Below are 199,224 nucleotides of genomic sequence, written 5' to 3' on the forward strand. Positions count from 1 at the left end.
CCATGGAATCGCGGGCGCAGGCCATGATCCGACCGCAGATCTTCCGGCGGGATGTTGACGATGGAAGCGACTTGGCTGATGGCGCCGCGCACCTCCTGAAGCTGCTGCAGCATGCCGGCGATCTGGACCAGCGGCTGGGTGGCGCGGCTGGCCAGCATGGTGAACGCCACCAGCGACCCGGCCAGTGCCGACTGGTCAGAAGATAGCGCCATATAGCAGCCCAGCAGCAGCGTGCCGGAATAGGTCAGCTTCTCCAGCGGCTGCAGGATGGTCTGGGGCTGGTTGGCGATCAGCGCCAGGTTGCGGTGGGCCTTCACCGCCTGGGCGCCCCGCATGTCCCACCCGCGCCGCTTGCTGCCTTCCAGCGCCAGCGACTTGATCGTCCGCATGCCATGGATGCTTTCGATCATGAAGGAGTTCTTGCGGGTCTCCGCCTCCACCACCTTGCCGTGATAACGGCCGATCACCGGCATGTACAGCAGGACGACCAGGAACATGACACACGCAATGCCCAGCACCCACAAGCTGAGGATCGCGTTCATGAAGAACATGGCGGGAATGATGACGATCAGGGTCATCGTGTCCAGCGCGGTGCCGAACAGCTGGCCTGTCAGGAAATTACGCACACGCCAGATTTCGTTCAGGCGGTGATTGATGAGGCCCGTGGACAGGCCTTCGAATACCTCGATGGGCAAGCCGAGCAGACGGTCATAGACGAAAGCGGTCAAGCGGCCGTCGATGCGGGCGGTGCCCTCCGCCACCAGGTAGCGGCGCAGCCACCCGAAGGCGGTGTCGAAAACGATCACGAACCCCACGCCGACGGCCAGGACCACCAGGGTGGACATGCGCTGGTGCACCAGGACGCGGTCGACCACGACCATGTAGACCAGCGGCGGCACCAGGGAGAAAAAGCTCATGATCAGCGCGGCCAAGCCCACGTCGCGGAAGATGCGGCGTTCCCGCAGCACCTCCCCCATCAGCCAACCCAGCCCGAACAGGCCCCGCTCCTCCGCCTCGGTGTTCTTCGGCTTCAGCAGGACGACGTCGCCGGCCCAGATCTCATCCAGCGCGATCTCGTCCAGAGGACGGGTCTGGTTGGCCTGACCTGGCTCGCGAACATAGATGATGGGCGGGGAAACGCTGGGCGACACGCCGGTCAGCACCAGGGCGGTCCCGTCCTTCAGGCACAGGATGGCGGGGACAGCCCGGCCCAGGCGCATCAGCTGCCGCCAGTTCATGCGGACGGCCCGGGCCTCGAAGCCCTTCTCATCGGCGGCATGCACCAGGACTGCGCGCTTAACCTCGCCCTCCCCCTCGGCATAGGTCCGGACCAGTTGCTCTCGCGAGAGATGGACGCCGTGGTGCTGCGCCACAAGCAGCAATGCGGTGAGCATCGTGTGATCCACGATGGCCCCGTTCATGGTCGATGAATCTGCGCTCACGTCATCCGCCGTACAGAACCCCAATGTGCCGGCCTGTTCCCCTTTCGGGCAGGGGCCGGTCCCCCTTTGCGCGCGACCTTAGCGCACTCATAAAAGAAACGGCAAATTCTACATATGCCTGTCCCGGATTTTCTGCCCGGTTAATGTGTCATTTAAATGAAACGACGAATTAAGTCCCTGCCGGCGCGGGACATCCGAACCGCGCCAGGGCTTGGCGCCAGGCGGGTACAGCCTGAGTGCGGGCGTCGAATCGCGCCCTCACCGTCTCCCTCGCCCTTTGCCGCAGGGGCGCCAGGGCCGGCCCGCGATCCAGCGCCTCTACCACCCGGCTGGCCAGCATGCCCGTGTCGAAGAACGGGAACAGCAGCCCGTTCACCCCATCCCGCACCACCTCCGCGACCGGCGGCGTGTCGGAGGCGACCAGCAAGACGCCACAGGCCATGGCCTCCAGCATCGACCAGGACAACACGAAGGGATAGGTGAGATAGACGTGCGCGCTGGACAAGCGCATCAGGTCCAAAAATCGACCGTGGTCAACCGGCCCCAGGAAATGCACGCGGCTCGATTCCAGCGCCGGCCCCACCTCCGCCATCAGGTGCTCGCGCCAAGTCCCCCCGCCCGCGGGTGGCGGACCATAGCTGACGCCATCCCCCCCGGCCACCACCACCCGTGCCCGGGGCCGCCGCCTCAGGATTTCCGGCAGCGCGCGCATGAAGACGTGGAAGCCCCGGTAAGGTTCCAGGTCCCGCGCCACGTAGGTCACCACCTCGTCCCCCTGGGTGATGACCGTGCCGTCGGGCAGGGCAAAAGCCGGCACCGGTCCGGGACAGGCCAGGTCGGTGTCTATCCCCTCATGCATGACCTGCAGACGGTCGCGGAAGGCGGCCGGATGAAGCGAGCGCTGCCATTCGGTCGGGCAGACGCCCAAGTCCGCAGCCTCCAGCCCCAGCAGGTTGACGACGTTCAGCGTGCGCACACGGGCCAGATCGTCCAGGGTAACGGGGAAAAGCGGGTCGAAACCCACGTCCGCTCCCCGACTGTGATAGTAAAACTCGAAGTAACCAACAAGTGGAACGTCCGGCCACAAGTCTTTCAGATAAAGCGTATCGCCGAAACCGCAATGGCCGATGATCAAATCGGGACGATATCCTTGCTGCGCCATCCCCACGGCATCCCGCAGCGCGCACTGCCCGCGGATGACATGGTCGGCGGCACTCACCAGATAAGGGTGGGTGCCGGCAGCCACGGCGGGCATGTCCCTGTAAAGCTGCGGGGTCAGGCCCGGCAGCCGCCACTCCTCCCGCTGTCCCAGACCGCGTACCTCGACCCGCGGATCGGCCAGCAATGACAAGGCCAGGGGGCGAAATTGGCCGGGAAAGTCCTTATGCAACAGCAAAACCCGAAACATGCCAGCGCGCTTCCCCATCATCCCGGACCGCCGGCAGCCCCCGGGCGCCGGCCCGTCGCGTATTCTCGTGGATGGTCGCCGGGCTTGTCCACGGCGATTGGGTCCACGCCTGTCCGCCGCAGACGGGCGCTGGACAAATCCGCCGGCCCTCGGGCACAACCGGACGGACAGCCCCTGCCACGCCATAAGGCGAGGGGACGCATTGCAGAACGGAAGCATTTCGCATGGACATCCGCTGGCCCTCCGCCGACGCCCCGACCATCGCGGCCCCCTGCCCGGTCTGTGGCGACGCCGGCCCCCATGCGCCAACCCTGACCGTTCCCTGGGGGGGGCCTCACGATCCGGATTGGGTGTTGCTGTCCTGCCGGCGATGCACCGTCCGCTTCTCCACGGACCGGACGGTGGGCGACTACAGTCACGACACCGGCGTCTTCATCGCCGCCACGGACCTGTACCTGGAAATGGGCGCGGGCTTGGACGTAATGCTGGAGCCCATGGGCTGGCTGAAGCCGGGTGAGGGCCGCCTGCTGGACATCGGCGCCAACATCGGTTTCATCAGCGATTATGTCGAGGTGGCGCTGGGTTGGAAAGCCAAGGGCTACGACCCATCCCGCGCGTCGGAGCTGGGCCGCCAGTGGCTGGGCCTGGACATCGTCCCGGACTATTTCACCGAAGATACCCCCCTGCCCGTCACCTATGATGTGGTGGCCGCCTTTGAATTGCTGGAGCATGTCCCGAACCCGGTCCCCCTGCTGAAAACACTCAGCCGGGGCCTGAACGACACGGGCATCCTGGTCCTGACCACGCCGGACGGCGGGGTGCTGAAGCCGGAAACGCCGGCCTCCATGATGTGGCCCATCATCAGCCCCGGCTCGCACATGACCCTGTTCACCGCGGTCTCGATGGAAACGGCGCTGCGCGCGGCGGGCTTCACCCACATCAGCGTGACGCCCGTCGCCGGCATCCTGCGCGTCCACGCCTCGCGCGTGCCGTTGCCCGCGGGCGTGAGGAACGGCTGCGACCGCGCCCTGCTGCGCGAATACCTGCGCCGGCGCCTGACGCCTGAGCGCCTGCCCAACTATGACCGGCTGGAGAACGGCTTCCGCTATCGCCTATTCAAGGAACTGGTCAACTTCGGCTTCCCCGAAGAGGCCCAGGAGGTATTCAAGCAGATGGTGGCGCAGGTCCGCGCCCGCTTCGGCATCGACCTGGATGATCCGGAAAGCCTGGTGGTGCCGCCCAATCCGGTGGACCTTGAGGAATTCACCCGGCGTGAGCCCGGCAACCTGATGACCTCGCTGCATTTCAAGTCCATCCTGGTCAACAACGCCGACAATGACGCCGCCCGGTCGGCCTGTTACGCCGCCGCGGCCGTCTTGGCGGGCGTGACGCTGCGCCGGGTACTGCAGCGCCTCAGCATGGATAATGGCGAGGCCGGCACCGCCATCCCGGCCGCCCTGCGCCTGGCCCTGCAAAACCTGGCAGTGCAGGGCGCGGACATCCGGCCCCTGCTGACCCTGGTGGAAGCGACGGATTCCACCACCGGCTTCATGCTGACCCCCACGGACCGGGACGCCCTGCGCGGCGACCTGAAGGCCACCCTGGCCACCCTGGGCATGCGGCAAGCGGAGACCCTGGACCAGCCGGTCGAAGTGTTGCCGGGCGACGATTGCGTCACCCGCCTGATCAACCTGGCCCGCCCCGCCGCCTACCAGGCCGCGCGGCAGGCGGCCATCGACACCATTGGCAGCAATCGTAAACCGGCCAAAGTCCTGGCCCTGCTGGACCAGGCGGTGAGCGACCCGCTGCTGCGCGACTGGCCGGACACCGTCACCTTGTGCGCCAAGGTGGCCCTGATCCGCCTGGTGCGGCTGCGGGCTCATCGCCTGGCCGCCCGCGTCTACGAGCGCTGGGGCGACCCGTCCTGGCACGAGGACGCGCCCGTGGCCGCCGCCCTGGCCCTGATGGCGGAGTCCCGCTATCCGTTACCCATCCGGCTGTACCGCCGGCTGCGGCAGCGGCTGGCCGCCTGACGTCAGAAGGGCGGCCACAACTCCGCAGGGCGGCCAATGAACCAGCGCCGGCCGGCCAGGATAAACCCGTCAAGGATGCGGTGGGCAATGCTCCGCCGCGTGGGGACCCGGTGCATCGCCGGCCTCCTTCTGGAATAAGGGATGGTTATGGGAACCCGGCTGGCCCGAGGCGCGCCCCAGGCCAGCCCTAGAGCGGAACGCGATCAGGTGGAGTCACCTGATCGCGTTCCGCTCTATCATGCACAGGTTAAGAGCAAGCCGCGATGATGGCTGATCGCAGCTTGCCCTAGCCCGCTTAGAAGCCGGATAGCACCAGCTTGCCCCGGGCCGTGCCGCTTTCGACCACGGCATGGGCCCGGCGCAGGTTGGCGGCGCTGATCACCCCCAAATCCTGGGTCATTGTCGTGCGCAGCACGCCCGCATCCACCAGGCGCGAGACCTCGTGCAGCAGCTCATGCTGGGCGATCATGTCCGGCGTCTGGAACATGGAGCGGGTGTACATGAACTCCCAATGCAGGGAGATGCTCTTGCGCTTCAGCAGGGTGATGTCCAGCGGCTGGGCCGGATCGTCGATCAGCGCCAGCTTGCCCTGCGGCGCCATCAGGGCGGCGATGGCGGGGAAGTGCTGCTCCGTCGCCGTCAGGCTCATGACATGGGTGGCGCCGCCGACCGCGATGGCCCGCACTTGGGGTTCCAGCGGTTGGCGATGGTCGATGACGTGATGGGCGCCCATGGCCAAGCTCCAGTCCCGCGTTTCGGGACGCGAGGCCGTGGCGATGACCGTCAGACCGGTCAGCCGCCGTGCCAATTGGGTGGCGATGGAGCCGACGCCGCCGGCACCGCCCACGATCAGCAGCACGCCGGCCGTGCCGTCATTCCCGGCGCCGGCCGGCAACCGCGCCACGCCCATCCGGTCGAACAGCATTTCCCAGGCCGTGATGCTGGTCAGCGGCAGGGCCGCAGCCTCCGCCGCCGTCAGGCTGGTGGGCTTTGGGCCTACGAGGCGTTCATCGACCAGATGGAATTCGGCGTTGGTGCCGGGGCGTTCCAGCGCGCCGGCGTAGAACACGGCGTCGCCAACCTTGAACAGCGTCGCCTCCGGCCCGATTGCGACCACCGTGCCCACGGCGTCCCAACCCAGGATGCGCGCGGCGCCGTCCACCGGGGCGGCGTTGCGTCGAACCTTGGTATCCACGGGGTTGACCGAGATGGCGTCCACCCGCACCAGCAGGTCCCGGCCGGTAGCCACGGGGATGGGAAGCTCCAGATCCACCAGACTGTCGGCCTGGTCGATGGCTTGGTTCTGATAGTAACCGACGGCTTTCATGATGAGGCACCTTGTTGACCAAGGGGTTGAGGGCGAATGCCACCATCAGCGGCGGCGTGCACTCCCCCAAAATTCCCTATTCCGTTCTGATCATCAATTGACAGGATCAAAGACACGCTATTCAATTATGAATAGCTATCGATGGGAAAAGCCGATGGATTGGGACGACCTGCGTTATTTCCTGGCCATCGCCCGGCACGGCACCCTGTCAGGCGCCGCCCGCCAATTGGGCGTCAGCCAGCCCACGGTGGGACGGCGGCTGGAGGCGTTGGAGACCCGGCTGGGCACCCGCCTGTTCCAGCGCACGCCGACCGGCTACGTCCCGACCGAAGCGGGCACAGGCCTGGTGGCCGGGGCGGAGCGCATGGAGACCGAGGCGCTGGCGGCGGAACGGGCCGCCACCGGCCTGGACGTGGGGCTGGAGGGCGCGGTGCGCGCCACGTCGCCGGAATGGGTGGGACAGTGGCTGCTGGGCCCCCATCTGGCGCGTTTCCACGGCGCCCACCCCGGCATCACTGTGGAGCTGGTGACCGACGCCCGGCTGTACAGCCTGACCCGGCGGGAGGCGGACGTCGCCTTCCGCTTCCACCGCTTCGACCAGAATGAGATCGCGCAGCGCCGGGTGGCCACGGTGGGCTTCGGTCTTTATGCGGCGCCGGCGTATCTCGCGCGGCACGGCACACCGGATTTCACCAGCGGGGCCGCCGGCCACAGCCTGATCCTGATGAACGAAAGCTTCGGCGGCTTGGGTGATCTGCCCTGGCTGTTGGCCCTGGCGCATGACGCGCGGCACGCCCTTAGGACCAACAGCCGCGACCTGCAGGCCGTAGCCTGCGCTGGCGGCGCGGGGCTGGCCGCCCTGCCCCATGTCATGGCCCAGGCACGTGGATTGGTGGCCGTGGACACGCCGACCCCGGCCCCGCCGCGCGAAATCTGGGCCGGCGTGCATCGTGATGCCCAGCGCACGCCCCGTATCCGCGCATTTCTCGACCACATGGCGCAGGCGATGTCCCGCTAGGCTTCAACCGTCCTGGCCCGCCGGGCCCAGATTGGCCGCCAAGCCGGCGCGCAGTTCATCCACCTGGGCCTTCAGCGCCTTCAGGCCGTCCAGGTTGAGCCCGGTGGCGCACAGGATGGCCTCCTGCACCGTACCCAGGTGATCCTGCAATGCGCGGCCAGCCCCGGTCAGGGTGACGCGCACCAGGCGCTCGTTCTGTGGGTCGCGCTGACGGCTGACAAGGCCCGCCGCCTCCAGCCGCTTCAGCAAGGGCGTCAAGGTGCCGGAATCCAAATCCATCTGTTCGCCGATCGCCTTCACCGTCAGCCCGTCTCCGGACCACAGCACCAGCATCACCAGGTACTGCGGATAGGTCAGGCCCAGCCGGTCCAGCAGCGGCTTATAGGTGCGGTTGAACAGATGGGCGGCGGAATAGATGCTGAAGCACAGCTGGTTGCTCAGCAAGGCGACCTTGTCCGATGGGCCCTTGCCGGCCCCGGCCGCGCCCATACCTTGGTGCGTGGTGTCCTGATGGTCTTGGGCCATGATGACGCCCTCACTTGTCCAGTGGCCCCAGGGAAATGGGGGCCAGTCCACGGCAGGCTAGCATCCCGTCACGAATTGCGCGCAATCGATTTGCGCATAGTGACTATGCCAACTAACAAATTGTGCGCAATTCGTTATCGCGCAATTCTTACCTCACCGGCGCCGATGACCCAGCCGAAGCCCGGCGGGACCGGCCCCAAAAGTTAATCCAACCAGTTGAAACCACGGAGATGATCATGCCCATCCTCTACACCACTTCCGCTACCGCCACCGGTGGCCGTGAGGGCCAGGCCAAGTCCGTCGACGGCATCCTGGACGTCAAGCTGACCACGCCTAAGGAACTGGGCGGCGCCGGCGGCAATGGCACCAATCCGGAGCAGCTGTTCGCCGCGGGTTATTCCGCCTGCTTCCTGGGTGCTCTGAAGTTCGTGGCCGGCAAGGCCAAGGTGAAGGTGCCGGAGAATGCCACCGTCAGCGCCCAGGTGGGCATCGGCCCGCGTGAGGATGGTACCGGCTTCGGCCTGGACGTCGCCCTGACCATCACGCTGCCGGGCATCGACGCCGAAACCGCCAACAGCCTGGTCCAGCAGGCCCACATCGTGTGCCCCTACTCCCACGCCACCCGCGGTAACCTGGACGTTCGCCTGAACGTCGCCTAAGGGGGATCTCAAGGCGCCGGCCCCCTCCCGGCGCCTTGAAGAAAAGGCCGGCGTCGCCCGATCGCGATGCCGGCCTTTTCCATTTCATCAACCCGTTGCGTCCCTATTCGTACGCGATGTCGCAGGATAGGCCAGGCTGGCGTGCCGCCTCGATGGCGCGATGGACCAGGGCCAGGGCCTCGAAGGCCGGCCCCGGCCCGAAGGCCAGAGGGGCCCGGCCGGCCAGAGCGTCCGCCACGTTGCGGTAAAAGTCCTGGTAGCGGCCGGCCTCAAGCGCCACCTCTTCCCGCACCACCGCGCCGGCGCGCTCGGTATGCAGCAGGGCGGGTGTAGCCACCACGGCCCAACCGGCATCGCCCGGCTTCAGGCCGGCGGCCATTTGCGCCTCTTGGACGTCGCCCTTGGGAATGACCAGGGACCCCTTGTCGCCATGGGCCACCAGCACCGGCCCCGGCTCGCGCACATAGGTGCTGGACCGCAGGATGACCCGGTGGTCGGCATAGCGGAAGCGAACGTCGAAATAATCGGTCGCCCCCTCCGCCCGGCGCAGTGAGCGCATCTCCGCCGCCACCGACAGGGGGCGGCCGAACTGGCGCAGCATGCCGTCCACCAGATGGACGCCCAGGTCGAACCAGGTGCCGGCACCCGGCTGCTCATCCTCCTTCCAGGCCTTGTGCGTCACGTGAGCGCGGTAGCGGTCGTAGTGCCATTCCACCTCCACCAGCCGGCCCAGGTCGCCGGCGGCCAGGTGACGGCCCAGGGTCAGGTATTCGGCGTCCAGGCGCTTGTTGTGGAACACGGCCAGCAGGCGGCCCGCCGCCTTGGCCTGGGCCATCAGTTGGCGCCCCTCTTCCAGGGTGATGGTCATGGGTTTTTCCAGCACCACATGCTTGCCCGCCGCAAGCGCCGCCTGGGCCATGGGGAAATGCAGGGCGTTGGGGGTGTTGACCACCACCAGCTCAACGACCGGGTCGTCCAGGATGGCCTGGAAGTCCGCCACCACGCAGGCCCCGGCCGGCTCTGTCCCATCGGCGCCGGAGCGTCGCAGGATGGCGCGCAGCGCCAGGGCTGGCTCCGCCAGAATAAGGGGGGCATGGAACACCCGGCCGGACAGGCCGTAGGCGCACAGGGCGGTGCCAATCATCGTCTACGCTCCTCCTTAAGGGCGGAAACATTACATTAACCAGCGATTTACAGTATCCAACGCCATAAGATCAAACAAAATTGCCTATTAATGAATTAACATCGCAACCTAACCCATAATTTCCAATCAAAATTCTCAAATTTGGTGGCGCGCAAGCACGATGACCCTATATGACTTTTCCGAGAAGGCACCGCACGTATCGATACTGGACTGACGGCGATCAATTAGCGCCTTCATCGAATGCCTATTCTGAAGCCATATTTCCGAATTCCTGTTCCGAAGTCCTAATTTTGTATTCACCCAATCCCAAAGGACGCGTGATGAGCTTTGCCGGGATCCCCGCCACCGCGCCCACCCCCACCGCGCCCACCCAAGGCGACAAAGCCAGGCTGTGGTCCATCCTTGTTCATTTGCTCTATTTGGTCGGGGCGTTTCCGCTGGGCTTGGTCATGGCCTACATCAAGCGGCCGGACTTCGCGGGCACCATTTACGAAGGCCACATGACCTTCGCCATCCGCACCTTCTGGATCTGCGCGCTATTCACCCTTTGCGCCCTGGCACTACGGGTGGTTGGCATGGAATTCATCACCCTGTTTATCGGCAGCATCTGGGCCGTCGTCCGGGTGGTGGTGGCCCTGACCCGTGCCATTGACGCCAAGCCCATCCTGAACCCCCAAGGCTGGGTGATATAAACGACGAATAGCCGCCAGCCCGGCCGTGGCAACGCATGCCGACGGGTGGCGCGCGGACCGTATCCGGTCACGGCCCCGGTGATCGCCGACGGCGGTAACGCTTTATATACTGTTCCCAGGCAATAACGCATTCAAAGCATGGTGCCCCACCGGCACGATGGTATAGTCCTTAATGTTTTTCTGGCAAACCATCGGTCGCAGCCAGGTGGTTTCGCCAAGAATATGAGGCGCTGGGGGGTGGGTCTCGGCGCCTGCCGTCCGTGTCGCCACGGGGAACACTTGGCCACGCGGAATACTTGGGGGCATGTCTATGCGGGTGGTTTTCCCCGGTTTATGCTTCAGCACCGATGATCAAGGCATCGCTTTCAGCCACAACCCGTGGCTGGTGCTGCTGTCATACTTGACCGCCGTCTTCGCCTCCTTCGTCGCCCTGAACATGGCGGAACGCATGACCGGTTCGACCGGCCGTTCCCGCCTAGCTTGGCAGTTGGGCGCCGCCAGTGCGCTTGGCGGCGGCATCTGGGCCATGCATTTCATCGGCATGCTGGCCTTCCAGGTGGCCTTGCCCGTCGCGTGGGAGCCCACGCTGACCCTGGCGTCACTGCTGACCGCCATCGTTTTCGTCGCCTTGGGCCTGGAAGCGGTGCGCCACGGCCGCAACAGCGTCACCCGTTTCACGCTGGCCGGCACGGTGGTGGGTCTGGGCATCGCCGCCATGCATTACACCGGCATGGCCGCGATGGAGGTGCCGGGCCGGATCGCCTATCGCCCGGGCCTGTTCGCCCTGTCCGTCCTGGTCGCCATGGCCGCCGCCACGGTGGCCCTGATGCTTTCCGTCAGCCTGAAGCACGGCTGGCACCGCGCGCTGGCCGCCCTGATCATGGGTGTCGCCATCTGCGGCATGCACTACACCGGCATGACGGCCACGGTGCTGACCTTGGACCCTCTGGCCCCCGCCCCGGCGGACGTGGATCGCGGGCCGCTGGCCATCATTGTCGCCGGCGCCACCTATGGCCTGCTGATGCTGGCACTGGTGACCGCGTTCGCCGATCGCCGTCTGAACGCCGCCGCCGAGCGTGAGGCCCAGCGCCTGAAGGCGGCCAACCGCGCCTTGGAGGCTGAGGTGGAGGAGCGCCGGCGGGCGGAGGAGGAACTGCTGCGCGTGCGCGAGGGGTTGGAGGAAGCGGTGGCGGAGCGTACACGCGACCTGGCCGCCGCCCGCAGCCGGGCCGAGGCCGCCAACCAGGCCAAGTCCGAGTTCCTGGCCAGCATGAGCCATGAACTGCGCACGCCGCTGAACGCCGTCCTCGGCTTCGCCCAACTGATGGAATACAACAAGGCGCGCGAGCCGATGACGCCCAAGCAGGAACGGGGCGTTCAGCAGATCGTCAAGAACGGCAACCACCTGCTGCGTCTGATCGATGAGGTGCTGGACCTGGCCCGCATCGAGGCCGGGCAACTGACGCTGTCGCTGGAACCGGTGGATCCCCGCCTGGTGGTGGAGGATGTGCTGAACGCCTTGCAGCCGGTGGCGGAAAAGGCGCGGGTGGCCATCGCCGCCGTTTTGCCCGAAGCGGCCCCGCCCGTCCTGGCCGACCGCACCCGTCTGATCCAGGTTGTCAGCAACCTGCTGTCCAACGCCGTGAAGTATAACCGCCCCGGCGGCACCGTGCGCATCACTTTGGGCGCGGCCTCCACGCCAGGCCGGCTGTCGCTGTCGGTGCAGGACACGGGCGAGGGCATCGCGCCGGACAAGCTGGGCGACCTGTTCCAGCCCTTCAACCGCCTGGGCCAGGAATACAGCGACATTCCGGGCACGGGCATCGGCCTGACCATCACCCGCCGGCTGCTGTCGGCCATGGACGGCACGATCGAAGTGGCCAGCGTGCTGGGTGAGGGCAGCACCTTCACCGTCAGCCTGCCGGTAGCCCTGAACGTGATCCCCGAACCGCGGGCGCCCGGTGCCGAAAACAATCCGCTGGCGCAGACCCGGCCCCGCACCATGCTGTATGTCGAGGACAACCCGTCCAACATCCAGCTGATGCGCGACCTGATGGACACCGTGCCGGACACCAAGCTGCTGATCGCCGCCGACCCGGTGACGGGCCTGGATCTGGCCATGGGCCATCAGCCCGACGTCATCGTGCTGGACATCAACCTGCCGGGTATGAGCGGCTTCGACGTGTTGGCCCGGCTGCAGGACCGGGAGGAGACCCGCGACATTCCCGTCCTGGCCCTGAGCGCCAACGCCCTGCCCCGCGAAATTGAGAAAGGCCTGCGCGCCGGATTCCGCCGGTACCTGACCAAGCCTTTGAACGTGCAGGAGTTCATGGAGGCCTTGGCCGACGCGATGGAGCCGGTCGATGCCGTTTGACGCCACCGACCTGGTCAAGAACGCCCGCATCCTGGTGGTGGACGACCTCGCCGCCAATGTAGAACTGATGGAGGGCGTGCTGGCCGCGGCCGGCTATACCAACATCACGGGCACCTGCAACCCGCGTGAGGGCCTGGCGCTGTACGGTTCCCTGGCGCCGGACCTCATCCTGCTGGACTTCCGCATGCCCGGCATGGATGGTCCCGCCTTCATCCGCGCCGCCCATGCGCTGAGTCCGGGCCAGCGCCCGCCCATTTTGGTGGTGACGGCGCAAGGCGATGAGCAGACCCGCCGCACGGCGCTGGAAGCCGGCGCCCGGGACTTCATTTCCAAGCCCTTCGCCTTATGGGAGATGCTGGCCCGCGTGCAGAACCTGCTGGAACTGCAGATGCTGCTGCGGGACAAGGAAGCCCAGGCCAGCCGCCTTGAGGCGGCCGTGGCCCAGCGCACGCGCGACCTGGAGCACACCCACCTGGAGGTGGTGCGGCGCCTGTGCGCCGTGGGAGAGTTCCGCGATGACGAGACCGGCCGCCACGTCAACCGCATCGGCGCCCTCTCCGGTCGCATCGCCCGCCTGGCGGGCTGGCTGGAGCCGGACGCCGAATTGCTGGCCAGCGCCGCCCCCCTGCACGATATCGGCAAGGTCGCCATTCCCGACGCCATCCTGCTGAAGCCCGGAAAGCTGAGTGATCCGGAATGGCAGGTGATGAAGACCCACGCCGACGCCGGCGCCGGCATCCTGAGAGGCAGCAAGATTCCCGTCCTGGATCTGGCGGCCGAAATCGCGGTCTCCCATCATGAAAAGTGGGACGGCAGCGGTTATCCTCAGGGCCTGGCGGGCGAGGCCATTCCGCTGTCCGGCCGCATCGTCGCCGTGGCCGACGTGTTCGACGCCCTGCTGTCCCGCCGTCCCTATAAAGAGCCTTGGACGGCGGGCCAGGTCTCGGACCACCTGCGTGCCCAGTCCGGCCGCCACTTCGACCCGGTACTGGTCGATCTGGTCCTGTCCAACCTGGACGAGTTGCTGGCGCTGCGGGTGGAGGTCGGGGTGTGACGCCCCCGCCGGCGCGGCACCGTCCGCACCATTTGCCGGGGCCGCGCCGTTGGCGGGCCAGAGCCGGCCATGCTCAGCGATCCAGCGGCATGGCTTGATCGAGAACGTCGGAGCGTGACAGCCGGGTGGCATGGCCCGGGAAATCCACCCACGGGCCGATCAGGTCGCCCGTCATGAAGGTGCAGCCCGCTTCTTCCGCCACCTGTTCCATCTCCGGCGTGTCGATGCCGTCGACCAGGATATGGAGCCCGCGACGGCGGGCCTCCGCCCCCGCGAGATAGAGATCCTGGATCAGCCGGCCGCGCGGGATGGAGCCGCCAAGGGAGACGTTCACCCCCTTCACGCCCGCAGCGGCGAAGGTGGCTTGGGCCTGGGATGACACGTCCGCGCAAATCGTCACGCCCCGGCCCATGGGCCGCAGGGCACTGACCAGCTCCGTCAGCCGGCCCACCGGCACACCATCCGGCACGCCCATCAGCTGGTAGGTGATGAAGGGTCGCAGATGGGCAGGGACATGGCTGGCCAGATCCAGATAGGCGCGGCGGCGGCCGGTTCCCGCCAGCGTCTCGAAATGCACCGGCAGGGCCAGATAATAGCGGAAGCGGTTATCGTACAGCTCCAGATAGGCATCCACCGCCTGCCGCAGGGTCTCACGATCCAGATCCAGGATTTCCTGCAATCCGTTGGCGGTGCCGACGGAGGCGACACCGCCGGCCGGCGGTGTCAGCGTGTCATAGCCATAAACATGATGGCGCCCCCCCACCCGCTGGCGGCGGGGACTGGCGATGTAAAGGCTGAGCGCCTGGCCCCGCACGTCCCACACGGGGCGGTACACCACCTCCAGCGGGCCCAGTACCGGGCGCAAATGGGCCCAGGGGTCATCATCGCCGCCCTTGGTCGCGGCGACGGCGGCGGCGGCCACGGCCTGTCCCCGCCCAACCTCGGCCAGCGCGGCCGCGGCCTGGGCCTGCGACAAGGGGGCCTGCGAAAAGGGGGCCTGCGACAAGGGGGCCTGCAACAACGAAGACTGCGAAGGGGGAGATTGCGAAAGAAGGGCTTGCGACGATGGCTGAGGCGCCGGGGAGCGGCCCGAGGACGGCGGCTGTTCCGGCGTTTCGGCGGCGCCGCCGGCCGGCGCCAACGGCGCTGTTTGTTGGACGTGCGCCACCATCCTGGCCAGCAGGTCAGCCAGCCGCTCGGGCTTCAGCACCAGGTCGCCCGAGGCCTCGCGCGCGGCCGTGCGCACGACAATGCTGGCAAGGTCCGGCTCGCCCAACAGCAGGCGCTGCAGCTCCTGCATCACCTTGGCGCACACAAGGCCGGCCTGGATGGGGTTCAGCCGGGCGAAGACGACCACGTAGGTCTCGGTGCCGTAGCCGTAAAAGACGTCATCCGCCGTCAGGTTCTGACGCAACAGCTTCTCGATCATGCCGTGCACCCGGGCCTGTACCCCATTCCAGCGCGGCCCCAGCCTTTCCTTCAGGCTTTCCAGGCCGACGAACTGGACACAGCCGGCGGCGGCGGCCTTGCGCGGCCCCAGCACGGCCTTGAGACGCTGACGGAAGACAACCTCCTCCGGGCCCAAGCCGCCGGCGTCCAGATCAAGGGCGGCGTCGGGATTGGGAACCATCATGCCACGCCCGGCGCCAGGCGCCGGCTCTTCCGAAAACCAGGCGATGATGCGGCTCAACAATCCCGGCATGGCAACTGCCCCCATGCTGTCCCGATCCAATCTCGCCACCTTAGAAGGCGCGTGGTTAAGAAAAGGCTAAGACCGCCCGATGGGCATACGCATAATGGTGGGACCGCCCATAACTTCAATCCGAGGTCGATCCCGTGGCTTCACCCATAACGCCCGGGCGGCCGCCCGGGTTTGCACTGTCCAAAGAAAAAGGCCGATCCCGACGGGACCGGCCTTCTTCAAGTCGCGCACCTCGGGCCGAAACCCCCTTCCGGATTCAGGTGAATTCCTGGAAGAAGTCGTTGCCCTTGTCATCGATGACGATGAAGGCGGGGAAGTCCTCCACCTCGATGCGCCAGATGGCTTCCATGCCCAGATCTTCGAAGGCGATGCATTCCACCTTCTTGATGCAGTCCTGGGCCAGGCGCGCGGCGGCACCGCCGATGCTGCCCAGATAGAAGCCGCCGTGCTTCTTGCAGGCATCGCGCACCGCCGGGCTGCGGTTGCCCTTGGCCAGCATGACGAAGGAACCGCCCGCCGCCTGGAACTGGTCAACGAAGCTATCCATGCGGCCGGCCGTGGTGGGCCCGAAGGAGCCGGAGGCATAGCCCGTCGGCGTCTTGGCCGGGCCGGCGTAATAGATGGGGTGGTTCTTGAAATAGTCGGGCAACGGCTGTCCCGCCTCCAGGCCGGCGCGCAGGCGGGCGTGGGCGCTGTCACGGGCCACGATCAGGGGGCCGGTCAGGGAGACGCGGGTGCGGATGGGGTACCGCGACAGGGTCTCACGGATTTCCGACATGGGGCGGTTGAGGTCGATCTTCACCACCTCGCCCGCCAATTGGCTGTCGTCGATCTCCGGCAGGAAGCGGGCGGGATCGTGCTCCAGCTCCTCCAGGAAGATGCCGTCGCGGGTGATCTTGGCCAGCGCCTGGCGGTCGGCCGAGCAGGAGACGCCGATGCCGATGGGCAGCGAGGCGCCGTGGCGCGGCAGGCGGATGACCCGCACGTCGTGGCAGAAGTACTTGCCGCCGAACTGCGCGCCGATGCCCATGGTCTGGCTCAGCTTGTGGACGGCGGCCTCCATCTCCAGGTCGCGGAAGGCGTGGCCGCTTTCCGAGCCCTGGGTGGGCAGGCCGTCGTAATAGCGGGCCGAGGCCAGCTTCACCGTCTTCAGGTTCATTTCGGCGCTGGTGCCGCCGATGACGATGGCCAGGTGGTAGGGCGGGCAGGCCGAGGTGCCCAGCGACTTGATCTTCTCTTCCAGGAAGGGCAGCAGCCGGTCGGGCGCCAGCACCGACGGCGTGGCCTGGAACAGGAAGGTCTTGTTGGCCGAGCCGCCGCCCTTGGCCATGAACAGGAACTTATAGGCGTCGTCACCCTCGGCGTAGATGTCCACCTGCGCCGGCAGGTTGGTGCGGGTGTTCTTTTCCTCGTACATCGACAGCGGCGCCACCTGGCTGTAGCGCAGGTTGCGCTTGGCGTAGGCGTCCAGCACGCCGCTGCCGAGCGCGGTCTCGTCACCGCCCTTGGTCCAGACGCGGCGGCCCTTCTTGCCCATGATGATGGCCGTGCCGGTGTCCTGGCACATGGGCAGGATGCCGGAGGCGGCGATGGAGGCGTTCTTCAGCAGGTCCAGCGCCACGAAGCGGTCGTTGGGCGACGCCTCGGCATCATCCAGGATGGCGCGCAGCTGGGCCAGGTGGCCGGGGCGCAGCAGGTGGTTGATGTCGATGAAGGCCTGTTCGGCCAGCAGGCGCAGGCCCTCGGGCTCGACCTTCAGGACCTCTTCCCCGTCGAAGGTCGTGGTCGACACGTAGTCGCTGGTCAGCTTGCGGTAGCTGGTGGCGTCCTTGGCCACGGGGAACAGCGTGAACTCCCGGCTTTCACCGCCGACGTCTGGCATTGGGGCTCTCCCGATAATCCGGCCCGGCCGGTGCGTTCCGGCGGGCCCTGGTCACGGGCGGCTCCCGTGGCCGGCGGGGACCTTACGCCACCCGTCCGCCCCTGTCATCTGCGCCGCGCGCAACACCTCCCCCTTATGTTGACACCCCAACCAGCGTGCGCGGCTTCGCCGCACCCGGAACCTTCCCGCCCCCCTCCGGCGTTATTGCCCCGTCCATAGAGGAGGAAGAGGCATGAGCCGCAGCGTCGCCGACATCATCGTGGAAACCCTGTTCGACGCCGGCGCCCGGCGTTGCTATGGCGTGCCGGGTGACACCCTGAACCACGTCACCGACGCCATCCGCCGCAGCGAGATGCGCTGGGTCCATGTACGCCATGAAGAGGCGGGCGCCATGGCAGCCGGGGCCGACGCCCTGCTGACGGGCGAACTGGCGTTGTGCGCGGGATCCTGCGGACCGGGCGGCCTGCACTTCATCAACGGCCTGTATGAAAGCCATCGCAACCGCGCCCCCGTGGTGCTGATCGCCAGCCAGATCACGCGGGATGAGCTGGGCTTCGACTTCCCCCAGGAGGTCGACTTCAAGGCGGTGTACAAGGCCGCCAGCGTCTTTTGCGAGGAGATCCGCACCCCCACGCAGGCGCGGCGCATGACCGCCATGGCGGCCCAGGCGGCGCTGACCAAGCGCGGGGTGGCCGTGCTGATCGTGCCTGTGGATGTCTCCAGCGCCGACGCGCCGGAGGAGCCCGCCTTCACCGCCCATCGCACACGGCCGGTCGTGCGTCCCAGCGAGGGCGAGCTGGACCGCATGGCCGAGCTTCTGAACGCCGGCGGCAAGATCGCCATCTATGGCGGAGCGGGATGCGAAAATGCCCATGACCAGGTCGTTGCGATAGCGGAACGATTGCAGGCGCCGGTGGCGCGCACCTCCCGCGCCAAGGACTTCCTGGAGCCGGCCAACCCCTATGACGTGGGCATGACCGGCATCTTCGGCACGGCCGGCGGCTATCAGGCGCTGATGGACTGCGACACGCTGCTGCTGCTGGGCTGCGACTTCGCCTGGCGGCAGTACTATCCGCAGAAGGCCACCATCATCCAGGTGGACATCGACGGCGCCCACCTGGGCCGTCGCCACCCCGTGGATCTGGGCGTGGTGGGCGATGTCGCGCCGACACTGGAGGCGCTGCTGCCTCGCCTGACCCCGCGTGAGGACCGCACCTTCCTGAACGCGGCGCTGGACCATGCCGCCAAGGCCGAGGCCAAGCTGGAGAAGCGCGCCGTGGCCGGCGAGGGCGACACCATTCACCCGCAATACCTGACGGAGACGGTGGCGCGCCACGCCGCAGCCGACGCCGTATTCACCGCCGACGGCGGGTCGCCCATGGTGTGGTGCCTACACCATGTGCCGGCCACGGGCCAAAACCGCACCGTCGTCAGCCTCAGCCATGGCACCATGGCCAACGCCATGCCCCAGGCCCTGGGCGCCCAGGCCGCCTTCCCCGGCCGGCAGGTCATCTCCCTCTCCGGCGACGGCGGCCTGGCCATGCTGATGGGCGACCTGCTGACCACGGTGCAGGAAAACCTGCCCATCAAGGTGGTGGTCTACAACAACGGCTCGCTGGGCTTCGTGGAACTGGAACAGAAGGTGGAAGGCCTGCTGGATACCTATACCGACCTGAAGAATCCCGATTTCGCCCGGGTGGCGGAGGCCATTGGCCTTTGGGGGCGCCGCGTGGAACGGCCACAGGATCTGGACAACGCCGTGCGCGACTGGCTGTCCACCCCCGGCCCGGCCCTTCTGGATGTGAAGGTCGACCGCTATGAGCTGGTGATGCCGCCCAAGGTGGAAATGGCCCAGGTGGTGGGCACCGCCCTCTATTCCGCCAAGGGCATCCTGGCCGGTCGGGGCGGGGAGGTGCTGGAATTGCTGGAGGGGGCGGTGCGCCCCTGATCCGGGCGCGCAGCCAAAGGTTGATTGCCACCGGTTGGTCACAGGCCGGCCGGTGGCCGCGCGACTACTATCGCAGGCAGGGAGCCACGCCGTAAAAAAGGCCACCGCCACCAGCCGCGCCACCCCGCGCCCTCTTTGAAAAGCGACCCGATTTCCGACCACGCTGGCTTTGCCAGCGCGGTTGTCGCACGCGCGCCTGTCCGGCCCCACGCCCACGGCGTCCTCCCCCGCGTCAGCCCGCCGGCGGCACCAGGCGGGAGGAACCCCGAGGGATTCGCCATGAGCGACCTGCGTCTCCGCCCCGTATCCACGCGCCTGAACCGGATCGCCCGCCTGCGCCTGTTGCTGCTGGCCTCCGCCGCCCTGTGGCCGGCGGCGGGCCACGCCGACACCGCCCCCACCACCCTGCCGACCGGTGGCAGCGTGGCGGCGGGTAGCGCCAGCATCAGCCAGTCGGGCGCCGCCATGACGGTCAACCAGACCAGCCCGCGCGCCGTCATCACCTGGCAGGACTTCAGCATCGGTGGCAACGCCGGTGTCACCTTCCACCAGCCGGGCCCGGCCTCGGCGGCGCTGAACCGGGTGCTGAGCGGCATTCCCTCGGACATCCTGGGCAAGCTGACGGCCAACGGGCAGATCTTCATCGTCAACCCCGCCGGCATCACCTTCGGCCAGGGCGCCAGCGTCAACGTCGGCGGCCTGGTCGCCTCTACCCTGGATATCGCCAACCAGGACTTCATGGCGGGCACCTACACCTTCCAACGCAACGGCAGCACCGCCACGGTCGCCAACCAGGGCGCGCTGACGGCGGCCAGCGGCGGCTATGTCGGCCTGCTGGCGCCAGAGGTGATCAACGACGGCGTCATCACCGCCAAGCTGGGCAGCGTGGTGCTGGCGGCCGGTGAGAAGGTGACGCTGACCTTTGATCCAAAGGGCGATAAAGGAAGTGTCAGCGTGGCAGTTGATCCGGCCGCCATCCGCACGCTGATCGTGAACCACCAGATGATCGCGGCGTCCGATGGGCAGGTCGTGCTGGCTGCAAAGTCTGCCGACGCCTTGCTGGGCGGCGTCATCAACAACACCGGCGTGATCGAGGCGAGCGCATTGACCAGCCACGGCGGCGTCGTGACGCTGGAGGCATCGACCGGGATCGACAGCCGCGGCACCATCGCCGCCGATGGCGCGGGCGCGGGTGACGGCGGCACCATCCGCCTGAAGTCGGATGGCGTGACCACCGTCGCCGGCACCCTGAGCGCCAAGGCGGGTGCTGCCGGCGGCGATGGCGGCACCATCGAGACCTCAGGCGCCACCCTGTCCATCGCCGACATCCATGTCGACACCACCGCCCGGCACGGCCACACCGGCACCTGGCTGCTGGACCCCGCCGACCTGATCGTGGGCCCCGGCGGCCCCGGCGCCGTCAGCAGCGGCACGGTGGAAACGGCCCTGGCCACCACCAACGTCACCCTGCAAACCGGGTCCACCGGCAGTGGAAACGGCGACATCCTGGTGGCGGGCGCCATCGCCTGGACCGGACCCAACAGCCTGACCCTGAACGCCTACCGCGACATCACCGTCAGCGCCGACATCCGCCACGGCGGCGCCACGGCCGCCGGCCTGGCCTTGAACCCCGCCCAGGGGGGCAGCGGCGGCCTGGAGGTGAATCAGGGCGCCAGGGTCACCCTGGCCGCCCCCGGCGACGGCCTGTCCATCCAGGGCCAGGCCTATACCCTGGTCAACAATCCCGCGCAGCTGCAGGCAATGGCCGGCGACCTGGGCGGCCACTACGCCCTGAATGCCGATTTGGACATGTCCGGCTTCGCCTACACCGCCGTGGGCGATGGCGCCACGCCTTTCTCCGGCGCTTTCCAGGGCCTGGGCCACGGCATCGCCAACCTGACCGTGGGTGGCGGCGGCTTTAGCTATGTCGGCCTGTTCGGCGGCAATTCCGGCACGCTGAACGACGTGTCGTTGACAGCGGTCAACGCCAGCGGCACCCAGAATGTGGGCGGCATCGCCGGCTGGAACGCCGGCACCATCACCAACAGCCAGGTCACGGGCACCATCGCCCTGACCAGCCTGTGGTCGGAGCGGGTGGGCGGGCTGGCCGGCACCAACGCGGGCACCATTGCCTCAAGCCACGCCGCCGTGGCGGTCAGCGCCGGCGACCACACCACACGCATCGGCGGCCTGGTGGGCCAGAACGACGGCCTGATCAGCGCCAGCTATGCCCTGGGCAGCGTGACGACGGGCACCCGCACCGGCGGCGACAACGACCTGCCGGACGACGGCACCGTCCTCAACATCACACCGCCACCCATGCCCGGCAGCGGCATCGGCGGCCTGGCCGGCGGCAACAGCGGCACCATCATCGACAGCTACACCGTGAACCGGGTGACCACGGGCAGCCTGTCCGCCAATGTCGGCGGCCTGGTGGGCGACAACCAGGGCCGCATCTTCAGCAGCTTCTCGCTGGGCACGGTGGCAGCGGGTCCCAACGCCAGCCAGGTGGGCGGCCTCGTGGGGCAGAACGGCTTCGTCCGGTTGTTCGACCCGCATTGGCCGCCGCCCGTCTCCCTTGCCGGCACCATCATCGACAGCTATTCGGCGGCCACCGTCACCGTGGCGGACAGCGCCTACAGCGCCGGCTGGGGCGGCCTGGTGGGACTGAACCAGCTGGGTGCCATCACCAATTCCTACGCCGCCGGCGGTATGCTGGGCGACGGCGTGGCCGGCCTGGTGGGGGTGAACGCCGCCCTGATCACCGGCAGCCATGCCGGCGACGCCGTCACCAACGCCGCCGGCCTGGTCAACACCAACGGCACATACGGCACCATCGCCAGCAGCTACGCCACCGGCGATGTCGGCGGCACCGGCAATTTGGGCGGTCTGGTGGCCTACAACTACGGCACCATCAGCGCCAGCCACGCCACCGGCAGCGTCATTGCCCGCTTCGCCGGCACCATCGCCGGGCCGCAGACGGTGGGCGGCCTGGTCGCCTACAACAGGGGCGCGGTCACAGACAGCTACGCCACCGGCGCCGTGGAGGGCGTCAGCGGGACCGGCGGCCTGGCCGGCGTGAACTACGGCATCATCACCGCCAGCCACGCCAACGGCGCCGTCACCGCCCGTGACGACAGCGGCCTGGTGGCCGGCACCGACATCGGCGGACTGGTCGGCCTCAACAGTGGCGGGACGATCGGGCAGAGCTATGCCACCGGCCGGGTGACGGCGGGCAACCGGGGCCAAGCCCTGGGCGGCCTGGTAGGCGGCAACGCTGGCACCATCACCGACGCCTATGCAACCGGCGCCGTGCAGGTCGGGAACAGCGTCAGCGGCGTCGGCGGGCTGGTGGGCCAGAACGACGGCCTGGTCAACCACAGCTTCGCCCTGGGCGCCGTGACAGTGGGCAACAGCGTCACCGGGGCCGGCGGACTGGCCGGAACCAACGGCGGCACCATCACCAGCAGCTACGCCACCGGCCTGGTCAACACCGGCACCCTGGCCCAAGGGGTGGGTGGGCTGGTTGGCGCCAACAGCGGGCTGCTGGGCGGCGACCAGGCCGGCGCCACCATCACCGTGGCCGGCGGCGCCGGCACCGGTGGTCTGATGATCGGGGGCCTGGCGGGGTCGAACAGCGGCACCATCACCGACAGTTCCGCCACCAGCGCCATCATCGCGCAGACGTCCGGCACCGTCGGCGGGCTGGTCGGGTTGAACAGCGGGGAAATCCGCCGCAGCTGGGCCAGCGGCGACGTCAACGCCAACTATCGCGTCGGCGGACTGGCGGGCGTCAACAGCGGCACCATCAGCGACAGCCATGCCACCGGCACCATCAGCGACACGGTGGCCGGCGTCACCACCTTCCCCGGCTATGCCGGCGTCTATGTCGGCGGCCTGGTGGGACAGAACCTGGGCCTGGTCAGCAACAGCTACGCCACCGGCGCCATCAGGGACAGCGGCTACGGCAGCTATGGCCTGGGCGGCCTGGTGGGGTCCAACAGCGGCACGGTCACCAACAGCTACGCCCTGGGCACCGTGCTGGGCAGCGCCCGGGGTGACGCCGTGGGTGGCCTGGTGGGTGAGAATTTGGGCTTGGTCGCCGCCAGCCACGCCGGTGGCACCGTCTCCTCCGGCGGGCGGGATGGTGAGGTCGGCGGGTTGGTCGGCACCAATGAAGGCACCATCACCGACAGCTACGCCACCGGCGACGTCTTCAACGCCCCGGAAAGCGGCGCGATCGGTGGCCTGGTGGGCAGGAACAACGGCCTGATCAGCCACAGCTACGCCACCGGCAACGTCAACGCCCAGACCGACAATTCGGTCGGCGGCTTGGTGGGCATCAACGCAGGCACGGTCACCGACAGCCGCAGCAGCGGCACCGTCTCGGGCCTCAGCTTCGTCGGTGGCCTCATCGGCAACAACAGCGGCACGGTGGTGAACAGCGGCAGTGTCAGCGACATCCTGACCAGCAACCCGCCGAACTATGCCGGCCTGCTGATCGGCTACCAACACACCAGCGGCACCATCGTCAACAGCGCCGGCGCCGGCACCATCACCACCGGCACCATCGTCGGTGGCTCCACCGCCCAGATCGGGGGCACCGGGTTCTGACCCTGGCGGGCCGGCGCCTGGGCAAGGGGCGCCGACCCAGCCTTTTCCGAGAAAATAGGCCATTGCTGCTATCCCGCGTTGCGCCTAGCCTTGTGACCAGGGAACGGTTGTGGCGGATCGGGAGGCGGCTATGGGGCATGGCCAAGGGAACAGGCGGCGCAACGCGATCGCCTTCGCCGTCGCCCTGGTGCTTGGGCTGGCAGTGCCGCCACCCTTGGCCCTGGCCCAATCCGATGGGGGCTCACCCCCAGCCGGGGACGCCATTGTCCCGGGGGCCGGGGTGCCGGAAAACGATGCGGACACCGCAGAGACTGTCGTGGTCACCGGTATGCGCCTGAAGACGGAGAGGCTACAGGAAATCATCGGCGATTTCGTGCGGGACCATGGGAAGCGCGCGCCGTACAGCGACCAGATCGCCCGTTGGGACAGGGCGGTATGTCCACAGGTGCAGAACGTCCCGGCGGATATCAGCGCCTTCATCACCACGCGCATCCGCGCCATTGCGCAAGCCGTCGGGGCGCCGACCTCTCGCGCATCCTGCAAAACCAACGTGGACATCTTTTTCACCGACCAGCCGCAGAGGCTCATGGACGCGGTGGCGGATAAATATCCCCGGCTGCTGGGCTATCATTTCGTGCACCAGGCCAAGGCGCTGTCCCAGGTCACCAGACCCATCCAGGCCTGGTATGTCACCTCCACCAGCAACGGCATCCTGACCGCCATTGACGATCCCTACCAGATGAGCTTGGGCGGCGGTCTGGGCAGCCGGCTTTCCACCGGCGGCCTGCGCCCGGTTCTGACCCACGTCCTGATGGTGGTGAACACCGACCGGATCCTGGGCCTGAAACTGGGCGCAGTTGCGGATTACCTGGGCGTCCTGGCGCTGGCTCAGCCCAAGGTCCTAGGCCAGTGCGGCGACCTGCCCAGCATTCTGGACCTGTTCGCGGCCAATTGCGCGGACGACCAGAAGACCGCAACCCTGAGCGCGGCGGACAAGGCCTACCTGGAGGGCCTTTACTCCATGGACCCCTGGGAAACCGGCGTCCTGCAGCGCAGCAGCATCTCCCTGCACATGCGGCAGAGCTTCGGCGCGCCTTAAAACGGTCCCGTCAGCCAAGGGGTGGTGGCGCGGTGAACTGGGCGATGTCGGCCAATCCCAGGGCTTGTTCAATGTCCGCGATTTGGTGGACCGCGTCGTCAAACCCGTCCTTGCCGAATTTCTGGTGCTCGATCTCCTCGAACTTGTCCCCCATCTCGTCCAGCTCGTGCCCGGACAGGGCTTGTTTCCATGCCGTGAAAACCACGGTGTCCTCATGGGCGGCATGGGCCCGGTACATCCGGACCAGGGTCTCCATCGCGCGGGCCATCGGTTCCCGGTCGGCGGTCCCAATCGCCCCCTTGCCGGTCACACCCAGGATGTAGTCGGTGATCTCCCGCCCGCGCTGGTGCTGCGCCGTCAGCACGTCGGGATAGGCCGCCACCGGGCCCTGGAGCTTGCGGATCGCCGGGAAGATGTGGGCCTCCTCCAACAGGCGCTCGTGGTAATCCTCGCCAAACGTGCGGAACAAGGTCGCCGCCCGCTTCAGGGCCCCGGCGTCGATGGTCCCGGAGTCGGCTGCCCCGTCGTTCGCGCGCAGGCGCGCGGCAGCCTCCGTGTAGGCGAACAGGGCCCGGCGCAGCACGCCGTGCTCACGCATCAGGTCTTCCACCGCACCGACGTCCTTTTCGCTGCCTGCCCCTTCACCGCATCCGGCCAAGGCCAAGCCTGTGGCCACGACGACGCCGGCTGAACCGGCGTGAAGGAATGAACGGCGACGCTGATCCACTGTATCCATCGGTTCCTTCCCTTCGGCAACGGCCCCTTCGGCAGCGGCCCCTTCGGCAGCGGCCCCTTCGGCAGCGGACCAATCGGCAGCGGACCAATCGGCGACCCCGCCACCCGCAGAACGCCGGTACGGCGGAGCGGTTCCGGCACACATCGCCCAACCGACTTTATCTCATTTTGATGCACCGCAACGCAGCCATGCGGATCTTCTGCGATGGATTCTGATAATCAGTCTCAGGTGGCCGTTGACATGGCGCAAATCGGCAAATAAGAGTCGCTCGCAATCTTAACAAAGGGTATAACCGCGGAGCTCGATAGCCGGGATCCGCGCGGGGAGCCAACCACATAGCGTGGCATCAAGGTGGGGACCGTCATGTCGAGCAACCGCAACATCATCATCGCAAGCCGGGCCAAGACGCCCCGCACGCTGGCCCGCACCGCCCTGGGCCTGGCGAGCGTGGGCCTGGCCGGCGGCGCCCTGCTTTCCCTGGGTGCGCAGGCCCAGACGGCGACGGCGCCCGCCACCCAGGGCGGCACGGGCCAGTTGCCCACCCTGTCGGTGCAGGACCAGGACGCCGCCCCGGCGCAGGACTATCGCACCGAGCGGTCGTCCAACGTGAAGCTGACGGAAAAGCTGCTGGACACGCCGCAGTCGGTCACCGTCATCTCCGGCCAGGAGATGAAGGACCAGGGCGTCGCCACCCTGCGCGATGCCCTGCGCAACGTCGCCGGCATCAGCCTGGCGGCCGGTGAAGGCGGCGCCCAGGGCGACAGCCTGACCCTGCGCGGCTTCAGCGCCCGGTCGGACATCTTCCTGGATGGCCTGCGCGACTTCGGCAGCTATTACCGCGACAGCTTCAACTACCAGTCGGCCGAGGTGCTGAAGGGCCCGGATAGCGCCATGTTCGGGCGCGGGTCCACCGGCGGCACCATCAACCAGGTGAGCAAGACACCCACGCTGGAGGCCATCACCGCCGGCACCGCCACCCTGGGCACCGACGGCATGAAGCGCCTGACGGCGGACGTGGACCGCGCCATCGACGCCACCACCGCCGTGCGCCTGAACGCCATGGGCACCAGCAGCTTCGTCGAGGGCCGCGACGGCGCCAAGAACGAGCGCTACGGCTTCGCGCCCTCCGTCGCCTTCGGCATCGGCACGCCCACCCGCGTCACCATCAGCTATCTACACCAGTCGGAAAACGACCGGCCGGACTACGGCATCCCCTTCCTGCTGGGCCAGCCGGCGCCGGTGGACTACCGCACCTATTACGGTTTCCACAGCGACTACCTGAAGACCGACGCCAATGTCGTGACCGCCGACGTGCAGCACGACCTGACGTCCGGCATCACCCTGGAAAACCAGTTCCGTTACGGCAACTACTACCGCAACGTCCGCATCACCGAGCCGCAGCTGGTGAACGCCAACGTGACGCCAGCCACCGTCGGGCCGCTGTCGGGCGTGGCCATCAAGCGCAACGCCATCACCGTGCGCAGCGTGGAAACCACCCTGGACGACCAGGCCACGGCCTCGGCCCGGTTCAACACCGGCTTCCTGGAACACCATCTGGTGACGGGCGTGGAACTGTCGCGCGAGACCTCGGACCCGACGCGCACCGCGTGGACCGGCGTTCCCACCACCACCCTGCTGAACCCCAACGAGTACCAGACCTTCGCCGGCGTGGGCACCATCTCCTCCCGCGTCAGCACCACGGTGGACACGGTGGCGGTGTTCGCCGTCGACACCATGAAGTTCAATGAGCAGTGGTCGCTGGTCGGCGGTTTCCGCTACGACCACCTGGACACGGACTACAAGCAGACCGTGGCCCCGGCCGCCGCCTTCTCCCGCACCGACAGCCTGCCGTCCGGCCGCGCCTCGCTGGTGTTCAAGCCGACGCCGGAAAGCAGCCTCTACGCCAGCTTCGGCACCTCGTTCAACCCGTCGGCCGAGCAGCTGTCGCTGTCCGCCGCCACGGCCAACCTGGATCCGGAAAGCAACAAGACCTACGAGGTCGGCGGCAAGATCGACCTGCTGCACGACGCGCTGAGCGTGCGCACCGCCCTGTTCCAGACGGAAAAGGACAACGCCCGCGTCACCGACCCCAACAACTCCGCCCTGAACGTGCTGGGCGGCGACCAGAAGGTGAAGGGTGTGGAGCTGGAGGTAACCGGCCGTATCACCGAGGATTGGCAGGTCAGCACCAGCTACGCCTACATGGACGGCCGGGTCATCAAATCCACCACCTTCAGCCAGGTGGGCCGCGGTCTGCCCAACGTGCCGCACCACACCTTCAACCTGTGGACCACCTATCAGGTGACGCACCAGCTGCAGATCGGCGGCGGCGCCAACGCGGTGTCGCAGCGCATCGGCAGCTCCAGCCCGGTGGCGGCCACCAACCTGATCAACACCGTGCCCGGCTATGTCACCTTCAACGCCATGGCCAAGTACGACATCACGGAAAAGATCAGCATCCAGGCCAACATCATCAACCTGACCGACCGCGACTACGTCGACCAGATCCATCCGGCCCACCTGGTCCCGGGCGAGGGCCGCACCGTCCAGTTCACCGCCAACTTCGCCTTCTGATCCATCCATCAACCCCAGACCATCCCAACCCTCGACCATCCAAGGCGGCACCCATGCTTCTTCACATTCCCGGCGTCCTGACCCAGGAGCAGGTCGCCTGGTGCCGCCAGCGGATGGAAACCGCCGATTGGGTGGACGGCCGCGTCACGGCCGGCCACCAGTCGGCCATGGCCAAGAACAACGCCCAGATCCCGGCCGACCATCCGGCGGCCCGGGCCATGGGCGACATGATCCTGGCGGCGCTGGAAAAGAACGCCCTGTTCCTGTCGGCGGCCCTGCCGCTGAAGGTCTTCCCGCCGCTGTTCAACCGCTACGCCGGCGGCCAGTCGTTCGGCATCCACGTGGACAACGCCATCCGCCAGATACCCGGCACGCCGCACCGCGTGCGCACCGACCTGTCCGCCACCCTGTTCCTGGCCGATCCCGACGAATATGACGGCGGGGAACTGCTGGTGGAGGACACCTACGGCGAGCATGAGGTGAAGCTGCCGGCCGGCGACATGGTGCTGTACCCGTCCACCAGCCTGCACCGCGTGGCCCCGGTGACCCGGGGCGCCCGCATCGCCTCGTTCTTCTGGATGCAAAGCATGGTGCGCGACGACGGGGAACGCACCCTGCTGTTCGATCTGGATACGACCATCCAGGATCTGAACCGCGAGGCCGCCGGCCAGCCCGCCGTGGTGCGGCTGACCGGCATCTACCATAACCTGCTGCGCCGCTGGGCGGAGGCCTGACGCCATGATGAAGACGCTGCGCTTCCTGCACCTGTGGGTGGGCCTGATCCTGGGCCTGCCCCTGCTGGCGCTGGGCCTGTCGGGCACCGCGCTGGTGATCGAGCCGGAGTTGCGCGCCGTGTTCACCCCATCAGTGCCGGCCTCGCCCGCCGATGCGGCACCGCGCAGCGTGGCCGAGGTGGTGGACGCCGCCGCCGCGGTGGCGCCTGCGGGCGCCAAGCCCGCCAGCTACGCCGCCCCGTCCGCGCCAGGCGGAATCGCCACCGTGCGCTTCCAGGCGCCGCGCCGCACGCCGCAAGGTGGAGAGCACGCCCATAACCAGGGCGGCCCCCGCCCGCAAGGCGGCGGCATGCCCGGCATCAGCGTGCACATCGACCCGGTCACCCTGGCGGTGGTCAGCACCCCGGGCCTGGACGCCACCATCGGCTGGATCCACCGCCTGCACGGCAATCTGCTGATCCAGGATCGCAGCGGCCGCGACCTGGTGGGATACCTGGGCGTCATCATGACGGCGCTGGGCGTCACGGGCCTAGTGCTGTGGTGGCCCCGGCCCGGGCAATGGCGCCAGTCCTTCATCGTGCGCAAGGCGGCCAAGGGCGCCCGCTTCCACCGCGAGCTGCACGGAGCCGCCGGCATCTGGGGCCTGGCCGTCTTCCTGGTGGTCAGCGTCACCGGTGTGGCCATCGCCTTCCCCCAGAGCATCGCCGCCGGTGTGGGTGCGGTGCTGCCCATGGCGGCGCAGACCCAGGGCTTCGCCGTGCCCAAGGTGACGCCGCGTGACGGCGTGGACCCGGCCGGCGTGGATGAGGCCGTGGCCATCGCCCTGGCGGCCTCCCCCCGCCCCGGCCTGGCCCTGCGCGGCGCCAGCCTGCCGCAGAGCCCGGACCAGGCCATCCGCGTGGTGCTGGCGCCCCTGGGCGGCGACGCCCCCAGCGCCGTCACCCTGATGGTGGACCCCTGGGCCCGCCAGGTGGTGGAGGTGCGGGACCCCAGCACGCAGGCGGCGGGCAACAAGGTCACCGGCTGGATGCGCCCCCTGCACGAGGGCGAAGGGCTGGGCCCCGTCTACCGCGTCCTGGTGGCGCTGAGCGGCCTGCTGCCCACCCTGTTCGCCATCACCGGCACGTCCATGTGGTGGATTAAGCGCCGAAACCGCAAGGCAGGCGCCGCCCGCGCCGCCGCCATCCTGCAATCCGCCGCGGAATGACCACCGCCAACCGTTTCACGACGCGTCAGGGCAGCGACGCAATGCTTTCAAAGAGGGGCACGACCAACATGGCGACCAAGTTGCTGAAGCAGACGGCCGCCGCCAGCTTGACGGCGGCATTGGGCTTAGGGGCGACCAACGCCTGGGCGCAGGAGGGGGCGGCCCGCACCGCCGCCACCACCGTGCCGCACGACCTGTCGGCCATGGGCATGTTCCTGAACGCCGATGGGGTGGTGAAGGCCGTCATCCTGGGCCTGCTGGCGGCCTCCGTCGTCACCTGGACCATCCTGCTGGCCAAGGGGCTGGAGCTGCGCGCCGCGCGCGGCCGCCTGCAGGGCTCGCTGGACAAATTGGACGAGGCCCCCTCGCTGGACGTGGCGGCCAGCCAGCTGACCGGTGAGGGCGACGCCCTGGCCCTGGCCTTCGCCCGCGCCGCGTCGGCAGAGCGCGCGCTGTCCGAAGGCCTGCCGGCAGAGGGCGTGAAGGAGCGTGTGGTGCTGCGGCTGGAACGGTTGGAGGCCAAGGCCCGCCGGGCCATCGTGCGCGGCACCGGCGTGCTGGCCACCATCGGCGCCACCGCCCCCTTCGTCGGCCTGTTCGGCACCGTCTGGGGCATCATGAACAGCTTCATCGGCATCTCGAAGACGCAGACCACTAGCCTGGCCGTCGTGGCCCCCGGCATCGCCGAGGCGCTGCTGGCCACCGCCACCGGCCTGGTGGCCGCCATCCCGGCGGTGGTGGTCTACAACGTCTTCGCCCGCAAGGTGGACGGCTACCGCGTGCTGCTGGCCGACGTGTCGGCCGGCGTGCTGCGCCTGGTCAGCCGCGACCTGGACCGGGAGCAGGCGGGCATGCAAGGGGCGGGTGCCCCTCGGGCCCGCAGCCGCGCGGCGGAGTGACCCGGATGGCTGCCCGTCTTTCCCACGGCGGCGATGAGCTGGCCGAAACCCACGAGATCAACGTCACGCCCTTCATCGACGTGATGCTGGTGCTGCTGATCATCTTCATGGTGGCGGCCCCCCTGGCCACCGTGGATGTGCCCGTGGACCTGCCCTCCTCCAACGCGCCGCCCCGGCCACACCCGGAAAAGCCCGTGACCCTGACCATCCGCGCCGACCTGACCCTGGCGATCAACGGCGCCGACGTGGCGCGCGACGGCCTGGCCGCCGCCCTGGACGAGGCCGCCGGCGGCGACAAGGACCAGCGCATCACCCTCAGCGCCGACCGCGCCGTCTCCTACGGCGACCTGACGGCGGTGATGAACAGCCTGCGCACGGCGGGATACCTGAAGGTCTCGCTGGTGGGGCTGGACGGCGGCGGGGCCCCGTGACGCCATGGCGATGGCATCGATGAACAAGGACGGCGGCGATCTTCCTGGCGAGGACAGGCCTGGTGAAGACAGGCGCGCACGCCTGGTCTGGGGCGGCAGCCTGGCCCTGGTGCTGGCCGCCCATGCCCTGGCCCTGCCCTGGCTGATGGCACGCTCCACCCTGGAACCGCCGCCCCCTCCGCCGCCGCTGCAGATCGACCTGCCGCCGCCCCCGGCGCCACCGCCACCCGCACCGCCCAAGCCCGAGCCCCCGAAGCCGGAGCCGCCCAAACCCGCGCCCAAGCCGCCGCCGCCCAAGCCGGTGGCGGTGAAGCCCCTTCCCCTGCCTCCCCCCCCGCCGGTGCCGCCGCAGCCCGCCCCGATTGCGACGCCGCAACCCGAGCCGCCGCCCAGCACGGCGGTGCAGACCTCCACCCCAGCACCGGAGGCGCCGCCCGCCCCGCCGGCACCGGCCAGCAAGGGCCCGGACAGCTATGAGGGCCGGCTGATGGCGCATCTTTACCGCTATCTGCGCTATCCCGCGCAGGCGCGGCAGCGCCACCAGGTGGGCACCGCCTTGGTGCACTTCACCCTCGACCGGGCGGGCCATGTGCTGAGCGTGACGCTGGAGCGCGGCTCCGGCTTCGCCCTGCTGGATGAGGAGGCGGTGGCCACGGTGCGGCGGGCCGACCCGTTGCCCCCCGCCCCGGACGACAAACCCCTGGATTGGACCATGCCGGTGGATTTCAGCCTGCTGCGCTGATCTACCCGGCCCGTCATTTCCGTTGCGCCCCAAGGCGCCACTGGTCAATTATTTTGACCGCACCACCGCGCCGCCGCCGAAAGCAAGCGGCCGGAGACGGTGGGGCAGAGGAAACGCTGACGGGACCCCATGAAGGACAGTATCCGGCCGGCCAAGCTGGCCGACACCATCGCCGACCATCTGGAACAGCTGATCGTGGAAGGCAGCCTGCGCCCAGGCGAGAAGCTGGTGCCGGAGCGGGAGCTGGCGGTGCGCTTCAACGTCTCCCGCCCCTCGCTGCGCGAGGCGCTGGAGAAGCTGGAGCAGCGCGGCCTGCTGCGCAGCGGCCGGGGCGGGGCCACCTTCGTCGCCCCCCTGCTGGGTCCCACCTTTACCGAGCCGCTGCACGCCGTGCTGGCCGCGCGGCCTGAGACCACCCTGGATTACCTGGAGTTCAGGACGGAGGTGGAGGGTGCCGCCGCTTACTACGCCGCCCTGCGCGCCACCGACGTCGATCGCGCCCAGATCCAGGCCCGGTTCGAGGCCATGGAGGCCGCCCACGGCCATGACGAGGCGAAAGAAGAAGCGGACGCCGATGCGGAGTTCCACCTGGCGGTCTATGAGGCGACCCACAACGTCGTGATCCTGCACATCATGCGCGCCCTGGCCGAGATGCTGCGCCAGGATGTCTTCTTCAACCGCGCCAAGCTGTACCAGCGTACTGGCGTGCGCCAGCTGCTGCTGAGCCAACACCGCGCCCTGTATGAGGCGATCATGAAGGGCGACCCCGCGGCGGCGCGCGCGGCCGCCGAGGCGCACATTAACTTCATCCGCGACGCCCTGGTGGAAATCTCCCGCGCCGATGCCCGGCTGGAAGCCTCACTGCGCCGCATCGCCGGCGGAGATATCGTGGCCGCCGACAAATAGGGTGGCGAGAACGGCTCTCGATTGGCGTCAGTGCTCATTTTTTGAAGACCAACTCCATCTCTTTTACGCGCCCCTTCGTCAACCTATTGATAAATAAAGATTAACCAAACTGGCACGGCGTTTGAGTAAGCGCCCCCGACAGAACAGGGGGAAAAAACTCATGTCGTACAAACGGCTCGTGCTCGCCGTCATCGTGTTGGCGGCCGCCGCGGCGGCGCTGTGGTTCAGGGCGGAATGGCTGGTGGGCACGGCCCTGCGCGCCCGCTTCAGCCCCTCCGTCACCCTGGCGCCCAAGCCCTCACCCACCAGTATCGCCAACGCGCGCGGCCAAGACCTGGACGATTTGCTGGTGCTGCTGGACCTGGACCGCAGCTTCACGGCGGAGGGGCGGGCCGCCTTCACCCAGGGGGTGGCGGACCTGCGCGCCCGCGTGGGCGAGATGGATGCCCCCACCTTCGTGATGGAGGTGGCGCGGCTGGTGGCCCTGGCCGGCAACGGCCACACCGCCGTGCAGCTGTTCCCCAAATACGCGGAGTACGGCGTGGCGCCGGTGCGCCTGGCCTGGTTCGACGACGGCCTGTACGTCATCGGCGCCGCCGACGCCCAGGCGGGCCTGCTGGGTCGCCGGGTGGCGGCCATCGACGGCCACCCCGCGGACGACATCCCCGCCGCCGTGCGACCCTATCTGACCGGCACTGACGAGCATGCGCGGGCCCAGGGCATCAACCTGCTGGTCTGCCCCGCCTTGCTGCGCGCCGTCTGGCCGGAGACGGACGGCCGCCACCTGGCGCTGACCCTGGCGGATGAGGCGGGCGGGACGATGCAGACGTCGCTGGAGGCCGGCCCCATGGCCAGTGCCGACAGCCTGCGCTGGCTGCCGCAGGCCGCCGCCTTCACCCATCTCTACGGCGGCAATACGGCCAGCCTGGAGGCCCGCGCGCTGGACCACCAGGGCCTATACCTGCGCCTGAACGCCGTGATGGATGATGACAAGGGCCCGCTGACCCGGCAGCTGGAGGCCGTTGCCGCCAGCGCGCCGCCGGGCGGCTGGCGCTGGATGGTCATCGACCTGCGCTATGACGGCGGCGGCGACTACACCAAGACGGTGGACTTCACCCGCCGCCTGCCCACGCTGCTGGCCCCGGACGGGAATCTGTGGCTGCTGACCGGCAACGCCACCTTCTCCGCCGCCATCGTCACCCTGGCCCGCGCCAAGTACTACGCCGGCGCCCGCGCCCACATCATCGGCCAACGCGTGGGCGACCGCGACACCTTCTGGGGCGAGACCGGCGCGCCCCTGGTGCTGCGCAACACCAACACCACCGTGGGCTATGCCACCGGCATGCACGACTGGGTCCATGGCTGCCGCGACGTCACCAAATGCTTCTGGCTGAACTACGCCTTCGGCGTCGCCGCCGGCGACCTCAGCCCGGAACAGGAAGTGGGCTGGCGCTTCCCCGACTTCGCCGCCGGGCGCGACACCGTGATGGAGGAAGTGCGCGACCTGCAGGAGGCCAAGCGCGGCGGTGGCGAGCGGGCGGCGGTGCCGTGAGGCCGCTCACGGCCGTGACGAGGCAAAGGAAGAGGCGGACGCCGACGCCGATTTTCACCTGGCGGTCTACGAGGCCACCCACAACGTCGTCATCCTGCACATCATGCGCGCCCTGTCCGAGATGCTGCGCCAGGACGTCTTCTTCAACCGCGCCAAGCTGTACCAGCGCACCGGCGTCCGCCAACTGCTGCTGAGCCAGCACCGCGCCCTCTACGAGGCCATCATGAAGGGCGACCCGGCGTCAGCCCGCGCGGCCGCCGAGGCGCACATCAACTTCATCCGCGACGCTTTGGTTGAAATTTCGCGCGCGGATGCTAGGCTGGAGGCATCGTTGAGGCGGATTGCGGGCGGGATATCGTGGCTGATAAGTAATAACGCGATTATTTCGCCTCAATGACGGTATATCAATAATATTTTAGAGGCAAAAAATGGCCGCATCCGCCCCATTAAGCATAATTCGAATTGAGGTCGACAAACTATTTGGCTATCATGATTATGTTTTGCCAAAAGAACAAAAAGATATACACAGATTCTTCATTTTATATGGAGATAACGGATCTGGAAAAACGACCATATTAAGAATTATTTATGGGCTATTAGTTCCAAAATCCGTTCCAGATGCCCGTTCATTTATTATGAGAACCACTTTTCAAAGCGTTAGAGTGTATTTAAGTGACGGAACAAAAGTCGCCGCCGAAAGGCCGATTGGCGTCCTTAATGGGAAATTTACGTTTGTTTTAGATCAACCAGGTCGAGAGGTTGTCCGACTAGATCTTGGCTCTGATGACGACAGGCCCGTGCAGGCACCACAATCCATTCCAGTCATTAGCGCGCTAAAAGAACTGGGGCTTTCAGTATACTTTCTCCCGGACGATCGGAAGTCAGCGGATCTGGATAGAAAGGATATGCGGAATGAAATCTCATTATACAGAGATGAATTGGGCAACATACAGAGATTTCCGGGAAATACTTCAGATAATCAAACACGCCATTTGGAAATCCGCCCCTCTATATCTCAGGTGTTTAGTTGGATTAGATCACAGGTAATTAAAGGATCGAGAGTCGGTGACGAAAACTCAGCCTCTATCTATCGATCAGTTATTAACAGAATTGCAACACATACCGCTCGCAACGACGAAGAGCCTACGGATAATAAGGCTGAATTAATAAGAAGAATTGAAGACTTAGGAGCGTCTACAAAAGATTTTTCAACGTATGGCCTGATGAGGCAATTTGATTATGAGTACTTGCTGAAGCAGATTGAATTAACTCATGGCGAGAATAGAAAATTAGTTCTGGGAATACTTAAGCCGTACATAGATGGCATCGAAGCTAGAAAGGACGCCCTCAAGCCATCCTATGAAGCGGTTCACAGGTTTGTAAATAACGCAAATATGCTTCTCCACCCCAAGAAAGTTATATTTAGCATAACTGAAGGATTCACCATACTGGACAAGAAAAAAAGGAAAATCAACCCAGACCTATTATCTTCTGGGGAGAAGCAAATATTCCTTATATTTTGTCACTCCATTCTGTCCAGAAGCAGGGGCGGGATTTTCATTATAGATGAGCCGGAATTATCCCTAAATATAAAATGGCAAAGGCAAATACTCGATCGCATCAGCAATATTGCTGGCGACACGCCCATTCAATTCATACTAGCAACCCATTCTATAGATCTACTAGCCGAACACAGAAGCTCCACCGTACAATTAAAGGATATTGTTAATGGCGACGAAAAAGAAGCAGAGGGTGAAGATTCAAGAGAATGGGAAAATGAAGAGGCAACAGATGGTGAGATTCTGTGAAAACATTGGAGAGGAATATAGATTCACAGTTAGCAGAATAATTGCCACCTACTCTCTTGAGCAAGACCTTCGCGATATTTTTGTCGAGGGAAAGAGCGATGTTTGCGTACTCCAAGAATATGCACGGGTCAATTCGATAAATAACAGCAAAATATATAATATAGATGATGTATTCATTCCGAATAACATGCTGAAGCCCCCTCATGGCAGTGGAAACCGAGGGAGAGTTATAGCATTGGCCGAAACGCTGTCCGAACACCCGGACCTAGGCTATGATAATGTATTCTGCCTTGCCGATAAGGATTTGGATCAACTCGAAGATATTCCGCCATACAGGCGATTATGGTTAACAGAGTTTACTTGTTTGGAAGCCTATATTTTTACAAATGAAATTACAATGCAAATTATCAATACATTCTTCTGCAAGAAGATAGATCATGACAATGTACGGGAAATAATGAGAACTTGTGTGTACTTGTATTTTGCTCGAAAATACAAAAAAGATAAAGCACCCTCATTGTCTTGGGTTGACCCAAGCAATTCAATTTCCATGGAAGGGGCAAGCCTGATTTTTGATAGTTCAAATTTCTTAGAAAGAATGCTGACGAACCAAGGCATGGCCCATCTGACTGAGGATGCCAAAGAGACAATAGCCAGAATGACTGATAGTCACAATACTGACGCTAGGTATGCGATACATAAAGATGACTACTTCAGAGTTATCTGCCGATATGCCAAACTCAAAAGATGCGATGCCAACCTATGCAAGCCTGAGGTATTTAGCAGAGTCGCTCTCTCACACATTTTAAATGGATCATCTAAATATTCAACATTCCAAAAATACCTTGAGTGGGCAAAACCAAGCCAGGGAGCCCGTCCATGAGCAAACTGACCCTCTACTTCATCCGCCATGCCGAAAAGCCTGAGGAAACCTGGCCCGGTCCTGGCCTTACCTTGGACGGCAAGAAGGACAAGGAGTCCCTGGTCATCCGCGGCTGGCAGCGGGCGGGGGCCTGGGCGGCGTTGTTCGGGGCGGGGCTGGAGGGCAGCACCTATGCCAAGCCGGCGGCGGTGTATGCGGCGACGCCAGGGACCACGGTGAACAAGGGGCCCAGCAAGCGGCCGTTCGAGACGGCCTCGCCCCTGGCGGCGCGCCTGGGGCTGGAAGTGCCCAACACCACCTACGGCAAAGGGCAGGAGGCGGCGCTGGTCAAGGAGCTGCTGACCCTGTCCGGCGTGGTGCTGGTGTGCTGGGAGCATCAGGCCATCGTGGAGAGCATCATCCCCCTGCTGCCCGTCCGCCGGGGCAAGCCGCCCACCGCCTGGCCGGAGGACCGCTTCGACGTCGTGCTGCGCTTCAAGCGCAAGGAGGGCGGCAAGGGCGACGGCTTCGCCTTCAAGGAGCTGTATCCCCGCCTGCTGGCCGGGGACTCCGATACGCCCCTGTGAAACGCCTCACCGTACGGGGCGCGCCCATCAGAGGGACGCGCCGGTGATGCCGGCCACGATGCCCGGCCACCAATAATCGGCGGTGAAGGAGCAGGTGGCGACGATCACGAAGGCCGCCGTCGCCAGGAGCACGACGGTGGCGGCGTAGGCCAGCGGCCCGTCGGCCCGTGACCCGTTGGCCAGTGACCCGTTGTTGGACTGGGCGCGATAGGAGCGGATGGCCAGTTCGGCCACCGCCAGGTTGGGCACGTAGAAGAAGAACACCATCACCGCGTCGAACCAGCCGGTGAAATGGCTGGTGTGGCCCAGCCGGCCCATGGTCAGGAACCAGAAGCCGTATTCGATGCGATACAGCCAGGAACCGACCGTCAGCGCGAACAGGCGGATGGCCCAGGCGCGGTGCTGGTCATACCGGCGGGCGCGGGCATGCGCGTAGGCCAGCACCGCCGCCAGCGACATCAGCGCGCCGTAGGTGCCGAAGCCCAGGTTCATCATCGTGCCGCCGAGCGTACCGGTGGTGAGGCCGTAGGCCAGGCCGCCCAGCCCGGCGAAACCGGCGCACATCACATACAGCCGCCCCAGCCAGCGGTGCAGCCCCGGCACCGCGCGCCGGACACCGCCCATCAGCTGGATGGGGCCCAGCAACAGCAGGATGCCGCCGGCGATGAAATGCGCGCCGATGGCGGCCGTGGCCACCGGCGCGCCAGCGTCGTGCAGGGCCGGCAACGACTCATTCCACCGGGCGGCCGTGCCGTTGACCGCGGTGCCGCCGAAGAAGGCCAGGATGTAGGCGCCGAAGATGGCGCCGCTGGCCCAGGTGACCGCGACCAGCTGCCTCATGCTCCAGCGCAACGCCCGGCCCCCAAGTTCAGCGCCCGCCCCCCGGACGGCGACCGCGTCCAATGCCGCTGTCATGGCTCCCCCCAATCAATACATGCGCTCGCCTGAATACGCGCCCGCCTGAGGCGCCGAGCGAGCCGAACATTCCTCTTTTCCGTGTATGGATAGGCTGTCAAAAGTCAAGCCTGGGCCGCCATGCCGACGGCGTTGGTCCATCGCCCGATGATGTCCACCCACGGATGAAGGTTTAACGCATGAGCATGGGGATTTCCTGCCTGGCCGATGTCGAGCGTATCGAGGCGGTCCCGCTGGCCGAGCGGAACCTGCCGGCGAACAGCTATGAGATGATCGCCACCGGCGCCGCCTTGAACCCCGATGCGCCCGCCTTGTCCTTTTTCCTGCGCACCCGGGACCAGGCGCGACCCTACACCCTGACCCATCGCGCGCTGCTGGCCCGGATCACCCAGGCCGCCCACATGTTCCGCCACCTGGGGATAGGCCGGGGCGACGCGGTGGCCATCCTGCTGCCCAACCTGATCGAAACCCACCTGGCCATCTGGGGGGCGGAAACGGCGGGCATCGCCTTCCCCATAAACCCGCTGCTGGAGGCCGACCAGATCGCCGCCCTGCTGCGGGCGGCGGATGCCAGGCTGCTGGTCACCCTGGGCCCGGCGCCGGGCAGCGCCCTCTGGGAAAAGGCCTGCGCGGCCCTGGTGGAGGCGCCCTCGGTGCGCCAGATCCTGACCGTCGATCCCCTGCGCTATCTGCGCTCCCCCCTGGCGCCCATCGCCCGGCTGCTGGCGGCCCGGCGGCTGCGCGCCACCCGCCTGGATGTGCCCGTCCAGGACATGACGCGCGCACTGAAGCGCCACGAGGGCGGACGGCTGACCTTCGCCGCCCCCGCCGCCACGGACATCGCCTCCTACTTCGCCACCGGCGGCACCACCGGCCTGCCCAAGATCGCCCGTCGCACCCATCACAGCGAGGTGTTCGACAGCTGGGCCATGAACCAGGTGCTGGGCGGGACCGCGGCGCAGCCGGTATTCTTCTGCGGGCTGCCCCTGTTCCACGTCAATGGACAGCTGGTGACGGGGCTGGCGCCGCTGGGGCGCGGCGGGCATGTCGTCATCGGCACGCCCCAGGGCTATCGCGGCGAGGGCGTGCTGCGCCACTTCTGGGAGATCGTGGAGCGGCACCGCATCGCCTTCTTCTCCGGTGTGCCCACCGTCTATTCGACGCTGCTGGAACAGCCGGTGGAGGGGCATGACCTGTCCAGCCTGGAACTGGGCATGTGCGGGGCCGCGCCCATGCCGGTTGAGCTGTTCCGCCGCTTCGAACAGGCGACGGGCGTGCGCATCCTGGAAGGCTATGGCCTGACCGAGGGGGCCTGCACCTCCAGCGTCAATCCGCCGGCCGGGGAACGCCGCGTCGGCTCCATCGGCTTGCGCCTGCCCTATCAACGGATGAAGGTGGTCATCCTGGACGACCAGGGCGGTTATGTCCGCGATGCCGCCGTGGGTGAGGTTGGGATCGTCGCGCTGAACGGCCCCAATGTCTTCGAGGGCTATACCGACCCAGCCCGGGAAGGCGGCACCTGGCTGGCCATCGCCGGTGAGCGCTGGCTGAACACGGGGGATCTGGGCCGGCAGGATGCCGACGGCTATTTCTGGCTGACCGGCCGCCGCAAGGAACTGATCATCCGGGGCGGCCACAACATCGACCCCGGCGTGATCCAGGAGGCCCTGGCCGCACATCCGGCGGTGGCGATGACGGCGGCGGTGGGCCGGCCCGACGCGCACGCCGGTGAGTTGCCCGTCGCCTATGTCCAGTTGCGTGCCACCGCGACCGCCACCAGCGAGGAGCTGCTGGCCCACGCCTGCGCCCTCATTCCGGAACGGGCCGCCTGGCCCAAGGCGGTGCGCGTCCTGGACGCCCTGCCGCTGACCAGCGTCGGCAAGGTCTTCAAGCCGACCCTGGTGGGGTACGAGATCGCCGACGTCGTCCGGCAGGAGGGCAAGACCGCGGGCCTGGACCATATCGAGGTCGACGTCGTGCTGGATCCGGATCGCGGCCTGCTGGCCCGGATCAGGGCCCAGGGTGACAGGCAGGCGCTCGGCCGGCTTCTGGGCCGTTATACCTTTGCCCATGAAATCACAGACTGATTCCAGAAAGAAACCCGGCGGATCGACCGCCGGGGCTGGGAGGCTACGGGGATAATACGGACTTACTGCGGGATCATGCCGGTGAAGACATAGGCCTGCAGCAGGGTGATCACGCCCACGATGCAGACGAAGAAGAGGCTGTGCTTCAGCGTGAAGCGCAGCAGGTTGGACTCGCTGCCCACCAGGCCCACGGCGGCGCAGGCCACCGCGATGCTTTGCGGGGAGATCATCTTGCCGGTGACGCCACCGGAACTGTTAGCGGCCACCAGCAACAGGTCGGAGACGCCCAGCTGCTGCGCCGTCGTGGCCTGCAGCGCCCCGAACAGGGCGTTGCTTGATGTGTCCGACCCGGTCAGGAACACGCCCAGCCAGCCCAGGATGGGGGAGAAGAAGGGGAAGCCCCTGCCCGCCTCCGCCAAGGTCAGCGCCAGGGTGGAGGACAGGCCGGAATAGTTGGCGATGTAGGCGAAGGCCAGCACGGCGCCGATCGTGTACATGGGCCATTTCAGCTCCGCCAGCGTCTCCCCGAACGCGGCCAGCGCCTTGCCCGGGCCATAGCGCAGCACCACCATGCTGAGGATGGCGGAGATGAGGATGGCGGTGCCGGTGGCGGCCAGCAGGTCCAGCTTGTACTGCGCGGCGTAGGGGGTGGCGGCCTTGACGATGGGGGCCACCTTGGTCACGGCGTTGTGCAGGCTGGGCACGTCGAACAGAAACACCGTGTCCACCAGGGCGCCGCCCTTGGCGAACAGGGCCTTGAAGGGCTTCAGGCTCCAGATCGTCACGATGACGGTGAGGATGAGGAAGGGCGACCACGCCTTCAGGATCTGGCCGCCGGTATAGGCGTGCGCGCCGCGCTCCTCCGCCGTCTCCTGGTCCTTGAAGCGGAAGATGGTCTTGGGCTTCCAGAACTTCAGGAACACCGTCAGGCACAGCAGGCTGATGAGGGCCGAGATGATGTCCGGCAGCTCGGCCCCGATGTAGTTGGAGGTGAAGTACTGGCTGATGGCGAAGCTGAACCCCGTCACCAGGATGGCGGGCCAGGTTTCCTTCACGCCCTTGGCCCCGTCCATGATGAACACCAGCCAGAAGGGCACGAACACCGACAGGGCCGGCAACTGCCGCCCCGTCATGGCCGCCACCTTGTAGACGTCCAGACCCGACACCTGGGCGCCGACGATGATGGGCGTGCCCATGGCGCCGAAGGCCACGGGTGCCGTGTTGGCGATGAGGCAGAGGCCGGCAGCGTAGAGCGGGTTGAAGCCCAGCCCGGCCAGGATGGCGGCGGTGATGGCCACCGGCGCGCCGAAGCCGGCCGCCCCCTCCAGGAAGGCGCCGAAGGCGAAGCCCACCATCAGCATCTGCAGCCGCTGGTCCTCGGTGATCGAAATGACGCTGGCGCGGATGATGTCGAACTGCCCCGTCTTCACCGTGATCTTGTACAGGAAGACGGCCGCCACGATGATCCAGGCGATGGGCCATAGGCCGTAGAAGAAGCCGTAGACCACGGCGGCGATGGCCGAGGACGCCGGCATGCCATAGGCCGCGATGGCGATGATCAGAGCCAGCAGCACGGTCAGCGTGCCGGCGACGTAGCCCTTCAGCCGCAGCACGGCCAGCGCCACGAAAAAGAAAACGATGGGCAGCACCGCGACCAACGCGGACACCACCATGTTCCCAAACGGGTCATAGACCTGGACCCAAGGCTGCATGGCCTTCCCCCCTATTTGTTGTCGTGTCGAAACCAGGCGGAACGCGTAAGGCGGCGCGGGTTGGGGATGCCGCCGGTGCCCGCCGGCGTTCTGTCGTCCTCCCCACGCGGCTGGTGTCGGTCAGGCGCGCATATTCAGGCGTCCCGGGTATTGCCCGGGTTGATGTCTCCTTGGTCAAATTACTGTACCATGGACATAATGATGGATAACCCGCGCGCCGGGCGGGCGCAAACGGAAAAGATGGCCCTAATCCAAGGTCTTGGTTAACCCGGTTACGTGTCGGCCGATCCGCCTAGGGGAGAAATCCGGCCGAGGCCGCCGGGATTAAGCCGCTGAATGATTTGACCTTCCCTTGCACCGGAGGGGCGACCATTGCCGATCCCTATTTGGTAAAATGATTTGACCAAGACTACTCCTTGGTAAAATATGGCGCCGACAATTTCCCCAGGGCAAAGGCAAGCCGGCCCCGGGGGCAGCATCCTGGGAGGGACGGGCCTTTGACCACCACGAACCTGGCCGCCACGAATACGGCCGCCGCCGCAAGGCCGGCGGCCCGGCCGGATACGGTCTATTTCTTCGGCACCTGCCTGGTGGACATGCTGTACCCGGAGGCCGGGCTGGCCGGCATGGACCTGCTGCGCCACGCCGGCGTGCACGTGGTGTTCCCGGAGGGGCAGAGCTGCTGCGGCCAGCCGGCGCGCAATTCCGGCTATGTGGAGGAGGCGCGCGAGGTGGCGCGGGCGCAGCTGGACGCCTTTCCCAGCGACATTCCCATCGTGGTGCCCTCCGGCTCCTGCGCCGGCATGATGAAGACCCACTACGCCCACCTGTTCGAGGGCGATCCCGACCAGCCGCGCGCCATCGCCTTCGCCGCCCGCATCCATGAGCTGACGGCCTTCTTCGTCAACGTGCTGGGCGTCAAACTGGCGGACAAGGGCGCGCCCGTCACCGTCACCTGGCACCCGTCCTGCCATTCCCTGCGCGAGATGGGCGTGAGCGAGGAACCCAAGGCCCTGCTGCGCCAGCTGGCCAATGTCACCCTGGTGGAAAACAAGCGGGAGCGGGAGTGCTGCGGCTTCGGCGGCACCTTCGCCGTGCGCCAGGCGGCCGTGTCCACCGCCATGGTGTCGGACAAGCTGGCCAGCGTGCGGGAGACCGGCGCCGGCACCCTGCTGTCGGGCGACTGCGGCTGCCTGATGAACATCGGCGGGCATGCCGAGAAGGCGGGCGATGGCATCCGCTGCCGCCACATCGCGGAATTCCTGATGGAGCGCTGTCATGGCGGCTGACGGCGGCATGCATGCCGAACACGGCCCCCGGTTCGCAGAAAGGGCGCCCGACGCGCTGAACAACCCGCAGCTGCGCCGCAACTTCCGCCGGGCCATGGACGGCCTGATGGCCAAGCGCGCCGCCCAGTTCCCCGACCCGGCCTATTGGGCGGAGCTGCGGGAACGGGGCGCCGCCGTGAAGGCCCGCGCCCTGGCCAAGCTGCCGGACCTGCTGGAGCGGCTGGAATCCCGGCTGACCGCCAACGGTGTCCAGGTGCACTGGGCGGAGACGACGGAGGAGGCCAACGCCATCGTCCTGGGCATCCTGCAACAGGCCGGCGCCCGTACCGTCATCAAGGGCAAGTCCATGGTGTCGGAGGAGATGCACCTGAACGCCCACCTGGAGCGGCACGGTATCGAGGCGGTGGAATCCGACCTGGGCGAGTACATCATCCAGCTGGCGGGGGAGACGCCGTCCCACATCGTCATGCCTTGCATCCACAAGAACAAGGATGAGATATCGGACCTGTTCGCGGAGAAGATCCCGGGCCTGGAACGCACCGGTGACGTGGATGAATTGACCGCCGCCGCCCGCCGGGTGCTGCGGGAGCGCTTCGCCAACGCCGACGCCGGCATTTCCGGCGTCAATTTCGCGGTGGCGGAGACGGGCACCCTGGTGCTGATCGAGAATGAGGGCAACGGCCGCCTGTCCACCACCCTGCCGCCGCTGCACATCGCGGTGACCGGCATCGAGAAGGTGGTGGAATACCTGGACGACATCCCGCCCCTGCTGGCCCTGCTGCCCCGTTCCGCCACCGGGCAGCCCATCACCACCTACGTCAACATGATCAGCGGCCCCCGGAAGGCCGGCGAGAAGGACGGGCCCACGGCCGTGCACCTGGTGCTGCTGGATGCAGGGCGCAGCCGTGTCTATCAGGATGTGGAGCTGGCGGACACGCTGCGCTGCATCCGCTGTGCCGCCTGCATGAACCATTGCCCGGTCTACACCCGCGTGGGCGGCCACACCTACAACGCCATCTATCCCGGCCCCATCGGCAAAATCCTGACACCGCAGCTGCAGGGCCTGGACGCCGCCGGCGACCAGCCCCACGCCTCCACCCTGTGCAACGCCTGCGCCGAGGTCTGCCCGGTCAAGATCCCCATCCCCGACCTGCTGGTGCGCCTGCGCCGCGAGGCGGTGCGGCCGACGGAGACGCCGGCCACGCACCTTCCCCCCCTCTATTCAACAGTGGTGAAGGACGGCGGGGCGGAGCGGTCGTGGACGGAAAGCCTGGTCTGGGCCGGCTGGCGCCTGGTCTATACCCGGCCACTGCTGTACCGCATGGTCACCCGCGCCCTGGCCTGGGGCGGCAATTGGGTACCGGCCGACGCCCCACTGATGCGCGACTGGACCAAGGCGCGGGCCAAGCCCCGCTTCAAGCCGCGTACCCTGCATGATCTGGCGCGCGAGCGCGGTTACCTGAACGAGGTGCCGAAATGAGCGCCGCCTCAAACACGGCAAGGGCCAATATCCTGGGCCGCCTGAAGGCCGCCCCCGGCCGGCCGGGTCCCGACCTCGCGCCCTGGACGCCGCCCACCTATACCGACAAGCTGGTCCGCTTCCGCCAGATGGCGGAGGCCAACCACGCCGAGATCCATGACGTGACGGCGGAGACCTGGCCGGCGCGGCTGGCCACCATCCTGAACAACCGGGGCGTGGGCCGCCTGATGGTCGCCCCCGGCACACCGCGCGGCGACGCCCTGCTGCGGGCGGCGGCCCAGGGCGTGCCCCTGCCCACCCTGGTGCCCTATGACCAGCCGGTGGAGGTGTTGAAGGATGCGCTGGTGCACCGGGTGGATGCCGGCCTGACCGGCACGCGCGGCGCCATCGCCGAGACGGGCACCCTGATTCTGTGGCCAACGGCGGAGGAACCGCGCCTCTTGTCGCTGCTGCCGCCCCTGCACATCGCCGTGCTGGAGGAGGACACGCTGCACGACACGCTGGCGGCGGTGGTGCGGGACCAAGGCTGGGCGGCGGGCATGCCCACCAATGCCCTGTTGATTTCCGGCCCGTCCAAGACGTCCGATATCGAGCAGACCTTGGCCTATGGCGTCCATGGCCCCAAGGAACTGATCATCCTGCTGATTAGAAAAGGGGAGTGATGGGTCATGCCGGACAGCATCGTGAACCCCGCCGCGGACCCCGTCCTCACCCGTGATTACGACGCCCTGCGCGCCGAGCTGGCGGGCATGGTGCCGGCGGACCGGCTGATCACCGACCCGCTGCGCCGCCTGGCCTATGGCACGGACGCCAGCTTCTACCGCCTGGTGCCGAAGCTGGTGGTGCGGGTGGACAGCGAGGCAGAGGTGAGCCAGGTGCTGGCCGCCTGCCGCCGCCACAACACGCCCGTCACCTTCCGCGCCGCCGGCACATCGCTGTCCGGCCAGGCCATCACCGACAGCCTGCTGATGGTGCTGGGCGACGGCTGGCACCGTTCCGTCATCAATGACGACGGCAGCGTCATCAAGGTGCAGCCCGGCATCATCGGGGCGGAGGTCAACCGCCGCCTGGCGCCCTATGGCCGCAAGATCGGGCCGGACCCGGCCTCCATCGAGAGCTGCAAGATCGGCGGCATCGCCGCCAACAACTCGTCGGGCATGTGCTGCGGCACGCACGAGAACACCTACAAGACCATGCTGTCGCTGCGCTTCATGCTGGCGGACGGCACCCTGGTCGACACCGGCGACGCCGCCAGCGTGGCATCCTTCCGCGTCAGCCACGCCGACCTCTTGGCCAGGCTGGACGAGATGGGCCGGCGGGTGCGGGAGGACGAGGCGCTGGCCAACCGCATCCGGCGCAAGTTCGCCATCAAGAACACCACCGGCTACAGCCTGAACGCCCTGGTCGACTACCAGGACCCGGTGGACATCCTGGCCCATCTGCTGATCGGGTCGGAGGGGACGCTGGGCTTCATCGCGGAGGTCACCTACCGCACCGTGCCGGAACTGGCGGACAAGGCCAGCGCCCTGCTGCTGTTCCCCGACATCGTCGAGGCCGGGCGCGCCGCCTGCCTGCTGAACGGCGGGCCGGTGGCGGCGGTGGAGCTGATGGACCGCGCCAGCCTGCGCAGCGCCAAGGGCCAGCCGGGATTGCCGCTCGAGATCGACAGCATGGGCGAGGACGTCGCCTCCCTGCTGGTGGAAACCCGGGCCGTCAGCCCGGAGGCCTTGCGCCAGAACATCGCCGCCATCGAAGGGCTGCTGGCCGGGGTCACCCTCCTGCGGCCCCCGGCCTTCACCACCGACGCGGCCGAATACACCAAGCTGTGGAAGATCCGGAAGGGCCTGATCCCCACCATCGGCGCCATGCGCCAGACCGGCACCAGCGTGATCATCGAGGACGTGGCCTTCCGCATCGAGGATCTGGCCGACGCCTGCCACGACATGCGGGCGCTGTTCGACAAGCACGGCTACCCCGACGCCATCCTCATGGGCCACGCCCTGGCCGGCAACCTACACTTCGTCTTCGCCCAGGATTTCAGCACCGAGGCGGAGATCGACCGCCACGCCCGTTTCATGGACGAGATGGTCCACATCGTGGTGGAGAAGTACGACGGATCGCTGAAGGCGGAGCACGGCACCGGCCGCAACATGGCCCCCTTCGTCGAGCTGGAATGGGGCAAGGCCGCCACGGCATTGATGTGGGAGATCAAGCGCCTGCTGGACCCGGCCAACCTGCTGAACCCCGGCGTGCTGCTGAACACCAACCCGCGCCTGCACCTGGAGAACCTGAAGCCCCTGCCGCCGGCCCACACCATCGTCGACACCTGCATGGAGTGCGGCTTCTGCGAGAAGATGTGCCCCTCGCACGGCATGACCCTGAGCCCCCGCCAGCGCATCACCGGCCTGCGGGAAATCGCACGCCTGACGGCCCTGGGGGACTCGGCGACGGAGCTGCGGGATCTCTACGACCACCACGCCATCGACACCTGTGCCGCCTGCGGCCTGTGCGCCACCGCCTGCCCCGTGGGCATCGAGACGGGGCAGCTGACCAAGGCCCTGCGCGGCAAGCGCCACGGGCCAAGGGCCCGCACCGTGGCCGGCCTGATGGCCCGCCATTACGGCACCGTGCTGGCCGCCACGCGCGGCGCCCTGAACCTGGCCGCCTTCGCCGCCCAGGCCGTGGGGCCGAAGAAGGTGGCCAGCCTGGCGGCCTATGCCCGCACACTGTCCGGCGACCGCCTGCCCCACGCCGGCCCCAACCTGCCGGAGGGGGCCAGCATGGCCTGGCTGAAGGACGTGCCGCCGGCCACTGCGGTGGGCGAGCCGGTGGTGTACCTGGCCGCCTGCGCCGGGCGCACCTTCGGGCCGGCGGTGGAGGATGGGGAAAGCGATCCCCTGCCCGCGGTCACCCTGCGCGTGCTGGAGCGCGCGGGCTTCCGCGCCATCGTGCCGGAGGGCCTGCCCGACCTGTGCTGCGGCCTGGCCTTCGAGTCCGAGGGCATGAAGGAGGCGGCGGACGCCAAGGCGGCGGAGATGGAGGCGGCGCTGAAGGCCGCCAGCGACAACGGCCGCATCCCCATCGTCATGGACGCCAGCGCCTGCACCCAGCGCATGAAGACCTACCTTTCCGGCCGCCTGCCGGTGAAGGATCTGGTGGAATTCCTGGCGCAGGACGCCCTGCCCCGCCTGACGCCGACCCCGCAGGCGGAACCCGTGCTGCTGCACCTGAACTGTGCGGCCCGCAAGATGGGCATCGATCCGCAGGCCGCCGCCGTGGCCAAGGCCTGCGCCGCCACGGTGGTGGTGCCGGAGCGGGTGGGCTGCTGCGGGTTCGCCGGTGACAAGGGGTTCGTGGAGCCTGAGCTGAACGACCACGCCCTGCGCTTCCTGGCCCCCCAGGTGCCGGCGGGCTGCGAGGCGGGATACTCCAGCAACCGGACGTGCGAGATCGGCCTGGCCGACCATGCCGGCGTGCCCTATCGCCATCTGGTCTATCTGGTTGACCGGGCCACGCGCTGACGGATCGCCGATGGGCCCGCCAATGCTCCTATGCCGGCCCCGGCACTTCCGCACCGTTGACGGCGACCCCGCCGCCCCCTACCCATATCGGGCGTCGAAAAACAGTGCGTCATAAACCCGCGATGGCCGGCCAAGGCCACGCATGAGCGAGAGAAATCAGGGGAGAGGACCATGACGGCACGGGTTACGGCCGGGCATCTTCAGGTGGCGCAGGAACTGTTCGACTTTGTCGAGAACGAGGTCCTGCCCGGCACCGGATTGTCGGTGGAGGCCTTCTGGCAGGGCGTGGATGTGCTGGCGCACGAGCTGACGCCGCTGAACCGCGACCTGCTGGCCAAGCGCGACGCCCTGCAGCAGCAGATCGACGACTGGCACCGCGGCCAGAAGGGCCGGCCCTTCGACGGCGCCGCCTACCGCGCCTTCCTGTCGGCCATCGGCTACATCCAGCCCGAGGGGCCGGACTTCAGCGTCAGCACCGCCAATGTGGATGCGGAGATCGCCACCATCGCCGGCCCGCAGCTGGTGGTGCCGGTGATGAACGCCCGCTATGCCCTGAACGCGGCCAATGCCCGCTGGGGTAGCCTGTACGACGCCCTGTACGGCACCGACGCCCTGCCCGAGGATGACGGGGCGGAGCGCGGCCGCGGCTACAACCCCATCCGGGGCGCCAAGGTCATCGCCTTCGGCCGCACCTTCCTGGACCAGTCCTTCCCCCTGGCCGAGGGCTCGCACCGCGACGCCACCAGCTACGCCATCGTGGACGGCGCCCTGGCGGTGACGCTGGAGGGCGGGGCCAAGACGGGCCTGGCCGACCCCAGCCGCCTGGGCGGCTGGCAGGGCGACGCCGCCGCCCCCACCGTGATCCTGCTGTGCCGCCACGGCCTGCATGCCGAGATCCACATCGACGCCGGCCACCGCATCGGGCGCGAGGACAAGGCCCACGTGGCCGACATCGTGCTGGAATCCGCCATCACCGCCATCATGGATTGCGAGGATTCGGTGGCCGCCGTGGATGCCGCCGACAAGGTGCTGGCCTACCGCAACTGGCTGGGCCTGATGAACGGCACCCTGACCGCCCAGTTCGAGAAGGGCGGCCAGACGGTGGACCGCCACCTGAACCCGGACCGCGTCTATACCGCCCCGGGGGGCAAGACCCTGACCCTGCCGGGCCGCAGCCTGATGCTGGTGCGCAACGTCGGCCACCTGATGACGTCCGACGCCGTGCTGCTGGCCGACGGCAGCAACATCCCCGAGGGCATCCTGGATGCCGTCATGACCAGCACCATCGCCCTGCACGATTTGCGGCGCGAGGGCGTGGGCGACACCCCGGCCGTGCGCAACAGCCGCGCCGGCAGCGTCTATATCGTGAAGCCCAAGATGCACGGGCCGGAAGAGGTGGCGTTCGCCAACCGCCTGTTCGGTGCGGTGGAACAGCTGCTGGGCCTGCCCGCCAACACCCTGAAGATGGGCATCATGGATGAGGAGCGGCGCACCACCGTCAACCTCAAGGAATGCATCCGCGCCGCCCAGCACCGCGTGGTGTTCATCAACACCGGCTTCCTGGACCGCACCGGCGACGAGATCCACACCTCGATGGAAGCCGGCCCCATGGTGCGCAAGAACGACATCAAGGGCACGGCCTGGATCAAGGCCTATGAGGACTGGAACGTCGACACGGGCCTGGCCTGTGGCCTGAAGGGCCGGGCCCAGATCGGCAAGGGCATGTGGGCCATGCCCGACCGGATGGCGGACATGCTGGCCACCAAGATCGCCCACCCCCAGGCCGGCGCCAACACCGCCTGGGTGCCCTCCCCCACCGCCGCCACCCTGCACGCCCTGCACTACCACACCGTGGACGTGGCCGCCCGCCAAGCCGTGCTGGCCGGCCACCGCCGCGCCAAGCTGGAGGACATCCTCACCCCCCCGCTTGCCCAGGGCACGAATTGGTCGGAGGAGGAAATCCAGCAGGAACTGGACAACAACGCCCAGGGCATCCTGGGCTATGTCGTCCGCTGGGTGGACCAGGGGGTCGGCTGTTCCAAGGTGCCGGACATCAACAACATCGGCCTGATGGAAGACCGCGCCACCCTGCGCATCAGCAGCCAGCACATCGCCAACTGGCTGCACCACGGCATCTGCACCAAGGAACAGGTGCGTGAGACCCTGGAGCGCATGGCCGCCGTGGTCGACAAGCAGAACGCCGGCGACCCCGCCTACACCCCCATGGCCCCCAACGTCAGCCACAGCATCGCCTTCCAGGCCGCCTGCGACCTGGTGTTCGACGGGGTGCGCCAGCCCAACGGCTACACCGAACCGGTGCTCCACCGCCGCCGGGCGGAGGCAAAGGCGCGGCAGGCGGGGGCGTAGGCGCGAGCGTCAGGGAAGAGGTGAGGGTTAAGAGGGGGCGGGACCGTGGGGTTCCGCCCTTTTTTAGCGCTTCGAGATTGAAAGCTCACTGAAGGTTGGCGGCTTATGTCTACTTCGCGCCTCATGGCGATCGTTCCGAAGACCGGCGCCAGGCCGGATAGCAGACATTTCTATTTCAGCCAAACTACTTAGCAAGCCTCAATACATCTTCAAGACTTAGCACATTATTCTTTCTAATATTATTAGCGAAATTCATATATACCTTGTACTCCACTCCGAGCTCAGAAACTACTTGGTCTATATCTGATTGCGACTCATCCTTGCGGGCATGCGCTACAATTGTAGCAACAGCAGCACGATAATATTCAAATGCATTCAAAATTAAAGAATCTAGAAAAGATGGAACCCTTCCTGCATGGACTAAATTATTCCTAGCCCTATAGATTCTATGCAGTTGCCATTCAACCCTCTTTTGATGCGCATCGAGATGTACACTAACTGATTTTGGCGTACCATATTCATGGTGAAGCTTCCAAAGCCGGTGTAAAGCCAGTGGATTTTCTGCACATAAATCGCACAAATCTTGCCGCAAATTTGCGTTGGCGGGGAGATATAGGATCGCGGCAAATTTTGTATGTTGATCTGTCCCAGATACGAATGGTTCACCACTCACTATTCCGCTAAATTTTCTCCTGTAAGAGACAAGCATTTCATCAAATACAGCAATGGTCTGCCTTCGAATATATTTAAGACAGATGCATGGAATCAATAGTCTCGCATAATGGACAATGCGCGCAGTTTCACGTTCCGGCTCACTTAACAAGACTTCAACAGCAGACCACAATGAAATTAATTGATTTTCCGGGTTTGATGATGCGCGCGCCAACGCACTAGTACTAATAGAGCTAAGCAATCTCTCTGTTGAATCATTAGTAAAACTTGATAATATCTTTCTTGAGTACTGATGCACTTCTTTAAGTGCCCGCCCTGCGGTTTTCTTAACAGCACCGGTGTGGAATGACGTTTCATAACTAATCTTAACAATTATTCCCTGTTGCGCCCGAAGACGATGTACATACATCTCGTTTGCCCAGCCACACGGCATCCCGTGTGGACCAAGAAAAGTTAACGCCTTAATTGAGGAAAGTTTTTGCTGAACCTGATTTGCGGCACTGTATTGATCGTGAGCTTCCTCACGGCACATCAAAAAAGCCGATGTGTGCCCAGTAAGCAAGAGGGGTGCGAGCCCCCTTCCCACATGAAGGGGCAAGTCACCTAACCGAAAAGATATGTCGTAGCCAATGCGTGATAAATATCTTCCAAAATCATAATCAACTATTGCATAAATAACAAATGACTTTTTCTCGCAGTCAAATCGCCTAAAAAAAGAATTAATCATTTCTGTTCGCACGCGAATAATGTTTTTATTAAAAAATAATTGATCAACTATTTGGTTTATATAAGATTTTGAATATCCTGAGTTAATTAAAAAACTACAATATGATGATGTCGCGCGCCGCAATTGGATTCTCTTTTTATCATCTGAAAATACATTGAGGATAGTTTTCTCAAGCTTCTCCTTATGTGACTTTGAAAGAATCTTTCGAAGATAAATGAGATTGTGACTTATATCAACAAGCGGTAGTTTTTGATTAGAATTCTGCTCCATTATCAAGTCGATGTGCGACCCTGCTAGCGACTCGGCAATTGGATCATCGGTAAGAGACCATACAAGCTCACCCCAAATGGGCTCCAGAGCGGGACGCGGAACTCGATTCAATCGGACGTCCTCAACGACTGCGACCGCTTCATCTAAACGAGCTAGCGTATCTAACGATAGCGCCCGGAAACTTTCAAACGTTTGTGGGGACAGCATTTCGCGCATTTGCTGGGCAAAAAAAAGGGCGCCTCGCCCACCTAAGGTTTTTGGCCAAGAGTTTTTAGGAGGGCGCATAGATAAACTCCGAAACGATCTTTGGGAGAGCAATGGTAGCAGAACGTCACCAATAGGTGTAGGTCCGCTATTCCTGCCCTACCATCTCCTCTCGTGTGTACTGCCTTCTCTTCCCAGAATTTCTCATCAGCTCCCAAGTGATCACCCGACTGCTCTCCCGGAACGCCGCCCGATTCTCGCGCCAGGCGTCGCAGGAATTTGGTGTTCAGCGCTGCGTTGACCGTGGCGTTCAACGCTCATGCTGGAAACTTTGTCAGTTCAGGGGGGGCCCTGCGAGCCAGCATGGCCATGGTGACCTTTAACGTCGTCGGTGGGGGGGGGTAAGGGAACACTGCATTTAATTCAAAGGTCGGCTTTTTCGGACCCGTCCCTAAAACCAGTTCCCCCACTTCCGGCCTCTAGCCCGAACATTCAAGTTCGGTATATCGGATATCCCCCCAAACCTTGTCCCCCAGACAATCCCGCCCTTGCCCCGGCTGCCCGCCGCTCGTATCGAACCAGGAGCCCCTGTCCACGGAGAGCCCCCATGGCCGAGATCGACACCCGCCCCATGACCGTCAGCCCCGTCACCCTGGCGGGGGCCGTGGTGCGGCTGGAGCCGTTGAGCCAGGACCATCTGCCGGGGCTGATCGCCGTGGGGCTGGACCCGGTGCTGTGGCGCTGGGTGCCGACGCAGGTGACGACGCCGGATGAGATGCGGGCCTATGTCCACACGGCGCTGGAGGAGCGGGACCGGCATGTCAGCCTGCCCTTCGCCATCGTGCACAAGGCCAGCGGCCAGGTTATCGGCAGCACGCGCTATGGCAACATCGACCGCGCCAACCGGCGGGTGGAGATCGGGTGGACCTGGGTGGCGCGGTCGCACCAGCGCACCGGCGCCAACACCGATGCCAAGCGCCTGCTGCTGGCCACCGCCTTCGAGGTCTTGGGCGCCCACCGGGTGGAGTTGAAGACCGACGCGCTGAACCAGCAGTCCCGCGCCGCCATCGCCCGCATCGGCGCCACGCAGGAAGGCATCTTCCGGTCCCACGTCGTGGTGCCGGCCCGCGTGGGGCCGGACGGTGAGGCCATCCCCGCCCGCCTGCGCGACAGCGTCTATTTCTCCATCATCGCCGCCGAATGGCCGGCGGTGAAGGAACGGCTGGCCGCCCTGGCGCGGCCGGACTGAGCGGGACCAACCGTCCTATCGCAGCCGCGAACGCCCCCTGCCCTGCAACCGATGCCATAGTTGCGCGGCCCGCCCGTCCACCTTAAGGCTGTGACGGCGCTCATTGCGTGAGCAGGCGCAGCATGACAGATATGCGCTGCCTATCCTGGTAATCACCGCCCGCCGGCCATTTACGCGATTGACCGGAGCGTTATTCCCCGTGCTAACTGTCGTTAGTGTGCTATTAATATTTTGCACATCCATTGAACAGTACAATTCGGCGGCCGGCGTCACCCGGTGAACGAGCCCAGCCAAGGGCCACCGCCGGGGAACGATGGGGGAGTGGCTGAGGATGAAGGGACCACGCGTGAACGCGGCCGCGGGTCGGCTGTTACGGGCCCACACGGCACGGGGCCGGGCGCTGCCCACCGTCCTGCTGATGGGCGGCGCGCTGCTGGGCGGCGGCGCCATGGCGCAGGAGCAGGACGGCGGCATTCCGGACATCATCGTCACCGCCCAGCGGCGCGCGCAGTCGGTGCAGGACGTGGGCCTGTCCGTCTCCGTCCTGTCGGCGGGGGATCTGGCCACGCACCATGTCACCTCGGTGAACGACCTGCAGAACATGACGCCGGGGCTGGAGGTCACCAACGCCTTCGGCGGCGGGCAGCCGCAATTCCGCATCCGGGGCGTGGGCTTCAACGACTATGCCTCGAACAACACGCCCACCGTGGGCGTGTATGTCGATGAGGTCGCCTACCCCCTGCCCATCATGACCCAGGGCCTGGTCTATGACGTGGACCGGGTGGAGGTGCTGCGTGGGCCGCAGGGCGTGCTGTACGGCCGCAACACCACCGGCGGCGCCATCAACATCCTGACCGCCAACCCCACGGACAGCGCCAGCGCCGGCATCACCGCCGACTATGGCAGCTATGACGCCGCCAAGATCGAGGCCTATGTCTCCGGCCCCGTCAGCGACACGGTGAAGGTGCGCCTGTCGGCCATGACGCAGCAGGGCGGCGCCTGGCAGACCAACCGCCTGACCGGCCAGGATTTGGGCAACGCCAACCGCACCGCCGTGCGCGCCAAGATCGCCTGGACGGCCACGCCGGACACGGACGTGAGGCTGAACCTGCATTATGGCCGCGACCTGTCGGACGGCACCGGCGGCTATCTCTTCAACCCCGCCGTCCAGCCGGGCGTGGGCACCCTGCCCGCCGATACCGACCCGTCCAGGACGGGGTGGGGCCTGTCGCCCGCCTTCGCCAAGGTCATCGGCGCCGACCCCAATGCCAAGCCCTTCCGCAACAACACCAGCGGCGGCGCCGACCTGACGGTGCTGCACCGCTTCGAGGATGTGACGCTGACCAGCATCACGGCGTGGGAGGCGCTGAACCGCAAGGAGTTCAACGACTGGGACGCCACCGCCTACCGCGACGCGGATGAATATTTCAACAGCCGCGCCCAGGACGTGTCGCAGGAGGTGCGCCTGGCCTCCAGCGGGCCGGGCCGGCTGCAATGGGTGGGCGGCCTCTATTATTCGCACGAGACGCTGCGCGAGGCCTTCCTGTCCGACTTCACCGACATCTACGGCTTCATCGCCAACACCCGCTATGCCCAGACGGCGGAGTCCATCAGCGGCTTCGGCCAGGCCGACTATGCCGTCACCGACCGGCTGAAGCTGATCCTGGGCCTGCGGGAGGAGCATGAGGACCGCACGCTGCGCACCTTCAGCACCATCACCATCCCCGACACCGGCATCGGCGTTTCGGCGGACAAGGTGCCCACCGGCTTCACCCAGACCACGGGCAAGGCCGGCGTGGAATTCAAGGTGACGGACGACGCGCTGCTGTACGCCAACATCAGCCGGGGGGTGAAGTCCGGCGGCTTCACCGCCTACAACACCCTGGCGCTGGGCGGCCTGGCCCCCTTCCGGCCGGAGGTGCTGTGGGCCTATGAGGCGGGGGTGAAGTCCGACCTGGCCAACCACACCCTGCGCCTGAACGCCTCGGCCTATTACTACGACTATCATAACCAGCAGGTGCAGTCGGTCATCATCGACCCGAGCTTCGGCGCCATCGGCAAGATCGTGAACGCCCCCCGGTCAGAGATTTATGGCGCGGAGCTGCAGGCCGACTGGGCGCCCCGCCCCGGCCTGCTGATCACCCAGGCGCTGGGCCTGTCGCATGGCGAGTTCAAGGAATTCAACGCCGTGGACACGGCGGCCTCGCTGGCCACCTGCTATCCCTGCCGCCCCATCTATACCAACCAGGCGGGGGAGGATCTGGGCTTCCCCCGCATCACCTACAACGGCGGCGTCAGCTATGACTGGGCCCTGCCCGGCCACACGCTGAAGACGGAGGCCGACTACAGCTATCGCAGCAGCGAACGCTCGCTGCTGGGCAGCCGCTACAACGTCGCCGGCTACTGGCTGGTCAACGCCGCCGTCACCCTGACGCCGGACCAGGGGCCGTGGACCGCCACGGTCTACGGCCAGAACATCCTGGACAGGCGCTACGACCTGCTGCGCAACTTCTTCACCAACGCTGACATCGCCATCCCCGGCCGGCCGGCGACCTGGGGCATCCGCCTGGGGTACCAGTACTAAACGCCCGCAACAGCCTAGCCGAGAGCGTCATGGACGAAGACTTCCTGGGCAACCCCATCACCACGGACGGCGCGCACAGCGCCGGGCTGATCGACGATTTCGTCGGCGGGCTGCTGGCCTATGAGACGCGGGCCGTGAACCTGCTGGCGGTGGCGGACGAGGCGGTGGACCTGCCCCTGGTGCAGACCTACGCCGGCATGCTGTGGATGTTCCTGGAATCGACCGACGGCCCCGGCCGCGCCGCGCCCTATGTGGCGCGCGCGCTGACCGCCGCCCGCCACGGCACGCGGCGGGAACAGCTGAACGCCGCGATGCTGGAGGCCTGGTGGCGGGACGACATTCCCGCCGCCCTGGCCCTGGGCGACCAGATCGCGGAGGAATTCCCCCGCGACCTGACGGCGGTAAAGGTTCACCAGTACCTGAACTTCAACCGGGGCCAGTCGCCGGACATGGTGCGCATCGCGCTGAAGGTGCTGCCCCGGGCCGGCGACGTCGCCTATCTGCACGGCATGCTGGCCTTCGGCTATGAGCAGTGCCACCTGCTGGATGAGGCGGAGGCGGCGGCCCGCCGCGCCATCACCCTGAAGCGCAAGGAGCCCTGGGCCCACCACGCCCTGGCCCATGTGATGCTGACCCGGGGTGAGATCGACCAGGGGGCCGCCTTCCTGCGCGGCGTGCACGACAGCTGGACCGAGCTCAATTCCTTCATGTCCACGCACCTGTGGTGGCACTACGCCCTGTTCCTGCTGAGCCAGGGGCGGGCGGCGGAGGCACTGGCCACCTACGACGCCCGGGTCTGGGGCGTGGACAAGGGCTATTCCCAGGACCAGGCGGGGGCGGTGCAGTTATTGAGCCGCCTGGAGCTGGCCGGCGTGGAGGTGGGCGACCGCTGGACCGACCTGGCCGGCCACCTGGCCGCCCGCGTCACCGACACGGCCCAGCCCTTCCTGGCGCTGCTGTACCTCATGGGCCTGGCCCGCGCCGGCCGGGCGGAGGCCGACACCCTGCTGGCCGCCATCCAGGCGCAGGCGGGCCGCGCGCCGGACCACAGCCGGGAAACCTGGGCCGATGTGGCCGTGCCGGCGGCCGAGGGGCTGGTGGCCTATCACCGGGGCGACTGGCGTACGGCGGTGCGCCGCCTGGGCCCGGTTTTGCCCCGCCTGGTGGAGATCGGCGGCAGCCACGCCCAGCGCGACCTGTTCGAACAGGTGGTGCTGGACGCCTATCTCAAGGACCGGCGCTGGGCCCCGGCGCAACAGATGCTGGAGCTGCGCCGGGCCCACGACCCCGGCGGCGTGCCCCTGAACCGCGCCCTGGCCCAGGTCTATGACGCGCTGGGCCTGCCCAGCCTGGCGCGCCAGGCGGCGGCGCGAGCCCAGGCCACGGCGGAGGCGCACCGCCATGACACCAGCCTCTTGGTGAACTGACTCAATGGCCTGGACGATCTTCCTCATGCGCCTGGTTAAATCAGCAGTGGTGCTGGCGGCGGTGGCGGCGGCGCCCGCCGCCTGGGCGCGCGACACCATCACCCTGGGCCTGCAGCTGGAGCCGCCGGGCCTGGACCCGACGGCGGAGGCCTCGGCCGCCATCCCCGCCGTGGTTTTCCCCACCGTGTTCGAGGGGCTGGTGCATCTGGGCGTGGGCGGCACGGTGCAGCCCCTGCTGGCCACCGACTGGACGGTGGCGCCGGACGGCCTGACCTACATCTTCCACCTGCGGCCGGGCGTGCGCTTCCAGGACGGAACTGATTTCGATGCCGAAACGGTCAAGTTCTCGCTTGAGCGCGCCATAGCGCCTGGCAGCACCAACCCGCAGAAGGTGGCGCTGTCGCACATCGACCATGTCGACGTCCTCGACCCGCTGACGGCGGTCATCCACCTGAAAGCGCCCTACGGCAGCCTGTTGCAGGTACTGGGCTGGCCGGCGGCCGTCATGGTGTCCCCCGCCAGCGCCGCCGGCAACGTCACCCATCCGGTGGGCACCGGCCCCTACACCGTGGCCGACTGGCAGCGGGGCAACGCCGTCACCCTGGCGCGCAACCCGGCCTACTGGGGCCCGGCGCCGCATCTGGCCAGCGTCACCTATCGCTTCATCGCCGACCCGGCGGCGGCCACGGCGGCGCTGAAGGCCGGCGACATCCAGGGCTTCCCCGCCTTCCCCGCGCCTGAGGCCATCGCCGCCCTGAAGGCCGATCCGCGTTACACTGTCGACGTCGCCCCGTCGGAGGGGGAGACGCTGCTGGCGCTGAACAACCGGCGCCCGCCCTTCGACAATGTGCTGGTGCGCCGCGCCCTGTCGCATGCCATCGACCGCCAGGCCATCATCCAGGGCGCCATGTTCGGCTATGGCGCCCCCATCGGCAGCCATTACCCGCCGCAGAACGCGGGCTATGTCGACCTGACGGGCCTGTATCCCCACGACGTGGCCAAGGCCAAGGCCCTGCTGGCGCAAGCCGGATACCCGCAGGGCTTCACCGCCACCCTGCGCGTCCTGCCCCTGCCCTATGCCAAGCGCGCCGCCGAGATCATCGCCGCCCAGCTGGCGGAGGCGGGGGTGCATGTGGTGCTGCAGGATGTGGAATGGGCCACGTGGATTTCCCAGGTCTATGGCGGCCACGACTACGACATGACCATCGTCGCCCATGTCGAGCCCATGGATTACGACATCTATGGTCGCGACGATTACTATTTCGGCTACCGCAACCCGGCCTACAAGGCGCTGCTGGCCCGGCTGGACGCCACGGTGGACCAGGGCCAGCGCCTGGCCCTGCTGGGCGACATCCAGCGCACCCTGGCCAACGACGCCGTCAACGTCTTCCTGTTCGAATACCCCTATTTCGGCGTGTGGGATGCCGGATTGCGGGACATCTGGCTGCCCACCCCGGTGCAGCTGGTGGACCTGGCCACGGCGCGCTTTGACGAGGCGGGCGCGGATGCCGCCGCCGCTGGCGGGCTGTGCGGTGCCGGGGGGCTGGCGTGGCTGCTGGGCATGGCCGTGCTGGCCGCCGTGGCCCTGGCCGCCGCCAAGGCCGGGCCGCGCTATGTCGCCGGGCGCCTGGCCGTACTGCTGCTGACCCTGCTGGCCGCCAGCCTGGCCATCTTCCTGGTGCTGCAGGTCATCCCCGGCGACCCCGCCCGGGTGATGATGGGCCTGAGCGCCGACCCGGCCGCCCTGGCCGTCCTGCGCCACCAGATGGGCCTGGATGTGCCCGCACCCCAGCGCTACCTGGCCTGGCTGGCCGGCCTGGCGCGCGGCGATTTCGGCCTCAGCTACACCTACCGCGTCGACGTCGGCCGCCTGATGGCGGAGCGGCTGGCCGTGACCCTGCCCCTGACCCTGTACGCCGTGCTGCTGTCCACCCTGCTGGCCGTCGCCCTGGGCACGCTGGCGGCGCTGGGCGCCGTGTGTGGGCGCCAAGGTAACGTGGTCGACGCCTTCCTGAACGGCGTGGCGCAATTGCTGATCGCCATCCCCAACTTCTGGGCCGGCACCGTGCTGGCCCTGGTATTCGCCGCCGGCCTGCACTGGTTCGCCGCCGGCGGCTTCCCCGGCTGGGGCGGCGGGCTCTTGCCGGCGCTGAAAGCCCTGACCCTGCCGGCCATCGCCCTGGCCGCCCCCCAGGCCGGCATCCTGGCGCGGGTGCTGCGCGGTGAGCTGGTGGAGCAGATGGGCCAGGATTACGTCCGCACCGCGCGGGCCAAAGGCCTGAGCCTGTCCCAGGCCCTGCTGCGCCACGCCCTGCCCAACGCCTTCGTGCCGGCGCTGACCATCCTGGGCATGCAGTTCTCCTTCCTGCTGGCGGGCGGCATCATCATCGAGAACGTGTTCTTCCTGCCCGGACTGGGCCGGCTGGTGTTCCAGGCCGTGGCCCAGCGCGACCTGATCGTGGTGCAGGGTGTGACCGTCGGCCTGGTGTTCGCCGTGGTGGTCGTCACCTTCCTGGTCGATCTGGCCAACGCCGCGGTGGATCCGCGCCTGACACAGGGGCGGCGCCCATGACCGTCATGATCACGCTGGAGGCGGCGACCGACGGCGGCCGCCATTCCAGGGCCCTGGCCGCCGGCCTGCTCCTGACCGGCCTGGTGGTGGCCGCCGCCCTGCTGTCGTTGGCGTGGACGCCCTATGACCCCACCGCCATCAATGTCGCCGGCCGGCTGGCCGCACCCTCCGCCACCCACTGGTTCGGCACCGACGCCTATGGCCGCGACGTCTTTTCCCATGTGCTGGCGGGTGCGCGCAGCGCCTTGGCCGTGGCCCTGGCCGCCGTGGGCGTGGGCGCGGGAGCCGGCGTGCCCCTGGGCCTGCTGGCGGCGGGCCGGCGCGGCTGGGTGGAGGAGGGGACGATGCGCGGCAGCGACGTGGTCTTCGCCTTCCCCGCCCTGATCACCGCCGTGCTGATCGCCGCCTTGTGCGGCCCGGGTGCCGTGGACGCCATCGCCGCCATCGGCCTGTTCAACATCCCCGTCTTCGCCAAGGTGACGCGGGCGGCCGCCCTGGGCGTCTGGGCGCGGGATTACACCCTGGCCGCCCGGCTGGCCGGCAAGGGCGGCGGCCGCATCTCGCTGGAGCACGTGCTGCCCAACATCGCCGGCCTGCTGCTGGTACAGGCCACCATCCAGCTGTCGCTGGGCATCATTGCCGACGCCGGCCTGTCCTTCGTCGGCCTGGGCACCCAGGCGCCGCAACCCAGCTGGGGCCGCATGCTGGCGGACAGCCAGACCCTGGCGGGCCAGGCGCCCTGGCTGGTGCTGTTCCCCGGCCTGGCCGTGGTGGCCGCCGTGCTGGGCTTCAACCTGCTGGGCGAGGGCCTGCGTGGCCGCCTGGCCCCCAAGCGGGGGGCCTGATCCCATGGCGCTGCTCGACATCCGCGACTTCAGCCTGGCCATCGACGGCCGCACCATCCTGAGCGCCGTATCGCTGACGGTGGAACCGGGCCAGATCGTGGCCCTGGTGGGGACGTCCGGCTCCGGCAAGTCCATGACCGCCCTGTCGGTGCTGGGCCTGACCCCCGCCGGCGCCAGAACCCAGGGCAGCATCCGCCTGGACGGGCGGGAGCTGACCACCCTGACCGACAGGCAGATGAACGCCGTGCGCGGCCGCGACGTGGGCCTGGTGTTCCAGGAGCCCATGACGGCGCTGAACCCCGTCCTGTCCATCGGCGCGCAGGTGGCGGAGACGGTACGGGTGCACGGCATGGCCAGCCGGGCGGAGGCCATGCGCATCGCCGACGCCATGCTGACCCGTGTGGGCCTGCCGACCGACCGCTTCCCCCGCAGCCGGCGTCCGCATGAACTGTCGGGCGGCCAGCGCCAGCGGGTGGCCATCGCGGCGGCCCTGGCGCTGAAACCCAAGCTGCTGATCGCGGATGAGCCCACCACCGCCCTGGACGTGACCACCCAGGCCCGCATCCTGGGCCTGCTGGTCGATCTCGTCCGTCAGGACGGCCTGGGCCTGCTGCTGATCAGCCACGACCTGGCCCTGGTGTCGCGCGTGGCCGACCGCGTGGTGGTCCTGCATGACGGTGCGGTGGTGGAAGTGGGCGACCCCGCGACCGTCTTCGCCGCCCCGCAGCATCCCTATACCCGCCGCCTGCTGGCGGCCACCGAGCCGGCGCGGCAGCGGCCGGACGTCCTGCCGGCCCCCGTACGGCCGCCCCTTTTGGTCGCTGAGGGCATCGTGCGCGACTATCCCCTGCCCCGTGCCGGCTGGTGGTCCAAGCCGGCGCACCTGCGCGCCGTGGACCAGGCCAGCCTGGCCGTGCACCGGGGGGAGAGCGTGGGCATCGTGGGCGAGTCAGGATCAGGCAAGTCCACCCTGCTGCGCACCCTGCTGGCGGCGGACGCGCCGCAGGCGGGCGCGGTGCGCCTGCTGGACCAGGCCTGGTCGACAGCGTCCGAGGCCGCGCGCCGCCCCCTGCGCCGCCATGTTCAGATGGTGTTCCAGGATCCGGTGGGCAGCTTCGACCCCCGCTGGCGGGTGGAGCGCGTGGTGGCCGAGCCCTTGGCCCTGCTGGACACACCGCTGACGCCCGCCTTGCGCCGGGCGCGGGTGGAGGAACTGCTGACCCAGGTGGGCCTGGCGCCGGCGGATGCCGACCGCCATCCGCACGAATTCTCCGGCGGCCAGCGCCAGCGCATCGCCATCGCCCGCGCCCTGGCGGTGCAGCCCGACCTGATCGCCCTGGATGAGGCGACCTCGGCCCTCGACGTGCTGACCCGCGCCCAGATCCTGGACCTGCTGGCCGACCTGTCGCGACGCCTGGGCCTGGCCTATCTGGTGGTGTCGCACGACCTGGCGGTGGTGCGGGCCTTGACCGACCGGCTGTTGGTCATGCAAGGCGGCTGCATCGTGGAGGAAGGACCGACCCTGCAGGTGCTGAGCCGGCCCCAGCATCCCTACACCGCCAGCCTGCTGGCGGCCACGCCCACCCTGGCGGCTCACGTCGCCTGATGGCTGCCATCGCCGCCTTGACCGTCCCCCGCATGGAACACCGCGCGGGCGATGGCGCGGGCCAGGCAGTCGGCGGCGGCGGAACCGATACGCGCCACCTGGGCCCAACGGCCGCCGGCGGCCGCCACCAGGGCCGGTCCCCGCGCCACGGCGAACACGGTGTCGCCGTCGAACGGCGTGTGGGCCGGGCGCGCGGCGCGGGCGATGCCGTCCTGCGCCATCATCGCCACCCGCTTGCATTCCGCCGTGCTGAGGTCGGCGGAGGCGGCAACCACGGCGATGGTGGTGTTAGCGCCCGCCGTGGGCTGGCGGTGCACGCCCAGCCGCGACAGCTCCGGCACCGGGTCGCTGGCGTCCACGGGACCCTGGGGCGTTCTTCCGCCAAACTCACCATCAATCTCGAAAGGCCAGGCCCAGTAGGTGCGGCCGTCGGGCATGAAGACCGAGCCCAGGGGGTTGGCCGCCACCAGGGCGCCGACCACCAGGCCATCACCCAGGTCGATGGAGGCGGTGCCGACACCGCCGGGGATCAGCCCCGCCATGGCGCCGCGCCCGGCGCCCAGGGCGCCCTGGGGCACCTCCAGTCCGGCGGCTTCCACCGCGCGCATCCCCAGGTCGCGGTAGGGCGGCGTCAGGCCCCAGTCCTTGTCGCCGCCATTGGCCAGGTCATAGAGCACGGCGGCCGGGACCAGCGGCACGGCGGGTGTCCCGGGCCGCAGGGTCAGGCCCATCCCGCGCCGCGACAGCACCGCCGCCACCCCGTCCGCCGCCGCCAAGCCGAAGACGGAACCGCCGGTCAGGACCACGGCATGAGCCCGGCCCGCCAGGTTCTCCGCCGCCAGCATCTCGGTCTCGCGGGTGCCGGGGCCGCCGCCGCGCACATCCACGCCGCCGGCCCAGCCGGCGGCCCCCTTGGCCCCTCCGCACATCAGAACGGTGACGCCGCTACGCACTCGCTCATCCGTGGCGTGGCCCACCGTCAGGCCGGGGACGTCGGTGATGGCGTTGCGCGGTCCGGGGGCAGGCATGATACGGTTTTCCAACGGCTTGTTTCACAGTCCGGGGACGGCCGATCCACGATTCCGGCCGAGACAGCGCGGATAGTCCCCCTTCGCCCTCGTACCTTCAACGGGAAACACCATGCCCGACGTCCCTGACCTGCCGCTCGCCACCACCCGGCTGGTGGTCACGCCCGACACGGTGACGGTGCGCGACGGCCGTCCGCCCTTGAGCCTGCTGGTGCATGAGGGCGGCGCGCGCGCCGATACCACCGTCTTCTTCTGCCACGGCAGTGGCGGCAACAAGAACCAGTGGCGCCACCAATGGGCCGCCCTGGTGGAGGCGGGGGTGCGCATCGTCGCCTGGGATTTCGTCGGCCACGGCCAAAGCCCGCAGCCGCGCGACTGGGCGGCGTATCAGGGCAGCCATCTGGTGGCGGACTACCGCCAGATCCTGGAGACATATGGTCAAGGCCGCGTGATCCTGGCCGGCCATTCCTATGGCTGCCGCCTGACCTTGAGCCTGTTGCAGGGTCTGGCGGCGGAAGGGCGGCTGGACCGTGTGGCGGCGGCCCTGCTGCTGGCCCCGCCCAGCCCCGTCGCCCAGCTGGGCGCCAACCCGCTGAGCTGGCTGCCGCCCTTCATCCTGGAATGGATCCGCCCCATCATCTCCGCCAAGTTCCGTTCCCTGGCCTGGCATCCGGACACCGACGCCGCCCTGCTGGCGTTCGAGGAGCAGGCGACCAAGGGCAACAGCCTGTTCATGATGAAGGCGCTGATGAGCCAGGCGGCCCACCCCGACCCGGCAGCGCTGTCCGCCCTGACCCTGCCCATCACCGTGGTGGCCGGCGCCAACGACGGCCTGACTCCCCCGGCCGGCGCCCGCGACCTGGCCGGGCGCCTGCCCAACGCCACCTACGTGGAACTGGAACGCTGCGGCCACCAGATCATGCTGGAAAAGCCGGCCGAGACCAACGCCCTGCTGCTGGGCCTAGTGAACGGCTAAGGCGCCCTGGGGGTAGGGGTGGGAGTGGAGGAGTAGGTGATGGCCACGATGCGCCATCCGGTCGTGTCCTTCACCAGCTGCCACATCTCCAGCCCCCGGTTGGTTTCCACCCCGTCGATGAAGAAATGAAAGTCGAAGGTGACCGAGGCAACGGTGCCGTCGCTGACGATGCGGATGTTGTCGTGGCGCGGGTCCAGCGCCGATTTGGTCGTGGAGACGAAATTGGCAAAGTCGCGATGGCTGCCCTCCCGCACCTTGGGCTTGACCCCGGCGACAGGCGCGTATGCCTCCTCCGTCAGGACGTTCAGCCAGGTGCCGCCTTCTGGAATGAACAATGACGCCAGGCCGGTGCCGTCATGGCTGACCACGGCGGCGTGAAAGGCGTCCATCACTTGGCGAATGCCGGCCTCGTCCGGCCCCGCCGCCTGGGCCGCCGGGGCCAGGCACAGGCTGAGGGCGAATAGGGGAATGAGTAAGGCGCGCATGGGGCCTCCTGTCGTCGGGAATGCCCCTGCCTGGCACGGCGTCCGGCGCTTTAACGACTAAAGAAACGCTAAAGCCGCCTAAAGACGCGCTCCAGCCAGCCCTGCGGCCGCAACTGGGCGTCCAGCCCGTCCAGCCGCGCCGCCGTGACCTTGGCCAGATCGCCCGCTGGGCCAGCGGCGAAGGCGGTCCACACCACCCGCCCCGTGGCGGCATCCGTCGCCGTCAGCGACAGTTCCGGCGCGCCGTTCCACAGGATCAGACGGGGCGTCAGCGTCAAGCCATCCGCTGGCGGCGTGTCCGATGCCGTCACGGCCACAGCCGTCACTTGCGCCAGGCGGTTGGTCACCACCGTGTCCAAGGCGCGCGACAGGGCATCATAGCCAGCCTCGCCGGTCTCGTTGCGCACCGGCGCCACCGCCACCGCCGGCCAGGGCGTTGATCCGGGTGCCAAGCCCCAACCCGCCAGGGCAACCAGCGCCACCGCCAAGCCCGCGACGGCCAATGGGCCCCAATGGCTATGAAACATCTGAAACGTCCCCTCCCAGGGAACGGACGACTCCTGGTTCAGCCGGTAGCCCCGTCGCGCCACGGTGACTAGGTGCACCGGCTCGCCCGCGTCCTCGTCCAGGGCGCGTCGTAGATCGCCGATGACCACGGCCACGCTGTTGGCGCTGACGGCCCTGCCCTGCCAAACGTCGGCCAGCAAGGCGTCGCGGCTGACCACCTCACCACGTCGCACGCACAGTGCCGCCAGCGTCCGCGCGGCGCGATCCTCCAGCCGCCGCTCCGTCCCGTCGGCATGGCGCAGAGATACGCCGTCGAAAGTCCAATCACCGATGCGATGCGTAGGTGTCATATCGCTGATCCCTGCCTCGTCGGCCCAGGATAGCACGCCTCACTCGTACCGCAGCGCCGCCACCGGCGGGGCGCTGGCGACGCGGATGACGTGGACCGCCACCGTGGCCAGGGCCACGGCCAAGGCGGCGGCGCCGGCGGCCAGGAAGGTCAGGGGCGCCTGGTCCACCCGCACCGTGAATTGCAGCAGCCACTGGTGCAAAGCCCACCAGGCTACAGGCCACGCCACCAGGTTGGCCAGCAGCACCGGCCGGGTGAATTGCCAGGCCATCAGCCCCATGATGTCCGGTACCCTGGCCCCCACCACCCGGCGGACGCCAATCTCCTTGGTGCGCCGGGCCGCCGTCAGGGCGGTCAGACCGAACAAGCCCATATTGGCCAGCGCCACGGCCAAGCCACCGAAGGCGGCGAAAACGCGGGCCTGGCGCCTTTCCGATTGGTAGAGGCTTTCGATCCGCTCATCCGCGAAGGCGCGGCGCAGGTATTCGGCGTCGGGGTACAGTTTGTCGACCACGGCGTTCACGGCCGCAACCGTGGCCCGTTGGTCACCTGCGGCCAGGCGCACGGTCAGGTGCTGGCCGCTGGCCTTGATCAGGAACATCAGCGGCAGGTCGGCCCGGCGGGCGGACTGAAACCGCATGTCCGCCACCACGCCGGCGACCTCGGTGGGGTCTTCGCTGTTGATGGAGAGGCGTTCGCCCACCGCGTCCTCCGGCCTGGCGTATCCCATGCGCCGCGCCGCGGTTTCCGTCAGGATGAGGTAACGCGGCTTGTCCTCGTCCACCTCCGTCGGCTTCCAGCCGGAGGGCAGGCCCTTGCCCGCCACCAGGCGCGCACCATAGGTGGCGAAGAAATCCTGGTCCGCGGTGAAGCTGGCGATGCCCCGCGCCTGGCGCAGGGTGCTGCGGGTGTCCGCCGGGAGGTCGAAGCTGGACAGACTTTCCGATTGGGCGGCCGGCACCAGGCTGGACAGGCTGGCGGCACGCACCCCGGGCAGGCGTGACACCTCCGCCTTCAAGGTGGCGGCCCGCGCAAGATCGGCGGGCAAGTTGCTGACCAGGTACAGGCTGTCCGGCTGATAGCCCAGGCCAGCCGCCTGCACATGGGCCACCTGGCGCTGCACCGTGAAGGTCGCCACCATCAGGGCGATGGACACCGCGAACTGCGCCACCACCAGCACGGCCCGTACACGGCCGGCACCCGGCGCCTGGGCGCGGCCCTTCAGGACCTCCCCGGGCCGATAGCCCGACAACACCAGGGCGGGATAGAACCCGCCCAGTACGCCCACCAGCACGGGCGTGGCCAGCAGCAGGGGCAGCAGCCAGCCCCGCGTCAGGGGCGCCAGCGATACATCCCGGCCCACCAGTCCCTGAAACGCCGGCCGGGCCAGTTCCATGAGCGCCAGGGCGGCCACGGTGCCGAGGGTGGCCAGCAGCACCGCCTCGCCGGTGAACAGGGCGACCAGTTGCCGGCGGCGGGCGCCCACCAGCTTGCGGATGCCCACCTCGCGGGCGCGGGTGATGGCCTGGGCCGTGGCCATGTTGGTGTAGTTCGCGATGGCGATGCCCAGGATCAGCAGGGCGACGCCGCCCAGGACCTGCAAGGTGCCGACGTCCCCCTCGGCGAGGGTGCCCAGCACCTTGACCCGCAGATAGATGTCGGGGACGGGGTCAAGCCGCAGGCTGACCATGTTGTCCATCCCGCCGCCCGCCTTGTCGGGGTTGGGCGGGTTGTGCCGGTTGACGAACGCGGGCAGCGCCGCACCCACGGCCGCCGCCGACGCCCCCGGCGCCAAGCGGACATAGGTGGTGACGCCCGAGATGTCGGACCAGGCGCGCGGCTTCGCATGCGCCCAGGACTTGTCCCCCCGCGCGGCCTCGGCGGCGACCGCGGTGAAGACCAGATGGCTTTGCCGCAGCGGCGCCAGAACACCGGTGACGGTCAGGGCCGGTCCGTGCCGCACCTCGATCGTGCGGCCCATGGGGTCGGCGTCCCCGAACAGCGTGCGCGCCAGTTCCCGGGTTACCACCACGCCGTCGGGCCGGGCCAGCGCCAGGGTGGGATCGCCCCGTTCCAGTGGATAATCCAGCAGCCGCAGGAAATCCGGATCGGCCCACAGCACCCGCTGTTCGAAGTAGCGGGTGGCGGCGCCCAGCATCACCCGATCCGGCTCGATACGGGTGACGGCCTCCACCTCCGGCACCTCCTGCTTCAGGGGCTCGGCCAAGTCATCCGGAGCGAAGGCCAGCTTGATGGACTGCCCGCCTACGTTCAGCTGGCTGCCCACGCGGTACAGGCGGTCGACGTGGGTGAAACCCCGATCCACCGTCCCCTCTTCCGCGACGTAGAGGCTGACCAGCAGGAAGGCGGCGATACCGACGGCCAGACCCGCCAGGTTCAGGAGGGTGAACAGGACATGCCGGCGGAAGAAGATGGGCAGCGTGAACGTGGACATCGAGCACCTCCCCCTTATTCATACCGCAGGGCGCTGGCCGCCGGCGCCCGGGTCACGCGGATGACGTGGATGGCCACGGTGGCCAGTGCCACGGCCAGGGCGGCGGCCCCGGCGGCCAGATAGGTGCCGGGCCCCTGGTCCACCCGCACGGTGAATTGCCCCAGCCAGCGATGCAGCCCCCACCAGGCCAAGGGCCATGCCACCAAGTTGGCCAGCAGCACCGGCCGCGCGAACTGCCACACCATCAGCCAGGCGATGTCGCGCGCCCGGGCCCCCACCACCCGGCGGATGCCAATCTCCTTGGTCCGGCGCGCCGCCGCCAGCGCCGTCAGGCCGAACAGCCCCAGATTGGCCAGCACGATGGCCAGCGCGCTGAAGATGGCGAAGACCTTGGCTTGGCGCTCCTCCGTCCGGTACTGGGCTTCCAGCCGGTCGTCGGCGAAGCCGCGCGGCGCGCGGCGCGCCTCGGGATACAACCGATCCACCAGGGCGTTGATGGCGGCCAGGGCCGGACGGGGGTCGCCGGCGGCCAGGCGGACGGTCAGGAAGCCGCCGGTGGCGCCGATGGAGAACATCAGCGCCTCGTCCGCGTCGCGGGCGGTGCGGAAACGGACATTGCCCAGCACGCCCGCGACCTCGACCGCATGGTCTTCCTCATCAGTGTAGCGATCGCCCACGGCGTCTATGGGATGGCCATACCCCAGGCGCCTGGCCGCAGCCTCGGTCAGCCAGACATAGCGCCGCCCCCCGTCCATCGCAGCGTGCCAGCCGGGCGGCAGGGCAACCCCCGCCTTGAGATCCAGGCCATAGGTCGCGATAAAGTCCGGATCCGCCGAGAACTCCGGCATGAAGGCCTTGCCCGGCGTGGCGCCATGGGTGTCGCCGGGCACCGTGAGCTGGGTCATGAACTGGCTGATGTCGGCGGGGACGAGGCTGCTGAAGGCCGCGCCCTGGATGCCGGGCAGCTTCGCCAACTCCGTCTTCATGGTGGCCGCGCGCCGGGCGTCGTGGGGCAGCTGGCTGACGACGTACAGGTTTTCCGGCAGGAAGCCCAAGGCGGCGGTGCGGGCGTGCGCCACCTGGCGCAGCACCGTCACCGTGGCGATGATCAGGGTGATGGAGATGGCGAACTGCGCCACCACCAGCACGGCGCGCAGGCGGCCGGCGGCCGGCGCTGCCCCGCCCTTCAGCACCTCCGCCGGGCGGTAACCGGAGAGCACCAGGGCGGGATAAAGGCCGCCCAGCACCCCCACCACCAGGGGCGTGGCCAGGACCAGGGCAAGGAAACCGCCGTCACGCAGCAAGGAAAAGCCGAGCGGCCGGCCCACCAGCGCCTGGAAGGGGGGCAGCAGCACCTCCACCACCGCCAGGGCAGCCAGGGTGCCGGCGATGGCCAGCGCCACGGACTCACCGGTGAACAGGGCCACCAGCTGCCAGCGCCGGGCGCCGGCCAGCTTCCGGATGCCGACCTCGCGCGCCCGGTGGATGGCCTGGGCCGTGGCCAGGTTGGTGTAGTTGGCGATGGCCACGCCCAGGATCAGCAGGGCAGCAGCCGACAGGAGGCCCACGGTGCCAACGTCGCCGCCCGGCTTGGACTGGTTGAAGGTTTTGATGTGCAGATGGATGGCTGGCACCGGGTCCAGGCGCAGTGTCATGAAGCCCTGGCGCACATCATCCGGCAATTGGCTCAGGACGGCGCGGCGCCGCACGAAATCCGGCAGCCGCGCGGCCACCGCCCCGGCGGAGGCGCCCGGGCGCAGCCGGACGTAGACGGCGGTTTCCCCGATGTGGCTCCACTGCTCCGCCGCCATATGTGCCCAGTTCTTGTCGCCCCGACCACTGTCGGCAGCGATGCCGGTGAACTTCAGATGGGTTTCGGCCAGCGGCTTCAGCACGCCGGTGACGGTCAGCATCTGGCCGCCCGCCACCTGGACGGTGCGGCCCATCGGATCGGCATCCCCGAACAGGGTGCGGGCCAGATCCGGCGTCACCACCAGCCCGTCGGGCCGGGCCAGCGCCGTGGCGCTGTCGCCGCGGGCCAGGGGATAGTCCAGCACCCGCAGCAGGTTGGCGTCCGCCCACAACAGCGGCGTGGTCAGGACGCGATCCCCATCCTGAAGGTCGACATCCTCCTCCGAGGCGCGGGTGACCGCCTCCACCTCCGGGAAATCCTGCGCCAGCGGTTCGACCAGCAGGGGCGTGGTGGCGCCCAGGACGATGTCGTTGCCGCCCACGGACAACCGTGTCCCCACCCGGTACAGCCGGTCCACGCCGGTGAACCCCCGGTCCACGGTCAATTCCCCCGCCACATACAGGCTGACCATCAGGAAGCCGGCGATCCCCGCCGTGAGCCCGAACAGGTTGAGCAGGGTGATCAGCGCGTGGCGGCGAAAAATGGACGGCAAGACGATCATTCAGCGGTTTCCCCCGGCTGCGGAATGAGGCCATTGCCTTAAGCAAAAGGTGGGCCGTAGCTTAAGTTATTGTTATTGGTGATAATACCCGGACAACACTCTTGTCCGTTCCCGGACAGTGTCCGGCGGCGGACAGCGGCGGCGTCCGATCACTGCAGTTCCGCACGCAGTTCCCGCACACCACGGCCCAGCCGCCGCTTCAATAAATTACGCAAGGTTGCGGAGTCCGCGTACCCTACTTGGCCGGCGATCCGCTCCAGATCCTCACCCAGCGAAATGAGGTGCTGCACGCGTTCGATGCGCAGGTCCTGGAAGAAGGCGAGCGGGGACTTGCCCAACACCGCTTCGGCCCGGCGCTGCAGGGTGCGTGGGGTGACGGACAGGGCCTTGGCCGCCTCTTGAAGCGAGAAGCCATCGGCCAGATGGCTGCGCGCCCAACGCTCGAAACGTTCAATCAAGGGGTCGGCATGCGCCAGATAGTCCGGGACGATGTAGCGTGCCTGGGAGGGCCGCTTGTCGATCAGCATGAAGCGGGCCACGAAGGCCGCCAACTCGGGGCTTTTCTGCCGCATCAGCCACAGTGCCAGATCCAGGTGGCCCATGGCCGCCCCGGCGGTGACCACCTGGCCGCAGGCGGCAATCATACGCGTATCGTCCAGCCGGACGTCGGGGTAGCGCTGGCGAAACAATGGCGCCAGCGCCCAGGTGGTGGTCGCCTCCAAGCCGTTCAACAACCCGGCCTCGGCCAGCAGGAAGGTGCCAATGCAGGCGCCGGCGACGCCGATGCCCGCCGCATGCCAAGCGCGAAGATAGCCCACCGCCTCGATGACGTCCGTGCGTTCCAGCGCCTTCAACAGCAGGTGGGGCAGCTTGGCATTCAGCGCTGGGACGACCACCCAATCCGCCTTGCGGACGGCGTCCACCGGTTCAACGGGCGCGGCGAAGCCCAGGGCGGTGCGGACCTGCCGTCCTAGGCCCACCACACGTACGTCGAAGGGCGCGACAGGGTTCCCCTGGGCGGCCGCGAGTTCGTTCGCTGTTGAAAAGGTGTCCAGCAACACCGTCAGGCCGGTGTCGAAAACGTCATCAAGGGCCAGGATGGTCAGTCGCATGTCGCAAATTGCCCTAAGAATGTCACTTACGACCATAGCGCGACGTCGGCGTGAAATCTACAATCCAAATAAACACACCTGAGAATTCAGGTACTCTTGGGTAATTGTCATATGTTGGAGCATCATTCATGCAAATAACATCGGAAATACATTTGCTTTTATTGGTTATTCTTGCGACGATAATGATGTGGATTCCCTATACGGTGGCTAGAATCCTGACGCGCGGCCTCATACCGGCTCTGTCCTACCCTAATCCGTCCTATCCGCCCGACCCGGCCTGGGCAGAGCGGGCGCGTCGCGCCCATGCCAACGCCATTGAGAATTTGGCGCCGTTCGCCCCCCTGGTTCTCATCACGACCATGATCGGCGCCAGCACGCCGACGACGGCCCTGGCGGCCCAGGTCTATCTTGCGGCGCGGCTGGTCCACTACGTTGTCTATGCCGCCGGTATTCCAGTCATCCGGACACTAGCCTTCGTCACTGGATGGGGCGCCACACTGGTGTTGGCCCTCACCCTTCTGGGGCACGCTGGCTAATGGGGGTGGGGGGCGCCGCGAGCGCGGCCTTGTAGCCATCCAGCTGCTACCGCGACCGCCCCGTCATCCTGGTCGCCGGTGAAACGACGGCGCCCCTGCCATTCATCCCATGGCCATTGTCGGCGTTGCTCGCGTCACGCCCTGTCGATCCGCGCGGCATAGCAGCCGTATTTGGCGTAATGGGCGTGGATGTAGGCCACGTCCGTCCGGTCCAGCAGGCGATGGATGACGGGGATGGCGTCCGCACCGTCCACCAGGTCGGCCGTCACGATCATATGGCCCGCGTCGAAGCATCGTAGCGATAGGATGCGCCGTTCCAAGGCCGGCGGCAGGGCATTCACCGTCCGGCACGCTTCACCCACGCCCTCGCGCACATAGATCGCATGGGCGGAGCGATACGGGGTGAAGGCGGGTTGATGCTGATGGTTCACCAGCACCACGCGCTCCCCCGGGCGGGCATCCTCCAGGCTGACACGGCAGGGAAAGGCGCCCGGGGCGTCCACCATCTGGCGGCGGGCGCCGGCGGCCAGCAGACCGGCCTCATCCAGGGCGAACAAGGGGGCGAAGGGGGCCGGATCCAGGCCGGTGACGGTGAAGGACAGGGTCATGATGGCAACCGATTGTCAGGTGTCGATGTCCCATCCTGCCCCGCGCCGACGCGGCGGCCATCCCGTTTCCTGCGGTCGAAAATACTCAGTCGCCGTAGGCGTCCGGACCGAAAGAGGGCGGGCCGGGCTTCGCCACCTGCGTCGGTGGCATCTCATCCGCATCCGGCACCACCCGCACCAAGGTGCAAGGGTGGCCCTGGTTGTCGAGCGCCACCGGCATCGCGGGGCGTTGCATGAGCAGAAGGATGAAGGCAAGCAGGAGCAGCCCCAGCAGCGCGCGCGACAGCGCGCCGCCGGCGCCACCGGAAAGGCGGCCGGTCATGATGGTGTCCTTTATGGTTTCAAGGTGCCGCCCGCGGTGCGGAGCCCCGGGGCGGAGGAGCGTCCGTTCAGGCATTCGCTCCGTCACAGGCGAAGTATCGGTGACCGAACCCTTGGCAACAATGTGTATTGCGCGCAGTGTGCCTTCGCCGATGGCGAAGGGTGATCCGCGAAGGGGACCTGCATGCAATTCGACTTGACCGACCTGGCCCTGTTCCGCGACGTGGTGGAGGCGGGCAGCATCACCTGGGGGGCCGAACGGGCGCATTTGGCGCTGGCTGCGGCCAGCACCCGTATCCGCAACATGGAGGTGTCGCTGGGCGCCACCCTGTTGGACCGGGGACGGCACGGGGTGACCCCCACCCCCGCCGGCCGCGCCCTGCTGGCCCATGCCCGCGCCATCCTGGAACAGACGGAGCGCCTGCGCGAGGATTTGAGCGTTTACGCCGGTGGGGCGGCCGGCAACGTCCGCATCCTGTCCAACACCAACGCGCTGACGGAATTCCTGCCGGAGTTGTTGAGCAGCTTCCTGAACGCCCACCCCCTGGTGTCGGTGGATGTGGAGGAGCGGCTGAGTGACGAGATCGTGGCCGCCATCGCCGACGGCATCGGCGACATTGGCATCGTCGCCGGCACGGTGGAGACGGGCCAACTGGAAACCTACCCTTTCCGCCAGGACCGCTTCGTCCTGGTGGCCGCCCCCGCCCACCCGCTGGGCGGGCGTGACACGGTGACCTTCGCCGAGGTGATGGACCATGACCTGGTGGGGCTGGATCGCGCGGCGGCACTGCAACGCTTCCTGTCCGAGCGGGCCGCCCGGGCCGGCCGGCGCCTGCGCCTGCGTGTGCAGCTGCGCAGCTTTGACGGCATCTGCCGCCTGGTGGAGGGCAACGTCGGCATCGGCATCGTGCCGGAGACGACGGCGCGGCGCGCCGCCCAGACCATGGACATCCGCTGCATCGCCCTGACCGACAGCTGGGCGTTACGCGACCTGAAAGTCTGCACCCGCGGCCGCGCCCGCCTGCCCCGCTTCGCCAAGCTGCTGACCGATCATCTGTTGCACACGCCCCCGAAGGGGCCGCTTGAGGATGTGGCCATGGAGCCACCCGCAGCGGCCCCATAGCGCCGCTGGGCGCTTTTCCCTACACTTCCGCGTTCATGACGACGGGTCGGTATAACGGCCCCCGAGCCCCAAGGAAGAGTTCCCATGCGTCTGCGGCCCTTGATTCAGTTGACCGTCCTGGCCGGCGCCACCGTATTCAGCCTGCCCACTGTGAGCCTGCCCGCCTTGGGCGCCGAAGAGGCCAAGCCCGACCCCGTCCTGGCACAGATGGTGGCCTCACCCGCGCGGTCACCACAGTTCCAGGCGCGCGACGCCGCCCGCCATCCCCTGCAGGAGCTGGCCTTCTTCGGCCTGGCGCCGGATCAGACGGTGGTCGAGATATCGCCCAGCGGCGGCTATTGGACGGAGATCCTGGCGCCCTACCTGCATGACCGGGGCACCTACTACGCCGCCGCCAACCCCCGGGGCACGGACAGCGCCTACGCCAACCGCGAGAACGCCGCCTTCGATGCCAAGCTGGCCGCCGACCCGGCGCGGTACGGCAAGGTCAAGGTGACGGAATTCGGCCGGGGGCGCTTCGACATCGCCCCCGCCGGCAGCGCCGACCTGATCGTCACCTTCCGCAACCTGCACAATTGGATGGCCGGCGGTTACGCGGACGAGGCTATGGCTGCCTTCTACCAGGCGCTGAAGCCCGGCGGCATCCTGGGCATCGAGGATCACCGCGCCAGCGATGCGCAGCCGCAAGATCCGAAAGCAACCAGCGGTTACGTAAGACAGGATTACGCCATCGCGCTGGCCAGGAAGGCCGGCTTCGAACTGGTGGCCAGCTCGGAGATCAACGCCAACCCCAAGGACAGCAAGGATTGGCCGGAAGGCGTATGGACCTTGCCCCCGACCTTGGCGCTTAAGGATAGGGACCGGGACCGCTATCTGGCCGTGGGCGAAGCCGATAATTTCGTGCTGAAATTCCGGAAACCCCTGCAATAAGCTGATTAGTTTATACAATATTCAGATAACAAACGAGTCTCGCGCCGCGCCGTCCCCGGTTGCGGCGCGTTTTCGTTTCCAGAGGCGCTGGATGCGGCGATCCGCCACGGCATAGGCCTTAGGTAATAACATTTCCATTTTTGATACCTTGGCATTTCTGCCGTTATCAAAAATGTGGCAAAATTCGCACACTTATCGGTTGATACCGACTGTTACAAATTCCGCCGTTTACTCGATCACACTTCTGCAAAAGAAATTGGTCGCAATCCTGCCCCGGTATGGGCGCGGGGCTGGCTGGGCGCCGTCGGCGCCGGCCAACGATCAAGACAGAAGAGAGATTGAGGAGAGGCATGAGGGAGATTTCCGTCGCCGCCCGCCGTAAGGTGTGGCGCCATGGCATCGCTGCGGGCGCCCTGATGGCGCTGGCCGCGACCACCGCCCAGGCCCAGCAGAAGCAGCAGGCCGCCGCCGATGATTCCCTTGAGGAAATCGTCGTCACCGGTTCGCGCATCGCGCGCCCCAACCTGACGCAGCCGACCCCCGTCCAGGTCATCAACTCCGAAGCCATCCAGGCCACCGGTCTGACCTCGACCGTCGACGTGCTGAGCCAGCTGCCGCAGACCCAGAACGACATGGGTCCGTCGACCAACGCCCGCTTCATCAACGGCGCCGGCGTGAACTTCGCCAACCTGCGCGGCCTGGGCGAATACCGCACCCTGACCCTGGTGGACGGCAAGCGCCATGTCGGTTCGCTGTCCGGCCGTAACGGTTCCGGCGGCACCTCGCTGGTCGACCTGAACAGCATCCCGCCGGCGCTGATCGAGCGCATCGAAGTGGTGACGGGCGGTACGTCGGCCGTGTACGGCGCCGACGCCGTGGCCGGCGTGGTCAACGTCATCACCAAGAAGAACTACGAAGGCGCTGAAGCCACCATCCAGTACAACTGGTCGGATGGGGACGGCTATCAGTCCACCGACATCAGCGCCATCGTCGGCCACAACTTCGACGGCGGCCGCGGCAACATCACCCTGGCGGTCGACTACAACCACGACCTGGGCCTGTATGGCCGCGACCGGCCGGAAGCGCTGTACAACTATACGCTGGTGGCCAACCCGGCCAGCAAGAGCGCCAGCGACGGCATCCCCGACCGCATCACCATCTCCCCGACCGTGTCGTCGGTGCTGGCGGCCAGCGGCGCCCCCGTCATCCGCACCTGGCTGGATGCGGCGCACCCGCAGTACAGCTACACCTTCAAGCCCGACGGCTCGGGCATCGTCCCGTTCAACCGCGGCACGCTGATCAACGGCATCCCGGCAGGCAACAAGACCAGCGCCGGTGACGCCAACTCGATCGGTGGGGACGGCTACAACCCATCCAAGTACCTGACCCTGCGCACCCCCAACATCCGCGAAGTGGCCGACACCCTGGTCAACTATCGCCTGGCGCAGGATCTGGGCCCGATCGACACGCTGAACTTCTTCGCCGACCTGAAGTATTCGGACAGCCGTGGCACCAGCCGGTCCACACCCATGACCAACGGCACGGGCACGCCGGCCACCGGCACGAATGGCCAGCTGGGCTCCGGCGCGCTGACCATCCAGGCCGACAACGCCTATCTGCCGTCCGACCTGAAGGCGCTGCTGGCGACCGACAAGGTGTCCAGCTTCACCATCACCCGCGTGAACGACGACTGGTATGGCCCGCGCGAATACGCCTACGAGTACGAGGTGATGCGCGGCGTGTTCGGCCTGAACGGTGACCTCACCAACGGCTGGCACTACGAGGCCTATTACGACTACGGCCGCAACCGCACCAGCTTCGTGAACACCGACAAGGTCGTCAGCCTGTTCAACCAGCAGCTGGACGCCGTGAACGTGGGCGGCAAGATCGTCTGCCGCGACGCCACCGCCCAGGCCAACGGCTGCGTTCCCATCAACCCGTTCGTGGTCGGCCCGCTGACCGCGGCGCAGAAGAACTACGCCTACACCTACACCAAGGAAATGGCGACGCTGCAGCAGCACGACGCCGCCTTCAACCTGAACGGCGACCTGTTCAAGTTCCCGGCGCTGTTCAGCGGCACCGTGGCCCCGGTCAGCTTCGCGGCCGGTGTCGAGTACCGCAAGGAAGAGTCGGTGGACAAGACCGACTTCCTGCAGAACCAGCCCACCGGCACCATCTACGGCAACCAGAACGGTTCCGTGTCCGGCAGCTACGACACCACCGAAGTCTACGGTGAGTTGAGCGTCCCCGTCCTGCGCGACCTGCCGTTCGCCAAGGCCGTGGATCTGGACCTGGCCTATCGTTACTCCGACTACTCGCTGGCCGGTCCCGCCAGCACCTGGAACGTCCAGGCCGGCTGGGCCGTCAACGACGACGTGAAGCTGCGCGGCGGCATCGCCCGCGCGGTGCGCGCGCCCAACATCGACGACCTGTTCACCCCGGCCGGCGACAACTTCCTGGGCGTCAGCGATCCCTGCTCGGTCGAAAACATCAACGCCAACGCCACCCGCGCCGCCAACTGCGCCAAGGTGGTGCCGGCGGGCTACAAGTCCAGCGACTTCGGCAATCCGTCCACCCGTACGGGCGGCAACATCAACCTGAAGCCGGAAATCGGCCGCACCCTGACGGCCGGCGCCGTGTTCACGCCGACCTTCGTCCCGGGCCTGAACGTCACCGCCGACTATTGGCTGGTGAAGATCACCCAGGGCCAGGCGGCGCTGACCTCCAACTCCATCCTGACCAACTGCTATGACCTGAGCGCCGCCTCGCAGTGCGGCCTGATCACCCGCCGTGCGGACGGTTCCATCGCCACCATCTATGGCAACACCGTCAACATCGGTAAGGAAGTGGTGCGCGGTCTGGACTTCCAGGTCGACTACGCCTTCGAGCTGGACAAGGTGGGCCTGCAGAACATGGGCGGCCTGAACCTGGGCTTCACCGGTACCTGGGTTCCGGAAAGCATCATCATCCAGGACCCGGCCCACGCCGAGAACAAGCTGTACCGCGCCGGCACCGTCGGTTATCCGCACCTGAAGGGCCGCTTCACCGGCACCTGGGATTGGAACAACCTGTCGGTCACCTGGTCCAGCCGTTTCATCGGCGAGTCCGAGACCTTCCCGAACTCCACTGCTGAAATCGCTGATTTCAACAAGATCCCGACCTACTGGTACCACGACGTCTCCGCGCGGTACCGCTGGAAGAACATCACGGTGTTCGGCGGTATCAACAACCTGGCGGACAAGATGCCCCCGGCCGTGCCGTTCCTGTACCAGGGCTCGTACCAGGGCGGTTCGTATGCCACGTTCCCGGTCACCACGGGTGGCGGCGGCTCGTACGACATCGTCGGCCGTACCTTCTTCGTCGGCACGACGGTGAAGTTCTGATGAGTGCGGGGGCCGGGCGGCGACGCCGGGCCCCCATCCTGCGAGAAGTCGGGGCCGCGACCGGGAAACCGGTCCGGCCCCTTTCGCGTTCAGCCCCCGTGCGACCGTGGCCGCCGGGGTTTTGGGAGAGATGGATGAAGCACGCCCACATTGCCGCCCCCCTCGCGGCGACCCTCCTGGCCCTGGCCGCACCGGCCCAGGCGGCGACCGCCCCCAGCGCCGCCGGCGAGGTGGTGGCCTGCAAGAAGATCCCCGACCGGGACCAGCGCCTGGCCTGCTTCGACAGGAGCAGCGACGGCTTGGAAGCAGAGATGAAAAAGGCGGTGGAGGCCACCTTCGGCGGCCCGCCCAGCGTCAAGGCCGACCAGACCGAGGCCACGTTCGGCAAGCATGAGCCGCCCCCGCCCCCCGTGGCGGCGGAACTGGACAACATCCAGTCCCGCATCGTCTCCATGCGCCCCGACCCCGCCGGCCGGCCCATCTTCACCCTGGAGAATGGCCAGGTCTGGCGCTCCCAGGAAAACGCCCGCATCCATCTGAAGGGTGGTGAGGTCGCCACCGTGTCCCGTTCCATGCTGGGCATGGGCTATCAGCTGCAGGTGGGGGACATGTCCTACAGCCTGAGCGTTGTGCGCGACCGCTGATGCCCGTTTTCATTGTTCCTCAAGCGCCGGCGTCAGCATCCGCTGACTTGGCTTCCTCGTTCCGTCCTTCGGTACTCACTCCGGGGCCGGCGGTCGCCGGCCACCAAGGGGGCTCAAGCCCCCTTGGGTCTTGTTCAGCGGTCAGTTCTGCGCCGGGCTGCCGGCGACGATGAACTTGCGGATGTCCTGGGTCAGCTTTTCGATGGCCTGGGGCTGCACGTACATCATGTGGCCGCCGGGGTAGTAGTTGAACGACACCCGGTTGGTGGGCACGCCCGCGTCGTTGAAGCTGTTCTCGGTATGGAAGAACGGCGTCGCTAGGTCGTAATAGCCCATGGCGACGAACGCCCGCATGCCCTTGTTCTGGCGCATGGCGTCGCCCACGAAGGGGCCGACGTCGGTGCCGCGGTAGGGCTCGCTGCCGCCGCCATCCACCTGGGCGTAGTTCCAGCGGCGATAGAGGGAGCCCAGCACCTTGTACTCCCGCCCGCCCATGTCCAGGCCCAAGTCGTTGCGGAAGTAGGTGTTCACCACGGCGCTGAACGCCCCGCTCATGCCATTCAGCGAGGGGTCGTTGTCCGGCCGGTCGCCTGAGCTGTCGTAGTCTTCGCCCAGGTAACGGCCGTCGATGCGGCCGATGCTCTTGCCCTGATCGCGCAGCAGTTCCTTCATGAAGCGGTGGTCCTGGATCTTCAGGTGCGACTGCTCGATGAAGGCGGGGGACAATCCTGTGAAATGGGCCAGCTTGGCCACCACCGCCTTGTGCTGTTCCGGCGGCAGCCGGTTGCCCAGGATGAGGGCGGAGGCGTACTCCGTCGCCGCGAATTGGCGGGCGTCGGCCAGGAACTTGTCGAAGCCCATGGAGGTGTCGGCCACCTTCTTGTGGTACCAGGCCGTGGCGGCATAGCTGGGCAGGAAGGACCAGTAGGGTACCAGGTTGCCCCGCGCGAAGGTCAGCGAGGTGTAGTCCATGGCCGGAGAGATCAGGATGATGCCGTTCAGGGACACGGTGGAGGTGGTGCCGCTCAGTTCCGGCAGCATGGCGCCGGTGCGGATGCCGCCATAGCTTTCGCCGCCCAGGAACTTGGGGCTGTTCCAGCGCTTGTTGTCGCCCAGCCAGACACGTACGAACTGCGCGACCGACTTCGCATCCTCCTTCACGCCCAGGAAGTCCTTCTCCTCCCCCTTACCGATGGCGTGGCTGTAGCCGGTGGCGACCGGGTCGATGAACACCAGGTCGGTCACGTCCAGGATGGAATAGGCGTTGTCCACCAGCGGGAAGGGCGGCGGGCCGGGGTTTTCGGCGTCCGCCGGGATCTGCACGCGCTTGGGGCCAAAGACGCCCATGTGCAGCCACAGGCTGGCCGAGCCGGGGCCGCCGTTATAGAGGAAGGTCACCGGCCGCGTGGCGGGATTGGCGCCCTTCTTGGTGTAGGCGACGGAGAAGATGCTGGCGACGGGTTCGCCCTTCTCATCACGCAGATAGGTCTCCCCCGCCGAAACGGTGTAGTCGACGCGCTTGCCATTGAAGGTGCCGGAGCGGTCGACGGTGACGCGCTTGGGCGCGTCCGCCTTTGATGCGTCCGGGCCGGCCTTCGGCACGCCTTCCTTATGATCCTGCTTGTCGTCTTTTTTCTCCTGCGCGACGCCCATCACGGCAGGAGCCATGACCGCCGGCAGCGTCACGGCCAACACGGCCGCCACCAGCAGTGCCCAACGCCTGTTCTTCACTGGAACCCCCATTCTTTTTCAACGCTCTACGCCGGGCCGCCCCTGTCGAAACGGCCTAGCAGGCACAGCGTAACAAAAGCATTCGAAATAGGACGCCCGGATAAAAGTTTTAAGCGGGGGCATAGCTGGCGCCGTGCCGGCCTGCGGCCAGCCGGTCGAAGCGGATGGCCCGATTGCTGAGGCAAGGTCGCCGTCTGGCTGAATCGAAAAAGTCGCACCAACCAGGCACCGTGCCATCCATGAACTATCCCCATGGCACGGGAACCTTTGAAATCCTTGGGTGTTCTCACATCACACGTTTTTCTTCGGCCCCGGAAGCCTATCCTCTCCTCAGGAGGCAAAAACAAATCATGGACGTTTCCGGCCCCCCGTCCCCGCGGCGGACCATCCGTCGCCCCGCGCTGATCAGCCTGATGCTCGGCCTGGCGCTCTGCCTGTTCTGCCTGATGCCCGGCAAGGCCCAGGCGCAGACACCCTCCCCCCTCAGCGAATGGCAATATTCGGCCGGCGTGCTGCTGCGGTCGAAGTTCGAGAATCCGCTGCCCACCTGGGATGTCAGCGTCGGGGCCGCGACGTCGTTGCAGCCGCGCTACGTCGGCTCGTCCGAATATCATGTGCAGCCGGGCATCAACCTGGATGTGCGCTACAAGGATATCGCCTTCTTCTCCATGGGTGAGGGCCTGGGCGTTAATCTGCTGCGCGGAGAGAACTTCCGCGCCGGCGTCGCCCTGGGCTTCGATGTCGGCCGCGACCAGGACGACAGTTCCCAACTGCACGGCCTGGGTGACATCTCTCCCGCGCCGGAGGCCAAGGTGTTCGCGGAGTACACCATCTTCCCCGTCGTGCTGCGCACCGCCGTGCGGCGCGGCTTCGGCGGCAACAACGGCTGGGTGGGGGACGTCAGCGCCTATCTGCCCGTCGCAGGGTCGGAGCGCTTCTTCGTCTTCGTCGGCCCGACCGCGACCTACGCCGATTCCTCCTACATGCGGCGCTATTTCGGCATCAACCCCAACCAATCCATCCGCAGCGGGTACCGCCAATTCACGCCGGGCAGCGGTTTCAGCAGCGCCGGCTTCGGCTCCAGCGCCGTATGGTTCTGGACGGAACACTGGTTCATGACGGCGGACGGCGCCTACCAGAGGCTGCTGGGCGACGCCGCCGACAGCCCCATCACCCGCGCCCATTCGCAGCTGACCCTGAACCTGAGCGTCGCCTACCGGTTCTGACCGCATAATGTTCACGCCAATGCGGTTGGCGGCGCGCGCCCAACCACCTTAAGATGGTGGTGCCACAGGAAATACAGCCCTGGCGGAAGTTGGCGGAGGCCGGCTCCGCCAGGGCCTTTGGGGGAACCGCACCATGCCGCGCGTGATCAAGGTTTTCGATGCGTCGGCGCAGGCCCTGGCGGCTCTGCCCGGCGTCCGCCTGGTGCGGGACTATCCCGCCTTCCGCATCGTCGAGGTGGACGCGGATGACGCCGCCACCGCGGTGCTGGCCACCGGCCTGACGGAGGAGATCAGCGACCTATACACGCTGACCATGGCCAACACCGGTGCTGCCCCCATCGACACCGGCATTCCTCGCGTGGCCGCCGACGGCGGCCATGAGGCCCACCCGGCCTATGAGGACCAGGCCCCCTTGCCGCCGGGTGCCCACCATTACATCGTCCAGTTCGTCGGCCCCATCCAGGATGGGTGGCTGACCGCCGTGGCGGCAACGGGGGCGGAGGTGGTGGAGCCCTATCAGCACTTCGCCATCATCGTTCGCGCCACCGCCGACGAGGCGGGCGTGCTGAGCCAGTTGGGCATCGTCCGATGGGTGGGTCACCTGCCCTATTCCGCCCGCCTGATCCATGACATCGACGTGCTGGCGGCCCCGCCGGTGCCGGGCGCGCAGCACGGCCACGCCCTGCCGGACGCCTATACGGTAGAGTTTTTCGATGCCGCCCAGGCTCGGCATCATCAGGCCGATGTCGCCGCCGCCGGCTTCACCATCCTGGAGGAAGCGCCGGGCAGTTCCTTGCTGGTGGTGGAAACGACGGCGCCGGGCGAAGGCAGCCTGCGCGACAAGCTGCTGGCCCTGGCCCGGGTGCATGGGGTGAAGCGCATCGGCCGCCATGTGCTGCCCATGCCGTCCACCGACCAGGCCACCCGCATCATCGGCTCCGCCAACGTGCTGGCTGATGCCATGGGCCTGGGACTGACCGGTGCCGGCGAGGTGGTGGCGATGTGCGACACCGGCCTGGACTCAGGCGATCCCGCCACCATCCACCCGGACTTCGCCGGGCGTGTCCTGGCCCTGGAAAGCTATCCCATCAGCCCCAGTTACGCCTCGCGCATCAACAACCCGGGCGCCGACGACGGACCCGCCGACGTCAACCGCGGCCACGGCACCCATACCGCTGGGGCCCTGTTGGGGGACGGCACCGCCAGCGCCGAGTTGCCCAACCTGGCCGGCCCGGTGCGCGGCCTGGCCTATAAGGCGCAGGTGGTCATGCAGGCGGTGGAACAGTTCCTGGACTGGAAACCCGTCGAGGGGCAAACGCCGCCACCGCCCTATTCCCTGGCCGGTCTGCCCAGCGACCTGAAGGTGCTGTACAGCGCGGCCTACGGCAAGGGCGCCCGCATCCATTCCAATTCCTGGGGCGGCGGCACCAAGCAGGCCTACAATTCCTACTGCACGGACATCGACACCTTCATCTGGAACAATCCGGACTTCTGCATCGTCTTTTCCGCCGGCAATGACGGCGCCGACAATGACGGCGACGGCCGCATCGATCCCGGCAGCGTCACCCCGCCCGGCACGGCCAAGAACTGCGTCACCGTGGGCGCCTGCGCCAACAACCGGCAGGACATCCCCCTCACCAATGGCGCCAAATGGGGTGCCAAGGCCGCCCCGGTCGACGCCCTGGTGGCGGGCGGCCCCGACCAGATGGCCCCCTTCAGCAGCCGGGGGCCCACCCAGGACGGTCGGATAAAGCCCGACGTGGTGGCCCCCGGCACCTTCATTCTGTCGACCCGGTCGCAGCGGCTGACCAGCTACAACGGCCAGACGCCCTATTACACCCCCACCACGCCTTTCTACATGTATGAGAGCGGCACCAGCACGGCAGCACCGCTGGTTGCCGGGGCCATCGCCCTGATCCGTCAATATCTGCGCACCCAGGCGGGCCATCCGGCGCCCTCCGCCGCCCTGCTGAAGGCCGCGCTCATCGCCGGCGCGGTGCCCTTGAGCGGAACGGATGGTCCGGTGCCCGACATCAACCAGGGCTTCGGCCGCGTCCACCTGGATATTATCCTGGCGCCGGCCGCCCCCTTACGTGCCACCTTCCTGGACGGCGGCAGCGTCGCCACGGGCGACCTTTATCAGCACAGCCTGCAGGTGGTGGTGGACGGCAGCCCCTTGCGGGTGGTGATGGCCTATAGCGACTACCCCGGCGCCAGCCTGGTGAACAACCTGAACCTGGTGCTGCGCGGGCCTGACGGCTCCACCCTCACCGGCAACGCCGGCCCCGGCGGCCAGGACCCCAATGGCCAAACCCCCAACAGCCAGACGATGGACAGTGCCAACAATGTCGAGGTCATCGCCGTGGCGGCGGCGGCGGCCGGCACCTGGATCGTGCAGGTGATCGGCGCCAACGTGCCCCAAGGGCCGCAGCCCTTCGCCCTGGCCCTGCTGGCCGCCAGTTGAAAGAAAAAGGGCGGCGCCCCCAAGGCCGCCGCCCTTTCTTTTAAACCTATCCGGACAGCACCGTTCCCTACACTGGCCCGGGGTCTGATCGGCGGGCCAGCCGGTGCCGTGCGTCCGTGACCGGCGGCCTTACAGCGCGTCGGTGTCTGTCTCGCCCGTACGGATACGGACGGCTTGCGCCAGTTCCAGCACGAAGATCTTGCCGTCGCCGATCTTGCCGGTGTTGGCAGCGGCCTGGATGGCCTCCACCGCCTTGTCGGCCAGATCGTCGGGCACGGCCACTTCGATCTTCATCTTGGGCAGGAAGCTGACGGCGTACTCGGCGCCCCGGTAAATCTCGGTCTGGCCCTTTTGACGGCCATAGCCCTTGACTTCGGTGACGGTCAGGCCCTGGACCCCCAGACCGGTCAGGGCGTCGCGCACCTCATCCAGCTTGAAGGGTTTGATCACCGCGATAATGAACTTCATCAGACCACTCCCTGATTGGATATTCGTGATCGCCGGGGGCGGGTCGGCCGGGTCAGTCTAACATCACCGGCCGACTTCTGTTCCCACGGATCCGCTTGGACTTCAGTCCCTTAGGGATAGCTCGGCCATTCCCAAGGATACGCAACCAAGGCTCAGTGGATGGACTCGCCATGCAGGGCGATGTCCAGGCCGTCGCGCTCGACTTCCTCATCGACGCGCAGGCCGATCACCAGGTCGATCACCTTCAGCAGGACAAAGGTGATGACGCCGCACCACACGATGGTGAAGGCCACACCTTCCAGCTGGATGATGATCTGGGCGGCATTGCCCTCGATCAGGCCCAGCTTCGTGTCGGGCGCGTCCTTCAGCGTGGCGGCGAAGGCGCCCTCGCTGTTGGCCACGGCCATCTTGGCGAACACGCCGGTCAGGATGGCGCCGACGATGCCGCCGATGCCGTGCACGCCGAAGGCGTCCAGGCTGTCGTCATAGCCCAGGGCCTTCTTCAGCGAGGTGGCGGAGAAGAAGCAGATGATACCGACGGCGATGCCGATGGCGAAGGCGCCAACGGTGTCGACGAAACCGGCGGCCGGGGTGATGGCCACCAGACCGGCCACGGCGCCCGAGATGATGCCCAGGACCGAGGGCTTGCCCTTCACGGCCCACTCAACGAACACCCAGGCCAGCGCCGCAGCGGCTGTAGCCACCTGGGTCACGGTCATGGCCATGCCAGCGCGCGGACCGGCCGTCAGGGCCGAACCGGCGTTGAAGCCGAACCAGCCCACCCACAGCAGCGAGGCGCCGATGAGGCTCAGCACCAGGTTGTGCGGGCTGAAGTCGGCGTTGGGATAACCCTTGCGCTTGCCGATGACCAGGCAGGCCACCAGGCCGGCGATGCCAGCGTTGATGTGCACGACGGTGCCGCCGGCGAAGTCCAGCACGCCCAGCTTGGCCAGGTAGCCATTGGGATGCCACACCGTGTGGGCGATGGGGGCGTAGACGACCAGCGACCACAGCGTGATGAAGATCAGCATGGCCGAGAACTTCATGCGATCGGCGAAGGCGCCGGTGATCAGCGCCGGCGTGATGATCGCGAAGGTCATCTGGTACATCATGAACACCGGCTCCGGGATCGTCGGGGCCAGGGCGTGGGTACCGGTCGGGTCCATGCCCGCCAGCAGCACGCGACTGAAGCCACCGATGAATTCCTTGGCGTCGGCGGCATCACTGGCCGCGGAGAAGGCCAGGCTGTATTCGACCAGCGCCCACAGCACGGTCACCAGGCAGGTAATGGCGAAGCTCTGCATCACCATGGCCAGCACGTTGAACTTCCGGACCATGCCGCCGTAGAACAGCGCCAGTCCGGGAATGGTCATCATCAGCACCAGCGCCGTGGACGTCAGCATCCACGCCGTGTCGCCCCCACTGATGGTGGGCGCGGCGGGCGCCGCAGCGGCGGCCGCGGCCGCGGCGGGTGCCGCGGCGTCCTGAGCGAAGGCCAGCGCCGGCGCCATGCCGGCCAGCGCCATCACCATCACTCCAAGTAAACGGTTCCCAAGCAAACGGTTCATCTGGCTCCCCATTCCCGTTCGTTTAAGCCGGTTCCGGCACCCCCAGGTCTGCCCCCGGGAACCAGTCCGGCCATCAGCCAACCGTCCCCTCCTTTCAAAGTTCGTGCCGCAGTGCGAACAAGGGCCCCGGATGGCGGGAACGCTGGCCCCCATACCCCCGCAGGCCACCCCCATTTGTTGCCGAAAGGTTAAAAAATCCGCACGCTTTTCGGGCGGACCGCCCGGCACCATGGGCCATTGCCTATATTTAAGGCGTTTCTCACTTTGCCACAGCTTGTGGTTTCAGCTTATTTTTGAAGCTGTTTCAAGCGGCTGGGCCTAATGGTTGCGACACCGGGTTTCGGGCGAAACGTAGAATTTCGTTCCACGCCTAAAAATCGTGCACATTTTTTCAAATTCCACTACCTTGGCACAACTTATGGAAACCAGTTTCACCACAGACATGGTTTCTTACAACTTCTTAGCGTAAAAACAGCCTCGCCAGGCCGAGGCTTGGCAAATCAACCTTTTGTGGCTACCTCCACCCGACTGCGGCCAAGCGCCTCAGGTGTTCGCGATTGGGACACCGCCTCATTTTCAGGCAGCCAGACGCGGTTGGCATCGATCTTGCTGCGACGCAATACGCAGTCATCGCCTACATAAAACAATCAACAAGCCTCACGGAGAATAAACAATGGCCTCAGTTCGGGAGATTGAAGTCGACTGTCCGCTCGCCACCCGCGCGCCGGCCCCGCGCGGACGCACCACCAAGACCGTCCTGCTAGCGGCCACCGCCGCCGCCGCCATCAGCCTGATGGTGGGCCTGTCCGCCATCGCCACGCCCGCGCTGGCGCAAGAGGCGGCCCCCGCCGCGGCCGCCCCCACCGAACCGCCGGGCATCAAGTGGTCCGCCTATGTCGAGGCCGGCGCCACCTTCAATAGCAACGGCCCCACCGGCGGCACCAACTATGGCCACCTGTTCACGGACAAGACCAACCAACTGGTCCTGAACCAGCTGTCGGGCACCGTCTCCAAGGACCTGGACCCCAAGGCCGAAGGCTTCGACTGGGGCTTCAAGGTGCAGGGCTTCTACGGTACCGACGCCCGCTATACCCATTTCCTGGGCATCCTGGACACCGGCATCAAGGAACGCACCCAGTTCGACCTGGTGGAAGCCAACGTCCTGCTGCACTTCCCCAGCCCCGGCGCCGGCGGCCTGGACCTGAAGGTGGGCGCGTTCTCCACGCCGCTGGGCGCGGAGGTGATCGCCGCCCCGTCCAACCTGCTGTACAGCCACAGCTACATCTTCAACTTCGGCCTGCCGCTGAAGCACACCGGCGCCCTGGCCACCCTGCACCTGACGCCGGACATCGACCTGTACGGCGGCGTCGACAGCGGCGTGAACACGACGCTGAGCGATGGCGACAACAACGGCGCCGCAGCCGGCATCTTCGGTATCGGCCTGAACAACCTGGTGGACGGCAAGCTGACGGTGCTGGCCTTGACCCACGTGGGCCCGGAAAACCCCAGCCTGAAGGCGCCGCTGGGCTATGCCGACGCCAACCACGAGAACCGCTGGATCAGCGACATCACCGCCACCTTCAAGGCGACGGACGAGCTGACGCTGATCACCGAGCTGAACTACATCAAGGACGACCTGTTCAACGTCGATGGCGGCGGCATCGCCCAGTACGTCAGTTACACCCTGTCGCCGGAACTGACGGCCACCCTGCGCGCCGAATGGTGGCGGGATGGCCACGGCTTCTTCGTGGCGGCCTTCCCCGGCAACCGCGACTTCGTCTTCCTGGAGAAGGGGGAGCCGCTGGAGAAGGGCGCCATCGGTCCCGGGGTGGGCACCAGCTATGGCGAGCTTACCCTGGGCGTCACCTGGAAGCCGGCGGACCTGGGCCTGCTGGACGGCCTGACCCTGCGGCCGGAGGTGCGCTACGACAAGGCCAACCACGCCGCCTACGACAACCTGACCAAGGACGACCAGTTCACGTTCGGTGTTGATTTGATCCTGCCTTTCGGCGGTTGATCCGCTAATATGGGCGCGGGCGGGCGGTTCCCTGGGGCCGCCCGCCCCTTATGATTAAAAACGAATGGGGTCCGACGCTGGCAAAAGCCGGCGTCCGTATTGTTTTCGTATTTTTGATCTGGTCGCTTGTGGACCCGGATACCCTCGTGCGCTCCTGCCCCGCTTGTGCATCCCGTGGGATGCCCACGGATGCCGGATGGGGACATCAGGTCCGTGAATGTCCGTACTTGATGTCCGTATTGGACCCGATGAAGGGTCGCGCGCGGAGGCGTGTTTGCTGACAGGTTTGCCGGTATCCTTGGCTATCGAGCCCCCACCCGCCATGACGGTTCCCACCCCGGCCGCGCTGGACACGCCCGTCCTCCCCGACGCTCCCATCCAGATGGTCGCCGCGGTTCATGAGGCGCCCGCGGAGGCCGACACCGCCCATCCCGAGGACCGCTATCGCCGCCTGTTCGAGCAGGCTCCCTGGGGCCTGTTCCAGACCACGGTCGATGGCCGTTACCTGGATGCCAACCCGGCGCTGGCCCGGCTTTATGGCTATGACAGCCGCGAAGACATGCTGGGTACCTTGACCGATATCGGCGTGCAGCTTTATGTCGACGCCGGCCGGCGTGAGGCCTTCGTGGCGGAGATGCGGGCGCGGGGCGTGGTCCAAGGCTTTGAGTCCCGCATCCGCCGCCGCGACGGCACCATCATCTGGATTTCCGAGACCTGCCGCGAGGTGCGCGACGCCAACGGCCAACCCCTTTATTACGAAGGCACGGTGGAGGAAATCACCACCCGCAAGGAGGCGGAGCAGGCCCTGCGCGCCGCCAACGAGAAGGCCCAGCGCGCCAACGAGGCGAAGGAGCGTTTCCTGGGCCTGGTGACGCATGAGTTGCGCACACCGCTGCACGCCATCCTCGGCTTTGGCGACCTGATCGGCCAGCTGGACCAGGACGAGGTGGCGGAGCGCGACGACTATCTGCGTGAGATCACCAGCGCCGGCAACCGGCTGCTGCGCACCATCAACCGCTTGCTGGACTATACCCGCCTGGCATCGGGGTCCATCGCCAGCGAGCTGCAACTGATCGAGCTCGAGCCCTTTGTGACCCGTCTGGTCCGTCAGTTCGGCGGCGGACGGGACAAGCGCGTTCGCGTCCAGCATGATGCGGAAACGACGGCGCCCTGCGTGCTGGAGATTGACGGCAATCTGCTGAACCGCGCCCTGACCGAGCTGCTGACCAATGCGCTGACCTACTCGCCACCCGACCAGGCGGTGGTGGTGGAAATCGGCCAGCGGCGGGAGGGTGTGACCCTGCGGGTCATCGACCAGGGCCGCGGCATGTCGCCGGAGGAGCTGCAGGCCGCCGCCGTGCCTTTCGGCAGTGTCATCCTGCAGGCGCGCGCGCGTCAGCAGGGCCTGGGGCTGGGCCTGCCCATCGCGCAGAGCATCGCAAGCATGCTGGGCGGCCACCTGGATCTGGCCAGTTCCCTGCTGAACGGCACCGTCGCCACCCTGCACCTGCCGACACCGGCGGCGCGTTAGACTTTATGCGGCCCCCCCGGCCGCACGGTGCACAGCGTCTCCAGCTTCGCGGCCAGGCGCTCCACCACCACCGGCTTCAGGAAGAAGGCATCGGCGCCGCCCGCCAGCACCGCCTTCTCATCCGACCGCTCGCTGTAACCGGTGTAGAGCACGCAGGGCAGGTCGGGCCGGCGGGTCTTCAGCAGGGCGATGAGGGCCATGCCGGTCATGCCGGGCATGGTCTGGTCGCTGACAACGGCATCGAAGGCCAGCGGATTCTCCTCGAACACCTCCAGCGCTTCGGCCGGGGTTTCGCAGATGGCGACCTCATGCCCCCGGCGCGACAGGCCTTCCAGCAGCATGTCGCCCATCTCCGCAGCGTCGTCCACCACCAGGATGCGCAGGCGGCGGTGCGGTGCCGCCTTCACGGCCGCGGATGCCAGCATGGGGGCCGCCACGGCGCCCGGGCCACCTACCGGCAGCAGGACTCGCAGCAGCGCCCCCTCGCCCTCTGCCGACATCACCGTCATGCCACCGCCATGGGCGCGGACGATGCCGTAGACCACGGGCATCCCCAGGCCGGTGCCCCGGCCCTTGCCCTTGGTCGTGAAGAAGGGTTCGAACAGGCGGGTCATGACCTCCATGGTCATGCCGTGGCCTTCGTCCTCCACCTCCAGCACCACGTGTGGACGGGCCTTGTCGAAGGGCAGGGCCTCATGCTCGGTCCATCTCCCTTCCCTTACCCGCGCATCCTCCGGCGCGGGGCCGGGGAAAAGGCGGATACGGATGCGCCCGCCCTCACCCCGGCGGGCGTCGTGGGCGTTGATCACCAGGTTCATCAGCACCTGGACCAGCTGGGTGGGATTGGCGCGCACATTGGGCACCGAGCCCGCGATCTGGAAGCTCATCTCCGTCGTGGCCGGCACGGCGGAGCGCAAGATGCCTCGCGCATCCTCCAGCACCGCCACTGGGGATACAGCCTGCAGCTCCCCCTTGTCCGATCGGGCGAAGGTCAGGATCTGCCCCACCAGCTCCTTGGCGCGCTTGCCCACGGCGTTGATGCGGGCGACATAGCTGTGCGCCTTGTCCTGCGGGTCCAGATCGTCCAGCAGGAACTCGACATAGCCCAGCATGGCGCCCAGCAGGTTGTTGAAGTCGTGCGCCACCCCGCCGGCCAGCCGGCCGATGGCCTCCATCTTGTCCTGCTGCAGGACTTGGCGCTGCAATTCCTCGCGTTCGCGCGCCACCCGGCGGGCGTTGGAAACGTCGCGCAACACCATCACGATGTCGCCGTTGGGCCGCAGGCTCAGCGTCGTCTCGTACGCCTCCATGGTGCGGCCCCAGATACTCTCCCACGTCTCGCTCACCATGTGGGCATAGCCGGTGGACATGAGGTCGGCGCGGCGGCGCTGGTATCCCTCTTCCGACCGGGCCACCGTCTCCGGCGTCAGCAGGTTCCGCCAATATTGGCCCACCACCGCCGCCTCGTCCGGCGCGCCCAGCAGGGATATGGCCGCGGGGTTGGCGTACAGCACGGTGTAATCCCGGTCGAACAGCACGATGGCGTCCTGGGCAGCGCCTACGCCGGCCAGCATGCGCTCCAGCGCCGTCGTCCGCTCTTCCACCTGGGCGCGCAGGCGGTCACGCTCCGCCAACGTGCCGCGGAAGCGGTCCAGCGCGCGGGCGATGCCGCCGATCTCGTCGTTGCGCCCGGTGTCGGGCACGGCCACGGCCTGGCCCTTGTCCAGCAGGTCTATGGTCCGCGCCATGCGCGCCAGCGGCACGCCGATGATGGCGCGCACGGCCGCCACCAGCACCAGGCTGACCAGCAGCCCCGTCGCCAGGGCCGCGAGCATGATGGCGGTGCCGATGCCGGCAAAGGGCGCGCTCAAGCCCTGCACCGGCACGTCCAGCAGCAGCAGGCGGCGGCTGTCGCCCTCGAAGAACACCATGGGCACGGCATAGCGGCGGATGCGCAGGCCGTTCTTGTCCAGCCGCTCCACCTCATAGGGCTGGACCTTCAGCACCTTGGCCAGTTCATCCGCGCTCAACTGGAACTGCGCCCCCTCACCCACCGTGGCCTTGGTGGCCAGCAGGGTGTGGTCGGGATGGTAGGTCCAGTTGGCCTCGCGATTGATCATGTAGATGTTGCCGCCCAAGGGCCGGCGGTTGTCCAATTCCTGCGCCCGCGCCTCCAGCGACAGGTCGGTGCCGGCCACGCCGATCAGGCGCCCGTTCACGATCACGGGAATGGTGTAGGAGATCATCCAGACGGGCCGGCCCAGCACCGTGTAGAGGTAGGGCGGGATGGCCTGGCGCACGCGGGACTGGGCTGGACGGGTGTAATATTCGTCGTGATAGAAGTCGGAGCGGATCTCGCTGGCCTTCACGCCACCCTGGCCATCGGCCACGTAATAAGTGGCGAAACGCCCGCTTTCCGGCAGTCCCAGGGTGGGGTCGCCATCCTTGAACGCCTGGTCCGGGCCCATGAAGTCCGGCTCGGCCAGGAACCAGAAGCCCACCAAGTTCGGATGGGCCACCGCCGTGCGCTCGATATACTTGGCCACCAGGCGCCGGTCGCTAGTGCCGGTGGCGACCATGCTTTCCACCTGGCGGGCCAAGCCTTCGACGAAGGCGATCTTTTCCCGGGTGATGGCGGCGATCTCGCCTGCCTGCTTGTCGGCCAGGTCCTGGCCGTAATCCACCGCGAACCGTTCCACCACCGCGCGGCTGGTGCGGACGGCCACGAAGGCCGTGCCGGCCGCCGCCAGCAGGACCAGCGGCACCAGGATCAGCAGCAGGCGGGTGGTGATGCTGCCCTGCGCGAGCGGGGTCCGCTCGGAATGGGCGTCAGGCCGCAGGCTCACGCGCCTCCTTCCCTGGCTGGGCCAGGAAGTCGGCCAGCATCGTGCCGAGGTCGCCACTGCTCTTTTCGGAGACGGCGGCCCCGTAGATCAGCTGCGCCGCGCGCAGGCAGGGCGCGGTGATGGCCTCCGGCCCGTCGCTGAGGATCAGCAGGGGCATGCGGGGGTGCCGCGACCGGATCGCCCGGGCCAATTCCAATCCATCCATCTGCGGCATCAGCAGATCCGAAATGACGGCACGCACCGGTTGGGAGGCCAGCACGGACAGGCCCTCGCGGGCCGAGGCGGCCATGATGGGGGCGTATCCCAGGCGCCGAACCGCCTCGCACAGATAGTCGCGGAAATACGCGTTGTCGTCGACGATCAGGATGGCGCTCATTGGGATAGGCTTTCGGGCGATGAACAGGAATTGGGGGTCCAGGTTGTGGATCGCATATGACCGCAACCATTCCCCACCCGCACCTGCCCCGAAGGCTATCGGTCCGGGGAATAGGGATAGCGAGGGATAACGCGACGCTATCCCACAACCCTGCATGGTCGCCATGCCCCGCGCCCGGCGCCAACCGCCCCTGCGTTTCCTTCATTGCCAAGGCTTTAAGACCCACCCAAGAGGCCAAGATCGCGCGCCCGCGTCACCGCCTCCACCCGGTTCTTGGCGCCCAGCTTGCGCAGGATGCGGCGGGTGTGCAGCTTGATCGTCACCTCCTGCAGGTCCAGCACCCGGCCGATTTCCTTGTTGGTGGCGCCGCCCGCCAGATGCTCCAGCACCTGGCACTCCCGCTCCGTCAGCAGGCCGCCGCTGTCGGACGCGGCGCCGGAACCGCCCAGGGGGGCCGGCAGGGCCCCCGCCATGCGCAGGGCCACGTCCGCCGGTACCACGCTGCCGCCCACCGCCACCACCTTCAGCATCTGCACCAGGGCCACGCTGGACAGCGTCTTGGGCAGGAAGGCGCAGGCGCCGCGGGTCAGCGCCTCGCGCGCGATGGCGGCGTCATCATGTCCCGTGACCACTGCCACCGGCGCGTCGATGCCGGCGGCGTCCAGGCGGTCCATCCCGGCGCCGCCCTCGCCCCCCGGCAGTTGCCAATCCATGACCACCAGGTCGAAGTCCTGCCCCTCCGGCTGCTGCGCCAGGGCGTCCAGTTCCTCCAGCGAGCCGACGGCGGTCAGGCTGGCCTGCGGCCAGTCCCGCGTCAGGTACAGTTCCAGCGCGTCGCGGTACATGGGGTGGTCGTCGGCGACCAGCACCCGCATCGGCCTATTCGCGGCACGTTCCACGGCATCCCCCTCCACCCCCACGATCCCCCAACGGTGGCGTCCGTTGCGCGGCGCCGTTCTTGCGGGCCATCATCCGCCCGCGCCCCGCCCAAAACAACAATTTCAAAACAACGCTTTGGCACAGGGTGCCAGTCGCCACCGGCGGCGGCGCCAACAGGCCTCCCGTTTACATTTGTCCGCCGCATCAGATACGGTGCCGGGCAGCTTGGGTCTAAACCAGCGGCGCCGGCCTGCAATGGCGCGCCGCCTCGGGAGGTCGATATGGGAATGGTGGGGCGCGCCGGCCGCGGCGGCGCGGCGATGGGGGCTTGGCGTCACATTCTGGCAGGAAAGATTCTGGCAGGAACGGTTCTGGCGGGAACGGTTCTGGCGGGCGCGCTGATGACGACGCCCGTCCTGGCGGCCGATGCCCCGGCGGGGTCCGGGCCCGCCCTGACGGTGGAGCGCATGCTGGGCAGCCCGGCGCTGAACGGCCCCCGGGCGCGCGGCGTCAAGTTCTCCCCCGACGGCAGCCTGGTCACCTACCTGAAGGCCAAGGCCGACGACGCCAACAAGACCGACCTGTGGGCCTATGACATCAAGGCGGGCGCGGACCGCCTGCTGGTCGACAGCAACCAGTTCAGCGCCAAGGAAAGCGAGGAGGAGCGCGGCCGCCGCGAACGCCAGCGCATCCGCGACACCGGCATCATCGACTATGGCTGGGATGATGAGGGGCGCACCCTGCTGTTCCCCATGGCGGGCGACGTCTTCGTCATGCCGCTGGGCGGCAGCCCGAAGCGCATCACCGACAGCGCCACCACCAAGGACGCCGCCATCGACGCCCGCTTCGCCCCTGGCGGCAAACTGGTGACCTATGTGCGCGGCAACAACCTTTATGTCTATGATCTGGCCCAGGGCCAGGAACGCGCCCTGACCCACGACGGCGCCGGCACCCTGTCCTACGGCACGGCGGAGTTCGTGGCGCAGGAGGAGCTGAAGCGCAACACCGGCTATTGGTGGTCGCCCGGCGCCCGCTACATCGCCTATACCCGGGTGGACGAGTCCGACGTGCCGCTGGTCAGCCGCTATGACTACGGTGCCGAGGGCGTGACGGTGGTGCCGCAGCGCTATCCCTTCGCCGGCGGCCCCAACGCCAAGGTGACGCTGCAGGTCATGGACGCCGGCACCGGCAAGGTCGCCAGCGTCAACCTGGGCGATCCCGCCGGCTATTACCTGGCGCGCGTGGACTGGCGCCGCGACGGCTCGGAAGCGCTGGTGCAGCGCCTGAGCCGGGACCAGAAGCGCCTGGACCTCTTGGCCGTGAACCCCGCCACCGGCGCCGTGCGCACCCTGCTGACGGAAGAGAGCAAGACCTTCCTGAACCTGCACGAGGATCTGCGGCCGCTGGCCAATGGCAAGATCCTATGGGCGTCGGAGCGCACGGGCTTCAAGCACCTCTACCTCTGCGACCATGAGGCCGCCAACTGCCGCGCCCTGACCAAGGGCGACTGGATGGTGGACGCCGTGGCCGGGGTGGATGAGACGGCCGGCCGCGTCTTCTTCACCGGCTTCCGCGAGGGGCCGCTGGACCACCACGTCTATTCCGTGGGCCTGGCCAAGGGCGACGTGAAGGCCCTGACCACCGAGGATGGCTGGCACGGCGCCGTCATGGCGGCCAAGGGCGGCAGCTGGCTGCACAGCTATTCCGGCCCGCACCAGCCGCCGCAGCTGTCGGTGGAGGACGCCAAGGGCAACCGCGTGACCTGGCTGATCGAGAACAAGCTGGACGACAGCCATCCCTTCGCGCCCTACCTGGCCGGGGAAATCCAGCCGGAATATGGTGTGCTGAAGGCCGATGACGGCAGCGACCTGCACTACATGATGCTGGTGCCGCCGGGCGCGAAAACGAGCGGCAAGAAGTATCCCGCCATCGTCAACGCCTATGGCGGCCCGGCGGCGGCCCTGGTGACCCACGCCTGGGGCGATGCCCAGACGGGCTTCACCCAGGTGCTGGCGCGCAACGGCTACGTCGTCATGGTGCTGGACAACCGGGGCACGCCGCACCGGGGCCAGGCCTTCCTGTCGGCGACATACCACCACTTCGGCTCGGTGGAGGTGGCGGACCAGGTGAAGGGCGCCACTTACCTGAAGTCCCTGCCTTTCGTGGACGGTCAGCACCTGGGCTTCTTCGGCCACAGCCACGGCGGCTTCATGACCATCATCATGCTGACCCGCGCCCCGGGCGTCTTCGCCGCTGGCGCCGCCGGCGCGCCGGTGACCGACTGGCGCCTCTACGACACCGCCTATACCGAGCGCTACCTGGGCGATCCCAAGGACGGCACGGCCTATGAGGATTCCAGCGTCTTCAAGGATTTGAAGAACATCAAGGGCCGCCTGATGGTCATCCACGGCATGGCCGACGACAACGTCTTCTTCGACAATACCACCAAGCTGCTGCGCGCCCTGCAGCAGCAGGAGACGCAATTCGACCTGATGACCTACCCGGGCCAGCGCCACGGCTTCTACGACACCTACGCCAACATCCACCGCTACAACACCATGCTGGACTTCTTCGACCGCACCCTGCGGCCGGCCGGCAGCCCCGGTGCCGTGACGGCGGGCGGCGCCCCGCAGGCCGGAACGCCGTAAGGGCGCCCGGGCGCCCAGCCCCGGAAACGACAAAGCCACCGATCCCGCCGGGTCGGTGGCTTTTCCTTTGAGGCGCCTTTGCAGGAAAGGCGGAAGCGTGAAGCCCGCTTATTCCGCCGCGCGCAGCACAGGCTCGGACATGTTGGCCGGCTGACCTTCCTGGATCATCTCACGCATGGTATCGAAGCACTTGCCGCAGCGGGGCGAGCACCCCTGGGCCTTGAACACCGCCCCCACGCTCTGCGCCCCCGCCCCGATATGGGTGCGGACGGTACGGCAGTTGATGGCGTTACAGACGCAGACGTACATGGCGCAGGCATCCACCCAGAGGCTGATCTGGGGGATAAGATAGTGAGAGGCGTTCGCAGAGGCAAGGATGATTCTGCGAGGCATTCGCGTATGGGTGGGGCGCGGTTTCGGGAACTTGAGTTCTACGCCGTCAGTCGCACCCATCCTTCCGCCAGGCCGATGTCGGCAGGTGTTTGCATCCATTGAAGAAAATCATCCCCGACTGAACAATACGAATCGCGTGCACCAGTTGATCATCCCCCAGTTCGTATTGAACCGCTCGGGTCAAATAATGGTCATGATAAAGTGGCCCCGGCGGTAAGTCGGACTGATCATCATAGCGATCGACAACAAGAATGCTGCGATACCCTTCGGAATGACCAATAACCTGCCGGTCCACCCTACCGATACGCCTTCTCTCGTCTACCAGCCAATCATGCTTACTTCTAGCAACCTCTTTTCCGTCAGTGGTCACCGTCAAATCATCCGCAAGAATGGCGGCATACCGGTCGAAGCTCTCAGCAGTTTGCGTCGGCACCACTTGCTTGGCGATTTCAAGAACGAACAAGGGCGGAGGCGGGGGTGGGGCAGCGACCGCCATATCACCGATCAGCCAAAATGCGCCAATAACCAGAAGCCCCCGAATCCACGTTATCACTCTGCTCGACATAACCTGTTTCCTCCTGCCCCAAACCAACTTCCAGTTATCCCGGCCGCCTGAACCGCGCCCGCTCCACCTCCGCCCGCACCACGCAGCCCTCGGCGTGGTCGTTGATCAGCCCCATGGCCTGCATGAAGGCGAAGACGGTGGTGGGGCCGACGAATTTCCAGCCGCGTTTCTTCAGGTCCTTGGACAGGGCGATGGAGGCGGGGGAGGTGGAGACGGTCTGGGGCGGGGCGCAGTCCTCCGGCCTAGGTTCGAAGCGCCAGAGATAGGCGGCCAGCGAGCCCTCCTGGCGCACCAGATCCTGGGCGCGGGCCGCGTTGTTGATGACGGCCTCGATCTTGCCGCGGTGACGGATGATGCCCTCATCCCGCAGCAGGCGGGCGATGTCGGCCTCGGTGAAGGTGGCGATGCGGTTGAAGTTGAAGCCGTGGAAGGCGGCGCGGAAGTTCTCGCGCTTGGCCAGGATGGTGCGCCAGCTGAGGCCCGACTGAAAGCCTTCCAGGCACAGCTTCTCAAACAGCCGGCGGTCATCCCCCACGGGGAAGCCCCATTCGTGGTCGTGGTAGGGCAGGAACTCCGGCGCCGCCGCGCACCAGCCACAGCGCGGGCGGCCATCGGGCGCGGATGTCGTGAGGCTCATCGACGTGGGGCTCCTTTCGGCAAAGACAGGGTCGGGGCGCCTCACGGCGCGGCGCAGAGGGGGATGGGCCGGGGCGGCGGCGGGGGGTGGTCGCGCCGATACTGGGCGATCAGCGGCGCCAGCGCCCCTTGGGGCCAATAGGCGGGGGAACCGATGGCCCGCAGGCAAGCGGCGTTCCAGTAGGCGCCCGCCTCGCCATGGGCGACGGCGGCGATATCGGCGGCCTCGGGATAGAGATACAGCGTGGTGGGTGCGTCCTTCACCGAAGCCACGAGGGCGGCGGCGTCGGTGGGCGACCAGCTGGTGCAGCCGTTGCTGCGGCCGCCGGTATAGTCCACCAGCGTGCCCTGGAGGACATAGCCGTCAGCGTCGGCATGGGGGCTGCGCGGGTCGCGGCGGCGGCAAAGGCCCTTCAGGGTCAGGGCGGCATGGCCGCCGATGGCGCGCAGGCGGGCGTTGGCGGCATCGCCCTCCCCCTCGAACTGCACGAAGGACCGCACCAGCGGCACGTCGCCGCCGCCGGCCGCACGGTAATAGCCCTTGAAGCTGTCCTTGATCTCGGCCGTGACATAGGCGCCGCCGGCCGTCAGTTCCGAATCCTGGGCGTTGCCGAAGTTCCGGGCGCAGTCCCGCCCATTGGCGAAGTCCGCCAGGCCGTCCAGGCGGCGGCCGGCGCCGTGGCCGGCGGGGATGGCCTGGAAGGTCCGTGCCGCCTCACAGATCACATAGAACCGGCGGCCGGGCCCGCCATCCTCGGCGGTGTTGGGCCGCGTCGCGTCCATGGCGAAGTAGCAGGGGTTGCGCACCGCGCCCTCCGCCACCTTGCGCCGGTAGAGCGCCTGCGCCCGGGCCAGGACCAGGGGCGCGATCTGTCCCTCCCCCTCGCCGACATGGGCGGCCAGCCAGGCCGGAACGTCCGGCGCCTGCTCGGCACGCGCCGGCGTCGCCAGGGCCAGGACGCCGATCAAGAGCGCCAATCCCATCCGCATCAGGCCCACCACGCCGCGCCTCCACCCATCATCCGGGCGGTGAGTATAGCGGCATCGCCCCTATAGGCGCACGCTGGTGCGCAGGCCCAGCACCAGGCCGTCGCCCACCGGGGTGGTGCGGCCGGGCACCAGGACGTTGCCGCCGGGGTGCGCGACATACTGCACATTGGGCTGCAGCGTGGCCCAGCCGGCCACCACGGCCTGGTAGCTGAACTCCACCAGCAACTCATGATCCCGCACCGGATAATAGGGCCGGCCGTAGTGGCGGTAGTCCTGGTCCAGGCCGGCGGCGGCGGAGCCGATCTGGGCATAGGCCACGGCCAGGCCGGCGGTGTCGTCGGCCCGGGCGGGTAGCAGGCCTTTCCAGGTCAGCCCGCCATCGGCGTAGAAGGCGATGAGGTTGCGGTCGGCGGGCGCGCTCGCCAGGCGCAGGAAGGCGGCCAGGCCCCCGTCCGGTTTGTCGCCCGTGTGCCACAGCGGCACGTCGGCCACGCCATAGACGCCCCAGTCGTTCCGCCGGGTCGCCGGCACCCCGCCGGAGCTTGGGTCGGCCAGGGTCTGGCCACTGGCGGCGTGGTGCTCATCGCTGAAGGGTCCGCCGTGGAACCAGGCGCCCAGCTTCAGGGCCGGCGCCTGGCCGCCTTCCCCCCACACGGCGCCCAGATCCGCCGGCTGGTACTGCGCCTCCACAATGGTGAAGACATCGCCGGAGAAGCTGAAGGTGGTGCCGCTGGGGTCCTGGGCCTGGGCCTCGCCGATCGCACTGCCGGCCGGGTTGCCGGAAAAGACGGCGCCCAGGACCGTCAGCTCCGGCGTGGCGGAGACCTGGACGCGGGCGCCTGGTGTCGCCAGGGGATAGGCGGGGCCGCCGCCCGGCAGGTCGGCACCGGTGATGGCCTGCCAGCCAAAGGTGCCGTTCACGAACAGGGCGGCCCCCCGGCTGGTGACGAACTCGTCATCCGCCGCCAGCTGGCCCACGCGCAGGGAGACCTGGCCGTCCCACAGGGCCTGCTGCGCCCACAGGGTGAACAGGCGGGCGCCGGGCAGCGCCTCGATATTGCTGACGGTGGCGATGTTCTGCAGGCAGCAGCGGCTGAGCCCGTGGCCGTGGATGCCGTAGGCGGTGGCGTGGAACAGCAGACCGTGCCAGTCGAAGGCCGTCTGGGCGTCCAGTTCCACCGTCGCCTCGAACCGGCCATCACCCACCGTGTCGCGCTTCACCCCACCCTGGGTCAGGCCGAACACCTCGCCCACATAGACCAGGTTCAGGGCCAGGCCGTTGTCCGCCAGCCGGCTGCGCAGGCCGCCCCAGTTACCCGTCAGGCCGTCGCGCTCCCAGAAGCCGGGCGGGGCGAACCCTTCCGGCCCTGGCGCCTCGGCGGGACCATCGGCGCCCGGCTGCGACGCCGGCGGCTGGGTCGAGGTCGGCTGGGTCGAGCTCGGTTGCGACGCCGGCGCCTGCAGGGAACCGGGCTGGTCCGCCGCCTGCTGCGCCCGGGCGGGCACAGAGGCCAGCGCCGTGGCCAGCGCCAGCGTGGTCCGGAAAAGGGCGTGGCCGACCATCCGCATCCCCGTCCCCCTACTGCGCTGCGGCATCGAGGATGCGCCGCGTCATGTCGCTGACGAAGGTCTGCAGATCGGCGTCCCGCCGCCCGCCCTGCACCTCCACCTGGCCGAAGACCTGGGCCTGGTAGCGGCCGCCGCGGTAAAGCCGCAGTTCCACCGAGATCAGGCGGTGGGTGCCGAACAGCCGGCCGGCGGCGGAGCGGGGCGGCCCCACGCTGCGCGAGGCGCCGGCCGCATAGGGGTTGGCGCGGAAGGTCCATTCCACCCGGTCGGACGCCGCGCCGTCCGGCGTGGCGGCACCGGCGGCGACGAACGATTGCCCGCCGCCGGGGGTGTTCTTGCCGGCGGTGTTCATCACGATGGCCAGGAAGGGCGCCACCTCCCGCGGCAGGAAGCCCGGCAGGTCGCCGACGGCCGTCACCACCAGCACACCGCCCTCGGCCAGGGCGGGGAACGCCCTGCCGGACAGTGCCACGACCGCCATGCCCAGCACCACGCCCCGGCGGGACGGCAGCGGCAGGGGAGTGAACGGCGGGCGGCGCGACATCACGGCATCTCGGCAAACATCCAGGATGGCGATTGAGATAGCAGAGGCCAGCACCCGGCGCCGCCGCAACCCATCGTTGTCACAAAACAACAACGAAGCCGGCGATTTTAGCCGATGGCTTTATTGGAACGCGCCCATAAGAAAGGCCGGCCGCATGACGCGTCCGGCCCCCCCAAGTTCCGTGCGCGACGGAGCGGCGTCTTACGACTCCGACCCCATCTGCTCCTGCTGGTAGTTCTGCAGGCCCACGCGCTGGATCAGATCCTGCTGGGTTTCCAGCCAGTCGATATGCTCTTCGGTGTCTTCCAGGATTTCCCGCAGGATCTCCTTGCTCTGGAAGTCGCGCACCGACTCGGCATAGGTCATGGCGTCCTGCAGGCAGGTGCGGTTGTGCCGCTCGATGGACAGATCGCCCTCGAACATCTCCGGCACGTCCTCGCCGATCTTCAGCTTCAGCAGGTCCTGCAGGTTGGGCAGGCCCTCCAGGAACAGGATGCGCTCGATCAGCTTGTCGGCGTGCTTCATCTCGCCGATGGATTCCTCATAGACCTTCTTGGCCAGGCGCATCAGGCCCCAGTTCTTCAGCATGCGGGCATGCAGGAAGTACTGGTTGATGGCGGTCAACTCGTTGGTGAGGATCTTGTTCAGGTGAACGATGACCTGCGGATCGCCCTTCATCACTTATTCTCCTTATAGGCGGGGCCCATCCCGAAACCGGACCACGACACCGTCTGCCGCGCGGCGCTTGCAAAAGCGTTCCAGCGGCGCGCGGCAGACGGTACCAGGGACGGATTAAACTTCGACTTGGGTCCCCAATTCCACCACGCGATTGGGCGGAATGTCGAAAAATGTCGTTGCGGACAAGGCCGTGGCCGACAGGGCGATGAAGACCTGCTCCTGCCAGCGGGTGAGGTCGGAGCGGGAGGACGGCACCAGGGTTTCGCGCCCCAGGAAGAACGAGGTCTCCGCCAAATCGATGGCCAGGCCCAGCGGTCGGCACTCGGCTAGGGCGCGCGGCACGTTGGGCTGCTCCATGAAGCCGAAATGGGCGGTGACGGAGAAGAAGCCCTTGCCCAGCTTTTCCATCGACACGCGGCGTTCCCGCGTCACCCACGGCACCTCTTCCGTCAGCACCCGCATCAGCACCACGCGCTCATGCAGCACCTTGTTGTGCTTCAGGTTGTGCAGCAGGGCGTGGGGCACCTTGTCGACGCTGCCGGTCATGAACACGGCGGTCCCGGCCACGCGCACCGGCGTGCGGTCCGCCCGTTCCAGGAACAGCGACATGGGCAGGGCGTCGCGATAGATGCGGTCGTACAGCACCTTGCGCCCCAGCCGCCAGGTGGAAACCAGCATGAACACAGCCATGCCCACGGTCAGGGGTAGCCAGCCGCCCTGGGGGATCTTCAGGCAGTTGGCGGTCAGGAAGCTGAAGTCGATAAACAGGAAGAAGCCGAAGACCACAGCGGCGCGCGGCCGACTCCACCCCCACACGTCGCGGGCGGTGAACAGGGCCATGATGGTGGTGATGGCCATGCTGCCGGTCACCGCCAGGCCATAGGCGTCGGTCAGCTTGGCGGAGCTGCCGAAGGCGATGACCAGCGCCACCACGGCGACCATCAGGGCCCAGTTGATGCGGGGCACATAGACCTGGCCGATCTCGCTTTCCGAGGTGTGGCGGATTTCCATGCGGGGCATGTAGCCCAGCTGCACCGCCTGGCGGGTCAGCGAGAACACGCCGGAGATGACGGCCTGGCTGGCGATGACCGAGGCCGCCGTGGACAGCACCACCAGGGGCAGCAGCAGGAATTCCGGCACCAGCAGGAAGAAGGGGTTGTCGATGGCCTCGGGCTTGCTGAGCAGCAGGGCGCCCTGGCCGAAATAGTTCAGCACCAGCGAGGGGAAAACCAGGCCCACCCAGGCGTGCCGGATGGGCCGGCGGCCGAAGTGGCCCATGTCGGCGTAGAGCGCCTCACCACCGGTGAAGGACAGGACGGCGGCACCCAGGATGTAGAACACCGACCAGCCGTGGTTGAAGGCCAGGTCCAGGGCGTAGCGCGGGTCCAACGCCTTCAGCACGTGGGGCACGTGGACGATGTGCACCAGGCCCATGACACCCAGGCAGAGGAACCAGAAGGTCATTACCGGGCCGAACAGTCGGCCCACGGTGTTGGTGCCACCGCTCTGGATCAGGAACAGGCCCACGACGATGATGCCGGTGATGGGCACCACCCAGTGCTGTACGTCGGGGGCGGATATCTCCAGCCCTTCCACGGCCGACAGCACGGTCACGGCGGGGGTGATCATGCCGTCGCCGTAGAACAGCGCCAGGCCCAGCATGGCCAGCACGGTCATGAGCCGGCGTTGCGAGCGCGACCGGTCCTTGCCGCTGAGCGCCAGGGTGGAGAGGGAAAGGATGCCGCCCTCGCCCTTGTTGTCGGCGCGCAGGATCAGCACGACGTACTTCAGCGTCACCACGAGGACCAGCGACCACACCACCATCGACAGGAAGCCGAAGATGTTGGCCTCGTTCAGCGGCATGCCCGTGATGGCCGGGTCGAACGCCGTGTGCATGGTGTAGAGGGGGCTGGTGCCGATGTCGCCGTAGACGACACCCAAAGCCCCGAGGGTCAGGGCCCAGTGGCGGCGACCGGCGTCGTGCTGGTCGCTAGAGTGGCTGGATTGCATCGGTGGGGATCGGCGTGGACTGCGTTAGGATGGCGTGTTCTGGGACCGGTCGGGGCATATGGCTAAAAGAGATAGGTATCCGATAGCAACGAAACGACAGTTGAAACACGACATCGGTGGCAAAGCGGCCGGATCGACCACGCCACCACCCTGGGACGGATTACGACCGCAGTCAACCATGACATCGCAGGTGCAGCATCGGGCGGGCCCGTCCCACGCTTGAAAAAACGACATTTCGCGCCGCTTGGGCTATGGTGGCGGAAGCCTCGCAAACCCTGCTGAACAAACGGTTTTTCGCCCGTGCCGACCCATCGCCGACTGGCCCGCCTACACCAACGCCGCATCACCGTCGACGGCCGCCCCTTCGCCACCCTGAAGGGGGTGCCGGCCTTGCGCTGGCAGGACCCCTACCACTTCCTGCTCAGCATCTCCTGGGGCGGATTCTTCGGCCTGGCGCTGGCCATCTACCTGATCGCCAACCTGATTTTCGCCGGCCTTTACCTGATGGAACCGGGCGGCGTCACCAACGCCCGCATCGGGTCCTTCACCGACGCCTTCTTCTTCAGCGTGCAGACGCTGGGCACCATGGGCTATGGCGTCATGGCGCCCAACACCGTCTACGCCAACAGCGTGGCGGCGGCCGAGTCCTTCACCGGCATGCTGGGCGTGGCCCAGATCACCGGCCTGATCTTCGCCCGCTTCTCCCGTCCTAAGGCGCTGATCCTGTTCAGCCGCAACATCCTGTTCACCCAGCATGACGGGCACCCGGTGCTGATGCTGCGGGCGGGCAACACCCGCGGCAACCAGATCCTGGAGGCCGAGGCCAGCGTGTCGTTCAGCACCATGCGCATCACGGAGGAGGGCACCATGATGCGCGGGTTCGAGGAGCTGAAACTGATGCGGGCCAAGTCGCCCCTGTTCGCGCTGTCCTGGACCATCGTCCACCGCATCGATGAGAGCAGCCCGCTGTACGGCCAGACGGAATGGACCCTGCGGCAAAGCCACGCGACCTTCATCGTCCTGCTAAGCGGCACGGACGAAAACTATTCGCAGAAGGTCTACAGCCGCAAAACCTACGAGGCCGGCGACGTCCTGTGGGGCCAGCGCTTCGTCGACATCATCAAGGTGCACGATGATGGCCACCGCCTGCTGGATTTCAGCCGCTTCCACGACACCGAGCCGCAGCGGCTGCCCAGACCACAGCCGGACGCCGGGGCACGTGAACCCGGCGCGAATGCGTAAACCGGCCGTTAACGACTGGCCGATATACATAGACCGGAAGGCGTAAAAGCCGGGGCGGAATCCCTTCGCACCGGACCGCCGCAACCCTCCCCCGCTGGAGTGTCCGGTGCCCCGGCAACCGATCGTGACCCTGGCCCATTTCCTCACCAGCGGCGACGACATGCGCCCGCTGCTGACGCCGGCCGGACACAGCCATGCCGTCGCCCGGGAACGCCATGGCCTGATTATCGGCCGGGTGCGCATGCTGGCGCTGCTGCTGGCGGCCCTGACCGTGGCCTGGGTGGGGGTGGATGCCATGAGTTTCCGCTGGCCCGCCTGGGGCGCCCTGGCTGCCGACCGGCTGGTCAGCGCCGGCTGCTTCCTGACCTTGGCCTGCCACCCCCGCTGGCGCCGGGGCCGCCTGGGCATCGCCCCAGCGCTGGGCCTGCTGGTGGGCGTCAGCCTGGCCTTCTACCTAACCGCGCAGCTCATGCTGGGCCTGATGGGCGCCAGCGCCCCGGGCTTTTTAGGCGAAGGCGCCGCCAACACCGCCTACAACGACCTGCCCTACATTGCGGCCGCCGGCCTGGCCCTGTTTCCCCTGACGGCGCTGGAAACCGGCCTGGCCGGCCTGGCCATCCTGGGCGCCAGCGCCCTGTCCATGACCCTCTGGCCCGAGATCCTGGAGGGCGAGTCCCTGGCCAACGCCCTGTGGCACGTGCTGGTCACCACCGGCATTGCCGGGATCGCCGGCATTTGCCAGCTGCGCCTGCTGATCACCCTGACGGACCAGGCCAGCCGCGACGGCCTGACCCAGGCACTGACCCGGCAGGCGGGGGCCGAGCTGCTGGCCGTGCGCTTCGCCAACGCCGAACGCCTGACCCAGCCGCTGACGCTGGCCTTCTTCGACCTGGACCAGTTCAAGGACGTCAACGACCGCTACGGCCACGAGGCCGGCGACACCGTCCTGCGCGAGGCGGCCCGCCGCATCCGAGCCAGTGTGCGCGACAGCGACACGCTGGTGCGCTGGGGCGGGGAAGAGTTCCTGCTGATCCTGCCGGCGACCACCCTTGCCGACGCCCTGCCCATCATCGACCGCCTGGCGGACGGCGGCCTGGGCCTGCGCCCCAGCGGCAGCCCACAGACGGCCAGCATCGGCCTGGCGGAACGGATATCCGACGGCAGCCGCGACTGGAACGACCTGGTGGCCATGTCGGACGTGCGCATGTACGCCGCCAAGCGCGCCGGCCGCAACCGCTACACCGCCGTCGCCGGCTGCCTCATCCCCTTCATCCGTCCCGGCCTGGCCGGCGCGGCTTAGTTTGGGTTCCCTCATGCGCCGGTGTCGCCGTCCGGCGGCATCCTCTTACTGGGCAGCAACCGGGCAGGTGTCGCCGGGCCCCCCATCCAGATCGAGGCAGCGGCCATCGACATCACCGGCCGCCAGCTTGAAGCCCACCAGAGCCGCCAGGGTCGGCATGATGTCGACCGTCTCGACGGACAGCGGCTGCTCGAAGCCGGTGATGCCCTTGCGCCAGAACAGGATGGGCACGCGCCGGTCATAGTCCCAGGGGCTGCCGTGGGTGGCGATGTAGCTGGCCGGCTTGGACGGGATGGCGGTGATGCGCGGCTTCAGGAAGACGACCAGATCGCCGGACCGGCTGGGGTCGAACGAGGCCCGCGCGCGGTCCAGCAGGCTCCACGTGTCGGGCGCACCGGTGGGCGCCGGCGCGCCCGCCACCTCCGCCGCGGTATAGACGGCGGCCACCTGCGGGTCGGCCCGGTACAGGGCCAGCGTTTCGTTCAGCACCTTGGTCCGCCAGGCGCCGGCGACCGTCGGGCCCACCCAGACGTCGCCGTTGCCGCCGCCGAACAGCAGTTCCGCACCGTCCACGCCCAGGGGCGCCACCTTCTTGCCCAGGTTCTCGGACACCAGGCCGTCGTCCACGCGCGCCGCCATCGGCATGCCGCGCAGGCGCTCACGCTCGGGGATATCATTGCCGCCGTGGTCGGCCGACAGGGCCAGGACATAGTCCACCCCGGTGGCGTCCAGGGCGGCGACCAGCTTGCCCAGCGTGCGGTCCAGGTTGGCCACCTGGATGCACATCTCGGATCCTTCGGTGCCGTAGCTGTGGCCGATATAGTCGGTCGCCGAGGCGCCCACGGTCAGCACGTCCACGGACTTGCCGTGGCCCAGCTTCATGTCCTTGATCAGGCGGACGGCGAGGTCGATGATGGCGGCGTCGAACGCGGGGGATGCCCGCCACTGCGCCTCCGCCTTGGGGCCAGGCTGCCTGGCGAAGCGACCGTTGCCGACCGTCAGGACGTCATCCTTCCTCTCCACCGCCACCGGCATGTCGATGGCCTTGCACCATTCCGGCTCGGCATATTCCTTGGCGGGCTTGGCGATCTCGGCCATGGCGGCCTCGTTCACGGCGGTCACGGCCGCCGGCGCGGTGCGGCCTTCGTAGGAAATGAAGCCCTGCCCATCCTTCCAGAACCACAGCTCGTCCACGGCGTGGCCGCCCATCATGATGGCGGCGCGGTCCTTGCCGGCGACGGAAACGGTACGCACCTCCGGGTCGGCCGCCTTCATCCGCTCGCCCAGCGTCGGCACCTTCAGGTGCACGTCGGAGGGAACATAGGCCTTGTAGCTGCCCTTGCTCTCATCCTCGGCACAATAGATCTTGCCCGGCCGGGGGCCTTTGAAGCTGTACCAGTCGTTGGCGATGATACCGGTGCGGGCCGGGTGGTCGCCGGTCATCAGCGTGGAATGGCCGGGGCAGGTTTCCGTCGCCGCATGGCTTTGATAGCCGTTGGGGAACACCGCCCCCTCCGTCAGCCGGCGCAGGCCGCCGGTGAAATGGCTGCGGTATTGCTGAAACAGGTCGGTGGAGAACTGGTCGACCGAGACCAGCACGATCAGCTTGGGGGCCGGCGCCTCGGCATCCGCCGCCACGGCGGGCGTGGCCATCAGGGATGCCACGGCGCACAGCTGCGCCATCAGGGGCGCCACCATCCTGGAATACCAACGCGTCATCATACCCCCCTTCACCCCTTGCGATCGGCGGGCACCGGCGCCCGGCCCCCATGCGACCGGGCGCCGCAGGGCCCGCACCCTTGTTTTCCATCGGCCGCCGGATCGCAACAGATGTCTGGCGTTGTCGTTGAAATGTCATGTGTTTCGGCCGGCTTGCCGCCACGGGGCGCGTGACTTAAGGTGGAAATGCTGGGATGGCGTCATCTTGGGGGATGCATGACGGCGTTGGAAGTGCGGGGGCTGGCCAAGGCGTTCAGCCGGCCGGCGGTGCGGGGCCTGGATCTGACCATCGCGCCCGGCGAGTTCTACGGCCTGCTGGGCCCCAACGGCGCGGGCAAGACCACAACGCTGCGCATGATCGTGGGCCTGCTGCGGCCGGACGCCGGCAGCGTCCGCGTTTTCGGCGTCGATGCCCTGGCCGATCCCATCGCGGCGAAGCGCCAGGTGGCCTGGCTGCCGGATGAGCCGCTGATCTACGACAAGCTGACACCGCTGGAGTTCCTGGAGTTCGTGGCCGGCCTGTGGGGTGTCCCCGCGGCCGATGCCAGCGCGCGGGCGGAGGAACTGCTGCACCGCCTGGACCTGTGGGATCATAGGGCGGAGCGGTGCGAAGGTTTCTCGCGGGGCATGAAGCAAAAGGCGGCCCTGGCCGGTGCCCTGATCCACGACCCGCGCCTGCTGATCCTGGATGAGCCGCTGACCGGCTTGGACGCGGCCATCGCCCGCGAGGTGAAGGACATCCTGGTGGAACGGGTGCGGGCGGGTGCGACGATCATCCTGACCACCCACATCCTGGACGTGGCCGAGCGGCTGGTAAGCCGCATCGGCATCATCCAGGACGGCCGGCTGCTGGCCGAGGGCACGCTGGCGGAATTGCGCGGCCGGGTGGGCCGTGACGACAGCACCCTGGAGGATGTGTTCCTGGACCTGGTGGCAGCCCCGGCCAACACCGAGCGGGAACCGGCATGACCGCCGCTACACTGCGCCCGGGGACCTTGGCGTGGCTGCTGCGGCATGAGCTGCGCCTGGCCGCGCGGGCCATCAAACTGTCATCCCCCGGCGTCTGGATCACCCTGCTGGCCATGGTGATCCTGTTCCACGTCCTGGGCGCCTTCATGGCCATAGGCGCCGCACAAGGGGGAGGCGCCGACATGCAGCCGGCGATCAGCGCCATGGTGGCGGCGCTGGCCTGCTGCTTCATGATGGGCACGGCCATCTACCGCGCCATGGACACGATCTATGCCCGGGGGGACTACGACCTGCTGCTGTCATCCCCCTTGTCGCCCGCCGTCATCCTGCCGGCCCGTGCCTTGGCGGTGATGGCCGGGACCCTGCTGTTTCCCGCTGCCCTGATCCTGCCCATCGCCAACATGGGCGCCATCTTCGGCCATCCCAACTGGTTGGCCGCCTACGTGGCCCTGCCCGCCCTGGCCCTGGCCGTGACGGGCGTCGCCCTGTTGGTGGCACTGCTGCTGGTGCGCTGGGTGGGGGTGCGGCGCGCCCGCGTCGTGGGCCAGGGCATCGCCGCCTTCACCGGCATGCTCATGGGCCTGGCGGGGCAGATCCCCCGGCTGCTGGGCCCGCATATCGACTGGATGGCGCGCACCGACGGGCTGAGGCACGGGCCGCTGGCGGCCTTCGTTCTGCTGCCGGGCCACGCGCTGCTGGGCGACCCGCTATCCCTGGCCGTCCTGGTCATCGCTTGCGTCAGCATCTTCGCCGGCGTCACCGCGCGCTGGGGTGCCACCTTCATCGCCACCGCCTCCGCCGCGGCCGGCGCCACGACGGCCGCAACCAAGGCACCGACCAAGGCCCACCAGTTCCAGGACCGTCTGGGCCCCCTGCTGCGCCGCAAGGAATGGCGGCTGATGCGCCGCCACCCTCAGCTGCCCCTGCTGCTGTTCCAGCAGATGAGCGGCGCCATCATCCTAGTCATTTCCATGCAGGACCAGTGGCGGACCGACCCGTTGACCCTGGCCGCCCTGGTGGTGCCCTTGGCCGCCCTGACGGCCGGCACCCTGGCCAAGCTGGCCCTGGCCGACGGGGCCGCCGACCTGATCAACGCCGCTCCGGTTCCGGCCAAGCGCCTGCGCCAGGCCAAGGTGGAAGCCGCCGGCCTGCCGCCCCTCGCGGTGGTGGCCCTGGTAGCCGCCCTGGCCGGCGGCATCAGCCTGTGGGGCACGCTGACCATCCTCAGCTGCGGCATCGCCGCCACCTTCTGCGCCGTGGTGGCCAGCCTGTGGGTGCAACCGGTCAGCGGAAGCGCGGTGGACCAGGTGCTGAAGCCGCGCAAGGGCGCCACCGGCAAGCTGGTGGGCCGCACCCTGCTGGAAATGATGATGAGCTACGGCTGGATGGGCGCCACCGTCCTGATGCTGCACCACAACCCCTTCGCCCTGCTGGTGGCGGGCGGGCTGCTGGGCCTGGTCGCCATCCTGCGGGCGCCTTTATAAGTTGCTTCAGGCGCTGGCGGGGCATCCGCCCCTTAGCTATCCTCAGTTTCCAGTCCGCTGCGCTCCCCGGAAACTTCCGGCGGACGCGGTCGCGCCCTAAGGTCACTTTCCGCCGCAGAGCGCATTCACTCGGCCGCGGCCAGCGTCGCGGTGTTGCGGCGGCGGTTGATGAACAGCACCATGATCGCGGTCAGCACGCAGGCCAGGCCCGCGACCTGGAAGGCCGGGAAGTAGCTGCCCCATTCGGTGCGGATGATACCGGTGCCATAGGCCGCCAGGGCAGCACCCATCTGATGGCCCGCCCCCACCCAGCCGAAGATCACGGGCGCGTCGCGACGGCCGAAGCGGTCGGTGACCAGGCGTACGGTGGGTGGCACCGTGGCGATCCAGTCCAGGCCATAGAACGCGGCGAAGATAGAAAGGCCATAGAGGCTGAAGCCCGACAGGGGCAGGTAAAACAAGGAAAGGCCGCGCAGACCGTAATACCAGAACAGCAGCTTGCGGCTATCCACCCGGTCAGACAGCCAGCCGGACCCGGTGGTGCCCACCAGGTCGAACAGGCCCATGAGCGCCAGCAGGCTGGCGGCCGCCACCTCGGGGATGCCCTGGTCGAAACAGGCGGAGATGAGGTGGGTGCCGATCAGGCCGTTGGTCGAAAGGCCGCAAACGAAGAAGCTGCCGAACAACAGCCAGAAATCCACCGATTTCGACGCCCGGCCCAGCGTGGTGAAGGCGATGACGATAGGGTTGCCGCTACCTTGCGGCAATTCATCCTCCAGCGTCCCCCCCAGGGGCGCCAGGCCCACCGCGCGCGGGCTGTCGGGCAGCAGCAGGCCCACCAGGGGCGCCAGCACAAGGGCGGCGGCGCCCACCGTCAGACCCACCGCCTGCCAGCCGAAATGGGTGGCCAGGGCGGCCATGCCCGGCAGGAACACCAGTTGGCCGGTGGCCGAGCTGGCCGTCAGCAGGCCCATGACCAAGCCGCGCTGCTTGATGAACCAGCGGTTCACCACCGTGGCCGCCAGGGTCATGGAGGTGAGGCCCGTGCCCAGGCCCACCAGCAGACCCCAGGACAGCATCATCTGCCAGGGCTGGGTCATCAGGGTACTGGTGATGGTCGTCACCGCCAGCAGGCCCAGGCCTGTCAGGATCGTGCGCCGGACGCCGACAGCCTGCATCAGGGCGGCCGCGAATGGGCCCATGAAGCCATAGAGGAAGATGTTCAGCGATACCGCCGCCGCGATGGTGGCGCGGTCCCAGCCCAGCGCCTGTTCCAAGGGCACGAACAGCACGCCCGGGGCCGCCCGCACCCCCGCGCCCACCAATAGCGTGGTGAAAGCCAGGGCGGCCGCCACCCACCCGTAATGCATGCGCCCCTCCACCTGCCGGGCCAAGTGCCGGGCCAATGGGGGCGCGGAGCCAAAGGAATTTTTGGGGGCGGTCACATCGGTCATGGCGGCGCTTATCCGATCGGGGTACAGGGCGGCCTCTATAATACGGGCAATTACCCGTATTTCAAGAAGCCTTGAAACCCAGAGCCTTCCGGGTGTCATATGGCTGTCATGGCGCTGTCATAGGCGGCTGGACGAAGGCTTAACACGCCACTGCCCTTCGTCTAGCACTATCCTATTTTGTTGAAGACTTCGGCCTATGAGGGGCGTAAGCTTTTGAAACGCGGCATGACCGCATCAAGGCGCCGATTGTCGCCCGATGATGGATGCGTCAATAAAAGAAAATATACGCTGGCGCCCATCTTGTTGCGCTGGCGGTCAACGGGATGGAACTACTGCCAGAACCGGACCATCGTCTAAGACACTCAAGGCGATCTCGCCTTTATCCCTTGAACAGATAGCTGGAGGGAACTATGGCCACTGACAATTTCGTCGAAAGCCTGCGCCAGAAGCATGCCAGTCTGGAAGACCGTATCCACAGCGAGCTGGCACGCCCCTATCATGACAGCGCCCTCGTGCAGCGCATGAAATTCGAAAAGCTCAGGCTGAAAGAGAAGATCGACGAACACACGCGGCACTGATCCGCCGCGGGCCACTGGCCATGTAGGGCCGCCGTCCACCTGAACCGGGTGCCGGGGTCCTGAAAAAATCAAAGACCGGGTGGGGCGTCCCGTCCGGTCTTTTTTTATGCCGATTTCAACGCGCGACAGGGGGCTATTTCCTGTAAAGCCCCTGGTATTCCTGGCGCAGCAGGTTTTTCTGCACCTTGCCCATGGTGTTGCGCGGCAGGTCGTCCACGAACAGCACGCGCTTGGGCTGCTTGAACTTGGCCAGGCGGCCGTCCAGGGCGGCCAGCACGGCGGCCTCATCCACGGTCGCGCCCTTCTGGCGCACCACCACAGCGGTCACGCCCTCGCCGAAATCCGGATGCGGCACGCCGATGACGGCGCTTTCCACTACGCCGGGCAGGCCGTCGATCTCCGTCTCGATCTCCTTGGGGTAGACGTTGTAGCCGCCGGAGATGACCAGGTCCTTGCCCCGACCGACGATGTGGACATAGCCCCGGACGTCGATCGTGCCGAGGTCGCCGGTGATGAAGAAGCCGTCGGGGCGGAATTCGGCCGCCGTCTTCTCCGGCATCTGCCAATAGCCTTTGAAGACGTTGGGGCCGCGCACCTCGATCATGCCGATCTCCCCCTGCGGAACGGCGGCGCCCGTCTCCGGATCCACCACGCGCAGCGCCACGCCCGGCAGGGGGAAGCCCACGGTACCGGCCACCCGGTCGCCGTCATAGGGGTTGGAGGTGTTCATGTTGGTCTCGGTCATGCCGTACCGTTCCAGGATCGCCAGGCCGGTGCGGGCCCGCCAGCTGTCATGGGTTTCGGCCAGCAGCGGGGCAGAGCCGGAGATGAACAGCCGCATGTGGGCCGTCGCCTCCTTGGTCAGGCCCGGATGCTGCAGCAGGCGGACGTAGAAAGTGGGCACACCCATCATGGTGGTGGCGCGCGGCAACTGGCGCATGACCTCGTCGGCATCGAACTTGGCGAGGAAGATCATGGTGCCGCCGGCCAGCAGCAGGGTGTTGGTGGCCACGAACAGGCCATGGGTGTGGAAGATGGGCAGGGCATGCAGCAGCACATCGCGGCCCGTGAATTGCCAATAGTCCACCAGGGTCAGGGCGTTGGAGGCCAGGTTGTCATGGCTGAGCATGGCGCCCTTGGACCGGCCGGTGGTGCCTGAAGTGTAGAGGATGGCGGCCAGGTCATCGGCGCCACGGTCGATGTCCGCGAAGGTGCTGGACTGCTCCAGCGCCGCCGCCAGCAGGGTGCCGGCATCGGCCGCCCCCTGGCCCCCCAGCGTTTCCACGGCGGCCACGCCCTTGGCGTGGGCCAGTTCCGTCATAGGGCCCGCCTTGGCGGGATCGCATACCACCAGATGGGGCGTGGCGTCGCCGATGAAATAGTCCAGTTCCGCCAGGGTGTAACCGGTGTTCAGCGGCAGGTAGATGGCGCCCGCCCGCACGCAGGCGAGATAGAGCATGATGGCTTCAGCGCTTTTCTCCACCTGCACCGCCACACGGTCACCCGGCTTCACCCCCCGCGCCACCAGAAGGTTGGCCATACGGGCCGAGAGCGCCGTCATTTCGCCGTAGGTCAGTATCCGCTCAGGCTGGCCCCTGGTTTCCGGAATGATGATGAACGGGGTCTCCCGTGCCGGCATGCGGCTCAGGATCAGGGAAAAGAGATGGTTGGCCATGGCGGTCACACTCCGGCGTCTTCTTGGGGCGTTGTTATTATTGGGGCTTAAACAACAGGCGGCTGGGCGGTATCGGTGGCGGGGCGGGCGCGCTTGGATACCCCGGCCCTGTCAGACTTGGGCGGCTTGGGTTCGTCCGTGCCGCTTTCGGCCTTCAGGAGACGGCGGACGGCCGCCGCGGCCACCACCTCGCCCTTGTCGGCGTAGCGCTCGTGATTGGTTTCGATGTCGTCCAGCTTATAGAGGTAATTGACCATCAGGCCATGCGATTGGCTCAGGCCCTTGGGCGACAAATCGCCCAGGAAGTTCAGACGTTCCAACCGGGCGCCATTGCCCAGGTGGAAGCGGGCGACCGGGTCCACCGGCTTGTTGCCACGGGACTTGGCCTTCAGGAAATAATGCGCCGCCGCCTGCAGCAGCACGGGCGACACCGTGGCGGCGGTGCCCGGATCGCGCTGCCAATCCGGCTGGTCCAGCGCCGCCAGGATGGCCTTGTCCGCCGGCGCCAGCACGGCGGATGCCTCGTCTCCACGCTCCCGCGCCAGCCATTTGGCGAAGGCCGGCACGGGCGACAGCGTGACGAAGGTACGCAGGTTGGGCAGTTCTGCCCGCAAATCCTCCACCACCTGCTTGATCAGGAAGTTGCCGAAGGAAACGCCGCGCAGCCCCTCCTGGCAGTTGGAGATGGAATAGAACACGGCGGTGGTCGCGTCTTCCTCCGCCATGGGCGCGCGGCCCTCCGCCAGCAGGACGTCGATGCTGGCCGGGATGTCCGGCGCCAATGCGACCTCCACGAAGATCAGCGGGTCGTCGGGCAATTGGGGATGAAAGAAGGCGAAGCAGCGCCGGTCGGCCGGCGCCAGGCGGCGGCGCAGATCGTCCCAGTCGCGAATGGTGTGCACCGCCTCATACCGGATGATCTTTTCCAGGATATTGGCCGGCGTGGTCCAGTCGATGTGGCGCAGCACCAGGAAACCGCGGTTGAACCAGCTGGCCAGCAGATGGCTGAAGTCGGCGTCCACCGCCTCCAGCGCCTGCTTTTCCACCCCCTGCGCGTCGGCCATGACCCGGAACAGGGCCTCGCGCATGCGCACCACCGCCTCGGTTCCGCCGGGGGCCAGGTTCAGGCGGCGGAACAGCTCCTGCCGCCGCGCCTCGGCCGCGTTGTGCAGGGTCAGCGCCGTCCCGGCGCCCGGCACCGCGCGATAGGCGTCAATGGCTTTGTCCAGCTTGATCGGGTCGGGACCGAAACGATAGGCCAAATCCAGCAGGAAGGCCCGCTGGCCTGCGGTGTCGAGCCGCGCCCACTGGTCCAGGATCTGGCCCGCCAGCGCCACGCCCGAGGCCTCACCCCGGCCGGACAGCAGGGTGTCGCACAGGGTGGGCAGGTCGCGCTTGGGCTGCCCCTTGGCGGACAGCGGCATCAGCTTGGCCGCGTCCTCCAGCAAATCCTCCACCATGGGGCCGTGACGGCGCACCAGGGCGCGGCCGCGATCGGCGATGGTCGTCAACATGGACCGGAAGAAGGTGCTGCTGCTCATGGGCTGGACCTCATGGCCTTGCAAACTGGAATGGACGAACCGGAGCGGGCGGAGCGCATATTGAGATGGCGGCGAACGGTCACCGCACAATGGTAGGCCGGCCAAGCGTGCCCGCCAAGGCCGGCGGGGGGCTGGACACAGCCTGCGGTGTCGACATATTGGACACGAAGTCGGACAGGCCGTCGCCCTGGATGCCGATGTGGCGGCGCATCAGGCTTTCCGCCCGATCGGGGTCGCCCTCCAGCAAGGCGCGCACCACGTCGTCATGCTCCTGCACCGACTTCGCAACACGCCCCAGTTGGTGCAACTGGTTGCGGCGGTAGGGGGACAGGCGGTTGCGCACCCGCCGCGTCTCCTCCTCCAGCTGACGGTTGTGGCTGCCGGCGTAGATCACCTCATGAAAGCGGGTGTTCATGGCGTAGTAGACGTCGGGGTCGCCGGCCGCCGCCAGGCGCTGGCATTCGCCATGGACGGCCATGAGATCCGCCCGTTCCGCCGGCGTCATGCGGCGGGCCGCCAGGCGGGCGCACAGGCCTTCCAGCACCGCCATGATCTCGAACAGCTCCAGCACCTGGCGCACGTCCAGACCGACCACCACGGCGCCCTGCCGCGGGCGTATTTCCACGAAACCCTGGGCCGCCAGCATTTTCAACGCCTCCCGCACCGGGGTGCGCGAGGTGCCGAAACGCTGGGCCAGAACCTGTTCGTCCAGCCGCATCCCCGGCAGGGCGCGGCCGGCGCAGATGTCGTCTTCCAGCGCGCGGGCCAATTGCTCGGAACGGGTTTCGGGAAGGGCCATGGGTCACCTCATCCGGGGCGGGGCAGGCGTTATCGGCGGCCGGCGGGCACCCGTCCCCTTGCCTGATTTTACGCATACACCAGTCATCTTCATGCATGCAAGACGGACAATCTTGCGTTTCAGAGATTGACGCCCCCGAGCCGCTCTGACATGCTTCCACCACCCAAGCATCTGCAAATAAAGACATATTTCGCCATTGCAGCATTTACTGAGCAATTGCGGAAGCCGGGAGAATCAGCGCGTCGAAGTTGGCGCCCAAGTGCTTGAGCGGGCCGTCGCACATGGCCCCGCCTTTACCCGTTCCCTTGTCAGAACCGACGCTTCAGGCCCAACCCCAACGCCGGACCAGAAGAAGACCGGCGCCTGCCCACGGTGAGGAACACGCCCCCATGTCGACCGATCAGACGCCCAACACCGCCTTGTCGCGCCGTGCCCTGCTGGGGGCCATGGCGGCCAGCCCCGTTGCCCTGACCCTGGGGGGCACGGTGCTGAGCGCCGGCGGCTTGCTTCCCACCCGTGCCCAGGCCCAGACCACCCTGAAAATCTCCCACCAGTTCCCCGGCGGCACGCTGACGGAGGGCGACTTCCGCGACCGGCTGTGCCGCAAGTTCGCGGCGCAGGTGGAGGCGGAGACCAAGGGCGCGTTGAAGTTCGAGGTTTACCCCGCCTCCTCCCTCATGAAGACGGTGGCGCAGTTGCAGGCCCTGCGGAAGGGGGCCTTGGACTTCACCCTCTATCCCATGCCCTACGGCGGTGGTGAGATACCGGAGATGAACCTGGGCCTGATGCCCTGCCTGGTGACAAGCTATGAGCAGGGCCTGGCCTGGAAGAAGAAGCCCATTGGTGAGGCGCTGACCAAGGCGCTGGAGGCCAAGGGCGTGAAGATCCTGACCTGGGTGTGGCAAGCGGGCGGCGTCGCCGCGCGCGGCACCCCGGTGCTGCATCCTGCCGACGTGAAGGGCATCAAGATCCGGGGCGGGTCGCGCGAGATGGACATGATGTTCAAGGCGGCCGGCGCCGCCGTCTCCTCCATTCCGTCCAACGAGATTTATGCCGGCATGCAGACCGGCAACCTGGACGCCGCCGTGACCAGTTCCACCAGCCTGATCTCCTTCAAGCTGGAAGAGCAGAGCAAAAGCCTGACCGCCGCCCGGCAGAAAAGCTTCTGGTACATGCTCGAACCCTTGATGATGTCCAAGACCGTGTTCGACGGCCTGCCCGCCGCCCAGCAGAAGGCCTTGCTGACGGTGGGTGAGTCGCTGGAGCCCTTCGGCATGGAAGAGGCCAGGAAGGACGACCAGCGCGTGGCCGAAATCTATGCCAAGGCGGGCGTGAAGGTCGTCGACATGGACGACAAGGTCATGGACGAATGGCGCGCCATCGCCCGCGACACCGCCTGGAAGGATTTCGCCGACCGTTCCGCCGAGGCCGCGGCCCTGCTGAAGCTGGCCGAGGATGTGGCATGAGGGCTGCCGAGCTCGATAAGGGGCCAGGGGCTGCGCGCCTGCCCCGGGGAGCGTCGGCCCCCGTCCGCTGGGCGGGCATGGCCTTGGCCTGGACCAACCGCGTCATCGCCACCGTCGCGGCGGTGGCGGTGGTGGCCGCCGGCATCGTCATGACCGAAGAGGCCTTGGCCCGGTACTTCCTGCACCACTCGTCCGACTGGCAGGATGAGACCGCCATTTTCCTGCTGGTCGGCGCCACCTTCCTGTCCGCAGCCTACGTCCAGTCCCGCCGGGGTCATGTCGCCATCGAGGCGGTGGGCGGGCTGCTGCCCGCGGGCGTGGAGCGTGTGCGCCGCTGGGTGGCGGACCTCATCTCCTTTCTGTTCTGCGGCTTTTTCTCCTGGAAGTCCTGGGTGCTGTGCCATGAGGCCTGGGTGGAGGGCTACGCCACCTTCTCCTCCTGGGCGCCGCCCTTGTGGATCCCCTACCTCGCCATGTCGGCGGGCATGACCCTGCTGACCCTGCAGATCGCCCTGCAACTGCTGGCGCCCCAGGCGGGGGATGCCCCTATGGAAGGACGCGCCCATGGGCACGGTTGAGATCGGCCTGCTCTACGGCGGCGCCACCCTGGTGGCCCTGTTCGCCGGCCTGCCCATCGCCTTCGCGCTGGGCAGCGTCGCCGTGGTCTTCATGTACTTCTTCATGCCGGCGGCCTCACTGGATACCGTCACCCAGAATGTGTACGAGGAGATGGCCAGCATCACCATGCTGACCATCCCCCTGTTCATCCTGAAGGGTGCTGCCATCGGCCGGTCACGCGCCGGTTCCGACCTTTATTCAGCCCTGCATGTATGGATGGGCCGGGTGCCGGGTGGCTTGGGCGTGGCCAACGTCTTCGCCTGCGCCCTGTTCGCCGCCATGGCCGGCAGCAGCCCCGCCACCTGTTCAGCCATCGGCAGCGCCGGCATTCCCGAGATGCGCCGCCGCGGCTATTCCCCCGGCTTCGCCGCCGGCATCATCGCCGCCGGCGGCACCCTGGGTATCCTGCTGCCGCCCTCCATCACCCTGATCCTCTACGCCGTCGCGGCGGAACAGTCGCTGGGCCGCCTGTTCCTGGCCGGGATCGGGCCGGGCGTGCTGATGGTGGTGCTGTTCGCGATCTACGCCGTGGCGCGCTATCGCCGGGAAAAGGCGGTGGCCACGGCGGCCTACGCCCAGGGCGGGACGTGGTCGGAGCTTCTGCGCACCGACACCTTCACGGCGCGCGAACGCTTCGCCGCCATTCCCCGCGTGCTGCCCTTTGTCATCCTGCTGATCGGCGTCATGTTCGCCCTTTATGGCGGCATCGCCACCCCGTCGGAAACGGCGGGTTTGGGGGCTGTCCTGGCGCTGGTGATGGTGGCCGGCATCTACCGTATCTGGCGACCCGGACAGATGGGTCCCATCCTGATGTCCACCCTGCGGGAGTCCACCATGCTGATGATGATCATCGGCATGTCGCTGCTGTATTCCTACGTGATGAGCTACCTGCACATCAGCCAGGGCGCGGCGGAGTGGATCGTGGGCATGCACCTGTCGAAGTGGGTGCTGCTGGCCGCCATCCTGGCGCTGGTGGTGGTGCTGGGCTTTTTCCTGCCGCCGGTCAGCATCATCCTGATGACCGCACCCGTCATCCTGCCACCGCTGAAGGCCGCCGGGTTCGACCTGATCTGGTTCGGCATCATCATGTCCATCGTCATGGAGATGGGCCTGATCCACCCGCCGGTGGGCCTGAACATCTTCGTCATCAAGAACATCGCGCCGGACATTCCCCTGCGCGACGTGGTGATGGGGGTGCTGCCCTTCGTGGGCCTGATGCTGGTGTCCATCCTGGCGCTGTGCCTGGTGCCAGGCCTCGCCACCTGGCTGCCCGGCGCCGTTTACGCCGGGTGAACCAACCGCCAAGAGGAAGGGGGGGCGGTCCCATCGGGGGCCGCCCCCCTTCCTCTTTTTCGGATTTGGCCGCCTGGTCAGGCCGCGTCGGTACGGATCTCGGCGACCACGCCATCCACGACGGCCTGCAGTTTCTCCACCCGGCCCGACAGCAGCTTGGACAGGTCGGCGATGCCGTCGGCGGAGCCGTTGGTGTCGGTCCAGGCCGACAGCGTCTCCTCACACCCCCGGGCGGCGGCACCGGCGCTCTGCACCGCCTCCGCGGCGCTGCGGGCGATCTCCTTCGTGGCGGCGTCCTGTTCCTCAACCGCCGCCGCGATGGCGGAGGTGGCCGCGTCCACGTCGAAGATGACGGTGGCAATGGATTCGATGGCCTCCGCCGCCTCATGCGTGCTGTCGCGGATGGCAGCCACCTTCTGCGCCACTTCAGACGTCGCCAGGCCCGTCTGGCCGGCCAGGTTCTTCACCTCCGACGCCACGACGGCGAAGCCCTTGCCCGCCACGCCGGCGCGCGCCGCCTCGATAGTGGCGTTCAGTGCCAGCAGGTTGGTGCGTTCCGCGATCTCGCTGATGGTGGCCAGCACGCTGCCGATGCTGGAGGCCGCTTCCGACAAGCCGTTGATGATGGCCTGGGCGGAGCGCGCCCGCTCCGCCGCCTCGCGCGTCACGCCGGAGGAGCGGGCCACCTGGCTGCTGATCTCGGCGATGGCCTCGGACAGCTGCGAGGCCGCATCCGCCACCTGCGAGGCGCTGTCCAGCGCATCCCCGCCCGAGGCGGCGATGGCGCCAGCGTTGTCCGACCCGCGCCGCACCAGGGCGCGCAGATCATCGGCACAGCCGCGGGCGTCGGTGGCCGCCCCGGCGACCTCACCCGCCAGGCCGCCGACGTCGCTTTCCAGGCGCCGCGCCAGGGCCAGCATCAGGCGGTTGCGTTCGTCCCGCGCCTGGGCGGCCATGGCCTCGCGCGCGGATGTCGCCTGGGCCAGTTCCTCATGCGCCTGGCGGGCATCGGCCAGGGCCTCATCCGACCGCTGGAAGGACCGGGCCATGGTCTGGGCCAGCCAGGCCAGCAGGGCGCCTTCGAACACCACCAGCCAGACGTACATCAGGATGCGCAGGTATTCCCCGCCGCGGACGCCGGCCGACTCCGGAACCGCCAGCCCGCCGACGATGAAGAACATCGCCACGGCTGCCGCGGACGCCGCCAGAGTACGCCCGTCGCAAAAGCCGGCGGACACGGCAACCAGGATGTAGACATAGACCTGCATGCCCGTCTGCCACGGATTGCCGGCGAAGGCCCAAATGGACAGGGCGCCGGCCAGGGGCAGGCAAGCGGCCAGCACCAGACGGCTGGCCGGGGGCGGCAGGGTCGCCCAGGCACCCGCCGCCACCAGCACGACCAGCAGCGTCGCCGCCGGTTGACGCCAGTCGAACCCACCCAGAACCACCAGTTGGGCAGCCAGAAGAACGAAGATCTGCGCCACCAGCAGCGTCAGCACCAACAGCGTGGTGGTGCGACGAACACGGTCCAAGGGCGACAGATTTGCAGCAGAGGCAAGCGATGCGGCAGGCATGGGGCCAATCTCCCGGAAAAGGTTTTCCCAGATAACCGTTCCCGGTACGCCTCGCCTTGACTTGGATCACTAATGTGCAATGAAGCGGGGCCCCATTGGGGGCCCCGATGACCTGGCATCAACGAATGGCGCGGGAAGCGGCGATCAGAAGAACGCCTGGCTCAGGTTCTGCTGCGGCGCCTGCACGGGGGTCGCCAAGGTCTCCACCGACGCCAGCCACTGGAAATAGCTGACCACGACCACGCGCACGGCGCTGGACAGGCTGGTTTCGTCATCACGCGAGCGGTCGATCACGTCCAGCAGCTCGGCGATCTGGCAGCCTTCCTGGCGGGCCAAAAGGTCCAGGCCGGTCCAGAACTGTGGCTCCAGCCGCATGGAGGTGCGGCGGGTGCCCACGCGGACGCTGCGCGGCACCAGGGACCGCGGCGCCGTGGCCTGATGCACGGCGGCCAGAACCGGAAACGGAAGGCGATGGCTGGTCAGTACGGTCATATCCATGCTCCGAGACAAGGATCCGGACGCGCTACCGGAGCGCATTATCCGGGGGTGTGATGGCGGTCCTTATCAAAGCGGGGGAAATGTAGTTACATAACTGTAGACTCATACAGGGTTAGGCGCTTTTGACGCGAAAGAGGTGCCCCAACCCGTCAATCGCGCGCCCCTCCCCGGGCCTCTCGGACGCTTTCCCATGATCCTGGACGAAGCCCTAAACCGGTTGGGCCAGCCTGACAATCCTGAAGATTTATTCAATACATTCAGCCAGTTGGCCCGGGACCTCGGCTACGCCGCCGTCAGTTACATCGACAGCCGCCCAGGCCCGGCGCCGGGCGAACCGGACCTTTTCGTGCGCACGACGGTGCGGGAGGATTTTCTCCACACCTACCTGTCCGAAGGGTATATGAGCCATGACCCGCTGATGGTGATGGCGAAACGGCAGGCCGCCCCCCTGACGTGGGCCGACGTGCCGGAGTTCCATGCCAGCCTGCAGGCGCCCTCCAAGCTGGATCTGCCGGCGCGCGGCCGGGCCAAGCAGGATGCCCAGCGCGCCATCGCCGTCATGACCTCGGCCGCCGATCACGGCTACACCCAGGGGTACGTCATTCCCACCCACACGGTGGACCCGCAGGGCCGCCTGGCCTCGGCGGTGGTCAGCCTGTTCTGGACGCAAAAGCCGGAGGGGCTGATCAGCCCGGATTCGGCGCCAGCGTGGCTGCGCCTCAGTGCCCTTTATTTCCATGAACGGGTGGTCAGCATGCGCCTGACACCCGTTACCCCGCCGCCGACGCTGACCCAGCGTGAACAGGAGGCCCTGGTATGGGCCAGCCGGGGCAAGACGGTGGAGGAAACGGGCGAGATCATCGGCGTGTCCGGCCGCACCGTGACCTTTCACCTGCAGAATGCGCTGGAAAAGCTGGGCTGCTACTCCAAGATCCACGCCGTGGCCAAGGCCATCCAGATGGGCCTGATTTATCCTTGATTTGGCTTCAGGCGCCAGCGGCCGCATCCGCGGCCTCGGCTATCCTCGCTCCGCCCTACGGTGCTCGCTGCGGGGCTCGCGGTCGCGAGCCTGGAAGAGGGACGCAGAAAAGGGGCGCCGGGAGTCAGCCGGCCCCCTGCTCATCGAGGGAGCCTTAATACTGCGACGCGCGGCGGCGGCTGACCAGGCGCTGCAGGTACTGGCCGTAGGGGCTGTTCTTGTAGGCCCGGGCCTGGGACAGCACCGCCTCTTCATCCACGAAGCCCAGTTCGAGGGCGATTTCCTCGGGGCAGCCGATCTTCAGTCCCTGGCGATGCTCGATGGTGCGCACGAATTCCGCCGCCTCCAGCAATGAATCGTGGGTGCCGGTGTCCAGCCAGGCGGTGCCGCGGCCCAGGCGCTCCACCAGCAGGTTGCCTTGCTGCAGATAGACGTTGTTGACGTCGGTGATCTCCAGCTCGCCACGGGGCGAGGGCTTGATCTCCCGGGCGACGTCCACCACCCGGTTATCGTAGAAGTACAGGCCGGTCACCGCCCAGTTGGACCTGGGCTCCTTGGGCTTTTCCACGATGCTGATGGCGCGGCCCTGCTCGTCGAATTCCACCACGCCATAGCGGTGCGGATCCTCAACCCAATAGGCGAAGACGGTGGCGCCATCCTTCACCGAGGCGGCCTTCTGGGCCTGGGCACTCAAGCCCTGCCCGTAGAAGATGTTGTCGCCCAGCACCAGGGCGCAGGGGTCGTTGCCAATGAAGTCGCGGCCAATGATGAAGGCCTCCGCCAGGCCGTTGGGCGCCGCCTGCTCGGCGTAGGACAGGTTGATGCCCCAGGGCGCGCCGTCGCCCAGCAAATCCTGGAACAGGGGCAAGTGGTGCGGCGTGCTGATCAGCAGGATGTCGCGGATGCCGGCCAGCATCAGGACCGACAGCGGGTAATAGACCATCGGCTTGTCATAGATGGGCAGCAGCTGCTTGCTGACACTCTTGGTCAGGGGGTGCAACCGCGTGCCGGAACCGCCCGCGAGGATGATGCCCTTCATTTGAATAAGCCTTGTATTTTATAAGGTTAAAGGAAAATCCGAAGTTGCGCGTCAGGATCAGGCCGGCAGCAGGACATCCAGGCTGCGGGCTAGGCTGTCGGGCCAGGCCGGCGCCCGCCAGCCGAAAACCCGCTCCAGCAGCGCGCAGTCCAACACCGAATTGGCCGGCCGCTTGGCCGGGGTGGGATAGTCCGCTGTGCCGATCGCCACCAGACGCGGGACCTTGGCGCCCCGCGCCTGGGCTTGGGCGAAAATCTCCGCCGCGAAGCCGTGCCACGTTGTGGCGCCGGTACCGCACAGGTGATAGGTGCCGAAACCGTCGCGCTGCCCATCCAGGATGCGGTTCCCCACCGCCACCAGGGCGTCGGCGATGTCCGCCGCCGCGGTGGGACAGCCGTGCTGATCCGCCACAACGCGCAGCTCTTCCCGCTCCGCGCCCAGGCGCAACATGGTCCTGAGGAAATTGGCGCGGTCGGGGCCATAAACCCAGGCCGTACGTAGGATGACGTGGGCCGGCAAAGCCGCCCGCACCGCCTGCTCGCCCGCCTCTTTCGAAGCGCCGTAGACGCTGACAGGGCCGACGGGGTCGGTTTCCACGTACGGGCCCACCTTGGTGCCGTCGAAGACGTAATCCGTCGACAGGTGCAGCAAGGGGGTGTCCCGCACGGCACAGGCGCGGGCCAGCGCCGCCGGGCCATCACGGTTGGCGGCATAGGCCGCATCGACTTCGCTCTCGGCCTTGTCCACGGCCGTATAAGCGGCGCAGTTCACCACCAGATCGGCGGCCGACACCGCCGCCAGGACGGCATCGGCGTCGGCGATGTCCAATGCCTCGCGGCCCGGGGCCGTGACTTGCCAGTTGGCCGGCACCACGCGCCGGAAAGCCAAGCCCACCTGACCCGCCCCGCCGAGCAGCAGTACCCGAACGGTCCCCACGCTCTCCCCCGTCATGAGACGCCCCCTTAGCCGACGACGGCTGCGGCGGGGGCGGTCACACCCAGGCGCTGGCCAGAGTACTTAGCCTCGCGGATGGGTTCCCACCACCAGCGATTCGCCAGGTACCAATCGACGGTGCGGCGGATGCCTTCCTCGAAGGTCACCGACGGCTCCCACCCCAGCTCGCGCCTGATCTTGGAGGCGTCGATGGCATAGCGCTGGTCGTGCCCCGGACGATCGGTCACGAAGGTGATCAGATCGCGGCGCTTGGTGCTGCTGGGGAGGCGCTCGTCCAGCAGGTCGCAGATGGTTTCCACCACGTACAGGTTGCGCTGCTCGGCGTTGCCGCCGACGTTGTAGCGCTCCCCCGGCACGCCCTTGCGCACGATCAGCACCAGGGCGCGGGCATGGTCTTCCACGAACAGCCAGTCACGGACGTTGTCGCCCTTGCCATAGACCGGCAGCTTCTTGCCCTCCATCCCGTTCAGGATCATGAGGGGGATGAGCTTTTCCGGAAAGTGGAAGGGGCCGTAGTTGTTGGAGCAGTTGCTGAGCAGCGTGGGCAGGCCATAGGTGTGGTACCAGGCGTTGACCAGATGGTCCGACGCCGCCTTGCTGGCGGAATAGGGGGAGTTGGGGGAATAGGCGGTGTCCTCACGGAACAGCCCCTCCTCACCCAGCGAGCCATAGACCTCGTCCGTGGAGATGTGGTGGAAGCGGAAGGCGGCCTTGCGCTCCTCCGGCAGGGCCTGCCAGTACTCCCGCGCCGTTTCCAGCATCACGTGGGTGCCGTTGATGTTGGTGCGGATGAAGATGCCCGACCCCTCGATCGAGCGGTCGACATGGCTTTCCGCCGCCAGATGCATCACGGCGTCCGGCTGGTGGCGCTTGAAGATGTCGCGCATGGCCTCGACATCGGCGACATCGGCCTTTTCCAGGACGGCACGGCCGCCGGCCAGAACCTCACCGATGGCTTCCAGGCTGGCCGCGTAGGTCAGCTTGTCCACGCACACCAGGTCATCCTGCCCTTCGGACGCCAACAGGCGGCACACCGCGGACCCAATAAAACCGGCCGCACCCGTCACCATTATCTTCACGCGCCAAACTCCTTTACGACCCTCATCCTGCCATTCGCGGGCGGCAGGTCTGAACAACGCGCCCGAAAATACAACTCCGTCCCGGCCAAAAGCAAACTCCGCGATGTACGTCCTTTTCCTTCCGGCGCGGGCGGGGCTGGCGGGGGCACCTGCGATAACCTGCCAAAAGTAGGGCCGCCCGGCCGCAGGTCGTACCCCCTTTCGCCGTTAATCTAGGGCAACGCGAATAAACAGCCATTCGCAAGCCTACACTATAGGTCTGCGTCATAAATCATGGACGGCAGGGACCAGGATATTGATGTACGACCAAAGCAGCCGTGACGAATGCGCCAGATACGATACTGTTGAAGATGAAAAAACGCCCATCAATACGGGGCACCACATGATCAAGCGGACCTGAGAACGGAGAGAGAAATGGCTGGCAAGAGTGGATTATTGATCACCGGCGCCGTTATCGTGGTTCTGGGCGTGCTGGCCCTGGCCGTGCCGATGTTCACCACCAAGGACACCAAGGAACTGGCCAAGATCGGCGACCTGAAGGTCACCGCGAAGGAAGAGAACACCCATGTCGTCCCCCCCTTCGTCGGCCCCGCCGCCCTGATCCTGGGCGTTGTGCTGATGGGTGCCGCCCTGGTGCGCCGTTGAGCCAATGCGCTGTCAGGCGGACTGGCGCAACGCGTCGGCGAACTGACCCACGTGGCTTTTCAGATCGCTGGAGCGGACGGCGATTCCGCCGGCCACATCGCGCACGGTATCCGCTGCCCGCCCAGTATCGCGGGCGGTGCGCGCAAGGCCGATAACGTCGGCGGTGATGGCATCGGTGCCGTTGGCCGCCTCCTGAACGTTGCGGGTGATTTCCGCCGTGGCGGAGGCTTGCTCCTCCACCGCGGACGCGATGGATCCAACCATGGCGCTGATGGCGGTGATCATCTCCACGATGTGCCCGATGGAGGTCACCGCAGCCCCGGTCGCCCCCTGAACGGCAGCCACCTGGGTGCGGATCTCGTCCGTGGCCTTGGCCGTCTGCATCGCCAGCGCCTTGACCTCGTGCGCCACGACGGCGAAGCCTTTGCCGGCCTCTCCCGCCCGCGCCGCCTCAATGGTGGCATTTAGGGCCAGCAGGTTGGTTTGCCCGGCGATGCCGTTGATCAAGTCCACGACATGGCCGATCTGGCCCGTCGCCTCCTGCAGGGTGGCCACTTGGCTGGCGGCGCGGCGCGCCTCGTCGGCACCGGTGCTGGAGGTGCCGGCCGTCTCCGCCGCGCGAGCGCTGATTTCCCGGATGGAGGCGGACAATTCCTCGGTCGCGGCCGCCACCGTCTGCACGTTGGCCGCCGTCCGGTTGGTGGCCGTGGAGGCCTGGTCGGTGCGTACGCTGGTCTCCTGCGCCGCCTGTGACAGGTGCTGGGAACTGGTGCGGAGGTGGCCGGCTTCTTCGTTCAAATCCCCCGACATGCCATTCATCCGCGCGACGAAGGACTCCACCAGGGCCAGGCGTTGGGCCTGCTTGGCCTCCCGCTCCGCGCGGTCGCGCGCCTGCTGCACTTCCAATTCGTCGGCCCGCCGCATCTGATCCCGGCAGACGGTGATGGCTCGCACCATGTCCCCAACCTCATCCGCGCGGTTGGCCCCGACGAGGTCGAAAGCGTAGTCCTTGCTGGCCAGACGAGCCATGGCTTGCGTGACCCGGATGATGGGCTCGGTCACGGCGCGCCGGGCGATCAACAGTGACAGCGCGACACCCGCCACGATGCCCAGCAACGCCGTGGCGATCATGATTCCAAGGGTCATCGACTGCGTGGCCGATAGGTCGGTTGCCTCCTCGGCGATGCGGGCGATGCCGCGCTCGATCAAGGGGTCGGTCAGCGCGGATGCCGCTCTCTCCGCCGTTCGCACCTGGGTCCGGAATGTGGCCTGCGCCTCCTCCGCTCTGCCCGCCGCAACCTGGGTGCGTACCAGTTCCAGCGCCGTCATAACGTCGCGTTCCAGGGGCCCCAGGCGGCCTGCCTCCGGCGCCTTGGCCGCCACCAACAGGGGCTCCAGCCTATCGTTCAGGTCCGCCATTTCTTTCAAGCGGTTGCTGAAGCGCTGCAGGATTTCGCCGCGGCCGGCCGCTTCCTCGGCGATGAGGTTCAAGGCGTCGCGTTGCAGGGCCCGACTGGTGGCCCGAAGTTCTGCGGCGGTCAGGATCCGGGTGTTGGATTGGACCACGGCGTTGGCGCCCTGATTGACTCTGGACAATCCTACCACACCCGACAAGAAGACCAGGAAAGCAACCATGGCAAGAATGATGACCGGCGACAGAATCTTCGTGCCCAGCTTCATCGTCTGCTCCCATGAAACACGGCAATGATGACTTGTGACCTGCTTTCCCCCGGTTCCACCGGCACGACAGGACCTTCAATCCTCCCGTCAACGCCCTTAACAAACGATGAATAGGTTGGTCATGGACTTACGGCCGCGTGGCTCTTTCCTTCACCTCCACACGTTGGCCGGTGAAGGGGTTCCAGCCCGTCTCCGCCAGGGCGGCCCAGGCCGTGGCGCCCAGATGGGGCTGGTGGTAATAGCGGAAGTCGTCCGTGGTTGAGCTTGGGCCCACCGCCAGGCCGGTGCTGACCGTGCCGGCGGCGGTGGCGTAGAGCAGCCCGCCCGGCTCCCTGGCTGCCTGGACGGTGGCCAGGGCCGCCGCCGCCTTGTCCGGCTGCCCCAGCATCTTGTAGGTGAGGGCCGCCTGCGCCGTGCCTTCGATCCAGACGCCGTCGCGGTCGTCATTGAAGTCGAAGCCGCCGGCGTTGGCATGGTGCTTCTCCACCCAGGCCAGCGACCGGCGCCAATCGGCCGGCGCCTCCCCGATGGCCAGATGCGCCCACAACTGGATGTCCAGCGCCGCCCCGGGCGCCCAGCTGCGGCCGTCCGGCTTGGTGCCGATGCGGAAACGCCCCTCCGTCCCGTCCCAGGCCGCCGCGACGAAACCCCGCGCCAGAGCGGCGTGGCGGGTCCAGGCGGTGTCGCCTGTCGAGCGCGCCAGCCAGGTGAAGGCCGCCACGGCATCGATGTTGTGTTCCGTCGCCTTGTAATTCAGGCGCTGTTGGGCGGGATCGAAACCGTCCAGCCCGCCGATGAACCCACCCGGCTGGGCGGGGTCCGCCATCAAATCCGCCACCCAGCGCATCAGGCCGGCGGCGCGGTCACGATAGGCCACCTCGCCCGTAGCCTCGTGCAGCGTCAGCAGGGCCAGCGCCGCCCAAATCACGTTTCCCGTGGCGCTGCCGTCCTGATAGCCGTCCTCCGCCCACTGGCCGGCCTTGTCATCCCACCAGCCCGGCGGCAGGGGCGGGCTGGCGGCGGCACCGGCGCGGTAGGCGTTACGCACCCGCCCGTCCTTGAAGGTCCGGTCCGTCGTGGCCGCCCGCACCAGGGCGTCGCCAACAAGGCGGGCATCCTCGACATGGCCGCATGCCACCAAGGCAATGGTGGTCAGGGCGTTGTCATAGGTGAACGCGCTGTGCGCCAGGGCCGGATGGGTGTCGCCCGGGTAGCTGAGCACGAAACGGGGGCCCGATCCAGGTGCGGCACTCCTGACGGCATGCTGCAATGCGACACAGGTCTGCGCGGCCGCTGGCTCCAAGGGGCTTGCCAGGCAAAAATAGATCACCGCCAGGGCAACTTTCCTAAAATGCATGGTAATTTCCTAAAAACAAACGACAGATGTATTCTCATAATTTGTCGGAATGATGGTGGTGGGGCAGTAGGCGGCCCAAATATACACCTCACCGGTTCCACCACCCCGCGTGCAACGCAGCCCAACGATGCATGCGGGACTTGTTTTCATCTTGGTAAGGTTTTGCTAATAAACCGCCCGTAAACAATTGGCCGCCGTCGCAGGTGCAGCATAAGGCTTTGGGTCCAACACCCCCTTGTGCTGCGCGGCAAAGAATGGCGGACCACCGGGGCAGCAGAGAAGAGAGATCAGCGATGAACACGAAGTTCCTGGGCATTTTGGCCACCGTTTCCCTTTTTGTCGCCGGCCCCGCGCTGGCCGAGTGCAGCACGCACGCCAACCCGCCGTCCATCCCCGATGGCGCCGGCGCCACCACCGAGCAGATGACCAGCGCCAGCGCCTCGGTGAAGGGCTACATGGCGGACATGCAGGACTTCCTGAAGTGCCTGGAGAACGACAAGGCCGCCGGCTCCGCCAAGTACAACGCCGCCGTCGACCAGATGCAGAGCATCGCCAACGAGTTCAACAAGCAGCTGCGCGCTTTCAAGGCCAAGGGCTGATTGTACGCGCACTCAGCGCTCGATTTTAAAAAAGGAAGGATGGGCCCGCTGCCCGCCCTTCCTTTTTTATTGGCTTTTTTGATAAGCCCTCCGTCAGGTGGCGGCGGACCAGTCCAGCTTGTCCGCCCGCCGCAGGGCCGGGAACAGCAGGCACCACAGCGCCACCACGGCCACCGTGCCGATGCCGCCCACCACCACCGCCAATTCCGTTCCCAGCCAGGACGCCGTCAGGCCGGACTCGAATTCGCCCAGTTGGTTGGACGCGCCGATGAACAGGCCACTGACGGCACTGACCCGGCCGCGCATCTCATCGGGCGTTCCCAGCTGCACCAGGGTCTGGCGCACGAAGACGCTGACCATGTCGACCGCCCCCATGACCAGCAGGCTGAGCAAGGCGATGGCGGGGGAATGGGTCAGGCCGAAGACGATGGTGGCCAGGCCGAAAACGCCCACGCAGGCCAGCATGATGGGCCCCACCCGGCGCTTCAGCGGCCAGGCGGCCAAGGTCAGGCCCACCAGGATGGCACCCGCCCCCGGCGCGCCGCGCATGACGCCCAGCAGCATGGGCCCGGTCAGGCCCAACAGACCGGCATCGGCGGAGAACTGGTCACGCGCCAGGGCCGGCAGCAGGGCGGTGGCGCCGCCCAGCAGCACGGCGAACAGATCCAGCGAGATGGCGCCCAGCACGATGGGCTGCTGGCGGATGTAGCGGATGCCACCCAGGATGCCGTCCCAGCTGACCGGGGCGCGGGTCACAGCGCGCGAGGGCGCGGATATACCGACCACGATTACCCCGGCCAGCAGCAGGAAGCCGGCGCCCACACCGAAAACCCAGTCATGCAGGCCGGCGTAGAGCACGCCGCCCAGCGCCGGCCCCAGCACGCCCGCCACCTGCATGGCGGATGAGCTGATGGCCACCGCGTTGGGGAAGTCGGCCTTGGGCACCAGGTTGGGCAGCAGGGCGGAGGACGCCGGCGCCTCAAACGCGCGGGCGGCGCCGAACAGCATGACGGCGGCATAGACCAGCCACACCGGCAGGTCGGGCGATGCCAGCACCACCCCGGTCATGGCCATGGCCACGGCCTCCACGCCCACGCAGATGGTGATGATCAGGCGGCGATCCAGCCGGTCGGCGGCATGGCCGGTGACCAACACCAGGCCGACGGAGGGCAGGAACTGCGCCAGGCCGATCAGGCCCAGGTTCATGGTGCTGCCGGTGCGGTCGTAGATGGCCCAGCCGGCGGCCACCGCCTGCACCTGCAGGGCCCCCATGGACAGGATGCGTGCCAGCCAATAGCGCAGGAAAGCCGGGTGGCGCAACGCCCCGCCCCAGCCCTTGCGGGCCGGCCCGTCATTGGGCGCAGGGTCGGGGGCGGCGGCGTTGGAAGGGGTGCTGCTCATCACGTCTCTGCTGCTCACGGGCCGGCGGGGTCGGGCATGGCGACAAAGGATCCGGCGGGGCCCGGGTAGACCACCGGGCTGGCATAGCCGTCCTTGGAAACGGCCGCGACGCCAAAGAACCAGTCGTCGATGACGATATTGGGCAAGGTCACGGTGGTGGCGTCGCCGGCCCAGCGGTCGTGCTGCCAACTGGGCGCCAGGGTGTCGCGCCACCAGGCGCGATAGCCCACGGCGCCCGGGACCTTGGTCCAGCTCAGCGTGGTGTCATGCCTAAGCGCGCCCTCCACCTTCACGTCGCTGAGCGGGGCGGGAGCCCAGGCCAGACTGGCCATGGTCAAGGCGTTCAGGCGGGTCACCTGGGCCAGGTAGGGGAAATCGACACCGTCGATGGTATCGCCATAACGCACCCCGCCCTCGGTGCGCAAGTCCTGGTGCTGGCGGGTGTAGTTCTCATGCGCCTCGGTCACGCGGACGGCGGGGAAGCCCGCCTCGAGGAACGGCACCTGGTCGCCGCCGCGACCGAAGCGGTCGGTGCGGTAGACCATGCGCACGCTGAAATTATCCAGGTAGCGGGTGGCGATGCTGTCCATGTAGCGCGCCAGGTTGCGCGAGGGGCTGTCCACCTCGCCCCCGGAATAGCGGCGCTGGTTGGCCTGCTTCACCGTCTCCACCGCCTTGGTGCCTTCCGAGAAGACGCGGATATGGGTGTTGTCCACCACGCCGTCCTCGCCTTGAGTGTTGCCGACGATGTCGTTGTTGAGGTCGGCCTCCACCTGCCAGCCCTGCTCCTTGGCGTAATCGGCCAGCACCTTGCCGCCCAGCAGGCCCTGTTCCTCCCCCGACAGCGCCGCGAACACCAGGGTGGCGCGGAATTTGTGGTGGGACAGCACCCGCGCCGCCTCGATGGCCGCCGCCACGCCGGAAGCGTCGTCATTGGCACCGGGCGCGTCGGCCGTGGCGTTCATCACGTCCGTCACGCGACTGTCCAGGTGGCCGGCGATGAGGATGACCCGCTGCGGTTCCTCCGTGCCTTTCAGCACGGCCACCACGTCCATGACCTCCGTCGGGGTGGGCACGCGCTTGCCCGACACGGTCTGCGCGGGCGTCACCACCGTCAGGCAGCCGCCGCAGTCCTTGGAGATGGCCTCGAACCGGCTTTTGACCCAGGCGCGGGCGGCGCCGATGCCCCGGTCGGGGGAGGTGGTGTCGGACAGGGTGTGGCGGGTGCCGAAGGATACCAGCTTTTCGATCGTGGCATGCAGCTGCGCCGGATCCACCTGGGCGGCGATTTCCCGCAGCACCGGATGGTCGTCAACGGGTCCTACGGCGGACGCCTCGGCCACGGGAGCCTCGGGTTTGGCGGGCTTGGCCCAAGCGTTCACGCCATGGAGCATGGCTCCACTCAGCAGGAGGACGGACAGCGTACGCACAGACCGATGGCGCTGGGGCATGGGGTTCCCTGTGGTTTGGTGACTGAACTGCCGGATTATTATGGCGCCACGATGCGTTAGCGCTGACATGCAGGCAAGTGCCACCGCGCGGGGCGCATGGTCGCAATCCACAGCCCTGCCATGCCCCGCGCGACACAATTGTGTTAGGATCACGAAGGGCAATTCTCGCACGAGGGGGTCCGTGGGAGCGAAAATACGCAAGACCGTCCTGTTCGTCGTCATGGCGTTGATGATCGGCGGCGGCGGTTACATCATTGAGCGGCAACTTCTGTCCCACCATGCCATTTTCTGGCGCGGCCTGTTCATGGGTGGCTTCCTGCTGGCCTTCGGCATCTATTTGCTGGTCGACGACTTCATCAATCCGGCGCTACGTCGCCTGCGAACCAACCCTTAATAGTCCCCAGCCAAATGGGCCGCCGCCGCCCGCGCGATAGCCAGCAGGCGGGCGTCGGCACCGCGCGGGGCCAGCAACTGCAGGCCCACCGGACACCCGGCAGCGTCCGTGCCCACCGGCAGGGTGACCGCCGCCATGTCCCCCAGATTGGCGACGCAGCAGTTGCGCAGCGCCATCAGGTTGGCGCGGCCATAGGCCGACGGCTCCGCCAGATCAGCCAGCAGCGGCGGGGTGATGGCCACCGTGGGCAGCGCCAAAATGTCCACGTCGTGGAATAGGGCCTGCACGCCGTTGGCGAAGCGGTCGAGGAAAGCGACGCGCGCGTCATAGTCCAGCACATCGGCCGAAGCGCGGATACGGGGGCCGACATAGGCGTCCAAACTGGGCAGCCAGGCCGGCAGTTCCTGCCCGAGGAAGCCATAAATCTCCGCCCCCGCCAGGCCGCCCCGGCGGAACAGGGCCAAGGCCTCGTCCAATTCCGGAATGGTCACGCTGTCCACCGGGTGGAACAGACCGGTCAGGCGGTCCAGCGCGGTGTCCACTGCCGCCACCACGCCGGGGCTGCAGTCCTGCCACAACGCTACCGGCGCGCGACCGATACGGATGACGCTGGGGTCCGTCAGCGGATCGATGACGGTGCCGGTCAACAGGCGATAGCCTTGGGCCAGGTCATCCGCCGTCAGCGCCAGGATACCCACGGTGTCCAGGCGCGGCGACAGCGGCACGATGCCGTCGGTCGCCAGGTGTCCCCGCGCGCTTTTGTAGCCATAAAGACCATTCCAGGCCGCCGGAATGCGCACCGACCCCGCCGTGTCGGTGCCCAGCGCCAGCAGGGCGGACCCCTCATGCAGGCTGAGCGGCGCGCCGGTGCTGGACCCGCCGGGCACGCGGTGGTGAACACGGTCCCAGGGGTTGCGCGGCGTGCCCCAATGGCCGTTGGCCCCCAGGCCGCCGAAGGCGAATTCCACCATGCGGGTCTTGCCGGTCACGACCGCGCCCTGGGCCAGCAGGCGGCTGACCACGCCGCCCGGCTGGTTCCACATGGGCGGCAGGCGACGGGGGGACCCGGCGAATACCGGCCACGTGCCGCCACAAACTGTTCCGGTACCGTAATTATCCTTAAGCGACAGGGGTATCCCGTCGAACTCGCTGAGCGGCCGGCCTGCTGCACGCCGGATATCGGCGGCGTCCGCCTGGGCGCGCAGCAGGCCGGCGCTGAACGCGACATAGGGATTGTCGCGGGCGTCGGGCCGCGCCGCCCGGGCGGCGATGCAGGCCTCGGCCAGGTCACGGGCGGTCAGGGTGCCGTCCTTCAGGGCGGCGAGGGCGGTGCTGAGATCCATGGGATGGCGCCTTGGGATGGGGCGTTTTTCTGGGCCGGCGGAACCCTGGCACGGGCGGCACCCCACCCGCAACCCGGCAAGAGGTGCGACAACCGGACGCCATATCCGGCCGCTATCGAATTCATATCCCCCCTGCATTTCACAGGGTGGGGGGTACGGGGTTAGCGTCAGCCCATCGCAACCACCCACCAAACCTGAGGGGATTTCAAAATGCAGACCACCACCACTCGCCGCCTGGGCCTGGGCCTGATCGTCGCCACCGCCGTCGCCGGCGCCACCCTGGCCGCCGCCCCGGCCAAGGCCGCGGATATGGAGAAGTGCTACGGCGTCGTGAAGGCCGGCCACAACGACTGCAAGACCGACAGCAACTCCTGCGCCGGCCATGCCACGAAGGACCGCGACCCCGGCGCCTTCATCGCCGTGCCGGCCGGCACCTGCGCCAAGATCTCGGGCGGCAGCACCGAACCCGCCAAGAAGTAAGCCGTCATCTCAGCGGCGTGGGCCAGAGGCCCACGCCGCTGTAGGCCGCAAGCACGGCCGCCGGGCCTTTTCGGGAAGCGTCAGCGGACTGAAAAGGGAGGAAGCCAAGCCAGCGTATGCTGGCGCCCGGCACTTGAGTGCACACGTGAAACAAGGGACGCCGTCATGGGCATCACCGGTATCGGCCTGAAGGCCCGCCATACGGCCGAGCTGTTGGCCCACCGCCCCTCCCTGCGCTTTCTGGAAGTGCACGCCGAGAACTACATGGGGGCTGGCGGCCCGGCGCACCGCTGGCTGACCGTGCTGCGTGAGGCGTATCCCCTGTCCATCCACGGCGTCGGCCTGTCCCTAGGCGGAGCAGAGCCGCTGGATGCCGACCACCTGGCCGATTTGGCGGCCCTGGTGAATCGCTACCAGCCGGAACTGGTGTCGGAACATCTCGCCTGGTGCCGCATCGACGGCACCTACCTCAACGACCTGCTGCCCATTCCCTATACCGATGCCAGCCTGTCCCTGGTGGCCGATCACATCGATCAGACGCAAACGGCCCTGCGCCGCCACATCCTGGTCGAGAACCCGTCCAGCTACATGGCCTTCCCGGAAAGCGATTGGGACGAGGCCGCCTTCCTGGCGGAACTGGCCCGCCGTACCGGCTGCGGCATCCTGCTGGATGTGAACAACATCCACGTCAGCGCCCACAATATCGGGCTGGACGCCAAGGCCTACTTGGCCGCCCTGCCGACCGGTGCCGTGGGCGAAATCCACGTGGCGGGGCATGAGCCCGTCACCCACGACGGCCGCGCCGTGCTGCTGGACACCCACGGCGCCCCCGTCACGGCTGCCGTGTGGGACCTGTACCGCCAGGCGCTGACCCGCTTCGGCCCCGTCCCCACCCTGGTGGAGCGGGACGCCAACATTCCGCCCCTGGCCGAATTGCTGTCCGAGGTCGCCACCGCGGACGGCATCGCCGAGGTCCTGCCCGGAAAGGACGCGGCCCATGCCCACGCTGCTTGAGCGCCAGCGCGACATGCGCGACTGGGTGCTGGCCACCACCGGCACGCCACCCCTGCCCAATGCCGGCCTGCACCGTGACAACACCCTGGGCGGCTTGGCGGCGGTCCTCGCCGCCGGCTTCCCCGTCACCCAACGCCTGGTGGGCGAGGCCTGCTTCACTGGCCTGGCCCAGGCCTACGTCCGCCACGAACCGCCGCGCGAGGCGCCGTTGCTGCGGTACGGCACCGGCTTCCCCGCGTGGCTGACCGGGCAGGAGGTGGCGCGGCAGCTGCCCTACCTGGCCGATGTCGCCCGGCTGGAGGCGGCATGGACCCATGCCTACCACGCGACGGAGGCAGCCCCCCTGGACGCGAGCGTCCTGGCCACCCTGGGCGACGCGGTGGAGGATGCCGTCTGGCGCCTGCACCCCAGCCATCGCTTCGTCACCAGCCCCTGGCCGGTGGACCGCATCTGGCAAGCCAACCAGCCGGAGGCTGGCGACGCAACGGTGGACCTGGACACCGACGGCGACACCCACCTGCTGGTGGTGCGACCGGCGGCCGAGGTGCTGCTGATCCGCCTCGGGCCCGGTGCCTTCGCCCTGTTGATGGCCCTGGGCGCCGGTTTGCCCCTGGGCAGCGCCTGGGACAACGCGCTGGCCCTGGACGCGGGCTTCAATCTGGAACACGAATTAACCGGCCTGCTGGCGGCGCAGGTCTTCACCGGAGTGGAATTGCCATGACCTTGCCCGTGACCACCCCCTCAAGCGACAAGCCCGCGCCCATCGCCCTGGCGCTGGCCCTTATCCACCGGCTGGAGCGGTTCCCCCGGGGGCTGGACGGCCTGCTGTGGCGCCTGGCGGCGGCCACTGTCTTCTGGCGGTCCGGCCAGACCAAGGTGACGGGCTTCCACATCAACGACACCACGTTCGACCTGTTCCGGGACGAGTACAAAGTGCCCCTGGTTCCGCCGGAGGTGGCGGCCGTGCTGGCCAGCATCACGGAAAACCTGTGCGCCGTGCTGCTGGTCGTCGGCCTGGCGTCCCGCCTGTCGGCCGGCGCCCTGTTCGGCATGACCCTGGTGATCGAGATCTTCGTCTATCCCGAAAGCTGGCCCGACCATCTGCTGTGGTCGGCGGTGCTGGTCCCCATCATCCTGCGCGGCCCCGGCGTCCTGTCGCTGGACCATCTGGTCCGCCGGCGGCTGGACCCGGTGGCGGGTCACAACTTGTAAGATCATAACGGTTGGAACAAACCCGCCGCACGGACATTCTCAGGCCGGTCCCATCCTGCCTGAGGAGCGACACCATGAGCATCCAGTACGGCACCAACATCATCACCTTCCAGCCCACCATCAACATGGCGGGCGACCTGCCCGGCCTGTTTTCCACCACGCTTTTCTTCCCCAATCAGGCCAGCCACGGCGTGAATATCGACACCGGCTCGGTCGGCATCGTCGTGCCCATCGCCACGCTGCAGGACGGCGCGGGCAACTTCCAACCCTGGGCCCAGCCCACGGGGGAGACGCTGACCTTCACCTACGAGCCCAGCGGCAACACCCGCACGGGTCCCGTCGTGGTCGTCACCGGCCTGCAGGTGGGCGACGGCACACCCCAGGGCACCGCCGTCTTGGGCCCAGTGCGCGTCATGGCCTGCACCAATGACGACACGGTCTATATGCTGGGCGTGGGCATCGGGCTGGAGGCCAAGGCCACGCTGACCCCATCCGGTAATGCCGCCACGGCGTTGGACAACCCCTTCCTGAACCTGCGCGACATGCTGGAGCCCGACCCCGCCGTGCTGCCGGCCTATGCCCTGACGGCGGCCTTGCAGGCGGACGGCCGGCACGGCCTGGTGACCCTGGGACAGACCATCGACAGCCTGCAGGGCTACCGCTTCCTGCCCCTGGTGGCCGATTCCAGCAGCCCCAGCGGCCTGCAACTGCCCTGGGTGCAACTGACGGTGACGCCGCAGGGCGGAACGCCCATCCAAACCCAGGCGCAGATGCTGATGGATGCGGGCATCACCAACATGTTCATCGGGGTCATACCCGAGCCCCAGCCCCCCATCCCTTGGCTGAACACCGCCGTCACCATTCAGGCGGAGGATGAGGCCGGCGCCACCGCGCTGAACTACAGCTTCGTCAATACCCAGCCGGCCGATGGCCCGGGCCCCAACGTCAACTGCGACCCCAGCCAGACGGCGTCGCCCAGCCGCATCCTGAACGGTGGCCCCAGCCCCCAAGGCGGCAGCTTCCTCAACACCGGCGTCCACCTGCTGGCCGCCTATGATTATGTGGTCGACGCCGTCAACACCCGGCTGGGCCTGCGCCCGCGTTCGTGAGCCCCGTGCGGCGACGTTTCCCCGCGACAGGCGGCGTCCGACATGGTTCAACAAGGCCGGACGCCGCCGTTTCTAAGGAAACGCCCCTCATGGAAATGAACCCGCCATGGAAATGAACCAGGTGCGCTATTTCGTGGCGCTGTGCGAAACCCTGAACTTCACCAAGGCGGCGGAGGCCTGCGGCGTGGCCCAGCCCTCGCTGACCAAGGCCATCCAGAAGCTGGAGGAGGAACTGGGCGGGCCGCTGTTCGTGCGCGAACGCACCCTGACCCATCTGTCCGACCTGGGCCGCCTGATGCGCCCGCACCTGGAGGCGGTGTTCCATGCCAGCGAGTCCGCCAAGCTGGAGGCGCGCAGCTTCAACACGCTGGAAAAGGGCCGGGTGCGCCTGGGCGTCATGTGCACCATCGGCCCCACCCGCCTGGTGGGCTTCCTGAAGCGGTTCCGCGCCGCCCTGCCCTCGGTGGAGGTCGCCTTGCGCGACGCGCCGGGACGCGAGGTGCTGGCCCTGCTGATGGAGGGGGAACTGGACTGCGCCCTGCTGGGCCTGCCCGACCTGCCGGAACGGGTGGAGGCGCGGCCCCTGTATCAGGAGCGTTACACCGTCGCCTTCGCCCCCGGCCACCGCTTCGAAGCCATGGACGTGGTGCCCCTGGCCGAACTGGACCAGGAAGACTACCTGAACCGGGTGAACTGCGAATATCCGCAGCATTTCGACAGCCTGGGCATCCCCGACCCCGCCGACGTCCGCGTCTGTTATGAAAGCGAGCGGGAGGACTGGATTCAGGCCATGATCCTGGCCGGCCTGGGCTGCGCCGTGATGCCGGAATTCCTGCCCATGCTGCCCGGCATCGCCACTCGCCCCCTGATCGAGCCGGAACTGTCGCGCACCGTCAGCCTGGCCAGCGTCGCCGGCCGCCGCCACTCCCCCGCCCTGCGCGAGTTCATGGCCCTGGCCCGCCGTTACGACTGGGGAGGAACGGCACAGACAGCCGCCGCCTAAACCCCTTCCCGGCTTCAGCCAATCTGTATATTGTATCCAAAATCGGCCCCGCCAAAGAGGGCTGAAGGAACGGATTGGCAAGGGGCCCTGCGATCATGAAGCGTGAGAACAAGCCGGCCGGGGCGCCGTGCCGCCGTGACGTCATGCTGGCCGCCGGTGGCGTGGCGGCCGGGGCGATGCTGGCGAGCCGCGCCCCGGCGATGGCCGGTGCGGCCAAGCCGGCCACGCATACCTTCGCCCTCACCTTCGACGGTCCCGGCCTGACCAGCCTGCGGGCATCCGGCGACGCCTTCGACACCGATTACCTGGAGCCTGGGCAGACGCTGGGCCACGTGGCCCTGGCCTATCGCCGCGATGGCGGCGCCCCCTGGCGCGCGATCGACACGGCCAGCCTGACACCCAGTCGCCTGGATCAGCCAAACGCCCAAAGCCGCATGGCCGAGTACGAGATCATTGATGAGTCCGGGCCGGCCCTGGGCCTGACTCTGCGGCTGGGCGTGGCCGACGGCGATCTCGCCTGGCAGGTGGCGCTGACCAACCGCACCAGTGCCCCGCTGGAGATCGGCGACCTGGCCCTGCCCCTGCCCTTCCATACCGAGTTCAAGGCCAAGCAGCCGGCGACATCCGCGGTGCTGAAGCACAGCTTCGTCTCCGGCCATGGCTCCTTCCTGTTCTGGATGCGGTCCAACAGCGTCGGCCCCTATCTGGTCATGACGCCGGAGCGGGAAACGCATTTCGAATATTGGCAGCCGCGCCAAGGCGCCCGGCAGGACAGCGACAGCCCCGTCCGGCCCTACCGCGCCTATCAGGTCTTCATCCACGCCGCCGCCACGGGCGAGGCCATGCGGGCGGAAGGCGGCCGCTGGCGCCAGCCGCTGACCAGCCTGACCCTCGGGGCCGACGAAACCCGCCGCTTCGGCGCCCGCTTCACCTGGGCGCAAGACTATGCCGGCGTGCGCGACACCCTGGTGGCCCACGGCGGCATCGATGTGGAGGTGGCGCAGGGCATGACCCTGCCCACCGACCTGCCGGGCCGCATCGCGCTGCGCACCCTGGACACCATCGGGGCCATCGAGGCGGAATATCCCGACCAGACCACCATCCTGGACCTGGGCATCCGCAACGGCCGCCATATCTATGAGCTGCGCTTCCGCCGCCTGGGCGAGAATTTGGTCACCATCCGCCACGGAAACGGGCGCGCCACGCATCTGGAGTTCTTCGCCACCGAGCCGGTGGAAACCCTGATTGCCAAGCGCGCCGCCTTCATCGCCGCCCACCAGCACCGCGACCCGGCCAAGTGGTACAACGGCCTGCTGGCGGAATGGAACCAGGAGACCCAGACCCTGCTGGGCCCCGACAATTACGACCGCATCAAAGGCTGGCGCATCTATGAGGTGAGCTGCGACGATCCAGGCCTGAGCAAACCCGCCTACCTCGCCAGCAAGAACGCCGAGCACCCGGTGCAGGCGGAGGTGGCGGCGCTTGATGACTATGTGGAGCACTTCGTCTGGGGCGGGCTGCAGCGCACGACGGAGGAGGAGGACAGCTACGCCCTCTACGGCATTCCCGACTGGAAGAAGAACCGGGACAGCGCCGACCCCGGCCCCAAGGGGCGCCAGCATTACTGGCGGCCCTACGACTACCCGCACATCATCGCGATGTACCTGGGCCTCTACCGCGTCGCCACCCGCTATCCCGGCATCACCACCCGGCTGGACGCCGCGACCTACCTGGAGCGGGCCTACGGCACCACCCGCGCCCTGTTCACCATCCCGATGAAGATCGAGGAGTGGAGCGCCTATGAGACCGGCTTTTATAACGAGGTGGTGATCCCCGAGCTGATCGACGCCCTGGACGCGGCGGGAAAGACGGCCCAGGCGGCGGAGCTGCGCGGCCATTGGGTGCGCAAGGTCGACTTCTTCGTCAACGGCAAGCCCGATCTCTTCGGCTCGGAATATCCCTTCGATTCCACTGGCTTCGAATCCACCCAGGCCCTGGCCCGCTACGCCCTGGACCATGCCGGCCAGCCGGGCTTCCCCGTCACCCGGACCGCCGCCCGGCGCTTCGCCGACGCCCAGATCGCCGCCAACCTGTTCTGCCGCGGCACCATCGAACCCGCCTATTATTATCTGGGCAGCGACTATCGCGCCGCCGGCGGCGATGCCTTCACCCTGACCTACATGGCGCAGATGGGCGGCTGGGCCTTAGCGGACCATGCGCTGAACGATGCCGAAGACGGGCGGGCCCATCTGCGCCTGGCGTGGACCTCGTTCATGAGCGCCTGGGCCTTGGTGAACAGCGGCACGGCGGAAAGCGGCTATGGCTATTGGTATCCGGGCCAGGCCAACGACGGCGCCTCCGGCGGCGGGTTCGAGCCCGCATCCCACGGCACCACCTGGCTGGGCCAGCCCCACCACCGGGGCAGCTGGTACTATTCCAGCGAAAGCGACCTGGGCTTCTGCGGCGCCCTGCGCATGGCCGCCACCCTGGTCAGCGACGACCCCGTGTTCGGCCGCTTCTGCTTCGGCGGCACGCTGGCCGAGGAAGACGGCTGGCTGAAGATCACCCCGCGCGACGGCGTCCGCCGCCGCCTGCACGCCCGGCTGCAACACGCCCGCCTGGCCCGCCAGCGCCTGGACCTGGAGGTGCAGGGCGCCCGCTTCGCCCGCGGCGAGAGCATCGCCTGGCACCCGGCGGACGCCCACCTGCGCCTGACCCTGGACGGCGAGCCCCAGCGCCAACCGCCCAGCCTGCGCCTGCGAGGCCTGCCCAAGGGGCGCTATCAGGTGACGGGAGGCGGCGTGCTGACGGTGGCGGGTGAGGCACCGTGGGTGACGGTGGCGCTGCCGGCGGGGGTGCGGGAAGTGGCGGTGGAGCGGATGTGACCCGCTCACCAAGCCAACCGCTTCTTGCTTTACATGCCCACAACGCCGAGGCTGTCCCATAAGATTATTGAGGATGTTGGCGTCTGTGAGCTTCAAACTTGATGGCTATGACCTGGGTGTCTTGATCGGTGCGGCTCTGCTGATCGTCTTCGGGATATTGGTGGCCGGAATTGCGTATCTGCTCAACGCAATCGGTTTCGATGTCAGGGCGAATATCATCATTGGCTCGATGTCAGTGATGGCTATCGGCAGTGGGATCGCCCTGGTCTATGGCCTTCATGGATATCCCGACAAACGGGGGAGGATACTGGGGGCGACGGTCATCGCTTGGATCGCCGTCTTCACCGTGCCCTTGGCCATATACCTGATATGGGGTGCCTTATTCTGGTGACTTGGCTTTCCAAAGCCGGTCCCCATGGAGACGATCAGTGTCATGGGGAGCGAGCTAATCCAACCCTTTCACCCACACCCTGTCCGGTGCGATAGAAAGCGGGTGCGACGCTCCACAACCATGCCGGCCTCCAAAATGACCCGTCTCGACCGAATCTGCAAAGTCGCCCTGTGGGCGCTGGGCTTCCTGCTGATCGTTGGCGGGTGCATGGCCATCTTTCCCGCCCTGTTCCTGACGGTGGTGGCGGCCAATGATGGCGCCCAGGGCGGTGCGGCGCCCGGCATGGTGTGGCTGCTGATGCCGCTGGTGGTGGCGGGCGTGCCGGTGCTGATCCTGCTGTCGGCGCGCAAGTTCCCGGCCTACGTCAAGCACCACGCCCTGGCCATGGTGCTGGCCTGGGTGGGGGCGTTGTACCTGCTCGACAGGTTCTGGCTGCACCGCTGAGGCGGTGCCGGGTCTCAGCCGCCGCCGCCCTGGTAATCCCCCCGCTTCACCAGCATCTGGCACAGCTGCTTGCCGAAGGTCGACATGAACTCGTTGATCAGCGCCTCGTCGCGTCGATAGAAGGTCCATTGCCCCACGCGGTGGGAGGTCAGCAGGCCGGCGCGTTGCAGCATGGCCAGGTAGGTGGAGACGGTGGACTGTGACAGGTCCGTCTTTTCCAGGATGCGGGTGACGCACACGCCCTTTTCAACGGGGTAGCCGTCGGGCTGGGGGCCGAAGTGGGTGGCGGGGTCCTTCAGCCACAGCAGGATGTCGCGCCGGACCGGGTTGGCCAGGGCCTTCAGGATCGCTTCCACATCCATCGCGTCGACATCCACACCCGTGAAACCGGGGAGGGCTCACCACCCTCCCCGGCCATTTCATCAAACCACCAGTCGGTCCAGCGCGGCGCGGTCAAAGGGGACCACCTCGCCCACGCGGCCGTCGCGGACCTTGATGGCCCAATCGGGATCGCTGAGCAAGACCCGGCCGACGCCCAGCAGGTCGAAATCACCCCGCGCCAGGGCCTGGGCCGCCTGGTCCACGTCGGTGGGCTTGACCTCGAAGGCGTCGCGATTGGCGAACATGCCGACCTTGAAGGCGCCGTCCAGCCCCACGCTGCCCACGGCGATGACGGGCTTGCCCGTCAGGCGCTTGGTCCAGGCGGCCAGCGTGTCGGGGGAGCCGTCAAAGGCGGGTTCCCAATAGCGCCGGGTGCTAACGTGGAAGATGTCCACGCCGGCCTCGGCCAGGGGCTTCAAAATGCGGCCCAGCTCTTCCGGCGTCTGGGCGATCCGGGCGTTGTAATCGACGCCCTTCCATTGCGAGAAGCGGAAGACGATGGGGAAGTCCGGGCTGACGGCGGCGCGCACGGCCCGCACGATCTCCAATGCGAAGCGCGTGCGATTCTCCAGGCTGCCGCCATAGGCGTCGGTGCGCTGGTTGGTCTGTTCCCAGAAGAAGTCGTCGATGATGTAGCCGTGGGCGCCGTGCAGCTCCGCCCCGTCAAAGCCCAGGCGTTCCGCATCGGCGGCGGCCTGGGCGAAGGCGGCGACCACGGCGTCGATGTCGGCCTGGGTCATGGCCCGCACCACCTCGACCCCATGGGTGACGATGGCGGAGGGGCCGTAGCCCGGGACGCTGGGGTCCGGCTCCACCCCCGGGCGGCGGGCGATGCCCACGTGCCACAGCTGCGGAATGATGCGCCCGCCCTCGGCATGCACGGCATCGACCACCCGCTTCCAGCCGGCCAGGGCCGCCTCGCCATGGAAGGCCGGGACCTGGGGATAGCCGTTGGCGGCCGGGTGGTTGATGGTCGTGCCCTCGGTGATCAGCAGGCCCACGCCGCCCTGCACACGGCGGCGGTAATAGGCCACCACATCATCGGTGGGCACCCCGCCCGGCGACTTGCTCCGGGTCATGGGCGCCATCACCAGACGGTTGGCCAGGGTATGCCGGCCAAAGGCGAAGGGCTGGAACAAGGGCGCCACCGCCGCGTTGACGGAATGGGTGCCGATGCCGGCATCAGAAGCGGCCGGAGTCGCGCCGGGATTGGCGGTCGGGGCGGGGGTCGCGGTGTCCATGGAGGGCCTTTGGCTGGTTGGCGGAGAAGAGATGTTTCGGTATATCGCGTTTTCTCGATATATCAAGTGCCTGGTTTGGCGACATTTTCGCGCGGATGAAATGTTGCGCCGCAAACCAACCAATCCTTAAGATTTGATCGGCTATGGTAAGCGCTGAGAAATGCGCTACGCTTTGATGACAGGCTTTGAAGAGGCCAGCAAAACAGCAGACGCAGATTGGGTTTATGCGCGCCAGCCGGCGCCGTGACAGCAGGAGGACAGCAGGATGGCGGCACCCGTGTCAGCCCGTGCGAGCCTATTGGAAACCGGGCGTAATGATGCGCTGCAGCGGAGCCTGATCCCCTGTTTCGATGCCTTCTACGGCGCGGCGCTGACCCTGATCGACGACTGGGGCGCCCCCACCCGGCCCCGGGTGCTGGACCTGGGCGCCAACGGCGGCCTGTTCGCCTCGCTGGTGCGCGCCCGCCTGCCCCACGCCCACCTGCACCTGGTGGAAGAGACGCCCCAGGCCATGGAGCAGAGCCGCCGCCGCTTCGCCGGCGACGCCCGCGTCAGTTTCGCCCTGGCGGAGCTGGAGGAGGCCGATCTGACCGGTCCGTGGGATCTCGTCATCTCCTCCCTCGCCATCCACCACCTGGACCACAACGCCAAGCGTGACCTGTACGGCCGCATCAACCAGGCGCTGGCCCCCGGCGGCCTGTTCATCAGCGCCGAGCAGGTGCTGGGCCCCACCGCCGAGGTGGAAAGCCAGTACGACCGGCTGTGGCAATCGGAAGCCAGCGACCTGGGCGTGCCGACGGTGGAGCTGTCCCGCGCCCGCGACCGCCTGCGCCAAGATCATTGCGCCACCCTGGGCGAACAGCTGATGTGGATGGCGGAGGCGGGGCTGCGCGATGTGGATTGCGCCTTCAAGTCCTGGCGCTTCGCCGTCATGAGCGCGCGGCATCACTGAGCTTTATCGCCCGGCCAGTCTTTCTGGCCGGCCAGCGCGGCTTTGGGTGGCAATTGGCGGCCCCGTCCGTAAAGTGGGACGGGTACCCGCCCTTGAGCCGCAGGCCTGCCCCCCATGATCCAGTCCCTGGTCCGCCACATCCATTACCGTGTGGAGCGCTTCCTGGCGCTGGATAACTGGGGCGAGATCCTGCTGCTGGCCCTATCGCTGGCGGGATTGGCCGTGGCCAACTCCAGCCTGGCGCCAAGCTATTTCCACGCGCTGCACGCGCCGCTGGGCGTCGGCCCCGCCACCCTGTCGGTGGAGCAATGGGTCAATGATCTGCTGATGGCGCTGTTCTTCCTGCTGGTGGGGCTGGAGATCAAGCGGGAGATGGTGGGCGGCGACCTGTCCAGCCCGTCGCAGATCGCCCTGCCCGGCATCGCGGCGTTGGGCGGCGTGCTGTTCCCGGTGCTGATCTACATCGCCCTGAACTGGGGTCACACCGATGCGCTGGCCGGATGGGCCACGCCGGCCGCCACCGACATCGCCTTCGCCCTGGCGGCATTGTCGGCCTTCGGGCGCGGCCTGCCTCGCTCCGCCTTCCTGTTCCTGTCGTCGCTGGCCATCTTCGACGACCTGGCGGCCATCCTGATCATCGCCCTGTTCTACAGCGGCGGCCTGTCCTGGCCGGACCTGGGCCTGGCCGCCCTGGCCCTGGCGGTGCTGATTGGCATGAACCGCTTGGGCGTGCGCCGGCTGGCGCCCTACCTGGTGGTGGGCCTGGCGCTGTGGGTGGCGGTGCTGCGCTCCGGCGTCCACGCCACCATGGCCGGCGTGCTGCTGGCCCTGACCATCCCCCTAGGCAGCGAGGAGGACGAGGCCGCCGGCCGGTCCCCGCTGCACCGGCTGGAGTCGGCCCTGCACCCTCTCGTCTATTTCGGCGTGCTGCCCCTGTTCGGTTTCGCCAACGCCGGCGTCAGCTTCCAGGGCCTGGACTGGTCCAGCCTGCTGGACCCCGTGCCATTGGGCATCGCGCTGGGCCTGTTCCTGGGCAAGCAGCTGGGCGTCTTCGCCTTCACGCTGGGCGCCGTGCGCCTGGGCTTGGCCCAGTTGCCGGCGCAGGTCGGTTGGGGCACCCTCTACGGCATCGCCATGCTGTGCGGCATCGGCTTCACCATGAGCCTGTTCATCGCCGGCCTGGCCTTCCCCGATGCGGGCCTGGCGGGTGAGGCCAAGCTGGGCGTGTTCAGCGGGTCGCTGATCTCGGCCCTGGGCGGCGGGCTGTGGCTGGCCGTGACGCGAGGTCGGAAGTGAGCCCTATTTCGCAGGGGCTTCGAACTAGGCACCGGATGGACGTTCGGCGGGCTTCGGCTGATCCTCGGCAATTCAGCTGCAGATCATGGACGGCGGAACCCGGTGGTCCAGGCTAAACCACAGCATCAGTCCTCGGGACGAACACCTAGGTCACCGGCTCCGCCAACCAGTGAGAGAGGTCAACGCCCAGCACATGCCCCAGCTCCTCCACCGGCGCGCGGTATAAGTTGATAAGGTCGCGCCGGAGCCGGGGCGGTAGCGGTGCCTCCGGCCCCCGAAACACAGCCCGCTGCAAGGCCTCGTCCGACGTGGCATCATAAGCGCGGCCATCAACACCAATGTGGTCACACAATCGGGACAGAAATTCTCGTGGCCGCTCCCGTAGATCGTCAAAGAACACGATCAACAACTGCTCCGCCGGGAAGGCGGAGCGCCAGCGGCCAATCGCTTCCGCGTAGGCGCCTCGGCGCCGAGAACCGGCGGAGCGAAAATGGTCAAGGAACCATTGCTCAGAGGCTTCCTCCAACGTCATTTCGGCACGCAACACGGCCATACGGGCCGCCGACCATGCGCGCTCCACGGGATTACGCAGGACGTAGAACAGGCGCAAATCCGGACATAGGCCGTGCAATTCACGGATGACGTCCGTCGCGATGAAGGAATAGGCAGGGGTGATTTCCCCCTTTCGGATGCCGGGCTGCCGTGGGCCAAATTGGTCCATCCACCAGTCCACTCCCCGGTCCCGCCCAGCGTCCCAGAAATGAACTTCTTTCCCGGCGGGAAAACTGACTTTGGGATGAAGCGACAGATTCTCATAAATCCAGGTTGTCCCCGACTTCTGCGCCCCGATCCCCAGGAAATCCGGCCCCTTCACTGCAACCCGCCCATTCTCCGGAATCCTATTAGAATGATCCTTGCGACCACCGCCCACCTCGCCGCCACAGATCTGACCCTCATGTTCATGTTAATGCCAGAAAACCACTCTGGACCAAAGACACGACGGCAAGGTCGCTTCGCGCCCGGCGCCCCCCCCCGCACGTTGCGGACACTCGCCCAGCCTTGCCGTTCTAAACGCTTCATGGTATCGAATATTGTGTAATGATATCCCGCATCTGAATATCTTCTATAACTTCTGGCCTTCCCGAAAGACATAAAGAGGCTTTACAGTGAATGTAATATGTTTTTCCGATAAGTTCTGCAATGTTATGCTGATTTTAATACTTGACAGCACTGCTCTGCTTAAGCTTGATTCCGTGTCATTTAACACTCCTCACAGGCTGTTAGTCCCAGCTGAGACTCACTCCGTCCTGATTAATAATACTCCCTTTCATCCATATATCTGTTCCGTCCTGCCATTGACGCAGCAGGAAATCGATGCCGGCCGAGTGGAAATCCACATGACGCGCGATGATGGCCGGACGGAACAACGCGACGCCTGGATCGGCACCATGGCGAGGCCGCCCCAATCATACACGGCTTTCTCCGTGCAGGCGCTTCGCCTCACGGCCGACCATCTCCTCGCCAGGGGGTTACCGCTTTCCCTCGCGCTCTCCCATGTCCATGCCATGGCCGCGGCCGCGCCACTCGACGGTAAGGCGCTGAGCAATGGTGCCGGCATCGACGATCCGATCGCGGCGACAATCGCCCCCCACTTCGACACCATTCTCTATCGGACGGCCTATCCTGACCTTGGTGGGGCCGCCGGTGCGCTGTCTGACACCGCCTTGCTACTACACTATTGCAAAACCGGCTGGCGTGAAGGCCGCAACCCCAGCTCAACCTTCGACAGCCTCTTTTATTTGACATCCAACCCCGACGTGGCGGCCGCAGGCATCAATCCACTCTGGCATTACGTCGTGGCGGGCCGGGCCGAAGGCCGCCGTGCCCAGCCGGAGGATCGGCATGGACAGGCCATCCGGCGAATGCTTCCGGCGTTGCAACGGCGGGACGATGGCGAGCCCCCCCTGGCGATTACCAGGTTATCCCGCACACGCCTAGCGGAGGCCGTGGCCGTTGATATCAGGGCCAGCACCGGCGGGTCGGAGCTTCATGCCTCCATACGCAGCGTTCGGGGCGTGGTCCTCGCCATTAGCCACAGCCTAGACGCCCGCGCCATAGGTGGAAGGGTCATCCTCATCCCTTATGAGCGAAAGCGGTTCAACGCCCTTGGCTACACCTACATCCACATCCAGCCGGGCGTTCCATCCCTGTCGATCGACCGGGAAGGGGTGGCCGGTAGGTTGATTGAGGTAAGCGTGAACGGCATCCAGGCTGGGCTAACGGACTATGACGAGCTTGCCCAGGTCCTCTCGGAAACCTTCAGTGACCGCGCTATAGACCGCGTGTTCACCATCCATGGCTTTCTGGGACATCGGATCGACGGGCTGATCGCCCTACAGCAGGCGGTGCGAGCTGGCCGTAACTGGTTGTGGGTGCACGACTTCTCGTCCATCTGCGCCAACCACCTGCTGTTGCGCAACGACGTCTCGTTTTGCGGAGCGCCACCGCCAGACAGCCCGGCATGCCGCATTTGTCTCCACGGTGAAACGAGGAGTGCCCATTCCCGCCGCCTGGGAAGGCTGTTCGCCGCCATCGATTTGCAAGTGGTCGCGCCATCGCAGTCAGCACTCGACCTGTGGCGGAAGAGCACGCCGCTGCCGACGCTCCCGACAAGAGTCGTCCCGCTGAGCCGCTGGGTCGAGCAGGGTGCGCGCCATCTCCTTGATGACGAAGCCACCCTTGGCCTGCCCGGCGTTCCCGTCCGCGTTGCCTTCGTCGGCACGCCGACCTTCCACGAGGGCTGGGAAATTTTCGAGGAACTGGTCCAGGCGCTTCGTGTCTGCCCCAGCTATCGTCTACACCACATCGCCACGCCGGCCTGCTTCCGGCGCCTTTCCGGCGTAACTGAGGTGCCCGTCGTCGAAATGCAGGATGGCCTTCCCAACATTTCCGACGCCTTGAAGACCCACGGCATAGACTTGGTGCTGGTGCTGACTGTTTCGCCGGAAACCTTTTCCTTCAGCACCCGTGAAGCGCTGGCGGCAGGGGCGGACGTGGTGGCGCTTGATGATAGCGGCGATGCCGCCGCCACGGTCTCGCAGCTGGGCCGTGGGCGGACGTTTGCCACCGACCGAGCGCTTCTAGAATTCTTCACCAGTTTCGACGCTGTCCATTATGTCCGTAGCCGTTTGCGGGAGGGGATCATGACGGGCCGGTTCGTTTATGACGCGGCGATGGCGATCCCCATTCCCGACGAGATGGGGGGCTAAAGCATGTCCAGAGTCCATTGCTTCACCAGCTTTACCTATACCTACCTGTCGAGGGCGCGAGTGCTGGTCCAAACCTTGCGCCAAGTCCATCCCGACTGGACCGTCTGGGCGCTGATCGTCGATGAACTGCCCGACTCCGTATCGGCAGCGGAGGCTCATGCCGGCTTTGACAAGGTGGTCTTCGCGCGCGACCTGGGCATTCCGTCCTTCGACAGCTGGATTTTCCGTCATGACCTGGTGGAGGCCTGCACCGCCGTAAAGGGCAGGATGCTGGCGGAGATGCTGCGCCAAGGGTGCGAAACAGTGGTTTATTGCGACCCCGATATCGCGGTGTTTTCGGCCCTCGATGGGACGCTGGCCCGGCTCGACGGCGGATCGATCCTGCTCACCCCCCACCAGACGGAACCTAATGACACCTTGGCTGTCATCGCCGACAACGAGTTGGGCTCCTTGAAGTTTGGAACCTATAATCTTGGCTTCATAGCGGTTCGCAACGTTGAAGAAGGGCGCCGCTTCGCCGGTTGGTGGGCGGATATGTTGCGACTCGCGTGTTACGACGACCCGGCGAGCGGGTTCTTCACGGACCAGAAATGGTGCGACCTGGTCCCGGCGCTTTTTGACGGGGTGCGCATCGAACGCGATCCGGGCTGCAACGTGGCCAGTTGGAACCTCAGCCGCCGACAACTGCGGATCACTGGCAACGGGGATATCCTGGTCAACGGCAGCCCGTTGAAATTCTATCACTTCACCAAGGTCAATGGCGCCGGCGACGCCATGATCGACCGCTATGCGGGTGCCAACACGCATGTCCACGAAATCTGGCATTGGTACAAGCGCGCCATCGCGGCGCAGGAAATGCCGAGCATTCCTTCCGACTGGTGGGCTTTCGGCCGCTTTGACAACGGCATGCCAGTCTCCAAGCCGATGCGCCTGCCATTTCGGGAGGATCTGGGCCTGATGACCGCTTTTCCCCAGCCGCTGAAAACGGCAGGGGCTTCCTACCTCGACTGGCTGCGCCGGGAAAAACCGGAAATAGTCAGGGAGCAGGCTACCGGCTTCGTCGTATTGGGCATGCATCGCAGTGGAACTTCGGCCCTGGCGGGTTGCCTTGGCGGTCGCGGCGTTTGCGCCGGCGACCGTTTCATCCAGGCCAATGAAGACAATGCCGATGGCTATTGGGAGCACGAGGAACTCGTTGCGATCAACGATTTCGTGCTCTCCGCCGCCGGCACCGATTGGCATACGGTCGACGCCGTGTCAGCCGACCGGATCCGCGAAGGCGGGACGCGCTGGATGGACCGAGCGTCGGCGTTTCTGTCAAATATCTCTGGCGGGAGGTCCCTCTGGTTTATGAAGGATCCCCGGCTGTGCCGAACCCTGCCGTTCTGGCAACCTCTTCTGGATGCGCTTCCGACGCGGGTCTGCTACCTGCACGTCTTGCGCCACCCCGGCCCGGTGGCGCATTCGCTGGCGCGACGGAATAGATTGCTGGCAAGCCACTGCTACCTGCTTTGGGCGCTTTACAATTTGGAGGCGGAGCTGGGAACGCGCGGCCAGCCGCGCGTTTGGCTGGACTTCGACGCCATGGTGGCGGGCGGCGACCAAGTAGTCTTCTCGGCTATCGGGAAGCACTTGCCGGAGAACCACGGCCTGGACCTGGGGCGCGGGTGCGAAAGGAACATCATCCGGCCCGAACTGGTTCACGGCGTTGGTTCGGACGATAGGGACGCCAACAGGCGGGATGCCAACGGGCTGTTCGACATCGCGCGACTGTACGATCTGATGGCCGCGTTGCGTGAAAACGACGGGCAGGCGGCCTTGTTGGCGGAAATCGACGCGTTGCGCGACCAAATCGTCGGACAGGTGCGGGCCTATCGTTCCCTTCTGATCGATCATGAACGTGACGACCTGCGAGCAAGGGCCGACGCGATGGCCATCCAGGCGCAGCAGCGGCTGGAACTTTGGCGGCGGACGGACGAACAGTTGAGGGTGATCACGGAACAGCGGGATCGCGTCCTGCGCCTACTGCGGGAACAAACCACCACGCCGGCGGAACCATGAGGCTCTCCGTCGGGACAGACTTTCCCGGGGAATAGGATCAGACGGACGCGCTGGCCAGCGCCCCCTGGGCCAGCAGCGTGTGCAGCATGGCCTGTAAGTCCAGCTTCGGTTCCACCAGCAGGCCGGCCTCGGCCGCTTGAGTTAGCATGTCGCCATTCAGCAGCGACTGGATGGCGGCGGCAGCCCCGGGCGGTAGCGAGACGCAGACGATGCCGTCGGCCGGGCGCAGCACCAGCACCTCGCCATCCGCGGCGTCCGGTGCCGGCGGCACCCAGGTCTCATCCTCCTGCGCCTGGCGCCACAGGGGCAGCACGTCATGCCCCAGCCACAGCACCCGAGCGGCCGGATGGGGGATGAAGCGCAGCCGGGCATAGTCGCCGGGGGGGAAGGCCGTCAGTTGCTCCACCGTCAAGACGGGGGCGTCGGCGGCGAAGTAGGCCTCCATCACCGCCCATTCCAGGCGCGCCATGTCCGCCGCCCCAGTGTCCAACGGCGCCAGCGCCGCGGGGAAGCCGCCGCCGTAGGCCGCCAGTTGCGGCCGCGTGGGCGGGTGGGCGCGCACAAAATCCAGGGCCGCCGTGCGGAAGGCCGGCACGCCCATCAGCCGCAAGGTGACGGGGAAGGCGGTGGCCAGTGCCTCCGCCAAGGATTGCTGGACGTTGGCGCGATAGATTTTCAGCCGCGCCCCGGCCACCGCGCCGGGGGCGAGGTCTATTCCGGCCCCGCCCTCACCGCCGCCGGCGGCCAACAGGGCCCGCTGCATCTGTTGCTGGAAGGCCTCAAGCATGGGCCGCCACCCCGTCCAGCAACGACTGGGCGTGGGCCGCCTCCCCCAGCAGCACCTCCAGCGGCGGCACGTCCATGTCCCATTCCACCAGCACCGGCAGCGGCCCGGTACGGGACAGCACGCCGGCCAGCAAGTCCCAGACGGTGTCCGACACCCGGCTGCCATGGTCGTCGATCAGCACCACGCCGCCGGCCCCCGCGTCCGGGCCCACCCAGGGGGCGAAGGCCTCGCGCCGATGGCCGGCCACATGAATCTCGCCCACCGCCTCCAACGGGAAATCCGCCAGATAGGCGGCGGCGTCGAAGCCCAGATTGTGGGCGCAGACCACCACGTTGTTCACATCCAGCAGCAGGCCGCAGCCGGTGCGTGCCACCAGATCCGCCAGGAACTGCGGCTCGGGAATGGTCTCCACCCCCGGCGGCAGGATCAGCGGCATGTAGAGGGAGGGATTCTCCACCAGCAGGCGGCGGCCCAGGACATCCTGGGCATGGGCGATGTTGATCGCCACCACGTCCCGCGTCTCCGCCGTCAGCGGCAGGGGCAGCAAATCGTTGAGGTAGGCGCCGCCGGTGCCGGTCCAGGCCAGGTGGTCGGAGATCTGGTCAGGCTGCAGCCGGTCGTACAGCTGACGCAGATTGGCCAAATGATTGGCATCCAGCCCGGCGGCGCTGCCCAGGGACAGCCCGACCCCATGGCAGGACAGGGCGTAGTCGCGGCGGATGGTTTCCAATGCCGCCAAACGCGGCCCACCCGCGACCAGATAGGTTTCGCTGTGCACCTCCACCCAGGCCACGTCCGGCCGCTCCCCGCTCAGGAAAGCCGGGACGTGCGGGTGGCGCAGGCCGATACCGGCGCGGCGCGGCAGGGTAACCGCCGGGGTGGCGCCCGGGGCCGGGGCGGCGGTGTCCATGGGCGCCCTTCTGTCCACGGGGCCGGCCGTTCAGTCTTGCGCCGGCTTCGGCACGGCCGCCTTGGGGGGCTTGCCCACGCCCTTGAATGGTTTCAGCTTGCCGCCCATGGTCTTGCACTCGCCCTTGGCCACGTCGAGGTATTCCTGGCCGTCGTAGTCCACCTTGGACATGGCGCCGCAATCGTGGGTGCCGGCGGCCGACGCGCAGGAATTCTCCCCCGCCTTGGCGACGCCGTAGCACTTTTCCCGCCCCGGGGCCAAGGGGGCGTCGTGCGCCGCGGCGCTGAGCGCCGTCAGGGCGCCGGCCAGGGCCAAGGCTGCGGTCAGGGCGGTGGTTCGGTCGGTCATCAGGCCATCCTTCGGCAAAGATGGGCGCCATCGCGCGCCCCCGGGGCCGCCCCGCTGGGGGCGAGCCCGCAGACCCTACGCCCTTTGGCGCCGCGACAAAACCCCTGCCTTGCGTGTGAAATCGACGCGGTGAGGGCACGATTGGTGCGACGAATGGAACAATGAATTCCAGGTGACCTTGATTGTGGGCAAGGGCGGCGCGACTTAGATTAGGCCCGTACCGCCGGTCACCACCCGTCCCACGGGTGGCGGCCGGCGTTCCCTCCTCCTCGGCCGTCCGGCCTGCTTCCACAAGGACCATCCCATGAAGCGCATTCCCGCCCTGATGCTGGCCGCCGCCCTGTTGGCCGCCCCCGCCACGGCCCTGGCCCAGGCGACCACCGATCTCAGCAAGGTCGAAGGTGGCCACTTCACCCTGGACAAGAGCCACGCCAAGGTGGTGTTCGCCATCACCCACTTCGGCTTCTCCACCTACTACGGCGCCTTCCCGGATCTGGAAGGCACGCTGGACTTCGACCCCAAGGCGCCGGCCAAGAGCAAGCTGGACGTGACCATCAACGTGAAGGGCCTGGCCACCGCCAACCCGAAGCTGGATGAGCACCTGAACAGCCCGGACTTCTTCGACACCGCCAAGTTCCCGACCGCCACCTTCAAGACCACCAAGATCGAGGTGACCGGCGCCACCACCGGCAAGATCACCGGCGACCTGACCCTGCACGGCGTGACCAAGCCCGTGACCCTGGACGCCAGCTTCCACGGCGGCGGCAGCAACCCCATGACCAAGGCCTATGTCGTCGGCTTCGACGCCAAGGCGCAGGTGAAGCGGTCCGAATTCGGCGTCGACAAGTACGTGCCCTACGTCGGCGACGAAGTCGAACTGCTGATCAGCGGTGAATTCGACCGCGCCCAGTAATAGCGTTACTATCCATCGCGTTATCGGACTGAAGGGGGAGCCGGACCATGACCATCGCGGCGCGTTACAACAGCGTGGCCATCCTGGTCCATTGGCTGACCGTCATCGCCATCCTTGCCCTGTTGATCATGGGCTGGACAATGACGTCGCTGCCGCCCGGCTCCCCCGACCAGTTCAAGCTGTTCCAGTTGCACAAGTCGGTGGGCATCACCGTGCTGGCCCTGACCCTGTTCCGGGCGGCCTGGCGTCTGGCCCATCGGCCCCCACCCCTGCCGGCCCACATGCCGGCGTGGGAGAAGTGGGCCGCCCACCTGGGCCATGCCGGCCTGTACGCCCTGCTGCTGGGCATGCCGCTGACCGGCTGGGCGGTCGTCTCCACCTCGAAATTCAACATCCCGACCGTGCTGTACGGCCTCATCCCCTTCCCCCACATGCCCGTCCTGGCCGACCTGGAGAACAAGGCGCCGATCAACGACGTGGTGTCGGAGGCGCACGAGCTGGCCGCCTGGATCCTGGTGGCCCTGGTGGTGGTCCACGCCCTGGCGGCGCTGCGCCACCACTTCCTGGTCAAGGATGATGTGCTGACGCGTATGGTTCCCCGTTTCGGCCGCCGGGCCTAAGTCCCCGGCCACCCTTTCCAAGACTGAGGATGCCCATCATGAAGTTCCTCGCCCCGCGCGTTGCCACCACCTGGGCCGCCACCGCCCTGGGCGCCCTGCTGCTGGCCGGCCCGGCGTCGGCCGCCGGCTGGACCGTGGACACCGCCCACAGCAAGCTGAGCTTCACCGGCAGCCAGAGCGGCACCGCCTTCAGCGGCCAGTTCACCCGCTGGGATGCCACCATCGATTTCGACCCGGCCAACCCGGCCACCGGCCACGCCACCGTCACCATCGACATGGCCAGCGCCAAGACCGGCGATGTGCAGAAGGACCAGTCCCTGCCGGAAGCCGACTGGTTCAGCACCAAGGCCTTCCCCAAGGCGGTGTTCGAGGCCACCAGCTTCAAGGCCAAGGGCGGCAACCAGTATGACGCGGTGGGCACCCTGACCATCCGCGGCATCAAGAAGGACGTGACCCTGCCCTTCACCCTGGACGTGGCCGGCGGCAAGGCCCATGCCGTGGGCAAGCTGGATCTGGTGCGCACCGACTACGGCGTGGGCCAGGGCGCCTGGGGCGACGGCAAGATGGTGGCTCTGGCCGTCAGCGTCACCGTCGATCTGAACGCCACCGCCAAGTAAGCCGTATAAGGGCAGGCGCGTGAACGGGGCGGCCCCGGCGCGATGGCGTCCGGGGCCGTTCGTTTTACAGCGTATGCTACGCCGGGTCGCAGGCCCCGCCGCCGGCCCGTCGATTACCATGGGGGACCGCCGCACCGCATTCCTGGAGGCCGTTCCCGTGACCCCGCGCCCATCCATCCTGACCCCCGTCCTGTCCATCCTGATGCTGGCCGCCCTGCTGTTGCCCGCGCCCGCCGGGGCCGCGACCTGGACCGTAGACAAGGAAGAAAGCGTGCTGGGGTTCATCGGCAAGCAGAGCGGCAAGGAATTCACCGGCCGCTTCGGCCGCTGGAACGCCGCCATCGACTTCGACCCCGCCGACCCCGCCGCCAGCCATGCCAAGGTGACCATCGCCATGGGCAGCGCCACGATCGGCGACGCGGAAAAGGACCAGGCCTTGCCCGGCGAAGACTGGTTCAATATCCAGGCCTTCCCCGACGCGGTGTTCGAGGCCACGACCTTCCGCGCCAAGGGCGGCAACCAGTATGACGCGGTGGGCACCCTGACCATCCGGGGCATCAGGAAGGATGTCGTCCTGCCCTTCACCCTGGACATCACCGATGGCAAAGCCCACGCCGTGGGCCGGCTGGACCTGGTGCGCACCGACTATGACGTCGGCGGACACGGCCTGTTCAGCAAAGGCCGGACGGTGGACCTGAACGTGGCGGTGGTCGTCGATCTCATGGCCACGGCCCAGCCCTGACCACCGCCCATTACCAAAGGGTAGCCCCAGCGACGCATTGGAGGAAGGCCGCTACGGCCATGATGCAGCGCAAAGACTGCGCCATTTCATTGGGTTATCTTTTCCCGGAACGGCCCCGACGGATCCATTGAGAAGAGAGCCCCGCCCCATGCGCGCCCACGACGTGATGACCGAGGATGTCCTGACCCTGGCGCCCGACACGCCGGTCAGCCGCATCGCCACCCTGCTGCTGGACCGGGGCGTCAGCGCCGCGCCGGTGGTGGACGGCCATGGCGGCGTCATCGGCATGGTCAGCGAAGGCGACCTGATCGCCCGGGACGAGGCGGGGGCAGACCATGAGGCGCGGCGCGACTGGTGGCTGGCCCTGGTGGCGGAAGGCGAACAGCTGCCCGCCTACTTGGCAGACACACAAAAACGGGAGCGCACTGCCCGGGACATCATGTCCGCCCCGGTCATCACCGTCGACATCAACACCGACACGGCCGAAATCGCGCGTCTGCTGATGACCCATGGCATTAAGCGCGTGCCCGTGGTGCTGGACGGATCGCTGGTGGGCATCGTGTCACGCGCCGACCTGTTGAAGGTGCTGGCGGCCGAGCCCGCCGAGAAGACTGAGCCCGCGCACCGCCCCGGCCTGTTCCAGCGGTGGGAGAGGAAAGCGCCGCCCGCGCAGGCACCGGTGCGTGAGCCGGCGCATGAACCCCTGTTCCGCGCCGCCGACTTCCGCCACCTGGTGGGCAATTTCCACGACGAGAACGCCCGCCAGCTGGCCGAGCAGCGCAAGGAGGCGCTGGTCCGCCGGCAGGAGAAGGTGCAGGAATTGATCGACCATCATGTGGCCGACCATGGCTGGCACAAGCTGCTGGAGGGCGCGCACGACGCCGCCGCGCGGGGTGAGAAGGAATTCCTACTGCTGCGCTTCCCGGCGGAATTGTGCAGCGACGGCGCCCGCGCCATCAACGCCCCGGAACCGGACTGGCCCCGCACGCTGCGCGGTGAGGCCGCCGAGATCTACCAGCGCTGGCACCATGAGCTGCAGCCGGCGGGCTTCAGCCTGACCGCCCGCGTCCTGGACTTCCCCAACGGCTTCCCCGGCGACGTCGGCCTGTTCCTGGTGTGGGGCGAGGCAGAGGGGTAAAGACATTCAAGCGCCCGATGCGTCGTGCGCCTGTAGCGGCATGAGGTGGAACCTCATGCCGCTGCCCGATCAAATCCCCGACGTGTCCCGCACCGCCCCGCGCGAGGCGGAGGTGGCGAAGTAGGCGTAGGCCTTGAGCGCGCCGGAGACCTGGCGGTCACGGGTGGCGGGCTTCCAGGCCTTGGCACCCTTGGCCTTCATGGCGTCGCGGCGGCGGTCCAGTTCACTGTCCTCCACCTCCAGCCGGATGCTGCGGTTGGGGATGTCGATGACGATGCGGTCGCCCTCCTCCACCAGGCCGATGGTGCCGCCCTCGGCCGCCTCGGGCGAGATGTGGCCGATGGACAGGCCGGAGCTGCCGCCGGAGAAGCGGCCGTCGGTCACCAGGGCGCAGACCTTACCCAGGCCCTTGGACTTCAGGTAGCTGGTGGGGTACAGCATCTCCTGCATGCCGGGGCCGCCGCGCGGGCCCTCATAGCGGATCAGCACCACGTCACCCGCCTGCACCCGGTTGCCCAGGATGGCGGAGACGGCATCGTCCTGGCTTTCGAACACGCGGGCCTTGCCGGTGAAGGTCAGGGCCGCGGGGTCCACGCCCGCCGTCTTCACGATGCAGCCGTCGACCGCCAGGTTGCCGTACAGCACGGCCAAGCCGCCGTCCTGGCTGAAGGCGTTCTCCTTGCTGCGGATGACGCCATTCACGCGGTCCCGGTCCAGGCTGGTGTAGCGCGACGCCTGGCTGAAGGCCTGGGTGGTGCGCACGCCGCCGGGCGCGGCCGCGTAGAACTCGGCGATGTCGGCGTCGTTGGCGCGGGTGATGTCCCAGCGGTCCACGGCGGCGCCGATGGTGGGGGCGTGCACGGTGGGCACGTCGCGGTGCAGCAGGCCGGCGCGATCCAGTTCGCCCAGGATGCCCATGATGCCGCCGGCGCGGTGCACATCCTCGATATGGACGGTGGCGGAGGACGGCGCCACCTTGCACAGGTGGGGCACGCGGCGCGACATGCGGTCGATGTCGGCCATGGTGAAATCCACCCCGCCCTCATACGCCGCGGCCAGCAAATGCAGCACTGTGTTGGTGGAGCCGCCCATGGCGATGTCCAGCGCGATGGCGTTCTCGAACCCCTCGAACGTGGCGATGGAGCGCGGCAGGACGCTGGCGTCGTCCTGTTCATACCAGCGCTTGGCGATCTCTACCGCCGTGCGGCCGGCCCGCAGGAACAGGGCCTTGCGGTCGGCGTGGGTGGCCAGCACGGTGCCGTTGCCGGGCAAGCCCAGGCCCAGCGCCTCCACCAGGCAGTTCATGGAATTGGCGGTGAACATGCCGGAGCAGGAGCCGCAGGTGGGGCAGGCGTTCTGTTCCAGCGCCTGGACCTCGGCATCGCTGACGCTGTCGTCCGCCGCCGCCACCATGGCGTCGATCAGGTCGACCGAGCGGATCTCGCCATGCACGGGGGCCTTGCCGGCCTCCATCGGGCCGCCGGAGACGAACACGGTGGGGATGTTGAGGCGCAGGGCGGCCATCAGCATGCCGGGCGTGATCTTGTCGCAGTTGGAGATGCAGACCAGGGCGTCGGCGCAATGCGCGTTGACCATGTATTCCACGGCGTCGGCGATGACCTCGCGCGAGGGCAGGCTGTACAGCATGCCGGCGTGCCCCATGGCGATGCCGTCATCCACCGCGATGGTGTTGAATTCCTTGGCCACGCCACCGGCCGCCACCACCTCGCCCGCCACCAGCTGGCCCAGGTCCTTCAGATGCACGTGGCCGGGCACGAACTGGGTGAAGGAATTGGCGATGGCCACGATGGGCTTGCCGAAGTCGGCATCCGTCATACCGGTGGCGCGCCACAGGCCGCGGGCGCCGGCCATGTTGCGGCCATGGGTGGTGGTGCGGGAGCGAAGCTGGGGCACGGAACCAGATCCTGAAAGATTGTTACCTGACTGGGGCCAATTTCTAAAACTATCTGGCCGCAGAGGCAACCTTTCCGGCGTTGGCCTGGGCGATCCCCCGGCATGCCCAGCGCGCGGGTCAGCACAGGGGCCAGCACCTAACCCCGCCGCCAGGCCCGGATGCGTCCGACGTCGATGGCGGCGCGATAGGGGCGGCCGTCGGCGCCCAGGCGGGCGCCCGGCGCCAGGCGCAGTATGTCGCGATGGTAGAAGTCGATGCCGGTGTAGGGGTCGCCCAGAAAGACCTTCCGGCCCTGCTCCAGCACCAGCAGGCTGTCGCAGGATTCTTCCAGCAGCGCGCTGGTGTGGCTGATGATCAGCACGGTGCGGCCCTCGCCGCACAGCTGCTTGATGCGGCGGCGGCATTTGTCCTGGAAGCGTTCATCGCCCACCGCAAGGATCTCGTCCAGCAGCAGCACCTCGTTCCGGATGTGGGATGAGACGGCAAAGGCCAGGCGCATGTACATGCCGATGGAGTAGTGCTTCACCGGCGTGTTCAGGAAGTCGGCGATCTCCGCGAAGTCGATGATCGCGTCCACCACCTCGCGCGCCTCGGCCTGGGTCATGCCCAGGATGGCGCCGCTGAAGTCGATGTTCTCCCGCCCCGTCAGTTCGGGGTGGAAGCCGGACCCGATCTCCAGCAGGGCGCCCACCCGGCCGCGCACCACGGCCTCACCCTTCGTGGGCGCGGTGATGCGCGACAGGATGCGCATCAGCGTGGTCTTGCCCGAGCCGTTGCGGCCGACGATGCCCAGCACGCCGCCCTGGGGAACGGTGAAGCTGAGGTCGTCCAGCGCCCAGAAGCCGGTGGGTTCCGCCCGTCCGCGGCGCCCGGCCAGCAGGTCGTAGATCATGCCTCCCCGCCCGGCGCCGCCATAGCGTTTGGACAGGTGCCGCACCTCCACCGCCGGGGGTGGCAGGGCGTTGGCCAGGCGGTGGGATTCGCGGATTTTGGCGCCGACCGCCCCATCGAACGTGCACAAGGTCATGAGGGGACCCCTTCAGATCAGATCGGCCATGGCCGGTTCCATGCGCCGCACGGTGCGCAGGCCCAGCAGCAGCAGCCCGGCGGCAAGCGCCACCGACAGCAGGGCCGGCACCGGTTCCGGCGCGGGGGTGCCCAGCAGGGCGGTCCGCGCGCCCTCGATCACCGTCACCATGGGGTTCAGGCGATAGACCGCACCCATCACCCCGGGCACCAGGTGGGCGGGATAAATCACCGGGGCCGCCACCATCAGCACCTGGGTGGTCAGCGGCAACAGATGCCCCACGTCGCGAAAGCGCAGCACCAGAGCGGACAGCAACAACGCCGCGCCCGCGCCGGTGACGAGCAGCAGGGCCAGCGGCCCCAGCAGCAGCAACCAGCGCACCTCCGGCCAGATGCGGAAAACGGCCAGCAGCAGCGCCAGGCACACCAGGCCCGCCGCCATATCCACCGCCGCCACCATCAGCGAGGCCAGCGGCATGTGCAGACGGGGGAAGTAGACCTTCGTGACGAAGTGGGCCTGGTGCAGGATGCTGGCGCTGGCGTCCATCAGCGCGCGCGAGAAAAACTGCCACAGCACCAAGCCGGTAAAGGCGAACACGGGATAGGGGGCGTCGCCGCCCGTGGGCACGCCCAGCAGATGGCCGAAAATCCCCCAATAGACCAGCATGAGCAGCAAGGGCTGCAGGATGGCCCAGCCCGCCCCCAGCCAGGTCTGGCGGTACCTGGCCTTAAGGCTGCGCCGCGCCAGCATCAGGGCGATGCGCCGGGTGCGCCAAGCCTCCGCCAGCCAGGGTAGCAGGCCCGGCCCGCGGGGGGTGATCAGCGTCGCGTCGGGCGACAGGGGGGCGGGCGGCAGGGGGGCGGGCGGCAGGGGGGCGGGCGACAGAGGAGCGGGCGGCGGGGGCGTGAAGGAAGCCAGGCTCATGCCCCCGCTCCCGACCGCGCGCGATCCGTGACAGTTATGCCTTTCGACATGGGTGATCCTGGACTTTAGGCGAAGGTGCAAACGTGAGGCTATCACTGCCGAACGGGCCCACGCCTGTCGCGGCAGCCCCCCTGCGAATTGACGCAGCGCCACGGGGCCTACGCCGTCCTTAGGTCCATCGGGATAGGTCGTCCGCCCTAGAAGGCGAATTAACTCATTCCATAGGTTTGGGCGCCATCGTGACGCCATTGGTTAATGGGCGGAGCACACAAGGTTCCAGTCATGGCGGGCATGGGGGCGAAGGTCACGGGCAAGGGGCTGGCGTGGGCGGTGGTCGCCACCGTCGCATCGTTGCTTCCGGCTTTGGCCGGGGCCGCCTTCCCGCACCGCACTGCCGGTTTCGCGCTGGCGCTGTTCCCACCCTGGACCGACCAGGCCGGCCAGTTGCAGGCGCTGGCCCGGGCGGATGTCCTGCTGGTCGATGGCGGGCCGGGACGGTGGGTGGTCAAGGTGGGGAACGGCCCTTTTCCCGGTTTCCTCCTGGACGGAGGCTTGCTGGTGCCGCTCAACGGGTTCCAGGCGTGCGGTATCGCGGCCAAGGCGGCCGCGCCCTTTCGCGGCTGACATGTTTAGCAAGGTCGAGGCGACAAGATGATCAAGATGTCCTTCATCCGGGCCATGGCCCTTCGGGTCTTCGTCGTGTTCCTCTGGGTATGCGCGCCCGTGGCGGCGCTGACCGGCGGCCTGTCCGGCAACGGCTGGATGGGGCCGGGCCTGGCCGCCGCAGCCCTGGCCGCCGTGCTGACGGGCGGCCTGCTGCTGCGCCTGCCGCGGCAGACGCTGGAATACATGACGGCCCTGCTGGCGGTGGCGCAGACCTCCGTCCTGGTCATGGCGGCCTCGGGCGCGTGGCAGCTGGACTACCACATGGTCTACTTCGCCGTGCTGGCCATGCTGACGGCCTTCTGCGACTGGCGCATCATCATCCTGGCCGCCGGCGCCACCGCCGTGCATCACCTGACCCTCAGCTTCCTGGTCCCGGCCTGGGTATTCCCCGACAGCGAGGGCGACGTGCGCCGGGTGTTGTTCCATGCCGCCGTCGTTATCATGGAGACCGGCATCCTGGTGTGGCTGGCCTGGAGCCTGGAGCGCCTGTTCGCCGCCATGGACAAGGCCCTGGCCAAGGCCGAAACCGCCGCCGCCGAAACCGAGGCCCTGCGCCAGCAGCAGGAGCAGCAGGCCCAGCAGGCCCGTCAGCAGCGGGTCGCCCTGCGCCTGGCCCTGGCGGACCAGTTCGCCAGCGAGATTGCCGGCCAGACGGATCGCCTGGTCGGGGCCATGACCAACCTGTCCGACAACGCCGGCGCGCTGGACCAGCTGGCCGACAGCGCCCGCAGTTCCGCCACCGGCGCCACCGCCGAGGCGGAAGACGCCATGAGCCACGCCGGCACCGTGGCGGCGGCGGTGGAGGAGATGGCCGCGACCATCGCGGAGATCGTGCGTTCCGTCGAGGACGCCGCCAGCCGCGCCCGTTCGGCCGCCACGCAGGTGGAGGCGGTGGACCGCCAGGTCACGACCCTGGGCGAGGTCGCCACCCGCATCGGCAGCGTGGTGCAGATGATCAGCGACATCGCCGGGCAAACCAACCTGCTGGCGCTGAACGCCACCATCGAGGCGGCACGGGCGGGTGAGGCCGGCAAGGGCTTCGCCGTTGTGGCCAGCGAGGTGAAAAGCCTGGCCAACCAGACGGCTAAGGCCACCGAGGACATCACCCAGCAAATCCAGGAAATTCAGGCAGCCGCCCAGGGCACGGCCAGTGCGGTGGCGGAGATCGCCCAGTCGGTCGCCGCCCTGGACGCCAGCTCCGGTGAGGTCGCCAATGTCATCGGCCAGCAAAGCGCGGCGGTGGACGAGATCTCGCGCAGTATCCAGCTGGTGTCGGACCGCACCCGCCGCCTGGGGGAGGCGGTGGGCGGCATGAGCGACCTGGCGACCCAAGTGGCCAGCCAGGTGACCGCCACCCGCAGCACCGCCGTCCACGCCGACGGTACGGCCAGCGCCATGCGGAGCGGCATCCAGGGCTTCCTGACCCGCCTGCGGGAGAACGCCTGACACCTCTGGACACAGCCCGCTCATCCATGGCCGTGGCCGGTCATTGCGTCATGACCGGCCACGGTCCCGGCGTGTCCTCAGTGCGCGCCGCCGGCGTCCGCCCCGGAAGCGGCCTTCTTCAGGAACAGGATGGCGACGGCCGAGAGGGCCATGGCGCTGCCCAGGAAGAAGAAGGCGTCGCTGTAGGCCATCAGCCAAGCCTGGGCGCGAACCCCTGCATCCACCTCCGCCACCGCCTGGCGCCAGGCGGTGAGGGCGTCGGGCACGCCGTGTTCCATGAACTTCCGCTGCAGCATGGCCAGGTGCTGGCGGGTGCTTTCCCCGAACAGGCTGACCTGCCCCGTCATGACGTTGGAATGGAACTGTTCACGCTTGGTCAGCCAGGTCTGGGTCAGCGCGATGCCGACGGCGCCGCCCAGGTTGCGCATCATGTTGAACAGACCGGAGGCGGAGCCCGCGTTCTCCTTCTCGATGCCGCCGGTGGCCAGCACCGACAGCGGCGTCATGACCAGGGCCTGGCCGAAGGCGCGCACGATGTTGGGCCAGAACAGCTGGTCCGACGCGCTGCCCAGCCACAGGTGGATGTTCATGAAGTTGCTGCCGGCGAAGACCGCCGCCCCCACCAGGGCCAGCCAGCGGGCGTCAAATCGTTTCATCAGCATCGGCACCAGGGGGATCAGCACCAGTTGCGGCAGGCCCACCCAGGCCATGACGGACCCGATCTGCTGGGCGTTGTAGCCCTGGATTTGGCCGAGGTAGCGCGGCAGCAGGTAGGAAGAGGCATAGAGCACCACGCCCAGCAGCACGTTGGCGACGATGCCCAGGCCGAAATTGCGCCGCGCCAGCAGGCGCAGGTTTAGCAGAGGCTTGGCCACCTTGAGCTCGATGACCAGGAACGCGCCCAGCGCCACGGCGGCGATGACGGCCAGCCGCACGATGTAGGCGGAACCGAACCAGTCGTCCTTGTTGCCTTCCTCCAGCACCGTCTGTAGGCAGGCCAGGCCCACCGCCATGGTAGCAATGCCCCACCAGTCACCCTGGCGCAGCAGGTTCAGGCGCAAGGGCGCCCGCTCCAGCGAGGCCCACAGGGCCGCCACCATGAACACGCCCGGCACCAGGTTGATGTAGAATATGTACTTCCAGCCGTAGGTCTCGGTCAGGTAGCCACCGATGGTGGGACCGATGGCAGGTGCGAAGGTGGCGGTCAGGGCGAACAGGGCCAGGCCCAGCGGATGCCGCGATTTGGGCAATAGGGTTATGATCAGCGTGAAAGCCATCGGGATGAGCACGCCGCCGCAGAAGCCCTGGATGGCGCGCAGCACGATCATCTGCTGCAGGTTCTGGGCGAAGGCGCAGGCGACGGAAAACAGCAGGAACAGCACCGTGTTGGTGATCAGGTAACGGCGCACGCTGAACACCTGGCTCATGAAGCCGGACAGCGGGATGACGATGATCTCGCCGATCAGGTAGGCGGTGGCGATCCAGCCGCCATCGTCCACGCCAGCGCCGATACCGCCCTGGATGTCGGCCAGGGAGGCGTTGACGATCTGAATGTTCAGCACCGCCATGAACGCGCCCAGCACCGACCCCAGCACGGCCAGCCAGGTCTTGAACGGCACATGGTCGGCGGCGGGGATGGAGGGCGCGGCCCGGCCCCCGTCGTGAGGGGCCGGGCCGCTGGCCGGCGGCAGGGTGCGGGGGAGGGTGCCGCCGGCGGTCAGGATGGTGCTGCTGTCGAGGGGAGCCATGGCTTGGAGCCTTCAGCGATCCGGTGCGGCCCTCAGCGGGCCATGGGGTAGAGGCCTGAGGTGGACGTCGCCAGCTGCGGCGCCTGGGCCGCGTGGGCGGGCTGCACCCGGGTATCGATCACCGGCTCGGCCGACATGCCGGGGCGCAACAGGCCCGCCAGGGGCTGGCCTTCGTCCAGCACGATCTTGATGGGGATGCGCTGCACGATCTTGGTGAAGTTGCCGGTGGCGTTGTCCGGCGGCAGCAGGGCGAAGCTGGTGCCGCTGGCCGGCGACAGGCTGTCCACCCGGCCCTTCAGGGTGGTGCCGGGAAAGCTGTCCACCGTCACCTCCACCGGCTGGCCGGGACGCACCTCGGTCAGCTGGGTCTCCTTGAAATTGGCCAGCACATAAACCTGGGACAGGGGCACCACGGCCATCAGTTGGGTGCCGGCCTGCACCAATTGGCCGACCCGCAGGGTGCGGGCACCCACCGTGCCGTCGATGGGGGCGGCGATGGTCGTGTAGGACAGGTTGAGCGCCGCCTGGCGGGCGACGGCCTGGGCGCGATCCAGCACGGTCGCGGCCTTGGCCTCGGCGGTGGCCAGCACGTCGACCTGCTTCTGCGCCGCCACCAGGGCCGCCTGGTCGCGCTGCAAGGTCGACGCCTTGTCCGTCACCGCCGCCTCGGTCTGCTGCGCGCGCTGCACCGTACCGAATCCGGTCTTCATCAGGTCGCGATAGCGGTCGCGGTCCTGGCGGGCGAAGGTCAGGTTGGCCTGGTCGGCGGCCAGCGCCGCCTGGGCCTGGGCCACCACGGCCTGCTGCTCCGTGCGCTGGGCCTGGATGTTGCGGATATCGGCCTCGGCCGTGGCCACGTCGGCCTTGGCCTGGTCCAACGCCGTGCGGAAGTCGCGGTCATCGATGCGGGCCAGCACCTGGCCGGCCTTCACCGGCTGGTTGTCCTCCACCAGCACTTCCGCGATATAGCCCGACACCTTGGGCGCCACCGTCGTGTAATCGGCCTGGACATAGGCGTCGTCGGTCGATTCGAGGAAGCGCCCCGTCTTCCAATAGTAATTCCCGCCGACGGCGGCCCCACCCAAAAGCGCTATGGCCGCGACGGCACCGGCCAATACTTTAACGGAAGACTTCTTTACAACCCCGCTCACCGCTACTCTCCTTGCATCTGATCCCGCAGGGACGACCGGGGGCGTTCCGGCCCAAGGAAGGATGGGCCGGGAGTGGAACCGGATGTCGGCGGGAAGGACCATTTCGCTATGGTCCGTTTCGTAACGGTAAGGTAGTGTGAAACCGGTGTGAGGAGCACTGCGACAAACGAAACGCTGTGTAGCGTTTCATATCCGTGGCCGTGCGACGCGCATCACAGACCGGCCCCGGTCAACCAGGGGCCGGCTTAATAATCGGGGCTTCATTTTGAGCGAGGAGAGAGGGTGACGGATAAAGCCATGCGGGGGCCTGGACGGCCCCGGTCAGACCAGGCCCGGGACGCCATCCTGGACGCCGCCTTCCAGTTGCTGGAGGAAAACGGCCTGGAACGCTTCACCATTGAGGGAGTGGCCGCCCGTTCGGGCACGGCGAAGACGACCATCTACCGCTGGTGGCCGGGCAAGGGCGCCCTGGCCATGGAGGCGCTGCTGGCCCATGCGGAGCTGACGGTGCCCATTCCGCACACGGCGTCGGCCGTGTCCGACTTGCGCACCGTGCTGGACGGCATCGCCCGCAGCTTCGCCGGCGCCACCGGCCGGGTGGTGGCCAGCATCGTGCTGGCGGGGCAGAACGACCCGCCGACGCTGAAGGTCTATCATGAGAAGGTGGTGGAACCTCGGCGCCAGCGCCTGCGCGACATCATCGAGCGGGGCAAGCGCAATGGGGAGTTCCGCCCCGACCTGCACGTGGAAACCTTGGTGGAGGCGATGTACGGCGCCCTCTATACGCGCCTGCTGATCCGTTTCAGCCCGCTGGACGAGCCGGGGTGGATGGACCGGCACATCAACCAGCTGCTGGAAGGCGCCCTGCCCCGGCCGCTGTGCGGCCAGGCGGCCAAATAAAAAAAGGGCCCGGGAGTCGGGGGACTCCCGGGCCTTATCCATATCTTTCGGAACTTGGGTCTTTTGGAACCTAGAGCAGATCGCCCAAAGGTGGAATCACCTTTGGGCGTGAAGCTGCTCGCAGACAGACTCAGCGAGAGCCGCTGCGTCTGGTTTTACGCAACCGGCTCTTGCCGGCCTTAGGCGGCCAGCGCCGTGGGTTTGCTTTGCATGGCGATGGCCGGGTGGCGGCCCCGCCCCTTGGCCTGGTCGCGCAAAGCCACCAGGGCGCGGGCCCAGTCGCCCAGTTCATCCCCCCGGGCGGCGGCGGCCATGACGGCGCGCAAATCGTCGTTTCCGGCCCCGGCCCAGCGGGCCAAGGGGCGGCGCAGCAGCGCCAGCAGGAACAGGGCGCTCATCATCATGGCAGCGGCCGTACCCAGCACGCCACCCCAGGCCGTCAGGCGGATGGTGCGCGCCTGCAGGCGGCCGGCGTCGGCCGCCAAGCCGTCCAGGACCTGGCCCTGGGTCTCGATGAAGGCCCGGGCCAGGCCGGCGGCCTGGGCGTCCAGCGGGCCCACGGTGGTGCGCAGGCGGGTCAAGGCACCGGCCTCGTCACCGCCGCGCACGGCCGTCACCATGGCCGTCATTTCCGTCAGGGCCTGGGCCTGCGGCGCCAGGAAGGCCGCGTCGGCGGCCCGGTCGCGCAGGCCGGCGACCAGCAGCCCCATCTCCGTCAGCCGCGCGGATGCGCGCTCGACAAAGGTACCGCGATCGGCCGCCGGTTCCAGCAGGGTGTTCAGCGCGTCGCGCTGCACGGCGCGGCTGATGGCCCGCACGTCCGTGGCCTGCACCAGCGTGGTCCGCGCCTGGTCCAGCGACTGGGCAACCCGCGCCACCCGGTCCTGGCCCACCTGGCCAGCGGCCACCAGCACGCCGCCCAGGGCGGCAACACCAATGACAGGCAACAAAAACTGGACCTTCACGCGCATCTCTCAAATCCCCCGGATCGTTTCAAGGTCCCGCAGGCGCGACGCCTCGGGACAACCCACCTCGCTTGCTGGAAATTCGACTGATGGCATCACCGTGATTCCACCAGCCCCTCCTACAACCATGAGCACAATGCATCCTGACCGGCGGGTCAATCAGTATTGGACGCACATAACCGAATGGTCAGATGATATTGTAGATGAGATGGGATGGCGAGTACGGGCGGGCGCCCATTCGCGATGCAACATTTACAGGAAATCCCGCATCATCAGCGTGGCCGACAGTAGTTAACATACCGTTAAATACTTAGCCGTCCGCTGGGCGCCGGCGGCCCTGGCGGCGGCGGCGCACCTGTGGCATCGGCGCCGCAGCAGGCCAGCCATCCGCCGGACGCCGGTGCCCAACCCTTTCCCCTCCGCACCAGGGAAGTGATATGGTCCGCGCCGATTGATGGGTGCCGACCAAAGCCCAACCAAAGCATTGATGGGGACCGTAAGGCCGATGGCCGATAAGCAGCGACTGTTCATCACCGGGGCGACGGGATTCGTCGGCGCGGCCGTGGCCCGTGTGGCCTTGGCGCGTGGGCACGACGTCACCGTGCTGAAGCGCGCCGCGACGCCACCGACCAACCTGGCCGGCCTGGACGTGCGGGTGGTGGAAGGCGACCTGAACGACCCGGACAGCCTGACGCGCGGCATGGACGGGGCGGACGCCCTGCTGCATGTGGCGGCCGACTACCGCCTCTGGGCGCCCAACCCGGAAGAGATCGTCCAGAACAACCTGCGCGGCACCCGCGCCATCATGGAACTGGCGGTGCGCCACCGCCTGAAGCGCGTGGTCTACACCAGCAGCGTGGCCGTGCTGGCCCCCCGCACCGATGGCGTCGCGGTGGACGAACGCGCGGTGATGGCCCCGGACGCCGCCATCGGCGCCTATAAACGCAGCAAGATCCTGGCGGAACAGGCGGTGCTGGACATGGTGGCCAAGGATGGCCTGCCGGCCGTCATTGTCAATCCGTCCACCCCCATCGGCCCCCGTGACCTGCGCCCCACCCCTACCGGCCGCATCATCGTCGAGGCCGCGACCGGCAAGATGCCGGCCTTCGTCGACACCGGCCTGAACCTGGTGCATGTGGACGACGTGGCCGAGGGCCATCTGCTGGCCTTCGAGAAGGGCCGGGTGGGCGAACGCTACATCCTGGGCGGCCAGGACGTCTCCTTGCAGCAAATGCTGGCTGACATCGCCCGGCTGGTGGGCCGCAAACCGCCCACGGTGGCGGTGCCGCGCGGCCTGATCCTGCCCATCGCCGTGGTGGCGGAAGCGGTGGCCAAGGTGACCAAGCGCGAGCCCTTCGTAACCGTGGACGGCCTGCGTATGTCCAAATACCGCATGTTCTTTTCCTCGGCCAAGGCCGAGGCCGAGTTGGGCTATACCGCCCGGCCCTACGGCCAGGCCCTGGCCGACGCCCTCACCTGGTTCAAGACCGCGGGGTACCTTGCATGAGCCTGATCTTCCTCATTGGCCTCATCAGCCTGGCGATCTGGGTGGTCCTCGTCTTCGCCCGCGGCCTGTTCTGGCTGGGGCTGGAACGGGACGACATGGCGGTGGTGCCGGCCAACAGGCCGGGGGATCTGCCCAGCGGCCCAGCTCATGGCCATGGCGGGCTGGAGGGCGGCTGGCCCTCCGTCACCGCCATCATCCCCGCCCGCAACGAGGCTGACGGCATCGCCCAGGTGATCGCGTCCCTGGGCGCGCAGGATTACCCCGGCGCCCTGAACATCGTGCTGGTCGACGACGGCAGCGACGACGGCACCGCCGACCTGGCCCGTCACGCGGCGGAAACGTCCGGGTCCACCGCCACGCTCACCGTTCTGACCGGGGCGGACCTGGCGCCGGGCTGGACGGGCAAGCTGTGGGCCGTGCGCCAGGGCATCGCGCATGCGCAGGAAGGCGACTTCCCGCCCGATTACCTGTGGCTGACCGACGCCGACATCGCCTACGCCCCCGACACGCTGACCCGCCTGGTCACCCGCGCCCAGACGGAAAACCGCGTGCTGGTCAGCCTGATGGCCAAGCTGCGCTGCCAAAGCTGGGCGGAAAGGGCCTTCATCCCCGCCTTCATCTACTTCTTCCAGATGCTGTACCCCTTCGGCCGGGTGAACGACAGCGGATCCACCGTGGCGGCGGCGGCCGGCGGCTGCATGCTGGTGGACCGCCAGGCCCTGGCGCGCGCGGGCGGCATCGACAGCATCCGCGACGCCCTGATCGACGATTGCGCCCTGGGCCGCCGCCTGAAGACGCAAGGCTCCATCTGGCTGGGCCTCAGCGACCGCGCCGTCAGCCTGCGCGCCTATGACAAGGTGGACGACATCCGCCGCATGGTCATCCGCAGCGCCTACGCGCAGCTGAACTATTCCCCGGCGCTGCTGGCGGGTACCGTGCTGGGCATGCTGCTGACCTATGTGGCGCCCGTGCTGCTGGCCCTGTTCAACCGGGAGGCGGCGGGCATCTTCGGCGCGCTCGCCGTCGGCCTCATGCTGGCCAGCTTCGCCCCCATCCAGGTGTTCTATCGCCTGTCGCCTATGCGGGCCGTCACCTTGCCGCTGATCGGCATCGTCTATACCGTGTGGACCGTGGACAGCGCGGTCCAGCATTGGCTGGGCCGTGGCGGCATGTGGAAAGGGCGCGCCCAGGCCCAGCACGTGCATCCGGTGCACTCATCAGGTCAGAACGGAACCACCGCGCCATGACGGCAGCCAACCACCGCACCGGCAAGGGTCACAAGGACGAGAACTTCCCCGTCGCCTCGCTGATCATCCGCCGGGACGCCCGGGCGCCGGTGATGGCCTATTACGCCTTCGCGCGCGTGGCCGACGACGTCTCGGACAGCCCCATCCTGGCGCCGGATATGAAGCTGAAGCTGCTGGACGCCATGGGCGCCAGCCTGCGCGGCGAGCGGGAGAACGAGCCGGAGGCCGTGGCCTTGCGCGAGGTCTTGCGCGAGCGGGGCCTGTCCGACCAGCACGCCCACGACCTGCTGACTGCCTTCCGCCGCGACGTCACCCAGCTGCGCTACACCGACTGGGACGACCTGATGGACTATTGCCGGTATTCCGCCATGCCGGTGGGCCGCTACGTCCTGGACGTCCATGGGGAGAGCCGCGACACATGGCCGGCGTCGGACGCCTTGTGCGCCGCCCTGCAGGTCATCAACCACCTGCAGGACTGCGGCAAGGACAAGCGCGCGCTGGACCGCGTCTATATCCCCCTGCCCCTGCTGATTGCAGGCGACCTGACGCCCGACGCGCTGCTGGAGCCGGCGGCGCCACCGGCCTTGATGGACATCATCCATCATCTGGCCAAGCGCACCGACGCCCTGCTGGACCAGGCGGAGCCGCTGGCCGCCCAGGTGAAGGATCTGCGGCTGGCCATCGAGGTCGCCATCATCCAGCGCCTGGCCCGCCGCCTGGTGCGCCTGCTGCTGATCCGCGACCCGCTGTCGGACCGGGTGCACCTGACCAAGATGGAAACGCTGTGCACCGCCGCCGGCGCCGCCCTGTCCACCCTGTGGCAGCGCATGACCGGCGGCGGCACCCGCGCCGTGCCGGCGGGGAAAAAGCCATGAGCCTGGCCGCCGAGATGACCGAGACCAATCCCAATATCCCGGGCCAGAACGAGACCGCCGCCAAGTCGGCCAGCGGCAGCTCGTTCTACACCGCCATGCGCGTCCTGCCCCCGGCGGAACGCGACGCCATGTTCCATATCTACGCCTTCTGCCGCGCGGTGGACGACATCGCCGACGGCGACGACCCGACCATCGCCGCCACCAAGGCGGCGCGGCGCGAGGCGCTGGACGCGTGGCGGCAGGACATCGCCGCCGTGTGCGAGGGCAAGGGGCCCGCCAAGCTGGCCGGCCTGCAGGCCGCCACCCGGCGCTTCGGCCTGCGCCATGACGATTTCATCGCCGTCATCGACGGCATGCAGATGGATCTGGACGCCGACATCCAGGCGCCGGACATGGCCACCCTGGATCTGTACTGCGACCGGGTGGCCAGCGCCGTGGGCCGCCTGTCCGTCCGCGTCTTCGGCATGCCGGAGGACAGCGGCATCGCCCTGTCCCACCATCTGGGCCGCGCGCTGCAGCTGACCAACGTGCTGCGCGACGTGGACGAGGATGCGGCGATCAACCGGCTGTACCTGCCGGCCGAGCTGCTGCGCAAGCACGGCATCACCGCCACCGACCCCAACACCGTGGTGGCCGACCCGCGCGTCGATGGCGTGGCGCGCGACCTGGCGGTGCGGGCCGCCGAGCATTTCCGCGAGGCCGACCGCCTGCTGGCGGCCGCCCCCCGCCGCGCCGCCCGGGCCCCGCGCCTGATGCGGGACGTCTACAAGGTGTACCTGGACCGGCTGCTGGTGCGCGGCTGGGCCGGGCCCCGCCCCAAGGTCCGCATCGCCAAGCCCCACCTGCTGTGGATCGTGCTGAAGGCCTTCCTGTTCTGATGACCACCCCTGTTCCTTCCCCCGGGGCCGCTTCCCCCGGGCCGACCGTGCACGTCGTCGGCGCCGGCCTGGCCGGCCTGGCTGCCGCCGTGCGCCTGACCCAGGCCGGGCGCCGCGTGCGCCTGTATGAAGCGGCGGCCCAGGCCGGCGGCCGTTGCCGCTCGTATGACGAGCCCAACCTGGGCATCCGCATCGACAACGGCAGCCACCTGATGGTCAGCGGCAATCACGCCGCCATGGCCTATTTGCGCGCCACGCACGGCCCGGGCCGGGAACCGGCACTGGAAAAGGTGGAATACCGGTTCTGGGACGGGGCCACCGGCCGGCGCTGGCAGGTGCGGCCCAACGACGGCAAGCTGCCGTGGTGGGCCCTGGTGCCCTCGCGCCGCGTGCCGGGAACCAAGGCCAGCGACTACCTGGCCGGGTGGAAGCTGATGCGGGCCGACCCGCTGGCCCCCATCGGGGAGGTGCTGGCCTGTTCCGGCCCCGCCTGGGATACCTTCTTCCGGCCGGTCCTGCTGGCGGCCCTCAATACCGAGCCGGAGCAGTCGGCCGCGGGCCTGGCCGGCGCCATCATCCGCGAGACGCTGGCCCAGGGCGGTGCGGCCTATCAACCCCTGCTGGCCAGCGGCGGCCTGTCGCCCGTCTTCGTCGACCCGGCACTGGAGTGGCTGGCGGCGCAGGGGGCGGAGATCGTGTGGCGCCGCCGCCTGCGCGCCCTCACCCGTGTGGACCAGTTGGTCACCGCTCTTGATTTCGGCACCGAAACGATTGAGCTGAAGCCAGAGGATCGGGTGGTGCTGGCGGTGCCGGCCTGGGTGGCGGCCGATCTGCTGCCCGGCCTGACGACGCCGACGGAACACCGCTCCATCCTGAACGTTCATTTCCGCCTGGACCGGCCGGCGGGCATGCCCCGGATGACGGGCATGATCAACACCGTGGGCGAATGGGCCTTCGCCTATGACGACCATGTGTCCGTCACGGTCAGCGGTGCCGACCGCCTGATGGAGTCGGACCGGGAAGAGACCGCGCGCGCCATTTGGGGTGAGATCGCCGCCCTCGCCAACCTCGATCCCACCACACCGCTGCCTCCGTGGCAGGTGGTGAAGGAGAAACGGGCCACCTTTGCCGCACTGCCAGAACAGGCAAAGCGTCGCCCGAATGCAACGGCGGCCGGAAAAAACCTTGCGCTGGCAGGGGATTGGACCGCTACCGGATTGCCATCCACCATCGAAGGCGCCATACGTTCAGGATTCACTGCTGCGGATGCGATCCTGACCGCACGGTGAGCCGCCTGAGCATTTCAGGCATGAGGTTGAGGTGTGCGCTGGCGCACAGCCCGGCTTGGCGTTTGTTGAATCATCCCGCTTCAGGTTAAGTCGCGTTTGTAGAGGTCGCTTGGTCATGGATGTTCGTATGGAAGCCGATTTCGTCGGCACCGGCGCCGCTTCGGCCCGCGTCAACGAAGGGGTGCTGCAGCAGTCGATAGACCGCGCGGCCCGCGTCCTGATGGACCGCCAGGCGGCCGATGGCCACTGGGTGTTCGACCTGGAGGCGGACGCCACCATTCCCGCCGAATACATCCTGCTGAAGCATCACCTGGGTGAGGAGCCGGATCCGGAGATCGCGCGCCGCATCGGCAACTACCTGCGCCGCATCCAGGGCAGCCATGGCGGCTGGCCCCTGTTCCACAACGGCGCGTTCAACATCAGCGCCAGCGTGAAGGCCTACTTCGCACTGAAGGCCATCGGCGACGACATCGACGCCCCGCACATGGCCCGCGCCCGCCAGGCCATCCGCGACAACGGCGGGGCGGCGGCCAGCAACGTCTTCACCCGCATCATGCTGGCGCAGTTCGGCGCCGTGCCGTGGACCGCCGTGCCGGTGATGCCGGTGGAAATCATGCTGCTGCCCAAGTGGTTTCCCTTCCACCTGACCAAGATCAGCTATTGGGCGCGCACCGTCATCGTGCCGCTGCTGATCCTGATGGCGCTGAAGTCCAAGGCCAAGAACCCGCGCAACCTGCGCATCGATGAGCTGTTCCTGGTGCCGGCCGACCAGGTGAAGTCCTGGCCCAAGGCGCCGCACGTCAAGAAGCCCTGGGGCGAAATCTTCGGCGTCGTCGATCGCGTGCTGCGCGTGGTCCAGCCCTACTTCCCCAAGAAGAGCCGCGACAAGGCCATCGAGAAGGCGGTGGCCTTCGTGCGGGAGCGCCTGAATGGCGAGGATGGCCTGGGCGCCATCTACCCCGCCATGGCCAACACCGTCATGATGTTCGACCTGCTGGGCTGGTCGCCCAAGCATCCTGAGGTCGCGACCGCCCGTTACGCCATCGAGAAGCTGCTGGTGATCGACGAGGCGCGGGATGAGGCCTTCTGCCAGCCCTGTGTCAGCCCCGTGTGGGACACCAGCCTGCTGTGCCATGCCATGCTGGAAGTGGGCACCGACGAGGCGCTGGCCCGCACCGGCCAGGCCCTGGAATGGCTGAAAGGTGAGCAGGTGCTGGACGTGAAGGGCGACTGGGCCGACCAGCGCCCGAACGTCCGCCCCGGCGGCTGGGCCTTCCAGTACGGCAACGACCATTACCCCGACCTGGACGACACCGCCGTGGTGGTGATGGCCTTCAACCGTGCCCAGCCGCAGCTGGCCGCGGCCGGCCTGCCCGCCGACTACGACATGACGGTGGCGCGCGGCGCCGAATGGGTGGAAGGCCTGCAGAGCCGCAACGGCGGCTGGGGGGCGTTCGACGCCGACAACACCCACTACTACCTGAACTACATCCCCTTCTCCGACCATGGCGCCCTGCTGGACCCGCCCACCTCCGACGTCACCGGCCGCTGCCTGGGCATGATGGCCCAGCTGGGCGCCGACAAGGACGGCAAGGCCATGCGGGAAGGCGTCGACTACCTGCTGAAAGAGCAGGAGAAGGACGGCAGCTGGTTCGGCCGCTGGGGCGTCAATTACATCTATGGCACCTGGTCGGCCCTGAACGGCCTGAACGCCGCCGGCCTGCCGCCCGACCATCCCGCCATGAAGCGGGCCGTGGACTGGCTGGTGCAGATCCAGAACCCCGATGGCGGCTGGGGGGAGGATTGCGAGAGCTATGCCCTGGATTACAGCGGCTACCAGCCCTTCCCCTCCACCGCCTCGCAGACCGCGTGGGCCCTGCTGGGCCTGATGGCGGCCGGTGCCGTGGAGCATCCGGCCGTTGCGCGCGGCATTGACTGGCTGACGCGCAACCAGGGCGAGGATGGCCTGTGGAAGGAAGAGTATTACAGCGGCGGCGGCTTCCCCCGTATCTTCTACCTGCGCTACCACGGCTATTCGAAGTACTTCCCCCTGTGGGCCATGGCGCGCTACCGCAACCTGTCCAACAGCAACAGCAAGCTGGTCAGCGTCGGCCTTTGACGAAAAGGACGCCTGTAAAAGGCCCTTTTTAAAACTGTAAATCGCCGCGACTGCGGGTAATAAAGACGCCTGGAAGGTCAACCTTCCAGGCGTTTTGTTTTTACGAGTTCGGAAAATGGTCATGGTCCAGGCTCAGCGGCGCGTCATGGCGCGCCCCATCATCGTCGTCACCGGCCTGAAGCGGGAGGCGGCCATCGCGCAGGGTCGCGGCTGGCTGCCGCTGGTCAGCGCCGGCGATCTTGAGCGGACGGAACGGGAACTGACGGCCCATGCCCCCGGCGCCTGCGGCTTCCTCAGCTTCGGACTGGCCGGCGGCCTGCAGCCCGGGCTGGAACCCGGTACCCTGGTCGTCGCCAACCGCATCGTCACCGACGGCGGCGACTTCCTGCCCGATCCCGGCTGGACGGCGGGCTTGGCCGACGCGCTGCCCCGGGCCATGGTGGCGCCGGTGGCCGGGCAGGAACGCATCATCAACACGGTGGCGGGCAAGCAGGCCCTGTTCGCGGCCACAGGGGCGGCGGCGGTCGACACCGAATCCCAGATCGCGGCCCGGGTGGGGGCCCGCTTCGGCGTGCCGGTGGCGGTGTTGCGTGCCGTGTGCGATCCGGCCCACATGACCCTGCCGCCGGCGGCGACTGCCCCCCTGAAACACAACGGGACGCCGGACCCGTTCCGGATCCTGGCGTCCCTGTGGCGTCAGCCGGGCCAGATCCCGCAACTGCTGCGGCTGGCCCGGGATTCCGAGGCGGCGTTTAAGGCCTTACTCGGCGGCTTTGCTGGCGTCGCGCGCGCGGATGTCAGCCAGCGCCTTCTCGACATGGCGTGAGAAGACGAACTCAGCCGGGCGCTGGTTGGCCAGGCTGATTTCCGGCGCCATGTCGCCACTGGTCTTCACGCCGCGCAGGCCGACCCAGGCGGCCTTCAGCGGGTTGGCCAGGGTGTCGGTGACGGCGGTCGCCTCATACCCGCAATGGACCATGCAGTCGGCACACTTCTCGTAGTTGCCGGTGCCGTACTTGTCCCACTCCGTCTCCTCCATCAGCTCCTTGAAGGTCTTGGCATAGCCTTCGCCCAGGAGGTAGCAGGGACGCTGCCAGCCGAAGTAGGTGCGGCAGGGGTTGCCCCACGGGGTGCAGTGGTATTCCTGGTTGCCGGCCAGGAAGTCCAGGAACATGGTCGACTGGTTGAACCGCCAGTTCTTGCCACCGTTGCCGCGCTTGAAGACCTCGCGGAACAGGTTCTTGGTGGCCGTGCGGTTCAGGAAGTGCTGCTGGTCGGGCGCACGCTCATAAGCGTAGCCCGGCGAGACGGTGATGCCCTCCACGCCCATTTCCATGACGCTGTCGAAGAAGCGGGCCACGCGCTCCGGATCGGCGTCGTTGAAGAAGGTGCAATTGATGCTGACACGGAAGCCGCGATCCTTCGCCGCCTTGATGGCCGCGACGGCGCGGTCGTAGGTGCCCTTCTGGCAGACCGACTTGTCATGCGCCTCGCGGTCGCCGTCCAGGTGCACCGACCAGGTGAAGTACGGGCTGGGCTTGAACAGGTCCAGCTTCTTTTCCATCAGCAGCGCGTTGGTGCAGAGGATGGCGTACTTCTTCTTCGCGATGATGCCTTCGACCATCTGGTCGATTTCTTTGTGCAGCAGCGGCTCGCCGCCGGCGATCACCACCACGGGCGCGCCGCACTCATCCACCGCCGACAGGCAATCCTCCAGCGGCAGCCGCTGGTTCAGGATCTCATCCGGGTAGTCGATCTTGCCGCAGCCGGCACAGGCCAGATTGCACCGGAACAGCGGTTCCAGCATGAGGACCAAGGGATAGCGCTTCACGCCCGTCAGCCGCTTCTTGAGAAGATACGAGCCGATACGGACGACCTGATGCAGCGGAATACCCATGCCTTCAATCTCCTTGAACCCCAGCGCCATTAACCGCGGCGGCGCGGGTTGAAACATTTTGTCTACCGAATTGGCGGGCAAAAGACCACCAACCGGCGTGCGCGTCAGGCCAGCGTTTCCGGCAGGCGGAATTGAACGTCTTCCACGATGCCCGGCAATGTCGACAATTCGATGGGACCCAGGCGCCGCAGCGCCGCGATCACACCGTCCACCAGTACTTCCGGCGCCGAGGCGCCGGCTGTGACGCCCACCACACCGCATCCCGCCAGCCAGGCGGGGTCGATGGCGCGTTCGTCAGGGACAAGGTAACTGGGCACGCCCAGTTCCTCACCAATTTCCCGCAGGCGGTTGGAATTGGAACTGTTTGCCGACCCAACTACCAAGATAAGATCGGCCACCTTGGCCAGTTCCCGCACCGCGGCCTGCCGATTCTGCGTGGCGTAGCAGATGTCTTTGGTCTCAGGACCCAGAATATCCACGAATCGGTGCTTCAGCGCCGCGATCACCGACCGCGTGTCATCCACGCTGAGCGTCGTCTGCGTCACATAGGCGACGGGCGTCTCCGCCGCCAGGGGCAGGGCCTCCACGTCATCGACACTGGACACCAGATATGTATCGCCCGGTATCTGGCCAAGGGTGCCTTCCACCTCGGCGTGACCGGCATGGCCGATGAGGATGACGGTCCGGCCCTGCGCCACGTAGCGCTTGCCCTCCGCATGCACCTTGGACACCAGCGGGCAGGTGGCATCGATGACGCGCAGCTCACGCGCCTCCGCCTCCGCCTCCACGGCGCGCGATACGCCGTGGGCGCTGAAAATGGTCAGGGCGCCGGCCGGCACCTCCGACAAATCCTCGACGAACCGGGCCCCCTTGGCCCGCAACCCTTCGACCACGTGCTGGTTATGGACGATCTCATGCCGCACATAAACGGGTGCGCCGTGGCGTTCCAGCGCCCGCTCGACAATGTCGATGGCGCGGATCACTCCGGCGCAGAAGCCCCGCGGCTGGGCGAGAACTACCTGCATTGCGGAAACCCCTGGAAGACACCCCAAGTCCATCGTCCGCAACGGACCCGCCGGGGCATCCCACTTCAACATGTTAGCGATACCAACTGTCCCCCGCCGGACAGGGTCCGCCAGGTCCATATTGGCTACGGATGGTAAAACCGACCCCCCGCCTCGATCGAACACCGGCGATAGATACCTGTGCCAATCGAATCCGCCACCGCCCTATGGTCAGGCCAGACTTGCACAAAATTTAACGCGTGCCAATGCGTGGCGATTGCTTGAGCGATCTGCGCTTCACGTGTGGCATCGCGGCAACGGGTGGCCTAGACCTTAGCTAATGGCATCTTTAGTGGACAGAAAACGCAAACATCTTCCGGCGGGAAGGCTATACGGGGCGTTAAAGCCCTTTCCCCAGTGATAGCGTATGGGCCGACAACGCATATGCAACAAAACGTCACGCGCGGCGCAACCTCCACAGCCCCAGATGCGACCCAGATGCGCTATGCATGATGCTTGATCTCCGTCGCCACAGCCGGGACGATGACGGAAAGAATTGACATAGACGCTGTCGCGCCCGACACCGGCCCGGTAGAACGTCGCCTGACGGACGCGGACCGGCCCCGGCGGTGGCCCATCCGCCCCAGCCCGACGGCTCCGCCCCCTTTTTCGAACGCGGGCGGCGGCCGGCCGCCCCCCTGTTTTCGTGGTTCCCAGAGGAGAACACCCCCCGTGTCGACCGTACGGCCCCCCGTTTCCCGCCCCACCCGCCGGCCCTTCCTGGTCCTTGGCCTGATGGCCCTGGCGGGTGCCGCGCTGGCGCCCCTGCTGGTCCCGGCGGCAGCCCAGGCCCACGCCATCGTCATTGACAGCAATCCCAAGGTGAACGACACGCTGGGCGTGGGCGGCAACGTCCTGAAGGTGCATTTCAACAGCCGAATCGACCGCGCCCGGTCCAAGCTGACCGTCATCGCCGCCGATAAGACCGAGGTGCCGGTGACCATGTCCGAAAGCCCGGATGACGAGACGCTGGCGGGTCAGGTCACCCTGCCCTTCGCCGGCAGCTACAAGCTGCGCTGGCAGGTGTTGGCCGTGGACGGGCATACCACCCGCGGCGACATCCCGTTCACCGTGACCCAGCCGTAATCGGGGCCTGCCGCACGTGGATACCCTTGTCGATATTTTCGGTTACCTGACCGTTGTCCTGAACGGCATCAACCTGGTGGCCATGACCATGGCCTTCGGCAGCGTGCTGTTCCTGACCTGCCTGGCCCTGCCGCTGGCGGCCCAGCTGAAGCTGTCCGCCGACGCGGTGGCCGACGCCGGCGCGCGCTACGCCCGCTGGGGCGGCATCGCCACGGCCATTGCCACCCTGTCCTCGCTGACGCTGAACGCCCTGGTGCTGTCCGGCACGCTGGAAATGCCGGTGCTGCAGGTGGCGGGGGCCTTCTTCATCGAGGCCGGCATCGTCCAGGTCCTGGCGGCCATCGCCATCGTGGTGGTGGCGCGCGGCCACATGACCCGCCCGCGCGTCGCCGTGCTGACGGCCTTGGCCCTGCTGATGCTGGTCGCCTCGCTGGCCACCAGCCACGCCGCCGCCCGGCCGGGTGAGCGCGTGTGGATGCTGCTGGCCACCTTCTCGCACATCCTGGGCGCCGGCCTGTGGCTGGGCGGCCTGCCGGCCTTCCTGTCGTCGTTGGGCCAAGCCCAGTCGCGGGATGAGGGTGCCGCCATCGGCCAGCGCTACAGCCTGATGTCCATCACCGGCGTCATCCTGATCGTGCTGGGCGCCATCGGCATCAGCATCGGCTTCATCGGCGGCCTGCAGGGCTTTTACGGCACGGCCTACGGCGCCATGGCAGCGACCAAGGGCGTCATGCTGGGCATCCTGCTGCTGCTGGGCCTGGGCAACTTCCGCACCATCCGCCGCTTCGCCGCCGGCCAGGGCGAAAGCCTGACCCGCGTGCGGCGCTTCGTGGAGGTGGAGATCGCCTTCGCCATCGCCATCCTGCTGGCGGCAGGCTCCATCACCTCGCAGCCGCCGGCCAGCGACCTGACGGACGACCGCGCCACCTGGGCCGAGGTGGTGGAGCGCATGACCCCCGTCATCCCGCCGCGCCTGGAAAGCCCCAGCCACGACAGCCTGGCCATTCCGGCCCTGCAGGAGAAGCTGGACAAGGAATGGCGCGACCAGCAGGCCAGCAACCGGCCACAGGCCTTCGTGCCCGGCGCCGGCGAGCTGCCGCCCCGCAACGCCGACGACATCGCCTGGTCGGAATACAACCACCACTGGGCGGGCCTGGTCGTGCTGCTGGTGGGCCTGTTCGCCCTGCTGGAGCGGGCGGGGGTGCGCTGGGCCAAGCACTGGCCGCTGCTGTTCCTCATCCTCGCCGGCTTCCTGTTCCTGCGGTCGGATCCAGAAACCTGGCCCATGGGCGACGTCGGCTTCTGGGACAGCTTCCGCGATCCGGAGGTGGTGCAGCACCGGTCCTTCGTGGTGCTGATCATCGCCTTCACCGTCTTCGAATGGGGCGTGCGCACCGGGCGGTGGAAGAACCAAGCCCTGGCCCTGGTCTTCCCCGTGCTGACCACCGTAGGCGGCGACCTGCTGCTGACCCACAACCACGCCATCAGCAACATCAAGGAGCAGCTGCTGATTGAGCTCAGCCACCTGTTCCTGGCGGTGCTGGGCGTGGCGGCGGGTGCGGCCCGCTGGATGCAGATCCGGGGCAGCGGCCGCGACGCCCGCTGGGCCGGCTGGATCTGGCCCACCTGCTTCGTGCTGGTCGGCCTGTTGTTGCTGGCCTACCGCGAGGCCTGATATCAAGGCCTTGGCGTTGATGATCTGGGAACGGGCGCCGGGAGACCGGCGCCCGTTTTCACATAGGAAGCGAGGAAGCGAACATGGCGCGCGCCGACGGAAAAATGGGCCTTAACGACCGGGTGGCCGCGCTGGTGGCCGCCTGCTGCCGGCGCTGGCAGCTGACCTTGCTGGCCGGCCTGGTGCTGGGGGCGGCAGCCGCCTTCCATGTCGCCACCCACTTCGCCATCGACACCGACGCCGTGAAGCTGCTGTCGCCGCAGCTGATCTGGCGCCAGCGCGAGATCGCCTTCGACAAGCTGTACCCCCAGAAGGTGCAGCAGACCGCCATTGTCGTGGACGGGGTGACGCCGGAACTGGCGGAGCGCGCCACCCGCATGCTGGCCGACGCCCTGCGCAAGCGCACCGACGTGGTGCGCAACGTCTTCCGCCCCGATGGCGGCCCCTATTTCGACCGCGAAGGCCTGATGCTGCTGCCCACGGAAGAGGTGCAGTCCACCATGCAGTCGCTGATCCAGGCGCAGCCGCTGCTGGGGCCGCTGGCGGCCGACCCCTCGGCGCGCGGCCTGTTGGACACGCTGGGCACCTATCTTCAGGGCGTCAGCTACGGCCAAGCCAGGCTGGAAGATCTTCAGCGCCCCTTCGACGCGCTGTCGGGCACGCTGGAGGCGGCGACCCAGGGCAAGATGGTGCCCCTGAACTGGCGCGGCCTGGTATCCGGCCAGCCGCCCAACCCCATGGAACTGCGCCGCTTCATCCTGGTGCAGCCGGTGCTGGACTTCAACGACCTGCAGCCGGGCGCCATGGCGTCCGACGCCATCCGCGCCACCGCCAAGGATTTGGGCCTGACGCCCGAAAATGGCATCCGCGTCCGCCTAACGGGCGAGGTGCCCATGGCGGACGAGGAGTTCGGCACCCTGGGCGAAGGGGCGGCCTTCAACGGCAGCCTGACGGGCATTGCCGTGCTGGTGCTGCTGTGGCTGGCCGTGAAGTCCTTCCGCATGGTGGGCGCCATCCTGCTGACCGTGGTCATTGGCCTGGCCGCCACGGCCGCCTTCGGCCTGATCGCCACCGGCCCCTTCAACCTGCTGTCCATCGCCTTCACCGTGCTGTTCGTGGGCCTGGGCGTGGACTTCGGCATCCAGTTCTCCGTCCGCTATCGCGCCGATCGGCTGGCCCATGACGACCTGGCCGAGGCCCTGACCGCCGCGGGCCGCGGCGTCGGCCGGGGCCTGACCATCGCGGCGGCGGCCACCGCCGCCGGCTTCCTGGCCTTCCTGCCCACCGACTACCGCGGCGTGTCGCAGCTGGGCATCATCGCCGGCGTGGGCATGGGTGTCGCCTTCCTGCTGTCCGTCACCTTCCTGCCGGCCCTGCTAATGCTGCTGCGGCCGAAAGGGGAACAGGTGGAGGTGGGATACAAGGCGCTGGCGCCCCTGGACCGCCTGGTGCTGACCCGCCGCCGCTGGGTGCTGGGCGCCGCCGCCGTGCTGGCCGTGGCCTGTGCCGCCCTGCTGCCGCGCCTGTCCTTCGACTTCAACCCGCTGAACCTGCGCAGCCCCAAGACGGAGGCGGTGTCGGTGGTGCTGGAGCTGATGAAGGACCCCCTGTTCACGCCCAACACCATCGACGTGCTGGCCAATTCGGAGGATGAGGCGCGGGCCCTGGCCGACAAGCTGTCCAAGCTGCCGGAGGTGGCGCAGGCCATCACCCTGGACGACTACATCCCCACCGACCAGGACGCCAAGATGGCGGCCATCTCCGACGCCGCGTCGCTGATCGGCCCCAGCCTGGCGCCCACCGACGTGCGCCCCGCCCCCAGCATCGAGGATGTGCGCCAGTCCATGACCGGCATCGTCGCCGCCCTGGACAAGCTGAACCCCGACGCCGCCAGCCCGGCCAGCACCTCCGCCCTGCGGTTCAAGAAAGCGCTGGAGGGGGCCCTGGCCGCTCCGGCGGAAAAGGTGGTGCCCCTGTTCCAGAAGGCGGTGGAACCTGGGCTTCAGACCATGCTGGCCCAGGTGAACGACAGCCTGCAGGCCACGCCCGTGACTTTCAAGGACCTGCCGGAGGATCTGAAGCGCGACTGGGTGGCGGCGGACGGGCACGCCCGCATCTCCGTCTTCCCCAAAGGCGACAGCAACGACAACCGGGTGCTGAAGCGCTTCGTGACGGCGGTGCGGACCATCGCCCCCGATGCCACCGGCACGCCCATCAGCATCCAGGAAAGCAGCGCCACCATCATCCACGCCTTCCTTCAGGCGGGCATACTGGCGGTGATCCTGGTGACCATCCTGCTGGCGGTCACCCTGCGCAATGTGGGCGACGTGCTGAAGACCCTGGCGCCCCTGGCGCTGGCGTCGCTGCTGACCCTGGCCGCCGCCATCCTGGCGGGCAAGCCCATCAATTTCGCCAACATCATCGCCCTGCCCTTGCTGTTCGGCATCGGCACGGCCTTCAACATCTATTACGTCATGGCCTGGCGGCAGGGTCAGACCAACCCGCTGACCTCCAGCCTGACGCGCGCCACCATCCTGTCGGCCCTGACCACCGGCACCGCCTTCGGCAGCCTGTGGACCAGCCACCACCCCGGCACCGCCAGCATGGGCGAGCTGCTGGTGTTCTCGCTGGCCAGCATCCTGGCCACGGCGCTGCTGTTCCTGCCGGCCCTGCTGGGGCCGCCCAAGACGCTGCCGGAATAATTTAAGCGGAATTTACGGCGGCGGTGTCGGGCATCACCCAGCCTGGCCGTCCTTGGGGCAAAGGCGCATAGTCGGTTCGCGCCTTTCCCCAGAAAAAGGACGAGGACATGCCCAACATCAACCCCTTCCTGTGGTTCGACACCCAGGCGGAAGACGCGGCCCGCTTCTACGTCAGCATCTTCCCCAATTCGCGCATCACCACCATCAGCCATTACGGCGAGGCGGGCCCCCGCCCCGCCGGCCTGGTCATGACCGTGGCGTTCGAGCTGGACGGCAAGCCCTTCATCGCCCTGAACGGCGGCCCCCACTGGAAAATCAACGAGGCCATCTCTTTCGTCATCGACTGCGCCGATCAGGCGGAGGTCGACCGCTATTGGGAGGCGCTGACCGCCGATGGTGGCAAAGCCCACGCCTGCGGCTGGCTGACGGACAAGTTCGGCGTCACCTGGCAAGTCGTGCCGTCCGGTTTCATCGAGCTGGTCACCAGCCCCGACCCGGTGACGGCGGCCCGCGCCATGGCCGCCATGCAGCAGATGATCAAGCTGGACATCGGCGCTCTGCGCCGGGCTGTCGAGGGCTGAGCCTAAAGCGAAGGGGCGGCCCTGGTGGACCGCCCCGGCGCCCGGTGGCTTGACGCTTTTCTCAGAAAAGGTGCCGGAACAGCCAGAACAGGCCGCCAGCCAGGACGATGGAGGCCGGCAGCGTCAGTACCCAGGCCATGGCCATGTTGCGCACCGTCGACCACTGCAGCCCCGAACCGTTGGCCGCCATGGTGCCGGCCACGCCGGACGACAGCACGTGGGTGGTGCTGACCGGCAGGCCGAAGGCATCGGCGGCGCCGATGGTGGCCATGGCCACCAGCTCGGCCGAGGCGCCCTGGCCGTAGGTCAGGTGTTCCTTGCCGATCTTCTCGCCCACCGTCACCACGATGCGCTTCCAGCCCACCATGGTGCCCAGGCCGAGCGCGATGGCCACGCCCACCTTCACCCAGGTGGGGATGAAGCGGGTGGCGTGGTCGTAGCGGCCCAGCAGCTCCTTCAGCACCGGTTGGTCCGCGGCATCGATGGCCGGCGCGCCCGACTTCTGAATGATGCGCAGGGCCTCGGCCGACAGATAGATGTCGTTGCGAACGTTGCGCACCTTTTCCTGTGGCACCTGATCGACCGAGCCATAGGCGCGGATCTGGTCGGCGATGCTGGCCGTCAGGTCGTGGATGCCGCCCATGGTGCCGTCGGTCACCTGGCGGGTGCGGACGAAGTCCTCAACCGCGGCACGGGGATCGGCCGGGGTTTCCTTGACATAGTGGCTCAGCACCTCGCTGGCGCGGTCGAAGGTGGCGATGTAGGCCGGCGTGTCATGGATGGTGACGGCACGGTTCAGGGCATAGGCGGTGGGCACCGTGCCGATCAGGATCAGCATGATCAGGCCCATGCCCTTCTGCCCGTCGTTGGAGCCGTGGGCGAAGCTGACGCCGGAGCAGGTGAGCACCAGCAGGCCGCGGATCCAGGACGGCGGGGCCTTGTTGCCCTCGGGCGCCGTGAACAGCTTCTTGTCCTTGATCAGCGTGCGCATGATGACCAGCAGGGCGGCGGAGCAGAGGAAGCCCACCAGCGGCGACAGGATCAGCGACCAGCCGATCTTGGTGGCCTGGCCCCAGTCGACGCCGCTGGTGGCGGTGCCGGAGGTGGCCATCAGCTGGTTCATCAGGCCGACGCCGATGATCGACCCGATCAGGGTGTGGGAGCTGGAGGACGGCAGGCCCAGGTACCAGGTGCCCAGGTTCCAGATGATGGCCGCGATCAGCAGCGAGAACACCATGGCGAAGCCGGCGTCGCTGCCCACCTGCAGGATCAGCTCGACCGGCAGCAGCGAGACGATGCCGAAGGCGACGGCGCCGGTGGAGAACAGCACGCCGGCGAAGTTGCACAGGCCTGACCACACCACCGCCACGTTGGCCGGCAGGGAGTGGGTGTAGATCACCGTGGCCACGGCGTTGGCCGTGTCGTGGAAGCCGTTCACGAATTCGAAGCCCAAGGCGATCAGCAGCGCCACGCCCAGCAGCACGAAGGGCAGGACGGAGCGGGTATCGACCCCGCTGAGGTCACTGATCAGGTTGACCGCCATGTAGCCCAGGCCCACGGCCATCAGGGCCAGGAACAGCAGGGTCCCGTAGCGCGCGGCCGGGCCGCCGGAGGTTGCGACGGGGGAATTCACGGCTTCCGTATGCGCCATGGCGCCAGTCCTTCTTGAAAAAGCAGGTCGGGCACCCTAAGGCGCGAGTCATGACAACTTTATGTCGCAGGACCCACCATTTGGTTAATAAACGGCCGTTTCACCTTAACCATAAAGGTGTGGGTCTGCTGCCAGGACGCGCTAAACATCTTCTTAATCAATTAGTTACCAACCGGAAGCCATGAAAATCCTTTAATCGTTTTGCGCGTCCAAAAGGCGGCGGAGATCAAGCAGATCGCGAATATGAAAGCGCGCCCGGCCATCCCAGGCAACGCCGGGACGGAGACTCTGGACCGTGGGCATGCCCAGGCTGTTGCCGGCAGCGATTTCCGACTCTGGATTGTCGCCCACCACCAGGGCCTGGGCCGCCGGCACGCCGGACTGGTCCAACAGCATCCGGAACAGCGCGGCTTTGCCGGGGTGCCCCGTCTCATCAATGGCGTCGATGTGGACGCCCTTCATGTGGCGGGCGAGACCCAGCGCCCGCACCTTGCTCTCCTGCAAGCGGCGAAAGCCGGACGTGACGAGGTAAAGCGGCAGGCCCAACTCGGCCAACAAGGGCAGGTCGCCGTAGTCGGCCATGGCGCCCGTCACCTCCAGCCCCGCCGTCGCCGCCCAGGCGGCCTGGTGCATGGCGGGGCTGAAGCCGTGTGTCCGGCTGACCCAATCCAGAGGATGGCGCCAGATGTCGGCGAAGGCGGCATCCAGGGCGTCCGGGGCCAGGGTGCCGCCGTTGGCCGCCGTGATGGCGTCGAACACCGGTCGCATGAGCCCCACGCCGATGCCATCGGCCGGGGCCAGGCAGTTATCCAGGTCGAAGATGATGGTCCAGATCATACGGCGACGCTCCCCTGCCGGCGCGGCGGCGAACCGGGTCAGAACAGGTGGCGGAACAGCCAGAACAGGCCGCCGGCCAGGATGATGGAGGCCGGCAGCGTCAGCACCCAGGCCGTGGCCATGTTGCGCACCGTGGACCATTGCAGGCCGGAGCCATTGGCCGCCATGGTGCCGGCCACGCCGGACGACAGCACATGAGTGGTGCTGACCGGCAAGCCGAAGACGTCGGCGGCGCCGATGGTCCCCATGGCCACCAGCTGGGCGGAGGCGCCCTGGCCATAGGTCAGGTGTTCCTTGCCGATCTTCTCACCCACGGTCACCACGGTGCGTTTCCAGCCGACCATGGTACCCAGGCCCAGGGCGATGGCCACACCCACCTTCACCCAAGTGGGAATGTAGCGGGTGGCGTGATCGTAGCGGCCCAGCAAGTCCTTCATCACCGCGCGGTCGTCATCGTCAAGCAGGGGGAAGCCCTGCTTCTGCAGGCGGCGCAGCGCTTCGGCCGACAGGTACATGTCGTTGCGCATCTGGCCCTGCGCCACGCCGGACAGGGCGCCGGAAAATCGCAGCTGGTCGGCGATGCTGGCCGTCAACTCATGCAGCCCGCCCAGGGTGGCGCTGGTCAGGGCGCCGCTGCGGACGTAATCCTCCACCACCGCGCGGGGGTCGGTCGGCATGCGCTGGGCATGACGGCCCAGCACATCGCCGGCCCGGTCGAAGGTGGCGACATAGGCGGCCGTGTCCGCGGCGGTGATGCCCCGGTTCAGGCCATAGGCGGCCGGCATGGTGCCGATCAGGATGAGCATGATCAGGCCCATGCCTTTCTGCCCGTCATTGGAACCATGGGCGAAACTGACGCCGGAGCAGGTGAGCACCAGCAGGGCGCGTATCCAGGCGGGCGGCGGCCTCCGGCCCTTGGGCGCCTGGAACAGCGCCTTGTCCTTGATCAGGCCCCGCATCAGCATCAGCAGCGCCGCGGCGCAGACGAAGCCCACGATGGGGGAGATCAGCAGCGTCTGAATGATCTTCAGGGCTTGGCCCCAGTCCACGCCGCTGGCCGCGGCGCCGGGGGCGGCCATCAGCTGGTTCATGAGGCCGACGCCGATGATGGACCCGATCAGGGTGTGGGAGCTGGAGGACGGCAAGCCAAGGGCCCAGGTGCCCAGGTTCCACAGCACAGCGGAAATCAGCAGGGCGAAGACCATGGCGAAGCCGGCCTCGCTGCCCACTCGCAGGATCAGCTCCACCGGCAGCAGCGAGACGATGCCATAGGCCACGGCCCCGGTGGACAGCAGCACGCCGGCGAAGTTGCACAGGCCCGACAGCACCACGGCGGCATGCGCTGGCAGGGAATGGGTGTAGATCACCGTGGCCACGGCGTTGGCCGTATCGTGGAAACCATTCACGAATTCGAAGCCCAAGGCGATCAGCAGCGCCACGCCCAGTAGCACGAAAGGCAGGGCGGACGCCGTACCCATCCCGCGCAGGTCGGCCGCCACATTGACCGCCACATAGCCCAAACCCAGGGCCAGCACCGCCAGCAGCGCCACCGTCCCCAGCCGTGCCGCCAACCCGCCGGATACAGCGGGCAGGGGCGTCAGGGGGGATTCGTCCAGTGACGGCTGGAGGGCCTCAAGGTGCGCCATGGTTTCAGGCTCCGGTGCGTTAGCCGTTGGCAGCGCGCAACGGCGCCGGAAGATGGCTTAAGACGGGGCGCGTGGCCTTGATCGTGATCATCACGCCGCCTTGACCTTGCGGATGGTCGTCCAGGCGACCAGGCCCGGCAGGAAGACCACCAGGTCGCGCAGGCGGCGGGCGGCCGCCAGGGCCAGCGCGGCGGGCGCGTCCAGGCCCAGCGCGCCGCCCAGCAGCAGGAAGGCGCCCTCCTGCACCCCCAGGGCGCCGGGCACGACGAAGGCGGCGCTGCTGACGGCCTGGATCAGGCCCTCGATCACCAGCGCCTCGACCGGGCCCATGGGATGGCCCAGCGCCCACAGCGCCAGCCAGATCTCACCCGCCCCCAGGGCCCAGCCCAACAGCTGCCACAGGAAGCAGCCGGTGATGGCGCCGGTGCGGCGGTACATGGCCTTGGACGCGCGATCGATGCGGGCGCTGTGCGCCATGATGCCGGCCAGCCGCCCGGACGCCGCCTTGTCCAACAGTCCGGTGACCTTGGCAAACAGGCCGGCGCGCTGCACCAGGATGAACAGCGCCACCAGCGGCACCATGGCCAAAAGCCCCAGGGTCACCTGGCCGGCGATGCCCACGGGGCCCTTCAGCGCCACCAGCAGGCCCACCGCCAGCAGGGAGAAGCCCAGTTGGCTGAGGATAGAAATGGCCATGTCCACCACCAGGCTGGCGGCGGCGGGCGCGACGCGCACCCCATCCAGGCGCAGGATGCGGAAGGATACGATCTCCCCCCCGATGCGCGCCACGGGCAGCAGGCCGTTGACCGACTCGCGGATCCAGACATTGCGGGCCATGGCACCCAGCGAGGGGCGCGTGGCCCCGGGCAGCAGCACCTGCCAGGCGCGGGCGTTGGCCACCATGGGCACGGCATGGAACAGGCCCGCCGCCACCAGGCCCACGCCGGCCGTCTTCAGCAGGGCCCAGAGGGCGCTGGTGTCCTCGCGGGCGACCAGCACCACGGCCAGGACCAGCCCCAGCAGGGCGAACAGGCGGGCTGCCTTTTCCATCGGGTGCGGGCCTATTCCAGGGTGATGGGCAGATCGCGGAAGCCGCCGCGGGGAAAGGCGGCGGCCAGGGCGTTGACCTCGGGATCCAGCAAGGCGGCCAACTCATCGCGGTAACGATAACCGGGGGCGCCACCCGGCACGTCGTCGCTGACGGCGGGGTGCAGGTAGATTTCCGTGACGCCGGCCGGCAGGCGGGCCAAGGCGCCGCGCAGCTTCTCCGCCGTGACGGCACCGGTCCAGGCCAGGCCCAGCACCTGGTCCGGGGCGGCCAAGCCGGCGCGGCGCACCTTGGCGCGCAGCAGCTTGGCCCAGGGGCCGGTAATGTGGTGCAGACCCAGGTCGGCCTGGGGCGTCACCGCCCGGATGACGTCGGCGGGTTCCACCGGCACCCGCATGGCGCGGGCCCCGTGGCGCCGCGCCGCGTCCAGCAGGATGCGGCCGACGGTGGGATGCAGGTGATAGTGCTTGTGGGCGTTGACATGGTCCAGCGGCAGCCGGGTGGTACGGAAGGCCTGGAATTGCGCCTCCACCTCGGCTGCGACCTGGGCCGCGACCTTGGACCGGAAGAAGATGGACGCCCCGACCTTGGCCAGGTCGTTGCGGAACAGGCCGTCGGGCCCCACCAGGTCGGGAATCCGTTCAGGCGGCAGGAAGGGCTTGCCGTCCACCAGCACGACATGCAGGCCCACGGCCAGGCTGGGCTGGGCATGGGCCAGCGCCACCGCCGCGTCGGCGGCGGCCCCCGCCACCATCAGGCTGGCGGCGGTCAGGATGCCATTGAGGTGAGCGTCGATGACGGCGGCATTGACGGCGGCCGACAGGCCGAAGTCATCCGCCGTAACGATCAGGCGCCGCCCCGATCCCCCATTTCTGGGGGTCGCGGCGGCGCCCGGCGTGGATACGGACATGGGAACGTGTGTCCTGAACCCGAGGTGATAAGCACCGCATTGATCCTTTGTGATTTCTCGCCAAGGATCAATGCCGGCGGCGACTGCCGCCGCGCCGCTGCTGCGGCGTAAGCCAAGCCGGCGGAGCCGGCGCCCGGCGCTTGAGGGCCGGCGTCAGGCGGCGTTGCGGCGTTCGCGCAGGAACTGCCAGAACTCCACACCCTCGCGCAGGCGGCGCTTCATCATATCCCGGTCACGGACCATCTCGCCGACGATGGAGGCGATCTTGCCGCTGCGGAAGTAGAACTTCTTGTAGAAGGTCTCGACCGAGCCGAAGATCTCGGAGTGGCTCAGGTGGTCGTAATGCAGCGGGGCGATCTGCACGCCGTGCTCGTCCACCAGCTCGGCGTTCGCGTCGTCCAGCCAGCCATTCTCGATGGCCTGCTGGTACAGGAAGGTGCCGGGGTACGGGGCGGCCAGCGAAACCTGGATGGTGTGCGGGTTGATCTTCGCCGCCCACTTGATGGTTTCCTGGATGGTTTCCTTCGTCTCACCGGGCAGGCCCAGGATGAAGGTGCCGTGGATCTGGATCCCCAGCTCATGGCAGTCCTTGGTGAACTTCTCAGCCACCTCGACGCGCATGCCCTTCTTGATGTTGTGCAGGATCTGCTGATTGCCGGACTCGTAGCCGACCAGCAGCAGGCGCAGGCCGTTGTCGCGCAGCACCTTCAGCGTCTCACGCGGCACGTTGGCCTTGGCGTTGCACGACCAGGTGATGCCCAGCTTGCCCAGTTCCTTGGCGATGGCCTCGGCGCGCGGCAGGTTGTCGGTGAAGGTGTCGTCGTCGAAGAAGAATTCCTTCACCTGGGGGAAGTTCTTCTGCGCCCACGCGATCTCTTCCACCACATGACCGACGCTGCGGGTGCGGTAGCGGTGACCGCCCACGGTCTGCGGCCACAGGCAGAAGGTGCAGCGCGACTTGCAGCCGCGGCCCGTGTAAATGCTGAGGTAGGGGGCCTTCAGGTAACCGATGAAGTAGTTCTCGATCACCAGGTCGCGCTTGTAGACCGGCGACACCCACGGCAGAGCGTCCATGTTCTCGAGGATCTCGCGGTCCTCGTTATGGACGATCACGCCCTCGGAATTGCGGAAGGACAGGCCCTTGATGTCCGACCACTTCTTGCCATCGGCCACGTCCTTGATGGTGAAGTCGAATTCGTTGCGGGCGACGAAGTCGACGATGGGGGCCTGGGCCAAGCTCTTGTCCGCCTCGACCGCCACCTTAGCGCCAATCAGGCCGGCCTTCAGGTTGGGGTTGACGGCCTTCAGCGCCTCGATCGTCGCCACGTCCGACTTGAACGACGGGGTGGAGGTGTGCAGCACCACCATGTCGAAGTCTTTGATCTGGGCCGTGATTTCGGACAGCTTGGTCTTGTGCGGCGGGGCGTCGATCAGCTTGCTGTTCTCGATCAGCGCCGCCGGCTGGGCCAGCCACGTCGGATACCAGAAAGACTTGATCTCGCGGCGCGCCTGGTAGCGCGAACCGGCGCCGCCGTCAAAACCGTCGAAAGAAGGCGCCTGAAGAAATAGCGTCCGCATCATGACCCACCATTTTCGCCGACCGGCACCATTGTGCCGTCGGATTTGACCGAAAAGCGCTGTCCGCGCCAACTCACACGTCGAATGCCAAAGCTGGCAACGAACACCAAAAATGACAAGACGTCTCTGATCAATCCAGGCCATCGCGGCCGGGACCGTGTGATCCGTGCATCAATCGTCACCTGAAGCACGAGACGGGCGGCGACCGCAAGCCCCAGCAGCAGCAGGGACCACGCATGCCAGCCCGCGAAAATTGCGCCGATGAGCGCCAAGGGCACCGGATGGGTGACAATGGAGCCGGCGTAGCCCCCGGGGTCCAGGCCCCGGATGGTGCGGGCCCAGCGCAACTCATGAGTCAGCACGGCGCCCAGGTTGGACTCGGGTGACAGGTGCCCCACCACAAACGGCGGCACCGCCACGGCCAGCCCCAGCGCGCGCACCGCCATGCCCATGGCATGGTCGTCCGCCAGGATGTCACGGAACGCGGCGAAGCCGCCGATGCGCGCCAGCGTCTCATCCGTCAGGGCGATGGTGGAGCCGAAACACGGCTTGGCCAGCCCCAGGCGCAGCCCGACCAGCACGTTGGGCAGGAAATGGTGATCCACGGCGCGGGCCGCCTGGTCCTGCCAGAAGCAACCGGCATCCACCGGATCACCCCGGTAAAGACAGGTGACCAGGCCCACGCCCGGGCGCGACAGCGCGCTCACCACCTGCGCCAGGTAATCGGGACCCACGGCGATGTCGCTGTCGGCCAGCACCAGCACCTCATGCCGGGCGATCGCCATCATGTTGATGACGTTGGAAATCTTGGCATTGGCGCCATGGCGGGTAGTGTCGACCACCAGGTCCAGGCGCACCGGGCCGCCTGCCGCCTCAAGCTCGGCGATCAGGTCCGTCACGATGGCGATGGCGGGGTCGTCATGGGCCTGGACACCGCACACCACCTGCACCGGCCCCGCGTATTCCTGAGTGGTCAGCGCCCGAAGGCGGGCCGCCAGCCCCGGCTCCGCCCCGTGCAGGGGCCGCAACACCGTCACCGCCGGGGCGGCCTCGCCTAATCTTTCCCCATCCCCGCCTTCCGCATCCGTGCGCGTCGCGAAGAAGCGCCGGGCGCTGTCCGCCGCCGCCAGGGTATAGAGCGTACCGACCGCGGACATCGCCCCAAACCCCCAGCCCAGGGTGTCGGTCAACAGGGCGCCCAGGGCGTCGGTGGACGAGAACGGCATGCCGTGCGGAACTCTCAAATAGAAGCGGACCGGCGACCCGGTCCGATGATGTCTCTGTGCCCGTGGTCTTAACGTAAGCGCGCCGCACACGCCAGCGAACGTCACCGCGGCGCGGGTTACCGCTGCATTGCGATACACCGAACGCGAATGCGCATCCTGTGACGGCGGACATAGCCCCTACCGTCACACGCGTTATTGCCTTTGCCGATCATCCATCGACCGGCATATTGCGTTGCACGCTCCGATATTACACTTCGGGAGTGCATTTCCAATCATGGTGGTCGACACCATCCTTTGTTATCCAAAGTGTCGCACCCTGGCGTCGCAGCCCAACCGGGCAGGCGGCGCGGTCCCCGGTTCCGCATCCCGCAGGAAAGTATGGCCAGCATGATCAGACAGTCCCGCGCGGCCCTGGCCGCCTGCCTCCTGATGGGCTTCATGCTCGCCGGCTGCGCCGCGCCGCCCAATGGCGGCCGTGACGAGCTGGGCGTGGTGGAGCCCTGGGATCCGATGGAGAACGTGAACCGGGTCACCTTCGACGCCAACATGTGGCTGAACGACAACGCCATCGGCCCGGCCGCCCAGGCCTATCGCTGGGCAGTGCCGGAGTATGTGCAGCTGCGCCTGCGCCACGGAATCGAGAACCTGGGTGAGCCGCTGATCTTCGGCAACGATCTGGCCCAGGCGCGCATCAAGGCGGCCTTCACCACCTTCTGGCGATTCGTCTTCAACAGCACCATCGGCCTGGCGGGCATGTACGACGTGGCGACGGACATGGGGCTGACGCGGCAGACGGGCGACTTCGGCCAGACCCTCTATGCCTGGGGCGTGCGGCAGAGTCCTTATTTCGTGCTGCCCCTGCTCGGGCCGTCCACCGTGCGTGATGGCGTGGGCGTGGGCGTGGAGTTGTGGGCCGACCCCACCGGCCGCTTGTTCGACCACGCCGACGGCGGCGACGCCAACTACGCCATAGGCGTGGTGGGTGGCCTGGACAAGGCCCGCAACCTGGAAACCCTGGATGAGTTGCGCAAGGGCACCATCGACTTCTACGCCCTGCTGCGCAGCGTGTGGCTGCAGAACCGGCAGGCCGCGCTGGATGAGTCCATCGGCGTGACCACCAACAACATGCCGGCGATTCCTTAACGATGCCCTCAGGCGGCGGGCGGGCCCATCCGGGCCCTTGCCTTCCTCGGCTCGCGCCCTGCGGTGCTCGCTCCGGCGGACGCGGTCGCGTCCTGCTGGTTCCTAAACGATGCCCTCAGGCGGCGGGCGGGCCCATCCGGGCCCTTGCCATCCCCGGTTCCCAGCCTGCGGTGCTTGGCATACAGCGGCGGTCGCGTCCGAACGGCATGAGCGCCCGGCGGGGAAAGTCGGACTTATAAGCAAGAAAAAGGCCCGGCCTCCCCCATGGAAGACCGGGCCCGATTCCTGACGGCGTCGTGAGAGGCTCAGGCGCCGGCCAGCAGTTTTTCCGCCTGCTGCTGCAACCCCTGGATCAGGGCGTCGGCGCCGCCTTGCTGGACGGCGGCGGAGAACTCCGAGCGCCGGGTGGCCAGCTGGCTGATGGTGCCATTGAGATAAACATCGACGATGCGCGTCTGGTCGCCCTGGCCGCGCATCAGGTAGTTCAGCGGTACCGGCGGCTGGCCATTAGGGGTCAGCTTGGTTTCGACGATCTTGTCGGCCCCGCGCGTCTGGGGCGTGGGATCGACGTCGAAGACCTCGCCATTGAAACCGTCGAACTGGTTGGCGTAGGTCGCCACCGTCACCTTGGTGAAGGCGTCGATGGCGCCCTTCTGCTGGTCCGGCGTGAACTTCTCCCACGCAGGGCCAACGGCCAGGCGGGTCATGGTCGCCAAGTCGAACGTCGACTTGATCACCGGGTCCAGCTTTTCCGCGCGGCCCTTCACGCCCAGCTGCTTCGCCTGCTTCATGCAGCTCAGCAGCGTGTCGTAGAAGCCCTTGACCTTGGCCACCGCCGGATCGGCGGCTTCCGCCGTCGCAGCGGCCTGCTGGGCCAGGGCCGGCAGCGCCGTGCCGGTCATGGCCAGGGCCACGAAGGCCGCGGCGATGGCTTTACCCTTGAACGCGGTGACCTTGGTCGTCATGCGGTCCTCACCTGAGCGTTGGCCCCCAGCGCCTTGAGCACGGTATCGACGATGCCGGTGGCGTTGAGGCCGGCCTCGTCATACTGCTTGGCCGGGTTGTCGTGTTCCTGATAGCGGT

159 protein-coding genes (1 of these 159 cut by a window edge) are annotated in these 199,224 nt (G+C 67.4%); 89 read left to right on the forward strand and 70 right to left on the reverse strand.

Annotated features, from left to right (window positions below):
• Positions 1-1,394, reverse strand: the 5' portion of a protein-coding gene (locus tag FBZ87_RS19725; protein WP_246134498.1) for a peptidase domain-containing ABC transporter. 784 nt of this gene lie to the left of the window's left edge; 1,394 of the gene's 2,178 nt are visible here — the first part of the coding sequence; its start codon is at positions 1,392-1,394; its stop codon lies off the left edge, out of view.
• A 217-nt stretch (positions 1,395-1,611) separates the two neighbouring features.
• On the reverse strand, positions 1,612-2,850 hold the full coding sequence (locus FBZ87_RS19730) for a glycosyltransferase (RefSeq protein WP_145612302.1): 1,239 nt from the start codon (positions 2,848-2,850) through the stop codon (positions 1,612-1,614).
• A 224-nt stretch (positions 2,851-3,074) separates the two neighbouring features.
• Between FBZ87_RS19730 and FBZ87_RS19735 the strand changes: the two genes are divergently transcribed.
• Positions 3,075-4,883: a class I SAM-dependent methyltransferase gene (locus FBZ87_RS19735; protein ID WP_145612303.1), complete on the forward strand. Its 1,809-nt coding sequence runs from the start codon at positions 3,075-3,077 to the stop codon at positions 4,881-4,883.
• Between the two features lie 295 nt (positions 4,884-5,178).
• Here the strand turns inward: FBZ87_RS19735 and FBZ87_RS19740 are convergent, their stop codons facing one another.
• Complete coding sequence (locus FBZ87_RS19740) at positions 5,179-6,210, reverse strand: zinc-binding alcohol dehydrogenase family protein (protein WP_145612304.1); 1,032 nt, start codon at positions 6,208-6,210, stop codon at positions 5,179-5,181.
• Between the two features lie 154 nt (positions 6,211-6,364).
• Between FBZ87_RS19740 and FBZ87_RS19745 the strand changes: the two genes are divergently transcribed.
• A complete protein-coding gene (locus tag FBZ87_RS19745; protein ID WP_186454854.1) occupies positions 6,365-7,228 on the forward strand; it encodes a LysR family transcriptional regulator in 864 nt (287 codons plus the stop codon).
• 3 nt (positions 7,229-7,231) lie between these two features.
• Here FBZ87_RS19745 and FBZ87_RS19750 read toward each other — a convergent pair whose 3' ends face one another.
• Positions 7,232-7,753, reverse strand: coding sequence for a MarR family winged helix-turn-helix transcriptional regulator (locus FBZ87_RS19750; protein ID WP_145612306.1), 522 nt, complete (start codon positions 7,751-7,753; stop codon positions 7,232-7,234).
• Between the two features lie 236 nt (positions 7,754-7,989).
• Between FBZ87_RS19750 and FBZ87_RS19755 the strand changes: the two genes are divergently transcribed.
• The gene (locus FBZ87_RS19755; protein ID WP_088875190.1) at positions 7,990-8,412 is read left to right on the forward strand and encodes an organic hydroperoxide resistance protein; all 423 of its coding nucleotides are present in this window, start codon (positions 7,990-7,992) and stop codon (positions 8,410-8,412) included.
• Between the two features lie 103 nt (positions 8,413-8,515).
• On the opposite strand, the gene FBZ87_RS19760 is transcribed toward FBZ87_RS19755, so the two are convergent.
• Positions 8,516-9,556, reverse strand: coding sequence for a Gfo/Idh/MocA family oxidoreductase (locus tag FBZ87_RS19760; protein WP_145612307.1), 1,041 nt, complete (start codon positions 9,554-9,556; stop codon positions 8,516-8,518).
• Positions 9,557-9,876: 320 nt separating this feature from the next.
• Between FBZ87_RS19760 and FBZ87_RS19765 the strand changes: the two genes are divergently transcribed.
• The 3 genes from FBZ87_RS19765 (at position 9,877) to FBZ87_RS19775 (ending at position 13,676) form a co-directional block, all read left to right on the forward strand.
• Complete coding sequence (locus FBZ87_RS19765) at positions 9,877-10,248, forward strand: DUF4870 family protein (RefSeq protein ID WP_145612308.1); 372 nt, start codon at positions 9,877-9,879, stop codon at positions 10,246-10,248.
• A 310-nt stretch (positions 10,249-10,558) separates the two neighbouring features.
• Positions 10,559-12,622 carry a hybrid sensor histidine kinase/response regulator gene (locus tag FBZ87_RS19770; protein ID WP_186454855.1) on the forward strand — a complete coding sequence of 688 codons (2,064 nt, stop codon included), beginning with the start codon at positions 10,559-10,561 and terminating at the stop codon, positions 12,620-12,622.
• Positions 12,612-13,676 (forward strand): HD domain-containing phosphohydrolase, encoded by a 1,065-nt coding sequence (locus FBZ87_RS19775; RefSeq protein ID WP_145612310.1) that lies wholly within the window; start codon positions 12,612-12,614, stop codon positions 13,674-13,676. Before FBZ87_RS19770 ends, FBZ87_RS19775 begins: the two co-directional genes overlap by 11 nt.
• 73 nt (positions 13,677-13,749) lie before the next feature.
• On the opposite strand, the gene FBZ87_RS19780 is transcribed toward FBZ87_RS19775, so the two are convergent.
• Together FBZ87_RS19780 and FBZ87_RS19785 are read right to left on the reverse strand one after the other, a co-directional pair.
• Positions 13,750-15,378, reverse strand: a complete 1,629-nt coding sequence (locus FBZ87_RS19780; RefSeq protein WP_145612311.1) for an EAL domain-containing protein — start codon at positions 15,376-15,378, stop codon at positions 13,750-13,752.
• 256 nt (positions 15,379-15,634) lie between these two features.
• A complete protein-coding gene (locus tag FBZ87_RS19785) occupies positions 15,635-17,260 on the reverse strand; it encodes a fumarate hydratase (RefSeq protein ID WP_145612312.1) in 1,626 nt (541 codons plus the stop codon).
• A 232-nt stretch (positions 17,261-17,492) separates the two neighbouring features.
• On the opposite strand from FBZ87_RS19785, the gene FBZ87_RS19790 reads away from it, so the two are divergent.
• The 3 genes from FBZ87_RS19790 (at position 17,493) to FBZ87_RS19800 (ending at position 24,921) form a co-directional block, all read left to right on the forward strand.
• Complete coding sequence (locus FBZ87_RS19790; protein WP_145612313.1) at positions 17,493-19,208, forward strand: thiamine pyrophosphate-dependent enzyme; 1,716 nt, start codon at positions 17,493-17,495, stop codon at positions 19,206-19,208.
• 279 nt (positions 19,209-19,487) lie between these two features.
• Positions 19,488-23,822 carry a beta strand repeat-containing protein gene (locus FBZ87_RS19795; RefSeq protein ID WP_145612314.1) on the forward strand — a complete coding sequence of 1,445 codons (4,335 nt, stop codon included), beginning with the start codon at positions 19,488-19,490 and terminating at the stop codon, positions 23,820-23,822.
• A 130-nt stretch (positions 23,823-23,952) separates the two neighbouring features.
• Positions 23,953-24,921 carry a hypothetical protein gene (locus FBZ87_RS19800; RefSeq protein WP_145612315.1) on the forward strand — a complete coding sequence of 323 codons (969 nt, stop codon included), beginning with the start codon at positions 23,953-23,955 and terminating at the stop codon, positions 24,919-24,921.
• Between the two features lie 10 nt (positions 24,922-24,931).
• On the opposite strand, the gene FBZ87_RS19805 is transcribed toward FBZ87_RS19800, so the two are convergent.
• A complete protein-coding gene (locus FBZ87_RS19805) occupies positions 24,932-25,657 on the reverse strand; it encodes a hemerythrin domain-containing protein (RefSeq protein WP_145612316.1) in 726 nt (241 codons plus the stop codon).
• Positions 25,658-26,020: 363 nt separating this feature from the next.
• Here FBZ87_RS19805 and FBZ87_RS19810 point away from each other — a divergent pair, with 363 nt between their 5' ends.
• The 12 genes from FBZ87_RS19810 (at position 26,021) to FBZ87_RS19865 (ending at position 37,959) form a co-directional block, all read left to right on the forward strand.
• Positions 26,021-28,231 carry a TonB-dependent receptor gene (locus tag FBZ87_RS19810; RefSeq protein WP_246134499.1) on the forward strand — a complete coding sequence of 737 codons (2,211 nt, stop codon included), beginning with the start codon at positions 26,021-26,023 and terminating at the stop codon, positions 28,229-28,231.
• 53 nt (positions 28,232-28,284) lie between these two features.
• On the forward strand, positions 28,285-28,965 hold the full coding sequence (locus tag FBZ87_RS19815; protein WP_145612317.1) for a Fe2+-dependent dioxygenase: 681 nt from the start codon (positions 28,285-28,287) through the stop codon (positions 28,963-28,965).
• Between the two features lie 4 nt (positions 28,966-28,969).
• Positions 28,970-30,172, forward strand: a complete 1,203-nt coding sequence (locus FBZ87_RS19820; protein ID WP_145612318.1) for a PepSY-associated TM helix domain-containing protein — start codon at positions 28,970-28,972, stop codon at positions 30,170-30,172.
• 68 nt (positions 30,173-30,240) lie between these two features.
• Positions 30,241-31,071, forward strand: coding sequence for a tonB-system energizer ExbB (gene exbB, locus FBZ87_RS19825; protein ID WP_246134500.1), 831 nt, complete (start codon positions 30,241-30,243; stop codon positions 31,069-31,071).
• A 5-nt stretch (positions 31,072-31,076) separates the two neighbouring features.
• A complete protein-coding gene (exbD, locus tag FBZ87_RS19830; protein WP_145612320.1) occupies positions 31,077-31,502 on the forward strand; it encodes a TonB system transport protein ExbD in 426 nt (141 codons plus the stop codon).
• A 19-nt stretch (positions 31,503-31,521) separates the two neighbouring features.
• On the forward strand, positions 31,522-32,244 hold the full coding sequence (locus FBZ87_RS30120) for an energy transducer TonB (RefSeq protein ID WP_281288987.1): 723 nt from the start codon (positions 31,522-31,524) through the stop codon (positions 32,242-32,244).
• A 129-nt stretch (positions 32,245-32,373) separates the two neighbouring features.
• Positions 32,374-33,150, forward strand: coding sequence for an FCD domain-containing protein (locus tag FBZ87_RS19840; protein WP_145612322.1), 777 nt, complete (start codon positions 32,374-32,376; stop codon positions 33,148-33,150).
• A gap of 160 nt (positions 33,151-33,310) precedes the next feature.
• Positions 33,311-34,702 (forward strand): hypothetical protein, encoded by a 1,392-nt coding sequence (locus FBZ87_RS19845; protein WP_145612323.1) that lies wholly within the window; start codon positions 33,311-33,313, stop codon positions 34,700-34,702.
• Entirely contained in the window at positions 34,677-35,099 is a 423-nt protein-coding gene (locus tag FBZ87_RS19850; protein WP_246134501.1) for an FCD domain-containing protein, read from the forward strand. The genes FBZ87_RS19845 and FBZ87_RS19850 overlap by 26 nt, the downstream gene beginning before the upstream one ends.
• 31 nt (positions 35,100-35,130) lie before the next feature.
• Positions 35,131-36,510, forward strand: coding sequence for an AAA family ATPase (locus FBZ87_RS19855; protein WP_145612324.1), 1,380 nt, complete (start codon positions 35,131-35,133; stop codon positions 36,508-36,510).
• Positions 36,431-37,393: a hypothetical protein gene (locus tag FBZ87_RS19860; protein ID WP_145612325.1), complete on the forward strand. Its 963-nt coding sequence runs from the start codon at positions 36,431-36,433 to the stop codon at positions 37,391-37,393. The genes FBZ87_RS19855 and FBZ87_RS19860 overlap by 80 nt, the downstream gene beginning before the upstream one ends.
• Positions 37,390-37,959 carry a histidine phosphatase family protein gene (locus FBZ87_RS19865; protein WP_145612326.1) on the forward strand — a complete coding sequence of 190 codons (570 nt, stop codon included), beginning with the start codon at positions 37,390-37,392 and terminating at the stop codon, positions 37,957-37,959. Before FBZ87_RS19860 ends, FBZ87_RS19865 begins: the two co-directional genes overlap by 4 nt.
• 27 nt (positions 37,960-37,986) lie before the next feature.
• Here the strand turns inward: FBZ87_RS19865 and FBZ87_RS19870 are convergent, their stop codons facing one another.
• Positions 37,987-38,799, reverse strand: a complete 813-nt coding sequence (locus FBZ87_RS19870) for a DUF2306 domain-containing protein (RefSeq protein WP_211107017.1) — start codon at positions 38,797-38,799, stop codon at positions 37,987-37,989.
• A gap of 254 nt (positions 38,800-39,053) precedes the next feature.
• On the opposite strand from FBZ87_RS19870, the gene FBZ87_RS19875 reads away from it, so the two are divergent.
• Positions 39,054-40,961 carry an acyl-CoA synthetase gene (locus FBZ87_RS19875; protein ID WP_211107018.1) on the forward strand — a complete coding sequence of 636 codons (1,908 nt, stop codon included), beginning with the start codon at positions 39,054-39,056 and terminating at the stop codon, positions 40,959-40,961.
• 62 nt (positions 40,962-41,023) lie between these two features.
• On the opposite strand, the gene FBZ87_RS19880 is transcribed toward FBZ87_RS19875, so the two are convergent.
• Positions 41,024-42,673 (reverse strand): lactate permease LctP family transporter, encoded by a 1,650-nt coding sequence (locus tag FBZ87_RS19880; protein WP_145612328.1) that lies wholly within the window; start codon positions 42,671-42,673, stop codon positions 41,024-41,026.
• Between the two features lie 497 nt (positions 42,674-43,170).
• Here FBZ87_RS19880 and FBZ87_RS19885 point away from each other — a divergent pair, with 497 nt between their 5' ends.
• From FBZ87_RS19885 to FBZ87_RS19905, 5 genes are all read left to right on the forward strand, one after another.
• Positions 43,171-43,962, forward strand: a complete 792-nt coding sequence (locus tag FBZ87_RS19885) for a (Fe-S)-binding protein (RefSeq protein ID WP_281288988.1) — start codon at positions 43,171-43,173, stop codon at positions 43,960-43,962.
• On the forward strand, positions 43,952-45,442 hold the full coding sequence (locus tag FBZ87_RS19890; RefSeq protein WP_246134502.1) for a LutB/LldF family L-lactate oxidation iron-sulfur protein: 1,491 nt from the start codon (positions 43,952-43,954) through the stop codon (positions 45,440-45,442). Before FBZ87_RS19885 ends, FBZ87_RS19890 begins: the two co-directional genes overlap by 11 nt.
• Positions 45,439-46,104: a LutC/YkgG family protein gene (locus FBZ87_RS19895; protein ID WP_145612329.1), complete on the forward strand. Its 666-nt coding sequence runs from the start codon at positions 45,439-45,441 to the stop codon at positions 46,102-46,104. Before FBZ87_RS19890 ends, FBZ87_RS19895 begins: the two co-directional genes overlap by 4 nt.
• Positions 46,105-46,110: 6 nt before the next feature.
• Positions 46,111-48,963, forward strand: coding sequence for an FAD-binding and (Fe-S)-binding domain-containing protein (locus tag FBZ87_RS19900; protein WP_145612330.1), 2,853 nt, complete (start codon positions 46,111-46,113; stop codon positions 48,961-48,963).
• Between the two features lie 171 nt (positions 48,964-49,134).
• The gene (locus tag FBZ87_RS19905; protein ID WP_145612331.1) at positions 49,135-51,330 is read left to right on the forward strand and encodes a malate synthase G; all 2,196 of its coding nucleotides are present in this window, start codon (positions 49,135-49,137) and stop codon (positions 51,328-51,330) included.
• A 184-nt stretch (positions 51,331-51,514) separates the two neighbouring features.
• Here FBZ87_RS19905 and FBZ87_RS19910 read toward each other — a convergent pair whose 3' ends face one another.
• Entirely contained in the window at positions 51,515-53,284 is a 1,770-nt protein-coding gene (locus FBZ87_RS19910; RefSeq protein ID WP_145612332.1) for a hypothetical protein, read from the reverse strand.
• A gap of 526 nt (positions 53,285-53,810) precedes the next feature.
• Here FBZ87_RS19910 and FBZ87_RS19915 point away from each other — a divergent pair.
• From FBZ87_RS19915 to FBZ87_RS19940, 6 genes are all read left to right on the forward strand, one after another.
• Positions 53,811-54,452 carry a GNAT family N-acetyltransferase gene (locus FBZ87_RS19915; RefSeq protein WP_246134503.1) on the forward strand — a complete coding sequence of 214 codons (642 nt, stop codon included), beginning with the start codon at positions 53,811-53,813 and terminating at the stop codon, positions 54,450-54,452.
• A 331-nt stretch (positions 54,453-54,783) separates the two neighbouring features.
• Positions 54,784-57,036: a TonB-dependent receptor gene (locus FBZ87_RS19920; RefSeq protein ID WP_246134504.1), complete on the forward strand. Its 2,253-nt coding sequence runs from the start codon at positions 54,784-54,786 to the stop codon at positions 57,034-57,036.
• A 29-nt stretch (positions 57,037-57,065) separates the two neighbouring features.
• Positions 57,066-58,463, forward strand: a complete 1,398-nt coding sequence (locus tag FBZ87_RS19925; protein WP_145612334.1) for a tetratricopeptide repeat protein — start codon at positions 57,066-57,068, stop codon at positions 58,461-58,463.
• 4 nt (positions 58,464-58,467) lie between these two features.
• Positions 58,468-61,035, forward strand: coding sequence for an ABC transporter substrate-binding protein (locus tag FBZ87_RS29820; RefSeq protein WP_145612335.1), 2,568 nt, complete (start codon positions 58,468-58,470; stop codon positions 61,033-61,035).
• Positions 61,032-61,880, forward strand: a complete 849-nt coding sequence (locus FBZ87_RS19935) for an ABC transporter permease (protein WP_246134505.1) — start codon at positions 61,032-61,034, stop codon at positions 61,878-61,880. The genes FBZ87_RS29820 and FBZ87_RS19935 overlap by 4 nt, the downstream gene beginning before the upstream one ends.
• 4 nt (positions 61,881-61,884) lie before the next feature.
• The gene (locus FBZ87_RS19940; protein ID WP_145612336.1) at positions 61,885-63,486 is read left to right on the forward strand and encodes an ABC transporter ATP-binding protein; all 1,602 of its coding nucleotides are present in this window, start codon (positions 61,885-61,887) and stop codon (positions 63,484-63,486) included.
• On the opposite strand, the gene FBZ87_RS19945 is transcribed toward FBZ87_RS19940, so the two are convergent.
• Positions 63,474-64,514, reverse strand: a complete 1,041-nt coding sequence (locus tag FBZ87_RS19945; RefSeq protein WP_145612337.1) for a P1 family peptidase — start codon at positions 64,512-64,514, stop codon at positions 63,474-63,476. The two genes, FBZ87_RS19940 and FBZ87_RS19945, sit on opposite strands and share 13 nt — an antisense overlap.
• Positions 64,515-64,626: 112 nt before the next feature.
• Between FBZ87_RS19945 and FBZ87_RS19950 the strand changes: the two genes are divergently transcribed.
• Positions 64,627-65,490: an alpha/beta fold hydrolase gene (locus tag FBZ87_RS19950; protein WP_145612338.1), complete on the forward strand. Its 864-nt coding sequence runs from the start codon at positions 64,627-64,629 to the stop codon at positions 65,488-65,490.
• Here FBZ87_RS19950 and FBZ87_RS19955 read toward each other — a convergent pair.
• From FBZ87_RS19955 to FBZ87_RS19975, 5 genes are all read right to left on the reverse strand, one after another.
• Positions 65,487-65,975: a YybH family protein gene (locus FBZ87_RS19955; protein ID WP_145612339.1), complete on the reverse strand. Its 489-nt coding sequence runs from the start codon at positions 65,973-65,975 to the stop codon at positions 65,487-65,489. The two genes, FBZ87_RS19950 and FBZ87_RS19955, sit on opposite strands and share 4 nt — an antisense overlap.
• Before the next feature lie 68 nt (positions 65,976-66,043).
• The gene (locus tag FBZ87_RS19960) at positions 66,044-66,832 is read right to left on the reverse strand and encodes a winged helix-turn-helix domain-containing protein (RefSeq protein ID WP_145612340.1); all 789 of its coding nucleotides are present in this window, start codon (positions 66,830-66,832) and stop codon (positions 66,044-66,046) included.
• A gap of 39 nt (positions 66,833-66,871) precedes the next feature.
• A complete protein-coding gene (locus tag FBZ87_RS19965) occupies positions 66,872-69,286 on the reverse strand; it encodes an ABC transporter permease (protein ID WP_145612341.1) in 2,415 nt (804 codons plus the stop codon).
• A gap of 14 nt (positions 69,287-69,300) precedes the next feature.
• Positions 69,301-71,700 (reverse strand): ABC transporter permease, encoded by a 2,400-nt coding sequence (locus FBZ87_RS19970; protein ID WP_145612342.1) that lies wholly within the window; start codon positions 71,698-71,700, stop codon positions 69,301-69,303.
• A gap of 149 nt (positions 71,701-71,849) precedes the next feature.
• The gene (locus FBZ87_RS19975; protein WP_145612343.1) at positions 71,850-72,812 is read right to left on the reverse strand and encodes a GlxA family transcriptional regulator; all 963 of its coding nucleotides are present in this window, start codon (positions 72,810-72,812) and stop codon (positions 71,850-71,852) included.
• A gap of 128 nt (positions 72,813-72,940) precedes the next feature.
• Between FBZ87_RS19975 and FBZ87_RS19980 the strand changes: the two genes are divergently transcribed.
• Positions 72,941-73,348: an MAPEG family protein gene (locus FBZ87_RS19980; protein WP_145612344.1), complete on the forward strand. Its 408-nt coding sequence runs from the start codon at positions 72,941-72,943 to the stop codon at positions 73,346-73,348.
• Positions 73,349-73,482: 134 nt separating this feature from the next.
• Here FBZ87_RS19980 and FBZ87_RS19985 read toward each other — a convergent pair whose 3' ends face one another.
• Positions 73,483-73,956, reverse strand: a complete 474-nt coding sequence (locus tag FBZ87_RS19985; RefSeq protein ID WP_145612345.1) for a DUF1203 domain-containing protein — start codon at positions 73,954-73,956, stop codon at positions 73,483-73,485.
• A gap of 85 nt (positions 73,957-74,041) precedes the next feature.
• On the reverse strand, positions 74,042-74,278 hold the full coding sequence (locus tag FBZ87_RS19990; protein WP_145612346.1) for a hypothetical protein: 237 nt from the start codon (positions 74,276-74,278) through the stop codon (positions 74,042-74,044).
• 183 nt (positions 74,279-74,461) lie between these two features.
• Between FBZ87_RS19990 and FBZ87_RS19995 the strand changes: the two genes are divergently transcribed.
• The 4 genes from FBZ87_RS19995 (at position 74,462) to FBZ87_RS20010 (ending at position 80,357) form a co-directional block, all read left to right on the forward strand.
• Complete coding sequence (locus tag FBZ87_RS19995; RefSeq protein ID WP_145612347.1) at positions 74,462-75,400, forward strand: LysR family transcriptional regulator; 939 nt, start codon at positions 74,462-74,464, stop codon at positions 75,398-75,400.
• A gap of 84 nt (positions 75,401-75,484) precedes the next feature.
• Positions 75,485-76,330 carry a class I SAM-dependent methyltransferase gene (locus FBZ87_RS20000; RefSeq protein WP_145612348.1) on the forward strand — a complete coding sequence of 282 codons (846 nt, stop codon included), beginning with the start codon at positions 75,485-75,487 and terminating at the stop codon, positions 76,328-76,330.
• 350 nt (positions 76,331-76,680) lie between these two features.
• A complete protein-coding gene (locus FBZ87_RS20005; RefSeq protein ID WP_186454857.1) occupies positions 76,681-79,713 on the forward strand; it encodes a TonB-dependent receptor domain-containing protein in 3,033 nt (1,010 codons plus the stop codon).
• Between the two features lie 134 nt (positions 79,714-79,847).
• Positions 79,848-80,357, forward strand: a complete 510-nt coding sequence (locus FBZ87_RS20010; protein ID WP_145612350.1) for a hypothetical protein — start codon at positions 79,848-79,850, stop codon at positions 80,355-80,357.
• Positions 80,358-80,498: 141 nt separating this feature from the next.
• Here the strand turns inward: FBZ87_RS20010 and FBZ87_RS20015 are convergent, their stop codons facing one another.
• Positions 80,499-82,088, reverse strand: a complete 1,590-nt coding sequence (locus FBZ87_RS20015; protein ID WP_145612351.1) for a S10 family peptidase — start codon at positions 82,086-82,088, stop codon at positions 80,499-80,501.
• Between the two features lie 350 nt (positions 82,089-82,438).
• Here FBZ87_RS20015 and FBZ87_RS20020 point away from each other — a divergent pair, with 350 nt between their 5' ends.
• The gene (locus FBZ87_RS20020) at positions 82,439-83,314 is read left to right on the forward strand and encodes a MipA/OmpV family protein (protein WP_211107019.1); all 876 of its coding nucleotides are present in this window, start codon (positions 82,439-82,441) and stop codon (positions 83,312-83,314) included.
• A 133-nt stretch (positions 83,315-83,447) separates the two neighbouring features.
• A complete protein-coding gene (locus FBZ87_RS20025; RefSeq protein ID WP_145612352.1) occupies positions 83,448-85,778 on the forward strand; it encodes a S8 family serine peptidase in 2,331 nt (776 codons plus the stop codon).
• Between the two features lie 129 nt (positions 85,779-85,907).
• Here the strand turns inward: FBZ87_RS20025 and FBZ87_RS20030 are convergent, their stop codons facing one another.
• Together FBZ87_RS20030 and FBZ87_RS20035 are read right to left on the reverse strand one after the other, a co-directional pair.
• Complete coding sequence (locus FBZ87_RS20030; RefSeq protein ID WP_004271938.1) at positions 85,908-86,246, reverse strand: P-II family nitrogen regulator; 339 nt, start codon at positions 86,244-86,246, stop codon at positions 85,908-85,910.
• A gap of 152 nt (positions 86,247-86,398) precedes the next feature.
• On the reverse strand, positions 86,399-87,778 hold the full coding sequence (locus FBZ87_RS20035) for an ammonium transporter (protein WP_281288991.1): 1,380 nt from the start codon (positions 87,776-87,778) through the stop codon (positions 86,399-86,401).
• Between the two features lie 709 nt (positions 87,779-88,487).
• Between FBZ87_RS20035 and FBZ87_RS20040 the strand changes: the two genes are divergently transcribed.
• Positions 88,488-89,831, forward strand: coding sequence for a porin (locus FBZ87_RS20040; protein ID WP_145612354.1), 1,344 nt, complete (start codon positions 88,488-88,490; stop codon positions 89,829-89,831).
• A gap of 322 nt (positions 89,832-90,153) precedes the next feature.
• Positions 90,154-91,362 (forward strand): PAS domain-containing sensor histidine kinase, encoded by a 1,209-nt coding sequence (locus FBZ87_RS20045; RefSeq protein WP_211107020.1) that lies wholly within the window; start codon positions 90,154-90,156, stop codon positions 91,360-91,362.
• On the opposite strand, the gene FBZ87_RS20050 is transcribed toward FBZ87_RS20045, so the two are convergent.
• The 3 genes from FBZ87_RS20050 to FBZ87_RS20060 form a co-directional block, all read right to left on the reverse strand.
• Positions 91,359-94,208 (reverse strand): ATP-binding protein, encoded by a 2,850-nt coding sequence (locus tag FBZ87_RS20050; protein WP_145612356.1) that lies wholly within the window; start codon positions 94,206-94,208, stop codon positions 91,359-91,361. The genes FBZ87_RS20045 and FBZ87_RS20050 overlap by 4 nt on opposite strands.
• A complete protein-coding gene (locus FBZ87_RS20055) occupies positions 94,192-94,584 on the reverse strand; it encodes a response regulator (protein WP_186454858.1) in 393 nt (130 codons plus the stop codon). The genes FBZ87_RS20050 and FBZ87_RS20055 overlap by 17 nt, the downstream gene beginning before the upstream one ends.
• A 215-nt stretch (positions 94,585-94,799) precedes the next feature.
• Positions 94,800-95,483, reverse strand: coding sequence for a LuxR C-terminal-related transcriptional regulator (locus FBZ87_RS20060; protein WP_246134507.1), 684 nt, complete (start codon positions 95,481-95,483; stop codon positions 94,800-94,802).
• A 381-nt stretch (positions 95,484-95,864) separates the two neighbouring features.
• Between FBZ87_RS20060 and FBZ87_RS20065 the strand changes: the two genes are divergently transcribed.
• Positions 95,865-98,111, forward strand: coding sequence for a S9 family peptidase (locus FBZ87_RS20065; protein WP_186454859.1), 2,247 nt, complete (start codon positions 95,865-95,867; stop codon positions 98,109-98,111).
• A 108-nt stretch (positions 98,112-98,219) separates the two neighbouring features.
• Here the strand turns inward: FBZ87_RS20065 and FBZ87_RS20070 are convergent, their stop codons facing one another.
• The 8 genes from FBZ87_RS20070 to FBZ87_RS20105 all read right to left on the reverse strand — a co-directional run bounded on the left by FBZ87_RS20070 (position 98,220) and on the right by FBZ87_RS20105 (position 105,496).
• On the reverse strand, positions 98,220-98,420 hold the full coding sequence (locus FBZ87_RS20070) for a (2Fe-2S)-binding protein (protein ID WP_088874301.1): 201 nt from the start codon (positions 98,418-98,420) through the stop codon (positions 98,220-98,222).
• Between the two features lie 130 nt (positions 98,421-98,550).
• The gene (locus tag FBZ87_RS20075; protein WP_145612359.1) at positions 98,551-99,069 is read right to left on the reverse strand and encodes a hypothetical protein; all 519 of its coding nucleotides are present in this window, start codon (positions 99,067-99,069) and stop codon (positions 98,551-98,553) included.
• A gap of 34 nt (positions 99,070-99,103) precedes the next feature.
• The gene (locus FBZ87_RS20080) at positions 99,104-99,706 is read right to left on the reverse strand and encodes a DNA-3-methyladenine glycosylase I (RefSeq protein WP_145612360.1); all 603 of its coding nucleotides are present in this window, start codon (positions 99,704-99,706) and stop codon (positions 99,104-99,106) included.
• 41 nt (positions 99,707-99,747) lie between these two features.
• The gene (locus FBZ87_RS20085) at positions 99,748-100,695 is read right to left on the reverse strand and encodes a hypothetical protein (protein ID WP_145612361.1); all 948 of its coding nucleotides are present in this window, start codon (positions 100,693-100,695) and stop codon (positions 99,748-99,750) included.
• A 60-nt stretch (positions 100,696-100,755) separates the two neighbouring features.
• Positions 100,756-102,264, reverse strand: coding sequence for a carbohydrate porin (locus FBZ87_RS20090; protein ID WP_186454860.1), 1,509 nt, complete (start codon positions 102,262-102,264; stop codon positions 100,756-100,758).
• Between the two features lie 10 nt (positions 102,265-102,274).
• Positions 102,275-102,808: a hypothetical protein gene (locus tag FBZ87_RS20095; protein ID WP_145612363.1), complete on the reverse strand. Its 534-nt coding sequence runs from the start codon at positions 102,806-102,808 to the stop codon at positions 102,275-102,277.
• A gap of 201 nt (positions 102,809-103,009) precedes the next feature.
• The gene (gene bfr, locus FBZ87_RS20100; RefSeq protein ID WP_004271553.1) at positions 103,010-103,486 is read right to left on the reverse strand and encodes a bacterioferritin; all 477 of its coding nucleotides are present in this window, start codon (positions 103,484-103,486) and stop codon (positions 103,010-103,012) included.
• Between the two features lie 114 nt (positions 103,487-103,600).
• Entirely contained in the window at positions 103,601-105,496 is a 1,896-nt protein-coding gene (locus FBZ87_RS20105) for a potassium transporter Kup (protein ID WP_145612364.1), read from the reverse strand.
• A 300-nt stretch (positions 105,497-105,796) separates the two neighbouring features.
• Here FBZ87_RS20105 and FBZ87_RS20110 point away from each other — a divergent pair, with 300 nt between their 5' ends.
• Positions 105,797-106,738 (forward strand): ion channel, encoded by a 942-nt coding sequence (locus FBZ87_RS20110; RefSeq protein WP_145612365.1) that lies wholly within the window; start codon positions 105,797-105,799, stop codon positions 106,736-106,738.
• Positions 106,739-106,844: 106 nt separating this feature from the next.
• Positions 106,845-108,038 (forward strand): GGDEF domain-containing protein, encoded by a 1,194-nt coding sequence (locus FBZ87_RS20115; protein WP_145612366.1) that lies wholly within the window; start codon positions 106,845-106,847, stop codon positions 108,036-108,038.
• A gap of 45 nt (positions 108,039-108,083) precedes the next feature.
• Here FBZ87_RS20115 and FBZ87_RS20120 read toward each other — a convergent pair whose 3' ends face one another.
• Positions 108,084-109,760 carry an alkaline phosphatase family protein gene (locus tag FBZ87_RS20120; RefSeq protein WP_211107021.1) on the reverse strand — a complete coding sequence of 559 codons (1,677 nt, stop codon included), beginning with the start codon at positions 109,758-109,760 and terminating at the stop codon, positions 108,084-108,086.
• 213 nt (positions 109,761-109,973) lie between these two features.
• Between FBZ87_RS20120 and FBZ87_RS20125 the strand changes: the two genes are divergently transcribed.
• On the forward strand, positions 109,974-110,726 hold the full coding sequence (locus FBZ87_RS20125; RefSeq protein ID WP_145612367.1) for an ABC transporter ATP-binding protein: 753 nt from the start codon (positions 109,974-109,976) through the stop codon (positions 110,724-110,726).
• Complete coding sequence (locus tag FBZ87_RS20130) at positions 110,723-112,210, forward strand: hypothetical protein (protein ID WP_145612368.1); 1,488 nt, start codon at positions 110,723-110,725, stop codon at positions 112,208-112,210. The genes FBZ87_RS20125 and FBZ87_RS20130 overlap by 4 nt, the downstream gene beginning before the upstream one ends.
• A gap of 125 nt (positions 112,211-112,335) precedes the next feature.
• On the opposite strand, the gene FBZ87_RS20135 is transcribed toward FBZ87_RS20130, so the two are convergent.
• Entirely contained in the window at positions 112,336-113,664 is a 1,329-nt protein-coding gene (locus FBZ87_RS20135; protein WP_145612369.1) for an MFS transporter, read from the reverse strand.
• A 410-nt stretch (positions 113,665-114,074) separates the two neighbouring features.
• Here FBZ87_RS20135 and FBZ87_RS20140 point away from each other — a divergent pair, with 410 nt between their 5' ends.
• Entirely contained in the window at positions 114,075-114,242 is a 168-nt protein-coding gene (locus FBZ87_RS20140; protein ID WP_081486311.1) for a YdcH family protein, read from the forward strand.
• A 133-nt stretch (positions 114,243-114,375) separates the two neighbouring features.
• Here FBZ87_RS20140 and FBZ87_RS20145 read toward each other — a convergent pair whose 3' ends face one another.
• From FBZ87_RS20145 to FBZ87_RS20155, 3 genes are all read right to left on the reverse strand, one after another.
• A complete protein-coding gene (locus FBZ87_RS20145; RefSeq protein ID WP_145612370.1) occupies positions 114,376-115,917 on the reverse strand; it encodes a malonate--CoA ligase in 1,542 nt (513 codons plus the stop codon).
• A gap of 47 nt (positions 115,918-115,964) precedes the next feature.
• Positions 115,965-117,458, reverse strand: a complete 1,494-nt coding sequence (locus tag FBZ87_RS20150) for a malonyl-CoA decarboxylase (protein ID WP_145612371.1) — start codon at positions 117,456-117,458, stop codon at positions 115,965-115,967.
• A gap of 79 nt (positions 117,459-117,537) precedes the next feature.
• On the reverse strand, positions 117,538-118,257 hold the full coding sequence (locus tag FBZ87_RS20155; protein ID WP_145612372.1) for a GntR family transcriptional regulator: 720 nt from the start codon (positions 118,255-118,257) through the stop codon (positions 117,538-117,540).
• Positions 118,258-118,646: 389 nt separating this feature from the next.
• On the opposite strand from FBZ87_RS20155, the gene dctP reads away from it, so the two are divergent.
• Genes dctP through FBZ87_RS20170 form a run of 3 tightly spaced genes read left to right on the forward strand, consistent with a single transcriptional unit; the run spans position 118,647 to position 121,634 of the window.
• Positions 118,647-119,723 carry a TRAP transporter substrate-binding protein DctP gene (gene dctP, locus FBZ87_RS20160; protein ID WP_145612373.1) on the forward strand — a complete coding sequence of 359 codons (1,077 nt, stop codon included), beginning with the start codon at positions 118,647-118,649 and terminating at the stop codon, positions 119,721-119,723.
• Positions 119,720-120,301, forward strand: coding sequence for a TRAP transporter small permease (locus tag FBZ87_RS20165; protein WP_145612374.1), 582 nt, complete (start codon positions 119,720-119,722; stop codon positions 120,299-120,301). Before dctP ends, FBZ87_RS20165 begins: the two co-directional genes overlap by 4 nt.
• Complete coding sequence (locus FBZ87_RS20170; protein ID WP_145612375.1) at positions 120,288-121,634, forward strand: TRAP transporter large permease; 1,347 nt, start codon at positions 120,288-120,290, stop codon at positions 121,632-121,634. Before FBZ87_RS20165 ends, FBZ87_RS20170 begins: the two co-directional genes overlap by 14 nt.
• Positions 121,635-121,711: 77 nt before the next feature.
• On the opposite strand, the gene FBZ87_RS29825 is transcribed toward FBZ87_RS20170, so the two are convergent.
• Positions 121,712-123,208, reverse strand: a complete 1,497-nt coding sequence (locus FBZ87_RS29825; RefSeq protein ID WP_246134508.1) for a methyl-accepting chemotaxis protein — start codon at positions 123,206-123,208, stop codon at positions 121,712-121,714.
• Between the two features lie 144 nt (positions 123,209-123,352).
• Complete coding sequence (locus FBZ87_RS20180) at positions 123,353-123,700, reverse strand: ribbon-helix-helix domain-containing protein (protein ID WP_186454861.1); 348 nt, start codon at positions 123,698-123,700, stop codon at positions 123,353-123,355.
• Between the two features lie 196 nt (positions 123,701-123,896).
• Here FBZ87_RS20180 and FBZ87_RS20185 point away from each other — a divergent pair, with 196 nt between their 5' ends.
• Complete coding sequence (locus tag FBZ87_RS20185; protein WP_145612377.1) at positions 123,897-124,685, forward strand: helix-turn-helix transcriptional regulator; 789 nt, start codon at positions 123,897-123,899, stop codon at positions 124,683-124,685.
• Between the two features lie 154 nt (positions 124,686-124,839).
• Here the strand turns inward: FBZ87_RS20185 and rfbA are convergent, their stop codons facing one another.
• Genes rfbA through rfbB form a run of 3 tightly spaced genes read right to left on the reverse strand, consistent with a single transcriptional unit; the run spans position 124,840 to position 127,757 of the window.
• Positions 124,840-125,724: a glucose-1-phosphate thymidylyltransferase RfbA gene (gene rfbA / locus FBZ87_RS20190; RefSeq protein WP_145612378.1), complete on the reverse strand. Its 885-nt coding sequence runs from the start codon at positions 125,722-125,724 to the stop codon at positions 124,840-124,842.
• Positions 125,725-125,781: 57 nt separating this feature from the next.
• On the reverse strand, positions 125,782-126,675 hold the full coding sequence (gene rfbD / locus FBZ87_RS20195) for a dTDP-4-dehydrorhamnose reductase (RefSeq protein WP_145612379.1): 894 nt from the start codon (positions 126,673-126,675) through the stop codon (positions 125,782-125,784).
• Between the two features lie 11 nt (positions 126,676-126,686).
• Positions 126,687-127,757 carry a dTDP-glucose 4,6-dehydratase gene (gene rfbB / locus FBZ87_RS20200; protein ID WP_145612380.1) on the reverse strand — a complete coding sequence of 357 codons (1,071 nt, stop codon included), beginning with the start codon at positions 127,755-127,757 and terminating at the stop codon, positions 126,687-126,689.
• A 414-nt stretch (positions 127,758-128,171) separates the two neighbouring features.
• On the opposite strand from rfbB, the gene FBZ87_RS20205 reads away from it, so the two are divergent.
• The gene (locus FBZ87_RS20205; RefSeq protein WP_145612381.1) at positions 128,172-128,402 is read left to right on the forward strand and encodes a hypothetical protein; all 231 of its coding nucleotides are present in this window, start codon (positions 128,172-128,174) and stop codon (positions 128,400-128,402) included.
• Between the two features lie 12 nt (positions 128,403-128,414).
• On the opposite strand, the gene FBZ87_RS29300 is transcribed toward FBZ87_RS20205, so the two are convergent.
• Both FBZ87_RS29300 and FBZ87_RS20215 read right to left on the reverse strand, forming a co-directional pair.
• The gene (locus FBZ87_RS29300; protein WP_425465735.1) at positions 128,415-130,007 is read right to left on the reverse strand and encodes a methyl-accepting chemotaxis protein; all 1,593 of its coding nucleotides are present in this window, start codon (positions 130,005-130,007) and stop codon (positions 128,415-128,417) included.
• A gap of 202 nt (positions 130,008-130,209) precedes the next feature.
• Positions 130,210-131,304 (reverse strand): YyaL domain-containing protein, encoded by a 1,095-nt coding sequence (locus FBZ87_RS20215; protein ID WP_145612382.1) that lies wholly within the window; start codon positions 131,302-131,304, stop codon positions 130,210-130,212.
• A 428-nt stretch (positions 131,305-131,732) separates the two neighbouring features.
• Here FBZ87_RS20215 and FBZ87_RS20220 point away from each other — a divergent pair, with 428 nt between their 5' ends.
• Positions 131,733-132,038, forward strand: a complete 306-nt coding sequence (locus FBZ87_RS20220; protein ID WP_145612383.1) for a hypothetical protein — start codon at positions 131,733-131,735, stop codon at positions 132,036-132,038.
• A 93-nt stretch (positions 132,039-132,131) separates the two neighbouring features.
• Here the strand turns inward: FBZ87_RS20220 and FBZ87_RS20225 are convergent, their stop codons facing one another.
• Positions 132,132-133,439: an MFS transporter gene (locus FBZ87_RS20225; RefSeq protein WP_145612384.1), complete on the reverse strand. Its 1,308-nt coding sequence runs from the start codon at positions 133,437-133,439 to the stop codon at positions 132,132-132,134.
• 14 nt (positions 133,440-133,453) lie between these two features.
• On the reverse strand, positions 133,454-134,890 hold the full coding sequence (locus FBZ87_RS20230; protein ID WP_211107022.1) for a M20/M25/M40 family metallo-hydrolase: 1,437 nt from the start codon (positions 134,888-134,890) through the stop codon (positions 133,454-133,456).
• Between the two features lie 181 nt (positions 134,891-135,071).
• On the opposite strand from FBZ87_RS20230, the gene FBZ87_RS20235 reads away from it, so the two are divergent.
• Entirely contained in the window at positions 135,072-135,284 is a 213-nt protein-coding gene (locus FBZ87_RS20235) for a hypothetical protein (protein WP_145612385.1), read from the forward strand.
• On the opposite strand, the gene FBZ87_RS20240 is transcribed toward FBZ87_RS20235, so the two are convergent.
• Entirely contained in the window at positions 135,281-136,627 is a 1,347-nt protein-coding gene (locus tag FBZ87_RS20240) for an amidase (RefSeq protein ID WP_186454863.1), read from the reverse strand. The two genes, FBZ87_RS20235 and FBZ87_RS20240, sit on opposite strands and share 4 nt — an antisense overlap.
• A gap of 210 nt (positions 136,628-136,837) precedes the next feature.
• Here FBZ87_RS20240 and FBZ87_RS20245 point away from each other — a divergent pair, with 210 nt between their 5' ends.
• The 9 genes from FBZ87_RS20245 to FBZ87_RS20285 all read left to right on the forward strand — a co-directional run bounded on the left by FBZ87_RS20245 (position 136,838) and on the right by FBZ87_RS20285 (position 145,165).
• Positions 136,838-137,107 carry a BufA1 family periplasmic bufferin-type metallophore gene (locus tag FBZ87_RS20245; RefSeq protein ID WP_145612387.1) on the forward strand — a complete coding sequence of 90 codons (270 nt, stop codon included), beginning with the start codon at positions 136,838-136,840 and terminating at the stop codon, positions 137,105-137,107.
• A gap of 165 nt (positions 137,108-137,272) precedes the next feature.
• The gene (gene bufB, locus FBZ87_RS20250) at positions 137,273-138,121 is read left to right on the forward strand and encodes an MNIO family bufferin maturase (RefSeq protein ID WP_145612388.1); all 849 of its coding nucleotides are present in this window, start codon (positions 137,273-137,275) and stop codon (positions 138,119-138,121) included.
• Positions 138,105-138,842, forward strand: coding sequence for an HvfC/BufC N-terminal domain-containing protein (locus FBZ87_RS20255; protein WP_145612389.1), 738 nt, complete (start codon positions 138,105-138,107; stop codon positions 138,840-138,842). The genes bufB (FBZ87_RS20250) and FBZ87_RS20255 overlap by 17 nt, the downstream gene beginning before the upstream one ends.
• Positions 138,839-139,333, forward strand: a complete 495-nt coding sequence (locus FBZ87_RS20260) for a DoxX family protein (RefSeq protein ID WP_145612390.1) — start codon at positions 138,839-138,841, stop codon at positions 139,331-139,333. The genes FBZ87_RS20255 and FBZ87_RS20260 overlap by 4 nt, the downstream gene beginning before the upstream one ends.
• A gap of 74 nt (positions 139,334-139,407) precedes the next feature.
• Positions 139,408-140,442, forward strand: coding sequence for a hypothetical protein (locus FBZ87_RS20265; protein WP_145612391.1), 1,035 nt, complete (start codon positions 139,408-139,410; stop codon positions 140,440-140,442).
• A 106-nt stretch (positions 140,443-140,548) separates the two neighbouring features.
• Positions 140,549-141,445: a LysR family transcriptional regulator gene (locus FBZ87_RS20270; RefSeq protein ID WP_145612392.1), complete on the forward strand. Its 897-nt coding sequence runs from the start codon at positions 140,549-140,551 to the stop codon at positions 141,443-141,445.
• A gap of 95 nt (positions 141,446-141,540) precedes the next feature.
• Positions 141,541-144,330 (forward strand): DUF5695 domain-containing protein, encoded by a 2,790-nt coding sequence (locus FBZ87_RS20275; protein ID WP_186454864.1) that lies wholly within the window; start codon positions 141,541-141,543, stop codon positions 144,328-144,330.
• An 85-nt stretch (positions 144,331-144,415) separates the two neighbouring features.
• On the forward strand, positions 144,416-144,721 hold the full coding sequence (locus tag FBZ87_RS20280) for a hypothetical protein (RefSeq protein WP_145612393.1): 306 nt from the start codon (positions 144,416-144,418) through the stop codon (positions 144,719-144,721).
• Positions 144,722-144,856: 135 nt separating this feature from the next.
• Positions 144,857-145,165, forward strand: coding sequence for a hypothetical protein (locus tag FBZ87_RS20285; RefSeq protein ID WP_145612394.1), 309 nt, complete (start codon positions 144,857-144,859; stop codon positions 145,163-145,165).
• A 14-nt stretch (positions 145,166-145,179) separates the two neighbouring features.
• Here the strand turns inward: FBZ87_RS20285 and FBZ87_RS20290 are convergent, their stop codons facing one another.
• Complete coding sequence (locus FBZ87_RS20290; RefSeq protein ID WP_145612395.1) at positions 145,180-145,527, reverse strand: ArsR/SmtB family transcription factor; 348 nt, start codon at positions 145,525-145,527, stop codon at positions 145,180-145,182.
• 60 nt (positions 145,528-145,587) lie between these two features.
• Complete coding sequence (locus FBZ87_RS20295; RefSeq protein WP_145612396.1) at positions 145,588-146,787, reverse strand: NADH:flavin oxidoreductase; 1,200 nt, start codon at positions 146,785-146,787, stop codon at positions 145,588-145,590.
• Positions 146,788-147,064: 277 nt separating this feature from the next.
• Here FBZ87_RS20295 and FBZ87_RS20300 point away from each other — a divergent pair, with 277 nt between their 5' ends.
• Positions 147,065-147,739: a class I SAM-dependent methyltransferase gene (locus FBZ87_RS20300; RefSeq protein WP_211107023.1), complete on the forward strand. Its 675-nt coding sequence runs from the start codon at positions 147,065-147,067 to the stop codon at positions 147,737-147,739.
• A gap of 114 nt (positions 147,740-147,853) precedes the next feature.
• Positions 147,854-149,035, forward strand: a complete 1,182-nt coding sequence (gene nhaA / locus FBZ87_RS20305; RefSeq protein WP_145612398.1) for a Na+/H+ antiporter NhaA — start codon at positions 147,854-147,856, stop codon at positions 149,033-149,035.
• A 145-nt stretch (positions 149,036-149,180) separates the two neighbouring features.
• Here the strand turns inward: nhaA and FBZ87_RS20310 are convergent, their stop codons facing one another.
• Positions 149,181-149,909, reverse strand: a complete 729-nt coding sequence (locus FBZ87_RS20310; RefSeq protein WP_186454865.1) for a sulfotransferase domain-containing protein — start codon at positions 149,907-149,909, stop codon at positions 149,181-149,183.
• Positions 149,910-150,432: 523 nt separating this feature from the next.
• Here FBZ87_RS20310 and FBZ87_RS29305 point away from each other — a divergent pair.
• Together FBZ87_RS29305 and FBZ87_RS29310 are read left to right on the forward strand one after the other, a co-directional pair.
• A complete protein-coding gene (locus FBZ87_RS29305; protein WP_186454866.1) occupies positions 150,433-152,304 on the forward strand; it encodes a glycosyltransferase family protein in 1,872 nt (623 codons plus the stop codon).
• Positions 152,305-152,307: 3 nt separating this feature from the next.
• The gene (locus FBZ87_RS29310) at positions 152,308-154,365 is read left to right on the forward strand and encodes a hypothetical protein (protein ID WP_186454867.1); all 2,058 of its coding nucleotides are present in this window, start codon (positions 152,308-152,310) and stop codon (positions 154,363-154,365) included.
• Between the two features lie 37 nt (positions 154,366-154,402).
• Here FBZ87_RS29310 and FBZ87_RS20325 read toward each other — a convergent pair whose 3' ends face one another.
• The 3 genes from FBZ87_RS20325 to FBZ87_RS20335 are packed head-to-tail and all read right to left on the reverse strand — an operon-like array spanning position 154,403 to position 156,410.
• Positions 154,403-155,152, reverse strand: a complete 750-nt coding sequence (locus tag FBZ87_RS20325) for an HvfC/BufC N-terminal domain-containing protein (protein WP_145612400.1) — start codon at positions 155,150-155,152, stop codon at positions 154,403-154,405.
• A complete protein-coding gene (gene bufB / locus FBZ87_RS20330) occupies positions 155,145-156,062 on the reverse strand; it encodes an MNIO family bufferin maturase (RefSeq protein ID WP_145612401.1) in 918 nt (305 codons plus the stop codon). Before bufB (FBZ87_RS20330) ends, FBZ87_RS20325 begins: the two co-directional genes overlap by 8 nt.
• 30 nt (positions 156,063-156,092) lie before the next feature.
• A complete protein-coding gene (locus FBZ87_RS20335) occupies positions 156,093-156,410 on the reverse strand; it encodes a BufA1 family periplasmic bufferin-type metallophore (protein ID WP_186454868.1) in 318 nt (105 codons plus the stop codon).
• Between the two features lie 304 nt (positions 156,411-156,714).
• Here FBZ87_RS20335 and FBZ87_RS20340 point away from each other — a divergent pair, with 304 nt between their 5' ends.
• From FBZ87_RS20340 to FBZ87_RS20360, 5 genes are all read left to right on the forward strand, one after another.
• On the forward strand, positions 156,715-157,323 hold the full coding sequence (locus FBZ87_RS20340) for a YceI family protein (protein WP_040843798.1): 609 nt from the start codon (positions 156,715-156,717) through the stop codon (positions 157,321-157,323).
• A 47-nt stretch (positions 157,324-157,370) separates the two neighbouring features.
• Positions 157,371-157,943, forward strand: a complete 573-nt coding sequence (locus FBZ87_RS20345; RefSeq protein WP_145612402.1) for a cytochrome b — start codon at positions 157,371-157,373, stop codon at positions 157,941-157,943.
• A gap of 38 nt (positions 157,944-157,981) precedes the next feature.
• Positions 157,982-158,560: a YceI family protein gene (locus FBZ87_RS20350; protein ID WP_145612403.1), complete on the forward strand. Its 579-nt coding sequence runs from the start codon at positions 157,982-157,984 to the stop codon at positions 158,558-158,560.
• Between the two features lie 157 nt (positions 158,561-158,717).
• On the forward strand, positions 158,718-159,302 hold the full coding sequence (locus FBZ87_RS20355; protein WP_145612404.1) for a YceI family protein: 585 nt from the start codon (positions 158,718-158,720) through the stop codon (positions 159,300-159,302).
• A gap of 148 nt (positions 159,303-159,450) precedes the next feature.
• Positions 159,451-160,440, forward strand: coding sequence for a CBS domain-containing protein (locus tag FBZ87_RS20360; RefSeq protein WP_145612405.1), 990 nt, complete (start codon positions 159,451-159,453; stop codon positions 160,438-160,440).
• Positions 160,441-160,509: 69 nt separating this feature from the next.
• Here the strand turns inward: FBZ87_RS20360 and ilvD are convergent, their stop codons facing one another.
• The 3 genes from ilvD to FBZ87_RS20375 all read right to left on the reverse strand — a co-directional run bounded on the left by ilvD (position 160,510) and on the right by FBZ87_RS20375 (position 164,306).
• Complete coding sequence (ilvD, locus tag FBZ87_RS20365) at positions 160,510-162,354, reverse strand: dihydroxy-acid dehydratase (RefSeq protein ID WP_145612406.1); 1,845 nt, start codon at positions 162,352-162,354, stop codon at positions 160,510-160,512.
• A 137-nt stretch (positions 162,355-162,491) separates the two neighbouring features.
• Positions 162,492-163,382 (reverse strand): ABC transporter ATP-binding protein, encoded by an 891-nt coding sequence (locus tag FBZ87_RS20370; protein ID WP_211107024.1) that lies wholly within the window; start codon positions 163,380-163,382, stop codon positions 162,492-162,494.
• A 12-nt stretch (positions 163,383-163,394) separates the two neighbouring features.
• The gene (locus FBZ87_RS20375; protein ID WP_145612407.1) at positions 163,395-164,306 is read right to left on the reverse strand and encodes an ABC transporter permease; all 912 of its coding nucleotides are present in this window, start codon (positions 164,304-164,306) and stop codon (positions 163,395-163,397) included.
• 282 nt (positions 164,307-164,588) lie between these two features.
• Between FBZ87_RS20375 and FBZ87_RS20380 the strand changes: the two genes are divergently transcribed.
• Together FBZ87_RS20380 and FBZ87_RS20385 are read left to right on the forward strand one after the other, a co-directional pair.
• On the forward strand, positions 164,589-164,930 hold the full coding sequence (locus tag FBZ87_RS20380) for a hypothetical protein (RefSeq protein WP_145612408.1): 342 nt from the start codon (positions 164,589-164,591) through the stop codon (positions 164,928-164,930).
• Positions 164,931-164,957: 27 nt separating this feature from the next.
• Positions 164,958-166,418 carry a methyl-accepting chemotaxis protein gene (locus FBZ87_RS20385; RefSeq protein WP_186454869.1) on the forward strand — a complete coding sequence of 487 codons (1,461 nt, stop codon included), beginning with the start codon at positions 164,958-164,960 and terminating at the stop codon, positions 166,416-166,418.
• Between the two features lie 77 nt (positions 166,419-166,495).
• Here the strand turns inward: FBZ87_RS20385 and FBZ87_RS20390 are convergent, their stop codons facing one another.
• Complete coding sequence (locus FBZ87_RS20390; RefSeq protein ID WP_246134509.1) at positions 166,496-168,166, reverse strand: MDR family MFS transporter; 1,671 nt, start codon at positions 168,164-168,166, stop codon at positions 166,496-166,498.
• A 32-nt stretch (positions 168,167-168,198) separates the two neighbouring features.
• Positions 168,199-169,317, reverse strand: coding sequence for an HlyD family secretion protein (locus tag FBZ87_RS20395; protein ID WP_246134510.1), 1,119 nt, complete (start codon positions 169,315-169,317; stop codon positions 168,199-168,201).
• Positions 169,318-169,599: 282 nt separating this feature from the next.
• On the opposite strand from FBZ87_RS20395, the gene FBZ87_RS20400 reads away from it, so the two are divergent.
• Positions 169,600-170,217: a TetR/AcrR family transcriptional regulator gene (locus FBZ87_RS20400; protein WP_145612409.1), complete on the forward strand. Its 618-nt coding sequence runs from the start codon at positions 169,600-169,602 to the stop codon at positions 170,215-170,217.
• Positions 170,218-170,396: 179 nt separating this feature from the next.
• Here FBZ87_RS20400 and FBZ87_RS20405 read toward each other — a convergent pair whose 3' ends face one another.
• Positions 170,397-171,188, reverse strand: coding sequence for a hypothetical protein (locus tag FBZ87_RS20405; RefSeq protein ID WP_145612410.1), 792 nt, complete (start codon positions 171,186-171,188; stop codon positions 170,397-170,399).
• Between the two features lie 499 nt (positions 171,189-171,687).
• Here FBZ87_RS20405 and hpnA point away from each other — a divergent pair, with 499 nt between their 5' ends.
• The 7 genes from hpnA to FBZ87_RS20440 all read left to right on the forward strand — a co-directional run bounded on the left by hpnA (position 171,688) and on the right by FBZ87_RS20440 (position 179,923).
• Positions 171,688-172,689 (forward strand): hopanoid-associated sugar epimerase, encoded by a 1,002-nt coding sequence (gene hpnA, locus FBZ87_RS20410; protein ID WP_145612411.1) that lies wholly within the window; start codon positions 171,688-171,690, stop codon positions 172,687-172,689.
• Positions 172,686-173,936: a glycosyltransferase gene (locus FBZ87_RS20415; protein ID WP_145612412.1), complete on the forward strand. Its 1,251-nt coding sequence runs from the start codon at positions 172,686-172,688 to the stop codon at positions 173,934-173,936. Before hpnA ends, FBZ87_RS20415 begins: the two co-directional genes overlap by 4 nt.
• Entirely contained in the window at positions 173,933-174,811 is an 879-nt protein-coding gene (gene hpnC, locus FBZ87_RS20420) for a squalene synthase HpnC (protein WP_145612413.1), read from the forward strand. The genes FBZ87_RS20415 and hpnC overlap by 4 nt, the downstream gene beginning before the upstream one ends.
• Positions 174,808-175,689 (forward strand): presqualene diphosphate synthase HpnD, encoded by an 882-nt coding sequence (hpnD, locus tag FBZ87_RS20425; protein ID WP_246134511.1) that lies wholly within the window; start codon positions 174,808-174,810, stop codon positions 175,687-175,689. Before hpnC ends, hpnD begins: the two co-directional genes overlap by 4 nt.
• Positions 175,689-176,978 carry a hydroxysqualene dehydroxylase HpnE gene (gene hpnE, locus FBZ87_RS20430; protein WP_145612414.1) on the forward strand — a complete coding sequence of 430 codons (1,290 nt, stop codon included), beginning with the start codon at positions 175,689-175,691 and terminating at the stop codon, positions 176,976-176,978. The genes hpnD and hpnE overlap by 1 nt, the downstream gene beginning before the upstream one ends.
• Before the next feature lie 127 nt (positions 176,979-177,105).
• Entirely contained in the window at positions 177,106-179,097 is a 1,992-nt protein-coding gene (shc, locus tag FBZ87_RS20435; protein ID WP_145612415.1) for a squalene--hopene cyclase, read from the forward strand.
• A 121-nt stretch (positions 179,098-179,218) separates the two neighbouring features.
• A complete protein-coding gene (locus tag FBZ87_RS20440; RefSeq protein ID WP_186454870.1) occupies positions 179,219-179,923 on the forward strand; it encodes a phosphorylase family protein in 705 nt (234 codons plus the stop codon).
• Here the strand turns inward: FBZ87_RS20440 and hpnH are convergent.
• Together hpnH and ispH are read right to left on the reverse strand one after the other, a co-directional pair.
• Positions 179,858-180,994, reverse strand: a complete 1,137-nt coding sequence (hpnH, locus tag FBZ87_RS20445; protein WP_040850176.1) for an adenosyl-hopene transferase HpnH — start codon at positions 180,992-180,994, stop codon at positions 179,858-179,860. The genes FBZ87_RS20440 and hpnH overlap by 66 nt on opposite strands.
• A 104-nt stretch (positions 180,995-181,098) precedes the next feature.
• Positions 181,099-182,019: a 4-hydroxy-3-methylbut-2-enyl diphosphate reductase gene (gene ispH, locus FBZ87_RS20450; protein WP_145612417.1), complete on the reverse strand. Its 921-nt coding sequence runs from the start codon at positions 182,017-182,019 to the stop codon at positions 181,099-181,101.
• A gap of 711 nt (positions 182,020-182,730) precedes the next feature.
• Between ispH and FBZ87_RS20455 the strand changes: the two genes are divergently transcribed.
• From FBZ87_RS20455 to FBZ87_RS20470, 4 genes are all read left to right on the forward strand, one after another.
• Entirely contained in the window at positions 182,731-183,144 is a 414-nt protein-coding gene (locus FBZ87_RS20455; RefSeq protein ID WP_211107025.1) for a copper resistance CopC family protein, read from the forward strand.
• Positions 183,145-183,160: 16 nt separating this feature from the next.
• Positions 183,161-184,819, forward strand: coding sequence for a CopD family protein (locus tag FBZ87_RS20460; RefSeq protein WP_145612418.1), 1,659 nt, complete (start codon positions 183,161-183,163; stop codon positions 184,817-184,819).
• 83 nt (positions 184,820-184,902) lie between these two features.
• Entirely contained in the window at positions 184,903-187,521 is a 2,619-nt protein-coding gene (locus FBZ87_RS20465) for an MMPL family transporter (RefSeq protein WP_211107026.1), read from the forward strand.
• Between the two features lie 107 nt (positions 187,522-187,628).
• On the forward strand, positions 187,629-188,102 hold the full coding sequence (locus FBZ87_RS20470; RefSeq protein ID WP_145612419.1) for a VOC family protein: 474 nt from the start codon (positions 187,629-187,631) through the stop codon (positions 188,100-188,102).
• 61 nt (positions 188,103-188,163) lie between these two features.
• Here FBZ87_RS20470 and FBZ87_RS20475 read toward each other — a convergent pair whose 3' ends face one another.
• The 7 genes from FBZ87_RS20475 to hpnI all read right to left on the reverse strand — a co-directional run bounded on the left by FBZ87_RS20475 (position 188,164) and on the right by hpnI (position 196,998).
• Entirely contained in the window at positions 188,164-189,753 is a 1,590-nt protein-coding gene (locus tag FBZ87_RS20475) for an inorganic phosphate transporter (RefSeq protein ID WP_186454871.1), read from the reverse strand.
• 192 nt (positions 189,754-189,945) lie between these two features.
• Entirely contained in the window at positions 189,946-190,590 is a 645-nt protein-coding gene (locus FBZ87_RS20480; protein WP_145612420.1) for an HAD family hydrolase, read from the reverse strand.
• A 38-nt stretch (positions 190,591-190,628) separates the two neighbouring features.
• Entirely contained in the window at positions 190,629-192,236 is a 1,608-nt protein-coding gene (locus FBZ87_RS20485; protein ID WP_145612421.1) for an inorganic phosphate transporter, read from the reverse strand.
• Between the two features lie 90 nt (positions 192,237-192,326).
• Complete coding sequence (locus tag FBZ87_RS20490) at positions 192,327-193,286, reverse strand: lysylphosphatidylglycerol synthase domain-containing protein (RefSeq protein ID WP_145612422.1); 960 nt, start codon at positions 193,284-193,286, stop codon at positions 192,327-192,329.
• Positions 193,287-193,297: 11 nt separating this feature from the next.
• The gene (hpnK, locus tag FBZ87_RS20495) at positions 193,298-194,194 is read right to left on the reverse strand and encodes a hopanoid biosynthesis-associated protein HpnK (RefSeq protein ID WP_145612423.1); all 897 of its coding nucleotides are present in this window, start codon (positions 194,192-194,194) and stop codon (positions 193,298-193,300) included.
• A 153-nt stretch (positions 194,195-194,347) separates the two neighbouring features.
• Positions 194,348-195,775: a hopanoid biosynthesis associated radical SAM protein HpnJ gene (hpnJ, locus tag FBZ87_RS20500; protein WP_211107027.1), complete on the reverse strand. Its 1,428-nt coding sequence runs from the start codon at positions 195,773-195,775 to the stop codon at positions 194,348-194,350.
• A complete protein-coding gene (hpnI, locus tag FBZ87_RS20505; protein ID WP_145612424.1) occupies positions 195,772-196,998 on the reverse strand; it encodes a bacteriohopanetetrol glucosamine biosynthesis glycosyltransferase HpnI in 1,227 nt (408 codons plus the stop codon). Before hpnI ends, hpnJ begins: the two co-directional genes overlap by 4 nt.
• Positions 196,999-197,385: 387 nt before the next feature.
• Here hpnI and FBZ87_RS20510 point away from each other — a divergent pair, with 387 nt between their 5' ends.
• Positions 197,386-198,141 (forward strand): MlaA family lipoprotein, encoded by a 756-nt coding sequence (locus tag FBZ87_RS20510; protein ID WP_186454872.1) that lies wholly within the window; start codon positions 197,386-197,388, stop codon positions 198,139-198,141.
• 305 nt (positions 198,142-198,446) lie between these two features.
• Here FBZ87_RS20510 and FBZ87_RS20515 read toward each other — a convergent pair whose 3' ends face one another.
• The gene (locus FBZ87_RS20515; protein WP_145612426.1) at positions 198,447-199,106 is read right to left on the reverse strand and encodes an ABC transporter substrate-binding protein; all 660 of its coding nucleotides are present in this window, start codon (positions 199,104-199,106) and stop codon (positions 198,447-198,449) included.
• Positions 199,107-199,224: the final 118 nt, after the last annotated feature.

Source organism: Nitrospirillum amazonense (assembly GCF_007828035.1).
Lineage (GTDB): Bacteria > Pseudomonadota > Alphaproteobacteria > Azospirillales > Azospirillaceae > Nitrospirillum > Nitrospirillum amazonense.

Bases quoted from the DNA above. Each gene is read 5' to 3' on its own strand.
- FBZ87_RS19730 (WP_145612302.1), bottom strand. From the start codon at position 2,850: ATGTTTCGGGTTTTGCTGTTGCATAAGGACTTTCCCGGCCAATTTCGC.
- FBZ87_RS19735 (WP_145612303.1), top strand. From the start codon at position 3,075: ATGGACATCCGCTGGCCCTCCGCCGACGCCCCGACCATCGCGGCCCCC.
- FBZ87_RS19740 (WP_145612304.1), bottom strand. From the start codon at position 6,210: ATGAAAGCCGTCGGTTACTATCAGAACCAAGCCATCGACCAGGCCGAC.
- FBZ87_RS19745 (WP_186454854.1), top strand. From the start codon at position 6,365: ATGGATTGGGACGACCTGCGTTATTTCCTGGCCATCGCCCGGCACGGC.
- FBZ87_RS19750 (WP_145612306.1), bottom strand. From the start codon at position 7,753: ATGGCCCAAGACCATCAGGACACCACGCACCAAGGTATGGGCGCGGCC.
- FBZ87_RS19755 (WP_088875190.1), top strand. From the start codon at position 7,990: ATGCCCATCCTCTACACCACTTCCGCTACCGCCACCGGTGGCCGTGAG.
- FBZ87_RS19760 (WP_145612307.1), bottom strand. From the start codon at position 9,556: ATGATTGGCACCGCCCTGTGCGCCTACGGCCTGTCCGGCCGGGTGTTC.
- FBZ87_RS19765 (WP_145612308.1), top strand. From the start codon at position 9,877: ATGAGCTTTGCCGGGATCCCCGCCACCGCGCCCACCCCCACCGCGCCC.
- FBZ87_RS19770 (WP_186454855.1), top strand. From the start codon at position 10,559: ATGCGGGTGGTTTTCCCCGGTTTATGCTTCAGCACCGATGATCAAGGC.
- FBZ87_RS19775 (WP_145612310.1), top strand. From the start codon at position 12,612: ATGCCGTTTGACGCCACCGACCTGGTCAAGAACGCCCGCATCCTGGTG.
- FBZ87_RS19780 (WP_145612311.1), bottom strand. From the start codon at position 15,378: ATGCCGGGATTGTTGAGCCGCATCATCGCCTGGTTTTCGGAAGAGCCG.
- FBZ87_RS19785 (WP_145612312.1), bottom strand. From the start codon at position 17,260: ATGCCAGACGTCGGCGGTGAAAGCCGGGAGTTCACGCTGTTCCCCGTG.
- FBZ87_RS19790 (WP_145612313.1), top strand. From the start codon at position 17,493: ATGAGCCGCAGCGTCGCCGACATCATCGTGGAAACCCTGTTCGACGCC.
- FBZ87_RS19795 (WP_145612314.1), top strand. From the start codon at position 19,488: ATGAGCGACCTGCGTCTCCGCCCCGTATCCACGCGCCTGAACCGGATC.
- FBZ87_RS19800 (WP_145612315.1), top strand. From the start codon at position 23,953: ATGGGGCATGGCCAAGGGAACAGGCGGCGCAACGCGATCGCCTTCGCC.
- FBZ87_RS19805 (WP_145612316.1), bottom strand. From the start codon at position 25,657: ATGGATACAGTGGATCAGCGTCGCCGTTCATTCCTTCACGCCGGTTCA.
- FBZ87_RS19810 (WP_246134499.1), top strand. From the start codon at position 26,021: ATGTCGAGCAACCGCAACATCATCATCGCAAGCCGGGCCAAGACGCCC.
- FBZ87_RS19815 (WP_145612317.1), top strand. From the start codon at position 28,285: ATGCTTCTTCACATTCCCGGCGTCCTGACCCAGGAGCAGGTCGCCTGG.
- FBZ87_RS19820 (WP_145612318.1), top strand. From the start codon at position 28,970: ATGATGAAGACGCTGCGCTTCCTGCACCTGTGGGTGGGCCTGATCCTG.
- exbB (WP_246134500.1), top strand. From the start codon at position 30,241: ATGGCGACCAAGTTGCTGAAGCAGACGGCCGCCGCCAGCTTGACGGCG.
- exbD (WP_145612320.1), top strand. From the start codon at position 31,077: ATGGCTGCCCGTCTTTCCCACGGCGGCGATGAGCTGGCCGAAACCCAC.
- FBZ87_RS30120 (WP_281288987.1), top strand. From the start codon at position 31,522: ATGAACAAGGACGGCGGCGATCTTCCTGGCGAGGACAGGCCTGGTGAA.
- FBZ87_RS19840 (WP_145612322.1), top strand. From the start codon at position 32,374: ATGAAGGACAGTATCCGGCCGGCCAAGCTGGCCGACACCATCGCCGAC.
- FBZ87_RS19845 (WP_145612323.1), top strand. From the start codon at position 33,311: ATGTCGTACAAACGGCTCGTGCTCGCCGTCATCGTGTTGGCGGCCGCC.
- FBZ87_RS19855 (WP_145612324.1), top strand. From the start codon at position 35,131: ATGGCCGCATCCGCCCCATTAAGCATAATTCGAATTGAGGTCGACAAA.
- FBZ87_RS19860 (WP_145612325.1), top strand. From the start codon at position 36,431: ATGGCGACGAAAAAGAAGCAGAGGGTGAAGATTCAAGAGAATGGGAAA.
- FBZ87_RS19865 (WP_145612326.1), top strand. From the start codon at position 37,390: ATGAGCAAACTGACCCTCTACTTCATCCGCCATGCCGAAAAGCCTGAG.
- FBZ87_RS19870 (WP_211107017.1), bottom strand. From the start codon at position 38,799: ATGAGGCAGCTGGTCGCGGTCACCTGGGCCAGCGGCGCCATCTTCGGC.
- FBZ87_RS19875 (WP_211107018.1), top strand. From the start codon at position 39,054: ATGAGCATGGGGATTTCCTGCCTGGCCGATGTCGAGCGTATCGAGGCG.
- FBZ87_RS19880 (WP_145612328.1), bottom strand. From the start codon at position 42,673: ATGCAGCCTTGGGTCCAGGTCTATGACCCGTTTGGGAACATGGTGGTG.
- FBZ87_RS19890 (WP_246134502.1), top strand. From the start codon at position 43,952: ATGGCGGCTGACGGCGGCATGCATGCCGAACACGGCCCCCGGTTCGCA.
- FBZ87_RS19895 (WP_145612329.1), top strand. From the start codon at position 45,439: ATGAGCGCCGCCTCAAACACGGCAAGGGCCAATATCCTGGGCCGCCTG.
- FBZ87_RS19900 (WP_145612330.1), top strand. From the start codon at position 46,111: ATGCCGGACAGCATCGTGAACCCCGCCGCGGACCCCGTCCTCACCCGT.
- FBZ87_RS19905 (WP_145612331.1), top strand. From the start codon at position 49,135: ATGACGGCACGGGTTACGGCCGGGCATCTTCAGGTGGCGCAGGAACTG.
- FBZ87_RS19910 (WP_145612332.1), bottom strand. From the start codon at position 53,284: ATGCGCCCTCCTAAAAACTCTTGGCCAAAAACCTTAGGTGGGCGAGGC.
- FBZ87_RS19915 (WP_246134503.1), top strand. From the start codon at position 53,811: ATGGCCGAGATCGACACCCGCCCCATGACCGTCAGCCCCGTCACCCTG.
- FBZ87_RS19920 (WP_246134504.1), top strand. From the start codon at position 54,784: ATGAAGGGACCACGCGTGAACGCGGCCGCGGGTCGGCTGTTACGGGCC.
- FBZ87_RS19925 (WP_145612334.1), top strand. From the start codon at position 57,066: ATGGACGAAGACTTCCTGGGCAACCCCATCACCACGGACGGCGCGCAC.
- FBZ87_RS29820 (WP_145612335.1), top strand. From the start codon at position 58,468: ATGGCCTGGACGATCTTCCTCATGCGCCTGGTTAAATCAGCAGTGGTG.
- FBZ87_RS19935 (WP_246134505.1), top strand. From the start codon at position 61,032: ATGACCGTCATGATCACGCTGGAGGCGGCGACCGACGGCGGCCGCCAT.
- FBZ87_RS19940 (WP_145612336.1), top strand. From the start codon at position 61,885: ATGGCGCTGCTCGACATCCGCGACTTCAGCCTGGCCATCGACGGCCGC.
- FBZ87_RS19945 (WP_145612337.1), bottom strand. From the start codon at position 64,514: ATGCCTGCCCCCGGACCGCGCAACGCCATCACCGACGTCCCCGGCCTG.
- FBZ87_RS19950 (WP_145612338.1), top strand. From the start codon at position 64,627: ATGCCCGACGTCCCTGACCTGCCGCTCGCCACCACCCGGCTGGTGGTC.
- FBZ87_RS19955 (WP_145612339.1), bottom strand. From the start codon at position 65,975: ATGCGCGCCTTACTCATTCCCCTATTCGCCCTCAGCCTGTGCCTGGCC.
- FBZ87_RS19960 (WP_145612340.1), bottom strand. From the start codon at position 66,832: ATGACACCTACGCATCGCATCGGTGATTGGACTTTCGACGGCGTATCT.
- FBZ87_RS19965 (WP_145612341.1), bottom strand. From the start codon at position 69,286: ATGTCCACGTTCACGCTGCCCATCTTCTTCCGCCGGCATGTCCTGTTC.
- FBZ87_RS19970 (WP_145612342.1), bottom strand. From the start codon at position 71,700: ATGATCGTCTTGCCGTCCATTTTTCGCCGCCACGCGCTGATCACCCTG.
- FBZ87_RS19975 (WP_145612343.1), bottom strand. From the start codon at position 72,812: ATGCGACTGACCATCCTGGCCCTTGATGACGTTTTCGACACCGGCCTG.
- FBZ87_RS19980 (WP_145612344.1), top strand. From the start codon at position 72,941: ATGCAAATAACATCGGAAATACATTTGCTTTTATTGGTTATTCTTGCG.
- FBZ87_RS19985 (WP_145612345.1), bottom strand. From the start codon at position 73,956: ATGACCCTGTCCTTCACCGTCACCGGCCTGGATCCGGCCCCCTTCGCC.
- FBZ87_RS19990 (WP_145612346.1), bottom strand. From the start codon at position 74,278: ATGACCGGCCGCCTTTCCGGTGGCGCCGGCGGCGCGCTGTCGCGCGCG.
- FBZ87_RS19995 (WP_145612347.1), top strand. From the start codon at position 74,462: ATGCAATTCGACTTGACCGACCTGGCCCTGTTCCGCGACGTGGTGGAG.
- FBZ87_RS20000 (WP_145612348.1), top strand. From the start codon at position 75,485: ATGCGTCTGCGGCCCTTGATTCAGTTGACCGTCCTGGCCGGCGCCACC.
- FBZ87_RS20005 (WP_186454857.1), top strand. From the start codon at position 76,681: ATGAGGGAGATTTCCGTCGCCGCCCGCCGTAAGGTGTGGCGCCATGGC.
- FBZ87_RS20010 (WP_145612350.1), top strand. From the start codon at position 79,848: ATGAAGCACGCCCACATTGCCGCCCCCCTCGCGGCGACCCTCCTGGCC.
- FBZ87_RS20020 (WP_211107019.1), top strand. From the start codon at position 82,439: ATGGACGTTTCCGGCCCCCCGTCCCCGCGGCGGACCATCCGTCGCCCC.
- FBZ87_RS20025 (WP_145612352.1), top strand. From the start codon at position 83,448: ATGCCGCGCGTGATCAAGGTTTTCGATGCGTCGGCGCAGGCCCTGGCG.
- FBZ87_RS20030 (WP_004271938.1), bottom strand. From the start codon at position 86,246: ATGAAGTTCATTATCGCGGTGATCAAACCCTTCAAGCTGGATGAGGTG.
- FBZ87_RS20035 (WP_281288991.1), bottom strand. From the start codon at position 87,778: ATGGTGATGGCGCTGGCCGGCATGGCGCCGGCGCTGGCCTTCGCTCAG.
- FBZ87_RS20040 (WP_145612354.1), top strand. From the start codon at position 88,488: ATGGCCTCAGTTCGGGAGATTGAAGTCGACTGTCCGCTCGCCACCCGC.
- FBZ87_RS20045 (WP_211107020.1), top strand. From the start codon at position 90,154: ATGACGGTTCCCACCCCGGCCGCGCTGGACACGCCCGTCCTCCCCGAC.
- FBZ87_RS20055 (WP_186454858.1), bottom strand. From the start codon at position 94,584: ATGAGCGCCATCCTGATCGTCGACGACAACGCGTATTTCCGCGACTAT.
- FBZ87_RS20065 (WP_186454859.1), top strand. From the start codon at position 95,865: ATGACGACGCCCGTCCTGGCGGCCGATGCCCCGGCGGGGTCCGGGCCC.
- FBZ87_RS20070 (WP_088874301.1), bottom strand. From the start codon at position 98,420: ATGTACGTCTGCGTCTGTAACGCCATCAACTGCCGTACCGTCCGCACC.
- FBZ87_RS20075 (WP_145612359.1), bottom strand. From the start codon at position 99,069: ATGTCGAGCAGAGTGATAACGTGGATTCGGGGGCTTCTGGTTATTGGC.
- FBZ87_RS20080 (WP_145612360.1), bottom strand. From the start codon at position 99,706: ATGAGCCTCACGACATCCGCGCCCGATGGCCGCCCGCGCTGTGGCTGG.
- FBZ87_RS20085 (WP_145612361.1), bottom strand. From the start codon at position 100,695: ATGCGGATGGGATTGGCGCTCTTGATCGGCGTCCTGGCCCTGGCGACG.
- FBZ87_RS20090 (WP_186454860.1), bottom strand. From the start codon at position 102,264: ATGCGGATGGTCGGCCACGCCCTTTTCCGGACCACGCTGGCGCTGGCC.
- FBZ87_RS20095 (WP_145612363.1), bottom strand. From the start codon at position 102,808: ATGTCGCGCCGCCCGCCGTTCACTCCCCTGCCGCTGCCGTCCCGCCGG.
- bfr (WP_004271553.1), bottom strand. From the start codon at position 103,486: ATGAAGGGCGATCCGCAGGTCATCGTTCACCTGAACAAGATCCTCACC.
- FBZ87_RS20105 (WP_145612364.1), bottom strand. From the start codon at position 105,496: ATGCAATCCAGCCACTCTAGCGACCAGCACGACGCCGGTCGCCGCCAC.
- FBZ87_RS20120 (WP_211107021.1), bottom strand. From the start codon at position 109,760: ATGATGACGCGTTGGTATTCCAGGATGGTGGCGCCCCTGATGGCGCAG.
- FBZ87_RS20125 (WP_145612367.1), top strand. From the start codon at position 109,974: ATGACGGCGTTGGAAGTGCGGGGGCTGGCCAAGGCGTTCAGCCGGCCG.
- FBZ87_RS20130 (WP_145612368.1), top strand. From the start codon at position 110,723: ATGACCGCCGCTACACTGCGCCCGGGGACCTTGGCGTGGCTGCTGCGG.
- FBZ87_RS20135 (WP_145612369.1), bottom strand. From the start codon at position 113,664: ATGACCGATGTGACCGCCCCCAAAAATTCCTTTGGCTCCGCGCCCCCA.
- FBZ87_RS20140 (WP_081486311.1), top strand. From the start codon at position 114,075: ATGGCCACTGACAATTTCGTCGAAAGCCTGCGCCAGAAGCATGCCAGT.
- FBZ87_RS20145 (WP_145612370.1), bottom strand. From the start codon at position 115,917: ATGGCCAACCATCTCTTTTCCCTGATCCTGAGCCGCATGCCGGCACGG.
- FBZ87_RS20150 (WP_145612371.1), bottom strand. From the start codon at position 117,458: ATGAGCAGCAGCACCTTCTTCCGGTCCATGTTGACGACCATCGCCGAT.
- FBZ87_RS20155 (WP_145612372.1), bottom strand. From the start codon at position 118,257: ATGGCCCTTCCCGAAACCCGTTCCGAGCAATTGGCCCGCGCGCTGGAA.
- dctP (WP_145612373.1), top strand. From the start codon at position 118,647: ATGTCGACCGATCAGACGCCCAACACCGCCTTGTCGCGCCGTGCCCTG.
- FBZ87_RS20165 (WP_145612374.1), top strand. From the start codon at position 119,720: ATGAGGGCTGCCGAGCTCGATAAGGGGCCAGGGGCTGCGCGCCTGCCC.
- FBZ87_RS20170 (WP_145612375.1), top strand. From the start codon at position 120,288: ATGGGCACGGTTGAGATCGGCCTGCTCTACGGCGGCGCCACCCTGGTG.
- FBZ87_RS29825 (WP_246134508.1), bottom strand. From the start codon at position 123,208: ATGCCTGCCGCATCGCTTGCCTCTGCTGCAAATCTGTCGCCCTTGGAC.
- FBZ87_RS20180 (WP_186454861.1), bottom strand. From the start codon at position 123,700: ATGACCGTACTGACCAGCCATCGCCTTCCGTTTCCGGTTCTGGCCGCC.
- FBZ87_RS20185 (WP_145612377.1), top strand. From the start codon at position 123,897: ATGATCCTGGACGAAGCCCTAAACCGGTTGGGCCAGCCTGACAATCCT.
- rfbA (WP_145612378.1), bottom strand. From the start codon at position 125,724: ATGAAGGGCATCATCCTCGCGGGCGGTTCCGGCACGCGGTTGCACCCC.
- rfbD (WP_145612379.1), bottom strand. From the start codon at position 126,675: ATGACGGGGGAGAGCGTGGGGACCGTTCGGGTACTGCTGCTCGGCGGG.
- FBZ87_RS20205 (WP_145612381.1), top strand. From the start codon at position 128,172: ATGGCTGGCAAGAGTGGATTATTGATCACCGGCGCCGTTATCGTGGTT.
- FBZ87_RS20220 (WP_145612383.1), top strand. From the start codon at position 131,733: ATGAACACGAAGTTCCTGGGCATTTTGGCCACCGTTTCCCTTTTTGTC.
- FBZ87_RS20225 (WP_145612384.1), bottom strand. From the start codon at position 133,439: ATGAGCAGCACCCCTTCCAACGCCGCCGCCCCCGACCCTGCGCCCAAT.
- FBZ87_RS20230 (WP_211107022.1), bottom strand. From the start codon at position 134,890: ATGCCCCAGCGCCATCGGTCTGTGCGTACGCTGTCCGTCCTCCTGCTG.
- FBZ87_RS20240 (WP_186454863.1), bottom strand. From the start codon at position 136,627: ATGGATCTCAGCACCGCCCTCGCCGCCCTGAAGGACGGCACCCTGACC.
- FBZ87_RS20245 (WP_145612387.1), top strand. From the start codon at position 136,838: ATGCAGACCACCACCACTCGCCGCCTGGGCCTGGGCCTGATCGTCGCC.
- bufB (WP_145612388.1), top strand. From the start codon at position 137,273: ATGGGCATCACCGGTATCGGCCTGAAGGCCCGCCATACGGCCGAGCTG.
- FBZ87_RS20255 (WP_145612389.1), top strand. From the start codon at position 138,105: ATGCCCACGCTGCTTGAGCGCCAGCGCGACATGCGCGACTGGGTGCTG.
- FBZ87_RS20260 (WP_145612390.1), top strand. From the start codon at position 138,839: ATGACCTTGCCCGTGACCACCCCCTCAAGCGACAAGCCCGCGCCCATC.
- FBZ87_RS20265 (WP_145612391.1), top strand. From the start codon at position 139,408: ATGAGCATCCAGTACGGCACCAACATCATCACCTTCCAGCCCACCATC.
- FBZ87_RS20270 (WP_145612392.1), top strand. From the start codon at position 140,549: ATGGAAATGAACCAGGTGCGCTATTTCGTGGCGCTGTGCGAAACCCTG.
- FBZ87_RS20275 (WP_186454864.1), top strand. From the start codon at position 141,541: ATGAAGCGTGAGAACAAGCCGGCCGGGGCGCCGTGCCGCCGTGACGTC.
- FBZ87_RS20285 (WP_145612394.1), top strand. From the start codon at position 144,857: ATGACCCGTCTCGACCGAATCTGCAAAGTCGCCCTGTGGGCGCTGGGC.
- FBZ87_RS20290 (WP_145612395.1), bottom strand. From the start codon at position 145,527: ATGGATGTGGAAGCGATCCTGAAGGCCCTGGCCAACCCGGTCCGGCGC.
- FBZ87_RS20295 (WP_145612396.1), bottom strand. From the start codon at position 146,787: ATGGACACCGCGACCCCCGCCCCGACCGCCAATCCCGGCGCGACTCCG.
- nhaA (WP_145612398.1), top strand. From the start codon at position 147,854: ATGATCCAGTCCCTGGTCCGCCACATCCATTACCGTGTGGAGCGCTTC.
- FBZ87_RS29305 (WP_186454866.1), top strand. From the start codon at position 150,433: ATGACGCGCGATGATGGCCGGACGGAACAACGCGACGCCTGGATCGGC.
- FBZ87_RS29310 (WP_186454867.1), top strand. From the start codon at position 152,308: ATGTCCAGAGTCCATTGCTTCACCAGCTTTACCTATACCTACCTGTCG.
- FBZ87_RS20325 (WP_145612400.1), bottom strand. From the start codon at position 155,152: ATGCTTGAGGCCTTCCAGCAACAGATGCAGCGGGCCCTGTTGGCCGCC.
- bufB (WP_145612401.1), bottom strand. From the start codon at position 156,062: ATGGACACCGCCGCCCCGGCCCCGGGCGCCACCCCGGCGGTTACCCTG.
- FBZ87_RS20335 (WP_186454868.1), bottom strand. From the start codon at position 156,410: ATGACCGACCGAACCACCGCCCTGACCGCAGCCTTGGCCCTGGCCGGC.
- FBZ87_RS20340 (WP_040843798.1), top strand. From the start codon at position 156,715: ATGAAGCGCATTCCCGCCCTGATGCTGGCCGCCGCCCTGTTGGCCGCC.
- FBZ87_RS20345 (WP_145612402.1), top strand. From the start codon at position 157,371: ATGACCATCGCGGCGCGTTACAACAGCGTGGCCATCCTGGTCCATTGG.
- FBZ87_RS20350 (WP_145612403.1), top strand. From the start codon at position 157,982: ATGAAGTTCCTCGCCCCGCGCGTTGCCACCACCTGGGCCGCCACCGCC.
- FBZ87_RS20360 (WP_145612405.1), top strand. From the start codon at position 159,451: ATGCGCGCCCACGACGTGATGACCGAGGATGTCCTGACCCTGGCGCCC.
- FBZ87_RS20370 (WP_211107024.1), bottom strand. From the start codon at position 163,382: ATGACCTTGTGCACGTTCGATGGGGCGGTCGGCGCCAAAATCCGCGAA.
- FBZ87_RS20375 (WP_145612407.1), bottom strand. From the start codon at position 164,306: ATGAGCCTGGCTTCCTTCACGCCCCCGCCGCCCGCTCCTCTGTCGCCC.
- FBZ87_RS20380 (WP_145612408.1), top strand. From the start codon at position 164,589: ATGGCGGGCATGGGGGCGAAGGTCACGGGCAAGGGGCTGGCGTGGGCG.
- FBZ87_RS20385 (WP_186454869.1), top strand. From the start codon at position 164,958: ATGATCAAGATGTCCTTCATCCGGGCCATGGCCCTTCGGGTCTTCGTC.
- FBZ87_RS20390 (WP_246134509.1), bottom strand. From the start codon at position 168,166: ATGGCTCCCCTCGACAGCAGCACCATCCTGACCGCCGGCGGCACCCTC.
- FBZ87_RS20405 (WP_145612410.1), bottom strand. From the start codon at position 171,188: ATGCGCGTGAAGGTCCAGTTTTTGTTGCCTGTCATTGGTGTTGCCGCC.
- hpnA (WP_145612411.1), top strand. From the start codon at position 171,688: ATGGCCGATAAGCAGCGACTGTTCATCACCGGGGCGACGGGATTCGTC.
- FBZ87_RS20415 (WP_145612412.1), top strand. From the start codon at position 172,686: ATGAGCCTGATCTTCCTCATTGGCCTCATCAGCCTGGCGATCTGGGTG.
- hpnC (WP_145612413.1), top strand. From the start codon at position 173,933: ATGACGGCAGCCAACCACCGCACCGGCAAGGGTCACAAGGACGAGAAC.
- hpnD (WP_246134511.1), top strand. From the start codon at position 174,808: ATGAGCCTGGCCGCCGAGATGACCGAGACCAATCCCAATATCCCGGGC.
- hpnE (WP_145612414.1), top strand. From the start codon at position 175,689: ATGACCACCCCTGTTCCTTCCCCCGGGGCCGCTTCCCCCGGGCCGACC.
- shc (WP_145612415.1), top strand. From the start codon at position 177,106: ATGGAAGCCGATTTCGTCGGCACCGGCGCCGCTTCGGCCCGCGTCAAC.
- FBZ87_RS20440 (WP_186454870.1), top strand. From the start codon at position 179,219: ATGGTCCAGGCTCAGCGGCGCGTCATGGCGCGCCCCATCATCGTCGTC.
- hpnH (WP_040850176.1), bottom strand. From the start codon at position 180,994: ATGGGTATTCCGCTGCATCAGGTCGTCCGTATCGGCTCGTATCTTCTC.
- ispH (WP_145612417.1), bottom strand. From the start codon at position 182,019: ATGCAGGTAGTTCTCGCCCAGCCGCGGGGCTTCTGCGCCGGAGTGATC.
- FBZ87_RS20465 (WP_211107026.1), top strand. From the start codon at position 184,903: ATGGCGCGCGCCGACGGAAAAATGGGCCTTAACGACCGGGTGGCCGCG.
- FBZ87_RS20470 (WP_145612419.1), top strand. From the start codon at position 187,629: ATGCCCAACATCAACCCCTTCCTGTGGTTCGACACCCAGGCGGAAGAC.
- FBZ87_RS20475 (WP_186454871.1), bottom strand. From the start codon at position 189,753: ATGGCGCATACGGAAGCCGTGAATTCCCCCGTCGCAACCTCCGGCGGC.
- FBZ87_RS20480 (WP_145612420.1), bottom strand. From the start codon at position 190,590: ATGATCTGGACCATCATCTTCGACCTGGATAACTGCCTGGCCCCGGCC.
- FBZ87_RS20485 (WP_145612421.1), bottom strand. From the start codon at position 192,236: ATGGCGCACCTTGAGGCCCTCCAGCCGTCACTGGACGAATCCCCCCTG.
- FBZ87_RS20490 (WP_145612422.1), bottom strand. From the start codon at position 193,286: ATGGAAAAGGCAGCCCGCCTGTTCGCCCTGCTGGGGCTGGTCCTGGCC.
- hpnK (WP_145612423.1), bottom strand. From the start codon at position 194,194: ATGTCCGTATCCACGCCGGGCGCCGCCGCGACCCCCAGAAATGGGGGA.
- hpnJ (WP_211107027.1), bottom strand. From the start codon at position 195,775: ATGATGCGGACGCTATTTCTTCAGGCGCCTTCTTTCGACGGTTTTGAC.
- hpnI (WP_145612424.1), bottom strand. From the start codon at position 196,998: ATGCCGTTCTCGTCCACCGACGCCCTGGGCGCCCTGTTGACCGACACC.
- FBZ87_RS20510 (WP_186454872.1), top strand. From the start codon at position 197,386: ATGATCAGACAGTCCCGCGCGGCCCTGGCCGCCTGCCTCCTGATGGGC.
- FBZ87_RS20515 (WP_145612426.1), bottom strand. From the start codon at position 199,106: ATGACGACCAAGGTCACCGCGTTCAAGGGTAAAGCCATCGCCGCGGCC.